This is a genomic window from Tenacibaculum pacificus (assembly GCF_027941775.1).
GTDB lineage: Bacteria > Bacteroidota > Bacteroidia > Flavobacteriales > Flavobacteriaceae > Polaribacter > Polaribacter pacificus_A.
In genome coordinates, this window is record NZ_CP115917.1 from 852501 (window position 1) to 1083186 (window position 230686).

The 230686-nt window shown below is 29.0% G+C and carries 200 protein-coding genes, 2 rRNA genes, 1 other RNA gene and 9 pseudogenes (2 of these 212 only partly in view); 100 read left to right on the top strand and 112 right to left on the bottom strand.

Annotated elements, in window-relative coordinates; genetic code table 11:
- The 6 genes from PG913_RS03940 to PG913_RS03965 form a co-directional block, all read left to right on the top strand.
- A 23S ribosomal RNA gene (locus PG913_RS03940) occupies positions 1-270 on the top strand (it extends 2606 nt beyond the left edge of the window).
- Between the two features lie 105 nt (positions 271-375).
- Positions 376-484: ribosomal RNA gene (gene rrf / locus PG913_RS03945) — 5S ribosomal RNA — on the top strand.
- 333 nt (positions 485-817) lie between these two features.
- Entirely contained in the window at positions 818-1009 is a 192-nt protein-coding gene (locus PG913_RS03950) for a cold-shock protein (protein ID WP_271231711.1), read from the top strand.
- A 216-nt stretch (positions 1010-1225) separates the two neighbouring features.
- Positions 1226-1417, top strand: coding sequence for a cold-shock protein (locus PG913_RS03955; protein WP_271231712.1), 192 nt, complete (start codon positions 1226-1228; stop codon positions 1415-1417).
- A gap of 246 nt (positions 1418-1663) precedes the next feature.
- On the top strand, positions 1664-1855 hold the full coding sequence (locus PG913_RS03960) for a cold-shock protein (RefSeq protein ID WP_271231713.1): 192 nt from the start codon (positions 1664-1666) through the stop codon (positions 1853-1855).
- An 88-nt stretch (positions 1856-1943) separates the two neighbouring features.
- Positions 1944-2144 (top strand): YwbE family protein, encoded by a 201-nt coding sequence (locus PG913_RS03965; RefSeq protein ID WP_271231714.1) that lies wholly within the window; start codon positions 1944-1946, stop codon positions 2142-2144.
- Positions 2145-2194: 50 nt separating this feature from the next.
- Here PG913_RS03965 and PG913_RS03970 read toward each other — a convergent pair whose 3' ends face one another.
- From PG913_RS03970 to mtaB, 3 genes are all read right to left on the bottom strand, one after another.
- Complete coding sequence (locus PG913_RS03970) at positions 2195-3097, bottom strand: lytic transglycosylase domain-containing protein (protein ID WP_271231715.1); 903 nt, start codon at positions 3095-3097, stop codon at positions 2195-2197.
- Positions 3098-3155: 58 nt separating this feature from the next.
- Positions 3156-3815 (bottom strand): alpha/beta hydrolase, encoded by a 660-nt coding sequence (locus tag PG913_RS03975; protein ID WP_271231716.1) that lies wholly within the window; start codon positions 3813-3815, stop codon positions 3156-3158.
- Between the two features lie 116 nt (positions 3816-3931).
- Positions 3932-5266 (bottom strand): tRNA (N(6)-L-threonylcarbamoyladenosine(37)-C(2))-methylthiotransferase MtaB, encoded by a 1335-nt coding sequence (gene mtaB, locus PG913_RS03980; protein WP_271231717.1) that lies wholly within the window; start codon positions 5264-5266, stop codon positions 3932-3934.
- Positions 5267-5305: 39 nt separating this feature from the next.
- On the opposite strand from mtaB, the gene PG913_RS03985 reads away from it, so the two are divergent.
- From PG913_RS03985 to PG913_RS04010, 6 genes are all read left to right on the top strand, one after another.
- Complete coding sequence (locus PG913_RS03985; RefSeq protein WP_271231718.1) at positions 5306-5812, top strand: GNAT family N-acetyltransferase; 507 nt, start codon at positions 5306-5308, stop codon at positions 5810-5812.
- Complete coding sequence (locus tag PG913_RS03990; RefSeq protein WP_271231719.1) at positions 5809-6126, top strand: antibiotic biosynthesis monooxygenase family protein; 318 nt, start codon at positions 5809-5811, stop codon at positions 6124-6126. Before PG913_RS03985 ends, PG913_RS03990 begins: the two co-directional genes overlap by 4 nt.
- 3 nt (positions 6127-6129) lie before the next feature.
- Positions 6130-6642 (top strand): PaaI family thioesterase, encoded by a 513-nt coding sequence (locus tag PG913_RS03995; RefSeq protein WP_271231720.1) that lies wholly within the window; start codon positions 6130-6132, stop codon positions 6640-6642.
- Positions 6643-6673: 31 nt separating this feature from the next.
- A complete protein-coding gene (locus tag PG913_RS04000) occupies positions 6674-8233 on the top strand; it encodes an ABC transporter substrate-binding protein (RefSeq protein ID WP_271232127.1) in 1560 nt (519 codons plus the stop codon).
- 86 nt (positions 8234-8319) lie between these two features.
- Positions 8320-8514, top strand: coding sequence for a hypothetical protein (locus PG913_RS04005; protein WP_271231721.1), 195 nt, complete (start codon positions 8320-8322; stop codon positions 8512-8514).
- Positions 8515-8525: 11 nt separating this feature from the next.
- On the top strand, positions 8526-9230 hold the full coding sequence (locus tag PG913_RS04010; protein ID WP_271231722.1) for a coiled-coil domain-containing protein: 705 nt from the start codon (positions 8526-8528) through the stop codon (positions 9228-9230).
- A gap of 59 nt (positions 9231-9289) precedes the next feature.
- On the opposite strand, the gene PG913_RS04015 is transcribed toward PG913_RS04010, so the two are convergent.
- The 8 genes from PG913_RS04015 to PG913_RS04050 form a co-directional block, all read right to left on the bottom strand.
- Positions 9290-10441, bottom strand: coding sequence for a geranylgeranyl reductase family protein (locus PG913_RS04015; protein ID WP_271231723.1), 1152 nt, complete (start codon positions 10439-10441; stop codon positions 9290-9292).
- Between the two features lie 108 nt (positions 10442-10549).
- Positions 10550-11563, bottom strand: coding sequence for an endonuclease/exonuclease/phosphatase family protein (locus PG913_RS04020; protein WP_271231724.1), 1014 nt, complete (start codon positions 11561-11563; stop codon positions 10550-10552).
- 4 nt (positions 11564-11567) lie between these two features.
- Entirely contained in the window at positions 11568-12422 is an 855-nt protein-coding gene (locus PG913_RS04025) for a rhomboid family intramembrane serine protease (RefSeq protein WP_271231725.1), read from the bottom strand.
- 38 nt (positions 12423-12460) lie between these two features.
- Positions 12461-13186: a rhomboid family intramembrane serine protease gene (locus PG913_RS04030; protein ID WP_271231726.1), complete on the bottom strand. Its 726-nt coding sequence runs from the start codon at positions 13184-13186 to the stop codon at positions 12461-12463.
- Between the two features lie 9 nt (positions 13187-13195).
- Positions 13196-15082: a DNA mismatch repair endonuclease MutL gene (gene mutL / locus PG913_RS04035; protein WP_271231727.1), complete on the bottom strand. Its 1887-nt coding sequence runs from the start codon at positions 15080-15082 to the stop codon at positions 13196-13198.
- Positions 15082-15366, bottom strand: coding sequence for a riboflavin synthase subunit beta (locus PG913_RS04040; protein ID WP_271231728.1), 285 nt, complete (start codon positions 15364-15366; stop codon positions 15082-15084). Before PG913_RS04040 ends, mutL begins: the two co-directional genes overlap by 1 nt.
- A 181-nt stretch (positions 15367-15547) precedes the next feature.
- Positions 15548-16054: a 6,7-dimethyl-8-ribityllumazine synthase gene (ribH, locus tag PG913_RS04045; protein ID WP_271231729.1), complete on the bottom strand. Its 507-nt coding sequence runs from the start codon at positions 16052-16054 to the stop codon at positions 15548-15550.
- Positions 16054-16836 (bottom strand): tetratricopeptide repeat protein, encoded by a 783-nt coding sequence (locus tag PG913_RS04050; RefSeq protein ID WP_271231730.1) that lies wholly within the window; start codon positions 16834-16836, stop codon positions 16054-16056. Before PG913_RS04050 ends, ribH begins: the two co-directional genes overlap by 1 nt.
- A 114-nt stretch (positions 16837-16950) precedes the next feature.
- Here PG913_RS04050 and recF point away from each other — a divergent pair.
- Positions 16951-18028 (top strand): annotated as a pseudogene (recF, locus tag PG913_RS04055) (DNA replication/repair protein RecF).
- Between the two features lie 3 nt (positions 18029-18031).
- A complete protein-coding gene (locus PG913_RS04060; protein WP_271231731.1) occupies positions 18032-18328 on the top strand; it encodes a DUF721 domain-containing protein in 297 nt (98 codons plus the stop codon).
- Between the two features lie 64 nt (positions 18329-18392).
- Here PG913_RS04060 and PG913_RS04065 read toward each other — a convergent pair whose 3' ends face one another.
- Positions 18393-20039, bottom strand: coding sequence for a M1 family metallopeptidase (locus PG913_RS04065; protein WP_271231732.1), 1647 nt, complete (start codon positions 20037-20039; stop codon positions 18393-18395).
- A gap of 95 nt (positions 20040-20134) precedes the next feature.
- Here PG913_RS04065 and PG913_RS04070 point away from each other — a divergent pair, with 95 nt between their 5' ends.
- From PG913_RS04070 to PG913_RS04085, 4 genes are all read left to right on the top strand, one after another.
- Positions 20135-20935: an SDR family oxidoreductase gene (locus PG913_RS04070; protein WP_271231733.1), complete on the top strand. Its 801-nt coding sequence runs from the start codon at positions 20135-20137 to the stop codon at positions 20933-20935.
- A gap of 76 nt (positions 20936-21011) precedes the next feature.
- The gene (gene fsa / locus PG913_RS04075) at positions 21012-21665 is read left to right on the top strand and encodes a fructose-6-phosphate aldolase (protein WP_271231734.1); all 654 of its coding nucleotides are present in this window, start codon (positions 21012-21014) and stop codon (positions 21663-21665) included.
- A 206-nt stretch (positions 21666-21871) separates the two neighbouring features.
- A complete protein-coding gene (gene menD, locus PG913_RS04080; RefSeq protein WP_271231735.1) occupies positions 21872-23524 on the top strand; it encodes a 2-succinyl-5-enolpyruvyl-6-hydroxy-3-cyclohexene-1-carboxylic-acid synthase in 1653 nt (550 codons plus the stop codon).
- 1 nt (position 23525) lies between these two features.
- On the top strand, positions 23526-23975 hold the full coding sequence (locus PG913_RS04085) for a S1 RNA-binding domain-containing protein (protein WP_271231736.1): 450 nt from the start codon (positions 23526-23528) through the stop codon (positions 23973-23975).
- Between the two features lie 79 nt (positions 23976-24054).
- On the opposite strand, the gene PG913_RS04090 is transcribed toward PG913_RS04085, so the two are convergent.
- Complete coding sequence (locus PG913_RS04090) at positions 24055-25317, bottom strand: alpha/beta hydrolase (protein WP_271231737.1); 1263 nt, start codon at positions 25315-25317, stop codon at positions 24055-24057.
- 93 nt (positions 25318-25410) lie between these two features.
- On the opposite strand from PG913_RS04090, the gene PG913_RS04095 reads away from it, so the two are divergent.
- From PG913_RS04095 to PG913_RS04135, 10 genes are all read left to right on the top strand, one after another.
- The gene (locus PG913_RS04095; protein WP_271231738.1) at positions 25411-26250 is read left to right on the top strand and encodes a 1,4-dihydroxy-2-naphthoyl-CoA synthase; all 840 of its coding nucleotides are present in this window, start codon (positions 25411-25413) and stop codon (positions 26248-26250) included.
- 86 nt (positions 26251-26336) lie between these two features.
- A complete protein-coding gene (locus PG913_RS04100; protein ID WP_271231739.1) occupies positions 26337-26945 on the top strand; it encodes a fumarylacetoacetate hydrolase family protein in 609 nt (202 codons plus the stop codon).
- A 42-nt stretch (positions 26946-26987) separates the two neighbouring features.
- Positions 26988-28235, top strand: a complete 1248-nt coding sequence (locus tag PG913_RS04105; RefSeq protein WP_271231740.1) for a CinA family nicotinamide mononucleotide deamidase-related protein — start codon at positions 26988-26990, stop codon at positions 28233-28235.
- 215 nt (positions 28236-28450) lie between these two features.
- Positions 28451-28690: a 50S ribosomal protein L28 gene (rpmB, locus tag PG913_RS04110; protein ID WP_101917051.1), complete on the top strand. Its 240-nt coding sequence runs from the start codon at positions 28451-28453 to the stop codon at positions 28688-28690.
- A gap of 27 nt (positions 28691-28717) precedes the next feature.
- On the top strand, positions 28718-28900 hold the full coding sequence (gene rpmG, locus PG913_RS04115) for a 50S ribosomal protein L33 (RefSeq protein ID WP_028887391.1): 183 nt from the start codon (positions 28718-28720) through the stop codon (positions 28898-28900).
- A 38-nt stretch (positions 28901-28938) separates the two neighbouring features.
- A complete protein-coding gene (locus PG913_RS04120) occupies positions 28939-29091 on the top strand; it encodes a DUF4295 domain-containing protein (protein ID WP_101915823.1) in 153 nt (50 codons plus the stop codon).
- 238 nt (positions 29092-29329) lie between these two features.
- Positions 29330-30283: a signal recognition particle-docking protein FtsY gene (gene ftsY / locus PG913_RS04125; RefSeq protein ID WP_271231741.1), complete on the top strand. Its 954-nt coding sequence runs from the start codon at positions 29330-29332 to the stop codon at positions 30281-30283.
- Positions 30284-30483: 200 nt separating this feature from the next.
- On the top strand, positions 30484-31845 hold the full coding sequence (rimO, locus tag PG913_RS04130; protein ID WP_271231742.1) for a 30S ribosomal protein S12 methylthiotransferase RimO: 1362 nt from the start codon (positions 30484-30486) through the stop codon (positions 31843-31845).
- A gap of 74 nt (positions 31846-31919) precedes the next feature.
- Entirely contained in the window at positions 31920-32069 is a 150-nt protein-coding gene (locus tag PG913_RS12885; RefSeq protein ID WP_333780791.1) for a hypothetical protein, read from the top strand.
- A 4-nt stretch (positions 32070-32073) separates the two neighbouring features.
- Positions 32074-32658 (top strand): Dph6-related ATP pyrophosphatase, encoded by a 585-nt coding sequence (locus tag PG913_RS04135; RefSeq protein ID WP_333780792.1) that lies wholly within the window; start codon positions 32074-32076, stop codon positions 32656-32658.
- A gap of 199 nt (positions 32659-32857) precedes the next feature.
- On the opposite strand, the gene PG913_RS04140 is transcribed toward PG913_RS04135, so the two are convergent.
- The 4 genes from PG913_RS04140 to PG913_RS04155 all read right to left on the bottom strand — a co-directional run bounded on the left by PG913_RS04140 (position 32858) and on the right by PG913_RS04155 (position 37244).
- Positions 32858-33247, bottom strand: a complete 390-nt coding sequence (locus tag PG913_RS04140) for a DUF6122 family protein (RefSeq protein ID WP_271231743.1) — start codon at positions 33245-33247, stop codon at positions 32858-32860.
- Between the two features lie 7 nt (positions 33248-33254).
- Positions 33255-34016 carry a TIGR02757 family protein gene (locus tag PG913_RS04145; RefSeq protein WP_271232128.1) on the bottom strand — a complete coding sequence of 254 codons (762 nt, stop codon included), beginning with the start codon at positions 34014-34016 and terminating at the stop codon, positions 33255-33257.
- An 8-nt stretch (positions 34017-34024) separates the two neighbouring features.
- Positions 34025-34687, bottom strand: coding sequence for an ABC transporter ATP-binding protein (locus PG913_RS04150; protein ID WP_271231744.1), 663 nt, complete (start codon positions 34685-34687; stop codon positions 34025-34027).
- A 91-nt stretch (positions 34688-34778) separates the two neighbouring features.
- Complete coding sequence (locus PG913_RS04155; RefSeq protein ID WP_271231745.1) at positions 34779-37244, bottom strand: DUF5916 domain-containing protein; 2466 nt, start codon at positions 37242-37244, stop codon at positions 34779-34781.
- 228 nt (positions 37245-37472) lie between these two features.
- Here PG913_RS04155 and sucC point away from each other — a divergent pair, with 228 nt between their 5' ends.
- The 3 genes from sucC (at position 37473) to PG913_RS04170 (ending at position 40260) form a co-directional block, all read left to right on the top strand.
- A complete protein-coding gene (sucC, locus tag PG913_RS04160) occupies positions 37473-38669 on the top strand; it encodes an ADP-forming succinate--CoA ligase subunit beta (RefSeq protein WP_271231746.1) in 1197 nt (398 codons plus the stop codon).
- A 382-nt stretch (positions 38670-39051) separates the two neighbouring features.
- Positions 39052-39396, top strand: coding sequence for a hypothetical protein (locus PG913_RS04165; RefSeq protein WP_271231747.1), 345 nt, complete (start codon positions 39052-39054; stop codon positions 39394-39396).
- A gap of 522 nt (positions 39397-39918) precedes the next feature.
- Positions 39919-40260 carry a hypothetical protein gene (locus PG913_RS04170; RefSeq protein ID WP_271231748.1) on the top strand — a complete coding sequence of 114 codons (342 nt, stop codon included), beginning with the start codon at positions 39919-39921 and terminating at the stop codon, positions 40258-40260.
- Positions 40261-40345: 85 nt separating this feature from the next.
- Here PG913_RS04170 and PG913_RS04175 read toward each other — a convergent pair whose 3' ends face one another.
- The 13 genes from PG913_RS04175 to PG913_RS04235 form a co-directional block, all read right to left on the bottom strand.
- Positions 40346-41329, bottom strand: a complete 984-nt coding sequence (locus tag PG913_RS04175; protein WP_271231749.1) for a hypothetical protein — start codon at positions 41327-41329, stop codon at positions 40346-40348.
- Positions 41330-41348: 19 nt separating this feature from the next.
- Entirely contained in the window at positions 41349-43343 is a 1995-nt protein-coding gene (gene uvrB / locus PG913_RS04180; RefSeq protein WP_271231750.1) for an excinuclease ABC subunit UvrB, read from the bottom strand.
- A 63-nt stretch (positions 43344-43406) separates the two neighbouring features.
- A complete protein-coding gene (locus PG913_RS04185) occupies positions 43407-47489 on the bottom strand; it encodes a choice-of-anchor L domain-containing protein (protein WP_271231751.1) in 4083 nt (1360 codons plus the stop codon).
- A gap of 226 nt (positions 47490-47715) precedes the next feature.
- The gene (locus PG913_RS04190; protein WP_271231752.1) at positions 47716-48564 is read right to left on the bottom strand and encodes an ABC transporter permease; all 849 of its coding nucleotides are present in this window, start codon (positions 48562-48564) and stop codon (positions 47716-47718) included.
- Between the two features lie 10 nt (positions 48565-48574).
- Positions 48575-49471: an ABC transporter ATP-binding protein gene (locus tag PG913_RS04195; RefSeq protein WP_271231753.1), complete on the bottom strand. Its 897-nt coding sequence runs from the start codon at positions 49469-49471 to the stop codon at positions 48575-48577.
- A 128-nt stretch (positions 49472-49599) separates the two neighbouring features.
- Positions 49600-50298 (bottom strand): response regulator transcription factor, encoded by a 699-nt coding sequence (locus tag PG913_RS04200; RefSeq protein ID WP_271231754.1) that lies wholly within the window; start codon positions 50296-50298, stop codon positions 49600-49602.
- 10 nt (positions 50299-50308) lie between these two features.
- On the bottom strand, positions 50309-51874 hold the full coding sequence (locus PG913_RS04205; protein ID WP_271231755.1) for a sensor histidine kinase: 1566 nt from the start codon (positions 51872-51874) through the stop codon (positions 50309-50311).
- 124 nt (positions 51875-51998) lie between these two features.
- Positions 51999-52571 carry a dephospho-CoA kinase gene (gene coaE / locus PG913_RS04210; protein ID WP_271231756.1) on the bottom strand — a complete coding sequence of 191 codons (573 nt, stop codon included), beginning with the start codon at positions 52569-52571 and terminating at the stop codon, positions 51999-52001.
- Positions 52571-53386 carry a CdaR family protein gene (locus PG913_RS04215; RefSeq protein ID WP_271231757.1) on the bottom strand — a complete coding sequence of 272 codons (816 nt, stop codon included), beginning with the start codon at positions 53384-53386 and terminating at the stop codon, positions 52571-52573. The genes coaE and PG913_RS04215 overlap by 1 nt, the downstream gene beginning before the upstream one ends.
- Positions 53387-53576: 190 nt before the next feature.
- Entirely contained in the window at positions 53577-53894 is a 318-nt protein-coding gene (yajC, locus tag PG913_RS04220; RefSeq protein WP_271231758.1) for a preprotein translocase subunit YajC, read from the bottom strand.
- A complete protein-coding gene (locus tag PG913_RS04225) occupies positions 53894-54361 on the bottom strand; it encodes a DUF1573 domain-containing protein (protein WP_271231759.1) in 468 nt (155 codons plus the stop codon). The genes yajC and PG913_RS04225 overlap by 1 nt, the downstream gene beginning before the upstream one ends.
- A 41-nt stretch (positions 54362-54402) precedes the next feature.
- Complete coding sequence (nusB, locus tag PG913_RS04230; protein ID WP_271231760.1) at positions 54403-55341, bottom strand: transcription antitermination factor NusB; 939 nt, start codon at positions 55339-55341, stop codon at positions 54403-54405.
- Positions 55342-55419: 78 nt separating this feature from the next.
- On the bottom strand, positions 55420-56520 hold the full coding sequence (locus tag PG913_RS04235) for a Glu/Leu/Phe/Val family dehydrogenase (RefSeq protein ID WP_271231761.1): 1101 nt from the start codon (positions 56518-56520) through the stop codon (positions 55420-55422).
- Positions 56521-56683: 163 nt separating this feature from the next.
- Between PG913_RS04235 and PG913_RS04240 the strand changes: the two genes are divergently transcribed.
- Complete coding sequence (locus PG913_RS04240) at positions 56684-58438, top strand: ABC transporter ATP-binding protein (RefSeq protein WP_271231762.1); 1755 nt, start codon at positions 56684-56686, stop codon at positions 58436-58438.
- Positions 58439-58520: 82 nt separating this feature from the next.
- Positions 58521-58895, top strand: coding sequence for a PUR family DNA/RNA-binding protein (locus PG913_RS04245; RefSeq protein WP_271231763.1), 375 nt, complete (start codon positions 58521-58523; stop codon positions 58893-58895).
- A 133-nt stretch (positions 58896-59028) separates the two neighbouring features.
- Here the strand turns inward: PG913_RS04245 and PG913_RS04250 are convergent, their stop codons facing one another.
- Genes PG913_RS04250 through PG913_RS04255 form a run of 3 tightly spaced genes read right to left on the bottom strand, consistent with a single transcriptional unit; the run spans position 59029 to position 60527 of the window.
- Positions 59029-59802, bottom strand: coding sequence for an isochorismate synthase (locus tag PG913_RS04250; protein WP_333780811.1), 774 nt, complete (start codon positions 59800-59802; stop codon positions 59029-59031).
- Positions 59784-60077, bottom strand: a complete 294-nt coding sequence (locus PG913_RS12890; RefSeq protein ID WP_333780793.1) for a hypothetical protein — start codon at positions 60075-60077, stop codon at positions 59784-59786. The genes PG913_RS04250 and PG913_RS12890 overlap by 19 nt, the downstream gene beginning before the upstream one ends.
- Before the next feature lie 33 nt (positions 60078-60110).
- On the bottom strand, positions 60111-60527 hold the full coding sequence (locus tag PG913_RS04255; protein WP_271231764.1) for a PaaI family thioesterase: 417 nt from the start codon (positions 60525-60527) through the stop codon (positions 60111-60113).
- A gap of 56 nt (positions 60528-60583) precedes the next feature.
- Here PG913_RS04255 and PG913_RS04260 point away from each other — a divergent pair, with 56 nt between their 5' ends.
- Positions 60584-61096: an IS1096 element passenger TnpR family protein gene (locus PG913_RS04260; RefSeq protein ID WP_271231765.1), complete on the top strand. Its 513-nt coding sequence runs from the start codon at positions 60584-60586 to the stop codon at positions 61094-61096.
- Positions 61097-61252: 156 nt separating this feature from the next.
- On the top strand, positions 61253-61873 hold the full coding sequence (locus tag PG913_RS04265; RefSeq protein WP_271231766.1) for an L-threonylcarbamoyladenylate synthase: 621 nt from the start codon (positions 61253-61255) through the stop codon (positions 61871-61873).
- A gap of 8 nt (positions 61874-61881) precedes the next feature.
- Here PG913_RS04265 and PG913_RS04270 read toward each other — a convergent pair whose 3' ends face one another.
- The gene (locus PG913_RS04270; protein WP_271231767.1) at positions 61882-62880 is read right to left on the bottom strand and encodes a glycosyltransferase family 2 protein; all 999 of its coding nucleotides are present in this window, start codon (positions 62878-62880) and stop codon (positions 61882-61884) included.
- Positions 62881-62904: 24 nt separating this feature from the next.
- Positions 62905-63348 carry a type I restriction enzyme HsdR N-terminal domain-containing protein gene (locus PG913_RS04275; protein ID WP_101903589.1) on the bottom strand — a complete coding sequence of 148 codons (444 nt, stop codon included), beginning with the start codon at positions 63346-63348 and terminating at the stop codon, positions 62905-62907.
- A 17-nt stretch (positions 63349-63365) separates the two neighbouring features.
- Between PG913_RS04275 and holA the strand changes: the two genes are divergently transcribed.
- On the top strand, positions 63366-64367 hold the full coding sequence (gene holA, locus PG913_RS04280; RefSeq protein WP_271231768.1) for a DNA polymerase III subunit delta: 1002 nt from the start codon (positions 63366-63368) through the stop codon (positions 64365-64367).
- Positions 64368-64447: 80 nt separating this feature from the next.
- Positions 64448-66079, top strand: a complete 1632-nt coding sequence (locus PG913_RS04285) for an ABC-F family ATP-binding cassette domain-containing protein (RefSeq protein WP_271231769.1) — start codon at positions 64448-64450, stop codon at positions 66077-66079.
- Positions 66080-66289: 210 nt separating this feature from the next.
- Here PG913_RS04285 and tsaD read toward each other — a convergent pair whose 3' ends face one another.
- Positions 66290-67318 carry a tRNA (adenosine(37)-N6)-threonylcarbamoyltransferase complex transferase subunit TsaD gene (gene tsaD / locus PG913_RS04290; RefSeq protein ID WP_271231770.1) on the bottom strand — a complete coding sequence of 343 codons (1029 nt, stop codon included), beginning with the start codon at positions 67316-67318 and terminating at the stop codon, positions 66290-66292.
- A 207-nt stretch (positions 67319-67525) separates the two neighbouring features.
- On the opposite strand from tsaD, the gene PG913_RS04295 reads away from it, so the two are divergent.
- From PG913_RS04295 to PG913_RS04315, 5 genes are all read left to right on the top strand, one after another.
- Positions 67526-71839, top strand: coding sequence for a translocation/assembly module TamB domain-containing protein (locus tag PG913_RS04295; protein ID WP_271231771.1), 4314 nt, complete (start codon positions 67526-67528; stop codon positions 71837-71839).
- Positions 71840-71917: 78 nt separating this feature from the next.
- Complete coding sequence (locus tag PG913_RS04300; protein WP_271231772.1) at positions 71918-72838, top strand: DUF368 domain-containing protein; 921 nt, start codon at positions 71918-71920, stop codon at positions 72836-72838.
- Positions 72839-72935: 97 nt separating this feature from the next.
- Positions 72936-73886: a DUF368 domain-containing protein gene (locus PG913_RS04305; protein WP_271231773.1), complete on the top strand. Its 951-nt coding sequence runs from the start codon at positions 72936-72938 to the stop codon at positions 73884-73886.
- Positions 73867-74628, top strand: a complete 762-nt coding sequence (locus PG913_RS04310) for a shikimate dehydrogenase family protein (protein ID WP_271231774.1) — start codon at positions 73867-73869, stop codon at positions 74626-74628. The genes PG913_RS04305 and PG913_RS04310 overlap by 20 nt, the downstream gene beginning before the upstream one ends.
- A gap of 89 nt (positions 74629-74717) precedes the next feature.
- Complete coding sequence (locus PG913_RS04315) at positions 74718-76562, top strand: DUF349 domain-containing protein (protein WP_271231775.1); 1845 nt, start codon at positions 74718-74720, stop codon at positions 76560-76562.
- Positions 76563-76663: 101 nt separating this feature from the next.
- Here PG913_RS04315 and PG913_RS04320 read toward each other — a convergent pair whose 3' ends face one another.
- The 5 genes from PG913_RS04320 to PG913_RS04340 form a co-directional block, all read right to left on the bottom strand.
- On the bottom strand, positions 76664-77770 hold the full coding sequence (locus PG913_RS04320) for an energy transducer TonB (RefSeq protein ID WP_271231776.1): 1107 nt from the start codon (positions 77768-77770) through the stop codon (positions 76664-76666).
- A gap of 220 nt (positions 77771-77990) precedes the next feature.
- Positions 77991-78650: an energy transducer TonB gene (locus PG913_RS04325; RefSeq protein ID WP_271231777.1), complete on the bottom strand. Its 660-nt coding sequence runs from the start codon at positions 78648-78650 to the stop codon at positions 77991-77993.
- 157 nt (positions 78651-78807) lie between these two features.
- Positions 78808-79737, bottom strand: a complete 930-nt coding sequence (locus PG913_RS04330; RefSeq protein ID WP_271231778.1) for a peptidylprolyl isomerase — start codon at positions 79735-79737, stop codon at positions 78808-78810.
- 85 nt (positions 79738-79822) lie between these two features.
- Positions 79823-81379, bottom strand: a complete 1557-nt coding sequence (locus PG913_RS04335) for a hypothetical protein (RefSeq protein ID WP_271231779.1) — start codon at positions 81377-81379, stop codon at positions 79823-79825.
- Entirely contained in the window at positions 81366-82955 is a 1590-nt protein-coding gene (locus tag PG913_RS04340; protein ID WP_271231780.1) for a peptide chain release factor 3, read from the bottom strand. The genes PG913_RS04335 and PG913_RS04340 overlap by 14 nt, the downstream gene beginning before the upstream one ends.
- A 131-nt stretch (positions 82956-83086) precedes the next feature.
- Here PG913_RS04340 and idi point away from each other — a divergent pair.
- From idi to PG913_RS04355, 4 genes and pseudogenes are all read left to right on the top strand, one after another.
- Positions 83087-83607: pseudogene (idi, locus tag PG913_RS04345) on the top strand (isopentenyl-diphosphate Delta-isomerase).
- Positions 83600-83974: a 6-pyruvoyl trahydropterin synthase family protein gene (locus tag PG913_RS04350; RefSeq protein WP_271231781.1), complete on the top strand. Its 375-nt coding sequence runs from the start codon at positions 83600-83602 to the stop codon at positions 83972-83974. Before idi ends, PG913_RS04350 begins: the two are co-directional and overlap by 8 nt.
- 43 nt (positions 83975-84017) lie before the next feature.
- Positions 84018-84329, top strand: coding sequence for a type I phosphomannose isomerase catalytic subunit (locus PG913_RS12895; protein ID WP_333780794.1), 312 nt, complete (start codon positions 84018-84020; stop codon positions 84327-84329).
- On the top strand, positions 84295-84987 hold the full coding sequence (locus tag PG913_RS04355) for a class I mannose-6-phosphate isomerase (RefSeq protein WP_333780795.1): 693 nt from the start codon (positions 84295-84297) through the stop codon (positions 84985-84987). The genes PG913_RS12895 and PG913_RS04355 overlap by 35 nt, the downstream gene beginning before the upstream one ends.
- Positions 84988-85045: 58 nt before the next feature.
- On the opposite strand, the gene PG913_RS04360 is transcribed toward PG913_RS04355, so the two are convergent.
- Positions 85046-85393 (bottom strand): hypothetical protein, encoded by a 348-nt coding sequence (locus PG913_RS04360; RefSeq protein WP_271231782.1) that lies wholly within the window; start codon positions 85391-85393, stop codon positions 85046-85048.
- A 477-nt stretch (positions 85394-85870) separates the two neighbouring features.
- On the opposite strand from PG913_RS04360, the gene kdsB reads away from it, so the two are divergent.
- The 7 genes from kdsB (at position 85871) to PG913_RS04395 (ending at position 90039) form a co-directional block, all read left to right on the top strand.
- Complete coding sequence (gene kdsB, locus PG913_RS04365) at positions 85871-86605, top strand: 3-deoxy-manno-octulosonate cytidylyltransferase (RefSeq protein WP_271231783.1); 735 nt, start codon at positions 85871-85873, stop codon at positions 86603-86605.
- A complete protein-coding gene (locus PG913_RS04370) occupies positions 86598-87284 on the top strand; it encodes an HAD family hydrolase (RefSeq protein ID WP_271231784.1) in 687 nt (228 codons plus the stop codon). Before kdsB ends, PG913_RS04370 begins: the two co-directional genes overlap by 8 nt.
- 90 nt (positions 87285-87374) lie before the next feature.
- Positions 87375-87785 (top strand): MerC domain-containing protein, encoded by a 411-nt coding sequence (locus PG913_RS04375; protein ID WP_271231785.1) that lies wholly within the window; start codon positions 87375-87377, stop codon positions 87783-87785.
- A complete protein-coding gene (gene folE / locus PG913_RS04380) occupies positions 87775-88437 on the top strand; it encodes a GTP cyclohydrolase I FolE (protein ID WP_271231786.1) in 663 nt (220 codons plus the stop codon). The genes PG913_RS04375 and folE overlap by 11 nt, the downstream gene beginning before the upstream one ends.
- 28 nt (positions 88438-88465) lie before the next feature.
- Positions 88466-89398 (top strand): GTP-binding protein, encoded by a 933-nt coding sequence (locus PG913_RS04385; protein WP_271231787.1) that lies wholly within the window; start codon positions 88466-88468, stop codon positions 89396-89398.
- Positions 89399-89438: 40 nt separating this feature from the next.
- On the top strand, positions 89439-89705 hold the full coding sequence (locus PG913_RS04390) for a hypothetical protein (RefSeq protein ID WP_271231788.1): 267 nt from the start codon (positions 89439-89441) through the stop codon (positions 89703-89705).
- 139 nt (positions 89706-89844) lie between these two features.
- On the top strand, positions 89845-90039 hold the full coding sequence (locus PG913_RS04395; RefSeq protein ID WP_271231789.1) for a hypothetical protein: 195 nt from the start codon (positions 89845-89847) through the stop codon (positions 90037-90039).
- Between the two features lie 24 nt (positions 90040-90063).
- Here the strand turns inward: PG913_RS04395 and PG913_RS04400 are convergent, their stop codons facing one another.
- The 4 genes from PG913_RS04400 to PG913_RS04415 form a co-directional block, all read right to left on the bottom strand.
- Complete coding sequence (locus PG913_RS04400) at positions 90064-90522, bottom strand: sensor of ECF-type sigma factor (protein ID WP_271231790.1); 459 nt, start codon at positions 90520-90522, stop codon at positions 90064-90066.
- A 3-nt stretch (positions 90523-90525) separates the two neighbouring features.
- Positions 90526-91074, bottom strand: coding sequence for a hypothetical protein (locus PG913_RS04405; RefSeq protein WP_271231791.1), 549 nt, complete (start codon positions 91072-91074; stop codon positions 90526-90528).
- Positions 91075-91107: 33 nt separating this feature from the next.
- Positions 91108-91656: an RNA polymerase sigma factor gene (locus PG913_RS04410; RefSeq protein WP_271231792.1), complete on the bottom strand. Its 549-nt coding sequence runs from the start codon at positions 91654-91656 to the stop codon at positions 91108-91110.
- 61 nt (positions 91657-91717) lie between these two features.
- Positions 91718-93160: a TonB-dependent receptor gene (locus tag PG913_RS04415; RefSeq protein ID WP_271231793.1), complete on the bottom strand. Its 1443-nt coding sequence runs from the start codon at positions 93158-93160 to the stop codon at positions 91718-91720.
- Between the two features lie 80 nt (positions 93161-93240).
- On the opposite strand from PG913_RS04415, the gene PG913_RS12900 reads away from it, so the two are divergent.
- From PG913_RS12900 to PG913_RS04430, 4 genes are all read left to right on the top strand, one after another.
- Positions 93241-93483, top strand: coding sequence for an MBL fold metallo-hydrolase (locus PG913_RS12900; protein ID WP_333780796.1), 243 nt, complete (start codon positions 93241-93243; stop codon positions 93481-93483).
- Entirely contained in the window at positions 93461-94018 is a 558-nt protein-coding gene (locus PG913_RS04420; RefSeq protein WP_333780797.1) for an MBL fold metallo-hydrolase, read from the top strand. Before PG913_RS12900 ends, PG913_RS04420 begins: the two co-directional genes overlap by 23 nt.
- 105 nt (positions 94019-94123) lie before the next feature.
- Positions 94124-94882 carry a peroxide stress protein YaaA gene (gene yaaA / locus PG913_RS04425; RefSeq protein WP_271231794.1) on the top strand — a complete coding sequence of 253 codons (759 nt, stop codon included), beginning with the start codon at positions 94124-94126 and terminating at the stop codon, positions 94880-94882.
- Positions 94883-95518 (top strand): SanA/YdcF family protein, encoded by a 636-nt coding sequence (locus PG913_RS04430; protein ID WP_271231795.1) that lies wholly within the window; start codon positions 94883-94885, stop codon positions 95516-95518.
- Between the two features lie 22 nt (positions 95519-95540).
- Here the strand turns inward: PG913_RS04430 and PG913_RS04435 are convergent, their stop codons facing one another.
- From PG913_RS04435 to PG913_RS04445, 3 genes are all read right to left on the bottom strand, one after another.
- On the bottom strand, positions 95541-96482 hold the full coding sequence (locus tag PG913_RS04435; RefSeq protein WP_271231796.1) for a hypothetical protein: 942 nt from the start codon (positions 96480-96482) through the stop codon (positions 95541-95543).
- A 142-nt stretch (positions 96483-96624) separates the two neighbouring features.
- Positions 96625-98049 carry an L-serine ammonia-lyase gene (locus PG913_RS04440; protein ID WP_271231797.1) on the bottom strand — a complete coding sequence of 475 codons (1425 nt, stop codon included), beginning with the start codon at positions 98047-98049 and terminating at the stop codon, positions 96625-96627.
- Positions 98050-98137: 88 nt separating this feature from the next.
- The gene (locus tag PG913_RS04445) at positions 98138-98479 is read right to left on the bottom strand and encodes a DUF2853 family protein (protein ID WP_271231798.1); all 342 of its coding nucleotides are present in this window, start codon (positions 98477-98479) and stop codon (positions 98138-98140) included.
- Between the two features lie 331 nt (positions 98480-98810).
- Here PG913_RS04445 and PG913_RS04450 point away from each other — a divergent pair, with 331 nt between their 5' ends.
- The gene (locus PG913_RS04450) at positions 98811-100157 is read left to right on the top strand and encodes a tetratricopeptide repeat protein (RefSeq protein WP_271231799.1); all 1347 of its coding nucleotides are present in this window, start codon (positions 98811-98813) and stop codon (positions 100155-100157) included.
- 87 nt (positions 100158-100244) lie between these two features.
- Here the strand turns inward: PG913_RS04450 and PG913_RS04455 are convergent.
- Positions 100245-101973, bottom strand: a pseudogene (locus tag PG913_RS04455) (sodium:solute symporter family protein).
- A gap of 305 nt (positions 101974-102278) precedes the next feature.
- Between PG913_RS04455 and gap the strand changes: the two are divergent.
- Positions 102279-103271, top strand: a complete 993-nt coding sequence (gap, locus tag PG913_RS04460) for a type I glyceraldehyde-3-phosphate dehydrogenase (RefSeq protein WP_271231800.1) — start codon at positions 102279-102281, stop codon at positions 103269-103271.
- Positions 103272-103341: 70 nt separating this feature from the next.
- On the opposite strand, the gene PG913_RS04465 is transcribed toward gap, so the two are convergent.
- Both PG913_RS04465 and PG913_RS04470 read right to left on the bottom strand, forming a co-directional pair.
- A complete protein-coding gene (locus tag PG913_RS04465) occupies positions 103342-103722 on the bottom strand; it encodes a Rid family detoxifying hydrolase (RefSeq protein ID WP_271231801.1) in 381 nt (126 codons plus the stop codon).
- 38 nt (positions 103723-103760) lie between these two features.
- The gene (locus PG913_RS04470) at positions 103761-106406 is read right to left on the bottom strand and encodes a putative LPS assembly protein LptD (protein WP_271231802.1); all 2646 of its coding nucleotides are present in this window, start codon (positions 106404-106406) and stop codon (positions 103761-103763) included.
- Between the two features lie 227 nt (positions 106407-106633).
- Here PG913_RS04470 and PG913_RS04475 point away from each other — a divergent pair, with 227 nt between their 5' ends.
- The 11 genes and pseudogenes from PG913_RS04475 (at position 106634) to PG913_RS04525 (ending at position 116401) form a co-directional block, all read left to right on the top strand.
- Positions 106634-107431: an N-acetylmuramoyl-L-alanine amidase family protein gene (locus tag PG913_RS04475; RefSeq protein WP_271231803.1), complete on the top strand. Its 798-nt coding sequence runs from the start codon at positions 106634-106636 to the stop codon at positions 107429-107431.
- 50 nt (positions 107432-107481) lie between these two features.
- Complete coding sequence (locus PG913_RS04480) at positions 107482-107712, top strand: hypothetical protein (protein WP_271231804.1); 231 nt, start codon at positions 107482-107484, stop codon at positions 107710-107712.
- A gap of 64 nt (positions 107713-107776) precedes the next feature.
- A complete protein-coding gene (locus PG913_RS04485; RefSeq protein WP_271231805.1) occupies positions 107777-108742 on the top strand; it encodes an MlaD family protein in 966 nt (321 codons plus the stop codon).
- 43 nt (positions 108743-108785) lie between these two features.
- Positions 108786-110109: pseudogene (locus PG913_RS04490) on the top strand (4Fe-4S dicluster domain-containing protein).
- Between the two features lie 73 nt (positions 110110-110182).
- A complete protein-coding gene (locus tag PG913_RS04495; RefSeq protein ID WP_271231806.1) occupies positions 110183-110962 on the top strand; it encodes a (Fe-S)-binding protein in 780 nt (259 codons plus the stop codon).
- A 90-nt stretch (positions 110963-111052) separates the two neighbouring features.
- On the top strand, positions 111053-111979 hold the full coding sequence (gene menA / locus PG913_RS04500) for a 1,4-dihydroxy-2-naphthoate octaprenyltransferase (protein WP_271231807.1): 927 nt from the start codon (positions 111053-111055) through the stop codon (positions 111977-111979).
- A 34-nt stretch (positions 111980-112013) separates the two neighbouring features.
- A complete protein-coding gene (locus tag PG913_RS04505) occupies positions 112014-112691 on the top strand; it encodes a metal-dependent hydrolase (protein ID WP_271231808.1) in 678 nt (225 codons plus the stop codon).
- A gap of 7 nt (positions 112692-112698) precedes the next feature.
- Complete coding sequence (locus tag PG913_RS04510) at positions 112699-113211, top strand: SRPBCC family protein (protein WP_271231809.1); 513 nt, start codon at positions 112699-112701, stop codon at positions 113209-113211.
- A 124-nt stretch (positions 113212-113335) separates the two neighbouring features.
- A complete protein-coding gene (locus tag PG913_RS04515) occupies positions 113336-114376 on the top strand; it encodes an o-succinylbenzoate synthase (RefSeq protein WP_271231810.1) in 1041 nt (346 codons plus the stop codon).
- A 35-nt stretch (positions 114377-114411) separates the two neighbouring features.
- Positions 114412-115353: a CPBP family intramembrane glutamic endopeptidase gene (locus tag PG913_RS04520; protein ID WP_271231811.1), complete on the top strand. Its 942-nt coding sequence runs from the start codon at positions 114412-114414 to the stop codon at positions 115351-115353.
- Entirely contained in the window at positions 115346-116401 is a 1056-nt protein-coding gene (locus PG913_RS04525; RefSeq protein ID WP_271231812.1) for an AMP-binding protein, read from the top strand. The genes PG913_RS04520 and PG913_RS04525 overlap by 8 nt, the downstream gene beginning before the upstream one ends.
- Before the next feature lie 22 nt (positions 116402-116423).
- On the opposite strand, the gene PG913_RS04530 is transcribed toward PG913_RS04525, so the two are convergent.
- The 5 genes from PG913_RS04530 to PG913_RS04550 all read right to left on the bottom strand — a co-directional run bounded on the left by PG913_RS04530 (position 116424) and on the right by PG913_RS04550 (position 121431).
- Positions 116424-116855 carry a hypothetical protein gene (locus PG913_RS04530; RefSeq protein ID WP_271231813.1) on the bottom strand — a complete coding sequence of 144 codons (432 nt, stop codon included), beginning with the start codon at positions 116853-116855 and terminating at the stop codon, positions 116424-116426.
- Between the two features lie 148 nt (positions 116856-117003).
- The gene (locus PG913_RS04535) at positions 117004-117720 is read right to left on the bottom strand and encodes a YebC/PmpR family DNA-binding transcriptional regulator (protein WP_271231814.1); all 717 of its coding nucleotides are present in this window, start codon (positions 117718-117720) and stop codon (positions 117004-117006) included.
- A gap of 57 nt (positions 117721-117777) precedes the next feature.
- Positions 117778-118845, bottom strand: coding sequence for a DUF3352 domain-containing protein (locus PG913_RS04540; protein WP_271231815.1), 1068 nt, complete (start codon positions 118843-118845; stop codon positions 117778-117780).
- On the bottom strand, positions 118829-119776 hold the full coding sequence (locus PG913_RS04545) for a hypothetical protein (RefSeq protein WP_271231816.1): 948 nt from the start codon (positions 119774-119776) through the stop codon (positions 118829-118831). The genes PG913_RS04540 and PG913_RS04545 overlap by 17 nt, the downstream gene beginning before the upstream one ends.
- A 26-nt stretch (positions 119777-119802) precedes the next feature.
- Positions 119803-121431 carry an acyl-CoA carboxylase subunit beta gene (locus PG913_RS04550; RefSeq protein ID WP_271231817.1) on the bottom strand — a complete coding sequence of 543 codons (1629 nt, stop codon included), beginning with the start codon at positions 121429-121431 and terminating at the stop codon, positions 119803-119805.
- A 155-nt stretch (positions 121432-121586) separates the two neighbouring features.
- On the opposite strand from PG913_RS04550, the gene PG913_RS04555 reads away from it, so the two are divergent.
- From PG913_RS04555 to PG913_RS04575, 5 genes are all read left to right on the top strand, one after another.
- A complete protein-coding gene (locus PG913_RS04555) occupies positions 121587-121937 on the top strand; it encodes a DoxX family protein (protein ID WP_271231818.1) in 351 nt (116 codons plus the stop codon).
- Between the two features lie 7 nt (positions 121938-121944).
- On the top strand, positions 121945-122352 hold the full coding sequence (locus PG913_RS04560) for an OsmC family protein (protein ID WP_271231819.1): 408 nt from the start codon (positions 121945-121947) through the stop codon (positions 122350-122352).
- A 17-nt stretch (positions 122353-122369) separates the two neighbouring features.
- Entirely contained in the window at positions 122370-122900 is a 531-nt protein-coding gene (locus PG913_RS04565) for an NADPH-dependent FMN reductase (protein WP_271231820.1), read from the top strand.
- Between the two features lie 88 nt (positions 122901-122988).
- Complete coding sequence (locus PG913_RS04570; RefSeq protein ID WP_271231821.1) at positions 122989-123426, top strand: MarR family winged helix-turn-helix transcriptional regulator; 438 nt, start codon at positions 122989-122991, stop codon at positions 123424-123426.
- 85 nt (positions 123427-123511) lie between these two features.
- Positions 123512-124381 carry a pirin family protein gene (locus PG913_RS04575; protein ID WP_271231822.1) on the top strand — a complete coding sequence of 290 codons (870 nt, stop codon included), beginning with the start codon at positions 123512-123514 and terminating at the stop codon, positions 124379-124381.
- 211 nt (positions 124382-124592) lie between these two features.
- On the opposite strand, the gene PG913_RS04580 is transcribed toward PG913_RS04575, so the two are convergent.
- The 4 genes from PG913_RS04580 to PG913_RS04595 form a co-directional block, all read right to left on the bottom strand.
- A complete protein-coding gene (locus PG913_RS04580; RefSeq protein ID WP_271231823.1) occupies positions 124593-125492 on the bottom strand; it encodes a hypothetical protein in 900 nt (299 codons plus the stop codon).
- A gap of 3 nt (positions 125493-125495) precedes the next feature.
- A complete protein-coding gene (locus tag PG913_RS04585) occupies positions 125496-133910 on the bottom strand; it encodes a LamG-like jellyroll fold domain-containing protein (RefSeq protein WP_271231824.1) in 8415 nt (2804 codons plus the stop codon).
- Positions 133911-134134: 224 nt separating this feature from the next.
- On the bottom strand, positions 134135-135010 hold the full coding sequence (locus PG913_RS04590; protein ID WP_271231825.1) for a tail fiber protein: 876 nt from the start codon (positions 135008-135010) through the stop codon (positions 134135-134137).
- 367 nt (positions 135011-135377) lie between these two features.
- Positions 135378-135842: an Lrp/AsnC family transcriptional regulator gene (locus tag PG913_RS04595; RefSeq protein ID WP_271231826.1), complete on the bottom strand. Its 465-nt coding sequence runs from the start codon at positions 135840-135842 to the stop codon at positions 135378-135380.
- Between the two features lie 151 nt (positions 135843-135993).
- Here PG913_RS04595 and PG913_RS04600 point away from each other — a divergent pair, with 151 nt between their 5' ends.
- The 5 genes from PG913_RS04600 (at position 135994) to ettA (ending at position 142611) form a co-directional block, all read left to right on the top strand.
- The gene (locus tag PG913_RS04600) at positions 135994-137109 is read left to right on the top strand and encodes a histidine decarboxylase (protein WP_271231827.1); all 1116 of its coding nucleotides are present in this window, start codon (positions 135994-135996) and stop codon (positions 137107-137109) included.
- A gap of 90 nt (positions 137110-137199) precedes the next feature.
- Entirely contained in the window at positions 137200-139224 is a 2025-nt protein-coding gene (locus PG913_RS04605) for an NADPH-dependent 2,4-dienoyl-CoA reductase (protein ID WP_271231828.1), read from the top strand.
- A 103-nt stretch (positions 139225-139327) separates the two neighbouring features.
- A complete protein-coding gene (gene lpxD / locus PG913_RS04610) occupies positions 139328-140317 on the top strand; it encodes a UDP-3-O-(3-hydroxymyristoyl)glucosamine N-acyltransferase (RefSeq protein WP_271231829.1) in 990 nt (329 codons plus the stop codon).
- 397 nt (positions 140318-140714) lie between these two features.
- Positions 140715-140897, top strand: coding sequence for a CAL67264 family membrane protein (locus tag PG913_RS04615; RefSeq protein WP_271231830.1), 183 nt, complete (start codon positions 140715-140717; stop codon positions 140895-140897).
- A 22-nt stretch (positions 140898-140919) separates the two neighbouring features.
- Positions 140920-142611, top strand: coding sequence for an energy-dependent translational throttle protein EttA (ettA, locus tag PG913_RS04620; protein ID WP_271231831.1), 1692 nt, complete (start codon positions 140920-140922; stop codon positions 142609-142611).
- A gap of 227 nt (positions 142612-142838) precedes the next feature.
- Here ettA and PG913_RS04625 read toward each other — a convergent pair whose 3' ends face one another.
- The 8 genes from PG913_RS04625 to PG913_RS04660 form a co-directional block, all read right to left on the bottom strand.
- Positions 142839-143930: a porin gene (locus PG913_RS04625; protein WP_271231832.1), complete on the bottom strand. Its 1092-nt coding sequence runs from the start codon at positions 143928-143930 to the stop codon at positions 142839-142841.
- Positions 143931-144163: 233 nt separating this feature from the next.
- Positions 144164-144538, bottom strand: a complete 375-nt coding sequence (locus PG913_RS04630; RefSeq protein WP_271231833.1) for a LysM peptidoglycan-binding domain-containing protein — start codon at positions 144536-144538, stop codon at positions 144164-144166.
- 152 nt (positions 144539-144690) lie between these two features.
- Positions 144691-144870 carry a hypothetical protein gene (locus PG913_RS04635; RefSeq protein ID WP_271231834.1) on the bottom strand — a complete coding sequence of 60 codons (180 nt, stop codon included), beginning with the start codon at positions 144868-144870 and terminating at the stop codon, positions 144691-144693.
- A 13-nt stretch (positions 144871-144883) separates the two neighbouring features.
- A complete protein-coding gene (locus tag PG913_RS04640; RefSeq protein ID WP_271232129.1) occupies positions 144884-148273 on the bottom strand; it encodes a M43 family zinc metalloprotease in 3390 nt (1129 codons plus the stop codon).
- The gene (locus PG913_RS04645) at positions 148269-148958 is read right to left on the bottom strand and encodes a M43 family zinc metalloprotease (RefSeq protein WP_271231835.1); all 690 of its coding nucleotides are present in this window, start codon (positions 148956-148958) and stop codon (positions 148269-148271) included. Before PG913_RS04645 ends, PG913_RS04640 begins: the two co-directional genes overlap by 5 nt.
- Positions 148959-149624: 666 nt before the next feature.
- Complete coding sequence (gene lpdA / locus PG913_RS04650; protein ID WP_271231836.1) at positions 149625-151013, bottom strand: dihydrolipoyl dehydrogenase; 1389 nt, start codon at positions 151011-151013, stop codon at positions 149625-149627.
- 253 nt (positions 151014-151266) lie between these two features.
- Positions 151267-153387, bottom strand: coding sequence for an arginine--tRNA ligase (gene argS / locus PG913_RS04655; RefSeq protein ID WP_271231837.1), 2121 nt, complete (start codon positions 153385-153387; stop codon positions 151267-151269).
- A 190-nt stretch (positions 153388-153577) separates the two neighbouring features.
- Entirely contained in the window at positions 153578-163585 is a 10008-nt protein-coding gene (locus tag PG913_RS04660) for a T9SS type B sorting domain-containing protein (protein WP_271231838.1), read from the bottom strand.
- A gap of 606 nt (positions 163586-164191) precedes the next feature.
- Between PG913_RS04660 and PG913_RS04665 the strand changes: the two genes are divergently transcribed.
- The gene (locus PG913_RS04665) at positions 164192-164719 is read left to right on the top strand and encodes a YkgJ family cysteine cluster protein (RefSeq protein WP_271231839.1); all 528 of its coding nucleotides are present in this window, start codon (positions 164192-164194) and stop codon (positions 164717-164719) included.
- A 76-nt stretch (positions 164720-164795) separates the two neighbouring features.
- Here PG913_RS04665 and PG913_RS04670 read toward each other — a convergent pair whose 3' ends face one another.
- The 3 genes from PG913_RS04670 to PG913_RS04680 all read right to left on the bottom strand — a co-directional run bounded on the left by PG913_RS04670 (position 164796) and on the right by PG913_RS04680 (position 171444).
- Positions 164796-165719: a PorP/SprF family type IX secretion system membrane protein gene (locus PG913_RS04670; protein WP_271231840.1), complete on the bottom strand. Its 924-nt coding sequence runs from the start codon at positions 165717-165719 to the stop codon at positions 164796-164798.
- Entirely contained in the window at positions 165716-170692 is a 4977-nt protein-coding gene (locus PG913_RS04675; protein WP_271231841.1) for a cadherin-like domain-containing protein, read from the bottom strand. Before PG913_RS04675 ends, PG913_RS04670 begins: the two co-directional genes overlap by 4 nt.
- Before the next feature lie 173 nt (positions 170693-170865).
- Positions 170866-171444 carry an adenylosuccinate lyase gene (locus PG913_RS04680; RefSeq protein WP_271231842.1) on the bottom strand — a complete coding sequence of 193 codons (579 nt, stop codon included), beginning with the start codon at positions 171442-171444 and terminating at the stop codon, positions 170866-170868.
- 119 nt (positions 171445-171563) lie between these two features.
- Here PG913_RS04680 and PG913_RS04685 point away from each other — a divergent pair, with 119 nt between their 5' ends.
- The 3 genes from PG913_RS04685 (at position 171564) to PG913_RS04695 (ending at position 174441) form a co-directional block, all read left to right on the top strand.
- Entirely contained in the window at positions 171564-172205 is a 642-nt protein-coding gene (locus PG913_RS04685) for a toxin-antitoxin system YwqK family antitoxin (protein ID WP_271231843.1), read from the top strand.
- Positions 172206-172302: 97 nt separating this feature from the next.
- Positions 172303-173490, top strand: coding sequence for a tRNA 2-thiouridine(34) synthase MnmA (gene mnmA, locus PG913_RS04690; protein WP_271231844.1), 1188 nt, complete (start codon positions 172303-172305; stop codon positions 173488-173490).
- Positions 173491-173499: 9 nt separating this feature from the next.
- The gene (locus PG913_RS04695) at positions 173500-174441 is read left to right on the top strand and encodes an NAD(P)H-dependent flavin oxidoreductase (protein ID WP_271231845.1); all 942 of its coding nucleotides are present in this window, start codon (positions 173500-173502) and stop codon (positions 174439-174441) included.
- Between the two features lie 221 nt (positions 174442-174662).
- Here PG913_RS04695 and ribB read toward each other — a convergent pair whose 3' ends face one another.
- The 6 genes and pseudogenes from ribB to tpx form a co-directional block, all read right to left on the bottom strand.
- A complete protein-coding gene (gene ribB / locus PG913_RS04700; protein WP_271231846.1) occupies positions 174663-175808 on the bottom strand; it encodes a 3,4-dihydroxy-2-butanone-4-phosphate synthase in 1146 nt (381 codons plus the stop codon).
- Between the two features lie 2 nt (positions 175809-175810).
- Positions 175811-177259, bottom strand: a complete 1449-nt coding sequence (locus tag PG913_RS04705) for an LptF/LptG family permease (protein WP_271231847.1) — start codon at positions 177257-177259, stop codon at positions 175811-175813.
- 88 nt (positions 177260-177347) lie between these two features.
- Positions 177348-178001 carry a LolA family protein gene (locus PG913_RS04710; RefSeq protein WP_271231848.1) on the bottom strand — a complete coding sequence of 218 codons (654 nt, stop codon included), beginning with the start codon at positions 177999-178001 and terminating at the stop codon, positions 177348-177350.
- Between the two features lie 31 nt (positions 178002-178032).
- Positions 178033-180714 carry a DNA translocase FtsK gene (locus PG913_RS04715; protein WP_271232130.1) on the bottom strand — a complete coding sequence of 894 codons (2682 nt, stop codon included), beginning with the start codon at positions 180712-180714 and terminating at the stop codon, positions 178033-178035.
- Between the two features lie 122 nt (positions 180715-180836).
- Positions 180837-181218: pseudogene (locus PG913_RS04720) on the bottom strand (diacylglycerol kinase family protein).
- Between the two features lie 2 nt (positions 181219-181220).
- Positions 181221-181718, bottom strand: a complete 498-nt coding sequence (tpx, locus tag PG913_RS04725; protein WP_271231849.1) for a thiol peroxidase — start codon at positions 181716-181718, stop codon at positions 181221-181223.
- Positions 181719-181831: 113 nt separating this feature from the next.
- Here tpx and PG913_RS04730 point away from each other — a divergent pair, with 113 nt between their 5' ends.
- Both PG913_RS04730 and PG913_RS04735 read left to right on the top strand, forming a co-directional pair.
- Positions 181832-183226, top strand: a complete 1395-nt coding sequence (locus PG913_RS04730) for an MATE family efflux transporter (RefSeq protein WP_271231850.1) — start codon at positions 181832-181834, stop codon at positions 183224-183226.
- A 21-nt stretch (positions 183227-183247) separates the two neighbouring features.
- A complete protein-coding gene (locus PG913_RS04735; RefSeq protein WP_058885356.1) occupies positions 183248-183472 on the top strand; it encodes a hypothetical protein in 225 nt (74 codons plus the stop codon).
- A gap of 78 nt (positions 183473-183550) precedes the next feature.
- Here the strand turns inward: PG913_RS04735 and PG913_RS04740 are convergent, their stop codons facing one another.
- From PG913_RS04740 to PG913_RS04760, 5 genes and pseudogenes are all read right to left on the bottom strand, one after another.
- The gene (locus PG913_RS04740; protein WP_271231851.1) at positions 183551-184441 is read right to left on the bottom strand and encodes a Cif family virulence factor; all 891 of its coding nucleotides are present in this window, start codon (positions 184439-184441) and stop codon (positions 183551-183553) included.
- 82 nt (positions 184442-184523) lie between these two features.
- A complete protein-coding gene (locus tag PG913_RS04745; RefSeq protein WP_271232131.1) occupies positions 184524-185069 on the bottom strand; it encodes a Crp/Fnr family transcriptional regulator in 546 nt (181 codons plus the stop codon).
- Positions 185070-185145: 76 nt separating this feature from the next.
- The gene (locus tag PG913_RS04750) at positions 185146-185439 is read right to left on the bottom strand and encodes a hypothetical protein (RefSeq protein WP_271231852.1); all 294 of its coding nucleotides are present in this window, start codon (positions 185437-185439) and stop codon (positions 185146-185148) included.
- 33 nt (positions 185440-185472) lie between these two features.
- Positions 185473-185691: a hypothetical protein gene (locus PG913_RS04755; protein ID WP_271231853.1), complete on the bottom strand. Its 219-nt coding sequence runs from the start codon at positions 185689-185691 to the stop codon at positions 185473-185475.
- A 473-nt stretch (positions 185692-186164) separates the two neighbouring features.
- Positions 186165-188373: pseudogene (locus PG913_RS04760) on the bottom strand (endonuclease MutS2).
- Positions 188374-188502: 129 nt separating this feature from the next.
- Between PG913_RS04760 and ung the strand changes: the two are divergent.
- Positions 188503-189171, top strand: coding sequence for a uracil-DNA glycosylase (gene ung / locus PG913_RS04765; RefSeq protein ID WP_271231854.1), 669 nt, complete (start codon positions 188503-188505; stop codon positions 189169-189171).
- Here the strand turns inward: ung and PG913_RS04770 are convergent.
- The 6 genes and pseudogenes from PG913_RS04770 to PG913_RS04795 all read right to left on the bottom strand — a co-directional run bounded on the left by PG913_RS04770 (position 189158) and on the right by PG913_RS04795 (position 196031).
- The gene (locus PG913_RS04770) at positions 189158-190177 is read right to left on the bottom strand and encodes a glycosyltransferase family protein (RefSeq protein WP_271231855.1); all 1020 of its coding nucleotides are present in this window, start codon (positions 190175-190177) and stop codon (positions 189158-189160) included. The genes ung and PG913_RS04770 overlap by 14 nt on opposite strands.
- Positions 190178-190183: 6 nt before the next feature.
- On the bottom strand, positions 190184-191053 hold the full coding sequence (locus PG913_RS04775) for a UDP-2,3-diacylglucosamine diphosphatase (protein WP_271231856.1): 870 nt from the start codon (positions 191051-191053) through the stop codon (positions 190184-190186).
- 182 nt (positions 191054-191235) lie between these two features.
- The gene (gene secA / locus PG913_RS04780; protein WP_271231857.1) at positions 191236-194589 is read right to left on the bottom strand and encodes a preprotein translocase subunit SecA; all 3354 of its coding nucleotides are present in this window, start codon (positions 194587-194589) and stop codon (positions 191236-191238) included.
- 128 nt (positions 194590-194717) lie between these two features.
- Complete coding sequence (locus PG913_RS04785) at positions 194718-194939, bottom strand: DUF2795 domain-containing protein (RefSeq protein WP_271231858.1); 222 nt, start codon at positions 194937-194939, stop codon at positions 194718-194720.
- 95 nt (positions 194940-195034) lie between these two features.
- Positions 195035-195608 (bottom strand): annotated as a pseudogene (locus PG913_RS04790) (cob(I)yrinic acid a,c-diamide adenosyltransferase).
- Between the two features lie 15 nt (positions 195609-195623).
- Entirely contained in the window at positions 195624-196031 is a 408-nt protein-coding gene (locus PG913_RS04795) for an acyl-CoA thioesterase (protein WP_271231859.1), read from the bottom strand.
- Positions 196032-196205: 174 nt separating this feature from the next.
- Between PG913_RS04795 and dnaA the strand changes: the two genes are divergently transcribed.
- Genes dnaA through PG913_RS04810 form a run of 3 tightly spaced genes read left to right on the top strand, consistent with a single transcriptional unit; the run spans position 196206 to position 198807 of the window.
- A complete protein-coding gene (dnaA, locus tag PG913_RS04800; RefSeq protein ID WP_271231860.1) occupies positions 196206-197630 on the top strand; it encodes a chromosomal replication initiator protein DnaA in 1425 nt (474 codons plus the stop codon).
- Between the two features lie 13 nt (positions 197631-197643).
- Positions 197644-198099 carry a low molecular weight protein-tyrosine-phosphatase gene (locus PG913_RS04805; RefSeq protein WP_271231861.1) on the top strand — a complete coding sequence of 152 codons (456 nt, stop codon included), beginning with the start codon at positions 197644-197646 and terminating at the stop codon, positions 198097-198099.
- Positions 198100-198807 carry an SAM-dependent methyltransferase gene (locus tag PG913_RS04810; RefSeq protein WP_271231862.1) on the top strand — a complete coding sequence of 236 codons (708 nt, stop codon included), beginning with the start codon at positions 198100-198102 and terminating at the stop codon, positions 198805-198807.
- A gap of 47 nt (positions 198808-198854) precedes the next feature.
- On the opposite strand, the gene PG913_RS13005 is transcribed toward PG913_RS04810, so the two are convergent.
- From PG913_RS13005 to dapF, 4 genes are all read right to left on the bottom strand, one after another.
- Positions 198855-198977, bottom strand: a complete 123-nt coding sequence (locus PG913_RS13005) for a hypothetical protein (RefSeq protein ID WP_408648498.1) — start codon at positions 198975-198977, stop codon at positions 198855-198857.
- A 792-nt stretch (positions 198978-199769) separates the two neighbouring features.
- Positions 199770-200807: an endolytic transglycosylase MltG gene (gene mltG, locus PG913_RS04820; protein WP_408648503.1), complete on the bottom strand. Its 1038-nt coding sequence runs from the start codon at positions 200805-200807 to the stop codon at positions 199770-199772.
- Entirely contained in the window at positions 200783-201316 is a 534-nt protein-coding gene (locus PG913_RS04825; protein ID WP_271231863.1) for a GNAT family N-acetyltransferase, read from the bottom strand. Before PG913_RS04825 ends, mltG begins: the two co-directional genes overlap by 25 nt.
- 2 nt (positions 201317-201318) lie before the next feature.
- A complete protein-coding gene (gene dapF / locus PG913_RS04830; protein WP_271231864.1) occupies positions 201319-202092 on the bottom strand; it encodes a diaminopimelate epimerase in 774 nt (257 codons plus the stop codon).
- Positions 202093-202226: 134 nt separating this feature from the next.
- Between dapF and PG913_RS04835 the strand changes: the two genes are divergently transcribed.
- The 4 genes from PG913_RS04835 to ligA all read left to right on the top strand — a co-directional run bounded on the left by PG913_RS04835 (position 202227) and on the right by ligA (position 207842).
- Positions 202227-203603, top strand: a complete 1377-nt coding sequence (locus tag PG913_RS04835) for a trypsin-like peptidase domain-containing protein (RefSeq protein WP_271231865.1) — start codon at positions 202227-202229, stop codon at positions 203601-203603.
- 133 nt (positions 203604-203736) lie between these two features.
- On the top strand, positions 203737-205179 hold the full coding sequence (locus tag PG913_RS04840) for a glyceraldehyde-3-phosphate dehydrogenase (RefSeq protein ID WP_271231866.1): 1443 nt from the start codon (positions 203737-203739) through the stop codon (positions 205177-205179).
- A gap of 97 nt (positions 205180-205276) precedes the next feature.
- On the top strand, positions 205277-205651 hold the full coding sequence (locus tag PG913_RS04845; RefSeq protein ID WP_271231867.1) for a hypothetical protein: 375 nt from the start codon (positions 205277-205279) through the stop codon (positions 205649-205651).
- 193 nt (positions 205652-205844) lie between these two features.
- Positions 205845-207842 (top strand): NAD-dependent DNA ligase LigA, encoded by a 1998-nt coding sequence (ligA, locus tag PG913_RS04850; RefSeq protein ID WP_271231868.1) that lies wholly within the window; start codon positions 205845-205847, stop codon positions 207840-207842.
- A 50-nt stretch (positions 207843-207892) separates the two neighbouring features.
- On the opposite strand, the gene PG913_RS04855 is transcribed toward ligA, so the two are convergent.
- From PG913_RS04855 to ruvX, 5 genes and pseudogenes are all read right to left on the bottom strand, one after another.
- The gene (locus PG913_RS04855; RefSeq protein WP_271231869.1) at positions 207893-208618 is read right to left on the bottom strand and encodes an SDR family NAD(P)-dependent oxidoreductase; all 726 of its coding nucleotides are present in this window, start codon (positions 208616-208618) and stop codon (positions 207893-207895) included.
- A 31-nt stretch (positions 208619-208649) separates the two neighbouring features.
- Positions 208650-209429: a nucleoside triphosphate pyrophosphohydrolase gene (gene mazG, locus PG913_RS04860; RefSeq protein ID WP_271231870.1), complete on the bottom strand. Its 780-nt coding sequence runs from the start codon at positions 209427-209429 to the stop codon at positions 208650-208652.
- A 3-nt stretch (positions 209430-209432) separates the two neighbouring features.
- Positions 209433-209852: a DUF5606 family protein gene (locus PG913_RS04865; protein WP_271231871.1), complete on the bottom strand. Its 420-nt coding sequence runs from the start codon at positions 209850-209852 to the stop codon at positions 209433-209435.
- 33 nt (positions 209853-209885) lie between these two features.
- A complete protein-coding gene (gene def, locus PG913_RS04870) occupies positions 209886-210473 on the bottom strand; it encodes a peptide deformylase (RefSeq protein ID WP_271231872.1) in 588 nt (195 codons plus the stop codon).
- A 53-nt stretch (positions 210474-210526) separates the two neighbouring features.
- Positions 210527-210936, bottom strand: a pseudogene (ruvX, locus tag PG913_RS04875) (Holliday junction resolvase RuvX).
- 326 nt (positions 210937-211262) lie between these two features.
- Here ruvX and PG913_RS04880 point away from each other — a divergent pair.
- Entirely contained in the window at positions 211263-212078 is an 816-nt protein-coding gene (locus PG913_RS04880; RefSeq protein WP_271231873.1) for a 2,3,4,5-tetrahydropyridine-2,6-dicarboxylate N-succinyltransferase, read from the top strand.
- Positions 212079-212135: 57 nt separating this feature from the next.
- Here the strand turns inward: PG913_RS04880 and PG913_RS04885 are convergent, their stop codons facing one another.
- Complete coding sequence (locus PG913_RS04885) at positions 212136-212888, bottom strand: glycosyltransferase family 2 protein (protein WP_271231874.1); 753 nt, start codon at positions 212886-212888, stop codon at positions 212136-212138.
- Between the two features lie 135 nt (positions 212889-213023).
- On the opposite strand from PG913_RS04885, the pseudogene PG913_RS04890 reads away from it, so the two are divergent.
- The 3 genes and pseudogenes from PG913_RS04890 to PG913_RS04900 all read left to right on the top strand — a co-directional run.
- A pseudogene (locus PG913_RS04890) lies at positions 213024-213695 on the top strand (glycosyltransferase family 32 protein); the annotation flags it as partial.
- Between the two features lies 1 nt (position 213696).
- On the top strand, positions 213697-214734 hold the full coding sequence (locus tag PG913_RS04895) for a polysialyltransferase family glycosyltransferase (protein ID WP_271231875.1): 1038 nt from the start codon (positions 213697-213699) through the stop codon (positions 214732-214734).
- Positions 214734-215282, top strand: a complete 549-nt coding sequence (locus tag PG913_RS04900) for an L-threonylcarbamoyladenylate synthase (RefSeq protein WP_271231876.1) — start codon at positions 214734-214736, stop codon at positions 215280-215282. Before PG913_RS04895 ends, PG913_RS04900 begins: the two co-directional genes overlap by 1 nt.
- A gap of 1 nt (position 215283) precedes the next feature.
- On the opposite strand, the gene pseI is transcribed toward PG913_RS04900, so the two are convergent.
- The 8 genes from pseI to PG913_RS04940 are packed head-to-tail and all read right to left on the bottom strand — an operon-like array spanning position 215284 to position 222905.
- Positions 215284-216303: a pseudaminic acid synthase gene (pseI, locus tag PG913_RS04905; RefSeq protein ID WP_271231877.1), complete on the bottom strand. Its 1020-nt coding sequence runs from the start codon at positions 216301-216303 to the stop codon at positions 215284-215286.
- Positions 216300-217763: a UDP-2,4-diacetamido-2,4,6-trideoxy-beta-L-altropyranose hydrolase gene (gene pseG / locus PG913_RS04910; RefSeq protein ID WP_271231878.1), complete on the bottom strand. Its 1464-nt coding sequence runs from the start codon at positions 217761-217763 to the stop codon at positions 216300-216302. The genes pseI and pseG overlap by 4 nt, the downstream gene beginning before the upstream one ends.
- Positions 217764-217769: 6 nt before the next feature.
- A complete protein-coding gene (locus PG913_RS04915) occupies positions 217770-219077 on the bottom strand; it encodes an aminotransferase class III-fold pyridoxal phosphate-dependent enzyme (RefSeq protein ID WP_271231879.1) in 1308 nt (435 codons plus the stop codon).
- A gap of 1 nt (position 219078) precedes the next feature.
- Positions 219079-219837: a glycosyltransferase family protein gene (locus PG913_RS04920; protein ID WP_271231880.1), complete on the bottom strand. Its 759-nt coding sequence runs from the start codon at positions 219835-219837 to the stop codon at positions 219079-219081.
- Entirely contained in the window at positions 219834-220712 is an 879-nt protein-coding gene (locus PG913_RS04925) for an aldo/keto reductase (protein ID WP_271231881.1), read from the bottom strand. The genes PG913_RS04920 and PG913_RS04925 overlap by 4 nt, the downstream gene beginning before the upstream one ends.
- Positions 220713-220724: 12 nt before the next feature.
- The gene (gene pseC / locus PG913_RS04930) at positions 220725-221870 is read right to left on the bottom strand and encodes a UDP-4-amino-4,6-dideoxy-N-acetyl-beta-L-altrosamine transaminase (RefSeq protein ID WP_271231882.1); all 1146 of its coding nucleotides are present in this window, start codon (positions 221868-221870) and stop codon (positions 220725-220727) included.
- A gap of 2 nt (positions 221871-221872) precedes the next feature.
- Positions 221873-222244, bottom strand: coding sequence for a polysaccharide biosynthesis protein (locus PG913_RS04935; RefSeq protein ID WP_271231883.1), 372 nt, complete (start codon positions 222242-222244; stop codon positions 221873-221875).
- Positions 222222-222905 carry an SDR family NAD(P)-dependent oxidoreductase gene (locus tag PG913_RS04940; RefSeq protein WP_271231884.1) on the bottom strand — a complete coding sequence of 228 codons (684 nt, stop codon included), beginning with the start codon at positions 222903-222905 and terminating at the stop codon, positions 222222-222224. The genes PG913_RS04935 and PG913_RS04940 overlap by 23 nt, the downstream gene beginning before the upstream one ends.
- A 170-nt stretch (positions 222906-223075) precedes the next feature.
- Here PG913_RS04940 and PG913_RS04945 point away from each other — a divergent pair, with 170 nt between their 5' ends.
- Complete coding sequence (locus PG913_RS04945) at positions 223076-224497, top strand: CCA tRNA nucleotidyltransferase (protein WP_271231885.1); 1422 nt, start codon at positions 223076-223078, stop codon at positions 224495-224497.
- 95 nt (positions 224498-224592) lie between these two features.
- Here PG913_RS04945 and PG913_RS04950 read toward each other — a convergent pair whose 3' ends face one another.
- The 4 genes from PG913_RS04950 to PG913_RS04965 form a co-directional block, all read right to left on the bottom strand.
- Positions 224593-226422 carry an ABC transporter ATP-binding protein gene (locus PG913_RS04950; RefSeq protein WP_271231886.1) on the bottom strand — a complete coding sequence of 610 codons (1830 nt, stop codon included), beginning with the start codon at positions 226420-226422 and terminating at the stop codon, positions 224593-224595.
- On the bottom strand, positions 226423-228132 hold the full coding sequence (locus tag PG913_RS04955) for a phospho-sugar mutase (RefSeq protein ID WP_271231887.1): 1710 nt from the start codon (positions 228130-228132) through the stop codon (positions 226423-226425).
- Between the two features lie 37 nt (positions 228133-228169).
- On the bottom strand, positions 228170-229126 hold the full coding sequence (locus tag PG913_RS04960; RefSeq protein WP_271231888.1) for a glycosyltransferase family 2 protein: 957 nt from the start codon (positions 229124-229126) through the stop codon (positions 228170-228172).
- Positions 229127-229205: 79 nt separating this feature from the next.
- Entirely contained in the window at positions 229206-229733 is a 528-nt protein-coding gene (locus PG913_RS04965; protein WP_271231889.1) for a DUF4199 domain-containing protein, read from the bottom strand.
- A 164-nt stretch (positions 229734-229897) separates the two neighbouring features.
- Here PG913_RS04965 and ffs point away from each other — a divergent pair.
- An RNA gene (gene ffs, locus PG913_RS04970) (signal recognition particle sRNA small type) lies at positions 229898-229996 on the top strand.
- Between the two features lie 92 nt (positions 229997-230088).
- Here ffs and PG913_RS04975 read toward each other — a convergent pair.
- On the bottom strand, positions 230089-230686 hold the 3' portion of the coding sequence (locus PG913_RS04975) for a tyrosine recombinase (RefSeq protein WP_271231890.1). Its footprint extends 320 nt past the window's final position; only the last 598 of its 918 coding nucleotides appear in the window; its start codon lies off the right edge, out of view; it ends in the stop codon at positions 230089-230091.

Here is a 230686-nt window from a genome sequence, read left to right on the forward strand (position 1 = left end):
TCTGCTGTGGGCGTTAGAAATTTGAGTGGATTTGACTTTAGTACGAGAGGACCGAGTTGAACTAACCTCTGGTGTATCTGTTGTTCCGCCAGGAGCATTGCAGAGTAGCTACGTTGGGAAGGGATAAGCGCTGAAAGCATATAAGCGCGAAACCCACCACAAGATGAGATTTCTTTAAAGGGTCGTGGAAGATTACCACGTTGATAGGATACAGGTGTAAAGGCAGTAATGTCATAGCCGAGTATTACTAATAACCCATAGGCTTATGTAGAAGTCTTGCGCTCGAAAGGGCGCAAGCACCAACTCTTTTGATTATTTACGATATAATTTTTACCAATATGTTAACTTATACAGTTGAAATATACTGAAACGATTTAAGGTGATTATCGCAATGGGGCTCACCTCTTTCCATCCCGAACAGAGAAGTTAAGCCCATTTGCGCCGATGGTACTGCCAATGGTGGGAGAGTAGGTCGTTGCCTTTCTTTTAAACCTCAATCTATAAAGATTGAGGTTTTTTTTTGCCCTAAACTGAAATAAATAATATATAAAAAATCCTCACAAATTTTAATTTTTGTAAGGATTTTATAAAGTGTATTATAGGTTTTTAGCCCCGATTGAAGCAATTGTTTGAGCTCTTTTTTTGATTTTTCTTCAAAAAAAAGCGAGTGCGGAAAGCGGGAATAGCTTCTAATTATCTTTTTGAATAAAAAATACAATAAAACAAAATATTTTTTTTGATTTTAAAAATTTGGCATTACATTTGCATTTGAATAAACGTTGTTTACACTAAAGTAAATAACATATAATTTTTTATTATGAATAGAGGTACCGTAAAATTCTTCAATGAGTCAAAAGGATTTGGATTTATTACAGAAGAAGGATCAAACAAAGAACATTTTGTACATGTTTCAGGATTAATCGACGAAATTCGTGAGAATGACGAAGTTGAATTCGAATTACAAGAAGGAAGAAAAGGATTAAACGCTGTTGACGTAAGAGTATTATAATATATATATTATTACCAGAGTAAACTTTTTAAAGAAGCCTATCAATTTATTTTGATAGGTTTTTTGTTTTTAGAAGTTTATTATTTTAGAAAAAAGGAGTTTTAAAAACATAATAATAAAATCAAATATTTACCTCTATTTAAAAAAAAATAGTATTACATTTGCAACTCAATAAACGTTACCTGCACTTAAGTAAGTAACATACAATTTTTTATTATGAATAGAGGTACCGTAAAATTCTTCAACGAGTCAAAAGGATTTGGATTTATTACAGAAGAAGGATCAAACAAAGAACATTTTGTACGTGTTTCAGGATTAATCGACGAAATTCGTGAGAATGACGAAGTTGAATTCGAATTACAAGAAGGAAAAAAAGGATTAAACGCTGTTGACGTAAGAGTATTATAATATATATTTTATTACCAGAGTAAACTTTTTAAAAAAGCCTATCAATTTATTGATAGGCTTCTTTATTTTTATAATTTTATTAAAAAATAGACTTCTATTTCTATTGAAAAGAAGTGTAAAAAGGTGTTTTAAAAATATAATTATAATAAAATCAATTAATTACATTGATTTTGGAAATTTGGCACTACATTTGCATTACTATTAACGTTGCTATCAATTAAGTAAGCAACATATATTTTTTATATTATGAGTAAAGGTACCGTAAAGTTCTTCAACGAGTCAAAAGGATTTGGATTTATTACAGAAGAAGGATCAAACAAAGAACATTTTGTACATGTTTCAGGATTAATCGACGAAATTCGTGAGAATGACGAAGTTGAATTCGAATTACAAGAAGGAAGAAAAGGATTAAACGCTGTTGACGTAAGAGTATTATAATATATATTATTACCAGAGTAAACTTTTTAAAAGAAGCCTATCAATTTATTGATAGGTTTTCTTCTTTTTAAAAACTAAATTTATTTTTATGAAAGATGGAACAAATAGAAAAGATATCAAAATAGGAGCTTCTGTTGAAGTTGTGCAGAAAAATCATCAGAGAACAGGAGAACTAACATTAGGTATTGTTAGTAGGTTGTTAACGAACTCTGCAAATCACCCTCATGGAATTAAAGTTCAATTAACTTCTGGAATTGTAGGTAGAGTAAAAAAAGTAATAGAAAATTAGAATATTCTAATTTTCTATTACTTTTTAGTTTATTAAAAAATACTATAAAATTAATTCATTGGTATTTTTATTGTGTATGTTTTTCTACTCTTATTATTTAATCTTGATTCTCGTAGCCAAGGATTTACTATTTTTAAATCTTTATAAGTAACTTGATGCTTTTTAGCAAAATTAGTAATATTAGTTATTGTAGTATCTACTTTTACTTCGTAAGTATTAGGGTAGGTGTATAAATCATCTTGATCATATGCAAAGCCGTATTTACTAGGATTACCTAATACTTCTTTTAAAGCTAAAATTCTAAAAACATATCTACTTGTTTCACTATTTAAAAGTAAATCGTAATAGTTATCAACTTTTTGTTGCTTTAATCGTTGAGATATTCTACCATTTCCTGCATTATATGCTGCTGCAGCTAGCGTCCAAGAACCTAATTTTTTCTTAGCTCTTTTTAAATATTCAGCAGCAACTCTTGTTGATTTTTCTAAATTATAACGCTCATCTACGTTTTTATTTACTTCTAAACCATATTCACGACCAGTAGCAGGCATAAAATGCCAATATCCAGCAGCACCTTTTGATGAAGGAATATTAATCAAAGCACTTTCAGCAACACATAAATATTTAAAATCATCAGGAATACCATATTTTTTTAATAATGGCTCTATTACAGGAAAAAACTTATTAGCACGTTTAATCAATAGTAATCCGTTAGATTGCCAATAAGTATTTACTAATAATTCACGATCCATATGTTCTTTAACATCTCCTTTTTCTAAAGGAACACGCTCTCCAGCCAGTTCCATGTAGCTAGGTATTTTTAGGGCTCTAATTTCATAACTTTCGGCTACATTTTTTATTTCAGGTTCGTTTGCTTGGCTTATTGTATTTGTAAATAAGACAGCCACAAAAACAATAGTTATAAGTGATAAAAATCGGATGTATTTATTCATTTTCTTTTAATTTTTTTAGATTAATTAGTGGTTTTTTCTTTTAATTCTAACAAGTTAACTATTTAAAACATTCTTTTTCTAAAATTTTAGAAATAGTTTTAGCTTTATTTAAAATCATAATATGTGTTCCTTTTTCAATTTCAATATAATTTTGAATATATTTTGAAGGAAAAACTTCATCATCATTTCCGTGTATGTGAACTATATTTGGTAATGCTTCTTCTTGTTGCCAATGCAATACATTATAAATTGCCCATTGTAAATAGTCTTTATCTCTTACGGATAAATATACTTTATATAATTGCGCTCTTTTTTTTAAGTAATCATTAAAGAAGTAACGTTCATAGCTTTCGATATTTGCAATTATTTTAGTTGGAAAAAGTTTATAAACACCAGTTACAAATGCTAATTTTAAGGTTTTAGGAAGTTCTTTATTATTTTTGATACTTGAAATGATAACTACTTTTTTGCAATCAATAATTTTACTCATTTCTTGTACAAGTATTCCTCCAAAAGAAACACCAACTAAAATAGGGTTTTCATGATGAATATTTTCGCACATTCTTTGTGCATAACTTTGAATAGTTTCATCAATTGTTGTTGGTAATAACCATTCTAAAAAATGAAGTTCAGTATCTTCTTCGGATAAAGAAAGGTGGTCAAATATTTTGGTATTAGCTGCTAAACCTGGTACAAAGTATATTGCATTTTTTTTCATTGTTTTATGTATTTATCATCTTTTAAAATATTTATAATCTATTATTAACGAAAAAATATTCGTCAATAATAGATTATAATAAATTTATAAAAAAGATTGAATAATCTACTTACAATTTAAGAAATAACATTGTTTTTAACAAAGTTAAAACGTACTAAACCGTCTTCGTCAATTTTAGTTAAAGTAACGGTGTGTAAGGTATTTACTAATTCAGGATTCCAAGGAGTCTTAACTTTTACATAATTTTGTGTAAAACCATGAATATATCCTTCTTTATTTTCACTTTCAAATAAAGCCGTTAAGGTGTTTCCTATTTGAGTTTCATAAAATGCTCTACGTTTTTTAACAGATAAACCACGTAACATTTTACTTCGTTTTGCTCGTACATTTTTAGGAACTATTCCGTCCATGCCAACAGCTTCTGTATTTGGTCTTTCAGAATATGTAAATACATGTAAATAGGAAATATCCATTTCGTTCAAGTAATTATAAGTTTCTAAAAATAACTCATCTGTTTCTCCAGGAAAACCAACAATAACATCAACACCTATACAGGCATTAGGCATTACTTCTTTTATTCGAGTAACTCTATTTGTGTATGTTTGGGTTAAGTAACGACGTTTCATTCTTTTCAATAATTCATCACTACCAGATTGTAACGGAATGTGAAAATGAGGAACAAAAGTTTTAGATTTAGCAACAAAATCAATTGTTTCATCTTTTAATAAATTAGGTTCAATAGAAGAAATACGTAAACGTTTAATTCCTTCAACATCATCTAATTCTTTAACTAATTCTAAAAAAGTATGTTCGTGTTTTTTATTTCCGAATTCACCTTTTCCATAATCACCAATATTAACGCCAGTTAACACGATTTCTTTAATTCCTTTTTCAGAAATTTCTTTGGCATTTTTTAAAACATTATCTAAAGTATCCGATCTAGAAATACCACGAGCTAACGGAATTGTACAATAAGTACATTTATAATCACAACCATCTTGCACTTTTAAAAATGCACGGGTACGATCACCAATAGAATAAGCGCCAACATAAGAATCTGCTTCTTCAATTTCACACGAGTGAACCTCGCCAATATCATTTTTGGTTAAATCGTTAATATAACTAGTTACATTAAATTTTTCGGTAGCTCCTAATACTAAATCAACTCCATTTACATTGGCTAATTCTTCAGGTTTTAATTGTGCATAACAACCAACCCCAATTATAAAAGCATCCTCATTTTGTTTTAAAGCATTTTTTACAATCGATTTAAAACGTTTATCAGCATTATCTGTAACCGAACAGGTGTTAATTACATAGATTGCTGCTTTTTGATCAAAGTCAACACGTTCAAAACCTTCACTCTCAAAATTTCGAGCAATTGTTGAAGTTTCAGAAAAATTTAATTTACATCCTAAAGTATAAAAAGCTACTTTTTTATCTGCGTTCATTCTTGTACATTTATCAACTACAAAATTACAATTTTATTCATGATTTTTGAAACGGAAAGATTACTCATTAGAAAACTTATTTTTACAGACTTAAAACCTTTTCATTGCCTAGAAAGTAACCCTTTAGTTTTGCAATATGCAACAGGTGAGGTTAAAACAATTTTAGAATGTGAAAAAGAATTAATCACGTTAATAAATAAATATGAAAAACCAAGCAATGATTTTTTTATTTATGCAATAGAAAGAAAATCGGATGGTCATTTTATAGGTACTTTAGGTTTAATTAAAGATGTTGAAAATAAAGAAGATGATGAAATTGGTTATCGATTTATTCAAGAATATTGGGGTAAAGGTTATGCTACTGAATTATGTGAAGGATTGATTGGTTATTGTAAATCCGTAGGAATGAAAAAAATTATAGCGTATGTTATTGATAAAAATATTGCTTCTAGTAAAATTTTAAAACGTTTTAATTTTAAAGTAGTTAAAAATTCAATAAGTGATGATATTGGCTTACCTGAAACAAAATATGAATTAAATTTATGATAGAAGATTCTTTAAATCCGCCATATTATGCGGTTATTTTTACAACAGTATTATCTGATAATTTAAACGGATATGATGCGATGGCAATTAAAATGGAATCCCTCGCAAAACAACAAAAAGGATATTTAGGCATTGAATCTGCTCGTTCAGAAGTAGGAATTACCGTTTCATACTGGGAAGATTTGGATGCAATTGTTCAGTGGAAAAATAATATTGAACATATGGAAGCTAGAGAAATGGGAAGAGAACAATGGTATAAAAAATATCAATTGCGAATTTGTAAAGTAGAACGTGAATATGGATTTAATAAGTAATAAATGTACGCAACAATTTCAAGAATTTTAAGTAGTTTTTTTAAACAAAATACTATTTTTAAATATGGTTTTAATATTTCTCCGATGTACCGAAGGTCAACTGGTAAAATAATGAGTGTTTCTGATGATTTATTAACCGTAAAAATAAAAATTCCGATTAGTTATAAGAACAAAAATTATGTCGGTACTATTTTCGGAGGAAGTTTATTTTCAGCTACGGATCCTATTTTTATGATTCAATTGATGAATATTTTAGGAAAAAACTATGTTGTTTGGGATAAAAGTGCCGAAATTAAATTTAAAAGACCAGCACGCGAAACATCATATGTTAATTTTATTTTTACAGATGCTGAAATTCAACAAATAAAACAACGTGTAATCGATGAAAAAGAAATCGATTTAAAAAAAGAGCTCAAAATAACCAATAAAAATACTTCCATTACTTATGCTGAAGTTTTTAAAACGATATACATTGCAGATAAATCATATTACAAAAATAAAAGAAAGCAAGCATAATTATTTCATTTTATTCGTTCTTTTTATAGGGATGTATTCCTGTACTAAACAAACGAGTAAATTTACCGATAGACAAGTTTTTCGCTATAATGAACATTCAAATATTACTTCGTTAGATCCTGCTTTTGCTAAAGATCAACGCAATATTTGGGCAGTAAATCAGTTATTTAATGGTTTGGTTCAGTTAGATGATAGTTTACAGATTCAGCCAGATATCGCTAAAAAATGGTCTATTTCTGAAGATGGAAAAACCTATAAATTTACGTTAAGAAACGATGTGAAATTTCATAAGCATAGTTTATTTGGTAAAGACTCAACAAGAAGTGTTATTGCTACGGATTTTAAATATTCATTAGATAGATTATTATCAAAAAAAGTAGCTTCACCAGGTGGTTGGGTTCTTCAAAATGTAAAAAACTTTAAAGCCGAAAACGATTCTATTTTTACTATTAATTTAAAACAAGCTTTTCCGCCTTTTTTAGGATTATTAGCAATGAAATATTGTTCGGTAGTTCCTAAAGAAGCAGTCGATTATTTTGGAAATTCATTTAGAGCAAACCCGATTGGAACTGGTGCTTTTCAATTTAAATTATGGGTTGAAAATACGAAGTTAGTTTTTCGTAAAAATCTGTTATATTTTGAAAAAGATATAAAAGGAAATAACTTACCATATTTAGAAGCTGTTGCAATTACTTTTTTACCAGACAAACAAAGTGAATATTTACAGTTTATTCAAGGGAATCTTGATTTTATGAAAAGTTTAGATGCTTCTTATAAAGATGATATTTTAAATATTGATGGTAGTTTTAAAAAAAAACATATTGATAAAATAGTAAAGAAAACAGGTGCATATTTAAATACAGAATATCTAGGCATTTATTTAGATGGAAGTGATGAGTATCCTACAAAATCTAAATTAATTCGTAAGGCTATAAATTATGGATTTGATCGTGTTAAAATGATTAAATTTTTACGTAACGGAATTGGAATACCTGCCACAAGTGGATTTATTCCTAAAGGTTTACCTTCATTTAATAATCAAAAAGGGTATTCTTATCAACCAGAAAAAGCAAGAGCTTTAATTACTAAATATATTAAAGAAACAGGCGATAAAAATCCTGAAATTACAATTACTACAAATGGTAATTATTTAGATTTATGCGAATTTATACAACGACAATTACAAAATATTGGTTTACAAATAAAGGTTGATGTAATTCCGCCTTCAACTTTAAGACAAGGAAAAGCAAATGGTAAATTGCCTGTTTTTAGAGCTAGTTGGATTGCTGATTATCCTGATGCTGAAAATTATTTATCGTTATTTTATAGTGAAAATTTTATTCCTAATGGACCAAATTATACACACTTTAAAAATGATAAATTTGATGCTTTATATGAAGAATCAATAAAAGAAGTTGATATAAAAAAGAGATATAAATTATATCAAAAAATGGATAGTATTATTATTGAAGAAGCACCAATTGTTCCTTTATATTATGATGAGGTAATTCGATTTAGTCAAAAAAATATACAAGGATTGGGAATTAATCCTATTGATATGTTGCATCTTAAAAATGTTTATAAAAACTAGGATTGATATCTTTTAAATAATAAAATTATAACATTAGGTTATTATTTGCAAAGTATTTTTATTTATCTTATCAAAAATAATTTTTTATGAAAAATATAATCTTAATAGCATCGGCATTATTTTTATTTTCGACAGCTTGCGTAGACAAGAAATCAGAAGATAATAAAAAGCAAAATTTAGAATTGAATAAAGAAGTAGAAAAGGTAGATAAAGAAGTAGAGTCTTTAGAAAAAGAAGCTAAAGAAATTGATCAATCTTTAAATGAATTAGATAACTTATAAAAAATACAGAGATGAACTTATCAAAATATTTATTAGTAGTAGTATTAATTGCATTTGTAGGAGTAGGTAATGCTCAAAAATCTAAAGGATCTGAAATAAAAGAAGCACGTAAAGAAAAGAGACAACAGAAAAAAGTTGAAATGAAAGCTAAGCGTGAAGAAATGAAAGCTACACGATTGGAAGTTAAAGATCAAAAAGAAGTATTAAAGCTTAAAAAGCAAGAGCTTAAAGCAGATAAAAAAGAGTTAAAAGCTGAGCGTAGAGCTATTTTAGGAGAGCATAAAGAAAAAATGAAAAATATGACTTCTGAAGAAAGAAAGGCGTATTTAAAAAATAACCCTAAATTAAAAGAAAAACTTAAGAATCATAAACAAGCTGTAAAAGGAAAAAAAGAAGCGTTAAAGAAAAAACAAGCAGATTTTAAAAATGAAAAGGCTAATTTTATCCAAAGTAAAATAAATAATAAAAAAGAAAAATTATCTTTTTACGAAAAAAGAAGTACTAATGCAGCTGATAAAATTAAAAGAACAAAAGAACGTTTATCTGCTAAAAAAGAATCAGGAGAAATAACCGAAGCTGAGTATAATGAGAAAATAGCTAAAGTTACCAAGATTCAAGAGAAACTAAAAAAGCACGAAGCAAGAGTTTTAAAAGTGAAATCTAGTCTTAAAAAGAATGAAGAGAAATTAAATAAGCTTAATACTAGAAAAGAATAATAATTCTTTTTTTCTGTAATAAATAAAAAAGGACGTTTATATAAACGTCCTTTTTTTATTTATTTTTCTGATAAAGAAACTAACGATGTTATTTTATTTTTTATAGATTGTTTAATGTTTTTCGGATAAGAACGTTTTCCATGAAAAACATCAGCCATTGCTTCACTAAAATGTTGACCATATTTTTTAAGTACCATATTACGAAGCGTTTTTTGTTCGTAAAACCATTTAGATAAATACAATCCTGTTTCTAATTCTGGAAGTAATTTTTCTGCTAATTTTTCTAAGTATAATTTTTCTGATTTTTCAGAGTCTAAATTTGCTTCAATAATTGCTTCAGCAACTAATTTACCACTGTAAATAGCATTTGAAATTCCTTCGGCAGTAACAGGGTCGGCAAAACCAGCGGCATCACCAATTAGAAAAACATTGTTCTTGACAAAACCATCTGTTCTTGGAGCAACAGGAATTTGAAAACCATGTTGCGATTCACTAAGAATAGTAGTAATTCCGATTGTTTTTAAATATTCAGTATAATATTCTTTTAAATTTATTTTCGTTCTACGAGCAGAAGCAACACCAATAGATAAATGATTTTTCTTAGGGAAATTCCAAGCATATCCATAAGGAATCGCATCGATATCAAAACGAACTTCGTCTTTTAAACGATTAAAATCTTCTTCAGGAACTTCTACTTCATATTCTAAAGCAGGAATTAACTTTCGAGTATCTTCTTTCCACCCTGCCATTTTAGCAGTAGGACTTAAAGCGCCATCAGCAGCAATTACAAATTTTGCAGAAATTTCTCCTTGAGAGGTTTCTAAAATTATTTTATCTTCAGAAAAATTTAGCTTTTTTAGCTTATGATCTTCCAATAAGGTAACTCCAAATTCTTTGGCTTTTTTTACAATTAAATGATCGAAAGAATCTCTCATAATCATTGTAACGGTAGGATCTTCTCTGTGGGTTTTAAAATGTAATTTTTCACCTAAATAAATATCTATTGTATGAAATTCTCGTTCAATAACTGAAGAGATATCAAAAGGTAAATCTTTACGACCTCTAAAAACAAAACCACCTCCACAGGTTTTATAGCGAGGTAATGTTTCTTTTTCTATTAAGACGGTTGAAATTCCGTTTTTAGCTAAGTAAAAAGCAGTTGAAGCCCCAGAAGGACCACTACCAATAATAGCTACATCAAAGTGTTTCATAGTTAGTTTTTAAAAAGCAATATACGTATTACTAGTGGTTTTTAAATTTTTGTATGATGAAAATGATATAATTATTTTTTAGAGTATAAATTAAAAGTCTATTAAAAACTACCAGTGTAAACGTGTCATAATAGGATAGTGGTCAGATAATTTAAGTGAACTATATGTTTTGTATTGATTTATGGTGGCTTTATTATCAGGTAAAATAAAATCAATTCGCATTGGATATGCATATCTAAATGATTTACCTAAACCAATTCCAGCTTCTAAAAAGGCATCTTGTTTATCTTTAGATAATTTTTGATATATCCAAGAATATGCAGTATTATTAAAATCGCCACATATAATTTTTTTCTTTTTCCAAGAATACTCGTGTTGTAAAATTAATTCAGTTTGTGATACTTGTTTTTCAAAACCATTTGCTAAACGTTTAAATAAACGTTCAGAATCTTTTTCACCAAAATTTTCTTTATTCGGATTTACTTTTAATGATTCTAAATGAACATTATATACACGTATTGTATCATTATTTTTAACAATATCTACAAAAATAGTATTGTTTGAACTTTTTTTAAAGTTTAAAGAACCTGAATTTATAATAGGATATTTAGAATAAATAGCAAGTCCAAATTTATCTGCTTTAGATTTTGTTTTAATGTATTTATAAGGGAGTTTTATATCTAATAATTCTGATAGATAAAACTCTTGCATAGCAATAACATCAGGATTTTCATTATTAATAAATTCGTATATTTTTTGTTCAGTAGTAATATCATCAAGATGTTTGTAATAATTAAATAAACGAACATTGTAGCTCATTACTTTTAAATCATTATTTAAAACAGTTTCTTTATTTGAAAATATTACAAGAGGAGTAGATATAAACCATCCGATGACTAATATTAATAATGATAATAATGCGTATTTATGAACTTTAAGTAACCAATATATAAAGAAACCTATATTTAAAATAATTAATAAAGGTACAAATAAACTAAAAACAGCAACAGCAGGAATTATTTGAGGAGATACGTAAGGTAAAGCATATGAAAGTAACAAAACAGTTGCAAAAACTGAATTGATAAAAAATAATAACTTTTGTACAATCGAATATTTTTTCATTTAATTATTTACCTTGTTTAAATAAAAACTCTTTTTCGGTTTGGGTTAAGGTGTCATAGCCAGATTTACTTATTTTATCTAAAACAGCGTCAACTTCTTGTTGATTTATTGTTTTTTGAAAAACTCTAGTAGTTGGTTTTTTACCAGATTTATAAACTGTTTTTAAAGGTTTTTCTTTTTTATCGAACAATTTATTAACTGTTTTTTTAGTTTTAAAAATTGTTATTTTTTTATTACTTGCTTTTGTAACATATAAAAAACCAAATAAAGCTCCACCTATATGTGCTAAGTGTCCACCAGCATTATCAGTAGGTATTTGTAATATGTCGATAATAACCCAAATAGAAGCTAACTGCCATAATTTAACATAGCCAATTAAAGGAATTTTTAATTCATAATTAGGCATATAAGTGGCACTTCCTATAAAAATAGCCGAAATACCTGCGGATGCACCTAATAAAATACTATTATTGGTAACTTGTTGTAAAATTGGAATAAAACTATAACTAGTAATAAAAATAATACCTCCAAATAATGTTCCTAAAAAATAGAAATTAAGTAGTTGTTTTGATGTAAAATATTGTTTAAAAAAATGACCTATATAAAATAAAGCAAACAAGTTTGATAAGATATGAATAAAGCTAGTGTGTACAAATCCATAGGTAATAATTGTCCATGGTTTTGATAAAAAATCATCAAAATTAGCAGGTAAAGAAAACCATTGAACAATAAAACTATTATTTGATTGAAATATATTGGTCATAAAAACCAGTATATATACAGCAAGATTTATATAGATTAATTGCTCTACAATACCTGCATTTTTAAATCGATATTTTAAGGTATTTAAAATTTCCATTAGTTTTATTTTTCTTAAACGCAATTTAATATACTAAATTAATGAGTTTTCTCTTGATTTTTTTTCCAATACCAAGCGATGATAAAACCAATAATAGCACCTCCAACATGTGCAAAATGAGCAATATTACCAATAGAATATTTTGTTACACCAAAAAATAAATCACCAGCAATCATTAAAGGGATAAAATATTTTGCAGCAATTGGTACTGGGAAAAATATCAAAGCTAGTTTTGCATTAGGAAACATTAATCCAAAGGCAACTAAAATACCATAAACAGCTCCTGATGCACCAACAGCTGGTGTATGATACAAGCTGTAAAATTCACTCATTTTTTCATTAGAAAGTGTAATTAAAGTATCGTTATATTGTCCTGTATTTAAAAGTGTTTTTATTTCAATAGGTGATATTCCTAAGTTAATTAACTGCTCATAAATTCCGCTAAACTGATAATAATTAACAAGCGTATATATTAAACCCGCACCTATACCTGCTGAAAAATAAAAGAAAATGAATTTATTTTTACCCCACATTTGTTCTAAAGGAGTACCAAAAGCCCATAAAGCATACATGTTAAAAATTAAATGCATAGGACTTCCATGCATAAAAATATGTGTAACATATTGCCAAGCTCCAAAATGTTCGTTCTCAGGATAATGTAATGCGAAAATATTTGTTACATCTAAATTTAAAAGCTGTGGTGCAAAATACATAATCACGTTAATGATTATTAAATGCTTTATAGCATCGGTTATTTTAGCCATAATTATTTTTTATTTATTGAAAATGGTATCAATTTCGTTTAAGGTTAATGTTTTAAACGTAGGTTTACCAAATGGTGATGTGTTAGGCTCTCTGCAAGAAAATAAATCATTTACTAAGTTTTCTTGTTCTTTAATAGATAATACTGTTCCTGTTTTTAGTGCTAATGATTTTGCAAAAGATTTTGCCATTACATCAAAATGACTAAAACTAGCATCAGGCACTTCTAATTTAATATCGTCTAATAATTCTTCTAAAATTAAGGTGATTTGACTCTCACTAATTGAAGTCGGTATTCCACGAATAATAACACTTTCTTTTGTAAATTCATCAAACATAAAACCAGCACTTTCTAAATCTGATTTTATAGTATAAATCATTTCTATATCTGATTTAGAAAAAGAAATATTTACAGGAAATAATAATTGTTGACTACTAGCTTCTTTAACAGTAATGTTTTCTAAAAATTCTTCGTATAAAATACGTTGGTGTGCTAGTGATTGATTGATTAAAACGACACCTGATTTAATAGAACTTAATAAATATTTTTTTTGAATTTGAAAGGTTTTACCCGTTTCTGTTTCTTGATGAGACTCAAAAAGTTGTTCTTGTTTTGTATTGTCTATCGATTTATTATTGGTGTATAAAGCTTCCCAATCGCCTGTATCTTTTTTGAAATTAGATTGATAACTTACAGAATTTGAATCACTCGACTTGTTTGAAATATTTTGTTCGTTTGAGTAATTTGAAGTATCAGGTTTTTCTTGATAACTTGGAGATGCTGTAAACGGATTAAAATTATGATCCACAGTAATTGGAGGGAGTTTAGATGAATCCGAAGACTTTTTGCTATAATCATACGGCGTATCTAAATTTGCATCTCTGCTAAAATCTAAGGCAGGCGTTACATTATATTGTCCTAAGCTATGTTTAATTGTTGCACGTAAAATAGCATATAATACTTTTTCGTTATCAAATTTAATTTCCGTTTTTGTCGGATGTATATTAATATCGATGCTATTTGGTGGTACTTCTAAATATAAAAAATAAGAAGGATGTGACCCACTTTCTAACAAACCTTCAAAAGCCATTACAACCGCATGGTTTAAATATGAACTTTTGATAAAACGATTATTTACAAAAAAGTACTGTTCACCACGTTTTTTCTTTGCAAATTCAGATTTTGTCGTAAAACCTCTTATCGAAAGAATATCCGTTTGTTCAGAAATTGGAACTAATCGTTCGTTCATTTTATTACCAAAAACAGCAACAATTCTTTTACGTAAATTGCTTTTTTTAAGGTGATAAAGTTCCGTATCGTTGTGTTGTAATAAAAAAGAAATATCAGGATGCGCTAAAGCGACTCTTTGAAATTCATCTACAATATGACGAGTTTCAATACTATCAGATTTTAAGAAATTCCTACGTGCAGGAATATTATAAAATAAGTTTTTAACTGCAATACTTGTTCCTTTTGAAGTTGAAATACTTTCTTGAGAAACAATTTTACTTCCTGCTATTTTTATAAAAGAACCAAGTTCTTCGTTTTCTTGTTTTGTTTTTAACTCTACATGTGCAATTGCAGCAACAGAAGCTAAAGCTTCACCTCTAAAACCTTTGGTATTCAAGTTAAATAAATCTTGAGCATCTCTAATTTTTGAAGTTGCATGACGCTCAAAACTTAATCGAGCATCTGTAATACTCATTCCTTTACCGTCATCAATTACTTGAATTAAAGTTTTACCAGCATCTTTTATTAAAAGTTTTATAGTACTTGCACCTGCATCAATTGAATTTTCGACTAACTCTTTAACTACAGAGGCAGGACGTTGTACTACTTCACCAGCAGCAATTTGATTTGCAACATGATCAGGGAGTAATTGTATGATGTCAGACATTAGTTATTTTTTGATAAAAAGATAGAAAGATCGAAATCGATAAAAAACAAGAATAAAAGTATAAAAAAAGCAACTAAAATGATAATAGTACTATTAAAACCGCCATTTTCAGAGTTTTTAAATTCATTGATAGCCATTGTAAATTTTCCTTTTAAGCCTTTTGATTTACCAACAGTAGTACGGTATTTATCAAACTTATGTTTTACTTGATAGGGATTACCCTCGCCTTTGTAGTAAGTAGGTTTGTAATCGAATTTTTTATTTTCCTTTTTAATAAATCCCATAGTCACTGCTTTTGAATACTGAAGTGTAACAACAATCACACCAAATTAAGACGAAACTCAAAGTTACTGAATTATGAATTAATTGTCAAAAATTAAGGCTAAATTAAAGTTAAAAAAGAACCAAAAGGTATAATACCTTGGTTCTTTTTTATATAAATCTTTTAAATGTTTTTTTAAGGGTTTAAAACCCTAAAGAATTAGAAGGTTTATCTAAGTTTTTAAGAGCTGCCATTTTAACAGCTGCAATGGCACATTCAATACCTTTATTACCTAGTTTTCCACCAGACCTATCTAATGATTGTTGTTTTGTATTATCTGTTAATACACAAAAAATTACAGGAACATCATATTTAATGTTCAAATCTACAATACCTTGTGTAACACCTTCGCATACAAAATCAAAGTGTTTTGTTTCTCCCTGAATTACATTTCCAATGGCAATAACTGCATCTACTTTTTGAGATTCAATCATTTTTTTACATCCGTAAACTAATTCAAAACTTCCAGGAACATCCCAAGAAATAATATTGTTTTTTTCTGCTCCACAATCTAAAAATGCTTCAATAGCACCTTTGTGTAGGTTTTCTGTAATTTCAGGATTCCATTCTGAAACAACAATCCCAAATCGAAAAGATTTCGCATTTGGGATTGAAGCTTTATCGTAATATGATAAATTTGTTGTTGCCATTATTGAGCGTATTTTGCGCTATTGATATATTTTTCAATATCTTTACCTTGATCGGTAGTAGCATATTTTTCTTTGATGCTTGTGTATAATTTTTCAGCTGTATTATATTCCTTTAAAGCCATTGCAGTTTGTGCTGCTTTGAATAAAAATAAAGGAGAAGTAAAGTCGTTACTTTTCTTTTTAGCTGCTTTTTGATAATAAGCTAAAGCATCTTCTGGTTGATTGATATCAGCAAAAGCATCACCAATAGCACCTAAAGCTGTAGGACCTAATAATTCATCTTCAGAACTAAAATTACTTAAATACTCAATCGCTTCTTCGTATTTTTTCATCTTTAAGAAAGAAATACCAGCATAATAATTTGCTAAATTCCCTGCTTTAGTTCCGCTAAATTCACTAGCAATATCTGTAAAACCATATTTTCCATCACCACCAGTTAGAGCAGTATTGTATAAAGCATCCGCGGCAGTACCTGCTGAAGTTGTTGCTTTATCAAAAAATGTTCTTGGATATGCTAATTCATTAGAAGCCTCTTGTTCATTTGGCTCAGAAATAAATGTAGTGTAAGCTAAATATCCTAAAATTACAGCAGCAACTGTTACTAATCCTAAAAATAAAGGTTTGCTGTTTTTTTCAATCCATTCCTCTGATTTATTCGCTGTATCATCTAAAGTATTAAATACTTCAGCTGTTGTACTTTGCGATTCATCAAAGTTTTCTTCAACTTCTTCTACAATCTTTTCTTTTTTAGGTTTGTATCCTCTTTTCTTATATGTAGCCATAATTGCTTAAAAATTTGTGGAACAAAAATAGCTTTTTAAATTGGATTTTAAAAATTGATTTTTTAGCTAAAAAAAACATAATTTGCGCTTTCTTTTTTGAAACAATTTTCATTCATGTACTTGCAAAAAATATCATTAGTAAATTTTAAGAATATTGAAACTCAATCTTTTGATTTTCAGAAGAAAATAAACTGTTTTGTAGGTAATAATGGTATTGGTAAAACCAATGTATTAGATGCTATTTATTATTTATCTTTTGCAAAAAGTTATTTTAATTCGGTTGCTGGACAGAATATTAGGCATGGTCAAGATTTTTTTATGATTGAAGGAACTTATCAATTAAATGACAGAAAAGAGAAGATTTTATGTTCTTTAAAAAGAGGTCAAAAAAATATTAAAAAGAAATGATAAAGCTTACGAGAAATTCTCAGAGCATATTGGGCAGTTACCACTTGTTATTATTTCGCCTGCGGATAGAGATTTAATTGTAGAAGGAAGCGAAACACGCCGAAAATTTATTGATGGTGTTATTTCTCAACAAGATAAAACTTATTTACAATGCTTAATTTTTTACAATAAAGTTATTAGTCAACGAAATGCTTTGTTAAAATATTTTGTTGCAAACAGAACTTTTGATTCCTTAAATTTAAAAGTATATGATGAACAATTAGTGGAATACGGAACCGTTATTCATCAAAAAAGAAAAGCATTTTTAGAAGAGTTTTTGCCTATTTTTAATGAGAAACATCAAATTATATCAGGCGCAAAAGAAAAAGTAAATTTAGGTTATAAAAGTCAATTAAATGATGCATCTTTAACTGATTTGTTTGCTAAAAGTTTAGAAAAAGATAGGATGTTACAATATACATCATCAGGAATTCATAAAGATGATTTGAGTTTTGAAATTGGAGAATATCCAATTAAAAAATTTGGTTCGCAAGGACAACAAAAATCGTACTTAATTGCCTTGAAATTAGCGCAGTTTGAGTTTATTAAAAAGCAATCAAAAGTAACACCTATTTTATTATTAGATGATATTTTTGATAAATTAGATGAAAATAGAGTCGCACAAATTGTAGCTTTGGTAAATAATGATGCTTTTGGACAAATTTTTATAACCGATACACATTTTGATAGAACGGAAAGCGTGCTTAAAAATAGTAATCAAGAATATCAAATTTTTAAATTGTAAAATATGGCAAAAAAAGAAAAAGACAGTTTTTTAATTAAAGATTTATTAGGAAGTTATATAGAAAAGGGAAGTTTAAATAAAGGTTTTCAGAAAATGCGTATTTCCGAAGCTTGGGTAAAGTTAATGGGCGCAGGTGTGGCATCTTATACAGGCGATATAAAATTACAAAACGGAACTTTAATAGTTCGTTTATCATCTTCTGTTTTAAGGGAGGAATTAGGTTACGGAAAAGATAAAATCATCAGAATGATTAATGAAGAAATGGGCGCTGATATTGTAAAGAAATTAATGTTGGTGTAATTTTTTTAATCGATAAAAACAAAAAACTCGTTACGATGGTAACGAGTTTTTTTGTTGTAATGTTTTATTTTAAATCTTTAATATTCACATAAAAATTTTCATCAACAGTAATTTTATCCGAAGAAATTGTTGTGGTTTGCCAATTTTTAGTAGGTATTAATTGTTGAGTTTTTTTATCAACTAAAATATTTAGAGGCATATTAAAACCTTCAATTACATTATTCCAACGATATGAAATTTTATTATTATTGATTTTATATTCAAAAACAGGAATTTTAACGGTACGTAAATACTGATTAAAAATACAAGTTAAATCTAATCCTGATTGTTCAATTAAATAGTTTTCAACTTGTTTTGTATTTACTGTTTGATGATAAAAAACCGAATTTAATCCACGTAAAACTTGTCGCCATTTTTTATCATTATTAATTAAAGTTCTAATGGTGTGTAGCATATTTGCACCTTTATAATACATATCTCCAGAACCTTCGCTATTTACATCGTATTGCCCAATAATAGGAATATCATTTTGAATACTTTTACGAGTTCCAATTACATATTCAGAAGCTGCTTTTTTACCGTAATAATAATCTAAAAACAAACTTTCAGAATAAGCTGTAAAACTCTCATGAATCCACATATCTGCAATATCAATATTTGTAATGTTATTGGCAAACCATTCGTGTCCAGATTCATGAATAATAATAAAATCGAATTTTAAACCCCAACCAGTTTTTGATAAATCACGTCCTAAATAACCATTTTGATACTTATTTCCGTAAGTAACCGAACTTTGATGTTCCATCCCTAAATAAGGTGCTTCAACTAATTTGTATCCGTCTTTATAAAAAGGATATTTCCCAAACCAATATTCAAAAGCTTTCATCATTTTAGGCGCATCTTTAAACTGCTTTTTTGCTTTTGATAAATTATCTCGTAATACGTAATAATCCATATCTAAAAGACCAGCTTCACCATTATATTTTTCTGAAAAATGAACATAATCACCAATATTTACATTTACGCCATAGTTATTAATCGGATTATTTACAAACCAATGATAGGTTGTAGTATTGTCTTTATGTTGTTCTGTTTTACGTAATTTTCCGTTAGAAACATTCATCAAGTTTTTAGGAACACGCACGCTAATTGCCATACTATCTACTTCATCGTACATGTGATCTTTGTTTGGCCACCAAACACTTGCGCCCAAACCTTGGCAAGAAGTAGCTACAAAATGATTTCCGTTGTTATCTTTTTTCCATGTAAAACCACCATCCCAAGGCGCATTTTTAGCTACTTTCGGATGCCCTTTGTAGTAAATATCTAATGAATGAACAGAGCCTACTTTTTGATGCTTTTTTAAATGAATAAAATGAGCATTTCCATCAGAAACTACTTTTAATTTTTTTCCATTCTGAATTACTTTCGTAATTTTTAAAGGAGCTTGTAAATCAATTTGTAAAATAAGACTGGGTTTTAAAACGGTGTATTGTACCGTATTTTTTCCGCTGATAAATTTTTTATCAGGATTTACAGTAATATCTAAATGATAGTAGGTTAAATTCCACCAAATTCTTTCAGGCGTAATTGTGCCACGTAAACTATCTTGACGTGTAAAATTTTTGGTTTCATCAAATAAGGAAGTCTGTGCTAATACATTACAACTGATAAGAAGTAATAAACCGTTAATTATTAATTTTTTACTCATAATAAATCTATTCTTAAATAAGAATTGCAAAGATAAGTGATTAAACTCTTTCTTTATTATGGTGAACTTTCTGATATTTGTATAAAATTAGGTCAATGTCAAAAGTTATATTAATAACAGGTGCTTCTTCTGGAATCGGAAAAGCAATTGCAACATATTTACACGATAAAAATTATACAGTTTACGGAACTAGTAGAAATTCAAATAAATTGAAGTCACCTTTTTCTATGGTTGCTTTAGATGTTACAGATGCTTCTACAATACAAACCGCAATTGATACCGTTATACAAAAAGAGGGTAGGATAGATGTATTAATAAATAATGCAGGAAAAGGAATTACAGGGTCAATTGAAGATACACCAACTGATGAAATGCGCGCTAATTTTGATACCAATTTTTTTGGAGCTATTGATGTTGTAAAAGCCGTATTACCACAAATGAGAAAGCAAAAATCAGGAGTTGTAATTAACGTAACTTCTATTGCTGGATACATGGGATTGCCGTTTAGAGGAATTTATTCTGCAAGTAAAGGCGCTTTAGAATTGGTTACAGAAGCCTTGAGTATGGAAGTTAAAAGCTTTGGAATTAAGATGATTAATGTTGCGCCAGGAGATTTTGCTACGAATATTGCCGCAGGAAGATATCATACGCCAGTTTATGAAGATTCTGCTTACAAACAAAAGTATTCTGAAAACTTAGCAGTAATTGATGGTGATGTTAATTCAGGAATGAATCCGATAGTAATGGCAAAAGCAATACATCAAATTATTGAAAATAAGAATCCGAAAATACATTACAAAATCGGCGGTTTTATGGAGAAATTTTCCATCGTTTTAAAACGAATATTGCCAGATAAAATGTATCAAAAATTATTAATGAACCATTATAAATTGTAAATTTGCAAGTAATATTCTGCAAAGTCAAAAATAGGTTTTTAATTCAAGTTAATTTAACCACATAACATATATACAGATGAAATTTTTTATTGATACAGCGAATTTAGAGCAAATTAAAGAAGCACAAGCTTTAGGTATTTTAGACGGTGTAACAACCAATCCATCTTTAATGGCAAAAGAAGGAATTACAGGACAAGAAAACATTATCAACCATTACAAAGCTATTTGTGAATTGGTAGAAGGCGATGTTTCTGCTGAGGTTATTTCAACCGATTTTGAAGGGATGGTAAAAGAAGGAGAAGCTTTAGCAGCTTTAAACCCTCAAATTGTTGTGAAATTACCAATGATTAAAGACGGAATTAAGGCGTGTAAATATTTTTCTGATAAAGGAATTAAAACAAACGTAACTTTAGTGTTTTCTGCGGGTCAGGCGTTATTAGCTGCCAAAGCAGGAGCAACTTATGTTTCGCCATTTATTGGTCGCTTAGATGATATTTCTACTGATGGATTAAATTTAATATCAGAAATTAGAACTATTTATGATAATTATAGTTTTGAAACACAAATTTTAGCAGCGTCTGTACGTCATACAATGCATATTATTGATTGTGCTAAATTAGGTTCTGATGTAATGACAGGTCCTTTAAGTGCTATCGAAGGTTTATTAAGACACCCTTTAACAGATAGTGGTTTAGCTAAGTTTTTAGCAGATTATCAAAAAGGAAACTAATAAATTTAGTTGCTTAGTTATTAAAAAAATAATTAGAAGCTATTTCCTGCTTTACACTATATCTTTTTGCCGAAAAAAGCAAAAAGGATGCCGTTTCAATCAGGGCTAGGCTACCAACTAAATTTGGTGAATTAGAAGAATACAGAACTCCAAATTAATATGATTTGGAGTTTCCTTTCATAAAATAATGAATTATTAAAAATTTTATGTATCCAAAAAAAGAACTTGCGCAATTAGTTATTTCGGCATGTCATCAATTTAATATTGATACTGTTGTTATTTCTCCAGGATCAAGAAACGCTCCGTTAACGATTGGTTTTGTAAATCATCCAGATATAGAAACTTTGAGTGTTGTTGATGAGCGTTGTGCTGCTTTTTTTGCTATGGGAATTGCACAACAGAAGCAAAAACCTGTAGCAATGATTTGTTCTTCAGGTTCGGCATTGTTAAATTATTATCCCGCGATAGCGGAGGCTTTTTATAGTAATATTCCGTTAGTGGTTATTTCTGCGGATAGACCCAAACATTTAATTGATATTGGCGATGGACAAACTATTCGTCAAGAAAATGTATTTGAAAATCATATTTTATTTTCGGCTAATTTAATAGAAGCTGAAAATCAATTAATAAATAATACAAATTTATTAAATGAAGCTTTGCAAAACGCTGTGTTTAAAAAAGGCCCTATACATATAAATGTTCCTTTTGATGAGCCTTTGTATGAAACTATTGATACATTAAAAAAGTTTGATTTTCCAAGTATTATTAAAACAGCATCAGAACCTTTTGTTGATTATCAAAAATTATCAGAAATTTGGAATTCATCTTCTAAAAAAATGATTTTAGTAGGAAGTAATTTTCCTGATGAATCATTACAAGAAATTTTAAATGAATTTGCAATAGATGAATCGGTTTTAATTTTAACAGAAACGACATCAAATTTATATCATCCGAAATTTATAAATGCAATTGATAAACTGATTTTTCCGTTAACGAAAACTGATTTTACAACTTTTAAACCTGAAGTATTAATTACTTTAGGAGGGATGGTTATTTCTAAAAAAATAAAACAAATTTTAAGAAAGGCTAAACCATTACATCATTGGCATATTGATTTATTTAAAGCGATGGATACGTATCAATGTTTATCTGAATTTATTCAAGAAAAACCAGTAGTTTTTTTAGATAAATTAATTATTGAAACTCAAAAATCAGTAAGTAAGTATCAGCAAAATTGGTTAAAAATAAATCAAGAAAGAGAAATACAGCATAAAAATTATTTAGAAGTTTGTGAATATTCCGATTTAAAAGCTTTCGAAGCTATTTTAAAAGTTATACCAAATTATTCTCAGCTTCAAATAAGTAATAGTTCAATTATTAGATATTCTCAGTTATTTAATTTAAATAATACATTACGTGTTTTTTGCAATAGAGGAACTAGTGGAATTGACGGTAGTACAAGTACCGCTATTGGAGCAGCATTTGTAGATAAACAACAAACTACTTTTATAACAGGTGATTTAAGTTTTTTTTATGATAGTAACGCTTTATGGAATACCAATATTAAAACTAATTTTAGAATTATTATTTTAAATAATGCTGGTGGCGGAATTTTTAGATTTATTCCTGGTCCGTTAACAACAAATGCAGCAAATTATTTTGAAACACCACATAGTTTAACGGCACAGCATTTGTCAAAAATGCATGGGTTTGATTACATTGCTGTTTCAAATTTAGAAGAATTAACAATAGGATTGAACGATTTTTATACAAAATCAGCACAACCAAAAATAATGGAGATATTTACTCCGAAAGAAATAAATGACGTAGTTTTAAAAAACTATTTTAAAAATTTATAAAATGGAATTACAAGAAGGATTAGAAGAAAATTCACAAGATGGGTTACAAGAAGGAGATCAGGTAAATTTGAAAATAGTTGAGCAAACTCCATTAGGATATAATGTTTTAATTGATGATGAATTTGACGGTTTATTATTTAATAGTGAAGTGTATCAAGATATAGAAGAAGGTATGGAAACATACGGATATGTAAAGAAAATAAGAGAAGATGGTAAAATAGATGTGTCTATACGTCCACAAGGTTTTAGAAATGTAATTGATACTGATGCCGATGTTATTTTACGTAAATTAGATGAAAAAGGTTATTTAATGCTAACTGATAAAAGTTCGCCGGAATCAATTAAATTCCGTTTACAAATGAGTAAAAAGGCATTTAAAAGAGCTATTGGTGGCTTATATAAAGATAAAAAAATCGAATTAAAATCAGATAGAATTGAGTTAATAAAGTAATTTATTCTATTAAATTTTTAATTAAAAAAATCCGTTACTTATAAAGTAACGGATTTTTTTTTAGATAAATAATTAAAAATTATTCTTCTTCTTCATTATTATCTTGATTTTCTTCTTGGTTCTCATCAAGGTTTTCTTCAGGATTTTCATCAGGAAGAATTTCATCTTTTGGTTGGCTTTCTTTTAAACTATTTACACGTTTAATATTTTCGTAAAAAGCATTTGCATTAGGGTCAGAAGGATTCATTTTCCCGTAAGCAGCTTTGTAGTAAAAATCAGCTCTTTCATAGTCTTTTCCTAATTCATAGTATTTTCCTACATAGAAATCTCCAATATGAGAATTCGGGTATTTTATCATTACAAAATCACCTAAAACACGTAAGTAATCACCGTCTTGTTTGTCGATAACAACTCCTTCAATAGCAAAAACATCATCTAACCGAACATTTAAATTTGATCCATATAAATATTGAATATCTAAATATTTTTGTTCTACATATTTAATAGCTTCTAAAGGATCTAAATCTTTAATTTTTGCATCAAATTCACTTTTAGTTATTTTGGCATATAAGTAAAACATTTTTTCAAAAGCTCTTGGAATTGTTTCTCCAATAACAGATAAGTGATTAGGTGCGTTTACAAATTTATCAAAAGTAATATGCAAATTTTTAGCTTCAAAAGAGGATAAGAAAGTTCCTATTTCGCTAAATCGATCATTTTGATTTTGGATAATATATTTTTCATTATTACTAGAATATAAAAAGTACGTATTATCTTTTTGACCTAGTCTTGCTAAAGAATACGATTGGATAGTACTCGCACTAAATTTAGTGAATTCAGGAGTAATACAGATAAATGAGTTAAATATAGGTTCAGCATCTTTTAAAAAGTAAGTGCTAAAAGTAGCAGCTTTTCCTTCGGCAGCTATTGTCATAAAAGGAGATGTTCGATAATTTAATTCCATGTAAGGAATTAATTCTTTTTTTATAAATTGTTGAAATTTTTTAGCACTAGCTGTTAATGCATTATTAGAAGGAACAATAGAAATATCTTTTTTGTAGGTTTTACCCATATCTATTCCTACTACTATTTGTCGAGGTGCTTTATCTGTATCTGCATAAAGTTTTGCATTTCCAACATACATATCAAAAAGATATTGATTACCTAGAACAATAGCTAAAGGATAACGAACTGTTTTATCCTTATCATAATTTTTAGGAATGTAAATTTTTACAGACCTACCTTTATTAAATAGGGTAGATTTAATATTTTGGGTAATTACTTTTTGCGAAAAAATGCTTATACTTATAAGTAAAGCTACTAAAAAAAATACTTGTTTCATAGGGGTATGTATTATATCGTTCAAATATAAAAAAGAAAAACAAAGTTATTGTGTTATTTTTGCTATAGTTAATAACGTTAACATTTAAGAAATATGATAAAACCTCAGTGGAAAGTTGTTAAAGAATATGAAGACATTACTTATAAGAAGTCGAATAATGTAGCTAGAATTGCTTTTAATAGACCTAATGTACGTAATGCTTTTAGACCAAATACAACTTCAGAATTATTAGATGCTTTTCAAGATGCACATGAAGATACTAATATTGGAGTAGTATTATTATCGGCAGAAGGTCCTTCTACAAAAGATGGAGTTTGGAGTTTTTGTTCTGGAGGTGATCAAAATGCACGTGGAGAAAAAGGATATGTAGGTAAAGATGGTTATCATCGTTTAAATATATTAGAGGTACAACGGTTAATTCGTTTTATGCCAAAAGCGGTTATTTGTGTAGTACCAGGTTGGGCAGTAGGTGGCGGACATAGTTTGCATGTTGTTTGCGATTTAACTTTAGCAAGTAAAGAACATGCTATTTTTAAACAAACGGATGCAGATGTAACTTCTTTTGATGCAGGATACGGATCAGCATATTTAGCTAAAATGGTCGGGCAGAAAAAAGCACGTGAAATTTTCTTTTTAGGAAGAAATTATTCTGCGCAAGAAGCATACGATATGGGAATGGTAAATGCTGTAATTCCTCATGATGAATTAGAACAAACTGCTTTTGATTGGGCTCAAGAGATTTTAGAGAAATCGCCAACATCAATAAAAATGTTAAAATTCGCTATGAATTTAACTGATGATGGTATGGTTGGTCAGCAAGTTTTTGCAGGAGAAGTTACTCGTTTGGCTTATATGACAGAAGAAGCAAAAGAAGGACGTGATGCTTTTTTAGAAAAAAGAAAACCAAATTTCCCTAAAACTTGGATACCATAATCAATTAATAAATTTTCAATGATGAATTACGAATTCTTATCTTTAAGAATTCGTAATTTTAAATTATTAATTCGTAATTAAAATAAATGAAAATAATTTGTATCGGGCGTAATTATGCCAAACATATTGAAGAGTTGGAAAATGAAAAACCAGAAAGTCCTGTTGTTTTTCTAAAACCAGATTCTGCAATTCTTCCAAAGAAAATGCCTTTTTTTATTCCACCTTTTTCTGATGATATTCATTATGAAGTTGAGGTTTTGGTAAAAATAAATAAGGTAGGAAAACATATATCGTCAAAATTTGCACATAAATATTATGATGAAATAGGTTTAGGAATCGATTTTACAGCAAGAGATGTACAAGCAAAGTGTAAAGAGAAAGGATTGCCTTGGGAAAAAGCAAAAGCTTTTGACGGTAGTGCAGTTATTGGTGCTTTTTATCCGAAGGAAGAATTCGATTTAAAGAGTATTTCTTTTCAATTACATAAAAACGATGAAGTTGTTCAAGATGGAAACTCTGAAACAATGCTTTGGAAAATTGATGAGTTAATTAGTTATGTATCGGAATATTTTACTTTGAAAAAAGGAGATGTTATTTTTACAGGAACGCCAGCAGGAGTTGGTAACGTAAAAGAAAACGATGTGTTAATAGGTGTTATTGAAGGAAAAGAGGCTTTTAATATTAAAATAAAATAAATATATCCCGCTTTTAGCGGGATTCTTTTTTAATGAAAATATATGAATGCAGAAATAATAACAATTGGAGATGAAATTCTGATAGGTCAAATTATTGATACAAACTCACAATGGATAGGTCAAGAATTAAATAAAATTGGAGTTTCGGTATATCAAATATCATCTATTCAAGATGAAAAACAGCATATATTAAATGCTTTAAAAGAAGCTGAAAGTAGAGCGGATATTGTAATTTTAACAGGTGGTTTAGGTCCAACGAAGGATGACATCACCAAAAAAACAATAGCCGAATATTTTAATGATGAAAAGGTTATTATATATGATGAAGTTATTAATCATATTAAAGAATTATTTGAAAAGATAAATCATCCTTATAATGAGGTTCAAAAATATCAAGCTGAATTACCATCAAAAGCAACTTTGTTGATGAATGAATTTGGTACAGCACCAGGAATGTGGTTTTTTGAAAATGATACTGTCTTTGTGTCATTACCTGGAGTGCCATATGAAATGAAAGGTTTAATGACAAACGAGGTATTACCTCGAATTCAGCAAAAATATAAACTTCCATTTATATTACATACTACAATTATGACAGTTGGCGTAGGTGAAACTGTTATTGCAGAAAGAATTGAAGAATGGGAAAATAATTTACCATCACATATAAAGTTAGCTTATTTACCATCTTTTGGAAAAGTTCGATTGCGAATTTCAGCAAAAGGAACTAATAAAAAAGTTATAGAAAAAGAAGTAGCTAGTAAAATAGCAACATTAAATACTTTAATTTCAGATGTAATTGTAGGTTTTGATACAGATGCATTAATAGAAAAAAGAGTAGGAGATTTATTAATCGCCAAAAATAAAACAGTAAGTACTGCCGAAAGTTTAACTGGCGGTAAAATTGCATCAAATTTAGTGTCAATAGCAGGTTCTTCGGTTTATTTTAAAGGAGGTTTAATAACTTATACTGCCGAATTAAAAGAACAATTATTAGGTGTTTCTAAAGAATTAATAGCCGAATTTACAGTAGTAAGTAGAGAAGTTGCTAAAGAAATGGCAGTTGGTTGTTTAAAAAAATTAAAAACAGATTATGCAATAGCTGTAACAGGTAATGCAGGTCCTACTACAGATAATACCGATAAAAGTGTAGGTGTAGTTTATATAGCTATTGCTACTATAAATAATGTAGAGGTACATGAGTTTAATTTTGGGCAACCACGAGAAAAAGTGATTAATAGAACAGTAACAAAAGCTTTAGAATTATTGATAGAAAATGTTGTGAAAAGCTAATAATTTTTTGTTTGAAAATAATTGTAAAAAAGTTATTAAGTATTTATTATTTTTTTGTAAATTTGCCGGCAGTTACGCTTCCAGTAGGTTAGATGCTTAACCTCAGTTAGAATACCAAAAATAATAACAATTTAAAAGAGAATTTTTTGCGCAATGAATATAAATGCGTAAATTTGCACCTCGTTTAGAAATAACACTAAAAAACTGTCAAGAAGATGTCTAGAGTTTGTGAACTTACAGGAAAAAAAGCAATGGTTGGGAACAATGTTTCTCACGCATTAAATAGAACTAAAAGAAAATTTAACGCTAATTTAATGACTAAGCGTTTCTTTATACCAGAAGAAGATAAGTGGATTACACTTAAAGTATCTGCTTCTGCATTAAAAAATATTAATAAAAAAGGAATCTCTGCTGTGATTAAAGACGCTAGAGAGAATGGTTTTTTAACTAAATAATTCCTTACTAGATAAAATTTCACAGAGATGGCAAAAAAAGGAAACAGAGTTCAGGTTATATTAGAATGTACTGAACACAAAGCAACTGGTAAACCAGGAACTTCACGTTATATTACTACAAAGAACAAAAAAAATACTCCTGATAGAATGGAATTAAAGAAATTTAATTCTATCTTAAAGAAGATGACAGTTCATAAAGAAATTAAATAATTAAAAGTTTTTTATAAACTTTAAATATCCCATAGAACATGGCAAAGAAATCAGTAGCATCGTTACAAACAGGAGCGAAAAGATTAACTAAAGCAATAAAAATGGTAAAGTCTCCAAAAACAGGAGCTTACACATTTGTTGGAGCTATTATGGATCCTGCACAAGTAAATGATTTTATCAAGAAAAATTAATACTTGTTTACAATTTTTAAAAAGCTATTTTCTTAGAAAGTAGCTTTTTTTTTGTGCCAAAAATTGATGTTGTTAAATTGTAATACTTTTATTTATTATTTTTGTTCCTTGTTATTTTTATGAAATATTAATAATGGCATTACTATTTAATATGAAAATAATTTTATAATGACAATTTGACCATATAATAAGTTTGGTATAGTTTTTACACTCTATAAAACGATTATAAAATTTAACCATGAGTTTTTTTAAGAAAATCTTCTCAAGAGAGAAAAAAGAAACATTAGATAAAGGACTAGAAAAAACTAAATCAAGTTTTTTTACGAAACTATCTAAAGCTGTTGCAGGGAAAACAAAAGTAGACGCTGCTGTTTTAGATAATTTAGAAGAAGTATTAGTTTCCTCTGATGTTGGTGTAGATACTACATTAAAAATTATTGATAGAATTGAAGCAAGAGTAGCTAAAGATAAATATGTTGGTACTGATGAATTAAATCAAATTCTTAGAGATGAGATTGCTGGTTTATTATCAGAAACAAACATAAAAGATGCTACCGAATTTACAGTTCCTGAAAAGAATAAACCACATGTAATTATGGTTGTTGGGGTAAATGGTGTTGGTAAAACAACTACTATTGGTAAATTAGCATCTCAGTTTAAAAAACAAGGATTGAATGTCGTTTTAGGTGCAGCAGATACCTTTAGAGCTGCAGCAATTGATCAGTTACAAATTTGGGCAGATAGAACTGATGTTCCTATTGTGCGTCAAGAAATGGGGTCTGATCCTGCTTCTGTAGCTTTTGATACTGTTACATCTGGTGTAAATCAAAATGCTGATGTTATTATTATTGATACAGCAGGTCGTTTACACAACAAAGTTAATTTAATGAATGAATTAACGAAGATTAAACGTGTAATGCAAAAAGTAATTCCAGATGCTCCGCATGAGGTATTATTGGTTTTAGATGGTTCAACAGGGCAGAATGCTTTTGAACAAGCCAGACAATTTACAAAAGCAACCGAAGTTACTTCTTTAGCGGTTACCAAATTAGATGGTACTGCAAAAGGTGGGGTTGTAATTGGTATTTCTGATCAATTTCAGATTCCTGTAAAATATATTGGAGTTGGTGAAGGAATTGACGATTTACAAGTATTTAATAAACATGAATTTGTTGATTCTTTTTTTAAATAAGAAACTTTAAAATATCATAAATAAAAAAACTTCCAATTTGGAGGTTTTTTTATTTATAACAGGATTTTACCTTATTTAAAATCATTATAAAATTAGGTTCTAAAACGGCGCTATGTATAAAATATTGATTTACTTATAAAAAACAATATGTAAAATCTTTATTTAAACTGTATATTTGCAACCTAAATTTTTATAGTATAATGCGCACAAAATCACCAAAACAGAATAAAATCAACGTAGTTACTTTAGGATGTTCTAAAAACATTTACGATAGTGAAGTGTTAATGGGACAATTAAAAGCCAATGGTAAAAATGTGGTTCATGAAGATCCTGAAGATGATGGTAACATTGTTGTTATCAATACCTGTGGTTTTATAGGAAAGGCAAAAGAAGAAAGTATTGATACTATTTTACACTACGCACAACGTAAAGAAGCTGGTGAAATAGACAAAGTATTTGTTTCTGGTTGTTTAAGTGAACGTTATAAGCCCGATTTAGAAGCTGAAATTAAAAATGTAGATCAGTATTTTGGTACGCATGAATTACCTGAATTATTAAAAGTATTAGAAGCTGATTATAAGCACGAATTAATTGGTGAGCGTTTAACAACGACACCAAAACATTATGCTTATTTAAAAATTGCTGAAGGTTGTGATCGTCCTTGTTCTTTTTGTGCAATTCCTTTAATGAGAGGTAAACATAAATCGACTCCGATTGAAGATATTATTATTGAAGCTACAAAATTAGCCGAAAAAGGAATTAAAGAATTGATGCTAATTGCTCAAGATTTAACCTATTACGGATTAGATATTTATAAAAAACGTGCTTTAGCTGATTTATTAAAAGAATTAGTAAAAGTTGATGGAATTGAGTGGATTCGTTTACATTATGCTTTTCCTTCAGGTTTTCCTATGGATGTGTTAGATGTAATGAGAGATGAACCTAAAGTTTGTAATTATTTAGATATTCCGTTACAGCATATTAATACCGAAATTTTAAAATCGATGAAGCGTGGTACTACTCACGAAAAAACAACTTCATTAATTCATAAATTTAGAGAAGCTGTACCAAATATGGCTATTAGAACTACTTTAATTGTTGGTTATCCTGGTGAAACAGAAGAACAATTTGAAGAGTTAAAAGAATGGGTTGAAGAAATGCGTTTCGAAAGAATGGGAGCTTTTGAATATTCTCATGAAGAAAATACAGGTGCTTTTGTTTTAGAAGATGATGTTCCTGCAGATGTAAAATTCCGAAGAGTAAACGAAATTATGGAGGTTCAATCTCAAATTTCTTGGGAATTAAATCAAGCTAAAATTGGTAAAACTTTCCGTTGTTTATTTGATAGAAAAGATGGTGAATATTTTTACGGTCGTACAGAATTTGATTCGCCAGATGTTGATAATGATGTAATTGTAGATGCTACAAAACACTATATTAAATTAGGAGAATTTATCGATATTAAAATTGATGAAGCTGGTGATTTTGACTTATACGGAACTCCGTTAGTGAAGCAAGAAAAACCAATGAGCTTAAATCAGAAGAAAAAAATAAATCATTAATAAACTTATTTTAAAATATAAAAATCCTGCTTTTAGCGGGATTTTTTATGTTTTAAATTCTATAATTTAGCCTTATGAAAAAAGCATATTTTAATTGGAGTTCAGGGAAAGATTCGGCATTTGCATTATATAAAATATTACAGCAAAAAGAATATCAAATAGAAAAATTAATAACCAATGTAAATGAAGATTATCAACGTGTTTCTATGCACGGACTTCACTGAAAATTTGTTAGACGCGCAAGCAAAAAGTATTAATATTCCTTTAGAAAAAATATATTTTCCTGCGGATGTTACCATGGATTTATATAACAAAAAAATGAAAGCTAAAACTGATGAGTTAAAATCATTAGGACTTAATTATGCTGTTTTTGGTGATATATTTTTAGAAGATTTAAAAAAATATAGAGATTCGAAATTACAAGAAGTAGGAATTACAGGTGTATATCCGCTTTGGAAACAAGATACTAAAACGTTACTTAGAGAATTTTTAGCTCTTGGATTTAAAACAATAACAGTTTGTGTAAATGCAAAATTATTAGGAGAAGAGTTTGTTGGTAGAATTATTGATGAAGACTTTATTAACGAATTACCAGATGGTGTTGATGTTTGTGGAGAAAATGGAGAGTTTCATACTTTTTGTTATGATGGACCTATTTTTAAAAATCCGATTGAATTTGAAATAGGTGAGAAAGTTTTAAAATCATATACATTAAATAAAGACGATTCTCAAAATTGTCATACAAATACTAAAGAAAAGGTTAAAAATTATGATACTAGTTTTTGGTATTGTGATTTAGTTTTAAAAGAATAAGAGCCTGTTTAAAAATTAAATAAACTGTCAGTTCGAGTGTTTTTTTTCCTTCAAAAAAAATGTGTCGAGAACTTTTTAGCATCATTAAAAGATGTATCATAGGTTTTTAGCCCCGATTGAAGCAATTGTTTGAGCTCTTTTTTTGATTTTTCTTCAAAAAAAAGCGAGTGCGGAAAGCGGGATTAGCTTCAAATAATTTTTATAATACCCTAAAAAAACTTGTTATTTGTTTTAAAATAGGTTCGGCAGGTGTGTTAATATAGCATTGTTTACAGTTATTGTACATGAATAAACAGTCGATTAAATCGGTAAACATATGCAGTAAAAGCCCTAAACCAATAATGTTATAAGGCTTTTTTAAGAATAATAATACTACGTAAATTAGCGTGGCATAATAGGTGTGTAGTGGGTGAAAACCAAAACTGCACCTGTTTGCTTGAAATATTGGAGTAGAAAGTAGGTGATCTAAATCGACAAGCATAGTGCTTATTAAAATAAGTGCTATGTTTATCCAGTTTTTATTGAAAAAGAAATAAGCGATTAAAATAGGGAATCCGAAATGTAAAAAGTAATGTGTAAATGTTTGCATTTTTTACTTAAAATTTTTCAAAAACACCTAATCCAAATAATGCGAAATCATATTTTACAGGGTCTTTTTTATCAAATTTTCGTAAAGTGATATCTAATTCTGATAAAGCTTTCCAATCGTTTTGTTTTCTTGTTAAAATTTCTAATTTACGAGCAACATTTCCTGAATGAACATCTAACGGACAGTGCAAGTGAGCAGGATTGTGAGTTTTCCAAATACCTAAATCTACACCAGTTTTATCGTTTCGAACCATCCAGCGTAAAAACATATTTATGCGTTTTGAAGCCGAACCTTTTAAAGGATCAGAAACATGTTTTAAAGTTCTTTTTTGATGTGGAATTTCAAAAAATATTTGTTTGAAATTATGAATAGCTAATTGATAATTATCTGTATTATTTGTTGATAAAACTGCTTCTAATCCGTTGTGATTTTGATAAATGTTTTTAAGCGATTTAATAAACTGTCTAAAATCATCAGCATTAAAAGTACGATGTACAAATCCATCAAAAGAAGCTAAATCATCTTCGGTATGATTCATAACAAAATCATAAGGAGAATTACCAAGTAACTCAACCATTTTTAAAGAATTTCGGATAATCATTTTACGATTTCCCCAAGCAATTGTAGCCGATAAAAAACCAGCTATTTCAATATCTTGTTTTAAAGAAAATTGATGCGGAATTTGAATAGGGTCACTTTCAATAAAATCAGGATTATTGTATTTTATTACTTTTTCGTCTAAAAATTCTTTGAGTTCAGTTTTATTCATCATAAAAATTATTCAATAATAATTCCATCTTTCATTGTTAAAGTGCGGTCTGCCATTTCGGCTAATTCTTTGTTGTGTGTGACCAAAACAAATGTTTGTCCGAATTTATCACGAAGTTCAAAAAATAATTTATGTAAATTTTCTGCAGATGTAGAATCTAAATTTCCAGAAGGTTCATCAGCAAAAATAACAGCTGGTTCGTTAATTAAAGCTCTTGCAACGGCAACACGTTGTTGTTCTCCACCAGAAAGTTCGTTTGGTTTGTGGCTTTCTCTGTGTGATAATCCTAAGAAAGATAATAATTCTTTGGCTCTTTTTTCGGTTTCATTTTTTGATTTCCCACCGATAAAAGCAGGGATACATACGTTTTCGAGTGCCGTAAATTCAGGTAATAATTGATGAAATTGAAAAATGAATCCAATGTGTTTATTTCTAAAAGAAGAAATTTCTTTATCACTTAAACCTTTTACAGAAATGTTATTTAGCAGTAAATCACGGTTTTGAGTTTTTTGGGCAGTATCTAAAGTACCCAAAATTTGAAGTAATGTTGTTTTTCCTGCTCCAGAAGGACCAACAATAGCAACAATTTCTCCTTTTTTAATATGAAGATTTACTCCTTTTAAAATTTCAACATCACCATAGTATTTATGGATATTTTTAGCAACAATCATAGTTTTATTTTCAATGTAACGAATGTATAAAAAAGAAATCAGATAGTCTTTTTAAAGAGTATCTGATTTCAAAATATAGGTAAAGTTAGTTTTAAATTAATTTTTTGATATTATTATAATCAATAAAATAAACTAATCGAACGGAAAATGTATGTCGATTTGATTCTTTTAAAAGTGATTCTAAATTTTCTGAGAAATTTTGAGTAGCAATATCTGTATCATTAGAAATTGTATTTCTGTAAAAAGCAGTTAATTGACTACCTGGCGCAAATTGCCATAAATAATTGACATCAACATTCCAACTATTAAAATTTGTATGATGAATATCAGTATACTTACTTTCGATTAATTCTCCATTATTTTTATTTAAAGAGTAAAATTGGTCATGATAAGGAACTTTACTCCAATTATGTCTGAAAGATAAAGAAAGTGTCGATTTTGTATTAAAACTATATTTTCCTGTTAAAGAATTATTGAAGGTACTCCAATCTCTTTGACCAAAGATAATGTCATCTAAAAAAGGAGAAAGTTCAGGGTTTTCATCGATATCTTCTTGATTGATTTCATTTACAAAACCTTGCCCGTTATTAGTGTGTCCATATCTAAAAGCATAAACTAAAGAAAATTGATTATTAAAACGATATCTTGGAGAGATTTTAAAGCCATAATTTTCTTTTGGATTATTTTTGAAAAAAGAATACCTCCAGTCATAATCAATAGCAAATTTATTTCTGTAATCTGTAGACCCCCAATGACTAATACGTATTCTTTGTGGTCTTTTAAAGTGAACTCCACTTGTTGTACCTTGTCTAGGTTCGTTAAAATCTTTTCTAGTGCTATTATAATTTATACGTCCTCCAAAATCAAAACGTTTTATAGTTTGCGCACGAAAAGATATATTGGTATTAGTACCTGTATAAGTATTTGGTTTATGTAAAAAATTAACATTGTAAGATAGATTTACTCTATAGTTATTAAACATACCTTTTGGTTTTAATACACGATACTCTGTAAAGCCATATATTGCTTGTTCATTATTACTAAAAAGAATACCCATATCGTTAGGATTAAAATCTTTGTTTTTTAAGTTGTACCCAATTTCACCTCTCCAGTTCCCAGATTGCTTACCAATACTTGTATCAAAAGTATAACCTGTATTAGGGGCATCTTCATCATCATAAATATTACTCATTTTAAGAGAGCCATCTATATTATAAGTACTGCTTTTATTTTCTAAATGCCAAAGTAAACCTGTAACATTTGCATCTCTAAATCTTCCATCTCTAGTAACGTTTGTATTGATTAAAGTTACAGATGAATTTTGATTGAATTGCTGATCTAAAACTAAAATGTTATAATTAGAAAGTGGATTGATTATTTCCTTTCTAACTTCTTTTGTTGAGTTATTTTTAATGATAGCTTCTGTTTTACTAGTAACAGCATTAAAAAAACCGATACCTAAACCTTTTTTTGTTCTCCCAGAAATTTTTATAGCATTTAGCATTTGTACTTTTTCAGGCGAATCAATTAGTGTTTCTGTATCGTCATTTACAGAAGCATCATTTATTGGAGCACCTCCAATTCTACGAGAATAAAATAAGCGTCCTTTTGAAAAAAGTTCTGTTCCTTCTGTAAAAAATTGTCTTTGCTCTGAAAATTGTTGTTCAAAAGGACCTAAATTTAAGGTAACATTATCAAAAGCTGTTTGCCCAAAATCAGGAATTAAAGTAGCATCTAAAGTAAAATTTTCGGTAAGTCCATATTTTAAATCCATACCAACACTCCAATCAAAATCTGTTTTTCCTTCAAAAGAAGTTGTTGTTGCTGATGCATATGGGTAAAAATTTAAACGAGTAGGAGGTGTTATATTTTTAAAGTCTTCGACTAAACCGTCGTATTGTGTCCAGTTTCCTTGTGTATTATCAATAGGATTCCAAGTAAAACGGGCATTTAAATTTTTTATTTCTCGATGAAAATTAACTCCCCAAGATTGTATAGGACTATTTGAAAAACGTAACGCACGATACGGTATTTTCATTTCTACAGACCAATTATCGTTATTTATTTTAACAGCACTTCGCCAAACAGCATTCCAATTAAAGTCTTCATTACCTGTAGATACTTTCGAATCTGCCTGAACTCCTGAAGCTGTAACAATAAACATAGTTGGATTTTGTCCATCATCATTTGGATTAATCATCAATTGAAAAAAATCAGAATTACCAACAACATCTCTATTGTTAAATTCAGCAGGTATTTTAGATGGATTTGGAGTATACATTAAAGCACTTACATAAATAGCGTCATTATCATATACTAATTTAACTTCTGTTTTATGAGTACTTGGTTCGTTTTGTCCGTTTGTAGGACGTAACATTACAAAATCTTTAGCAATAGGAACTGTTTCCCATATTGATTCGTCTATAATTCCATCAATAACAGGCGGAGTTTTTATACGAGTTGCAGTTATTTTTTTTCTGTTTTTATTAATTTCTTGAGCTACAACTCCTTTAGATATAAATAGTATTAAAATTAGTAATGTTGTGGTTTTATACATAGTTGATAGTTAGCTTATATTTATTTGTAAAAATATTTATGATTTATACTTTTAAATCACAAATTAATGTTAATTACATAAAAAGACATGTTAATATAAAATATGTTACAATTAATGGAAAATAAAATTAAAAATAAAAGTTATAAGAAATTAGTAATAATTATTATAAATAGTAATGTATTATAAATTGAATTTGTATTTTTGTTCGACTTTAAAAATTCATATCTAATGAACTTACACGAATATCAAGGTAAAGAAATATTAAACAGTTTTGGGGTTCGTATTCAACGAGGAATTGTTGCAAATACACCAGAAGAAGCTGTTACGGCAGCAAAGCAATTAACTGAAGAAACCGGTACAGGTTGGCACGTAATTAAAGCACAAGTACACGCAGGTGGTCGTGGAAAAGGTGGTGGAGTTAAGTTGGCTAAAAACTTAGAAGACGTAAAAAGTATTTCTAATGATATTTTAGGAATGATGTTAATTACTCCTCAAACTTCAGCAGAAGGTAAATTAGTAAACCAAGTTTTAATATGCGAAGATGTATATTATCCTGGAACTAGTGAACCAGATGAATTTTACATGTCGGTTTTATTAAATCGTGCAACTGGTAGAAACATGATTATGTACTCTACAGAAGGTGGTATGGATATTGAAACTGTAGCAGAAGAAACTCCTCATTTAATTTTTACAGAAGAAGTAGATCCTGCTTTAGGGTTAATGCCTTTTCAAGCTCGTAAAATAGCTTTTAACTTAGGTTTAACTGGTGGTGCTTTAAAAGAAATGGTAAAGTTTGCTAGTGCTTTATATACTGCATACATCAAATCTGATTCAGCAATGTTTGAAATCAACCCTGTGTTAAAAACATCTGATGATAAAATAATGGCTGTTGATGCTAAAGTTACTTTAGATGAAAATGCTTTATATCGTCATAAAGATTATGCTGCAATGAGAGATATTCGTGAAGAAAATCCTATTGAAGTAGAAGCTAAAGCTGCAGGTTTAAACTATGTAGATTTAGATGGAAATGTTGGATGTATGGTAAACGGAGCTGGTTTAGCAATGGGAACTATGGATTTAATTAAACAAGCAGGTGGTGAACCAGCTAACTTTTTAGATGTTGGTGGTACTGCTGATGCTGAACGTGTTGAAAAAGCTTTTGGAATTATCTTAAAAGATACTAACGTAAAAGCTATTTTAGTAAACATTTTTGGAGGAATCGTTCGTTGTGATCGTGTTGCTCAAGGTGTTGTAGATGCTTACAAAAGTATGGGAGACAGAATTAATGTGCCTATTATTTGTCGTTTACAAGGAACTAATGCTAAAGAAGCTAAAGAATTAATTGATAACAGTGGAATGGAAATTATTTCAGCTACTGAATTTCAAGAAGCTGCTGATAAAGTTGCAGAAGTTTTAAAAGCTTAATTTTTATTTGCTATTAGCAATGTAAATTAATTCTTACTTAAATATTTAAAGCCTACTTTTTAAAGTAGGCTTTTTTTATTGTCTATTTTTTAACTATTGACATACTTCTTTACAATATTACTGATGTTACCGTCTTCTTTTTATCTGATTATAGTAAATTTTATATTTTGTCTAAATTATTGTTTTACAGTTTTTTATGCTTTTTGATTTGATTAACATTTAAGGTGCTTTTGAGTAACCGTTTAATGAGTTTTTGTTAAGTGTTAACTAACATTAAAACAGTTGTTTAGTAGTATGTTTGTAGTGGTTTGCAAACCGAATAATAGAAAATAAAAAATATAAAGAAAACAAAATTGGGTTAACTACCTTATTAAACAAAACTATGAAAACAATTAAATTTTTATTAGTCGTACTTTTTTTATCAGTAAATGTATTAGTTGTTAGTGCTACAAATCCTTCGGATAAAAAAGAAGATTTAGCAAGAATAAACAAGGAAGTTCAAAAATTATTAAAAAACCCTAAATTTCAATTAAAATCTAATATATCTGTAATTGTTAAATTGACAGTAAATAGTAAAAATGAAATTATTGTATTATCGGTAAATTCAAAAAATGAAAATAATAGTATAGAAAATTATATTAAATCAAGTTTAAATTACAGAAAAATAGCAGAAAAAGTTAATACAGAAGTTTATAGTTTACCTGTTAAATTAGTAGCACCAAAGTAAGTAGTTTTTTTAATAGTAAGGGGCTTTTATGATTTTCATAAAAGCCTTTTTTGTTTTTTAAAAAAGATAGAAGTATTTTGATAGAGAGATTAATTACTTAATTCAAAAACTTTTTTTATTTGAAAAATGTAAAATTTACTAGGATATCTGTAATGTAAATTTATGGTTAAGATGTTTTTTAACTAAAAATAAGTCTTATAATTATATATCTGTTAATCATTTTAAGTTATTGTTTGTAAGATGTGTATTCTTAATTATCTTTTATTGTGAAAATCTTTTTTTTAGTAAGTTGTTGTTAATTAGTGTTTAAAGTTGTTTTCTAGAGGTTTGTATTTTTAGATAACTTTTTTATGAGCTTATGTTAAAGGTTATCTAACATTACAACAGTTATTTCAATGTAAGTTTGTAGTGGTTTGCAAACCGAGTAACATTTGATATTTTATTAGCTATAATAGTTGATGAAAAATAAAAAATTATAAAGAAAAACAAACAATTTGGTTAAATACCTTATTAAACAAGATTATGAAAACAATTAAATTTTTATTAGTAGCACTTTTTTTAACATTAAATACATTTGCTAACACTACAAATCCTTCAGATAAAAAAGAAGAATTAGTATTAATAAACAAAGAGGTTCATAAATTATTAAAGAATCCTAAATTTCAATTGAAATCAAGCGTATCTGTTATTGTTAAGTTGACAGTAAATAGTAAAAATGAAATGATTGTATTATCAGTAAATTCAAAAGAAGATAATGAAATTATAGAAAATTATATCAAAAATAGCTTAAATTATAAAAAAATAGCAGGGAAAGTTACCTCTGAGGTGTATAATTTACCAGTTACTTTAGTTGTATCTAAATAATTTTAAAAAAATAAACTTATTTTATTAAAAGGCTTCTATGAATATTATAGAAGCCTTTTTTTGTTTTAAAAAATTATAAAACTAATTATTTGGGCTTAACAATATATAAACCATCACTTTTACTTTCGTATTGGTTTGAAGGATAAGAACAGTCTATAAATGAGACTTCTGTTTTTGTCTTAAATTTTTCAGGAATATTATAATGACTTACATATCGTTTAGATTTAAAAAATATAAAAGGGTATTTACTAGCACTTTCTTTAAACCTAATATATTCATTTCTTTTTTTGAATTTATAGTACTCAATTCCAAAATGCTGAGAAATTATTGAAGTATATGTAAATGTTTCAGAAATGCCTCTTTTTTTAAATGAAATTTTCTTTATTTTTTGGTTTAAGTATTTTATTTTATCTTCAGGATAATATCTTTCTTCGCTCCAATCTGAATATCTATAGGATTTTAAATCTTTTAGATAGATTAACTTTCTGTATTTTGCAGGATATCCTTTTAATGTTTTTTCAGTGATATGTTCGCCGTCTAAATAAGGTCCGTTAAGTGTACGAAAAAGAATCCAACCTTCTTTAATTTTTAAATAGATTTTATCATCATTTCCATAAATAACGGTAGTTGCTTTATTGTAATATTCTTCAAATAATAAAAACCAGTTATGTTTATCAGGATTTATCTTTTTATAATATTGAATCATTTGTAATCTATCTTTAGATAGGTCACATATCGTACTGTCTGTAAATACATAATGTGTTTTGTAAGCTAAATTTCCAGAAGGATGCGGTATTTTTATTTTTATATCTCCCTTATAATCTATTTTTATTTTATTGTATGAATCATCTATAATAAAATAATTATTGATTGTATCATAGGTAATAAATGAATAATTATATTCTGAAATTCTGTTTACAACATAATTTTTAGAACTAATATTATTGCTTAAATATTTGTAATCACTTTTATTTAATACAAATGCGGGAATTAAATTAATATCGGTGCATTGTTGTACTAAAAATAGAAATGTAATTATTAGAAATATTTTTTTTTTATGCTTTTTCATTTATTATTAGCCGGATTTTTTATGATTCCAAGTTTTTTCTTAAAATAGCAATTTCATCACGTAGTTTAGCTGCTACCATAAAATCTAAAGATTTGGCAGCTTCTTCCATTTGTTTTCGTTTAGCTCTAATTCGTTTTTCTATTTCTTCTTTGGGTAAGTACCCTAAGTCTTGTGCTGCTACTTTTTGAATAGCATTATCATAATGAAAAGAAGTAATAGTATCTTGAGAAAGTGTATTATCTAACTTTTTATTTATTTGAGTTGGTGTAATTCCGTTAGCAGTATTGTAATTTATTTGTTTTTCTCTTCTATAATTAGTTTCATCCATAGTACGTTTCATACTATTGGTAATTTTATCAGCATATAAAATAGCACGTCCATTTACGTTTCTTGCAGCTCTACCAACAGTTTGAGTGATAGAACGATGACTACGTAAAAAACCTTCTTTATCGGCATCTAAAATAGCTACTAAAGATACTTCAGGTAAATCTAAACCTTCACGTAATAAATTTACACCAATTAAAACATCAAACAAACCTCTTCGTAAATCTTGCATTATTTGCACACGTTCTAAAGTATCTACATCAGAATGAATATAACGACAACGAACTTGAATTCGGGTTAAATATTTGGCTAATTCTTCCGCCATTCGTTTTGTTAAGGTAGTAACTAAGGTACGTTCATCTTTTTCTACACGAATTTGAATTTCTTCAATTAAATCATCAATTTGATTTTCACTCGGACGAACCTCAATTATAGGATCTAATAAACCTGTTGGACGAATTACTTGCTCAATAAAAACGCCTTCGGTTTTCTGTAATTCATAATCGGCAGGCGTTGCCGATACATAAATTACTTGATTTTGTAACTCTTCAAATTCCTCAAATTTTAAAGGACGATTATCCATCGCCGCAGGTAAGCGAAAACCATATTCAACAAGATTTACTTTTCTACTTTTATCGCCTCCATACATGGCGTGAGTTTGTGGAATCGTAACATGGCTTTCATCGATAACCATTAAATAATCATCAGGAAAATAATCTAGTAAACAAAACGGACGTGTACCAGGATCTCTACCGTCTAAATATCTAGAATAATTTTCGATACCAGAACAATAGCCTAATTCACGAATCATTTCTAAATCAAATTCGGTTCGTTCTAATAAGCGTTTTGCTTCTAAATGTTTGCCGATTTCTTTAAAATAATCTACCTGTATTACCATATCATCTTGTATTTTATGAATGGCATTTTGTAAAACATCAGGAGAAGTAACAAAAAGATTTGCAGGATAAATTGTTAGTTCGTTTAATTTTTCAATTATTTTATTTCCTTCGATTTCAAAAGTTTCAATTTCTTCAATTTCATCACCAAAAAAATGAATACGATAACCGCTATCGCCATATGATGGATAAATAGTTACAACATCTCCTTTTACTTTAAAAGTTCCACTTTTTATTTCTGTTTCTGTTCGAGAATATAAACTTGTAACTAATAGATGTAAAAATTTGGTACGTGAAATTTGTTGATCGACTTTTATCGGAATAACATTTTTTTTGAATTCATTCGGATTCCCAATACCATATAAACAAGAAACAGAAGCAATAACGATAATATCTCTACGACCAGAAAGTAAGGAAGAAGATGTGCTAATTCGTAGACGTTCTATTTCATCATTGATTGATAAATCTTTTTCGATAAAAGTACCCGTAACAGGAATATATGCTTCTGGTTGATAATAATCATAATAAGAAACAAAATATTCGACAGCATTATTAGGGAAAAATTGCTTGAATTCTGAATATAATTGAGCCGCTAAAGTTTTATTATGGGCTAATATTAGAGTAGGTCGGTTAACTTCAGCAACTACATTTGCTACTGTAAAGGTTTTACCAGAACCTGTAACACCTAATAATGTTTGATATTTTTCAGCGGTATTTAATCCGTTTACTAATTGTTTTATAGCTGTTGGTTGATCGCCAGTTGGTTTAAAATCGGAGTGTAATTCAAAATTCATATAACAAAAATACGGATAGTTTGTCTTAAAAACTATCCGTATTAAATAAGTATAAAAAGTGTTTTATTTTCTTAGTAAAGAAAAATGACCTTGGTGTTGATGAGCTTTTCCTTTTCTGTCTATAAGTTCAATTTTAAACCAGTAATCACTTGATGGAAGTGTTTTTCCGTTATAAAAACCATCCCAACCTTGGTCATCAATAGCAATTATGGCTACAATTTTTCCGTATCTATTAACAATAGTAATATTACTAGAAGGATAAAAACTAGAATTGGCTCCTTTTATTTTCCATGTATCATTATGTCCATCGCCGTTAGGAGTAAAAAATTTAGGATATTGAATAACAGAAACATCTAACATAGCATTAGGTGAACAACCATTTTTATCGTTTACTACGATGGTATATATACCTCCTGTAATGTTTTCAAATACAGGCTCATCTTGAAAAATAGTTTGATTACCATCTTCATCTATAAGAGAAAATTGATAATCACCAATACCTAAGTTTTGGTTTTCTGTAATTATTTTGATAGCATAAGAATCTAATCCGCTATTATTTGTGTCATCTACAATAACAATATCATCTTCATTTAAAGTAGCTATTTCAGATTCATTTACTACTATTTCGTAGCTTCTTTTACAAGTTGTAGTATCAAGCATTGTTGCTGTAACAATATAAGTACCTCCTTTTTGTACATCATAAAAAGTATCTGTACTAAGAATATCCGAAGGGTTTCCTTTTAAAGTCCATTGATAACCATAAGTTGCATTTGGATTTATTGCTTCTAATTTTGTTTGAGGATTATTTAGGCAAACAATAACAGTAGTATCTACCATAAAAGAAGGTAATGGATTTATACGAATATTGAATGTTAAATTGGTATTTACACAAGATGTTTTAGTATTCAGAACTCTAACAAAAATTGTTTGATTATTGATTGTGTTTTCATAATTATTTTCATTTATAGGAGCAGTTCCTGATTTAGCATCGGCTAAACTTTCGTGAAAACTAACAATATAATTACTCTGTTGATTTTTAGGATATTCATCTAAAATTTCAAGTGTTTTATTTTTAAGAGTAATGTCTCCATTAATACCATTTGCATCATCGGAATTATTATCTGTTTGGTTATCACAATCAGTATAATCAGTAATATTTAAAGGGATTAAAGGTTCAGGATGAATAATTAATTGAAATTTACTAATACCATATCTACAACCAGTTGTTTTATCTAATAAGCTAATATGAATATTTTCAATAGCAGGATTATCATTTAAAGGAATAGCAGGAGGAACTATAGTTGTTGCTACTTTATTTGAATAATTATTTTTAGGAAGAGGATTGTTTCCTGTTGTAGCATCTTGTAAAGTGTTATGATAGCTAACTTCAAAAAGCGTAGCGTCTCTACCGTTTAATATATCGATATCTCTTTCTGATAAATTAATATTTTGAGCAAATCCATTTCTTGAATTTCCATCAGCAATAGTTGGAATATCACATATTTCTAAATCAGGAATTTTATTTGATATAATAGGTAATCTATTAATGATAATATCAAAAGTTAAATGATTATTAAAACAACCAGTATTATTATTTACAACACGTACGTAAATGGTTTCTTTATCTTTAGTTTGATTTGTGTAATTGGTGTCATTTATTATTGGTGAATTTCCTGAATTTGCATCTACAGCTGTAGTATGAAAAGTAACAGTATAATCAGAAATAGCTTGTGTTGTTCCTAAAATATCAGAAACACGATCTCTTAAATTAATGTTACTACTTTTTCCATCGATAAAAGAACCGCTATTAAAATCATCACAAAGCTCAAAATTAGCAACACTTTTAGCAATAGGAGGCTGTTGTGCCCAAATAGTAAAACTACCAAGACCTGTACAATTATTGTTTGTTTTATCAATAATTTTAATATAAAGTGATTGTGGTGTTTTAGCAGGGAGATTTTTATTACGATAATTAGATAGGTTAGTTATTTCATTTTGAACAGCATTTCTATCAGTAATACTTTCAAATATTAAAACATCTAAATTTGGTCTATTAGCTATCGGGAATAATGCTTTTACATCTGTTGAAACACTACTTAAATCAAAAACAGAAATTCCATCGGTATCGTTATTATTAAGATTGTCATTTCCATCAATATCTAAAAAGTCATCACAACTTTCAAAGCCTCCATTTGCATTGTAAGCTACATCAGTAGCATATCCAACAACAATATCAATCTTAGCTATACGAGAACATTTTTTATCAGAAAAAACTTTTACCCAAACAGAAGAGCCATTTGTAACAGAATGTGTTGTTTGATTAATTATTTCAGCAGTATCATTTATGGCATTATTTTCAGTAGGATAATATTTAAAAGTTTCGTTGAGGTGATTTACTGAAATATTTTTTTGAGCTAGTGTTAAATTAATTGTAGTATTTAAATCAGAGTCTGTATCACATTGTTCTAATGTTACCGTATTTGTAATTACAGGTAATGAGTTTACAACTAAATTAAACGATTTAGAAGTATTATTACAATGAGTATTATTTTTATTTTGGACTCTAACATAAACTTGTTGCGTATTAATAGTTGTGTTTTTATAGGAAGCGTTTTTATCAATAACATCTGTGTTTTCATCTGTTTGAGCACCTGTTAAAGAAGTGTGGTATGATACTTCATAAATAGCAGGATCTAAAGCTCCTAAAATTTCAGAATCTTTTGTGTTTAGTAAGAAGTTATTAAAATACCCGTCAATATCTGTTCCATTAGTTATGTCATCACATTCTTCATAATTAATAGGAGTTTGAATTATTGGGTTTCCTGTAATAATAGAATTAAAAGAGCTATCAACAAAACAATTTTTAGCTATTATATTCCCTATTCTTGTATAAATAATGTCATTATTAGTAAGGTTTGTATAATTAGTAGGTGTTGTTATTTGAGTTGTATATAGTACATCACTATAAAATAATACTTCAAATTTTGTGTCATCTTGTCCTGCTAATATTTCGTTTGTTTTAGATGTTAAATCTAGTTGAATGTTTAAATTATTATTACAAGTTAAAAGGGGAGAAATACTTGTGTTATTTATTGGACTTTCTGAGAATTCTAATAAAATATCATCTTCATCACTACACGATCCATCAATAATTTTACAGGTGTATTTTCCGTTACCTAAATTAGCTAAATAATCTTTTTTTGTAGCTAGTGGAATAATTACATCATCTTTATACCATTGATAATTGTTTGCTGTAATATTAGAAGTTAATAATTTCTCTGTACCACAAATGCTACTTTGTGTAGTAGATGATAAATCAGTACCTAAATCTAAGCCTAAATTAAAACTTCCTTTTTCTAAAAACACAGCAGTATCATATTGATTATCTGAATTATCAGCAATCACTAATTTTATATGATATGTTACATTAGGAGTTACAGTAGCTTTAGCTGTAAGAACTTTTGTTCGACCATCAAAATTTGTATCCCCAAGGTTATTACCAGCAAAATACGTTTCATTCTTAGCAGGACAGCCACCAATAATAGCTGCATGAACATTTTTAACACTTACTGGAGTGGTAGAATTTGGTATAACTGCAAGATTTTTATAAGTTGTTGTTCCTGATTTTCTTAATAAGAAAGCAAAACCATCTGCAAAAGTACAAGGAAAAGTACCTTGGTATTCTTCAGAAGCCATTAAATATCGAAAACTTATTTCATCTGATGTTGGAATAAAGTCAAATTCAATAACACTTGCATCATTTAGACTAGGTTCGTTTAAAGATGTACTTAAATCAGTATCGCCTTTTCCTGTTGTAGGTGAATTTAAATTACCTAAAGATGTACCGCTAATAGGAAAAGCTTTTCCTGTTGAAAGAACAATACCTTCTTTAAAAGGGAAAGTACTTCCTACTTTACTTTTAAAGTAACCATAACTTTTATTTTGTCTATCAGAAGGAGACCCTGAAACAGAAGAATTTATGTTTGTTATTGATGTACAGTTATTATCAATAAGAACTTTTTCAATAAGGTCTTTAGGATTATATAAAGCTTCTACATCATTAACATTATTAACCTGTATGGTTGTTTGTGCTTTTAATGGTGAAAAAATAATAAAGAATACAAATGTGCTTAGTAATATTTTCATATATAGATAATAATAAATAAAACAGTTAAATAGTAAATATCCCTACTTTTAATAGGGATATTTTAGTTTAAATTATTTTTTAATAAGTGTCTATAAAGGTATATAACTTTTATAAAAATAGTGATTTTATATATAACTATTTTTAAGTTAATAATTAATTTGATTATCTGATAGTTAGTAAAGGAATTATTCGTTGTAAATCTTAAATAAAGACAGGTAATTATATTTATAAATCTCTTCTTTTTAATAAAATATATGAAGCATAGATGAAAATAAAAGTCCAAGCTAATACAATAATAATATTTAAAAAACTTACCTCATAATTTTTTGTAAAATTAGCACCTATTTGATTAGCTACAGATTTAACAGCTCCTAGTCTAGAAAAAGGTTCTTTGATTAAATTAGCCATTGCTTCTAGTGGAAAAAATTGCATAATAGAATTAACAGCTTCATCAGTACTTGTTTTTAAATCTTTAAATACCCAGTATAAATAACCTTTTACCATATTTTCTATAATAAACCAAACAATCATTGTTGCTACTGCAAATGCCGATCGTTTAATTAATATTCCTAAAAATAATCCAAAAGAAAAGAAACCTAAAAGTTTAGTGAAAAAAGCAAGTAGATAACTTAAATCGGTTAAAATGATAGAAATTTCATTAAAATCTGAATAAATACTACCAAGAATTAATGATACAATAAAAACAAAAATAGTTGATATTAAAGAAAAAACAATTACTGTGTAAAATTTAGAAAGTATAAATTCTTTTTTACTTAAGCCATCAATTAGGTTTTGTTTTAATGTTTGATAACTGTATTCATTAGTCATCATAGAAACAATTACAAGTAGTAAAAAGAATTTAAAAATAGCAGCAATGTAAGTGTTAAAATGCCATATATAAGGGAAATTAAAAATACCTTGATCGGCTAAATGAAATTTAATAGGACCAAGATCAAACTTAACAGCAGCTATTAAGGCTACAGATGTTAACAATGCAAAATAGATAATTGAAAGTACTTTACTAGCTTTGTTATATTTTAATTTATGAAGTTCTATACTTAAAAGTCGAAACATAATGGAGGTGTTAGTTGTTGCTGGTTAAATCTAAAAATTGTTGTTCTAAACTAGGCTTACGTTTTACTAAATGTGAAAGTATTACGTTATTTTTAAAAAGAAATTTATTTATTTCTGATGATGATAAATCAGATGTTAATTGCGCAATTAAAATGTCATTTTCTTTTTTAATATTTCCGATACAAGGGTGATTGTCTAGTAATTTTATTAACTCATTATTATTTTCGCTACTTAGTTCGAAAAAACCTCTGGTAGTAGTTAATTCATCAACTTTACCACTATATAGTTTTATACCATTTCTTATAATAAGAACATGAGTACAAACTTTTTCAACTTCATCAAGTAGGTGAGAAGCTAGTAAAATAGTAGTTCCGTTTTTGGCGATATCTTTAATTATTTGACGAATTTCATGAATTCCTTGCGGATCTAAACCATTTGTAGGTTCGTCTAAAATTAATATTTCAGGATCATTTAATAATGCCGAAGCAATTGCTAAACGCTGTTTCATACCTAAAGAATAGGTATTGAATTTACTTTTTCGTCTATCAAAAAGATTTACTATTTTTAATTTTTCTTCAATTTTATTAGATGAAATCCCTTTTATTTTACAAATCAACTGTAAATTTTGAACAGCTGTCATATATGGATAAAAGTTAGGACGCTCTATAATAGCACCTACTTTTTTTAAAGCTTCATGAGTAGATAATTTACCATTAAACCAACTAAAGTTACCCGAATTTTTGTTAACAACATTTAATACAATACCTAAAGTTGTCGATTTTCCGCTTCCGTTAGGTCCAAGAATTCCATAAACATTTCCTTTTTGAATATCAAAAGATAAGTTATTTACGGCATGAACTTTACCATATTTCTTATCGAGATTTTTTATTGATAAAATTGTTTCCAAGTTTTTATATTTTGTTGATTATAAGTATTTGACGACTAAATATAATTATTGTTACATTTATTGAAAATAAAAAAGACTCCCTGGGAAAAGGAAGTCTTTATTAAATAATTTATTTATTAGAAAACTGTTTATACTTTTTCTAATAATCTGAATCCTTCACCATGAATATTGATGATTTCAACATTTTCATCTTCTTTTAAGTATTTTCTAAGTTTAGCGATATACACATCCATACTTCTAGATGTAAAGTAATTGTCATCTCTCCAAATTTTTGTTAAGGCTAGCTCACGAGGCATTAAATCATTTTTATGCATTGCTAACATTCTTAATAATTTACTTTCTTTTGGAGAAAGTTTTTGAGCTTCAGCACCGTTAAGTGAAAGGTGACGTAATTTAGAGTTAAATTCGAATCCACCAATTTTAAATTCAAACTCATCAGATTCACTAGAACTTTCGCTTTCTTTACGTTGTAAAATAGCTTTTATTTTATGTAATAAAACTTCTGAATCAAAAGGTTTATTTAAATAATCATCTGCCCCAACTTGGTAACCTCTTAAAACATCTTCTTTTAATGTCTTAGCAGTTAAAAATATAATAGGCACTTCTTTATTGGTTGCACGTATATCTAATGCTAATGAAAACCCATCTTTACGAGGCATCATTACATCTAAAATACATAAATCGTATTCGCCATTTTTAAACATAATTAAACCATCAATACCATCTTTTGCAAGTGTAACATTGTAGTCATTTAATGCTAAATAATCTTTAAGAACTGTTCCAAAGTTTGGATCATCTTCTACTAATAATATTTTTTTGCTTCCCATTTTTTTATTTTTATATTAATGGTAATTTCACTGTAAACAAGCTTCCTTTACCTTTTTCACTCTCAACATAAATTAAGCCATGATGGCTATCTATTATTTCTTTAACATAGGCCAATCCTAAACCACGCCCTTTTACGTTGTGTATGTTTCCGTTATGTTCTCTATAAAACTTATCAAAAATATATTTCTGAGCATTTCTACTCATTCCAATACCTTCGTCTTTTACTTTGAAAATAAAGTATTTATTGGTGCTTTCGGTGTAAATATCAATTTTAGGTGTATCCTCTGAATATTTTAAAGCATTCTCTAATATATTGACAATAATATTAGTTAAATGAAATTGATTTCCAAGAACTTCTGTTGATATTGCTTCGTAATGTGCGTTTACAGTTCCTTTTTTATCATCTACCAATAATTGAATGTGTTCAATAGCTTCCTCAATAGTATCGTGCATATCAGTAGCATCTTTACTAATTTCAATCTGATTTTTTTCTAATCTCGAAATTCTTAAAACATTCTCTACCTGTCCGTGCATTCGTTTATTTTCTTCACGAATCATTTTTACATAGCGTTTTACTTTTTCTTGATCTGATATTATTTGTGGGTTTTTAATAGCATCTAAAGCTAAATTTATTGTTGCAATAGGTGTTTTAAACTCGTGCGTCATATTATTAATAAAGTCTGTTTTTATTTCAGATATTTTTTTCTGACGAATTAACTGATATAATGATGTTGCAAAAGCAGCAATAATAATAACTATAAATAATAATGAAAGCCCTAAAACTTTAAATATTTCTGATAATATTTTTTTTTGTTCATTAGGAAATTTGATATATAGTTTATACTTACTAATACCATTATCATCTGCTAATAATGGATAGTTTGCATCGTTTGGCTGTATGTTGAAATAACCAGATTTTAATTGAGTAGCTAATCCATCTTCATACACACCATATTTAAAATTTTGTGTAATATTCATTTTGGCTAACTCTTCTTTTATTGTGAAATTTAGCTCTTTGTTACTAATTCTTTCATTAATAGGATAGCGTATTTTTCTTTCACGAAGTACATTTTCAATTAGTTGCTTATTAAATTTTGGATATGTTTTAAATCGTGAAACACTACTTTCTTTAGTAAAAGGAGTAAAATCTTTATTAGATGATTTCATTATTTGGGAAAAATAAAAATCTTGTTTTCCTGAATAGCGTTTAATAATAATAGAATCATTGTTAATAAAATCACCAGGCATTTTTATGCTTTCTCCTAAAATAGTTGTTCCAAATGTGAATTTTCTTTTATTGGTAGTATCTATTTGTTGAAATAAATAAGTGGTTATTTCTGCATCAGAAACAAATTTTTTATCTTTAAGAAATTCTTGGTTATTTTGAAAAAAATCAGCGTACTCTCTATCCTTAATCCTTTCAGAGGTTCTTGCTAATGCAATTTTAATATTGTTGTCAAATTGTTGTTGTTTATTTCTTACTGCATCTTTTATCCAATAAACTTGAACAGATATAATTCCTATTAAAGAAATACTCATTAAAACAACAATAAGAATAAAGATTTTCTTACTCATTATTCAAAAATAAATTAATAAAATGAAGGTGATGTTGCTTTTAACTTATATTAACTAAGTTTCTGTGAAATTAAGATAAATTTAACAAAGATTATTTATAAAAGAGGAATTATTCTTTTTTTTGTTAAAATAGTATGAATATCGGCAATTTTTTTTCTGTTTTGGAAAGAGTTGTATTTTCAATAATATAATTAGATTGTATTGCTTTTTTATTTTGATTCCATTGATTTTGAATACGACTTTTAACAGCATCAATTGTTGAAGCATCTCTTTTTAAAACACGTTCAATTCTAATTTTTTCAGGAGCTGTTACTGTTATTATTTTATCACAAAAAGAATTACTCCCGTTTTCAAAAAGTATTGCATTTTCGTATAAAACATAAGCTTTGTCTTTGTTTTTAAGTATGAATTTTTGCAAATGGTCGTTTACTACAGGATGAACAATAGTATTTAAAATTGCTAATTTTTCTTTATCATTAAAAACAATATTTGCTAAATATGGTTTATTAAGTACATCGTTAATATATACTTCCTTTCCAAATTCTGAAATTAATTTAGTCTTAATTTCATCTGAAGAATTCATTAGTTTTTTAGCTTCATCATCAGCAATATAAATAGCATTATTTTTAAATTTAGAAAACATTCTTATAACAGTAGATTTTCCACTACCAATACCACCTGTTAAACCTATAACCATTATTTATGTATTAAAAAATCTATTTTTTGGGGAACAATTCTTATAAGAGTAATTGAATCTGGAAACTTCATTAACTTAGGCGTTAAATAGGTTGTTCCATTCATTATTACTTGTTTATAATCACATTCTATCTTAAATAAATTTGCGTTAATTTTATTGAAATTTTTTAAACCTACTTTATAAATTATTTTCACTTTTTTAGGAAATATATTTATATTTTTTGGTGCATTTTTTATTGATATCGGTATTTCTATTTCTCCTTCTGTAAATTTATCGACAATGATATTTATTTTAGCAGAAGAAGTTTCTATCCTTAGTTTTTTAGGTATTTCAATAGTTGCTTTAAGCGTAGTACTTTCAGAGATGTTTTCTAGTTTTATTTTTTTTAAATTTAAACTAGTAATTTTATCGATTAAAGAAGCTTCTCCTGAAATTAAAACATGACTAGGTGTTATTTTTATTGGCGTAGCTAAATCATGACCGAGTTGAAAGGTGAGTTCTAAATTTGTTTTTAAAGGAACTTTTTTTGATTGTAATGTTCCCATTTTTAATGGAATAGTATCTCTTTGAATTTTGATTAATTCAATACCCGAATTTAATTTTAGTTGTACTTTTTTGTGTAGTTTTTTAGTGGTAAAATAATAGTCAGTAGCTTTTTTTTGAGTAGCCTTTTTTAAATTTAATGTTAGTTTAGATGTTGTAAAACCACTAGTGATTAATTTAAAACCAGTTCCTTTTACTAGGAGTGTAATATTTTTAATAGGAGTGTCAATAACTATTTTTTGGATAGCGATATTTGTATATATCGTTTCCATTTTTATTTCAGTAGTGTATTCTTTGGATAGATTTATTAGTAGCCAAAAAAGTACAGATGCTGATAAAAAACCAAAAAAGGTTTTAGGTATGTTATTTTTTTTTTCAAATTATTTAATATACTGCAATCTACATAAAAAACAAAAAAAGAGCGCTAATTAGCGCTCTTTTTTATAATAAATACTGATGTTATTATTTAACCTCTGTATTATATTTTTTACTTAACTCCATTGAAATAGCTGAGCGTTCAAACTTAATTTTACCAGCACCAGTTTCTATTGTAATTGTATTGTCAGTATCGTTGATTTCAACAATTTTACCATGAATACCACTACTTGTAACTACTTTAATTCCTTTTTGAACAGTAGTTTGAAATTTCTTTTCATTTTTCTGACGCTTCATTTGCGGACGAATAATTAAGAAATAAAAAACACCAATCATTGCTACAAAAGGAAGCATATTCATAATGCTTTCTTGCGTACTTGCTTGTAAAAAAATTGTTGTAAACATTATACTGTTTTCTTTTTAGGAGTTACCATACCCGTAATTTTAACAACTTCTCTACCTTTTTCAGTATTAGTTGTTAAAGTTATTGATTTAGATTGTTTATTAGGTTTTCCGTTGGTGTTAAAGCTTACTTGTATTTCTCCAGTTTTTCCAGGAGCAATTGCTTCTTTCGGCCATACAGGCACTGTACAACCACAACTAGCTTTTGCGTTTGTAATTACTAAATCGGTTTTACCAGTGTTTGTTACAACAAAAGTAGTTTTTACAACATCACCTTCGTTAACAGTTCCGAAATTATGCTCTTCTTTATCAAAAGAAATAGAAGCAGTTCCTTTGCTAATAGAGACATCTCTTTTTTCAGCACTTTCTACGTTTTCTTTTTTTACTTTAGATGCTGCATTGTTTTGTCCACAAGAAACTAACATTCCTGTTGAAAGAACAAATGCAATTGCTATTGCTATTTTCTTCATGTTAAAATATTTTAAATTGTTTTGGTAAAAATAATAATTTTTTACAATAAACCTCTACCAATTTTAACCATCTTGTCTGATGCTAAATAATCTTTTGATAATTTATCTAAAACACCATTGATAAAATAGCCACTTTTATTGGTCGAGTAGTCCTTCGCTACTTCGATATATTCATTAATACTTACTCTACTAGGAATTGACGGAAAATGTAAAAATTCAGTAATAGACATTTTAATAATAATCATGTCAATATCTGCAATTCTATCTGCCTCCCAGTTAGGTGTTTTTTCAATGATATCTTCTTCGTAGGTATGCTGATGTAAAACCGTTTTTGTAAATAATTTAGATACAAATTGTTTATCTTCACTATCTTTATATAAGCTTCCTAATATAAACGGGTTTTGTTCTTTTTGTTTGTTTAATGATTTAACAATCCAAGTATTTACAAAAGGAATATCATCAACCCAAGAAATCATTTTATCTTCAAAATAATCTGCTAATTTTTCATTAGGCGCAATAATTTCTTTGAAAAAAGCAATAACGAAAGCGTTATCTATATGGTATGAATCATCAGTAGTGTTCATGTACTTTTCATACAGTTCACTTTTTATTAATTCATCTAAAATAATTCTTACATATTCATTGTCAAGTTCCCAGTAATTAAGTTCATTAAGCTCAACATATGCATTTAAACTAGTACTTTCACTTAATTTATTGATAACTTTATTATCAGTAAATTTAGTATTCGGGTTTAAATCTTCTTTAGTTGCAAGTATTTTCTTTTTAGAAAGTACTATTCGCTTGTTAGCTAATTTCTGAACTTGAATTAATAGTTGAAGATTAAGAACATACAAGTCATACATTTTATCAATGCTGTCTTTTAAGAACTTCTCTTCTTTTACTATATTATCACTGTGCGATTGTTGCATTGCATAAACCGACTGCATTACTTTAACTCGAATATGTCTTCTGTTAATCATTTTAAAGAACTTTTAAAAAAAAGAGCGATAGAAAGTATTTCTATCGCTCTGCAAAAATAAAACTTTTTTGTTTTTTAACTAGTTATTTTGTTCTTTTTTACGAGCATCGATTCTAGCTTGTGCAATATTAAAAGCAGCTTGATGTGTTGTAATACTTTCTTTGTCTGCTAAGTTGAAAATATCTAGGGTAGTATTATAGATGTTTTCGGTTCTTTTTAGGCTTTCAGCCTTGTCGTAACCAGCAACTTCGGCGTAAACATTAATTATTCCACCAGCATTAATTAAGAAGTCAGGAGCGTAAGCAATTCCTTTTTCTCTTAATAATTTACCATGTTTTAACTCATCAGCTAATTGATTGTTAGCTGCACCAGCAACAACTTTGGCTTTTAACTGCGCAATACTTTGGTCATTTAAGGTAGCACCTAAGGCACATGGAGCATAAATATCAACATCTAAACCGTAAATATCATTTCCTAAAATAACATTAGCACCGTATTTTTTACTTAATTCTTCTAAACGAACTTCGTTAATATCATTTAAAATTACTTGTGCACCTTCATCACTAATATGTTTTACTAAAGTTTCACCAACGTGTCCAACACCTTGAACTAACACTTTTTTACCAGCTAAATTATCTGATCCAAAACGATATTTAGCCGCAGCTTTCATTCCCATATAAACTCCGTAAGCAGTTACAGGAGATGGGTTTCCTGAACCACCAATAGCTTCAGAAACACCTGTTACGTGTGGCGTTACTTCACGAATAATATCCATATCACGAGTTTCCATACCAATATCTTCTGCGGTAAGGTATTTTCCTCCTAAAGAATTTACATATTCTCCAAACTTACGCATTAAAGCATCGTTTTTTTGAGTTTTTGCATCTCCTATAATTACTGCTTTACCACCACCAAGGTTTAATCCTGTAATAGCTGATTTATAGGTCATACCACGAGATAAACGTAATACGTCGTTAAGAGCTTCCCATTCACTTTTATATTGCCACATTCTAGTACCTCCTAAAGCAGGTCCTAATGTTGTATTATGAATACCAATTATTGCTTTTAAACCTGTATCTTCGTCATTACAAAAAACGATTTGTTCGTGATTGTCAAAAGATAATTGACCAAATACTGGGTCATTTTTAAGGTCTTTAATATCAATGATTTCTGATGTCATTTGTTTTGCTTTTAATTTTAAGGATGTTTTAAAAACCTCAAAAAGTTGAATACAAAAATAGGGAATCATTAAAAGGTAGGCAAAAATAGATATGTAAATTACATTATCTACAATAAAAACGTTTGTTAGATTAAAACTGTTAACCCCAAAATACTTTTTCACTTTGAAATCATTAAAATATCTTAATAAATACTTTATAAAATATAAATGGAGATTATTTTTAGGAATCGTAATTACGATATTGGCAAAAATTTTGACACTTAAAATCCCTGATTTTGTAGGGAATTCATTAAATGTTGTAGAGGATTATCAACTAGGGAAAATAACAGATTTATCCGAAGTAAAAACTGTTTTATTTAAAAATATAATGCTCATTATTGGAGTTACTTTATTGGGTGGATTTTTCACTTTTTTTATGCGACAAACCATTATTGTAATGTCGCGAATGATTGAATTTGATTTAAAAAATGAAATTTATCAGCAATATCAACGATTATCTACTAATTTTTACAAAAAAAATAGAACAGGTGATTTAATGAACCGTATAAGTGAGGATGTTTCTAAGGTGCGTATGTATTTTGGTCCTGCAATTATGTACACTTTAAATATGATAATTTCGTTAATTATCGGGTTTAGCCAAATGTATGCTATTTCTCCAAAGTTGACTTTATATACTATGATACCGTTTCCAATTTTATCGATATCTATTTTTGTACTAAGCAAGCAAATAAATAAACGAAGTACCGTTGTTCAACAATATTTATCAAAATTAACAACCTTTAATCAAGAGTTTTTTTCAGGGATTAATGTTGTTAAATCTTACGCCATAGAATCAGAAGTAATAGCTTCTTTTGATGAAATAGCAGATAAAAGCAAAGAGAAAAATATTGAATTACATAAAGTTCAAGCATTATTTTTTCCGTTAATGATTTTATTAATAGGAATTAGCAATATTATTGTATTATACATTGGAGGGCAACAATATATTGCTGGCGAAATCCAATTAGGGGCAATCGGAGCGTTTGTAATGTATGTAAATATTCTTACTTGGCCAGTAGCTGTAGTTGGTTGGGTAACTTCGACAGTGCAACAAGCCGAAGCTTCGCAAAAACGAATTAATGAATTTTTAGAGCAAGTTCCTGAAGTGCAAAATAACACCAATACAGCTACCGAAATAATAGGTAAAATTGAATTTAAAGATGTTTATTTAACTTATGATGATACTAATATTACAGCATTGAAAAAAGTAAATTTAGTTATAGAAAAAGGAGAAACTTTAGCTATTTTAGGAACAACAGGAAGTGGTAAATCAACGATTATAAATTTAATTTCTCGATTATATGATGCTACTAAAGGAGTTGTTTTAATCGATGGAAAAAATATTAAAGAATGTAATTTATATGATGTAAGAAATCAAATTGGTTTTGTTCCTCAAGATCCTTTTTTGTTTTCTGATACGATTCAGAATAATATTAAATTTGGAAAAGAAAATGCCACTGAACAAGAAATTATTGAAGCATCAAAAAATGCGGTAATTCATGATAATATTATAAACTTTAAAAATGGTTATCAAACTATTTTAGGTGAAAGAGGTGTAACTTTATCTGGAGGACAAAAGCAAAGAACTGCCATTGCTAGAGCAATTATAAAGAATCCTAAAATATTAATTTTTGATGATTGTTTATCGGCTGTTGATACAGAAACAGAGCAAAAAATACTGTTAAATTTAGAGCGTGTGTCTAATAATAAAACAACAATCATAATTAGCCATAGAGTTTCATCAGTTAAGAATGCTGATAAAATAATTGTATTAGATGCTGGTAAAGTTATTCAGCAAGGGTCTCATAATCAGTTAATAAAAATAAATGGATATTATAAAGAGCTTTATAAACAACAAATTTTAGAAAAAGAAATTTAACGATTTGTATTGCCAAGTCAATTATTTTATTAGATTTGTTGAGCAATTTTAGGTAAAAAATTATTATTTAAAGAAACGAACTATGAGTGAGAGAGAGAGAGTAGAACAAGAAGAAATTTTTTCACAAGTTTTAAGAGCAGGAAGAAGAACCTACTTTTTTGATGTAAGATCTACAAAAGCAGATGACTATTATTTAACAGTAACTGAAAGTAAAAAATTTACACATGATGATGGTTCTTTTCATTATCAAAAACATAAAATTTACTTATACAAAGAAGATTTTTCTGACTTTAAAGAAATGCTAAATAAAGCAACAGATTTTATTGTAAACGAAAAAGGTTCAGAAGTAATTAGTGAACGTCACCAAAAAGATTATAAAAAAGAAGAAGGTGAAGAAATAGTAGAGGAGTTAATTTCTACAGAAAACTTCACAAACGTTTCTTTTGACGATATTTAAGCAGATGATAAACTGTTAAGAATAATTAAAACTACTAGTTTAAGTTATTGCAAAAAAATCAATTCAAATTCAATTTACACATAAAAGCATTAACTATTTAAGAGTTAATGCTTTTTACTTTTTATTAAATTTTTTAGGATAAAACATTTTTCATAGTTGATGTTTTGGCAACTGTTTCTTGCCATTCGCTTTTCGGATTACTTTCTTTAGTAATTCCACCACCAATAAAAAGTATAGCTGAATTATTTTTAATTTCCATACATCGTAAGTTTACAAAAAGTTCTGATGTATTTTTATTTTCAACTTTTAAATTTAGTTCTCCTAAAAAACCAGTGTAATATCCTCTGTCATAATCTTCATTTTTCAAAATAAATTCTTTTGAAGCTTCTAAAGGTAGACCACATACAGCAGGGGTAGGGTGTAATTTTTTTATTAAAGTCGCATTTTTAGTTGTTATTTTTCCTGAAATTAACGTTTTTAAGTGTAATAAATTCCCTGCTTTACTGGTTTGTACAGTTCCTTTTTCAAGGTGATTGCATATTTTTGAAAGTTTATCAGTTATATAATCGGTAACAAATTGTTGTTCTTCAATTTCTTTAGGTTGCCAAGTTACGTTTGTTGTTCCGTTAAAAACTTGTGTACCAGCTAAAGACATTGTTTTAAAGTTATCATCTTTAATTTTTACTAAAGTTTCAGGTGTTGCGCCTAGCCACATTCCAACTTTTGGATGAAACCATATATAAGTAAAAGCAGTATGATAATTTGCAAGCAAATTTTTAAAAACTGCTATTGCATTAAAATTCGATAAAGAAACTTTTTCTTTTCTTGATAAAATAACTTTTTTGAATAAACCTGATTCAATAGCTTTAATTCCTTTTTTAACTAATTCTACATGTTTTTTTCTGATGAGTAATCAATAGATATAGCATTTTTTTTGATAAAGTTAGTTACTATATTAATTTCTTCTTGCTCGAAAATAACATCTTCTTCAGGAAGTAAAACCGCAATATTTTTATCATCAAAAGGTGCAAAAATAAAACCGCTTTCTGTATAATTAGTAGAAATATGTAGTTTGTCGTTCTTTTGAAACCATCCGTTTAATGTTATCGAATTAGGTTTTCGATATACTACAAAAGGAAGTTTATTTTCTAGTGATTTTTCTATTTTTGAAAATATATTCAATCTAAATTTATTTTATAATTGCTGTTAAAAAACTTATTTTTTATCTAAAACAATATTTGTTATTTTACATAGAGAAATTAAAATATCTTTTTCATCAATAATTTTAACTTCCCATAAATGCGTAGTTCTTCCTTGATGAATCGCTTTGGCTGTAGCAAAAATAGTTCCATTTTTTTTGCTTTTTATATGATTAATACTTAGCTCAATTCCTTTGATAATTTTAGAGTTATCCTTTAAAAAAAAAGCAGAAGCACAACTACCAACAGTTTCGGCTAGAGCAGCAGTAGCACCACCATGTAAAATACCATGAGGTTGATGTACTCTTGAATTTACAGGCATTTTAGCCGTTATAAAATCAGTACCTACGTCAATGAACTCAATTTTAAGAGTTTCCATTAATGTATCTTTATTGTAACTATTAAGTATTGTTAAAGATTGTTGTATATCCATTTTATTTAAATTATAATTCAAAAATACGTATTTTTGTAGCGACAAAAAATGATAGAATGTATAAAGTACGTGTAATATTAGATACTAAAAAAGATGTAATTAGAACCCTTGTGGTTAATGAAGCAAAAAACTTAGAAGATTTGCATTCAGATATCGCAAAATCATTTGGTTTTAATGGGCAAGAAATGGCTTCTTTTTACCGAACAGATGAAGATTGGAATCAGGGAGAGGAAATTCCTTTATTTGATATGTCTGAAGATGGAAGTGAACCGTCAATGAGTACTTGTGTTATAAAAGAAACCTTACCAAGTATAAATGATAAATTGATTTATGTATATGATTTTTTACAAATGTGGACATTCTATGTAGAAGTTGTAGAACAATCGGATGAAGTTGTTAAAGATACCAAAATAATTTTAACTGTTGGTGAAATTCCTGATGAAGCACCTCAAAAAGAATTTATAGCTACCGAAGAAGAAGGAGATTTAGATGATGAATTTGATGCTGAATTTAATGATCAGTTTACAAGTTTCGAAAATATTGATGATTTCGATTTTGATAATTTTTAATATCAAAAAAAGGCAATTTATTTAAAAATAAATTGCCTTTTTTATTTTTTCTATATTAAATTTTAATAATAATATTTCTTTTTATTGATGATAATCAATAAGGTATTCTTTCAAAGAAAATAGTTAAATTTGAAGATAAAATACTATCTTTAAGATATGGCACAATTTATAAAACTATATAACGACAATCCGAATCCCAAAGAAATTGCTAAAATTGTAAAAGTTTTACAAAATGGCGGATTAATAATTTATCCAACAGATACTGTTTATGGATTAGGTTGTGATATTACCAATACAAAAGCATTAGAAAAAATCGCGAAAATAAAAGGAGTGAAGCTAGAAAAATCTAACTTTTCATTTATTTGTAATAACTTAAGTCATTTGTCTGATTATGTAAAACAAATAGATTCTTCAACATTTAAAATATTAAAAAGAGCTTTACCAGGTCCTTATACTTTTATTTTACCAGGAAGTACTTCGTTACCAAAAGCCTTTAAAAAGCGTAAAACAATAGGTATTCGTATTCCTGATAATATAATAGCACAAACTATTGTAGAGGCTTTAGGAAATCCAATTGTTTCAACGTCTATTCATGATGAAGATGAGGTAATAGAATACACCACAGACCCTGAATTAATTTTTGAAAAATGGCAAAATATTGTTGACATTGTTATTGATGGTGGTTATGGTGATAACTATGCATCAACAGTAATAGATTTAACTACTGATTCTCCTGAAGTAATAAGAGAAGGTAAAGGAAGTTTAGATATTTTGTAATAATAAAGTTATTTTAATTCGTTAAATTTCTTTCTGCCTAAAGCATAATATTGCCAAATAATAGAGGTGTGTTTATTGTAATTATCTTTTTTATTAAGTTTATTTCTTTTTCCTAAAAACTTAATAAAGTTTGCATAAAAACTAAAATGAGCTTTTAAAATAGCAATAGTATGTTTGGGTTTAAGTTCAAGTAAGAATTTAAGTCCTGCAATTCCATCTAAGACTAAGCGAGAAAAAATCACAAAGAAGACCAATTTGGTAGGTACATTTTTAACGATATTTAATAAGCTATTCCTGAAATTTAAAAAGGTTTTCTGCGGATTTATTGCCTGTAAAGTTGCACCGCCAACATGATAAACAGTTGAATTTCCTACATATTTAATTGTGAAATTTTTGTTTTTTGCTCGCCAACATAAATCTATTTCTTCTTGATGTGCAAAATAATCTTCATCAAAACCACCTAGTTGATGATATACTTTTGAACGAATAAAAAAGCAAGCTCCAGAAGCCCAAAAAATTTCGGTAGTATCGTTAAATTGTCCGTTATCGGTTTCTAAGTTATTAAAAATACGTCCACGACAATATGGATAACCGTATAAATCGATAAAGCCACCGCCAGCACCTGCATATTCAAATTTAGTTTTATCTTTGAAATCTAAAATTTTAGGCTGAATAATTGCCGTATTTTCTTCTTTTTTAAAAGTATCTAAAATAGGTGTAAGCCAGTTTTTAGTAACCTCAATATCAGAATTTACTAAACAATAAATATCGGCATTAATATGTTGTAAAGCATCGTTATATCCTTTAGCATAACCGCCGTTAGTACTATTTTCTACTATTTTAACGGTAGGGAAATTTTGTTTGATAAAAGAGATAGAAGCATCAGAAGAAGCATTATCAGCAACATAAATTTCAGCCTGATTTATACTAAAATTTACAATACTAGGTAAGAACTGCTCTAATAATTTTTTACCATTCCAATTTAATATAACGACTGCTGTTTTCATAATTGCGAATTTATCAATTATTTATTATTTATAATCAGGAATATCTTTTAAAAAAACATAGGTTTCGTTTTCTTTATCAAGCTGACAAAAATAATGCTCTAATCCGTTGGTAACAATTAGATAATTAGCATTTAACTTTAAGTTATAACGTGCAATTTGGTCAAAAGTATCTTGAGCAATTTTAATTTTTGGAGCTTTACATTCTACTATAATATTCGGTGTTCCATCCGAAGAAAAAATAACAATATCTGTTCGTTTTTTTAGGTTGTTTATAGTCAATTGTTTTTCAAGAGCAATTAAAGTAACAGGATATTTTTTTTCTTCAATTAAAAACTGCACAAAATGTTGACGAACCCATTCTTCAGGAGTTAAGACTAAGTATTTTTTTCTTAAATTATCAAAAATAAGCGTCTTATTTTCGTTACTTTTGAGCCTGAATTTGTAGGTAGGAAGATTCAATTTTTGCATGCTTCAAAAATAAGAAAATGAACGAAATTAAAACTATCGTATCCGATATAAAAAAAGGGAATATAAAACCTATATATTTTTTAATGGGTGATGAACCTTATTATATTGATAAAATCTCTGAATATATCGAAAAAAACGTACTTGATGAATCTGAAAAAGGCTTTAATCAAGTGGTAATGTATGGAAGAGATGTTACTATTGATGAAATTATAGCATCAGCAAAACGCTATCCGATGATGGCAGAAAAGCAGGTGATTATTGTAAAAGAAGCACAAGATTTAGTTCGTAGTATTGATAAACTTGAAGCTTATGCCGAAAATCCGCAATTAAGTACCGTATTAGTTTTTAATTATAAATATAAGAAGTTAGATAAGCGTAAAAAAACTTATAAAGCGATTGCTAAAAATGGCTTAATTTACGATAGTAAAAAACTATATGAGAATCAAGTTGCAGATTGGATTCGTAAAGTTTTAGGCGGAAGAAAATATAATATTGAACCAAAAGCATCTCAGATGTTAGTGGAGTTTTTAGGAACAGATTTGAGTAAAATATCGAATGAATTAGATAAATTGACTGCTGTTTTATCAAAAGAAACCATTATTACAGATAAACATATTGAAGAAAATATTGGTATTTCGAAAGATTTTAACAATTTTGAATTGCGAAAAGCAATCGGTCAAAAAGAAATTGTAAAAGCAAATAGAATTATTAATTATTTTACACAAAATCCTAAAAATAATCCGTTAGTAATGACTATTTCATTATTGAATAGTTTTTTTACACAATTATTAATGTATCACGGTTTAAAAGATAAATCGAAAGGTAATGTGGCTAAAGTTTTGGGTGTAAATCCTTATTTTGTGGATGATTATAGTTCGGCAGGAAAAAAATATCCGATGAGAAAAGTATCTCAAATAATCGGTTTTTTACGAGAAGCAGATATTAAAAGTAAAGGAGTAGGAGCGAATCAATCATCTTCGGATATTTTAAAAGAATTATTGTTTAAAATACTGCATTAATGAAATTGATTTTGATTTGTATCAAAAAGAAAATCTGTAATTAACAAAATTAGTATTTTCGCAATTCAAAATATATATACGTGATTACTGTAGATCAATTAGCTGTTGAATTTAGTGGGAAAACGTTGTTTAAAGACGTATCGTTTGTAATAAATGAAAACGATAAAATAGCCTTAATGGGAAAAAATGGTGCAGGGAAATCGACCATGATGAAAATTATGGCAGGAGTTTCAAAAGCTACTAAAGGAGGTGTTAGAAGTCCGAAAGATACTGTAATTGCTTATTTACCACAGCATTTATTAATGGAGGATAATTGTACGGTAAGAGAAGAAGCATCCAAAGCATTCGACGCTGTTTTTAAGATGAAATCCGAAATGGAACACTTAAATAAAGAGCTAGAAACTCGTACAGATTATGAGTCGGAGGCATATATGAAAATTATTGAACGTGTCACCGATTTAGGAGAAACTTTTTATGCTTTAGAAGATATAAATTACGAAGCAGAAGTAGAAAAAGCCTTAAAAGGATTAGGTTTTAAGCAAGAAGATTTTGATAGGTTAACATCAGAATTTAGTGGAGGTTGGCGTATGCGTATCGAATTGGCTAAAATTTTACTGCAAAAACCCGATTTAATTTTATTAGATGAGCCAACAAATCACGTAGATATAGAGTCGGTAATTTGGTTAGAAAATTTTTTACTAAACAAAGCCAAGGCGGTAGTGGTAATATCACGTGATAAAGCTTTTATTGATAACATAACCAATAGAACCATTGAGGTTACTATGGGTACAATTCACGATTATAAAGCGAAGTATTCTCATTATTTAGAATTACGAAAAGAACGCCGTTCACATCAAATAAAAGCGTATCAAGAACAACAAAAAACGATTGAAGATATTAAAGGATTTATCGAACGTTTTAAAGGAACATATTCAAAAACAAATCAAGTAGCATCACGTGTTCGAATGTTAGAAAAAATTGTGCCGATTGAAATTGATGAAGTTGATACAACATCATTAAAATTACGTTTTCCACCATCGCCACGTTCTGGAGATTATCCTGTAAAAGTAGAAAACTTAACCAAAAAATATGGCGATTTAACCGTTTTTAAAGATGCAAGTTTTTCAATAGCTCGTGGTGAAAAAGTATCGTTTGTAGGGCGTAACGGAGAAGGGAAATCAACCATGATAAAAGCCATTATGGGCGAAATTGATTTTGAAGGCGAATGCGGTTTAGGTCACAATGCCAAAGTTGGATATTTTGCTCAAAATCAGGCTTCATTATTAGACCCAGAATTAACCGTTTTTCAAACAGTAGATGAGGTTGCAGAAGGAGATGTACGAACGCAAATAAAAAATATTTTAGGGCGCTTTATGTTTGCTGGTGATGATATCGAAAAGAAAGTAAAAGTGCTTTCAGGAGGAGAAAAAACACGTTTGGCAATGGTTAAATTATTATTAGAACCTGTAAATGTGTTAATTTTAGATGAACCAACAAATCATTTAGATTTACGCTCGAAAGATGTTATTAAAGAAGCATTATTGCATTTCGATGGAACGTTAATTTTGGTTTCTCACGACCGTGATTTCTTACAAGGATTATCAGAAAAAGTATTTGAATTTAAAGAACAACGCGTTATTGAACATTTCGAAACTATTGATGTTTTCTTAGAACGAAATAATATAAAAGCATTAAAAGAAATTGATTTATAAAATTATTTTTAGAAGCAATTTCCCGCTTTCCGCACTCGCTTTTTTTATTTTTCAAAAGAAAAAAATAAAAAAGAGCTCAAACAATTGCTTCAATCGGGGCTAGAAATTTGAGTTAAGTTTTAGAATTTTATTTATCAGAAAAAAATAAACAAAAAACACCGTTAAATAATTTTAACGGTGTTTTTTGTAAATAAATATGATTTAAAATAGTTATTCGGTAACTTTTAAACGAGCTTTTGATGTAATTGAAATATCAGAAAAATCGTTATTTTTATATTTTAAATACCCAGCAATTGCAATCATTGCAGCATTATCGGTTGTGTATTCAAACTTTGGAATGTAAGTTGTCCATCCCCAATGTTTTTCGGCTAAGGCTAAACGTTTTCTAATTTCAGAATTTGCAGAAACTCCTCCAGCAATAGCAATGTGTTTTATATCGGTTTGTTTAACGGTATTTTTTAATTTATCCATCAATATTTCAATAATAGTATATTGAATTGAAGCACAAATATCATGTAAATTTTCTTTAATAAAATCAGGATTTTCTTTTACATTCTTTTGAATAAAACGCAAGATTCCTGTTTTTAATCCGCTGAAACTAAATTGTAAATCACCTACTTTTGGTTTGGTAAACTGAAAAGCTTTCGGATTTCCTAATTGTGCATATTTATCAACTAAAGGGCCTCCAGGATAAGGTAATCCTAATATTTTTGCTGATTTATCAAAAGCTTCACCAACGGCATCATCAATAGTTTCGCCTAAAATTTCCATTTCAAAATGATTGGTAACTTTAACAATTTGTGTGTGTCCGCCACTAATGGTTAAACAAACAAATGGAAACGGCGGAATTTTAGCATCTTCATCTTCAATAAAATGAGCTAAAATATGTCCTTGCATATGATTTACGGCAATTAGTGGAATATTTAAACCTAAAGCAAAAGATTTAGCAAAAGAAGTACCAACTAATAAAGAACCCATTAATCCAGGACCACGTGTAAAGGCTATGGCGCTTAAATCATTTTTTGTAATACTAGCTTGTTCAATGGCTTGTTGTACTACAGGAACTATATTTTGTTGATGCGCTCTTGAAGCTAATTCAGGAACAACACCTCCATATTTAGCATGTATTTCTTGATTTGCAACCACGTTGCTAATTACTTTTCCGTTGTAAATTACGGAAGCGCTTGTGTCATCACAAGAGCTTTCTATACCTAAAATGTAGCTGTTTTCTGTACTCAATGTTTCAATGTATTAAAATGCAAAAATATCGTTATTGTGTTACATTTTCGTTAAAATTGATATTTCTTTAAAATAAGGCGACATTTTTGCAGTTAGCTGATTACATTTGTTTGTAATTTTATCAAAATACACATTATTAAAAAACTAGGAACTATACTGTATAGGTTATTAAAGTACGTGTTACTTGGGATAATCTTGCTTATTATTTTGCTATCATTACCTGTTGTACAAAGTAAAATTGCAGGACGTACAACAAATTGGTTAAACAAAGAATATAATACAAATATTCTTGTAAAAAGAATTGATTTATCTTGGTTAGGAAGTGTTCAATTAAAGGAAATTGAAATTAGAGATCATCATAAAGATACACTTATTTTTGTTCAAAATTTAAGCACTTCATTATTAAATGCTAAACGTATTATAGATAATAATGTTAATTTAGGCGAAGCTTCTTTAAGTGGTGCTTATTTTAATATGAAAAAATATAAAGGAGAAGAAGATGATAATATGTCTATTTTTATCAAGAGTTTTGATAGCGGTACTCCAAAAGATAGTTTAGCAAATATTTTTGTTTTAAAAAGTGATAAAATTGCTATCGAAAATTTAACTTTTAAGCTTTTTGATGATAATAAAAAAGAATCGCTTCAATTTGGGGCGTATAAAGCAAGTGGTGATTTATTAGATTTTTCAATTACAGGACCTAATGTTTCTCTAAAGATGAGAGAAATGAGTTTTACTGAAAATAGAGGAATCAATATAACCAATATGTCTACCGATTTTGTGTACACAAAGACATATATGAATTTTGATTGCACCGTTTTAGAAACAGATAATAAATCAAAAATAAAAGGGGATATTAAATTAACATATAATCGAGAAGATTTTGTCAATTTTAATGATAAAGTAAAGTTTAAAGCAAAGTTATTAAAAAGTGCTGTTTCAATTAAAGATATCAGTAAATTATACCAAGAATTAAGCGGTAATGATATGCTTTATTTTAGAGGAGATATGAACGGTGTGTTAAATAATTTTAGCGTAAATAATGTTCGGCTGTATTCTAGAAAAGGAATGAAACTTATTGGTGATATGGGTTTTGTAAATGCCATTAAAAAAGAAAGAGGTTTTGTTTTTGATGCCGATTTTAAAAATGTTACCGCAAATTATTTTCAATTAAAAAGTGTGTTGCCTAATTTATTAGGAAAGACCTTGCCATCAGAATTTCAAAGACTTGGTGATTTTACTCTTAAAGGAATTGTAAGAGTTACTCCCGATCAAATGGATGCAACTATTTCGGTAAAATCAGAAATAGGAACAACTATTTCTGATTTGCAATTAACAAATATTGATAATATTGATCAGGCAAATTATGTAGGCGAATTGGAGCTTATTAATTTTGATTTAGGCGTGTTTTCAAACAATCCTATACTCGGTAAAATATCATTAAAAGCTGATGTAGATGGTACTGGTTTTAATCTTGAAAATATAAATACAATTGTTATTGGAAAGGTTACTGATTTAGAATTCAATACCTATAATTATAAGGATTTATATATTAATGGTCAATTTCAAAATAAAAAATTTGATGGAGTTTTAAATGCAAAAGATCCTAATTTTAAACTTAATTTTGAAGGTTTAGCAGATTTTTCATCAGCAACAAATAAATTTGATTTTATCGCTAATATTGATGCAATCGATTTGAAAAAAACGAATCTTTTTACGCGTGATAGTATTGCAGAGTTAAAAGGAAATATTAATTTAAATATATCAGGAAATACATTTAATGATATTGTAGGTACAGCAGCCTTTAAAAACTTGGAATATAAAAATCAAAATAAAGCATATTTATTTAAACATTTTGAAATAAAATCATCAGTAAAAGAGGAGATTAAAACGATAGAAGTTGATTCTGATGATATTGTTAAAGGAACTTTAAAAGGTAAATTTTCTTTTGAAGAACTAATTCTAATAACTCAAAACGCTTTGGGAGGTCAGTATGAAAATTACTTGCCAAATAAAGTTGCTCCAAATCAGTTTTTAGATTTTGACTTTACTATTTATAATAAAATTATTGATGTTTTTTTACCAGATATAGCTATCGGAAAAAATACCATATTAAAAGGAAGAATTAATTCTGATAAAAATGTCTTAAAATTGAAGTTTTCGGCACCAGAAGTTGATATTTATAAAAGTGTTATAGAAAACATTGTATTCAGAATGGATACTAAAAATCCGTTATATAACACACATTTAACAGCAAGTAAAGTTAATACACCGTATTATAATATTGAAAAATTAAATTTATTAAACAGAATAAAAAATGATACGTTGTATTTTAAATCGATATTTAAAGGAGGTAAAAACTATTCTGAAAGTTTCAACTTAGATTTTTATTATACAATTAACGAATTACAAAAATCAGTAATAGGTATTCAAAAATCAACTTTTAATTATAAAGGATTTGATTGGGTGATAAATAAAAAATCTGACAAAAAACACAAAGTAGCATTCAATTTAAAAAAGAATAATTATAAAATAAGTCCTTTTGTATTTGAATCAGGCGAACAAAAAATTGAATTTAAAGGGATTGTTAGAGATAGTACTTATAAAGATTTACAAGCTAATTTTAATAAAGTAAAATTAGGTAGCTTTTTACCACTGATAGATAATTTAAGTTTAGACGGAAGTTTAAACGGCGTAGTTGATGTTGAGCAGCAGGGAAAAAAAATAGTACCGAAAGGAAACTTATTAATAAATGATTTTCATATTAATGAACTTCCTCAAGGAGATTTAACAATGAATATTACAGGAGATAATTCCTATGAAAAATATAAAGTAAACTTTTCATTAGTTAATGAAAGAGCTAAGAGTATTTCAGCTGTTGGTGGCTTAGATTTTTCAAAAGTAAGACCTACTCTTGATTTAGAAGTTTCTTTAAAAGAATATGAATTAGCGGCTTTTAGTCCTTTAGGAAAAGAAGTTTTAAATAAACTTAGAGGAAAAGTTACTGGAAATTTTAAGGCAACTGGTTTTTTAGGAAACCCTGATTTTCAAGGAGTATTAAATTTGGAAGAAGCCGGTTTAACTTTTCCGTATTTAAATGTTGATTTTGATTTAAAAGGAGATACAAATATCACTTTAGATAAACAACAATTTAAGCTTGGTAATGTAATATTAGAGGATACAAAACATAAAACACAAGGAATTTTATCAGGATATGTTGCGCATCAAAATTTTAAAGATTGGTATTTGAAATTAGATATTGATACCGAAAATTTATTAATATTAGATACCGAAGAAACTGTAGAATCGTCTTATTACGGAACTGGTTTTTTAGATGGAAATGCTGAAATTAGAGGACTTACCAATAATTTAGATATTGTTATTGAAGGTAAAACAAACAAAGGTACTTTATTTGTAATTCCTTTAAGCGATGTAAAAACAATAGATAATTATAAGTTAATTCGTTTTAAAACAGGGAAATCAACAATTGAAAATAGTCAGAAAACGATTAAAGATATAAAAGGACTCGATTTAAAAATAAATTTAGAAGTTACTAAAGATGCAGTTGCTCAAGTTGTAATTGATAAAGTTTCGGGAAGTGAGTTAAAAGGAAGTGGTAAAGGAAATTTAAGAATAGATATCAATACATTAGGTAAATTTAAAATGTATGGCGATTTTGAAATTGATAAAGGCTTATATAATTTTAAGTATGCAGGAATATCAAAGCCATTTATTGTTCAAAAAGGTGGAAGAATAGCTTGGAATGGAAATCCATATGATGCGGAATTAGATTTAATTGCTATCTATAAAACAAAAGCAAATCCTGCACAATTATTAGATAATATTAATTCAAATCGTAAAATCCCTATTGATTTATACACCAAAATTACAGGAGGTTTATTTAGTTCAAAACAAGAATTTGATATTAAAATTCCAACAGCAAATTCAACAGTTGCTTCTGAGTTAGAATTTATTTTAAACGGAAATGATTTAAATACAAAAATGCAGCATTTTTCATTTTTACTAGCTTTTGGTACTTTTTATAATGAAGAAACTATTGGTAGTAGTGCCGCAAATGGTTTAAGAGGAACAGCATCTGAAATAGCATCAAGTATTTTAACAGATGTGCTAAATAGTGAGGATAGTAAATTTAAATTAGGGCTAGGTTACGTACAAGGTGATAGAGGTAATATTGATGATGTTAATAGTTTAAAGTCTGATGACCAGGTAGATGTGTCTGTTTCTACACAGTTAAGTGATCGTATTCTTGTAAATGGAAAAGTAGGTGTTCCTGTAGGAGCAAATACACAAACAAGTATTGTTGGTGAGGTAAAAGTAGAGGTGTTGTTAAATGAGAAAGGTAGTTTAAGAGGAACTGTTTTTAATAGACAAAATGAAGTGCAATATTCAACTGAAGAAGAAGGATATACACAAGGAGTTGGTCTTTCGTATCAAGTTAATTTTAATAATTTATCAGAACTTGGTGAAAAAATAGGACTTCATAAAAAAAGAAAGCAGTAAAAACAATTCCTGTAAAACTTATAAAAAATAAATTTATCAAATTTAAAACAAAAGACAAAAAAGAAGAACTAAAATTATATGAACAGAACAAATAAAGATTATTTAGTAATCATGTTAAAAGGAATTGCTATGGGAGCTGCAGATGTTGTTCCAGGAGTTTCAGGAGGAACAATCGCTTTTATTTCAGGAATTTATGAGGAGTTATTAAACTCGATTAGTGCGATTAATTTAAGTTTATTCAAAACGTTAAAAAGCGATGGGATAAAAGCTGCTTGGAAACAATTAAACGGTAATTTTTTAGCATCCCTTTTTATTGGGATTTTTATAAGTATTATTTCCTTAGCAAAAGCAATTAAATGGTTGTTAGAATATAAACCAATTTTATTGTGGGCTTTTTTCTTCGGATTAGTATTAGCAAGTATTCTTTATGTTGGAAAACAAATAAAAAAATGGAATTTTATCAGTATATCCATAGGGGTTTTAGCGGTGTTTTTTGGGTATTTAATTACAGTTTTACCCGCAGTTAACGGTCAGGATGTTAGTTATTTGTTTTTAGTTTTTTCAGGAGCAATAGCATCTTGTGCGATGATATTACCAGGGATTTCAGGTTCTTATATTTTATTATTGATTGGTGTTTATCCATTAGTTATGAGTGCTTTAACAAATGTAGAGCTAAGAACAATTTCTGCAATTATGATAGGTGTTATTGTTGGTTTAACGACTTTTTCAAAATTATTGAAATGGTTGTTTCATCATTATAAAAATGAAATGTTAATTGCTTTAACAGGTTTAATGTTAGGTTCTTTAAATAAGGTATGGCCTTGGAAAAGTGTAATTACAACTTATACCGACAGGCATGGAGCGATAAAACCTCTTTTAGAAAAAAGTATTTCACCATTTTCATACGATGGAAACCCTCAATTAATGTACGCCGCTATATTAATTGTTATCGGATTTTCATTAATTTTATTATTGGAAAAATTAGCTGTAAAAAAGTAATAAAAAACAAGTACTTTAGTCCTCTAATTTAAAAAATGTACAAACAAGAACAACGCACACTATTACAAAAAACACTTCTTTTTTTAAAGGGGTAACTATGGGCGGCGCTAATAAAGTACCTGGTGTTTCGGGGGGTATGGTGGCTTTTGTAATGGGTTTTTATGAAGAGCTTATTTTTTCTTTTCAACGGATAAATGGCAAAGCTTTTAAATTACTTTTCAACGGACGATTTAAAAGTTTTGTAGCATACACAAATTTGCAATTTTTAGGATTGGTAATGTTAGGTAGTATGTGCAGTTACTTTAGTGTTTCGTTGCTTTTAGATTATTTTCTAAAAAATTATGAACTGTATGTTTGGTCATGGTTTTTTGGAATGATTATCGGTTCTATTTATTATATTTCAAAAGATTTTAATGATTGGAGATTTAAAAATATAGTTGCTTTAATTGTGGGTTCGCTTATAGGAATCTGTATCAGTTTTATGACTCCTGCTACAGAAAATGACAATCTGTGTTTTGTTTTTATTTGCGGAATTATAGGTGTTTCAGGAATGACACTTCCTGGGTTTTCAGGGTCGTTTATTTTAATATTATTAGGAAACTATGTATTGTTATTAGTAGATAGTGTCAATGTTTTTGCAAGTGTTGTTACAAGTCTTTTTTCTGGTGATTTTGAAGTTTTAAAAGACCCTATCAAAATAAGGTATTTAAAAATTTTAACCATCTTTACATTAGGTTCTGCTTTCGGGTTAGTATCAATGTCACATATATTAGGATATGTATTAAAAAGATGGTATCAAATAGTAACCGCTAGTATTATCGGTTTTATAACAGGCTCGTTAGGTATTGTTTGGCCTTGGAAAAAAACAATATATAAAGTAAATAAAGAAGTTTTTTTATTAGATAAAAAAGGTCATAAAATTGTTGAAAATTACGAACGATTTATACCTGATTTATCAACACAAGAAACTTGGATTTCAATAGGTTTTATACTTTTTGGTATTGCCTTAATTTTAATTATAGATTTTTATGGAAGAAAAAGAGATTAGAAATATGTATGCCTTAGTAGGTAAAAATATTTCATATTCATTTTCAAAAGGATATTTTACAGATAAGTTTAAAAAATTAGCACTTGAAAATACAGCATATGTTAATTTTGACATACAATCAATAAAAGAACTTTCTCAAAAAGTTAAAGATAATGAAACTACTTTAAAAGGAATGAATGTAACGATTCCTTATAAATTAGAAGTTTTTAATTATTTAGATAAAATAGATAAAAAAGCACGAAAAATAGGAGCAGTAAATACTATCAAAATTTCTAAAAAAGGGAAATTAACAGGTTTTAATACCGATGTTTATGGATTTAAAAAATCATTAAAACCATTATTGAAAGAACATCATAAAAAAGCTTTAATATTAGGAACAGGTGGCGCTTCTAAAGCTGTAGCTTATGTTTTAAAGAAATTAGATGTCAAATATAAATTTGTGTCAAGAAATCCCGAAGGAAAAAAACAAATTTCATACAAAGACTTAACAAAAGAATTTATAGAATCTCATCATTTAATTATTAACTGTACTCCTTTAGGAACGCATCCTAATATTGATGACTGTCCTGATATTCCATATGAGTTTATATCAAAAGAACATTTATTATTCGATTTAATTTATAACCCAGCTGTGACTACTTTTTTAAGAAAAGGACAAGAAAATAATGCTGTAATAAAAAATGGATTAGAAATGTTAGAACAACAAGCCGAAAAAGCTTGGAGAATATGGAATGATAGTTAACAATAAGTTATTCAAAATAAAATTTGGTATTCTATAAGAATCCGTATATTTATAAAATTAATAATTTAAGGAACTTAAACATTGTAGATATGTTAGAAAATAACGAAAAAGAATTACAACAGCCAATTACTGAAGAAATTATTGCAGTAAAAGTAGAAACAGAAAATGCAGTAAATGCAGTAGAGATTGAAGTAGCTAATGAAGCTGAAAAAGTGGATGAAAAGCACGAAATACCAATGTTAGATTACGCTACTATGGAGTTAAGTACTTTGGTAGATGAATTAAATAAGTTATTGAGTAGCTATCAAATACAGCAACTAAAATCAAATATTGATGCTCTTAAAAATGCATTTAATACTAAATTTGGTGATTTAGTAGCAGAAAAAAAAGCAGCATTTTTAGCAGAAGGAGGAAATTCAATTGATTTCCAATTTTCAAGCCCTATAAAATCAGAATACAATAAGTTACTAGGCGATTACAAAACAAAGCGTGATGCTCATTATTCTAAGTTAGAAAATCAATTAAAAGAAAACTTAGAGAAAAGAAATGGTTTAATTGATGAATTGAAAACATTGATTGAAAAAGCAGATGCTAAAACAATGTACAATGATTTCCAAGAAATTCAAAAAAAATGGAGAACTATTGGACCTGTACCAAAAACAAAATATAATGATACTTGGAAAATTTACCATCATCATGTAGAGCGTTTTTATGATTTATTAGACTTAAATAAAGATTTTAGAGAGCTAGATTTTAAACATAATTTAGAAGAAAAATTAAAAATTATTACACGTGCAAAAGCTTTAAATGAAGTTGTAGATGTAAATGTAGCTTTTAAAGACTTACAAGATTTACATCGTATTTGGAAAGAAGAAATAGGTCCTGTAGGAAAAGAACATAGAGAAGATGTATGGGGTAAATTTAGTGAAGCTACCAAGAAAATACATGATAAGCGTCATCAATATTTTAGAGAATTAAAATCTAAATATCAAGAAATGATTGATGCTAAGTTACAAGTTGTAGCAGAGATTAATGCATTTGATACTTCAAATAATAATTCACATAACGATTGGCAAAAAAGTATTGTAGAACTTGAAAAGTTACGTAAAAAATATTTTGATATAGGAAAGTTACCTTATAATAAAAGTGAGGCAGTTTGGCAAGAATTTAAGACTGCAACAAAAAAATTTAACAGTTCAAAAAATGTTTTTTATAAAGCTGAAAAAAGCACTCAAAACGATAATTTAAAAAGTAAAATAGCTTTAATTGAACTTGCTGAGAGTATAAAAGATAGCGATGAATGGGAGGATACAACCAATACTATGAAACGTATTCAATCTGATTGGAAAAAAATTGGACATGTGCCAAGAAAGTTTTCTGATGATATATGGAAACGCTTTAAAGATGCTTGTAATTTCTATTTTGATAGATTAAATGCTCAAAAGAACGAACAAAATAAAGAACAATTAGAACTTGTTGTAGCTAAAAAAGAGTTTATAGAGCAATTAAAAGCTTCTGAAAACTTAACCTTAGAGAATATTCAAGATAGTATTACAAAATGGAGAGCATTAGGTTTCTTACCAAGAAATGCACGTCATTTAGATGAAAAATTTAATAAAGCAATTGATGCTCATTTAGGAAACCTAAATATGAGTAAAAGTGATATTGAGTTAATGAAGTTTAAAAACAGTATTGATACTTATTTATTACAAAAAGATTTTAAGAAATTAGATAACGAGCAATATTTTATTCGTAAAAAGATAGATGAGTCAGTTAAAGATATGCAACAATTAGAAAATAATTTAGGTTTCTTTTCTAATGCAAAAGATGATAATCCATTAGTATTGAATGTTCGTAAAGGAATTCAAGAATTTAAAGATCAATTAGATGTTTGGAAATCTAAATTAAATTATATTAAAAAGTTAGATTACTAATCTTAACTTTCTAAATATAAAAAACTCGAATCATATGGATTCGAGTTTTTTTGTTCCAATTTGTTTATTTAAACTCTGTTTTGATTCTATATTTTTTAATCTTAGTGTAATGTGAAGTTAATAGGGATGTAATACTCAACATTAGCTGGTAAACCAGCTTGTGTACCAGGAACAAAAGTAGAAAGGTTTAAAACCATTCTTTTAGCTTCTTGCTCTAGTAATTGTCCATTTTTAGGACCTCTCATTTTAATGTTACTTACCTCTCCTTTTTTTCCAATAATAAAACGAACCCAAACTTTACCTTCAATATTTTGAGCTGCTGCTTCAGCAGGGTAATTAAAATTTCTTTGAATATGGCTTATCATTCTTTCATTAAAACAAGTGTTTTTTTCTGTATCAGTTACTTTTAAACAAGTTTTAAATAATGGGATATTTTCAACATCATTAAACTTAACAAAATCAGTAATTAATTTTTCTTCTTTTGTTGTTTTTGTAATTTGTTTTTTTCTGATTTTAGCTTTTTCTTCAACAAAATTTGCATCAGGATGTCTAAAGGTAATTGGAATTCCATATTTAACTTTTACAGCTTTTCCATTATGCTTCCCAGGAATAAACTTAGGTAGTTTCTTTACAATTCTACTAGCTTCTTTTTTTAAAGAAGTACTGTTTTTTGGTCCTCTAATTTGAAGAGAATTTACATTACCTTGTTCATCTATTGTAAATTGTACAGATATTCTACCTTGAATACCTGCTTCAATTGCATCTTGTGGATATACAAAGTTTCTTGTAATATGTTTAGACATTTGTGTCTCAAAACATTTTGCTTGTTTTACTAAAGGTACATTATTACATTTTGAAAATAAAGGGATTTCTTCGACGATATTAAAAGGGATTCTTTCAATAGTACTAGAGTTATCTTCTAACTCAAGTTTACCAACTAATAAAGTATTTCTTTTTATGTTTGTAACTTTTTGAGAAGTTCCTCCAATAGCAGAAACAGTTTTATTTTTTTTACGAATTATACGTCTTCTTGTAGATACTTGAATAGATAATTGTTTTTTTGTTCCATCTTCTGATTTTTCAATAGCACATTTTGTAATACTGTTAGGATCAGCAATAGATTCATCAGAAGTAGTACATTTTTCTTGTTGTGAAAAAGCTATAAAAGATGTAAGCATAGCTGCTATTAATAGGGTGAATTTCATCATATTCGCTTTCTTTTTAGACGGTTAACAATTTGTTAACATTGTAAACATAAGAAATAAAAAAGAGAAACACAACTTTTCTGAGCTTAAAATTATACCTGCTAATGTTTTTATAGCGAAAAAAATAGATCAAAATAAAATAAAATTATTTTATTTTATTTTATTTTGATCTATTTTTTTGAAGATATAGGGCTTTTTTTATAGTTAAAAAAGTAGTTTGTAGTTAATCAGATGTTAGGTTTAAGGGGAAAGCATAGGTAACAATAACAGGTAAACCCTTTTGTTTTCCAGGGTTAAATCGTGGTAATTTTTTTATAATTCTATCTAACTCCTTGTGCAGTCGTTCGTCTTTTTTACTACTTCTTATTTTTGAATTAATAACTTTACCGTAAACATCTATACTAAATTGAATATATACTTTAACATTACTATTTTCAGGGATATAATCTTCAACATATAAGTTTTTTATAATATGTTTATTAATCTTTTCTTTAAAACATTTAATATTGTTTTTTTTATGAGAACTTATACATTTATCAAACATCGGTATTTCTTCAACTAATGTAAATAAAACTTCTTTTGAAAGATTTGGAGCTTTTAAAGATTTCTTTCCATTTATATGGTCAGTTTTTTTTCTACCTCTATTATTAACTCTTTTTCTCGCAATATTTGTTTTGGATATTTTTCTAACACTATTTTTGTTTTCAGATATATCACATTTTTTAATAGAAATTTCATTTAAATCAATTTCGGCCTCTTCTTTAGGAGTTTCACATACTTTCGCTTGACTATATAGATTAAAAAAAGTTAAACTAAATAATAAAAAGAGTAGGGGGACATTTTTCATTTTGTATAGTGGTTTTGGACACTGTAAAGATGACAAAGTAAATTTAGTTTATGTTTAACTTAATGTGGTTTTTATCTTAATTAATTGTTAATTTAACGTTACTTAAAGTGATTATTTGTTAATGAAAAAGCTCTCTATTTTTTAAATAGAGAGCTTTTTTTTAACTTTTACTTGTTGTTTAATAGTTATAAAATTATTTTACAGCCATTAATTCAACATCAAAAATTAAGGTTGCATTTGCTGGAATAACTCCTCCAGCACCTGCTTTTCCGTAACCTAAGTTAGATGGAATTACAAATCGTGCTTTATCTCCAACTTTTAATAATTGAATACCTTCGTCCCAACCAGCAATTACTTGACCTACACCGATAGCAAAATCAATTGGTTGCTTACGCTTGTAAGATGAATCAAACACAGTACCGTCTAATAATTGACCTTTATAATGTACAGAAACATTAGCACCTTTTGTAGCTTGTTTACCATCACCGTTTTGTAAAATTTTATAACGTAATCCTGATGGAGTTTCGTCATATCCTTTAGCAACAGTATCTAATAATTCAGCTTGTTTTGCTTTTTCTTCTGCTTCACGTTTTTCACGAGAACCTTCAAAAGTTCTAAAAGCTTCAACAGCATTAAATTTTTCAGCAGTTTCACCTACACGAATAATTTCAATATCCATTGTATCATTTTGAGCGATAGCATCTACAACATCTTGTCCTTCAACAACATTTCCAAAAACAGTATGATTACCATCTAAATGAGGAGTAGGAGTATGAGTAATGAAAAATTGAGAACCGTTAGTTCCAGGTCCTGCATTTGCCATAGATAATTTTCCAGGAGCATCACGCTTTAAATCTGGATGAAATTCATCTTCAAATTTATAACCAGGGCTACCAGTTCCAGTTCCTTGAGGACAACCTCCTTGAATCATAAAATCAGAAATCACACGGTGAAACTTTAATCCATTATAATATGGAGTTCCTTGTGGTTTTGCGTTGTTATCTAAATTTCCTTCTGCTAAAGCAACAAAGTTACCTACAGTTCCAGGAGTTTTTTCGTATTCTAAATTCACTAAAATAGCACCTTTTGGTGTTGTGAACTTTGCGTAAATTCCGTTATTCATTTTTGTTAGATTATCTTAATTAATATTGAAAAAACTTTTTCTTCGGATAAAACATTTAAATATATCATCCGAAGAAAAAGCAAAATTAGTTCTTTACTGATAAAGTTGAAAGGTTTAAGCTTAAACCTATGTTAATATTTGTTGAATTTACATTTCCGAAAGGTGAATAATATTTTCCACCCGATGCAAGAATTGAAATACTCTGATGAATATCATAACTAAAACCAAGTGTTGGGCGGATAACAATACCTTCATCTGTATCTATTCCGGCGCCACCACCAGCACCAGCCATCAATTCAGCAAAACTACGGACTTTATTATTTAAAAATCGAGGCGTGTATATTCCTCCACCAACTAATCCGTGAGCATAACCGCCTGAGCGACCATCGTAAGCAAAACTAGCTTCTCCTGCAATGTATAGCCATTTATTAATATCGTAATTTACTTTTAAACCGATAAGTTGTAAATCGATTTCTTTGGTATCAAATTTATCATCAGTTTTAGCAACATCAAAATATGTTTGATTTTGAATTTCAACACGTAATCCTTGTGTATAAAAGTTGGTGTATTTTTTTTCTTCGGATGTTGTTCCTCCATTTAACCCGTAATATTTCAATCCGAAACCAACGGTATATGCTTCTAAATCGCCAGCAATAGCACGATAATAACCTCCGTGACCACTTAAAGCAAATTTGTCAGTTATTTTTAAATCGATTCCTGCGGATGGATAAATCATCAAACCACCTTCAGGAGCAACACGTCCGCCAGCAGCACCGACTGCTAGTTTTGTAAAAATATTGATGTATTTTGATTGATAAGGATGATATCCTGCACCAAAAAATAAATCCATAAAACCAGCACGTAGTCCTTTATATATAGCATCGGTATGAGCGAATAAAAAAGTGTTTTCTGTCATGTATTTTTGATATTCAAAACCTAATACATATAATGCCTCATTTAAAGGAGTTCCGTTATCTTTTTTAGAATTTCCAAAAGGTTTGAAAAAATCAAAACGAATTTGCTGTGCATTTTTTACAACAGGTTTACTCCAGTAATTATCCGAAGAAATATTTTTTGCTGTAAAATTTTGATGAGCTTTATTATAATCAGTAAAACGTAAAATACTTGGTATTTCAACAAATAAAGAAACTGAGTTACTTTTTATTTCTCCTGATAAAAAATTTAAATGACTGTATTGCACTCCAAAAGAATAGTTATCTTTTTTATATTGTAAACCAATATTCGGATTTATAAAACCGCCATCATTTACCAAATTTCTGTATCCGCCACCGCCACCAAAATGAAGGTTTGCATCTACATATAAATTTTTATAAAGCTGTTTATTTACGCCTAATTCTGCACCTAAAGTAAATAATCCACCTTGGTCACCAGTAACGGCAAAATGAAATCCTGCACCACCATATAACCAATTATTAATTGGAATTTGATAATGTAATCCTGCCAAGCCCATTGTTGGTTTTAAATCTGGAAATTTATCCGTAGGCATTTTTACAGGAATAAAATTCAAACGAACTTTATTCTCTAATAAATTTCCTTTTAAGGTTTTTAATTCTTGCCCAAACGAAAAAGAATAAGCAAGAATTAAAAACCAAAATAGGATGTTTCTTTTATTCAAATTCACTTGTGAAATGTAGTTTTACAGTAGGATATTTACTTTGTGTCATTTGCATAGTAAAAGATGAATCGGCTAAAAACACTAATTTACCTTCTTTATCTTTGGCTAAATAACGTTGTTTAACACGTTTGAATTCTTTGAATTCTTCACTTTTTTCATCTTCAGCTTGTACCCAACAAGCTTTATGTACAGAGATATTTTCATAGGTACATTTTGCACCATATTCATGTTCTAATCTGTATTGAATAACTTCATATTGTAACGCACCAACAGTACCTACAATTTTACGACCATTCATATCCATAGTAAATAATTGTGCAACACCTTCATCCATTAATTGGTCTAAACCTTTGTATAATTGTTTAGATTTCATCGGGTCGGCATTGTTTACATAACGGAAATGCTCTGGAGAAAAACTTGGAATTCCTTTGAAATTTAATTTTTCACCTTCGGTTAAAGTATCACCAATTTTGAAATTTCCAGTATCATGAACACCAACAATATCACCAGGAAAAGATTCATCAACAATTTGTTTCTTTTCAGCAAAAAACGCATTCGGACTCGAAAATTTCATTTTCTTACCATTACGAACATGTAAATAAGGAGAATTTCTTTTGAAAGTTCCAGATACAATTTTGATAAAAGCAAGTCTATCTCTGTGTTTAGGATCCATATTTGCATGAATCTTAAATACAAAACCTGTTAATTTTTCTTCTTTAGAATCGACTAAACGTTCTTCTGATTTTTTAGGTTGTGGTTCAGGCGCAATTTCAATAAAAGCATCTAATAATTCTTTTACACCAAAATTATTTAAAGCCGAACCAAAGAAAACAGGTTGTAAATCACCCGCTAAATATTCTTCTTGATTAAATTCAGGATATACTTCGGCAACTAATTCTGCTTCTTCTCTTAAAGTTTCGGCAGCAGTTTCGCCAATAATTTCATCTAGTTTAGGATTTGATAAATCATCAAATTGAACACCTTCAGAAATTTTTGTTTTATTATCCGCAGAAAAAAGATTTAATTTCTTTTCCCAAATATTATAAATTCCTTTAAAATCGTAACCCATTCCAATAGGGAAACTCATCGGAGTAACACGTAAGCCTAATTTTTGCTCAACTTCATCTAATAAATCGAAAGCATCTTTACCTTCTCTATCCAATTTATTGATAAAAACAAGCATTGGTATTTTACGCATTCTACAAACCTCTACTAATTTTTCAGTTTGAGGTTCTACACCTTTTGCAACATCAATTACAACAATAACACTATCAACAGCGGTTAAGGTTCTAAAAGTATCTTCAGCAAAATCTTTATGCCCAGGTGTATCTAATATGTTTATTTTTTTATCTTTATAGATAAAAGCTAATACAGAAGTAGCTACCGAAATACCTCTTTGACGCTCAATTTCCATAAAATCGGAAGTAGCTCCCTTTTTTATTTTATTGTTTTTTACAGCACCAGCTTCCTGAATTGCTCCACCAAATAATAATAACTTTTCAGTTAAAGTAGTTTTACCTGCATCGGGGTGTGATATAATTCCGAATGTACGTCGTTTTTGTATTTCTTCTAAAAAGCCCATCTATCAAATTTTAAGGATGCAAAGATACGGTTTAATGCTTAATTTCTCAAGGGTTTGATGCTTAAGTGTACAAAGGATTTATTGTTGAATTGATAGCAATTTTGTATGTTTGCTTTTAGCAAAAATTACACATGAAAGAACAGGTTATATTAGTAGATGTTAAAGATAATCCTATCGGATTAATGGAGAAAATTGAAGCTCACTTGAAAAAGCTTTATTACATAGAGCATTTTCTGTTTTTATTTTTAATGATAAAAAAGAATTAATGCTACAACAAAGAGCTGCTGATAAATATCATTCTCCTTTATTATGGACAAATACTTGTTGTTCACATCAAAGAGATGGAGAAACTAATTTAGGTGCAGGAAAACGTAGGCTTCAAGAAGAAATGGGTTTTGTTTGCGATTTAAAAGAAGTTTTCTCTTTTATTTATAAAGCGCCTTTTGATAACGGATTAACAGAACATGAATTAGATCATGTAATGGTTGGAACTTTTAACGACCAACCTATTGTTAATAAAGAAGAGGTAGAAAGTTATAAATGGATGCCTTTAGAAGCTGTTAAAAAAGATATTCAACAAAATCCTGAAATATACACAGCTTGGTTTAAAATTATATTTAAAGAATCTTATGATACCTTAAAAAATGCCTAAAGTAACTGTACATAGAAAAGCGCATTTTAATGCTGCTCACAGATTGTTTAACCCTGATTGGTCTGATGAAAAAAATCAGCAAATTTTTGGAAAGTGTAATAACCCTAATTATCATGGGCATAATTACGATTTAATAGTTTCTTTAACGGGTGAAATAAATAAAGAAACAGGCTATGTGTATGATTTAGGAATTTTAAAAGGATTGATTAAAACAGAAGTAGAAGACGCTTTTGATCATAAAAATTTAAATATTGATGTTGCTGATTTTAAAAATTTGAATCCAACAGCAGAAAATATATCAGTAGTAATATATAACAAATTACGTGTTCATATTCCTGAAAATTTAGCGCTAGAAATTACGTTATAATATGAAACTCGAAGAAATACGTAACTTATAAAGGAACTTAATTATGATAGACCAATTATTACGATTCGAACCAATTTTAAAACCTAAAATATGGGGAGGAGAAAAACTGAAAACGTTACTTAACAAAAAATCAGAAGGAAATAATATTGGTGAAAGTTGGGAAATTTCAGATGTTAAAAATGATATTTCTATAGTTAGTAATGGGGCTTTAAAAGGAAGTAATTTAAATGACTTAATTAAAGATTTTAAAGAAGCTCTTTTAGGTGAAAAGGTCTATGAAGTATTTCACGATAAATTTCCGTTATTAATTAAGTTTATTGATGCTAAAAAAATTAAGCTTACAAGTACATCCTAATGATATTTTAGCACAAAAAAGACATAATTCGTTAGGTAAAACTGAAATGTGGTATATTGTTAATGCTGAAAAAAAAGCTAAAATAATTATTGGTTTTTCTGAAGAGACGGATAAGAAATCTTTTTTAAAAACAATAGAATCTCGTAATGAACTTGAACTTTTGAATGTAGATTTTGTTAAAAAAGGAGATACTTTTTTAGTGCCATCGGGCAGAATACATGCTATTGGTAAAGGTGTTTTATTAGCAGAAATACAAGAAACTTCGGATGTTACGTATCGTATATCTGATTGGAACAGGAGAGATGTTACTGGAGTAAAAAGAGATTTACATGTAAATTTAGCACTTGATGCTATTGATTATTCAGCAAAATCTAATTATAAGGCTGAATATCTTAAGAAAAAAAATAGACCATCTAATATTGTTGATTGTAAGTACTTTACAACTAATTTTTTACACTTAACAAAGAATTATAATGTAAATCATGAGGATAAAGATAGTTTTGTAATTTATATGTGTGTAGAAGGAACAGTTGTTTTTGAATACAAAAATCAACAAGAAAAAATAGCATTAGGAGAAACTATTTTAATACCTGCTTGTATTAAAAGTGTGGCTATTTTAACAGATAACGCTAAAATTTTAGAGGTTTATATAAAATAATAACAGGTCTAAAAAAATTAATTTTTTAGACCTGTTATTAAGCCAATCAAACTAATTGTTAAGAGGCTTTTTGTAAGCTATAACCAAATACAGCTTTACATATAATGTTTTGCTTTTCTTCTTTTTTTGATACTGTTATGTTTAAAATAACTTCAGTATCACTCATTTTTTTTATTTTATTACTGATAATAAGATTATCATTTAAATAAGCCTTTTTGATAATATCAAACTCAATACTTTTAAAGCTTAAACTAGCAGATTCTTTATGGAAACTTAGAGAGGAGTGTACGGTAGCTTCAATTTTGTCATATAAAATTGAAGTCTTTAATACTTTACTTTTGCTAACTTGTTTTTTGTTAACGGTAAATTGTAGTAAATTATTTTTAGAAGCAATGTAAGTGTTCATAAGTTAGGGAGTTATAGGTGTGAATTTAGACTTTTTAAAAAATTTCTTTTGTGCTAAGCATATAATTGTAGTTAACAGCATGTTAATTCGTTTGATGTTTTTTAATGTATTCATAAGTAATAAAGTTTAAAATTTAGTGAATAAAAAAAGGTGCTTTTTTTATAAAAAGCACCTTTTGTAATTTGTATTAAATATTGGTTTTAAAACCGTTGTTTAAAGCTATTTCTAGAGGTACTTTTTATATAGGCATATTTTTTATGCATGCGTGTATTGCACTTAATCATTTCGACTGTGTTTAAAATAATGCTATATGTATATAAAAGTACTTTCATAAGTATGGTCAAATTTAATAAAAAAAATCAGAAAACAGCTAAAAGTCTAAAAACATTAATGTTAAAGTTTTATTAAGTAGGTTTTTGCCAATATTAACACCTTGTTTAAATATGTATCTTTGAAAGGTATAAATAACTATATTTTATGAAAATAATTGCAATGATTCCTGCACGTTATAGTGCATCTCGTTTTCCTGGAAAATTAATGAAAAATTTAGGAGGTAAACCAGTAATTGTAAGAACTTACGAAGCTGCTGTTAAAGCAAATTTGTTTAGTGAAGTGTATGTGGTAACCGATTCTGAGATTATCTTTAAAACAATAACAGAAGCAGGAGGTAAGGCTTTAATGAGTTTAAAAGAACATGAATGTGGTTCAGATAGAATTGCAGAAGCTGTTGAAAATTTAGATGTTGATATTGTTGTAAATGTTCAAGGTGATGAACCTTTTATAGATACTGTTTCTTTATCAAAATTAATTCAAGCTTTTAAAGATGATAAAAATAATGAAATAGATTTAGCATCCTTAAAAGTACCGATGACAAATTTAGAAGATATTGAAAATCCGAATAATGTAAAAGTAATTACTGATGTAAATAATTTTGCAATCTATTTTTCACGAAGTGTAATTCCTTATCATAGAGATAAAGATGTAAACGTTACATATTACAAACATAAAGGTATATACGCTTTTAGAAAGAAAGCATTGATAGATTTTTATCACACACCAATGACTCCTTTAGAAGCTGCCGAAAAAATTGAATGTATTCGCTATTTAGAAGTTGGTAAAAAACTAAAAATGATTGAAACATCCGTAGAAAGTATTGGTATTGATACGCCTGAAGATTTAGAAAAAGCAATAACATATTTAGAAAATGAATAAAATTAAAGTCATTGCTTTTGATGCAGACGATACTCTTTGGGTAAATGAAACTTTTTTTAGAGATGCCGAAAATGAGTTTGCAAAATTGCTTTCAGGATATGAAACCGAAAATAAAATTCATCAAGAATTATATAAAAAAGAAATCGAAAATCTTAAAATTTACGGATACGGTGTAAAAGGTTTTGTATTATCGATGATAGAATGTGCCTTGGAATTATCTAATTATAAAATAAATCAAAAGATAATTGATAGAATTTTAGAAATTGGTAAAGAAATGCTAGAACAACCCATCGATTTATTAGATGGAGTAGAAGAAGTACTTCAAAAATTACAAGGGAAATATAAAATAATTGTAGCCACAAAAGGCGATTTATTAGATCAGGAACGAAAATTAGAAAAATCAGGAATCTTAAAATATTTTCATCATACAGAAGTTATGAGTGATAAAAAAGAAGCCGATTATTTAAAATTGATAAAACATTTAGATATTAATCCATCAGAATTATTAATGATTGGAAACTCATTAAAATCGGATGTTTTACCCTTGATTGAAATAGGTGCGACTGCAATTCATGTTCCTTTTCATACAACTTGGGCTCATGAACAGGTTACTGATGATCAAAAATTAGATAATTATAAAACAGTTGCTAATATTACCGAAGTATTAAATTTTTTATAAGTAAACTTTAATTTATAAAACAAAGCAACAGAGTTGCGTTAGTTAATGTTTTTATCTATTATTGCACCTTGGTTGTAATAGTAGGTGATAATGTTGGTTATAAAAAGTAAATCAGATTTTTTTGGAGCGTTAGCTAGCACATTGTGTCTTATTCATTGTGTAGCTACTCCATTTTTTTTTATGTTTAAATCCTGTGCAAAAACTTGTTGTGCAGCAGCTCCTTTTTGGTGGCAATTAATTGATTATTTCTTTTTAATAATATCACTTTTAGCAATTAGTCAAGTGTTAAGGAAAACTCAAAATAATTGGGTTAAACGACTATTTTTATTAAGTTGGTTTACATTATTTTTTGTTATAATAAATCAAAAAACAGGTTGGTTTACTATAGATCATACGATTATATATTATCCAATATTATCGTTAATAATTCTGCATATATATAATAGTAAATATTGTCAATACAATAAAAATAAATGTTGTACTTATACTTATGAAAAATAAAAAAGAAATTGAGGTCATTGGAGATAATCATTTTTCATCAAACATAAAAACGCCTTTAAGAGCTGATGCTTTTGATAAAACTGATGAAGAAAAAATAGAAAAAATAAAACATCATTTTAAAATGATAATGGAAGAAATGGGGCTAGATTTAAATGATGATAGCTTATCGGGTACTCCATATCGTGTTGCCAAAATGTATGTTAAAGAGCTTTTTTATGGTTTAAATCCAGTTAATAAGCCAAAATTATCAACATTTGAAAATAAGTATGGTTATAAAAAAATACTTATTGAGCAAAATATAAATATAGATTCATCACGTGAACATCATTTTTTACCTATAATTGGACATGCACATATAGGTTATTATCCGACTAAAAAAGTAATAGGTTTGTCTAAAATTAATAGATTAGTTGACTATTATTCTCATAGACCTCAGGTACAAGAAAGATTAGCGATTCAAATTTTAAACGATTTACAGAATATTTTAGATACAAAAGATGTTATTGTTGTAATAAATGCAAAACATCTTTGTGTTTCTTCAAGAGGTATAAAAGATAAAAATAGTTTTACAACAACTATAGAATATGGAGGTTGTTTTGAGAAAAAAGTAAACAGAAATGAGTTTTTAAACTTAATAACAAAAGAAATTTGATAAATAAAGTTAATATTTTTTAAAATATATGGAAGCTATTATTACAATAGTAGGTTTTTTAGGAGCTGGTAAAACAACTTTATTAAAGCATTTAGTTTTAAGTTATTTAGAAAAAAATTTCAATCCTTTTGTAATTTTAAATGATTATGAAAATGCAAATCTTGATGCATCTCAATTAGCAGATAATATAGAGCAACTTAACATTAAAGCGCTTACAGGTAGTTGTATTTGTTGTAGTGGTATAGATGAATTAAGAAATTATGTTAATAATACGCCTGAAAGAGTTAATGGTGTTACTTTAATTGAGGCCAACGGTACATCAGATGCTTGTACTTTGATGGAGTTTTTAGGTGTCGGATTAAATAAAAGGTTTTTACCACCTATTCAAATATCAGTTGTTGACGTTAAAAATTGGCAAAATAGAGGTGTTTATAATGATTTGGAGTTAAATCAAATTCAAGTTTCGTCATTAATTGTTTTAACTCATCTTGAAAAAACAACAAAAAAGCGACAAGAATTAGTAGTTAAAGAATTAAAAAATAATAATCCATATGCTACAATTTTAACTATAAATGAAATAGATATTTCTCTTTTTAATGAAAGTATATCATCAAAAAAAGATTACAAAAAATTAGCGCATAAAAAAGCACATTGGTCTTCTTGTTCTATTGATTTATTAAAAGTTCCTAGTTTAAAAAACATCTATTACATCTGTGAAAATTTGCCATCAACTATACAAAGAGTAAAAGGATGTGTTGAGGTAGAAAATGAAAAAGGATATACTTATTTTGAGAGAACTCCCAATGGAGAAGTATTTGTAAGACCTTTTAGAGGTATTCCAATAACAGTACCCAAGCTTTTAACAATTGGACCTGGTAGTGATATATCATTATTAAAAAAAGTTGTAAAAGAAAGTTTAAAAAAATTTTTATATAAAACAAAAACAATAAAATCAATCTGAATTAGATAAAATCAATTAATTTTGCAAAAAAATAATAATTATGGCAAGTATTAAAAATTTAAAAAAAGATATCGACTATACTTTAGGAGATATTATTGATATCTGTAGATTATCTGCTCAATTAAACCCTGGTGTAGATGCGGAAAAATCAGAAGCTATTGTTGACGAAGTTTTTGAAACTTTTGATACTTTAATCGAAAAAATTAATGCTAAAAATGTTGAGAATAAAAAAGCACATTTTAAAGCAATCAGTACTGAGTTAGAAGATAAGGCAAATGCTTTAATAGAAAAAGTAAATAACCTATAGTTAACTGTAAGTTAAATAATTAAAACCGATACTTTAACAAGTGTCGGTTTTTTTTTGCTAAATTTTAACATACTATAAGGAATAAATTGTTGTAAATTACGTTCGAAATATAGAACAATTAAACCCCCGTAATATAGTCATGGCAAGAGCAATGTACGAGTACACTAAAATAGTATTGGAAAAAGTAAGCTTCAATACTGATTTATTTTGTAGAGAGTTAGAAAAAGCATTAAACAGATTATTACCTTACGAAATAAATGAATTAACCATTTGGTTAAAACAATATACAGCAAACAAACCTAAACTATATGTTAGTTTAGCTTTAGTTAAATAATAAGCATAAAAAAAAGAAGCTTTTTTAGCTTCTTTTTTTGTGCTTGTCTCTAAGTTTTTTGATAAGTTTTCGATTAAAATCATGTTCGGAAATTTGTAAAGACAAGACCTTTTTAAAAGATAAGATTTTAGAAATTTTCTGATGAAATACAGTTTTTATTTCATGTTGCTCTTTTTTAATAGCTTGAATTCTTTCTAAAATTTCTTTGGCATCTTTTTCAGATAATGCATCAACACCACCATTATGATGTATCTTTTTTTTGAAAATAAGATGTTTTTCTCTATGAAGTGATTTTATTTTTTTGTCATATTTATTATAAATAGGCCAAAATTTTTGAGCTTCATCTTCTGTTAAATTTAATTTTTCGGTTAAGTAGGCAATTTTGTAAGTCTGAATTTTTTCAGAGCCTTCTTTTTTAAACTGTGCTTTACTAGAGAAGTTAGTTAATAAAGCGATACAGCATAGTAGTATACTTTTTTTCATTTTTTATTCAATTTCATTTAAGAGTGTTGTATTATCAATAGTATTTAAATAATCTTCTAAATTTTGGTTGTTTATAGATTGTAAAATATCAGTATCATCAAAAACTGAAGCATCTAAAACGAATCCCAATTCTTCATTATTACTAATACCATATCCATTTTCATACCATAAACTAATTTCTGTAGCAGTTATATCATCAAAAGTATACGTTTTTGTAGTATTTAAATAATGTAAACTAACAAATAATAATACAGAGGCAGCGGCAGTAAGTGGAATAAACTGTAACATTTTTTGATATAAAGAGATTAATTTTACTTTTTTAACATCTTCGGAAACTTTTATATCGACTTGTTTTAAAATAGCATCTTCAACAGTATCAAAATAATTAGATGGCGTTTTAAAATGTTGTTTTTTATCTAAATTATCTGTAATTATTGAAGATAAAATAGTGTCGTCTATTTCTTCAAAATAATTTTTAGGAATAGAAAACCCTGTTTTCTTACCTGTTTTTTGATTTATAAAATCTGTTGTATGTTTTAATTCTTTGTCCATCTCTATTCTAAGACTTTAATACAAGCAAAAGGTTTAATGGTAATTTTTGATAAATTGTTCAATTTTTTTAGCCGCAATATGATGTGATGCTTTTAAAGCACCTATTGAAGTACCTAGAATTTCTGAAATCTGACTGTATTTCATTTCTTCAAAATACTTCATATTGAAGATTAACTGTTGTTTTTGAGGGAGTGTTGCAATTGCTTTTTGTAAGATAAGGGCAATTTCATCTCCAGAAAACCAATGATCGCTATCTAAAGATGAAACTAATTTTTGTTGATATTCAGTTATATCAACATTTCTTTCTTTTGCCCTTTTGTTAATGAATGTAATCGCTTCATTTGTCGCAATTCTATACATCCATGAATATAATTTACTTTCTTTTTTAAAAGTATCAATATTTTTAAACACTTTTATAAAAGTGTTTTGTAAAACGTCATCCGCATCATCATGAGAAATAACAATTTTTCGTATATGCCAATACAATCGCTCTTTATAGAGTGATAATAGTTTTTTAAAAGCTATTTCTTTTGTTTTATTGTTTTTTAGCTCTGTTATAAATGTCAGTTCGTCAGTCGTCACCTAAAGATATTTAGATTTAGACTTTAAAAATAATAAAAGGTTTAAAATAAAACTAAATTATTTAAAGTCGCTTTCTTGAACAACCAAATAAACGTTTATCTTTTATAGTTTGAGAAACACCTTCAGGAAGCATTTCTTCCCAACCTTCTTCATTATCTCTAATCATTTTCAATACTTTTCTAGAGAAAATATGTAAACTTTCGTTATCGAAAGCTTTAATATCAATTAGTCTACCATTGTTTTTAAAGAATTTATAAAGCTCTTTCATTCGAGGATGTACTTTTAAGTTTTCACTAGTAGTAAATTCTCCTGTTTCCGTATTTTTATAAGGATACATATATACTTTTAAATCTCTGTAAAAAAGTTTACCAAAAGCTTCTAAAATACCACCGCTTAAATCACGATAATATTTTTCATCAAAAATTTGAACTAAATTATTAACCCCCATAGCTAGTCCCATTCTTTCTTTGGTAAACTCACTAAAGTAATCAACTAAACGGAAGTATTCTTGGTAATTAGTAATCATTACATTTTGTCCAAGTGCACAAAGTAATTCTGCTCTATCTAAGAAATCACGTTCATTAATCTGACCTTCAACACGAAGGTTACTCAAGGTGATTTCAAAAATAACTTGTGTGTTTTCTGCCTTCACTTTTTTCTCGGCTAAAAACATTGCTTTAGATCTTTCGAAGATATCCATATTTACTTTCGTAACAGGGCGATAACTTCCTCGAAGTGTTAAAATATTCTTTTTATAAAGTACTTGAGCAGGTAATAGGTTGTTTCCATCAGGGCCGAACATTACGGCATTTGTCATTCCGTTTTTAACTAATTGTAAGCTCATTAAACGGTTATCAACATACATAAATCGTGGTCCAGAGAAATTAATCATATCAATTTCTAAACGGTCACTATCAATATTATCGTAAAAAGATTTTAATAAATCCTTTGGATTATCATTTAAATAATAAGCTCCATGAATTAAATTAACACCTAAAACACCTAAGGTTTCTTGTTGTTGACGAGCATCAGTTTCTTTAAAACGAAGGTGTAAAATAATTTCGTTGTAATCTTCTAACGGATCTAATTGAAAACGAACACCAATCCAACCATGACCTTTAAATTTTTTTGAAAAATTGATGGTTGCTACAGTATTAGCGTAACTAAAAAACAATTTATCAGGATGTTTATTACGGTCAAGACGTTCTTCAATTAAGTCCATCTCATGTTTTAACATTTTTTTTAAACGTTTTTCTGTAACATAGCGATTATCACTTTCAACACCATAAATAGCATCTGAAAAATCTTTATCATAAGCACTCATTGCTTTAGCTATAGTACCAGAAGCTCCACCAGCTCTAAAAAAATTACGAACTGTTTCTTGCCCTGCACCAATTTCAGCAAACGTTCCATAAATATGAGGGTTTAAATTAATTTTTAAAGCCTTACTAGTAGTAGTAGGTACTGTACTTATTTTCTGATCACCTTTCAGTGTAATTGCCATGTTCTTCTTTTTTACTTGCAACAAATGTACTGAAAATTGCAACTATCAGATAACTTTTTTATTGTATTTTTGTATTAACAATGAACAATAAAATGCAATTGAAAGTTACTTTTTTGGGTACAGGAACTTCTACGGGAGTTCCAATGATTAATAGCACGCATCCTGTGGCATTATCTAAGGATAAAAGAGACAGGCGATTACGTTCGTCGATTGTTGTTTCTTGGGATGATATTAATTACGTTATTGATTGTGGACCTGATTTTAGGCAACAAATGATTCGTGAAAAAGTGGCATCAATAAATGGAATTCTATTTACTCATTGAACACGCCGATCATATTGCTGGTTTAGACGAAATAAGACCGTATTGTTTTCAAATGGGCGCAGTTCCTATTTATACAACAGAAAGAGTATTAGGAGTTTTAAAGAAAAGATATGATTATATTTTTAAAACTGAAAACAGGTATCCAAGTGCGCCAGAAGTGGCAATCAATATTATTTCTCACCAAAATAGTTTTATTCTTGATGGTGTTAAAGTGACTCCGATAGAAGTAATGCACGGTTGGTTACCTATATTAGGGTATCGATTTAATAACATTGCATATCTTACTGATATTAAAACAATTTCATCCGAAGAAAAAAAGAAATTGACTAATTTAGATGTTTTAATTGTTACAGGATTACGAAAAGAACCGCACGCAACACATTTTAATTTAGAAGAATCATTGGCGTTTATTGCTGAAATTAAACCTAAAAAAGCATATTTGACACACATAAGCGAATTATTAGGTTTGCATGAAGAGGTTGAAAAAGAATTGCCTGAAAATGTTTTTTTAGCATACGATGGATTAAAAATTTAAAAAACGATACTATTATTTTTATTTATAATACAATTGATTTAAAAGACAATAATTAATTTTATCTTTTAAAATAGCTTTCTATTTTTACATTAAATATTTAAGTAAATGAAAATAATTATATCGCCAGCAAAATCATTAGATTTTGAAACAAAAGCAACAACAAATACATATACACAGCCAAGGTTTTTAGATAAATCGATAAAATTAAATCAGAAATTAAAAACACTTTCTAGACAAGATTTAAGTGATTTAATGAAGATTTCTGATGATTTAGCAAGTTTAAATTATCAAAGAAACAAAGATTGGCAAATACCTTTTAATTTAGAAAATGCCAAACAAGCTATCTTTTCTTTTACAGGAGCAGTTTTTAAAGGAATTGATGTAAATTCATTATCCGAAGAAAAAATACCAACTTTACAAAATAATCTTAGAATTTTATCAGGATTATATGGTTTATTAAAGCCTTTAGATTTAATTCAACCGTATCGTTTGGAAATGGGAACAAAATTAAAAGTTGGTGAAACAGAAAATTTATATAAATTTTGGAATGATACCTTGGTAAATTCTTTAAATGATGAGTTAGAAGATGATGAGTTATTAGTGAATTTAGCGAGTTTAGAATATTTTAAAGCTTTGCCAAAAAAACTTTTAAAAGTACCAATGATAACGCCTGTTTTTAAAGATTTTAAAAATGGAGAATATAAAACCATCATGACTTTTGCTAAAAAAGCACGTGGATTAATGGTACGTTATATTATTGAAAATGATGTTAAAACTATAGACGGATTAAAAGGTTTTAATATTGATAATTATGCTTTTTCTGAAGAAATGTCTACCGAAACAGAATTATATTTTACAAGATAAATGATTAAAAAAATCCTGAAATTAGCCGTTTTATCAACAATATTTGTATTGATTGCTATTTATTTGTGTAACTTTTTAATAGAAAAACAAACAAAAGATAAACTTTATACTAGTGTTTCTGAAATTCCGAAACATAAAGTCGGGCTTGTTTTGGGTACGTCAAAACATCTGTTAAATGGGCGAGTAAATTTATATTACAAGTATAGAATTAGAGCGGCAGTATCATTATATGAATCAGGAAAAATTACTTTTATTATTGTTAGCGGTGATAATAGCACCGAAAAATATGACGAGCCAACTACGTTTAAAAATGATTTAATAAAAGCGGGTATTCCTGCGGATAAAATATTTTTAGATTATGCAGGTTTCCGAACATTAGATTCTGTTGTAAGAGTTAAAGAAATATTCGGGCAAACAGATGTTACTATTATTTCTCAAAAATTTCATAATGAAAGAGCCATTTATTTAGCGAATCATTTTGGTGTGAAAGCTATTGGTTTTAATGCTAAAGATGTTTCTGGTAGATACGGGCTAAAAGTTCAATTAAGAGAATATTTAGCCCGAGTAAAAGTATTTGTTGATATTTTATTTAATATTCAACCGAAATTTTTAGGGAAATCAATAGAAGTGAAATAGGTTATTTTTTAGAACAAAATGATTAATTTCTTTTTAGATAGCTAATATCTAACCTGTTTTTACCTTTCTTATTCTTTGTGAATTTAGTAGATACACATTCGTTACAAGTAACTTTTTTTTCATTATTGAAATAATCAGTAGCTGTTATCTTATTGTTTTTGATTTGTTTAGCAATGGTTTTGAATCTTGTTTTATGAATTGTAGTATTTAAAAGTTTTTCTTTTAAAATAGATTCGTTCTCATTCCCTAAAACATACATTTTTAATAAAAAATCATTACAACCATTAATACTAAAGGCATATTCAAAATCTTCTTCTTTGTAAAACTCTAATTTTAGTTGATTAAAAGCAGGGTCTATATCATAATTGGTTTTATACTCTTCTTTGAAGATGCGTTTATTTTTCATTGCTGACATAGCACAATCAATATAGTTTAGCGATATTATTTTACCATTTTTAAACCCAAGATGCGTATTTATATGATAAATAGGGAATTTATTCATGTTACTTTGATGGCTTGTGCTTATTTTAATAATAGGTGTTTTGTTTTTAAATCCTTCAATGTTATAGATGTAATTAGAGAAATCGCCAAAGCCAAAATACCCGATATAATCTATATTTGTTGGCGATTTTATTTGAACAATACCATAAGAAACCATAAATTCATTTCCACCGTCACTAGTATCCGTTATTTTTGCCCACATATCTTGTGTACCATCTTTATTAAAATCATTTAAACTTTCGTCATAGAGTTCTATATCTACAGTACCTAATGTAAAATTATGGTCTAAATTATAAATAATATAATGTTTTCCAATAGAATAGCCCTTATATATAGAGAAAAGCTCTGTTAGATATTTTTCACGAAAACTACCTTTTATTTTTTCATTATCAGTTTTACAAGATTGAAATAAAAAGAAACTAAGGATTATAATGGTTATTTTTTCTTTCAATGTTTTTTGCATAAACATTTATTATGTTCTTTAGATGAATAAATTTAATAAATAAAATTTTTAAGTTCTGATATAAGAAGGTAAATTACTTTATAAAAAAACAAAAACCCTCTTAAAAAGAGAGTTTTTATAGTTTTTTATAATGATGATTTTTTTAACAAGCTGCTAAACCAACAGTAATTGCTAAACCACCTTCTGAGGTTTCTTTATATTTTCTGTTCATATCTTTAGCGGTTTCCCACATAGTATCGATAACTTTATCTAAAGGAACTAACGATTCTTTAGGGTTCGTTTCTAAGGCTAATTCGGCGGCGTTAATTGCTTTAATTGCGCCCATAGCATTACGTTCAATACAGGGTATTTGAACTAAACCTCCAATAGGGTCACAGGTTAATCCCAAATGATGTTCCATTGCTATTTCTGCTGCAACTAAACATTGCCCAGGAGTTCCTCCTAAAAGCTCTGTAAGTGCTGCTGCTGCCATTGCTGATGAAACACCAATTTCTGCCTGACATCCACCCATTGCTGCTGATATGGTCGCATTCTTTTTAAAGATACTTCCAATTTCACCAGCAACTAATAAGAATTTTTTGATGTGTTCAAAATCAGCATCATGATTTTCAATAACTAAATAGTACATTAAAACAGCAGGAATTACACCTGCACTTCCATTTGTAGGAGCTGTAACCACTCTACCTAAAGCAGCATTTACTTCATTTACAGATAAAGCAAAACAACTAACCCACTTTAATATTTCACGAAATTTTACTTCAGTACTTCTTATAGAAGTAATCCATTCTTGTTCGTTGGTGTAAGTTGTATCTTTAATTAGTTTTTCGTGTGTACCAAAAGCTCTACGTTTTACGTTTAATCCGCCAGGTAAAATACCACCCGTATGACAACCGATATACATACATTCTAGCATGGTATCCCAAACACGTTTTAGTTCTGCATCAATTTCAGAAGGAGATTTTAAAACTAATTCATTCTGATAAACAATTTCAGAAATCTTTTTGTTTTCTTTCTCGCAATAAGCTTCTAATTCTGTAGCTCTATTTACAGGATAAGGAAAGTTCTTTTTATTGATTTCTGCTTCTGATTGTACTTTTACTTCTTCTTGAATAACAAAACCACCACCAATAGAATAATACGTTTCTGTAGAAACTTCTTTTCCTTTATAAAAACCTCTAAAAGTTAATGCATTAGAATGAAAAGGTAAGAAGTTTTGATTAAAAACAACATTTTCAATAGAAAACATTATTTCTTTTTCGGCATTGAAATGTAATTCTTTTGTTTCTTTTATTTTATTGATGATACTATCGATGTCATCAACAGGAATATATTCAGGATCGGTACCGCTTAAGCCTAGTAAAACAGCTAAATCTGTTGCATGACCTGTTCCTGTTAACGATAAAGAACCGTATAAATCTATTTTAATACCATCAATGGTATCAAAAATAGCTATTTCTTTTAATTTTTCAATCCATTGTTGTCCTGCTCTCCAAGGACCTAAGGTGTGTGAGCTAGAAGGACCAACGCCAATCTTAAGCATATCAAAAACACTAATAAACTGAGACATATATATTATTTGTTTGTTGAGCGCTAAAATAGAAAAAGTCCTGTATTTAAATCAATACAAGACTTTTTTTTATAAAAAAATGTGAATATTACATTCCGTACACTGATTCTTTGCTAAATTTCTTAGCTAATAGGTAATATACAACAGCACGATATTTGCTTCTTTCTGATCTTCCAATTTCTTCCATAACTTCATCAATAGCCTTATCTAATTCAGGACCATCTGTTAAGCTTAATTTTTTTATTAAAAAGTTATTCTTAACCGTTAATAATTCTTTAGGATCGCTACCTGATACCGTTTCTGCATCTCTTTTATAAATAGAAGGACCTAACCCTTTAGTAACTGCTGTTAATAACTCAAGGTTTACAGAAAGTTTTCTGTCATCCATAAATTTTTTATATAATACTACTTTTTCGTCGAATTTACTCATAATTTTTTCTTTTAATTAATTTTTAATGTTCTTGTTCCAAATATAGAAAAATAATCTGTTCTTTCATATAGGAAAAATAAAATAACTACATCTACTCAGTTTGTTATGATTTTTATAACACTGTCAGTTATAATTAATTTTAGACAGTCTGACATTTTAGCATTTTTTTATCAAAAATAATAATATAGAACTATTATAATACTTGTTTTAAGCGATAGTGGAAGGTAAATTGTTAAAAACAAAAACAATTAATATTGCTTAGGCATTATTATTGTAGTATATTTAGCTACAATCAAATAAGTAGCTTATGTCGATATTAAAATTTGAATCTATGTTGAAAACCAACGATGTCTATTTTTTTGATGCTGTTGAGTTTGAAACAATTATTGAACATTATTTAAATATAGCTAAAAATTCTTTAGCTAAAAAAGCAGTAGAATTAGGTTTAGAGCAACATCCTTCTTCAATTCAATTAAAACTAATGAAGGTCGAAATTTTAGTTTTTGAAAATAAATTGATAGAAGCAGTTCAGATGTTGAAACAAATTGAAGCTATTGAACCTTACAATGATGAGGTTTTTATTCAGAAAGCACTGATTTTATCTAAAAAGAAACAACATATTGAAGCAATAGCTGTATTAAAAGAATCTTTAAGTTTTATTGAAGATCCTGCAGATATTTGGTCAATGCTAGGTATGGAGTACTTATATTTAGATGATTACGAAAATGCACGTTTAAATTTTGAAAAATGTGTAGAAGTTGATGCTGAAGATTTTTCATCTTTATATAATATTGTATACTGTTTTGATATGCAAGAAAGCCATATAGAAGCAATACAGTTCTTGAATGCATATATAGATAAAAACCCATATTGTGAAGTAGCTTGGCATCAATTAGGAAGACAATATTCTGAAATAGGTATGTATAGAGAAGCACTTACTTCTTTTGAATACTCGGTATTAATAGATGAGACTTTTATTGGTGGATATTTAGAAATAGCAAAAACCTTAGAAGATTTGAATCGTTATGAAGAAGCGATTAAAAACTATATGATTACTATCGAAGTAGACGATCCGACGGCTTTTGTATATATAAGAATAGGTGAATGTTACCAGAAATTAGAAAATGTTAATTTAGCATGTCATTTTTATAAAAAAGCAGTTAAAGAAGACCCTTTGTTAGATAAAGCATGGATGTTATTAACAAATGCTTGTTTTGATACTGAAGATTATCAAAGAGCTTTATATTACGTAAAAAAGGCTATTCATATTGATGAAGGAAACGCTTTTTATTGGAGAAGATACGGAGATATAAATTTGAAGTTGAATTTTTATGAAGAAGCAGTAAAAGCATTTTCTACCTGTATTAATTTAGGTGATGATGAAATAGAAATCTATATTGAATTAGCAGATATATTGTTGTTTTTAGGTGAATTTGATGATGCTTTAAAAATATTAATCAAAGCTAAAAAAATATACAAAGAATTTGCAGAAATTGAATATCGTTTATGTGGTTTGTTTATGATTTTAGATAAAGAAGACTACAGTTTAACCCATTTTAAAAATGGATTAGCAATTGATTTCGAATATCATGATGTAATAAATGAGCTGTATCCTACAGTTTTTGAACATGAAAAAATTAAACAGATTTTATCAAATTATAAAAAAGCCTTGAATTAATTCAAGGCTTTTTTATATATAAACTCAGTTTGACAGATTTGGTTTTTTAGCAATAAAAGATTTTTAAATGAAATTTAAAGTTCTTAATTAAGAAATACGTTTCCAAATTTTTAGTAAAATACCAATAGAAACTAAGGTTACTACGGATAATATTGTAGCTAATAATGTTTTACCGTAAATCCAATTTCCAGTAGCGAATAAGAAGCTATAAACTCCAATTGTACCTGTAATAAAACCGACTATTTTTACACCAATATTTTTAAACTTATCTTCTCCTTCAAAAATTAAGGCTTCAAATTTATCAATAGTTTTGGTATCACTAGGTTGTGTTAAAATCGTCACTAAAACCCATCCAACACTTGTTATAACTACTCCGATAATTAATTGCCAATGTCCAGCAATATTAAAAAATGGATTATCCATTTTTCCATTGATAAAAAAGAATAATGCAATTACAAATGAAATAGCCATTGCAGCAATTTCACTATATGGGTTTATTCTACTCCAAAACCATCGTAAAATAAATAATAATCCTGTTCCTGCTCCAATTTGTAATAATAAATCAAATACATCTTTTGCTGATTTTAAATAAAAAGAAAATAAAGCTGCACATAACATTAATAAAACTGTAGAAACTCGACCAACAACAACTTTTTGTTTTTCAGAAGCGCTTTTATTGATAAAACGACTGTAAAAATCATTTACTAAATAGGAGCTTCCCCAATTTAATTGTGTTGAAATAGTACTCATAAAAGCAGCGATTAAAGAAGTTAATACAATTCCTAATAAACCTGCTGGTAAATAAGTCATCATTGCGGCATATCCAACATCATGCCCTTGCATTTCTGGAGATAACCTTGGGAATGCTTGATTACATGCTTTCTAAACTTGGAAAGATAATTAACGAAGCTAATCCAACAATAATCCAAGGCCAAGGACGTAGAGCATAATGTGCAAAATTGAAAAATAAAGTAGCCCAAGTAGCATTTTTTTCATCTTTAGCTGCTAACATTCGCTGTGCTATATATCCGCCACCACCAGGTTCTGCTCCAGGATACCAAGTACTCCACCATTGTACTGCAAACGGAATTATAAATAAGGTAATTAATGATTCTGTATTTGAAAAATCAGGAAGCATATTTAATTTATCACTTACATTAGGGTGATTTAATAAGTTTGATAAACCATTTATTTCAGGAAGATTAATAATATAAACTGTTGCCCAAACCGAACCAATCATAGCTATTATAAATTGAATAAAATCGGTAAGTAAAACACCTTTTAATCCGCCTAAAGAAGAATAAATTACTACAATTATAGAGGAATATAATAGCATTTCACTTTGTGATATTCCTAATAAAATATTTGCGATTTTTGCACCTGCCAAGCAAACTCCTGCCATGGTAATAATATTGAAAATTACGCCTAAATAAATAGCTCTAAATCCTCTTAAAAAACCTGCCATTTTACCTGAATACCGCAGTTCGTAAAATTCTAAATCAGTAGTAATTCCTGATTTTCGCCAAAGTTTAGCATAAAAAAATACGGTAAGCATTCCTGTAAGTAACATTGCCCACCAAACCCAATTACCCGAAACACCATTTTTACGAACTAATTCTGTAACTAATCCAGGAGTATCTGCGGCAAAAGTGGTTGCAACCATTGAAACACCTAATAGCCACCAAGGCATATTTCGTCCAGATAAAAAGAATTCAGCACTGCTTTTTCCTGCAGATTTTGAAGCCCAAATACCTATAAATAATGAAAGTATAAAAAATCCGATAATAATTGAGTAATCGAGAGTGGTTAATATCATATAGTTTTATTTAAAAGGCTAAATGTAGTTAAATAATCTGATACGTTAAATTTCAATCAAACTCAAAAAATGATTTTATGTTTTGATAAAAAATCACTTAAAATGAGTAAATTTGATATTCTTTTTATGAAAAAATAAAATAGTAGTGCCGAATAATTTTATCAGTAGAAGCACAAAAGAGTTACTATTAATTTATATAAATAAAAAAAGTAGTAAAAGGTCACAATAACATAGATCTGAGGTTTAAGAATCACTGATATTATGACGATATAATTTCAAAATAAGAATATTAAATAGTTAACACAATGATAAAAATAGGAATTAACGGATTTGGAAGAATAGGTAGGTTAGCTTTCCGTTCTGCCGTGAAAAGAAAAAATGTGCAAGTAGTTGCCATTAATGATTTGTTAGACGTAGAGTATTTGGCCTATTTATTAAAATATGATTCTGTACACGGTCGTTTTGATGGTGATATTGAAATAAAAGACGGAAACTTAGTTGTAAATCAGCAGGTTATTAGAATTACTGCTGATAAAAATCCTGAGAATTTAAAATGGGATGAAGTTGAAGCAACATATGTTATTGAAGCAACGGGTTTTTTTACTGATAAAGATAAAGCCGCTTTACATATAAAAGGAGGCGCAAAAAAAGTTGTTATATCAGCACCTTCAAAAGATGTAAACATGTATGTGATGGGCGTAAATCATAAAGATTTAAAGGCTGATGAAGTGGTTTTTTCAAATGCTTCTTGCACCACAAATTGTTTAGCTCCCGTAGTTAAAATAATTAATGATGCCTACGGATTAACAGAAGGAATTATGACTACAGTTCACGCTGCAACCGCTACACAAAATGCTGTTGATGGTTTTAATAAAAAATGGCGAAGAGGACGTTCGGCAATAAATAATATTATTCCAACATCAACAGGAGCAGGAAGTGCGGTGATAAAAGTAATTCCTGAAATGAAAGGAAAACTAATAGCAATGGCAGTTCGAGTTCCTACAGCAGATGTTTCTTTAATCGATTTAACTTTTAAAACAGCTAAAGCAACTTCTTTAGAAGAAATTATGTCGACTTTTAAATTGGCTTCAGAAAATGAATTTAAAGGAATTATAGGGTATACTGAAGATGAGGTAGTTTCTCAAGATTTTGTATCAGAAACTAGAATATCAGTAATTGATGCTGCTGCAAGTTTAGAGTTAAATGAAAACTTTTTTAAAGTGATTTCTTGGTATGATAACGAATTTGGTTACGCTACTAAAATTGTTGATTTATTAGAATATTCAGCTTCTTTGTAAGTTTATACAAGAAGTGTAAAAGCACAAAAAAATCCCTGCTATTTTATTAGTAGGGATTTTTTTTATTGAATTATTTAATCGCAATCATGCTAATTTCTACATTTACAAACTTTGGTAAATTAGCAACTTCTACAGTTTCTCTTGCAGGTGCAGTTGCTTCGTTAAAATATTTAGCATAAACACTATTTATTTTACTGAAGTTATTCATATCAGAAATAAAAATAGAAGCTTTTACAACATTTTCAAAAGTCATTTCAGCAGCAGCTAAAACTTCTTTCATATTTTCCATTACTTGTTTTGTTTCAATTTCAATAGTATCCATTACTAATTCTCCATTTTCAGGATTAAAAGCAATTTGACCAGAAGTATATAATGTATTTCCGCTTAAAACAGCTTGGTTATAAGGACCAATAGGAGCAGGAGCTTTATCTGTAATAATAATTTTTTTCATTTTATGATGTTTTAAAGTTGTGTGTTTTATCTTGATGTTTAGAATAATATTCTATCTGGCGGTTTGTTTTTATCCCATTTTAAATCGCTTAATACAGCTGATTTAACACCTATAAAGAAATTATAAGAAGAATTGTTTCCGAAAGGAATCCAGTTAAAATTTAATTTCCAACTGTCTAAATCTCTTGAGAAATTTAGACTGGTATAAGTAAATCCATTATCTTTAACATCATAACCAGAAGAAAAACCAACCCCCCATTTAGCTGATAAATCTAGACTTCCACTAAACATTAATGAATTATTACTAATAGCACTTACAAGCCCATTATTAGTGTAATTCAATGCATAGGCTAAGTTTAATGACCAAGGTACGTTGTTTTTGTATAATATTGTTTCTTTAACTTCAGTTTCTTCTTTGTTTTTATTGCTTTTTCTAGTTGAAAAATCGTTGGTTTTAGATTTATTTTGTCCAAAAAGATCAGGAGTATCTTGAGCACCATTTCCGTTATTTTTCTTTTTATCGTCTCCTTCTTTTTTCTTTTGAAAATCTTTACTAGATAATGAATAGTTTGCTGTTATTCCTGCAGTTTCTATCCTAAATATTTTAGAATTAAATTCATCTATTTGTTCTCCTTTACTATTAATTTGATAAGGATCTAAAGACATATTGGCATTTAAAGCTAATTTATCTTTAAATAAACGAGTACCTAAGCTAACTGCAACATTACTCCATCGAAGACTATCTTTAGTAATATCATAATTGGTACTAAAATTTAAGTTGTTTAAAAGAGTAACTTTTCTATCTTCTTCATCACTATCAGGATCTTTTGGAGCTACTTTTGCTTCTAAAACGTTATTAACAGAAATACCAATACTATTTGAAGTTCCGCTACCAGGTGTACCGTATATTCCTCCTTCAAAAGGAGAATAAGTAAGTAAGTCTGTAGGATCTGAATTTTGTTGTACTTGTAAGTTGTGTTCTTTTGCAAAATCAGGTCGGTATCCGTAAGAAATAGAAGGTCTTATTGTATGACGAATGGCTTTTAAACGACCTTTTTTAAAGTTAAACGTTCCGTAGATATTGGTTGATAAAGAGACTCCAAAATTATATTCATTAAAACGATTAAAACCACTAATAGAATCATTTTCAATAACGCCTAATTTTTTTGTGCTAGGATTAATTAATGTAGCATTGTATGTTTTATTAATTTTATCGAAATACCAAACATCTTTATAACTAGCATTTGGTGATACAGTAAAATATTTAAAAGCTTTTAAGTTTGTATTTGTACTTATATTATGTTGAATTCCTTTTTTAGCTGTTTCAAACATTTTAGCAGTAAAAAACTCATCATCAGTTGTATCTATTTGATATTTACCTTGTAAGCTGTAGTTAAACCCTGTTTTTTGAATAGCATTGTTTTTAGCACCACCTTTACCTGTAAATGGATAAATACGATCCATATTTACTTGTAAAGAAGGAAGCGTCATTGTTATTGCTTCTGTTTCTGTATTTTGAGAATGTGTTGCCGTAAGACTCACATTAAAAGGTGTACCAACAATTTTTTTAGAGTAAGATATAGAAGAACTTAATGTATTTGTTAAGTATTCAGCATTATTTGATTCGTTTAATGATTGCTTATAGTAGGTGCTACTACCTAAATTAACAGAAGCCGAAAAGCTAGAGTTTGGGCTCGATTTACTATCTTGGCTATGACTCCAACGAATATTAAAATTAGAAGATTTTCTATAATCGCTAAGTCCTCGAATACCTTGAATAATGTTTTCAAAATTAAAACTAAAATTTCCGCTAAAATTATAACGTTTATAATAGCTAGATTCGGTTTTTAATCCCCAACTTCCGTTGGTGTATAAATCTCCTAAAACAGTTAAATCAAAATAATCACTTAAAGCAAAGTAATATCCACCATTTTGCATAAAAAACCCTTGACTATTACTATCTCCCCAAGAAGGAATAATAAAACCAGAAGTTCTTTTATCGCTTAAAGGTAAATACGCAAAAGGTAAATATAAAGGAGTTGGTACATCGGCTAAAACTAAATGACTAGGTCCTACAATTATTTTTTTACCAGGTACTAATTTTGCTTTACTAGTTTGTATATAGTAATCTGGTATTTTCTTTTTAGAGGTTGTAAAACGCATTCTACGCATATAAATAGTAGAATCGTTTACACGTTTTGTTTTTTCGGCATAAGTTATAATTCCATCTTGAACAGTTTTTACACCATAAACAAGTGCTTTTTTTGTTTTGAAGTTAAATAAAATTGAATCTTGTTCTGATTCTTGTGCACCTTGTTTAAAAACGGGTCTTTGATGATAACCTAAACTATCTTTTATTCCTTTGGCATAAACGGTATTATTTTTATAATCGAGTACAATTATACCAGCCTTTAAATCAATATCAGTATAGGTTACTTGAGCTTCATTATATAAGGTTACCGTTTTGTTTTTCGCATTTTGAATGGTGTAATCTTTCGCATTGTGAGTAATAATTCCATCTATAACCTCCTTAGGTTTAATCGAATCATTTACAATAGTGTCTTTTTTCAAGTTTAAAAGTCCTTCTTTTCTTAAATTAATCAAGTTATCTTTTGATTGATTTAAAGCCGTTTTTTCTTTAGCCTTCTTAGAGGTAATACTTGTTTTACCAAAATCCTGAGCCACACTAATTTGGTAACAAAAAAGGTAGAAAACTAAAAGTATGTAAGTTAGATTTGTTCGCAATGTTATAAATGCTATTTTTGTGTTATATTTAAAAGCTTTGGCGTACTATTTGTATGCCTAAATACAAAAACCAAAAATAGTTAAATTTTATTGATGCAATTCTTAAAATTAAGTAAATATAATCACTTGAAAAATTTTTTTTATTTTTAATCTCTATATTTTTTTTATTGGGACTATCAACGGTAGTTTCTGCTCAAAAAAAATATACAATTGTTCTTGATGCTGGTCATGGAGGAAAAGATGCTGGAGCGTCAAGAGGATCTTATATCGAAAAAAAAATAGCCTTAAAATTAGCCTTAAAAGTAGGCGAAATTTTAAAAAAAGATAATACAATAAATGTTGTTTATACACGCAAAAAAGATATTTTTGTAGAGCTTCATAAACGAGCGAGTATTGCAAATAAGAAAAATGCTGATTTATTTGTATCTATACATTGTAATTCAAATAATTCAGGAAAACCCCACGGATCAGAAACTTATGTTCTTGGTTTGAAGGGTAATGATGTGAATTTTGAAATTGTAAAAAAAGAAAATGCTGTTATTCTATTAGAAGAGGATTACAAAAAAAATTATGATTATGATCCTAATTCAGCCGAATCATTAATAGGTTTATCTGTTTTACAGGAAGAAAATTTAGACGCAAGTTTAAGTTTGGCTAGTTTAGTTCAAACTAATTTTAAAAGTATAAAAAGGTATGATAGAAAAGTAAAACAAGCTAATTTTTTAGTATTGAGAGAAACTGTTATGCCAAGTGTTTTAATTGAGTTAGGTTTTTTATCAAACAAAACAGAAGGAAAGTTTTTAAACTCATCATATGGGCAGTTAAAAATGGCAAAATCACTTGCAACTGCCATAAAAAATTATGTAAAAAGATTAAAATTAAATACTGTTCAAGAAAAAGTAATAGCAAAATCATCAGAAAAAAAGAAACTAAAAAAGTTAAAAAAACTTATTCTAAATCAATAAAAAAGAAACATACTAAAAAAGTTTCTTCTAAAATAGTTTTTAAAGTACAAGTGTCTGCTTCTCGAAAAAAATTAAGTAAAAATAGTTTTAAAGGCTTAAAAGATATTGAATCAATGTTTATAGGCGGTTATTATAAATACTATTATGGAAGTTCTTCTAGTTTTTTAAAGGTAAAAAAATCGTTAACTAAAGCTCGAAAAACTGGGTATAAAGATGCGTGGGTCGTTGCTTTTAAGGGAGATAAAAGAATATCGATAAAAGAAGCCTTAAAAAAGCATTAATTTAGAGAAAATCTGTATTTCTACTCCCAAAATTATTAGTATTTTCGTGCTATAATTTTTATATATGTCAAAAGAACTTAAAACGGGTATTGTTGCTGTAGTTATTATAGTATTATTTATTTGGGGGTATAATTTTTTAAAGGGTGAAAACCTATTTAGTGGTAGTCGTAGACATTTTTTTGTTGAATATGAAAATATTAACGGACTGAATAAAGCGAGTTTAGTAACTATAAATGGTTTAAAAGTAGGGAAAATTGATGAGATTTCATTTAATAAAACTCCTGAAAAACAAGGAATTTTATTAGTTGAGATATCTTTAGAAAGCGATTTAGAATTTTCTAAAAATAGTATTGCTAAAATATATTCAGCAAGCTTAATGGGCGGGCAAAATTTAGCAATTGTTCCAAAATACGATGGTGGGTTAGCTGTTTCTGGTGATTATTTAAAAGGCGAAGTTGAGGGTGATCTTTTTTCATCTGTAAGTGAAAAATTAAATCCTATTCAATCAAATCTAAAAAATGTATTAGTAGGTGCGGATTCTTTATTAATCGGAATTAATGATGTATTAGATGAAAAATCACGTAAAAGTTTAAATAGAAGTATTCTTGGTTTAGAAGGAACAATTACCGATGTTCGAAAAACATTGACATCAGTAAATAATTTATTGAGTAATAGTAAAGAAAATTTAACTGCAACACTTGATAATACTAAAAAAATCACGGATAATTTCTCGAAAATATCAGATGATTTAGCTAAATCTAATTTAGGAGCAACCGTTAAAAAATTAGAAACAACTTTAAGTAATGTAAACGGTTTATTAGCAAATATGAAAGCCGGTAAAGGAACTTTAGGTAAGTTAATGACCGATGATAAAATGTACACTAACTTAACAAATGCTTCTAAAGAAATGGAAGAGTTGTTGCGAGAAATGAAGTTAAATCCAAAACGATTTGTTCATATTTCATTATTTGGTAAAAAAGTAAAACCATATAATGAAGAAGCAAATATCAAAAATGTAAGCACTAAATAAGCTTATCAATATTAACCCTTACAAAATTTAATAAATATAGAAGATGGAGAAATATTTATCAAACATTATTTTTGCAGCCATTTTAATTACGGGTATTGGATACTTTGTAATGAATGTTCGTAAGCTTATTCGAAATATCAAATTAGGAAAAGACATCAATAGAACAGATAGAAAACCTGAGCGTTGGAAAAATATGGCTAAAATAGCCTTAGGACAGTATAGAATGGTGCGTCGTCCGCTTTCAGGAATTTTACATATTGTTGTATATGTAGGTTTTATTTTGATTAATATCGAAATGTTAGAAATTGTAATTGATGGATTATTAGGAACACATCGTGTTTTTCAGCCTATTCTAGGAAATACAATTTATGGTTTCTTAATTGGTAATTTTGAAATATTAGCAGCCTTAGTTTTTGTTGCTGTAACGATATTTTGGTTACGTAGAAATATAGAAAGAGTAAAACGTTTTTGGAATAAAGAAATGACAGGTTGGCCAAAGAATGATGGTAATATTATTCTTTATTTTGAAATGGTGTTAATGTCGTTATTTTTAATAATGAATGCTACTGATGTTCCTTTTCAAGAAGCAGGAGCAGGAAATGTAATTTCTCAATTTATAGCACCTTTATTTGATGGATTTTCATCAGAAGAATTACATACGATAGAAAAATCAGCTTGGTGGATACATATTGTAGGTATTTTAATTTTCTTAAATTATTTATATTATTCTAAGCATTTACATATTTTATTAGCGTTTCCGAACACCTTTTTTGCAAATTTAAAACCTAAAGGACAATTCACAAATGTTGAATCGGTTACTAAGGAAGTAAAAATGATGATGGATCCAGATGCTGATCCGTACGCAATGCCTGAAGCAGGAGCAGAAGAAGAAGAAGTTCCTGAGAAATTCGGAGCATCTGATGTTACCGATTTAAATTGGGTACAATTAATGAATGCTTATACTTGTACTGAATGTGGACGTTGTACATCTTCACTGTCCTGCTAGTTTAACGGGGAAAGAGTTATCTCCTCGAAAAATTATGATGGACACTCGAGATCGTTTAGAAGAGGTAGGAAAAAATATTGATGCGAATGATGGCGTTTTTATAAATGATGGAAAGCGGTTATTAAACGATTATATTTCTCCAGAAGAATTATGGGCGTGTACAAGTTGTAATGCTTGTGTTCAAGAATGTCCGATAGATATTGATCCTTTATCTATTATTTTAGAAATGCGTCGTTATTTAGTTATGGAAGAATCAGCAGCTCCGCAAGAGTTAAATTCTATGATGACTAATATTGAAAACAACGGAGCACCTTGGCAGTATAGTCAACAAGATAGATTAAACTGGAAAGACGAAGAATAAACATTTTTTAATTAACAATTATAAGTTGTGAATTGTATTAATTCTTGATTTGTAATTCAAAAATTTGTAAGTTATGATAGTACCAACAATGGCAGAAATGATGTCGCAAGGAAAACAACCAGAGGTGTTGTTTTGGGTAGGAGCGGCAGGAAGTTACGATGATAGAGCAAAGAAAATAACCAAAGCATTTGTAAAAATATTACACCTAGCAAAAGTAGATTTTGCGGTTTTAGGTACAGAAGAAAGTTCAACAGGTGATGCAGCAAAACGAGCAGGAAACGAATTTTTGTTTCAGATGCAGGCAATGATGAATATTGAAGTTTTAAACGGATACGAAATAAAAAAAATAGTTACTTGCGATCCGCATTCATTTAATACCTTAAAAAATGAATATCCTGAGTTAGGTGGAAAATATGAAGTATATCATCACACGCAATTTATCAGTAAACTAATTAGTGATGGGCGTTTATCAATAGATGACACAAATTTAAAAGGAAAAAGATTAACATATCATGATCCTTGTTATTTAGGTAGAGCAAATGATGTTTATGAAAGCCCACGTGAATTATTACGTAGTTTAGGCGTAAAAATGACGGAAATGAAACGTCATAAATCTACGGCTTTATGTTGTGGTGCAGGAGGTGCACAAATGTTTAAAGATGCTGAAAAAGGGGATAAAGAAATTAATATTTTACGTACCGAAGATGCACTAGAAACAAATCCACAAATTATAGCAACAGGCTGTCCGTATTGTAATACAATGATGACAGATGGTGTAAAGTTTAAAATGAAAGAAGATCAAATTATTGTACAAGATATTGCTGAGTTAATAGCAGAAGCAAACAATTTGTAAAAATAATACTTTATATCATAATCCCGACTCCGCTCAATCAGACAAGTATTGTCAATTTGAGCGGAGTCGAGAATTTTTAAAAAAGAATACATGATTAAAAATTATATAAAAGCCGCACGTTTACGAACTTTACCGTTATCTGTTTCTGGAATTATTGTTGGAGCATCTTTAGGATATGAAGTTGCTTTTTCACAGAATTTAACAGATCTAAAAGGTTTTTTCTGGCAAAGCTCTATTTTTTGGCTAGCAATCCTAACAACTATCGGTTTTCAAGTATTATCAAATTTTGCGAATGATTACGGAGATGGTATCAAAGGAACAGACGATAACAGAGAAGGAGAAGCACGTATGGTTTCATCAGGAGCAATTACGCCAAAACAGATGAAAACGGCAATGATTATTACAGGAGTCATCACTTTAATAATAGCATTATCGCTTATTTATGTATCCTTCGGAAAAGATGATTTTTTATATTCTGTCATTTTCTTCGGATTAGGAGTTTCCTCAATTGTTGCCGCTATAAAATACACGGTTGGTAAATCGGCTTATGGTTACAGTGGTTTTGGTGATGTTTTTGTGTTTGTTTTCTTCGGATTATTAGCCGTTGTAGGAACTTATTTTTTATATACGAAACAATTAAACTTCACTGTTTTTTTACCTGCAATTACTATCGGATTATTAAGTACGGCTGTTTTGAACTTAAATAATATGAGAGATAGGGTAAACGATGCAAAAGTTGGTAAAAACACATTAGTTGTTAAAATGGGAGCTAAACTTGCTAAATTGTATCATTATAATTTAATTATTGCTTCATTTTTATTTGCAATGATATATGTAATAATTACCTATAAATCGCCTTTACAATTTTTATTTATACTAGCTTATTTACCAATTATAAAACATTTATTTTTTGTTTACAAAAATAAAGAAGAACCATTATTAGACGGTGAATTAAAAAAAGTAGCATTAAGTACTTTTTTATTTTCAATTTTATTTGCTTTAGGACACGTTTTATAGCAAGCTTACAAACTAATATTATAAAAAGAATACAATGAATATTACATTTTACGGACGTACTTGTTTCGGTATCGAAATTAACGGAACACATTTATTAGTAGATCCATTTATTACAGGAAATCCGTTGGCATCAAATATTGTTATTGCCGATATCAAAGCCGATTATATTTTACTTACGTACGCACATCAAGACCATGTTTTAGATGTTGAAGTAATAGCAGAAAGAACAGGTGCAACAATTATTTCTAATTTTGAAATAGCACAATATTATGGCGCTAAAAATTTAAAAACAGCCGCTGTAAATCATGGTGGAACTTTTAAGGTTGATGCTTTTTCAGCGAAATATGTAAATGCAATTCACACATCTTCATTTGCTGATGGAACTTATGGTGGGCAACCAGGAGGATTTGTAATTTCATCCGAAGAAAAAACATTGTATGTTGCAGGAGATACTGCTGTAACTATGGATATGAAATTAATTCCGATGACTACAAAATTAACAGCAGCTATTTTTCCAATAGGCGACACCTTTACAATGGGTATTGAAGATGCTATTATTGCTAGTAATTTAGTTGAATGTAACAATGTAATCGGTTGTCATTTTAATACTTTTCCACCGATAGAAATTGATGTAAATGATGCCAAAAGCAAATTTACGAAAGCTAATAAAGAATTGACTATTTTAGAAATAGGACAAACTATAAATTTATAATATCTGCATGAAATCAATAAAAATAATTTTAGGAATTGTAACTGCTTTAGTGCTTGTTTTTTTCTTAACAGGAATAGTTATTACTGAAGTTAAATATAGCACAGAAATTGAAGTTAACAAACCGATTGCTATCGTTTTTGAAAATTTTAAAAATGTAGATCAGCTAAAAAAATGGTTGCCAGATGTAAAATCAATCGAACCAAAGCAAGAAAAACCAGGCGTATTAGGCAGTACTTATAACGTAATTGTCGAAAATAATGGACAGGAAGTAAAAATGGTTCAAAGAATTTCAGATTATATCGAAAATGAAAAAATAACTTTTCAGTTTCATTCTAATCAAATGGTAAAAACAACCGAATATAATTTTACAGCCAACGGAAATACTACTAAAATCGTTCAAAATAGCAGTGTAAATAGCAAATCATATATGACGGCTTGTTTGTATCCTTATTTTAAAGGTACTTTCAAAAAAATAAGTTTACAATCGTTAAATAAATGTAAAGAACATATAGAGAAATAATTTTTTGGGCGTTCGAGCGGGCTTTTCATTACAATCTTTTGTTCGTGCCTCACAAAAGGATTTCCATTGCAATCCCTAACGCAAAACCACTAACATTCTAAAAATACGTTAATAAAATCAGAACATGATACAAGCAACTTATCATAAGCATTTACTTAATTTTAAACAAGCTAGCGGTACATCTCGAGGTATTTTAAGAACCAAAGAAACTTGGTTTATCACCTTAAAACAAGAAGATAAAATAGGAATAGGAGAGTGCGGTTTATTCAGAGGATTAAGCATTGATGATACGCCAGATTATGAACAAAAACTAAAATGGTTTTGTGAAAATATTAATTTAGGTTTAGAGGTTTTATTAGCTGAAGCGATTCGCTTCCCGTCTATTCAATTCGGATTAGAACAAGCTTTTTTATCATTAAAATCTGAAAATAAATTTGAATTATTTCCTTCTGATTTTACAAACGGAACACAAAATATTTCAATAAACGGATTAATTTGGATGGGAGATAAAGCCTTTATGCAACAGCAAATTAAAGACAAGTTGCAACAAGGTTTTTCTACTATAAAAATGAAAATTGGAGCTATCGATTTTGAAACAGAAATTGATTTATTAAAATCTATCCGAAACGAATTTTCATCAAAAGAAATTACCTTACGTGTTGATGCGAATGGCGGATTTACTCCAAAAGATGCTTTAGAAAAATTACAACGATTATCAGAGTTAGAAATTCATTCTATTGAACAGCCGATAAAACAAGGTCAGTGGCAAGAAATGGCAAATTTATGTGAAAAAACACCTTTGCCAATTGCTTTAGATGAAGAGTTAATAGGTGTTTTTACATCCGAAGAAAAAGAAAAATGTATCGGAACAATTAAACCGCAATACATTATTTTAAAACCAAGTTTAGTTGGCGGAATCAAAGGAAGTGAAGAGTGGATTTCAATAGCAAAAAAACACCATGCCGATAATTGGATAACTTCTGCATTAGAAAGTAATATTGGTTTAAATGCTATTGCACAATGGACACATATTTTAAAAAATTCGTTGCCTCAAGGTTTAGGAACAGGAAGTTTATTTACTAATAATTTTGAAAGCCCGTTAGAGGTTTCCAACGGAAGTTTAGGTTATAATAGTAAAATAGCTTGGGAATTTAATTTAGATTAATATTATTCGAACCATATTTAATAATTTTTTTACAGATGAATTTTATACAACAAGCATATAAAGGACAAAATGATTGGATTTATTATTTAGGTAGTATTTCTTTAATTCTCTTCGGATGGCAATTTATAGGAATACTTCCTCTGGCACTTGTAGCTGCTTTGTATTCTAAAGATTTTGAAGAGTTTTCTAGAGCAGCTAACGAAACTTTTATGACCTTAGGAATTAATAAAAATTTCTTTTTATTTCTGATGATATTAATGTTTGCTATCGGATTATTTTTTTTGTTTTTAGCAGTAAAATTCATTCATAAACGAGCTATAAAAACATTAGTAACAAGTCGAAAATCTATTGATTGGAGCCGTTTTTGGTTTGGTTTTATAGCCTTCGGGATAATTGCTGTAGCTGTAACAATTTTGGGTATTTTCTTAGCTCCAGAAAATTATACTTGGAATTTTAAACCCGTTCCGTTTTTTACTTTATTAGTAATATCTGTTTTATTTTTACCATTACAAACTAGTTTTGAAGAGCTGTTGTTTAGAGGTTATTTTATGCAAGGTTTAGGGACTTGGTTTAAAAATAGATGGTTACCTTTAATAATAACATCAGTTGCTTTTGGGTTATTGCATGGTGCAAATCCTGAAGTTGAAAAGTTAGGATATATTTCCGTGGTTTTTTATATAGGAACAGGTTTCTTTTTAGGAATTATGACTTTAATGGATGAAGGAACAGAATTAGCTTTAGGCGTACATGCTATAAATAATATTGTAGCTGCTTTTTTAGTAACCACAAATTGGACAGTTTTTCAAACCGATGCTTTGTTTATTGATACTTCAGAACCTGCTGTGGGTGCTGAAATTTTCTTATTAGTTTTTGCTATATATCCGTTAATGTTATTTTTGTTTTCTAAAAAATACGGATGGAAAAACTGGAAAGAAAAATTAACAGGAAGTATTCAAAAACCACAAAACATTGAATAATAAACGTTTTCATAAAAGTTTTAGATTGAATGATATTTCTTTTTTATCCGAAGAAGAATTACTTGTTTATTCTAAAACTATTTCAAATTCTGTTGCTACTTTTTTAAGTGATTGGTTTAATGATAAAGATTTTGTAATCGTACAAACTTCAGGTTCTACAGGAAAACCAAAACCGATTAAGTTGCAAAAAGAGTTTATGAAAAACTCGGCTTTAGCAACAGGCGATTTTTTTGATTTAAAAGAAAATACCATCGCTTTATTATGCTTATCTACCGATTATATTGCTGGTAAAATGATGTTGATTCGTGCTTTAACTTTAGGTTGGCAATTGGATGTTGTAAAACCAGTGATGAATCCTTTAAATGAAGTAAATAAAACCTATGATTTTTCGGCAATGGTTCCTTTACAATTAAGAAATTCATTGTCTGAATTACATAAAATAGATAAATTAATTGTTGGTGGAGGCGTAGTTTCAAATAATTTGATAAGTGCTATTCAAAATATATCAACAAATATATTTGCTACTTATGGAATGACAGAAACAATTACTCATATTGCTGTTAAAAAGCTCAATAATTTTAAGAGTCATCAACTTATTTCAGATGCTAATTATACTGTTTTATCAAACGTAAAAATAACTACTGATGATAGAAATTGTTTAGTTATTGAAGCCTCTAAAGTATCCGAAGAAAAGATAATAACTAATGATGTTGTTCAGTTAGTTTCTAATAAAGAATTTGAATGGTTAGGTCGTTTTGATAACGTAATAAATTCGGGAGGAATAAAATTGCATCCAGAGAAAATAGAAGAGAAATTATCAAAAATAATAAATACACGTTTTTTTGTTATTGGAATAAATGATGATTTTTTAGGAGAAAAACTTGTTTTAATTATTGAAAATAGTATTTCATCTGAAGAAGAAGAAATCTTAAAATTAGCCATTAAAAACTTAAAAACACTTGCTAAGTTTGAAGTTCCAAAAGATATTTATTTTATTGATAAATTTATTGAAACGGAAACAAATAAAATCCAGAGAAAAAAACTTTGAATTTAATTTTAGTATAATTTCTTTATTTGAAAAAATATTTAGTCATTTTATTATACTTTTTCATTTCTCCGATTAATTGATTATCAATTAATTTAAATGTAAAATCGTTCATATAAATGGAGAAATTAAATTCGGAGTTTTGAATAATAGTATCAGTATTATAATTAATATTGACTTCATTTTTTTCGGATAAATTCCATTTAAAATTCCCTATTTTAACAATTTCTATCTCATCGCATGTAGAAATATATTTTTCAGAAACTGCTACTTTTTCTTTAAAAAAGGTAAGTATTAAATAAATTTCTTTACCAGCACAAGGACTAGGTATATTTGTTTCTTCACACATCGAACCAACTTTTGATATAAAAGTAGTATTTTCAAGATGTTTTTTACCTTCCTGAGCTTTCAGTATAAGTGACCAAAATATAAAAGTTATAAAAATAAATATTTTCATTTCAAATGTAATTAAAATTAGATTGAAAAACATTTGTTCACTATTTGTTCGAAATTTAAGTAAAAATAGCTAAAAACGAATAGATATGAAAAATAAAACCTCCCATTAAATAGGAGGTTTGTCGTGTATTTATAATGCTTTCAGGCTATTACATAACCATACTATGATAAACATTTTGAACGTCATCGTCTTCTTCTAATTTTTCTAAAAGTTTTTCAACATCTGCTTGTTGTTCTTCAGAAAGTTTAGTTGTTGATGCAGGTATTCTTTCAAATCCTGATGATATAATTTCTACATTATTTTCTTCAAAATAAGATTGAATAGCACCGAATTGCTCAAACGGAGCATAGATAATAATTCCTTCGTCATCATTAAAAACCTCTTCAACTTCAAAGTCAATAAGTTCTAATTCTAACTCTTCTAAATCAACAGTAATATCTTCTTTTTTTACTGTAAAATTACAAACACGGTCAAACATAAAAACAACAGAACCAGAAGTACCTAAGTTACCGTTACCTTTATTAAAAACAGCACGTACATTCGCTACAGTTCTATTATTATTGTCGGTTGCTGTTTCTACTACAATAGCAACTCCGTGTGGTGCATATCCTTCAAATAAAGCTTCTTTATAGTTACTTGTATCTTTATCGGCAGCTTTTTTAATTGCACGTTCTACATTTTCTTTAGGCATATTTGCTGCCTTTGCATTTTGCATTACAGCTCTTAAACGTGAGTTTGTATCTGGGTTTGGACCACCATCTTTAATAGCCATTACAATATCTTTACCAATTCTGGTAAATGTTTTAGCCATTGCAGACCAACGCTTCATTTTACGACCTTTTCTTAGTTCGAATGCTCTTCCCATTTTATTTTATTTAATTTATGCTTCCGCAAATGTAACTATTGCGTTAATTATTTACAATTAAAATCTTTTTTTGATAATCAGGTTGCTTTCTTTTTCATCATAAGCTCGCCAAGTTCCTGATTTTTTTCCGTTTTTATATTTTCCTTTTAGCTTTAAATTTCCGTTCGGATAATACATTTTATATTTACCATCTAATAAACCGTCATCTAATGATACTTCAAACTTTAACTTACCATTATCGTGATATTCTTTATAACTAGATGCACTTAAATCAGACGGGTGAATTTCTTTGAAATCAAAAATACTTTCTATACTATTTGTTGTACTTGTATTTTTTTTAGTGATTAGCTTTAGGTTTAATTCTTTTTTCAATTTTTTATCTAAAGCTATTTTTTCTAGTACTAATTTCGGATTATTAAAAGTAGTTGTAATTGTGCTTTTAAAAATATTTCCTTCAGAAGTTAATTGCATACCAAATTGATTAAAACAAATAATATATTCTTTGTTTTTTTTGATTTGAAACTGTGTTTTTCTGTCAGTTAAACTTACTATTTCGTTAAAAATATAAGGCGTATTTATATAAGTAAAAATAGTAGATTTTTTATCAAATAAATAATTAAATTCTTCAAATTCTTTTGATGAAGCTAAGGTGTAATTACTAATATTATTATTAATAATTTCCTTTAAAGTATTAGGACTAGCACTAAATATTACATAATCATTAATAATAGTAAAATAAGGTTTTTCCATATTTTTAAACATATTACCAACTATCATTTTAAAGAATCCGTTTAAGTCTAAAAAATTAATTGTATGATTTTTATAGTTAATTTGTTTAAATTGTAAGGGTGTTTTTTCTTTTATTTTTGATAAGATAAAATTCAAGTTTTTAGTAGCTTTTTTAATATCTGAAGTTTTAAAAATAGCAGCAACATCTTTTTTATTTTTAGATAATGAAGAGTTAAAATGAATTAAAGCGACTTCATTTCCAATCCAACTACATACATTTTCTTTGATATCTATATCTAATTTGCTTTCAATTTCTTTAATTTGTTTGGTGTAAACTTCAAATTCTTGAGGGTTTACTTTTTTTAGAGCTTCAAAATTTTCAATGAAAAGTATCAAAGCTATCAAAAGCAAAACTAAGATAAAGTGCCGTGTTTTTTGGAGCGATACTAGCAATAGTTCTTTTTCCTTTTCCTGATTTTTGAATGGCTGTTAAATAGCTTTCAGAATTTTCTTTTACGTTTGTATATCCATCTGCTTGAATAATAGCTCCTTCAATTAAAGAAACATCAAAACCTGAATAATAAAGTGAATTTTGAATGTTTTCAATAACTTTTGTATTGGTTTTATCAGTAAAACAAGAAAGATATTTATCTAAATATTTATATTGAAAAAATAATTTAAAGAACCCATCTTCAGGAGTTTCTTTGGTAATTTCAACAAAATTAACATCTCTACCAATAACAGGTTTTTGATATTGATTTATAGAGTTTTCAACTAAAACGTGTGTATAAGAAGCAATTAATTGATTTTTGATAAATGCAATATGTAGGGTTTCTCTTTTTGTTTTATCGTAAAGTTCTGTTATTTCTTGATTTTGATAAACTCTGTTGGTAATTTTAAAACCTTCGCCAGCTAAATTAGCAATACTACTTTTTAAGAAGTTAAGTTTCGATAGTTTTTCTAAATCAATTACATATAAAAAATCATATTTTTTAGGTTTGTAAACATGTGCAGAAATTAAAACATCTCGTTCACCAACAAAATCAAGAATACTTTTTTGCTCTTTAATAACCTTGTCTAAAGTATTTAAACTTTTACTGATGTCTTTAAAATAACTGTTTTTTTGTAGATGTTTCCAGATATTACTTGCACTAATTTCATCCCAAGTATCAATAGGTCTTTCTGTATCTAAAATAAAAACAGCATCACTAGGTATCAAATAAATAGGTTTGATATTATCTTGATTAGCAAGTGTAAAAATGTATGCTTGATATGCTAAAAAACCTACAAAAGCGATTATCAAAATTCCTAAAATCTTTTTTTTCATAACTAATGATGCTTATTTTTTATAGATTATACTTGAATAATTCCTAAGTTAAATTTCTTTTCAATAGGAGCATTGTTTGCCGCTTCAATTCCCATCGAAATCCATGTTCTGGTATCTAAAGGATTAATAACTCCATCTGTCCAAATTCTTGCAGCTGCGTAATACGGTGAAACTTGGTCATCGTAACGTGATTTTATTTTATCGAATAATTCGGCTTCTTTTTCTGGAGTAATTTCTTCACCACGTTTTTTTAACGAAGCTTTTTCTATCTGTAATAAAACTTTTGCAGCAGAATTTCCACTCATAACTGCAAGTTCGGCACTTGGCCAAGCAGCAATTAATCGAGGGTCGTATGCTTTCCCGCACATTGCATAATTTCCTGCTCCGTACGAATTACCAATAATAATCGTAAATTTTGGAACGACAGAATTACTTACTGCATTCACCATTTTAGCACCGTCTTTTATAATTCCGCCGTGTTCAGATTTTGAACCAACCATAAAACCAGTAACATCTTGTAAAAAAACTAAAGGAATTTTTTTCTGATTACAATTAGCAATAAAACGGGTTGCTTTATCAGCAGAATCATTATAAATTACACCACCAAATTGCATTTCGCCTTTGGCTGTTTTTACTAATTTTCGTTGATTAGCCACAATACCAACAGCCCAACCGTCCATGCGTGCGTAGCCTGTTAAAATTGTTTTTCCGTAGCCTTCTTTATATTGATCAAATTCAGAATTATCAACCAAACGTTTGATAATTTCTAACATATCATATTGTGCATTTCTTTCTTTAGGAAGAATCCCGAAAATATCATCTTCGTTTTCTTTTGGAGGAAGTGCTTTTTTTCTATTAAAACCAGCGTTGTCAGCGTCGCCAATTTTATCCATCAATTTTTTAATGGTATCTAAAGCATCTTTATCATCTTTAGATTTATAGTCGGTAACACCTGATATTTCGCAATGTGTAGTTGCGCCACCCAAAGTTTCATTATCAATACTTTCTCCAATTGCGGCTTTTACCAAATAACTTCCAGCTAAGAATATACTACCTGTTTTATCAACAATTAAAGCCTCATCACTCATAATAGGCAAATAAGCACCACCAGCAACACAGCTTCCCATAATTGCAGAAATTTGGGTAATTCCCATACTGCTCATCATTGCATTGTTTCTGAAAATACGTCCGAAGTGTTCTTTATCAGGAAAAATTTCATCTTGTAAAGGAAGATATACTCCCGCAGAATCTACCAAATAAATAATAGGTAATTTATTTTCTATGGATATTTCTTGTGCTCTTAAATTCTTTTTTCCTGTAATAGGAAACCAAGCACCAGCTTTTACAGTAGCATCGTTGGCAACAACAATACATTGTTTTCCGCTAACGTATCCCATTTTTACAACAACTCCACCAGACGGGCATCCGCCGTGTTCTTGATACATTTTATCGCCTGCAAAAGCTCCAATTTCTATAGATTTTGTTTTATCATCTAAAAGATAATCGATACGTTCACGAGCTGATAATTTTCCTTTTTCACGTTGTTTATCAATACGTTTTTGTCCTCCGCCTAATTTAACTTTGGCAAAACGTTTACGTAAATCAGCTACTAAAAGTTTATTGTAATCTTCATTTTTATTGAAGTTAAGATCCATAGGTACGTTATTTATTTGCAATTGCTAAAGTATAAAAAACCCTTTAAATTTATGGTTGATTTTGTTAAAAAAGCTAATTAATCTCCGTGAATTTATATTCCATGGGTTTTAAATGTTTTTATTGTATATTTGTATCGAACTTAAAACGAATAAAAATGAAAAAAGAATACATAATTTATTATATAGCTACTGGTTTATTATCATTATTAGTATTGTTTTCAGCAGGAATGTATTTTTTTAATCATCAAGAAGTAGCAGTAATGTTTACTAATTTTGGTTATCCTATTTATATTATTTATCCGTATGCGGTTGCAAAATTATTAGGTGTTATTACTATTTGGTTTGTAGCAAATAAAACAATTAAAGAATGGGTATATGCGGGTTTTTTCTTTGCTTTTATACTTGCTTTTTTTGCACATGTTATGATTGGAGATGGTGAGCAAATGGGGGCATTAATTGCTATGATTTTATTGGTAGTTTCTTATATTTATAGTAAAAAAATATAAAGTAATAATGGCAGGTAAAGCATCATCAAAAGTAATATTAAGTAATCGTAATTATGTAGCGGAAGCAAAAATGAGAAATCATTTTGTAATTACAGATCAACCTGTTGAAAAAGGAGGAGATAATAATGGACCAACGCCTGTGGAATATTTATTAACCGCAATTGGTGGTTGCGTTTCCATAACTTTAAGAACCTACGCTGAAAATAAAAACTGGGATGTTGGTGAAATAACAGTTAATGTTACACAGCAAATAAGGTTAACATCCGAAGGAATAAAAACATCATTAATAGAAGAAATATCTTTTGAAAAAGAGATAACCAAAGCTCAAAAAAAAATATTATTAGAAGTTGCAGGAACATGCCCTGTTGCTCAAATGGTAAAAGGAATAACCGAAATAGTAAGTAATATTCAATAAAATAAAACATAGTTAATATGAAAAAAATAATCGCTTTTGCAGGAAGTAATAGTAAAAAATCAATCAATAAAGAATTAGCAACTTATGTAACAATTTTAATTGATAATTCAATAACCACCGTTTTAGATTTAAATGATTTTCCAATTCCTGTTTATGGTGTAGATACTGAAACTGAAAATGGGATTCCAGAGAACGCTCAAAAATTCTTTGATATAATTCAAAGTGCTGATGGAATTATTTTATCGTTAGCAGAACATAACGGAAATTTTTCGGTAGCATTTAAAAATATGTTTGATTGGATGTCTCGTATTAATCAAAAAGTATGGAATAATATTCCGATGTTATTAATGGCAACATCTCCAGGAGGTAGAGGTGGAGCAAGTGTTTTATCAATAGCTAAAAATGGATTTTCTCATATGGGCGGAAATATTATAGCTGATTTTTCTTTGCCAAGTTTTTATGATAATTTTAAAGAAGGAACTATTATTGATGATGCGTTAAATACACAGTTAAAAGAATTAGTTATCAAGTTAAAAAAATCGTTGTAATTACAATATTTTTATTGATTTTATATTCCTTGGAGTGTAAATGTGTTTTTTGTAATTTTGCTATCACATAAAAAATAATTAGGTTCATATGGGAGATATTTCTAAAGATATAAAATCTAAATTTCCAAATAATAAAGTAAAGGCACTTATCAACATAAAATACACGGCAAGTTGGTTGAGTAGTAATGAAAATGATTTTTTTAAGCCTTACGGAATATCGCCTCAACAATTTAATATTTTACGAATTTTAAGAGGTGCAGCTAAACCGATAAAAGTACAAGTTATTAAAGATAGAATGATTGAACGAGCTCCGAATGCAACTCGTTTAATGGATAAATTATGTGATAAAAAATTTATAGAACGTATTCGTTGTGAACATGATAGAAGAGTTGTTTATATTAATATAACTAAGCAAGGTTTAGCATTATTAACAACTATTGATACTTCAAAAAAGTTAGGTTTTTTAGATAATTTAACAGAAGAAGAAGCTACTCAATTAAGTGATTTATTAGATAAAATTAGATAAACAATTGTTTGTTAAATTTTATTTTAAAATAAAAAATTTACAAAAATATTCTCCATGGAGAATATTTTGATTAAATAATATTTCAATGAAAAAAATAAAATCAATACAGCATAAAGTAGGGAGTCCGTTAGTAAATATGGGCGATATCCAATTAAGACAACCTTTACCAATACAAGGTATCGAAAATGTGGATCCTTTTTTATTATTACATCATTACGGACCTTACGCAATTAGCGAGTTTAATAATCCGTTTGATTTAGGAGCCCATCCACATCGTGGTTTTGAGCCGATAACTTTGTTGTTTAAAGGCGAACAATTACATAGAGATTCTTTAGGAAATGAAATGTTAGTAAAAGAAGGTGACGTACAATGGACAACTGCAGGTAGAGGAGTTGTTCATGCCGAAGCACCATCAAAAGAATTTGTTGAAAAAGGAGGCGAGTTAGAAGGAATTCAATTATGGTTAAATCTACCCGCATCAAAAAAAATGATGCCCGCTAATTATCAGCATATAAAAAGTGAACGTATTCCTGTTGTTTTAAATACTGATAAAACCATTCAATTAAATGTTGTTGCAGGAAGTCAAGCCGATAAATTCGGATTGATAACCACACAAACTTCTGTAAATGTTTTTACTGTAAAAGCCAAAAAGGAAGGTATTATGGATATTGATATTCCTGAAACACATCAATCATTGGTTTATTTATTAGACGGTGAAGTTTTAATAAATAATATTGCAACATTAAAAAAAGGAGCAACTCAAATGGTTACTTTTAATAATGATGGTGATTTTATTAAAATTGATGCCAAAAAAGAAAGTACATTATTGGTGTTATCAGGAGAACCAATTAATGAAAAAGTAGCCCAATACGGACCTTATGTAATGAATACACAAACCGAAATTATGGAAGCAATGCGTGATTATCAAAAAGGAAAAATGGGCTTTTTATATTAGTATAATTTTTTTAAATGTAAAAACTCAGGATATATAATCCTGAGTTTTTTATTTTAATACTTAAAAGTTTTTTTTTGATTAAAAAACCTCTTCAAAATCTCCTTGAACTTTAGTACACTGATAACTTTCTTGGCGACTACAACCAAAAATTAAGGTTAAAAATAGCACTAAACAACATATCATTTTTAATTTTTTCATCTTTTATATCAAATTAATTAATTACTATGGTTTTAATAACTCCGTCTACTTCAACTTGGTAAACTCCCGAATCTAAACCTTCAAAAATGCTTTTACCTTGGCTGATGCTAGAAGTATATAAAAGATTTCCGTTTTGTTTTAGTAAAACAGATGTAGCAGGTATTGCGTATTCAACTTTTATAACTCCTTTAAAATCACAAACTTCGTGTTTTCTAAAAAAACGAGGTTCTTTAACTTCAATTTTCGTTACTTGAATTTGTACTGTTTTTATTTCAGATTGATTTTCTGAAACAATCATAAATTCAACAGGATTTGTAAAATCGATAATAGTATTTGGAGTTAGTAAATTACCATCATAAAAAACAGTTGTACCCAAACTTACGTCAAAAAAAGGTGTAAGAGAAGTTATATCTTCAGTGTTTTTTATTTCAATAGTTACATTATTATCGGTCTCAGTATAACTTAAAACTGGAATGTTTTCAAACTCCACAGTATTTAATATAGCTACGTCAGATAAAGTAGGTTGAGCTACACTATATGCTTGTTGTAAATTTCCGTAATGTGCTAAAATTTCAAATTCTAATTGATTATCGATTTCTGTAACAGTATCTTCAGTTGAATTATAAACTTTAAAATTAAGCTGTTCTCCATCTGTATTCGAAAATATAGTTAAATAAGCATAATACTTATCTTCTGAAGCTACATAAATTAAATTCGTAACACCTCTACATTCATCATTTACAAAAACACCAACTTTATCGTTTTCGCTTGATAAACGTGTTCCATTAATATTGATAAACGAAACTAATGACATTGTGTGTTCAAATTCGTTTTCGTTCAAACTCCAGTTAGGAGTTTGAGCGATTAACGAATTGATAAAGAAAAAACTGCAAATAATTATTAAATTTCTCATTATCTATTTTTTTATTAGATGTTTAATTACAGTATTAGAATCTGTAACAACCTTTATAATATAATTTCCGCTTGATAAATTAAAATCATTAAGAATTAAAAGCTTGTTATTTTGATCCATTTTATAGTTCTTTTGATAAGAAACTTGACCTATTGTTGAATAAATTTTAACAGCAACATTTGTTTGTTGTTTTTTGAAATTTATTTTTAGATAATCATCAAAAGTATTTGGAAAAATTTGGATTTCCTCATCTAAAGTTCCAATTACTATTGGATTTAGAATTGTACCTAATACAGCGTTATTCTTAAACTGTACCGATTCAGAAGTAATTTCTTCTTTAGAACCATCACTTTTTTGAATATAAAAGGTAAGTTTTTCTGATGTATCAGAAAATATTGAGATAAAATGTAAATTCTCTCCATCGATATTAATAGCTTCAGATTCACCTCGAATTTCTCCGTTTGAATTGTAAATTTTAAGCATACTATAATCTGCAGGAATTTTTACAATAGCGTTCATATTTGAAGCGTACTTATTAAAAGTAGTAGTTTCAACTGTTGAACTACTTCTCTTTGCGCTATTAACAATACTGCTTTTACTTAAATTTTCATCTAAATAAGAAGGATAAGTAAATATTTGGTTTTCTGCTGACTTAAGCATATATCCTTTTCCTTGTTCAAGGAAATTTAAATTACCAGACCAACTATTATTTAAAGCGTCATAAATTGCGAATTTATTTTGAGATTTAATTACATCGCCATCCGTCGCGTTAAAATTAGCCAATGCTTCATTTAAAGGAGTATTTCTAGAAACAACATACGGTAACCAGTTCCAGTTTTCTTGTATTGGAAATGACCAAGTGTTTAAATCAACTTTAATTCCTGAAACATTTAATGTATTTGTGTTATTTGTGTACACTTTATACATTTGATTAGTATTCAATCCTCCAGCAACGCTAGTTATAGATCCTGACCAACCACTTAAATTAGGGTCGTTGTATTGTTGGTAGGTTTCTAATAAAGACGGTGAATTACTTAAAATTCTGTCTGATGTTGCTAAATTTAAATCGGCAGTTAAGGTGTTGATGTCTGATAAATTAGCATCGTTCACAAAAAATGACGTCCAAGTCCAACCGCTGTTAAGGTTTATAGATTGATATAATTCATCTGAATTTTCAAAAATCTCAGGAGCTTGTTTAGTTCCCATAATATTATTATCAACAAAAGGTATTGTTAATTTATTACTGATAGTAACAGGATAAATAACATCGGTAGATGCATCCCAAACTTTAAAACTAATTTCTTCTCCGCTTGATTGATTTGCATATACGGTAAGAAAAACAAAGTATTCATCGTAATCTTCATCATAAAATAAAGAAGATACACCTCGAAGTTCTCCATTTACAAATGCAGCAACAGTGTCAGTATTATTTTCAGCAAATACTCCATCGATATTAATTTTACCTACAATATTAAGGCTATAATCAAAATCAGCAGGATTTACTTCCCATTCAGGACCTACAGAGTTTACATTCAAGTTTAATTGAATTTTTTCATCATAACCGTAATCACTATTTAAGTACATATCATGCTGATAATTTCCAACAGAAAGTTCTTGTTCTGTAGTTCCAGTAATGGTAATAACACTTGCAGGTGCTATAGTTCCTGATGATGCTGTTAATGATAACCAACTAGGAATATTACTGATGTTAAATTGTGTTGATGTTCCTCCGTTATTTCTAACTTCGATTTCAAAAGTACCACCTTGATTGAAAGGGATATTTTTTTCAACAATTTCAGATTGACCATCAATTGACCAGTTTAATTGATTTTTATCAATATAAGCTGTCCAAGTTACGGGTGATTGTTGCACGTTATTAACGTCATCAAACATTCTATTAACCGTAATATCTAATACTTGATTTTCTATAACAGAAGGATGCGTTACATTGGGTTTTATAATCAATTCATCACCGTTAATTACATAATCTACAATAAAATTTGTTAAATCTCGAGTGGGTTTAATAGGTGGTGCATCTTCTGAATAATTAGAAGTACCAGCATTAATAATCGCATTTGAACTAAATACCTGCGCATTTACATCAATATGATAATAACTAGGCAATGGATTTGCCAATGCACCAGGTTCGTTCATTTTCATGTAGAAATATAAACCAGGTGTATTAAAATCGATTTCAAAAAAGCGATCTCTATCAACTTGTTTAGTATCTCTTAAAGTATTCCATAATCTAACTTCTGATAAATACCCTGTAAAATGGTTGTCAGTAGTTTCAATACCTGCTAAATCTTTATGACCTCTAGCACCTAACCATATTTTATCACCATAAAAAGCAGAAATATTTTCAGAGTTATTGGTACTTACAAGATCTGAATCTATATAAGTTCTTAAACTACCTTGTCTATTTAATAAAACAGCAACATGATGCCAATTACCATCGGTAACACTTGTTGTAGTTAATTCGTACGAATTGTTTTCGTTCATTAAATTCAAGTTACCATCTGTAGCTAAATTAATAGCCCATTTGTTTCTAGTTCCGTTTGATGATGCAATATCTTGGTCATCACCTCGTCCGTTAGAGAATAAAGTTGCTTGTTGTGCTACATCTGTTTTAACCCAAAAACTTAGTGTAACATCCATTTGATCATTAATTTGAACAATGCTAACATCATCACAAGCTAAATATTGATTATTTTCAAACTCATAAGAAGTTCCACTTGGTTTAATATCCCAATCAGTATTAACTACGGCATGTTTAAAACGAGCAATATCATTTGCGATAGTACCATTTCCTTCATCCATAGGCCATAAACCTATTAAATTTCGTTCGTTACCTAAATATTTTGTATTTAAGTTTGAAGCAACATCACTTAATGTTAATGATTTAGACCAGATTCTTAAATCGTGCATATTTCCTACAAATGTATTTCCTCCAATAACTATTGGATTATTGTATGAATATTGAACGTTTTGTGCTACTTCTAAAACAGCGATATCACTACTATCTTCATATATAGATATCGTTCCTTCATCTGAATTATAGACAAAAGCATAATGATGGAATAAATTATCATTAATAATACTTCCTGAAACAGTATTTCCTGCAAATTCAAACCTTATTTGACCGTTTTCTAAACCTATATTTACGCCATTTTCTTGACTTAAAATAGTTGCATTTGCTGTTGTAGTTGCATTGTTCATCCAAAACTCTAAAGTAAAATCTCCTGTTTGAAATAATGGATTATTTATGTTTACAGTATTGTTAGCTCCATTGAAGTTAACAGAAACGTTATGGTTTATTTCTTGCTGATTTGTTTGTCCTGTAACTTGGATTAAACTAACCGCTTGATTGTAAGAAATTGGTTGGTTAAAACGAACTACAATATCTTCACCATAACTAAGAATACCATCGGTTGGTGTTGGTGTTCCAAAAACAACAGGTGCATCTAAATCAATTCTACCAGTAATTACATCAGAAATATATTCTGTTCCGTTCATACAGCTAGAAATTGCTCTAACTTCATAATTACCATTATTAACGTTTGTTCCTACAATATCCCAATTGTAATTAATTTCAGGAGTATCGATTACTGAAACGTTATTTGTACTTTCTGATGCATCTAAATAATCTTGAGATGTGTAATAAGTATGTAAATTAGTCCAACTAGGAGATGAAATTAATCGATATTGTAAGTCGATTTTCTCAAAACTTTCATAATTTATATTATAATCAACTAATTTAATAGGAAGACTATTTGATGTATTATCGTTGTTAAAAGCTTGATCAATATTAAAAACCCAGTTATTAACAGGCGAACTTATAGCAACACTAGAACAAGAAGGAGTAAAGAAAGCTGAAAGACTAACGCTACTAACAATACTACCATCACAAATACTTTTAAATTCGACAATAATATCTTCATATTCATAAATATCTCCTACAGATTTATCTAAAGTAAGCAAATAGTCGATAGGTTCATTATAAGGAACATCACTAAAAATTAACCCTTGAGGATCTACATTAATAACCGCGTTATTCGGATTTGAAGCAGGGTTAACTTGTAAAACAAAGCTTGTTGTTGTTTCTGAGGCACTTAAATTTAATAATGATAATTTAAATTGTGCTGTTTCACTTTCAGGAACGTTACTTATATTAGCAATTTCAACCGTAATTTCTGGTTTTTCTAATTGTTGTGTAGCGTATCCTAATTCTTCACGTGATGTTTCAGGTAGTAATTCTATATTTTCAACAACATAATCAGGATTGTCATAATCAGGTGTAATATAAGAAGCTTTATTATAAAATAAACTCTTTTCAGCACGTTCATAAGGACAAGAAGAAACACCTCCAATCAAACTAAATATAGGACCATTTCCGTCAAAAGAATTTACAACATCTACACTAAACAAGTTATTAGCATCACCATCTTGAAGTGTATAATTAATATTAGTAGTAGTTTCTGTTTCTTCAGAAAGTTCGGTTCCTAATGTTTGATTAAACTTTGTTGAGGTTGTATTTAAAAAACCAAATTTATTAAACGTAAAACCAAATGTAATAGCCAAAGATTCTTCAATATCTACTTCAATAGAATTTGTTTTGTTTCTAACTAAAGAAGTTTCAATAGATCTTGTAATCGCTCCTGCACTAGAATCAAAAGAAATGTTTTCTTCAAAATTAGAATTAATTAATTTTAATAATGATTGAGAGTCTTGAAGACGAATATTTAAAATAGCTTCAGAAGAAGGATCACTACCGCTAAGTAAAGCAGCTTTTATTTGCTTTATTTCATTCTGAACATATGATTCAGTGTCCTCTTTTAATTGATCTCGGTTATTTTTAGCATCATACTTTGTCTTTTCATTTTCACGAATAACCGATTTCCATTGGTTAATTTGCTCTATATACTGGTCTTCAGATGAAACACCTGCTTCTCCAGGTATTAATGATCCTTGTTGAATTTGTGAAATAAAAAACTCAAGTGAAGGTATTAATTCATCAATAATATAAGCTTGGCTATATGCAAAAAAGGTATCAGAAGGCTCTTCGTTGAAATATAGCGCTTTCTGTTTATTGATAAGAATTTCTACACCATCATCGTTTGTTAATTCTAAAGTAGCTGTATCTTTAATTGTTGAAACACCAATATTATTAAACGATCCATAATAATAGTTTTTAGATTGTCCTATATATACATCAGCTCTAGAACCTACTAAACTAGGGTCATCACTTGTTGAAATTTGTTGACTAAAAGTATATGTTTTAGTAAGGCTTGTAGCATCATTAGAAGCCACAGAAAGACCTATTCCAGCAATAAAATCATTATTTGTTTGTGTATCAACAACAGGACCAAGTAACCCACCACCAGCAGCAAAACGAATTCCTAATAAAAGCTTAGTTTCATTATTGACATTCGTATTGGTTGCAATTTTATTGGTTGTGGTAAAACTAACACTTTCACCACTTTCTATGGTTGCTGAACTTTCTGATCCAGGAGGATCTCTTAAAATAAGGTCTGGAATATCTGGTGCTTCTGTTACAAATGTTTGACTTCCGTCTGATTCTCCACCAAGTAAAATTGCTTTATTGGTATAATTTTGTACAGGATAGTCTATAGAATTAATTCTGTAAAACATATTTAATGATTTAGTATAAGGAGCTACTGTAGAAGGTAAACCTCCTCTAAATTGATAACTAATTAAACTTTCATCTTCTTCATTAATAATGATTTTTTCAGAATCTTGTAAAGCAAGATTATTGGTGATTATTAACTCTCCATCTTTTATAGGTACTTGAAATTCAATACCATTAGAATTTGTGTCATAATTAAAATAAGGTTCATATCTACTCAATTCAATGGTATAGTAACCAAATTGATTGTAAAATAAATAGCCTGTTCCTGCTGTTTTTACAGATGTTCCATCAGGCAAATCTAACATGTCTTCACCTACTTGAGATAAAGCATTTAATACAGGCGTAGCTCTATATACAAAGCTTTTTTCAAAATGATAAGGTTTTCCTGTTACTTCTTCACCATTAGCACTTGTATAAGTTGGTGTTTTGGTAATTGTTATATTAGAAGAAAAATCTAAAGATTCATTGGCTTCTAATATTGATATGTCCGAATTTGTAGGTATTGTTAAACCTCCAATTGAATTAATCGTATACATTAAAGGTAAAGCTTTAACTCGATATTCTCCTGTTTCTGCATTTGTTGAAAAAGAAAACTGTGTGTTTCCTGTAGCAGAAGCACCTGGAGGCGCATAGCTTAATGTTAAATTAGCAGTACCAATATTATTTACAGAACTAACAATTTCTTGTTGTTGAATATTGTTTTTATCTTCATAATTTATAGCGTATGTTCCTTGATCACCAAAACCAATTGTTTTAGCTGCTTCAACAGTACCACCAACAACTCGACCTACAATATCAACTCTTGTTTTATCTACAAAAATTACTTGTTCCTGAGCATCTTCAAAAAATTCAGATGTTTGAGAAGTACTTGCAGGAAATCTTCCGTTATATTCAAATGTATGACCTGTTTTAGCAACAGAAATATAGTGATTTCCAATAGGAACACTTATTTCAAAATTACCTTCACTATCACTTACTACAGGAGTATTGTTTTCGTCTAAAACGATTTGATTATCGATTAAAATATTAACTCCTTCAGAAGCAATTCTTGCATATCTTTCTAAATAATCATCACTAACATCATCGGTTGTACCTGCATTATTATACCAATATTCTCCTTTTGAAAACTTTTGAGGACCTCTTGTATAATAATTATAACCTTCATCTAAAAGACCTGGGCTAGAATTACTAACATATTGATCTCCGTCTGTTAATCCTTGAAAACTAGGATTTGCAGGATCTGGGCTATTTAATTCAACAAAAGATTTAAAAACACCTTTGGTATCGTATAAAATTTTTCCTCTATAGATAAATGAAGAGACATCCGTAAAATTAACTTGATTAACAACAGGCGTATCTTCTCCTAAATATATAATTTGTTGATTTGGTTCAAATTGATGTACTCCAAGTCTTGGCGATATATTATAAGATTCTCCTGTTCCTTTATAAGGAATAGCAGAAATAATATAACTACCATTTTTATCAGTAATACCTAAGAAACCTAATTGATTTTTTCTAGGTAAATCATTTACAGCGCTTGTCCAATGAGGAATGTCTTGTGCTAATTCTCCATCTAAAAAAGCCCTGTTTTTATTGTATTCAAAACCTTCATGAGATAAATCATAAGCATATCGACCAACACCTTCATCAAATCTAAAATAAGAAATTAAATCAGCATCATCACCACTAATATATCTGTGAAAATCATCATGAACTCTAGCTTCTGTTAAAGTTGATTTCCAGATTCTTAATTCATCTAAATAGATTGATTTAGAACCTATTGATCCTACAATAAAATGATTGTATTCTTCAACAGTTCCAGTAGCAGAAAGTAAGCTTGTTGTTTGAGTAGGAATTGTAACACTATAATCAGGTCCTTGAAAATCAGGATTAACTTTTCTTAATTCAGTGTTAAATGAATCAACATCTTCTTGTTGAATTTCAGTACCATTAATCAATAATCTAGGAATCGTATTTTCTTCTACGATTACAGTAACATGCGTGAAATCTGTTAAAAAATCAGCTATAGGAAGCAATGTTTCATCTCCTTTTGCATTAATTCTACCAGCAGGTATATAATTATATAATCTATAAATAGCTCCTTGTATATTAAATTCAATATAAGGTGTTGTATCTTCTAAGTTTACTTTTATTTGCGTTTTATGTGTGTCTAAATAAGACGCATTTTGTAATACAAATAAATCAATATATTCTGAAGTATCAAAAGTTCCACCACTAGGTTTTAACCATGTTTGAAAGGTATATTTATCTGTAATTGGCTTATTAACAAAGTTAATGTCAAGACCAGTTTCTTTAGGTATATTAATACCAGATCGTTTAGTGTTTTCATCTCCATTGCTAGGTTCTGCCTCAATAATTACTGTTTGTACAGGGTTTCCTCCTTCAAAGTTAATGTTTCCTGTAATAATAGCTGTTGGGTTTCTGTAACCGATTCCTGTAATATAGTCTCTTAATTCTGTACCAGTACCACTAAATCCAGGAAGACCTACGGCATCAATTCTATATTCATAAAGCGTTCCACCTTGCACATATTTATCTTCATAATTTGTCGTTATGGCAGGTAAAGTTGCTATCTTAACATAGTTTTGTTGAACATTAGTTAATTCTCTTCTGTAAACAACAATATATTCGATATCTTCTAAGTTGTTTTTTACAGTCCAATTTATAGCTATTTTATCTGGGAAATAACCTTTTGAAACATCAAAAGACGCATGAGAAAATGTTTCGTGTACAAATTGTACCCCCATGGAAACCTTATATCTAAAGGGGTTGTTATTCTTTTATTAATTGTCGAATTTGTTCCTAAATAAGGAGATCCTACTTGTAGAGTCCATTTGTTTCCTGCTCCATCTTGAGAAGAAATTGACTGGGAAGTAGCCCGTATCAATTCTTGCTGAGAAAAACTATTTAAAGAACAAACTATACCAAAAAGGAATAGTAGTCCTATTTTTTTTATATACATAGTTGTTGTTTAAAGTTTAATAATGTAGTTTACACCAAAATTTACAGGACGAGTTTCATTACTTCCAACAGATGTTGTTGTTCCTGAAATAGTATGACTATGGTTTCCGTTATCTCTTAATTCTCTACTACTTAGTAAATCAGGTTCTGTATTAGAATTATCTGTACCTCCAGAGTAAGTACGAGATCCATTAACTCTTAGAAGGCTATTATATTCACCATTGTTATGATTATGAGCTCCTGTATTATTTGTTTTTAAAGTTCCTGAGTTATGTGCGTGACTTTGAAAGTTGTCATTTTGTGTACCCTTTAAAGCTGGTCCATTTTCATTATTTACAGGACTTCTTCCTGTACCTCTTAAAAACATACCTTTTAAATCAGGAGTAACAGTTGCACCTAATAAATCTCTAAGTATTACTGTTTCATCTGTTATAGGTATATTTCTACCATCACATAATATCCAACCAGTTGGAGCTGTTACTCCAATATATGGCATTATACTCCCAGAAGGAACACCATTAAACGCAGAATAAGCATAAGGTACATAACGTAATAATTCGTTAGAAATAATCATTGTTCCTTCAGAAATTTTTAAGTAATGTTCATTAGCACTTAAAAGACTCTGTATAGAAGCAGGAACTTCTAATACTGTAGAAAATACGCCAAACTCATCTGTAATAATAGTTATTGTTTCGCTGTAAGTTACTACACTAGCTGATGATATTGAGTTTAAATAACTTAGTTCTGCTGAAATAGTTATAGGTTCATTTTGTCTTGCATTATTATTTGGGTCTCTTGCAATTCCTTGCACTGTAATTCCTTGAGCGAAACTTAATACTGAAATCAGCATTAAAAGAGTACTTAATAACATTCTACTAATCGTCATAATTTTGTTTTTTAATTGTTTTATAAATTGGGAATCAATCTTGATCGATTCTTTTGACGAGTATGAATTAAGATAATTACAAATAAAATTGATAAAATAATATTTTAATAGAATAATTAAAGACTAAGAAGTAGTTTATTTAATATGTATATAAAAAGAGTTGTTAATGGTTTTGTAAAAAAAAAACTCCAAAAAAAATATATTTTAAAAGGAGTTATTTTTTTAAAGTAATTGTAATTCAGTGTTTTGAGTAGTGAGGTGAATAATCGTTTACTTCTTTATTTAGAATGTAATATTCAATCTCTAAAATTGGAAAATCAAAATTAAAATAGTGTGTTTTTTTGATGAAATTATTACTTAGAATCTTTTATTTTATTGTGATTTTAGTCTCGTTTTTTATTTGTCGAATAACAAAAGAGCTTTGAATATTAGATATAATTTTAAGTTGAGACATTTTTTTTAAGATAAAATGTTCATATTCTTGAATATCTCTTACAATTACTTTCAGTAAAAAATCATAACCACCAGCGATGTATGAAACATCCATAACTTCATCTAAAGAATTGATGTGTTTTTCAAATTCTTTAAAATCGGATTCTTGATGTTTTAATAGTGTTATTTGACAATATACAATCAAACTTCTATTGATTAATTCAGCATCAACAATTGCAACATATTTTTTGATAATCCCTCTTGATTCAATTTTTTTGATGCGTTCATGTGTTGGCGTAATCGATAAATTTACCTTCTGAGAAAGTTGTTTTATAGACTGTTTTGCGTCTGTTTGAAGTTCATTTATCAATTGTAAATCAATAGTATCTAGTTGTTGCATAGTATATATTTCTGTTTAAGGTTCTATAAATCAAAAGTAAAGTATATTTTTCTTTATAAGTTATTTTTAAAAGTATAATATTCTTAATATTTGGTTTTAAATAGTTTTATTATATTGATTTTTATCTTTGTATTCGAAAAAAACATAGATGATGAATAAGATAGAACAGATATATAATAGGATTAGTAAAAATACAGATACCTTTTTAGGATACCCGTTAGCAAAAGATTTTTCATATAAAGAATTTGCTCCTTTTTTAGATTTATGTATTAATAACGTGGGTGACCCTGAGTCTGATTCTACTTTAGCAATAGATACAAAAGATATCGAAAAAGAGTGTATATCTTTTTTTGCTGATATTCTTTCATCAAACGTAAAAGAAACTTGGGGATACGTTACTAATGGAGGAACTGAAGGGAATTTATATGGTTTATATCTTGCTAGAGAAAATTTTCCTGATGCTGTGGTATATTATAGTGAATCAACACATTATAGTGTGAAAAAGAATTTACATTTATTAAATATCAAAAATATTGTTGTTAGAAGTCAGGATAATGGAGAAATGGATTATGATGATTTAGAACAAATTTTAATGTTACGTAGAGATAAACCAGCTATTTTCTTTTTGAATATTGGTACTACCATGACAGAAGCTGTTGATAAGCTTGATGAAATTAAAAGAATTATCAAAAAATATGCTGTAAAAGATTATTATATACATTGTGATGCTGCTTTTTTAGGAACGATAGCACCATTTGTAACGCCAAAACCAAAATTTGATTTTTCTGAAGGTGTTGATAGTATCGCAATATCAGGACATAAATTTATAGGAGGTCCAATTCCTTGTGGAATTGTAATGGCAAAGAGAAAACACAGAGATCGTATTGCAAATTCGGTGTCTTATGTAGGTACTTTTGATACTACCATAACAGGGTCTCGTAACGGATTAACTCCTTTATTTTTATGGTCTTTTATTCAAAAACATGGAAAAGAAGGTTTAGCTAGAAGAGTAAAAGAATCACAAGAATTAGCAGGATATTTAGAAAATGAATTAAATAATATAGGTATAAAAGCGTGGCGAAATAAAGAAGCTTTAACTGTTGTATTAGAAAAGCCTTCGGATGAAATATGTAAAAAATATCAATTAGCATCAGAAGAAGATATTGCCCATGTAATTTGTGTTCCTGGTATCAAAAAAGAACAACTTAATGTTTTTTTAGAGGATTTAAAAAAAGAGTTAGCTGACAATTTATGTGCTTTAGTTTAAGTATTAATTTATGTTAACTATCTTTTTTTTTAAACAAAAAACGTATCTTGCATTTTATTATGCGTGCATAACATTTTAAATATTCGATAGATGAAATACAAACATATTTTTGAACCATTAGATTTAGGTTTTACAACATTAAAGAATCGTATTTTAATGGGTTCTATGCATACAGGTTTAGAGGAAGAGAAAAATGGAACTCAAAAAATAGCCGAATATTATGCCGAACGTGCTAGAGGTGGAGTTGGGTTAATTGTAACAGGAGGTATTTCTCCGAATATTCAAGGTTGGACTGCGCCATTTTCAGCACGAATGAGCACTAAAAAACATGCTAGAGAACATAAAGTTATTACAGATAGGGTACATAAAGAAGGTAGTAAAATCTGTATGCAAATTTTACATTCGGGTCGTTATGGTTATCATCCACTAACGGTAGCACCTTCAAAAATACAAGCACCTATTAATCCGTATAAACCTTTTGAATTAAAACAATCAGGAATCCGAAGAACTGTTAAAGATTTTGTGAATTGTGCTAAATTATCGCAACAAGCAGGTTATGATGGTGTTGAAATAATGGGGTCTGAAGGATATTTAATAAATCAATTTATTGTAAAAAGAACCAATAAAAGAATTGATAATTACGGAGGAGTTTATAAAAATAGAATCCGTTTAGCAGTAGAATTAGTTCAAAAAATAAGAGAAGCTGTAGGTGAAAGTTTTATTATCATTTATAGATTATCAATGTTAGATTTGGTAGAACAAGGAAGTTCTTGGGAAGAGGTCGTACAATTAGGAAAAGAAATAGAAAAAGCAGGAGCAACTATTATAAATACAGGTATCGGTTGGCACGAATCACGGATACCAACCATCGCAACATCAGTACCAAGAGCCGCATTTACTTGGGTTACACAAAAGATGAAAGAAGAATTATCGATTCCTTTAATTACTTCTAATCGAATTAATATGCCCGAAACTGCCGAAAAAGTATTAGCAGAGGGGCGTGCAGATATGGTTTCAATGGCACGCCCGTTTTTAGCAGATCCACAATGGGTTAACAAAGCAAAAGAAGAACGTGATGATGAAATAAATACCTGTATTGCTTGTAATCAGGCGTGTTTAGATCATGCTTTTCAGAAAAAAGTAGCAAGTTGTTTAGTAAATCCTAGAGCTTGTCGTGAAACAGAATTCAATTATAATCAAACATCAAAAAAGAAAAAAATAGCTGTAGTTGGTGCAGGTCCAGCAGGTTTATCAGCAGCAACAATTGCTGCTCAAAGAGGGCACGAAGTAACACTTTTTGATGCTGATAAAGAAACAGGTGGTCAGTTTAATATCGCGAAGCAAATACCTGGAAAAGAAGAGTTTTACGAAACTATTCGTTACTTTAATAAACAGTTAAGTTTACATAACGTAACTGTAAAATTAAATACAAGAGTTTCTGCTGATGATTTATCAAAAGGTAATTTTGATGAGGTAATTATTGCCACAGGAATTACACCAAGGATGCCAAGAATTAACGGAATAGAACACGAAAAAGTATTAAATTATATCGATGTAATTAAGCATAAAAAAACTGTTGGAAAACGTGTGGCAGTTATTGGTGCTGGTGGAATTGGTTTTGATGTATCAGAATATTTAGCACATGAAGGCGAAAGTACAGCTTTAAATATTGATGCTTGGTTACAAGAATGGGGAATTGACAAAACGCTTACCGCTAGAAGTGGAATAGAAGGAGTTGTTGCAGAAGTTCATCCATCGCCAAGAGAAATTTTTATGTTTAAACGAAGTAAAGGTAAATTTGGTGCAAACTTAGGTAAAACTACTGGTTGGATTCATCGTGCAGCTTTAAAAAAGAAAAAAGTACAATTTATAAATGAGGTTGAATACATTAAAATTGATGATGAAGGTTTGCATTATACGCAAGGTGAGGAACAAAAAATACTAGCAGTAGATAATGTAATTATTTGTGCAGGACAACTTCCGCTTAAAGAATTAATTGCTCCTTTAGAAGAAAAAGGTATAAAAACACATGTAATTGGTGGTGCTGATTTTGCATCAGAATTAGACGCAAAAAGAGCTATCAACCAAGGAAGTAGATTAGCTGCTGAAATTTAATAAAAACAATTATCATAATATTAAAAATCTTGCTTTATGCAGGATTTTTTTTTGCTAACAAATTAAACAGTATTTTTAGCAAACTTAATTAGATAACCCCAACATGAAATCATTTACAATAAAAGAAATTAGTTCATTATTAAAAGGTGAATTAGTAGGTAATTGTTCTGAAGAAATTACAGCTCCAGAGCAAATAGAAAAAGCAGAAAAAGGACAAATAACTTTTATTGGAAATAAAAAATTTGCTGATTTATGGAATAATTCTAACGCAAGTGCCGCTATTGTATGTAGTAAGTTAGATATTCAGCCAGAACAAAATAAAGCATTTATAAAAGTTGCTAATGCCGATTTAGCCATGGCAACATTATTAGAAGCTTTTCAACCAGAAGCACCACATTTTGAAATAGCTATTCATCCAACGGCTGTAATCGATAAAACTGCAACAATAGGCGAAGGCTGTAAAATTGGAGCAAATGCTTATATTGGTAAAAATGTTGTGTTAGCAAACGGAGTTATTTTATATCCAAATGTTACTATTTTTGACGATACTACTATCGGTCAAAATACCACGGTTTGGTCGGGTACGGTAATTAGAGAAAGAAGTGTTATCGGAAATAACTGTATTTTTCATAATAATGTAAGTATCGGAGCTGATGGTTTTGGTTACAGACCAAGCGCACAAGGATTAACAAAAATTCCACATATCGGAAATGTAGTTATTGGAAATCAAGTAGAAATTGGTGCAAATTCATGTGTCGATAGAGGTAAATTTAGCTCAACTATTTTAGGCGATGGTTGTAAAATTGATAACTTGGTTCAAATAGGTCATAATTCGGTACTAGGTAAATTCTGTATTATGGCAGGAAGTAGTGGTTTAGCAGGGTCAGTAACCTTAGGCGATGGCGTTATTATTGGCGGAAGTGCTTCTATTAAAGACCATACAACGATTCATTCAGGAGCGGTTGTAGGTGCTGGTTCTGGTGTTATTGCTGATGTTCCTGCAGGAAAAACCGTACTTGGATATCCTGCAACTGATGCTAGAGATATGATGAAACAATGGGTTGCGTTACGTAAATTAGGTAGAAAACAGTAGAAAAATATTTTTAATTAAAACCTCATTTTTAGTGAGGTTTTTTTGTGTTTTTATTTTAATACATAAATCAATAAAAATAGTTTTTTGAAGCAATTTCCCGCTTTCCGCACTCGCTTTTTTTGTTTTTTTTCAAAAGAAAAAAACAAAAAAGAGCTCAAACAATTGCTTTAATCGGGGCTAGAAATTTATACTATTCTATTATATTTTAGGTTGTTTTTTTATTTTCAGAAAATAATAATAACTGTATTTAAGTGAAAAATAGTACTTATATCAAACAATAAATTATAAAAAATCAATAATTATACTATGTTTTTAAGAGAAAAATGCACTATTAGTAATTAGAAATAATAAAATAAAAGCCGATATTTGTCGCAGATATTTTTTTAAAGAGTAAATTATGGCAATGAATAAAAATAATGTCCTCGCTTGGGCAACAATTATAATGGTTTTAATAGGTCTTTTACTAGTGTTACTAGGGGCTTTTAGATATGATGATGTAGCAGGATATGGTTTTGGAGCAGTAGGTTTAGGATTTTTTGCAAATGCATGGGTTTTCAACGCCTTAAAAGGAAGAGTTTAATTAATAAAAAAATAGCACAAAAATGTCAGACGATAAGAAGGTTATATTTTCAATGAATAAGGTTTCAAAAACCTATCAAAGTACGAATAAACAAGTTTTAAAAGATATTTATTTAAGTTTCTTCTACGGAGCTAAAATTGGTATTTTAGGTTTAAACGGATCGGGTAAATCTACTTTATTAAAAATAATTGCAGGAGTAGAGAAAAATTTTCAAGGTGATGTAACTTTTTCACCAGGTTATAAAGTTGGTTATTTAGAGCAAGAACCAAAATTAGACGAAACCAAAACAGTTATTGAAATAGTAAGAGAAGGTGTTGCAGAAACTGTAGCTATTTTAGAGGAATACAACAAAATCAACGATATGTTTGGTTTAGAAGAAGTGTATTCTGATGCTGATAAAATGGACAAGTTAATGGCGCAACAAGCAGAGCTTCAAGATAAAATTGATGCTTCTAATGCTTGGGAACTTGATACTAAATTAGAAATTGCTATGGATGCTTTACGTACTCCAGATGGTGATACTCCAATTAAAAACTTATCAGGAGGGGAAAGAAGAAGAGTTGCTTTATGTAGATTATTATTACAAGAACCAGAAATTTTATTATTAGATGAGCCTACCAATCACTTGGATGCTGAATCTGTACACTGGTTAGAGCATCATTTAGCACAATATAAAGGAACTGTAATTGCTGTAACGCATGATAGATATTTCTTAGATAACGTTGCTGGTTGGATTTTAGAATTAGATAGAGGTGAAGGAATTCCTTGGAAAGGAAACTACTCTTCTTGGTTAGATCAAAAATCAACAAGAATGGCACAAGAAAGCAAAACTGCTTCTAAGCGTCAAAAAACATTAGAACGAGAATTAGAATGGGTTCGTCAAGGAGCAAAAGGTCGTCAAACAAAGCAAAAAGCACGTTTGAAGAACTATGATAAATTAATGAGCCAAGATGAGAAACAAACTGATGAAAAGTTAGAAATTTATATTCCAAATGGTCCACGTTTAGGAACAAATGTTATTGAAGCTAGTGGAGTTTCAAAAGCTTTTGGAGATAAATTATTATACGATAATTTAGAATTTAATCTTCCACAAGCGGGAATCGTTGGAATTATCGGACCAAACGGTGCGGGTAAAACTACTATCTTTAAAATGATAATGGGAGAAGAAACTCCTGATAACGGAAGCTTTAAAGTAGGTGAAACTGCAAAAATTGCTTATGTAGATCAGGCGCATTCTAACATTGATGCTGATAAATCTATTTGGGAGAATTTCTCTGAAGGTCAAGATTTAGTAATGATGGGAGGGAAGCAAGTAAATTCTCGTGCATATTTAAGTCGTTTTAACTTTGGTGGAAGCGAACAAAACAAAAAAGTTTCTACACTTTCTGGAGGTGAACGTAACCGTTTACACTTAGCAATGACTTTAAAAGAAGAAGGAAACGTTTTATTATTAGATGAACCTACCAATGATTTAGATGTAAATACATTAAGAGCATTAGAAGAAGGTTTAGAAAACTTTGCAGGTTGTGCTGTCGTTATTAGTCACGATAGATGGTTTTTAGATAGAATTTGTACACATATTTTAGCTTTTGAAGGAAATAGTGAAGTTTATTTCTTTGAAGGAGGATTCTCTGAATATGAAGCAAATAAAAAGAAACGTTTAGGTGGAGATTTAATGCCAAAACGTATTAAATACAGAAAATTAATTAGATAATTTAAAATTAATATTATTTAATAAAAAACTCGAAGCTTTATAGCTTCGAGTTTTTTTATTCTAATAGTCTGTTTAAAAATCAAATAAAAATGAGATTAACCGTCATGCTGAATTTATTTCAGCATCGCATAAGGCTAATAACTCTACTCTAGTAAACAGACTCTGGTAAATCAGGATGTGAAACTGAAATAAATTCAGTTTGACGGATTCCATTTTCTGTTTTTATACTATAATACTTTATAAGATAAATCGTAACGTAATCCTACGGATACATTGGTAATAGCAGGTTTATCAGAATCATTATAATTTAAAACTTCAATATAAGTTCTAACACTTTTATTGAATCTTTTTTCACATGTAATGTTAAATCCGTTACCATCTATAGTGCCATTATCATAGTTAAAATAACTTGTTTTAACGTTGTAGCTTTTATTAAAAGAATACACAGCAGCAACATCTAAAGTACTTTCATCAAGTTTTAAACCTGCATCATTTTTAATATTAATATTTTGATAATTAATAGCTGTATATAGTTTTTTGAAAAGAGTTGTAGATCCTGCAAAAGCAAAGATATCTCGTTTAATACCATTAGCATCTTCATCAGTAAGATAAGAGGTTGCTAGGTAAAAACTTTTAGCAGTATATCCTACTCCAAACATTGCAGCATCAACATAACTTCTGCCATAAGTATCATCAGTAACTCCACCGTTTGTAGAGCCTGAATCTCCATTTATTTGTATTCCAGTATCAATTTTGAAATTCCCTAAAGTATTTCTATAAGTAACTAAATTATTTGTTCTAAAAGGACTTTGAGTATCATATGCAAATGGGCTTGATCTATGATTAAAAACATCAGTTACTTCTGCAACAATATTATAATGAGGCGACCATTGTTTACCAATAGCAATTCTTCCCCATTTTTTACTTTCTAAACCTGCATATCCTAAACGAGCATCACCAAAATCAGCATCACCTTCAACATCAATATCCCATTCTCCTCTAACAAATGCTGTTAAATTTTTATCTATTTTTTGTTCCGCTTTAAATCCTAATCGAGAGAAAAAATCTGTAACATCAAGACTTTCAATTTTTTTTGCTCTATCATTTCGATAGGTAATAGAAGGTCTTAAGCTTCCGTAAATAGTAATTTTTTGATTATTTTTAACTTTTACAGTATCTCTTTTTACTTGCTTTTTATTATCTTTTTTTAATAATAAAGTTTTAAAAGAGCTTATTTTCAATACTTCAGTAGGTTTTGCTTGCAGATTTGATACAAACATTCCTAGAGCTATAGTAGTGAACATAATTTTTTTACTCATAGGTATTTAATTTTATTAATTTATCTAAATGCTACATAGCACTGGGCAAATGTACGATAGAAACATAAATTTTTTTCTATATTCATATTATTTAGACAGCATTGTTACTTTATGTAAAAAATTATAAATGAATTATTAACTGAAAAGAACTTGATACTTTATAATTAATTATAGAAATAAAAAAACCGAAACAATTTGTTTCGGTTTTAATAAAAATATAATAAAAGTAACTCTTATAAATTAGGAATTACTAATTCTTGACCGATACTAATAGCATCAGCAGATTTTAAAATACTATTGTTAGCTTCAAAAATTTCGCTATATTTCATTGCATCACCGTAATATTGTTTTGCAATTTTACCTAATGTATCTCCACTTACTACAGTATGATTTGCAAATACAGTAGTATCTTCAATTGTAATATCAGCAATGATATCAGTAGGGTTTTCTCCTCCAACTGCTTTTATAGCATCCCAAAGTAAGTTTTTTTCATATTGGTTTTTTGCAGTTCCACTAACATGTAAAACACCGTTTTCTTCTTTTACGTCTCCGTTTTTAATATTTAATTCTTGACCTAAATTTAAAACATTTTGATATTTTGCTTTCATTTTTATTTTTTTATCATTGTTAATTTATCTAAATATACAAAAAAAGAGAAATACTGAACAAGACAACTAAATTAATTAATAGTTAATGATGAAAAAAAAATCTCCAAGAACCGAAGTTCTTGGAGATAAATAAAGATTAAATAAAAGCTTTATTAAAAAGCTGTACCTGGAGCTTCAGGTCCAGTAGGACTAGCTGCTTGTGCCTTTTGAGGGTTTAATACAATATAAGTACCAATAGCTGTTAAAGCAGCATACTTACCATATTTACCCATTTTCTTTAAAGCCTCTCCACGGCTTATGTTTGTGTCTTTAGATATATCTTGTTTTTTCATCTTAATTTTTTTCTTAATTATTTAAAATAACTTTTTTGTTAACCTTTTTAGCTCCACTTGTTACGTTTATAACATAAACTCCTGAAGAAACTTTAGGTAAGTCTATTACTTTAGTTCCATTAGAGTTAAAAGTTTTAGCCATTACTTGTTTTCCTATTGCTGAGTAAATAGTAATTGAATTACCTTCAGCTTGTAATCCTGTAATAGTTAACTCGTTTTTAGCCGATTGATATACAGAAATATCATTTAAAGTAATTTCTTCATCATTTACTTTATTAGAAGTGTGTACAAAAAATTGATTAGCTGTATTAGCATTTCCTTTTAAAGCTACACTATAATTTCCTTCAGATAAATTAACAAACTCGTTATTTTCTTTATCTTCTATAAAAACTTGTGTATCATTAGGTAAATTAAATGAATCAGCAGAAAAAACAATTGTTTGATCAGTCGCTACTTTTAATTCAACAGGAACGATAGTTGTTTCTAAGTTTTCTTTAGGTAAAGACTGAACAGCATATTCTTTAGTGTTTTCTTTACTAACTAATTTAGAATACATATTAAAGTTGCTTTTAGCTCCTTTAAATACAGTACCATCAAAACCATTATCAAAACCAGTTGTAGCTCCTTCTAAATAATATAATTTAGTAGTTTTAACAGCTCCGTTACTAGAAGTAGCAGTTATATTAACTTGAGTTTTAGTATTTGCTTGTTTTTGAAAAACACCAGTAGTATGTGATTGATTAGCTTTATCAAAAGTTACATTAGTATTTGCTGCAGCACTAATAAAGAAACCTTGTCCTGGAGCTACTTGAAAAGTATCATCAATACCTGCTAATTTTAAATCATAACTACTAGTTGCTTGATTCCATACCCAAGCAGTAGCTTCAGATACAACATTTGTTAAAGGGTTCGCGTTAAAAAACTCTCCTAAATTAATATAAGAAGTATAAGGGTTTCCTACTAAATTATAGCTATTTGTAGCTGTAGTTATAGGAAGTGTAACAGTTTCTGAATTAGTATTACCAGTGAATATAAGATCTTCAGCAACTTTTAATTTTACAGAGTATCCTTTACCTGAAGTAATATTTAAATTAGCATTAGACATTTGGTAATCCCAAGCAGTTCCATCATTTTTATATGGAGCAATTCCAATAGCTCCAGTCCCACTTGCTGCAAATATGTTATTTGATACCATATCAGCTAATGTTTCATTGTTTAATGGAGACGCTATTAAATACCAGTTACTAGTTGCTAAATTTCTTTTATAAGTAACAGTAGCTGTTAACGTGCTATTTGTAATTAAAGTAGCTCCTGATTCAATAACAACTGTATTTACAGTAGTAGGAGTGTTTATAGTAGGAAACTGATTTAAGTTTGCAGGTATAATAATATCACTAGTACTTGTCGGTACTGTGTTAGTATCCCAGTTTGCTGCATTATTCCAGTTACTATCACTAGCTCCTGTCCATGTATTGGTACTAGAAGTCGGTATAACAGTACTACCTGCTTCAATTGCACCTTGTGGCTTTGTATAAAAAGCATATTCAGAAATAGAAAAACCATCACCATTAGCATCAACAGTAGCTTTAAACCATCCATATACTGTATTACCTTTATATTTAGATTCAAATCCAATATATCCTGTTTTGTTATCCCAAGCAGTATATGTATTTGTATATATATTTAATAAATCAGGGTAAAGACCAGGAGTAAAGTTACTTGCTGTTGAAATTAATTCACCATTATTTAATAAAGTAATATCTTTTGTTGTAGCATTAGCAATTAAACTTTTTCCATATGTTTCAACTTGTAAAGTTTGTGCAGATGGAATAAATGCTCCATAGTCATAATAATCACCATCTAACTCAGGAATAGAAAACCATTGCCAGTTTGCAGCAGTAGTTGCAGCAGCATTAAGTGTTCCTGTAATTATAGTATAAGGATCAAGAAATTTAATATCAATACTATTAGTTTGATTAGTAATATTATTATAACCAGTACTAAAAGCAGCTGCATTAAATGTTACATTATAAGCAGTATTATTTGCTTCAGCATGATTTGCAGCTGTACCAACAATAACTAAATTAACTTGTGTTCCATTTATATAATTTACTTCAACAGTATAATTATTAGGTGCATTAGTTGTAAAATCTACACCAGCAACAAAAGTTTTGTTAGCAAATTGAGCAGTACCAGAAACACTAATTTCTGTAGAAAAATTAACATTACCATTATTATCAGAGGTTTCAGAAGCTATATTAGAAGCTAAAAGTAATTCAGCTGCATTAGCGTCAATTAATGTTTGACCAGCTAAAATATCACCATTTGGTTCTGTAGAAAAAGCATATTCATATACAGTAACAGTTTCACCATCTGCAGAAACACTAGCTTTCATCCATCCGTTAATAGTTTCTCCATTATGGTCTGTAGTAAAACCAATATAACCAGTTTTACCTTCCCATGCCGTATAACCATCATATCTAATATCTAATTGACCAGGATAATCTTCTGGAGCAGTAAAATTACTTGCAGTAGAAATAAGATCACCTTGCTCTAAAAGAGTAATATCTCTTGTTCCTGTATTTGTAACTAATTTTTTACCATAAGTTTCAATTTTTAAATGACCTGTTACATATGCCCATGTACCATAAGTATAATCTCCATTAATAAGAGTTAAATTAAGGTTGTCCCAAGTAGCTCCTGTTGTAGCAGAAATATCATCAATGTTCGAATAAATAATTTCGAATGGATCATAAAATTTAAAATCTAAACCAACTGTAGTACAAGATAAGTTAGATGCTCCAGAAAAAGATGAAACATTAAAACTTAAGTTTTTAGTTTCATTGTTTGTTGTAGTATGACTAGTTGCTGTACCTGTTAAAGTTAATGTTGCAGTAGTTAAAGAAGTAACTTGAATAGAAGAGCTTAAACCTTGAGGTAAAGCTAAAGTATAATCTGTATTTTCCGTAAGAGAACCTGAAGCAGCAGAAAATTCAGCGTTATCAAGAGTTATAGTTACAGTTTGATTAAAGCTACCGTCATTACTTACCATTTCTTTAACACTATTAGTGTCAGTGATTAAAGAACCACCAGTATTATTAACACCAGTATCTATTAAGTTTTGAGCAGTCCATAATGTAACACGTGCAGGATGTTGTAATGCAGCTAACATACGATCTGTTTGTCCTTTTGTAAACATACTATAACAACCGTATGCAGCACCATTGTACCCCATGTAGTTTTCGTAGTTAATGTTTTCACCAAAACAGTTTAAACTAGGTGTACAAGATCCATCAGGAACCACTGATTCTGCTTCGGCAGGAGTATCTAAAACTTCATCATTAGGCATTGTACAACCACCATCAAAAGTGTGTATAAGGTTTAAAAAGTGACCAAGTTCAATGAGTTAATACAGAAGCAAATTCATCACCAGTATTTCCATGTAAATAAGCACCGTTATATACAACTCTTGCAGTACCACTATCTGACATAGATGTATTAGGGTACCATGCTACACCTGAGTTTGTTGTACTACCATCACCATATAAATCATTCTGGATGTATATGTTAACATATTTGTAGTTGTCCCAAGCATCAGCGGCAACAGCTGCATCAGAACCTGTTCCACCATAACCAGATTTTTCATCATAATAAACAACACCACTAGTACAGTTTCCATTAGGATCTAGTTGTGCTAATTTAAATTCAACATCTAAAGTACTTTTTATAGGAGCAAATTGTGCATCAACAGTTGCAAAATCTGCATTTAAACCTTGAAAGTCTTCATTCATTTTTTGTAAAGCTACTTTAATTTTATCAGTAGTTACAGTTAAACCACTTTGTACTTCACCATATACATGAAATACAACAGGTACAGTATATGTACTTGGTAGTTTATTTCTTTGACTTTTTGACATTGTTCTTGAGCTTTTATTAAACTCAATATATTCTTTTCTAGCTTCAGGATTACTTTTAAAATAAAGTTCATTCTGAATACTTGCTTTACAGGCGCGTTCCGATTGTGAATAAATTTTGGAGTATAAAGCTGAAACCAAAATCAATAGGATAAGAGTAAAATTTTTTCTCATTTAAGGATTGTTTTTTTTAGTATATAATTGTCAGTTATATAGTTAAGATTATGTTAATATAGTGTGAAGATACGTTTTGTTGTTTGATTATGAGTGTTTTTAATCTATTTGTGGTAATATTGTATCACTTTTTGTTTGTTTGGTATTTAATTAACGCTATTATAAGTGCTTTTATTTCATTTATATAGTGTTTTTTTAGTTTTTTAGTGGCTTTTTTTATTGATAACACTTATTTATTACTCTATTATTGAACAATTCATTATTCTACGGAAATCCGTAAAAATAAAGGGGCTGCAGCTGAATTTTTTTTACAAACATTTAGAGTCTGTTTAAATTTTAGTCAATAAAATTTTATTACAAAATTCACAAATAATAATAATCTGTCAGTTCGAGTAATTTTTTTCCTTAAAAAAAATGTATCGAGAACTTTTTATCAAAAAAAAATGATAAATTTTTAATTACTTCTAGTCATTAAAATCAATCGAATTTATAAAATTGTGTAGAAACTTAAATAAATACAGTTTGGCATATTCTGTTTTTCAGCTATAAAACGTTTTTAAATGAAACTTAAATAGGTTCTTCTTTTAATTTTTAAACAAAAAAACCTCGCCAAATTGACGAGGTTTTTAAAATTTTATATTAATTATTTTTTAAATAATCAGAGATTTATAAATGAATTACTTCATCATAAGCATCGGCAACAGCTTCCATAACTGCTTCACTCATTGTTGGGTGAGGGTGAATTGTTTTTAAAACTTCATGACCAGTAGTTTCTAATTTTCTACCTAAAACAGCTTCCGCAATCATATCGGTAACACCTGCACCAATCATATGACAACCTAACCATTCACCGTATTTTGCATCAAAAATTACTTTTACAAAACCATCTGTAGTTCCGGCAGCCGTAGCTTTTCCAGAGGCAGAGAATGGAAATTTACCAACTTTTAAATCGTAACCAGCTTCTTTTGCTTGTTTTTCTGTCATTCCAACAGAAGCAATTTCAGGAGTAGCATAGGTACAACCAGGAATATTTCCATAGTCGATAGCTTCGGTATGTAAACCAGCTAATTTTTCAACTAAAGTAATTCCTTCAGCAGAAGCAACGTGTGCTAAAGCTGGTCCAGGAGTTACATCACCAATAGCGAAATAACCAGGAATATTTGTTTGATAAAAATCGTTTACTAAAATTTTATCTCTATCGGTAATAATTCCAACATCTTCTAAACCGATGTTTTCGATATTTGTTTTAATTCCAACAGCCGATAATAAAATATCTGCTTCTAAAACAACTTCACCTTTTTTAGTTTTAACGGTAGCTTTTACGCCATCGCCAGAAGTATCAACAGTTTCAACAGATGAACTTGTCATTACTTTAATACCCGATTTTTTGAAAGAACGCTCCATTTGTTTAGATACATCAATATCTTCAACAGGTACAATGTTTGGCATAAATTCAACAACAGTCACATCCGTTCCCATTGAATTATAAAAATGTGCAAACTCAACACCAATAGCACCTGAACCTACAACAATCATAGATTTTGGTTGACTAGGTAAGCTCATTGCCTGACGATAACCAATTACTTTTTTACCATCTTGTGGTAAATTTGGTAAAACTCTAGAACGTGCACCAGTTGCGATAATAATATTATCAGCAGAATATTCTGTTACAGAACCATCTTTAGCGGTAACATCAACTTTTTTACCAGTTTTAATTTTACCAAAACCGTCAATAATGTCAATTTTGTTTTTCTTCATTAAAAAAGAAACACCTTTGCTCATTCCTTCGGCAACACCACGACTACGTTTAATAACTGCTCCAAAATCTTTATCGATTGCTTCCGCTTTTAAACCATATTGGTCAACATGTTTTAAATAATCATAAACCTGAGCAGATTTTAACAATGCTTTTGTAGGAATACATCCCCAGTTTAAGCAAATTCCACCTAAACTTTCTTTTTCAATTACTCCAACTTTAAAGCCTAATTGCGATGCTCTAATAGCAGTTACATATCCTCCAGGACCACTTCCGATTATTAATACGTCGTATTTCATGTTTATGTTTTTTACTTATTGTTTGTTTTTTATATCTATTTCTAAAGATTTTTTCAATAAAAATCAGTAGAATAATTTGGGCGTTCGGGCGGGCTTTCACTACTCGCTTTTTTTTGAAGAAAAATCAAAAAAAGAGCTCAGACACGCCGTTCAATCCCTAACGCGAATTTTCGTTTTTCAACCCTATTTATTTTTCATTTTTTGAATTTTAGTTCTTTTTTCAAAAAATAAATAGGGTAGAAGTTATATTTTTTTACATTCTTTCAGGAACTTCAATTCCTAATAAAGCAAATGCAGATTTAATAGTATCGGCAACTTTTTTAGATAACTGAACTCTAAATACTTTTTTATCTTCGTTTTCTTCTCCTAAAATATGTACATTTTGATAAAAAGAATTGAATTCTTTTACCAATTCGTAGGTGTAATTTGCAATTACGGCAGGCGAATAATTGTTAGCAGCTTGCTGAATTACTTCAGGATATAATTCTAATTGTTTAATTAATTCTTTTTCTTTTGCGTGTAATTCAATTGAAACAGCATTTGAATAATCAAAATCAGCTTTTCTTAAAATAGATTGAATTCTAGCATACGTATATTGAATAAAAGGTCCTGTATTTCCTTGAAAATCTACAGAAGCTTTCGGATCGAATAAAATTCTCTTTTTAGGATCTACTTTTAAGATGAAATATTTTAAAGCTCCTAAACCGATAACTCTATATAATTCTTCTTTTTCTTCATCAGAATACCCTTCTAATTTTCCTAGTTCTTGAGAAATAGTACGAGCAGTATCGGTCATTTCGTCCATTAAATCATCGGCATCAACGACAGTTCCCTCACGAGATTTCATTTTTCCAGAAGGTAAATCTACCATTCCGTAACTTAAATGATGTAATTGTTCTGCCCAAGAATATCCTAATTTCTTTAAAATTAAGAATAATACTTTAAAGTGATAATCTTGTTCGTTACCAACTGTGTAAACCATTCCGCCAACATCGGGCATATCTTTTGCACGTTGAATAGCAGTTCCAATATCTTGCGTCATATAAACTGATGTTCCGTCTGAACGTAAAACCAGTTTTTCATCTAAACCATCTTCAGATAAATCACACCAAACAGAGCCATCTTCTTTTTTGAAGAAAACACCACTTTTTAATCCTTCATCAACAGTATCTTTTCCTAATAAATAGGTATTACTTTCGTAATATAATTTATCAAAATCAACACCAATACTTTTATAAGTAACATCAAATCCTTTGTAAACCCAAGAATTCATTTCTTTCCAAAGTGTTACAACTTGCTCATCACCAGCTTCCCATTTACGAAGCATTTGTTGTGCTTCAATCATTAGAGGAGATTGTTTTTTATAGGTGTCATTGAAAATATAGTCGATAATATTATTATCTTTTTGAGATTCATTATCAGTATACGAAACCGTTTTTAATATATGCTTAAGTAGTTCTAAAAAATTAACAATTATCTCTTCAGTTATATTCTTATCAAGAATACTTGATATATATGTAATAGCATTGCTAGAAGAGTTTTCATAACCGATATTACGCTCTAATCTTTTCATTTTATCAGCTATGGATATAGATAAAACAGGAAGAAGGGAGCTTTTTTGTTCATAACTTAGTCTATCTAAATCTATTTTTTCTAAGATTAAAAGACATTTATTGAGATAAATATTATCCCCTTTTTTTTGATTAATATTATTAATAAAACCTTTAGATTCTAACTTTAAGTTTTCTAACTCTTTTTTATATTCTTGATCGAATTTCACATAATAATTACCAACCAACTTATCACCTTTTAAACCTGTTGATTCTGGAGTTTCTCCTTCTCCAAACTTTTGCCAAGCCAACATCGATTTACAAATATGTATTCCTCTATCATTAATGATTTGAGTTTTATACACTTTTTTACCAGATGCTTTTAAAATTTCAGCAACCGAATAACCTAATAAAACATTACGAACGTGTCCTAGGTGTAAAGGTTTATTTGTGTTTGGCGATGAATATTCTACCATACGAGAAGAATCATCTGCCGAAGGCGAAATAAATCCGTAATAAGTATCTGTTGCTATTTGATTGAAAAAATTAGTATAAAAACTATTATCAATCACTAAGTTTAAAAATCCTTTTACCACATTATAGTTGGTAATTTCCGAAACATTTTCAACAAGGTATTTTCCTAAATCCTCGCCAATTTGAACAGGATTTCCTTTTTTATACCTTAGAAGAGGAAAAACCACCACAGTGATATCTCCTTCAAAATCTTTACGGGTTGCTTGAAATTCTACACTAGGAATTTCAATATTATATAAGGTTGAAAATCCTTCTTTTACTTTTGCTTCAATTAAGGTTTGTATACTCATTAGTTGTTGAAAATTGAACAACAAAATTACACAATTTATTTGGATGATATTTAAAGAGAAACTAACAATTTATTTATCTGTTTTGATAGTTGAATTATCTGAAATAAAGTAGGAGTTTTATATATAAAAAAAACTCCCCAATAATTTGTGTAAATTATTGAGGAGTAAATTTGTTAATAAGGTGTTTTTTTTATTTCCTTAATAAACTAAAGTGACCCGTATCTTGTTTTTTATTTGTGTACTGAACTAAATACCAATAGTCTGTAGAAGGCATTTTCATACCATTACTATACCCATCCCAAGTATTATCTTCAGGAGTAATTTGTTTGATTAACTTTCCGTATCTATCATATACATTAACAAATTCAAATGGAATTAAGTTGCTGTTTATTTCCCAAATATCATTATGACCATCTTCATTTGGAGTAAAAAACAAAGGCATTTCCTCACAAACATTAACAGTTACTATTGTTTTACTTGTTTTAGTAACGATAGTTCCAAAACAATTAGGAGCTGTTACTGAAACTTTATAATCACCAGCCATTTCAAGTGTAGCAGTTGGTATAATAATATCTCTATCTGTTGACGTGAAATTATTTGGTCCTGTCCAGTTATATGTAGCTCCTATCACATCATTTAGACTAATTGAAATTGTTTCAGAATAACAAGTTGTTAAGGTAGTTGGTGTATTAACCTTAAAGCTTTCCTTTACAAGAACATTTATTTTAATATCCTTAGATACTAAAACTCCACTACATTGTGCAGCTGTAACAGTAACTTTATATTCACCAGTCATATCTGACATAGCGTTTAGAATAGTCAATGTTTTAGTGTTTTGTCCTGTTATTAAATCATTGTTTTGGTCAAACCATTGATAAGTTGCATTAGTAATGTCATTTGTATTAATAACAATGCTTTCTCCTTCACAAATATCAATATGGTTAATAGGAGTTAAGGTAAAGTCATTATTAGATTCTATAGTTACTGAAACAGTTGTAGGTTCACTACATTGACTAGCATTGTTTGGAGTAAAGATATAATCTTTAGTTTCTACTATATTAGTACTAATATTAGCAACGTTCCAAGTACCATCAATTCCATTATCAGAAGTTGTAGGTAATGCTGTAACTGTAGTTCCTTCACAATAGGTAGTTGCAAAACTAAAAGTAGGAGTAACAGTTGCATTAACCGTTACTGAAACCGTTATAGGTTCACTACATTGACTCGGAACATTAGGAGTAAATATATAATTTGTAGCTCCAGTTATGTTCGTATCTATACTAGTGTTATTCCAAGTACCATCAATTCCATTATCCGAAGTTATAGGTAATGCGTCAGCTGTAGTAGCTTCACAGTATGTAGTTGTAAAACTAAAAGTAGGAGTAACAGTTGCATTAACCGTTACAGAAACCGTTGTAGGTTCACCACATTGATTCGCAACATTAGGAGTAAATGTGTAATTTGTAGCTCCAGTAATATTCGTATTTATACTACTGTTATTCCAAGTACCATCAATTCCATTATCCGAAGTTGTCGGTAATGTTGTAACTGTAGTCCCTTCACAGTATGTAGTTGTAAAACTAAAAGTAGGAGTAACAGTTGCATTAACCGTTACAGAAACCGTTGTAGGTTCACCACATTGATTCGCAACATTAGGAGTAAATGTGTAGTTACTTAAACCTAATGTATTTGTGTCAATATTAGCAACGTTCCAAGTACCATCAATTCCATTATCCGAAGTTATAGGTAATGTGTTAGCTGTAGTAGCTTCACAGTATGTAGTTGCAAAACTAAAAGTAGGAGTAACAGTTGCATTAACCGTTACTGAAACCGTTATAGGTTCACTACATTGACTCGGAACATTAGGAGTAAATATATAATTTGTAGCTCCAGTTATGTTCGTATCTATACTAGTGTTATTCCAAGTACCATCAATTCCATTATCCGAAGTTATAGGTAATGCGTCAGCTGTAGTAGCTTCACAGTATGTAGTTGTAAAACTAAAAGTAGGAGTAACAGTTGCATTAACCGTTACAGAAACCGTTGTAGGTTCACCACATTGATTCGCAACATTAGGAGTAAATGTGTAATTTGTAGCTCCAGTAATATTCGTATCTATACTACTGTTATTCCAAGTACCATCAATTCCATTATCCGAAGTTGTCGGTAATGTTGTAACTGTAGTCCCTTCACAGTATGTAGTTGTAAAACTAAAAGTAGGAGTAACAGTTGCATTAACCGTTACAGAAACCGTTGTAGGTTCACCACATTGATTCGCAACATTAGGAGTAAATGTGTAGTTACTTAAACCTAATGTATTTGTGTCAATATTAGCAACGTTCCAAGTACCATCAATTCCATTATCCGAAGTTATAGGTAATGTGTTAGCTGTATTAGCTTCACAGTATGTAGTTGCAAAACTAAAAGTAGGAGTAACAGTTGCATTAACCGTTACAGAAACCGTTGTAGGTTCACCACATTGATTTGCAACATTAGGAGTAAATACATAATCAGTATTTCCAATTGTATTTGTATCAATATTAGCAACGTTCCAAGTACCATCAATTCCATTATCAGAAGTTGCAGGTAATGCATTAGCTGTAGTAGTTTCACAGTATGTAGTTGTAAAACTAAAAGTAGGAGTAACAGTTGCATTAACCGTTACAGAAACCGTTGTAGGTTCACCACATTGATTCGCAACATTAGGAGTAAATATATAATTTGTAGCTCCAGTAATGTTCGTATCTATACTAGTATTATTCCAAGTACCATCAATTCCATTATCCGAAGTTGTCGGTAATGTTGTAACTGTAGTCCCTTCACAGTATGTAGTTGTAAAACTAAATGTAGGAGTAACAGTTGCATTAACCGTTACAGAAACAGTTGTAGGTTCACCACATTGATTCGCAACATTAGGAGTAAATGTGTAGTTACTTAAACCTAATGTATTTGTGTCAATATTAGCAACGTTCCAAGTACCATCAATTCCATTATCCGAAGTAGTCGGTAATGTGTTAGCTGTAGTAGCTTCACAGTATGTAGTTGCAAAACTAAAAGTAGGAGTAACAGTTGCATTAATAGTTACTGAAACCGTTGTAGGTTCACCACATTGATTTGCAACATTAGGAGTAAATACATAATCAGTATTTCCAATTGTATTTGTATCAATATTAGCAACGTTCCAAGTACCATCAATTCCATTATCAGAAGTTGCAGGTAATGCATCAGCTGTAGTAGTTTCACAGTATGTAGTTGTAAAACTAAATGCAGGAGTAACAGTAGCATTAACCGTTACTGAAACCGTTGTAGGTTCACCACACTGACTAGCAACATTAGGAGTAAATATATAATTTGTAGCTCCAGTAATGTTCGTGTCTATACTAGTGTTATTCCAAGTACCATTAATTCCGTTATCTGAAGTAGTCGGTAATGCATCAGCTGTAGTAGCTTCACAGTATGTAGTTGTAAAACTAAAAGTAGGAGTAACAGTTGCATTAACCGTTACAGAAACCGTTGTAGGTTCACCACATTGATTCGCAACATTAGGAGTAAATGTGTAGTTACTTAAACCTAATGTATTTGTGTCAATATTAGCAACGTTCCAAGTACCATCAATTCCATTATCCGAAGTAGTCGGTAATGTGTTAGCTGTAGTAGCTTCACAGTATGTAGTTGCAAAACTAAAAGTAGGAGTAACAGTTGCATTAACCGTTACAGAAACCGTTGTAGGTTCACCACATTGATTTGCAACATTAGGAGTAAATACATAATCAGTATTTCCAATTGTATTTGTATCAATATTAGCAACGTTCCAAGTACCATCAATTCCATTATCAGAAGTTGCAGGTAATGCATCAGCTGTAGTAGTTTCACAGTATGTAGTTGTAAAACTAAATGCAGGAGTAACAGTAGCATTAACCGTTACTGAAACCGTTGTAGGTTCACCACATTGATTTGCAATATTAGGAGTAAATATATAATTTGTAGCTCCAGTAATGTTCGTGTCTATACTAGTGTTATTCCAAGTACCATCAATTCCATTATCCGAAGTAGTCGGTAATGCATCAGCTGTAGTAGCTTCACAGTATGTAGTTGTAAAACTAAATGTAGGAGTAACAGTTGCATTAACCGTTACAGAAACCGTTGTAGGTTCACCACATTGATTCGCAACATTAGGAGTAAATACATAATTAGTGTTTCCTGTTATATTAGTATCAATACTTGAAACATTCCAAGTACCATCAATTCCATTATCAGAAGTTGTAGGTAATGCGTTAGCTGTAGTAGCTTCACAGTATGTAGTTGCAAAACTAAAAGTAGGAGTAACAGTTGCATTAACCGTTACAGAAACCGTTGTAGGTTCACCACATTGATTTGCAACATTAGGAGTAAATACATAATCAGTATTTCCAATTGTATTTGTATCAATATTAGCAACGTTCCAAGTACCATCAATTCCATTATCAGAAGTTGCAGGTAATGCATTAGCTGTAGTAGTTTCACAGTATGTAGTTGTAAAACTAAATATAGGAGTTACAGTTGCATTAACCGTTACAGAAACAGTTAATGGGTCAGCACATTCCGTTCCTATTGGTGTAAATACATAATCAGTATTACCAATAATAGTTGTACTAATTGTAGTTGGAGCCCAAGTACCTGTAATACCATTATTATCAGCAGTAGGTAAAGCATTAGCAGTATCATCTTCACAATAAGTAGTAGTTAAAGTAAATACCGGAGTAGCTTTATCTGTAATATTAACAGTTACTGTTAATGGGTCAGCACATTCCGTTCCTGCTGGTGTAAATGTATAATCAGTATCACCAATAGTAGTTGTACTAATTGTAGTAGGTGCCCAAGTACCTGTAATACCATTATTATCAGCAGTAGGTAAAGCATTAGCAGTATCATCTTCACAATAAGAAGTAGTTAAAGTAAATACCGGAGTCGCTTTATCTGTAATATTAACGGTTACTGTTAATGTGTCAGCACATTCCGTTCCTGCTGGTGTAAATATGTAATCAGTATTACCAATAGTAGTTGTACTAATTGTAGCTGGAGCCCAAGTACCTGTAATACCATTATTATCAGAAGTAGGTAAAGCATTAGCAGTATCATCTTCACAATAAGAAGTAGTTAAAGTAAATACCGGAGTAGCTTTATCTGTAATATTAACAGTAATAGTTAATGGGTCAGCAGTTTCTGTTGGAGCTGGCGTAAATGTATAATCAGTATCACCAATAGTAGTTGTACTAATTGTAGCTGGAGCCCAAGTACCTGTAATACCACTATTATCAGAGGCTGGTAAAGTATCAGCAATATCATCTTCACAATAAGAAGTAGCTACACTAAATATAGGAGTTGATTTACTTACAATATTAACAGTTAAAGTTAATGGGTCAGCACATTCCGTTCCTGCTGGTGTAAATATATAATCAGTATCACCAATAGTAGTTGTGCTAATTGTAGCTGGAGCCCAAGTACCTGTAATACCATTATTATCAGAAGTAGGTAAAGTATCTGGAGTATCATTTTCGTGATAAGAAGTAGTTACACCAAATACTGGAGTCGCTTTATTACTGATACTTATATTTACTGTTAATGGGTCAGCACATTCCGTTCCTGCTGGTGTAAATATGTAATCAGTATTACCAATAGTAGTTGTACTAATTGTAGCTGGAGCCCAAGTACCTGTAATACCATTATTATCAGAAGTAGGTAAAGCATTAGCAGTAGCATCTTCACAATAAGAAGTAGTTAAAGTAAATACCGGAGTAGCTTTATTTGTAATAGTAACCGTTACGGTTAATGGGTCAGCACATTCCGTTCCTGCTGGAGTAAATGTATAATCACTATCACCAATAGTAGTTGTACTAATTGTAGCTGGAGTCCAAGTACCTGTAATACTATTATTATCAGAAGTAGGTAAAGCATTAGCAGTATCATCTTCACAATAAGAAGTAGTTAAAGTAAATACCGGAGTCGCTTTATTTGTAATAGTAATAGTTACCGTTAATGGGTCAGCAGCTTCTGTTGGAGCTGGTGTAAATGTATAATCAGTATCACCAATAGTAGTTGTACTAATTGTAGCTGGGTTCCAAGTACCTGTAATACCATTATCATCAGTAGTAGGTAAAGTATTAGCAGTAGCATCTTCACAATAAGAAGTTGTTAAAGTAAATACTGGAGTAACTTTATCTGTAATAGTAACAGTTATTGTTAACATGTCAGCACATTCCGTTCCTGCTGGCGTAAATGTATAATCAGTATCACCAATAATAGTTGTACTAATTGTAGCTGGAGCCCAAGTACCTGTAATACCATTATTATCAGAAGTAGGTAAGGTATCTGCAGTATCATTTTCGTTATAAGAAGTATTTACAGTAAAAACTGGAGTCGCTTTATTTGTAATATTAACAGTTACTGTTAATGGGTCAGCACATTCCGTTCCTGCTGGTGTAAATATGTAATCAGTATTACCAATAGTAGTTGTACTAATTGTAGCTGGAGCCCAAGTACCTGTAATACCATTATTATCAGAAGTAGGTAAAGCATTAGCAGTATCATCTTCACAATAAGAAGTAGTTAAAGTAAATACCGGAGTCGCTTTATCTGTAATATTAACAGTTATTGTTAATGGGTCAGCACATTCTGTTCCTGCTGGTGTAAATGTATAATCAGTATCACCAATAGTAGTTGTACTAATTGTAGCTGGAGCCCAAGTACCTGTAATACCATTATTATCAGCAGTAGGTAAAGCATTAGCAGTATCATCTTCACAATAAGCAGTAGTTAAAGTAAATACCGGAGTAGCTTTATCTGTAATAGTAACTGTTACCGTTAATGGTTCAGCACATTCCGTTCCTGCTGGCGTAAATGTATAATCAGTATCACCAATAGTAGTTGTACTAATTGTAGCTGGAGCCCAAGTACCTGTAATACCATTATTATCAGCAGTAGGTAAAGCATTAGCAGTATCATCTTCACAATAAGCAGTAGTTAAAGTAAATACCGGAGTAGCTTTATCTGTAATAGTAACTGTTACCGTTAATGGTTCAGCACATTCCGTTCCTGCTGGCGTAAATGTATAATCAGTATCACCAATAATAGTTGTACTAATTGTAGCTGGTGTCCAAGTACCTGTAATACTATTATTATCAGAAGTAGGTAAAGCATTAGCTGTATCATCTTCACAATAAGCAGTAGTTAAAGTAAATACCGGAGTCGCTTTATCTGAAATATTAACAGTTAAAGTTAATGGATTAGCACATTGGTTTGCATCTGGTGTAAATAGATAATTAGAATTACCAATAATAGTTGTACTAATTGTCGTTGGTGTCCAAGTACCTGTAATACTATTATCTGATGTTGTAGGTAAAGTATCAGCAGTATCGTTTTCACAATAAGAACTGTTTACACTAAAAGTAGGAGTAGCTTTAGCTGTTATTGTTACATCAGTTGTATTATCTAAAGTTACAGGAGTACCTGAACAATTTGTTTTAGTAACTGATACTGTATAATTTCCATCAGCAGCTACAGTTGTATTTAATATTTCAATATCTTTAGTAGTAGCAGTAAATCCATTAGGACCAACCCAACTATAGGTAGCTCCTGTAATATCCGTAGCACTAATATTTAAAGTTTCTGTTTCACAAATTGTAATTGGAGTAGTAGGAGGAAGTGTAAAAGTATCATCAGTAACAGTAATATTTACTTTTTTGATAATTTCACAGCCAAAGAAATTTACTTTAAGTGTATATTCTCCTGCGTCAGCTACTTTTGCAAGATTAATTGTATGTGCTTTTGTTGTTGCTATAGGTGTTACAGCATCAGTAGGACTAAACCATTCAAAAGTTATTCTAGAATCATTATCAAGAATATCTTCAAAATTATAGGTTACATCTAAATCGATGTCAGCATCTTTACATACTGTATTATCAGCAGTAGTATAAGTTATATCTTGAAAGTTTTCGACAGTAAATAAGAATAATTGACTTCCAGATAAACCGTCACCATAAGTAATGTTTCTAAAATCAATTTTTTGTTGTGTACAGTCATCACTTATATATATTGCATGTACTTTTCCTTTTTCAGAATATCTTCTATCGCTTCTACCTCCTTGTCTTGCAGGTACTGAAGGAACACTTGCCCATGTACGTTCTTTAATAAAAGCACCATTATTAATTAAAACATCAGGTTCTTCACCATGATTTTCATGTTCAATAATTAATTTTCCTGTAATTTGATTGGTATCATCGGTAGATTTTATACCTCCAATAATACCTTCGGCACCTACTAAGTCTTTACCATGTAATCTATAGTAAGTTCCAGCATAATTACCTCCTTCAAAATTAATGTCATATCTATATAAACCTAAATCTTCCATGTCACTTATAAGTTGAGAGGCAGGATCTGGTTGATTATTTGCATTATTTAAATCACCATGAGCTCTATCTGTTGTTGAAGCAGCTGTAAAGTTATGGTTTTCAATTCCTACAGGAGTTTTACCCCATTGCCATCCTCCATTATAGTAATATTGGTCAGTTTGGCCTGCGTTAGCAGCAAAACCACCAAAATCATCCTCAAAAGGATTTGGTCCTTGGTATGGTCCAGCGTACGCAGGAACACCTTGTCGTCTGGCAGCTTTATCATTTTTAATGTTTATAGCTGGCTGATGTAATGTACCATCATAATTATAAACTTCTATTTGTCCGTCTAGGTTGTTACTTTGAATAGCCCATCTGAATTGATTACCACCTGCATCAGTAGTATCCCAAGACCATTCACTACCGTTTACATCATTCTGAGTTTCAATAGCATGTAATCTATTATCTGTTGCGTGAATTCTAGGAGGGTTAACTGAATGAAAAGTTAACATGTGTACTTTCTTACCAGGTACCACTTTACAATCTAAAACACGTTGTTTGTTTATCCAATCTGTTATTGGAGTTCTTTCAACTTCTGGTAAAATTTGGTTAAAAATATCTACAATTAAATCTCTAGTAGGTAATAACTCATAATTAGCACTTAATCGTTTGTAATATTCTGCATTAAAATTTTTGAATACATCATTATCTTCAATATAGATTTTTTGCATTGCTGCTTGTGATGTACCATATCTTTCCCAATGCGCACCTGTACCAATATCACTTGAAAAGAAATCGGTAGTAGTTAATTGTTCATGATTTTGAAAATCGTAATCCCAGTCAAAAGGCATACCTCTTGAGTGCCCCCAATGAACTTTAAATTCATCTGCAGTAAAAAAGTTAGGGTTTTCTTCAATAAAAATATCCATTACAATAAGTGCAACGGCTTCTGCCATTCCTTCTTCAAAACCACTAAGTACTGGTACGTAATGCCATTCATCATTACTACTTAAAATAACGTTATCACGGTATCCGTGTAATAATTCGTGAATCATTAAACGTGGTTGCGATAAATCACCATTATTTTCGCTATATGTTGTGCTTATTTGGTTTGGTCCGTTGTAATACGTATTTGTACCAACAGCAAGTCCATCATTTACAATATTAACTACATGGTTTCTAGATGGAGGACCATAAACTCTTTTTATAATAGGGTTTGCTATATCATAAAACTCTTTTATTTTAGCTGCTTGCCAACCAGCAAAAGGACCTAATCCGTTAACCCCATAATTCATTTCAACATTAACAGTAACTTCGTTTGCTGCGGCTCCTAAAGGCTCTACATTAAATGATAAGGGTTGAGAAACCCAAGGATTAGTATCTCCAGCAAAACGATAAAGATTAATATAAAAGGTATCTCCTAAATTAAAAACTAGAGAAGGCGTTCTTAAAAGTGCTTCTCTTCTTAGTTCTTCATAACTTTTACCTCTAGTAAATCTTGCATTATTATTCAATAAACTACCTCTAGAAATTTCATCACCACCTTGTGTTGTACCAATGTCGTAACGGTAATAAGAACCAGGTCCTTCCCATTTAGCAATGGTATTGTGTACACTTTGTACTACGGCAAATGTATTTGTAGTTTTTGCACTTGTATTTCTTGTGCCTCTACTTTTGTTTTTAGCCTCGTCTGCTTTATTATATGGAATTTCAGGTACGACTATTTTTCGCTGACCACAACTGATTGGGTCATGTTCTTGCGCTTGTGTTACAAGCGGAATAATAATTAAAAGCGAATAGATAAGGAAAATGAGATGTTTCTTGGAAAGCATATTATGTATTTTAATTTGATGATAAACGATTATTTTTTAATACTTGTTAATCTATGTTACCATAGTATTAACATGTTAATATAGTATTATTAAGGGTTAATATTTGTTAAAGTTATTAAAGGTATGTTAAAAAATAGTTATTTTCAATCTTTTTTATCTTTTTTTATGGTTTTCCGTAAGGTAATCTCATTTATTTAGCTAATAGATTGCTGATTATTGATATTTTTTATGTTTTTTGTAAAACATTATTTATCTACTTTTTTATTGATGATTAATTGCTGCTTATTTAGTTAATTGTTTGTTTGTTAGGGGTTTGTGTGTTTTGTGTGTTTTTTTTATTTTTAATGATGAAATAGGTATTGTTCTTGTAATCATATGATTATGGTGTTTTTTTTGATGAAATTATTTCTTAAAAAAAATTAAATATAAATTACATTTAATTAGCATATAATTAATATGATAATGTTGTTTTGTCGTATTAAAAAACTATAATGATGCTTTTTTTTGATGAAAAAGTGACTAAAAAGTAACTAAAAAGAAAAAATTACTAGTTATTAAGGTAATATTTAAACTCATTCTAACTGTTTATATGTCTATTTTTGCACTATGGATAAAGATTTAGAGAACTTAGAGAAGTTAGCAAAGGATGCAGAGAAGGAAAATAAGAAGTATTTTGCAACTATAAAAAAGCGAGTACCTAAAAATTTCGATGTTGTAGTACAAGATTTACATGATAAGGAATTTGCAAAAACAGATTGTTTAGATTGTGGTAATTGTTGTAAAACTACAAGTCCTATTTTTACAGATAAAGATACCGAGCGTATCTCTAAGTATTTGAAAATGAAAGTAAGAGATTTTGAATCTCAATATTTACAGCGTGATGAAGATGATTTTATGGTGTTAAAAACAGCACCGTGTTCATTTCTTGATGAAAGTGATAATTCTTGTTTTATTTATGATGTTCGCCCAAAAGCGTGTTCAGAATATCCGCATACAAATAGAAAGAAGTTTATTCAAATTTCAGATTTAACAATTAGTAACACTGCAATTTGTCCTGCAACTTATAGAATTGTTGAAGAATTAAAAAAGCGTTTGCCAGTTAGGTCAAACGAAAAAATTAAAAGATTAGGATAATATTTTTTCAGATAAAATATTTAATTCCGTTTAGCTATCAATTTAAAAGATAGTTAAACGGAATTTTTTTTGAAGATTAAAAATAACAAGAATTATGTTCTAGCCATCTTCTTTTTCCTTTTAATGTAAAATCAACATGAAGTACGATTTCATGTGTATTAAAATTATTACTCAATGCTGATAATTTTGTGTCATAGGCGTATCCTATTCTATATTTTTTATCAATAATAATAGCAAACATAGCACTTGCTGAATCTTTATAACGATAAGAAACTCCAGCTTCTAAAAACTCCTTATAAAGAAAATTGCTATTAATATCTATAGAAATAGGTAAGTTTTTTACATACTTAACCATAGTTGATGGTTTAAAAAAAATATTTTCTGATAATCTTAATCGAACTCCTCCTGTAATAAAATAGTTCATATTACTTGAAGTTGTTTGCGTTGTTATTGTTTCTGAAATTTCAAATTGACTACTTTTTAATAAGTATGGTATTGAAAAACCTACAAAATATTGTTTGTTGTAATAATAGGCACCAAATCCAATATTAGGATAATTTCCTTTTGTATTGTTATAGGTATCATTATCTGGTGTAATTCCTTGAGATAAATTGTTATCAAATAATGTAATACCTGCTTTTAATCCGAAAGCAAGTCTTGTATCTCTTGATGTTATTAAAGTATATGAGGCATCTACATTTATATTGTTACTTTTTGATAAACCTACTTTATCGTTTATAACTGTAGCACCAAAACCTAAACCATTATTTGTTCGTCCGTTTATGGAAAATGTATTGGTAGTAGGAGCACCCGTTACACCAACCCATTGTTGACGCGTTAATAATGACATACTTAAATCTGACCTTAAACCAACAGTTGCAGGATTTATAATTTGTGTATTGTATAAATATTGCGTGTAATGTGGAATTTGTTGTGCCGTGCAAAAAAGACTATAACAAACAACAAATAAGGTTAATAATGTTTTTTTTATTGATATCATCTTACAAGTTGTATAAAGTTTGTTTTCGCTTTTTGATTACCGTCATTAAAATCTAATGTATAATAATAAACACCTGTTGGTGCAGGTTTTTCATTATGATTTCCATCCCACCAAATAGGATTTATTCTTCCATTATTGCTATAGTTATATATTTCACTTCCCCATCTATCATAAATAATTAATTTAAAATTAGGAAAATCTTCAATTCCTGCTATTTTGAAGGTGTCACTTTTTCCATCGCCATTGGGCGAAAATAAATTAGGAACATCATTATCTTTAATTGTTCCTGTGTTAAGTAATCTTATTAATGGATTTTCATCTACAACAGTTATTTGTAGTAGCATTGTTTCAGCTTCTTCATTTAAATTATCATCAATTGTTGGGATAATTTGTGTTATAGATTCAGTATATGCAGGAATTGTATTTATAGTCGGTATTGTTTGATAATCCAATGATTGTGTCGTTGTTTCATCCAAAGTAATTATATTAAGAATGATAGGTGCATAATTTTGCATCGGTTCTAAACTGGCGTTTAAAAGTTTAATTTCAAACATAAACGGATTCCCTTCTGTAACAGTTAAATCTTCTATTTCGATTATTGGATAAGGGTCAATATCAACAATACTACCTGTTTTATTTAAGTCTTGAATACCTACGTTATTACTAGTTACTACACCGCTAACAATTAAATTTTCGATGTCAGGTTCGTTTAAATTATCTGTTTTTGTACTGATATTAAAAGATGCTTCTGTATTTGCATCCGCAGGATTAATAGTTCCATCAATACTTAAATTTGTTGAAACACTGGTATAATCATCAGGGCTTATGGCAACATCATCATTTGTTTTAATATCGATATTAATAGGAGTAGAACAAGGGTGACTAATGCTAACAGTATGTACTAAATCGATTCCTTCATCTTCCATAGAATCGTTCATAGTAATTGTTGGCGGAAGGTCATTATCTATAATATTTCCAATTCCTGAAGTTTCAGTATTTACAGTATTTAAAGAAGTTATAGTTCCGTTGATGGTGAAAATCTCATCAAGTTCATAAATTGTATCATCCAAAGAAATGGCATTAAAAGTAGCCGTTTCTTGAAAAGCGGGAATACTTAAAGTAGCTCCATTTATTTGATTATAATCATATGGTGTTACAGCAATATTGTATTGACTTGCTGTGTCTGTTCCGTCAATACTAGAAAGATTCATTGTTATTTCCGAAGCACTTTGAGTTATTATTGAATTATCATTTTTAGTAACTAATGAAACCGTAAAAGTAAAAGTATCTCCTTCGGTAGCACTTACATTATTAATAAGCACAACAACTGCATTGATTTCTCGCCAATCTCTTTCTGGTGTGTCTGTATTATCAATATTCGGTAAATCACTTGGAGTTTGACTATTTTTAGGATTTACAAAGTTATCATTACTATCATAGGCATCATCTAATCCATCATTATCAGTATCTATATTTAAAGCGGTTGTTTCAGGAGTTCCATCGTTATTAAAATCCCATCCTTCAATATAATCATCACGAATATCATTATCAGAATTAAGGTCAATATAATCAGGAATAAGATCTCCATCTGTATCGATAGGTATTATTCCATTAGGATAAGCGGTGTCAATACCTGTTATAAAATAGGTGTTATTATGAGGAATATAATCTTCGGTAGTTTGTGCTTCAATATGGTCAACAATTCCATCGCCATCAGAATCGATATCTATAAAATTTGGATTTCCATTAGTATCAGAATTTAAAATAGTATAATTGATTCCTGTAGTTAAAGTGTCATTGTTTTCAACAGTATTATGTAAACCATTTACACCAACATCCATATCTGTTTTTGATTCGGAATTATTATTTAAATGACCATTTCCAGATTCTATAATATCAGGAATTCCATCATTATCGCTATCTAAATCAAAGTGATTTGGTACGCCATCATTATCAAAATCAAAAATATCGATAACGCCATCATTATTTGCATCTACATTAAAATCAGTGTCCTTATAATTAGGAACAAAATCATTGTCGTGATCATCCAAAGGATTTAAACCACCGTATTCATCAATATCTGTAATAGTATCATTATCATCATCAATATCAATTTCATTAATGATAGTATCGTTATCTGTATCTGTAGAAATATTTAGAGGAATTGTGCTTGTTGAGTTTGCACTGTTATTTAGCGGGTCAGTAGCTAAAAAATCGACAGTACTATCACCAATACATTCTTCATTAAAAAGAACAGAAAATTGAATAGTGATACTTTCATTAGCTTCTAAAATACCTGAATTTCCATCGAAAAAATTAATATCAGTAACTCCATTATATAATGGGTTTAATATCGGATTAATTGTTGCCGTAGAATTTTGAATAACAGGTGTGCTGACAGTAATAATATTTCCACTACAAATAGCATTTAAATCATCTTGTAATTGTAATTGCTCAATTTGAACAGCTTCACTAGTATTTGTTATGGTAATTTGAAAGGTAAGTTCTTGATGTTCTAAAATTCCGTTTGGTACTTGATTGGTATTTAAAACAACTTTTTCTGTTGACGAAGATGAGTTAAATGAAAACCCCATACCAGCACTATTACAATCACATTGAGAAGTAGAAGAGGCTGTTCCTGTATCTGATGCTGTGTTATAATAACGATCTAAATGATTACCTAAACCATCAGACCAAGTAACAAAAGAATATTGTTTTTTGTTTTCGGTAGTTGTTTCATCAAAACCATCTAAAGCACCTTGTGTTTGAGAAAGTTCTAATTGATTAAAAGAATTAGTATTTGAAAATGAAATAGGTGCAATTAAATAAAATATATCTAAAATAATGGTTTCACCTGGTGCTAAAGAATTATTAGGGTTTAGTAAAAAAGGGTTCGTATCTCCATCATAATTAGTATTTATATTTACAGACGAACCTGAAATTTGAGAAACAGTTAAGGTAGTAAAAACAATTCCGTTATCTAAAAAACTACCTAATCCCATGTTGTAATTAACATTGGTTGCTGTTGTTGTTCCTTCGTTTGTGATTATTACTCGATTATTATAATCAAATGTACCATCAGGATTTACTAAAGGATTTTCTTCAGGGACAAATAGTGCTGCGGCAACAACTGCTTCTGTAGTATGAAAATCAGAAATCTCTAAGTTTTCGGTGGCGTTCCCTGTTGATGAGGTAACATTAAAAACAGTATCAAAATTAATTCCAGAACCTGAAGGAGTCGGATTTGGACGACCATTACAAAATGGATTTATAGTCACACAAAAACGAATATTTATAGATTGTCTAGGATATAATGTTGCATTACTAACAGTAGTATTATTGAAAATATTACTTGAGGTTAAATCTAAAAAATTAGGATTTACAATATCTGTGGTAAATTCTAAAGGATACGGATTATCTATATAATCTATTGTTGTTGATGTTGTAACGTTCATTTCACTAACTTCAGTAACACAACCGTTTCCAAAAATAGCTTGTAAATCGTTTGTCAAATCGATATTACTAATAAGGCTTGAAGCATGATAATCTCTAGCAGTACTACTGTTAGCTATAGTCATACTGTAAATTACTTTGTATTCACCATCAACTGTATAACCTTGATTACAACTTTCTAAGTTTCTTATTTCGATTAAATCGGTTGTATTTTCAACGGTTAAATATAAATCAGCAGTAGTTGAATAAGTACCATCAAAAATAGTATAGGTAATAAGTTGAACATTTCCTGTATAATCTGTATTCGGAATAAAATTATAACTACCATTTGCATTTATAGTAATATTTCCTTGACTAAAAGTAGCAGTTTGTCCTGCTGTAAAATTAATGTTATTAATACTAAAAGAAGTTACAGTTAATACATTATTATCAATATCTATATCATTAATAAGTACCCCTGGAGCATTTACAGATAAAGTAGTATTTATATCTGCTGTATCATAATCATCAAAAGCTTCTGGTTCATTTTCATTTTCAACAGTTATTTGTAGGGTTGCTGAGGTTGAGAAAATTCCATCAGAAATAGTGTATGTAATCGGAGTTACTTCTCCGATATAATTTGTATTAGGAATAAAATTATAGCTACCATTAGCATTTATAGTAATACTTCCTTCACTAAAATTAGCTGTTTGTCCTGCTGTAAAACTAGTGGTATTTATAGAGAAATCAGTAATAGTTAAAATATCATTGTCAATATCAGTATCATTATCTAGTAACCCTGGTGTATTTGTATTTAATATGGTGTTAATATCAATAATTTGAAAATCGTTAAATGCTATAGGAGCAGTTTCATTTTCAACAGTTATTTGTAAGTTTGCTGTGGTCGAGAAAATTCCATCAGAAATAGTATATGTAATTATAGGTAGGTTGCCAAAATAATCAGTAGTAGGAGTAAAATTATAACTACCATCAGCACTTATAATAATATTACCTTCGTTAAAATTAGCGGTTTCGCCTACTGTAAAATCAACACTATTAATGTTAAATGAAGTAACAGTTAAAATATTATTGTCGATATCAGTATCATTGGTAAGTACCCCTGGGGCATTTATAATTGAAGTAGTATTAAGATAAGTTGTGTTAACATCATTAACAGCTATAGGTGGAGTTTCATTTTCAACAGTTATTTGTAGGCTTGCTGTATCAGAAAAAATTCCATCGGAAATAGTATAATTAATAGTAGATACATTACCAAAGTAATTAGTATTTGGAATAAAGGTATAACTACCATCAGAATTTATGGTGATATTACCTTCACTAAAATTAGCTGTTTCACCTGCTGAAAAATTAATCGTGTTTATCGAAAAATTAGTAATAGTTAAAACATCATTATCGATATCTGTATCGTTTGAAAGTAGCCCTGGTACATTTACACTTATATTACTATTAATGTATGTTGTATTAATGTCGTTAACTGCATTAGGTTGTGTCTGTGCTCTACTAAATTGAGAAAAAAGCACAAAAAAGCATAGTATTTTGTAGTAGTTTTTTATCATAATCGGGGGAATTCATTCTAATTAGATGCCCTTAATTTAAGGATTTATTTAGCATAAAAAAAATAATAATTTAAATATGTATTAAAGATGCTATATTATAGGTTGTTTTTATTCTAAAAATATTAATTATTACGAATTTACATTTTTTTATTATTTAGTAATTTTAAAATTTTATTTCCTCGAGCTTTACAAGCTTTACTTTCATGAATTATTTTTGTAGTAATTAAATGTTTTAATTCGGTATGTACCCAATCTTTTTCTAATCCGAATAAAAATAAAAAAGTCATACTGTAAGCACGTACTGCTATTTTCTGATCAGTAATTAACCAATCAAAACCTGTTTCAATAATTGCATCAATATTTTTTGATGTTAATGTATCTTTTGTTTTATTTTTTGATGTTGAGGTATATGCAATTGCTAAATTTTCACAAATTTTAGCACAAGGTCTAATTGCACTATCAAAATGTACTGTTGAAATTTTTTCTGTAAAAATATCTATATAAGGTAATATAAAATCAATATTATGTTGTGTGCAAATCCATTCTAAAACCCATGCAGCTTTAATTGATAGTTTATTATCTACATCAAAAGTTAAATCAACTAAATTTTTTATTAATTTTGGATGCGCTAATACAATATTTGAAGCGTTATTTCTGTTTAACTTGGTAGGACTTTTCATATCATGTAAAACAGAAATTAAGAAATCAATACTCATATTGGTACGGTTTATGTATTTTTGAACTTATTAAGTTATTAAATCAACAAAAAAAAGAATTATCAATGTTAAATATAAAAAGGATATTTTCAATAACAGTTTTATTATCCATTTTTTTTATGAGTTCTACAGAAGCTCAAGAATTAAATAAAACAGATGCTAACGGAAACAGAATTGGTGCTTGGAAGAAGTTATATGCTAACGGAAAAACACGTTATACAGGTCAGTTTGAAAATGGAAAAGAAGTAGGTGTTTTTAAGTTTTACTCTATTACATCATCAGGAACACCAATAAGTACAAAAACATATGTAAACGGAACTGCTTCAGTAAAGTTTTATAATGAATTTGGTAAGCTAAAAAGCGAAGGTAAAATGATTGGTAAAAAGCGTAGCGGAAAATGGGTGTATTATTTTCCAAACGGAAAACCTGTTTCTGAAGAAAATTATAAAGATGGAAATTTAGACGGAGTTCTTAAAGATTATTACCCGAACGGAAATATTACACAAGAAGTTGTTTATTCGAGAGGAAAGAAAAATGGACTTTCTAAAACCTTTACTGATTCTGCTATTTTAATTGAAGAAGTTTTTTATGTAAACGGAAAATTAGATGGAAAAGCGAATTATTACGATTTAAAAGGAGCTCTTAAAGAAGAAGGAATGTATAAAAATGGAAAAAGAGTAGGGAAGTGGGATTTTTATATGGACGGAGAAAAAGTAGACAAGAAAAAGAAAAAAAGATATCTGATTTTGAAGAATAAATGATACTTAATAAGTATCATTTTTATTGATGATGCTATTGAAATTATCCATTTTAAAAACAGAAACTTATTCGTAAATTTGTAGCTTACAAAAGTAAAAAATGAAAAGAGTAGTAGTAGGACTTTCGGGAGGTGTAGATAGTAGTGTAACCGCTTATTTATTAAAAGAGCAAGGATATGAAGTTATCGGCTTATTTATGAAAAATTGGCATGATGATTCAGTAACAATTTCAGATGATTGCCCGTGGTTAGAAGATAGCAACGATGCAATGATTGTTGCTGATAAATTAGGGATTCCTTTTCAAACCGTTGATTTAAGCGATCAATACAAAGAACGTATTGTTGATTATATGTTTAATGAATACGAAAAAGGACGCACGCCAAATCCTGATATTTTATGTAACAGAGAAATTAAATTTGATGTTTTTATGGACATCGCTTTAAGTTTGGGTGCAGATTATGTTGCAACTGGGCATTATTGCCGAAAATCAGAAGAAGTAATTGATGATAAATCGGTTTATAAATTATTAGCAGGAAAAGATTTAAATAAAGATCAATCTTATTTTTTATGTCAATTATCTCAAAAACAGCTTGAAAAAGCAATGTTTCCAATTGGTGAATTGACAAAACCAGAAGTAAGAGAAATTGCAAAAAAAGCAGATTTAATTACTGCGGATAAAAAAGATTCTCAAGGATTGTGTTTTATCGGAAAAGTTCGTTTACCTGATTTTTTACAGCAAAAACTACAACCAAAAGATGGTATTATTGTTCAAGTACCAACAACTTTTAATCAGTATAACCGTACAGTTCCTCAATTTGAAAATAAGGAAGCTGAATTAGCATATTTCGCAACAAAATTTTCTTACAAAAAAGAAAGTGGAAAAACAGTTGGGAAGCATCAAGGTGCGCATTATTTTACTAAAGGACAACGTAAAGGTTTAAATGTTGGTGGAACTAAAGAAGCTTTATATGTTATTGAAACCGATGTAAATGAAAATATAATTTATACAGGTGAAGGTAAAACTCATCAAGGTTTATATAGAAATGTATTGTTTGTTTCTAATGAAGAATTACATTGGGTTCGTTTAGATTTGGCATTAAAATCAGGTGAAACTATGGAGGTGGAAGCTAGAATCCGTTATCGTCAGAAATTAGAAAAAGCAATTTTACATAAAGTTGATAGCGGTTTATATGTTGAGTTTGAAAATCCACAATCGGCAATTCAAGAAGGGCAGTTTGTAGCTTGGTATATTAATGAAGAATTATTAGGTTCGGGAGTAATTTCTTAAAAAATAACTTTGAAAAATAAAATAACACAACTTTTTAATATAAAATATCCGATTATTCAAGGTGGAATGATTTGGGTTTCTGGTTGGAAATTGGCTTCGGCAGTTTCTAATGCAGGCGGTTTGGGCTTAATCGGTGCAGGTTCTATGTATCCTGATGTTTTGCGTGACCATATTCAAAAATGTAAAAAAGCTACTGATAAACCTTTCGGTGTAAATGTGCCAATGTTGTATCCCGATGTTGAAAAAATCATGGATATTATCATCGAAGAAGGTGTTAAAATTGTTTTTACATCCGCAGGAAATCCAAAAACTTGGACAGCCTTTTTAAAAGAAAAAGGAATTACAGTAGTACACGTAGTAAGCTCTGTAAAATTTGCTTTAAAATCAGAATTGGCAGGAGTAGACGCTGTTGTTTGTGAGGGTTTTGAAGCGGGCGGACATAACGGACGAGAAGAAACTACAACGCTTACTTTAATTCCGATGGTTAAAGAAAAAGTTAATATTCCTGTAATTTCGGCAGGTGGAATAGGTTCAGGAAAAGCCATGTTAGCAACCATGATTTTAGGTGCAGACGGAGTACAGATAGGAAGTCGTTTTGCGGCAACTTTAGAATCGTCAGCGCATACAAATTTTAAGCAAACTATAATTGATGTTAAAGATGGCGACACTCATTTAACTTTAAAAGAATTAGCGCCTGTTCGTTTGGTTAAAAATAAGTTTTATAATGATGTCCAAGATTTGTATAAACAAAATCCGACCATTGAAGAAATCAAAGAATTATTAGGAAGAGCAAGAGCAAAAAAAGGAATATTTGAGGGTGATTTAAACGAAGGAGAACTTGAAATTGGTCAAGTAGCAGGATTAATTCATCAAATTAAATCAGCCAAAGAAGTTTTAGAAGAAATTGTTACAGAATTTGAACATATTAAAGAAAATTTAAAGTTTTTATAATTTTTTTGAAGCAATTTCCCGCTTTCCGCACTCGCTTTTTTTGTTTGAAAAAAACAAAAAAGAGCTCAAACAAATGCTTCAATCGGGGCTAGAAATTTGAGTTTTATTTTAACTTTTTTGTGAATTATTTTAATTAAGTTAAAAAATATCAGTAAACAAAAAAGGAAGCTTTAAATAGCTTCCTTTTTTATCTTATAAAATAAGTTTGTAAAAATAAGTTTTTAATAATTTACATAATCGACAATTTCTAAACCGTAACCAATCATACCAACACGTTTGGTTTTTGGCTGACTATTAGAAACTAAACGTAATTTACTAATATGTAAGTCGTGTAATATTTGCGCACCAATACCGAAATCTCTATTATCCATTATAACTTTCGGAGCTTTCATTTCTCCTTTAGCTTGGTTATCTTTTAATCCTCGTAATCGGTTTAATAAGTTTAAAGACTGACTTTGTTGATTGATAAAAAGAACCGCTCCTTTACCTTCATCATTCATTACTTTAAACATTTTATCTAGTTTTTTATCAGCATTACTAGTTAATGTTCCAAGAATATCATTATTAATTAATGTAGAATTTATTCTTGTTAAAACAGGGTCTTTTTTAGTCCAAGTACCTTTTGTTAAGGCAATATGAAGTTGATTATTGGTCGTTTGTTGATAAGCTCTTAAGCGAAATTCACCAAAACGAGTTTGAATATCAAAGTCTTCTTTCTTTTCAATTAAAGAATCATGTTCCATTCTGTAGGCAACCAAATCTTCAATAGAAACAATTTTTAAATCGAATTTTTTAGCAACCTTCAAAAGTTGAGGCAAGCGTGCCATGCTACCATCATCATTCATTATTTCAACAATAACTCCTGCTGGTTCTAATCCTGCTAAACGAGCAAAATCAATGGCAGCTTCAGTATGCCCAGTTCTTCTTAATACACCTCCATTTTTTGCTCTTAAAGGAAAAATATGTCCAGGACGGGCAAGATCGGCTGGTTTTGTATCAGAGTCAATTAAAGCTTTTATAGTGATAGCTCTATCAGAAGCAGAAATACCAGTGGTAACACCTTTACCACGTAAATCTACAGAAACAGTAAAACCAGTTTCCATAGGGTCGGTATTGTTGTTAACCATCATGTTTAACTCTAATTCTTTACAACGGTCTTCGGTAAGTGGCGTACATATTAAGCCTCTACCGTGAGTAGCCATAAAGTTAACCATCTCAGGAGTTACTTTTTCAGCAGCAGCTAAAAAATCACCTTCATTTTCACGGTCTTCATCATCTACTACAATTATAACTTTTCCGTCTTTAATATCTTGTATAGCTTCTTCAATCGAATTTAATTGAACTTTAGCGGATGTTTGTGTTGTCATTGTTATGTTGTTTTCTCCTTTTTGGAGAATAGGTTTTTAAATAGGTTACTAAGTCGGCTAATAAAACTTTTAAAATCGAATAATCCTTTATCTTTACTTGCTCTAATTGTTAATAGAATGGCTAAAGGTAACATTAAACAGAGACTTAACCAAGAACCTGTTATAGCTGTGATTGAACTTTCTTCTGCTAAATTTTTCCCAAAAGTATTCGTAAAAAAATAAAGTACGTATATGGCAATAGCTAAAATCATAGGTAATCCCATTCCTCCTTTTCTAATTATTGATCCTAAGGGAGCGCCTATAAAGAACAATAATAAACAAGAAAGTGAAAAGGCAACCCTATTATAAAACTCAATATCATATAAGTTAAGTGCTTTTCTTTTATTTTTTAGTGTTTGCTTATTAGACTTGTTATTATTTAGTTTTCTGTTAATTTTAGAATTGGCATTGTTTAATATACTTTTCTTTTCTGTAATATTAAAGTTATCAAGAATATTTATTTCTAGTTTTTTATTAATTAATGAGTCTGGATATGCGTGTAAATCTTTAGTATTAATACTTGCTAATAAGTTTTTAGCACGACTAGCAATAAAAGCATCATAACTTTTTTTAATAGTAGGTATAGTATCTTTTAATTGAGAAAGGCTTAACATATTGTATTGCCTGGTATATTTTTCTGTACCCATGTCATCTTTATTAAAAGATGATATATCAATATTTATGGTGTATTGATCAAAAGAAGCATACGAAGCGGGCATTTTTTGTCGTTCTTTAAGCGATGCTCCATTATTTATATGATGTTCAAAATATTGCCCATCTTCTAAAACTAAGGTCATATATCGACTTCCTTCTTCAGAAATAATTTCACCTTTTTTTGCTGTTATAATTTTATTATTACCTTTTTTAGAAGATAAATCGTAAATCATAACTTGTTTTAGAAGGTTGTCTTTTTCACCGTATTTTTCATCAAATTTAATCTGAAAATTAGGTAATTCTGTATTAAAACTACCAGCAACTAAAGCTATTGATGGTTGTTTCTTTTTGATGTTAACCCTCATGTTTAGCTGTTTTAGCATAGCATACGGATACACATTGTTTAAAAAAATAAAGTTTAACCCACTTAAAAATATAGTTAAAAAAATTAAAGGACGTACCATTCTAGGTAATGATATACCAGCAGATTTTGTTGCAGCAAACTCGTAATTTTCAGATAAACTACCTAAAGTCATTATTGAAGAAAGTAGTACTCCAATAGGTAGTGCTTGTGGTGTAACAAGTAGCGTAGTGTACCATAGGAATTTTAAAATAATTCCGATGCTAATTCCTTTACCTGCAAAACTTTCAAAAGCAAGCCACAAAGTTTGCATTACTAAAACAAACAGTATAATTAAAAATGTTGCTAAAAAAGGCTTTATAAAGCTTTTTAAAATGTATTTATCTAATGTTTTCACAGAAGCAAAGGTAATGGTTAGGTATATAAAAAAATAAATTTTGAGCATGATTTTTAAAGTCATGCTCAAAATTTAAGTTTAAAAGCTTTTAGTCTATAAAATAACCTTGTTTTAAGTATTTTTCTTTATCGAATGAAAATAAATTTGTTGAAATTGGCTGATTACTTTTAAACTTAGTTATTGTAAAAGTTGTTTCTGCTCCGTTAGAGCCTATTTGAACTAGTTTATAAATATGTTTTGTTTTAGCATCAATACCTAATTGTACTTTAATAATATCTGATTTACTATCAATAGGTGTTAAATCGATAAACTGAACTTTACGACCATTATTGTTTTTTAATTTTCCTATTGAAAAATTATAACCTTCTTTGTAAAAAGTTAATAATTTAGAAGGATAAATAAATCCATCTTCTTCATCTAAATCATTATCTGAAACAGTAACTTCTTTTTCTTCTTTATTTATAACGGCTAGTTTTTTACCATCAAAAACAAAATTATTACCTAAATAATTTAAATTATATTTTTCGCCTGAAAGTGTAATTTCACCTCGTATAGGAGGGTCGTTAATAATACCAGCTTCTTTATTAATTAAAGAAGAATTAAAGTCGATAACCATATTTGTGTAGGCTCCCATTTTTGTAGAAACTTCATCTAATAGATTTTTAGCTTCAGAAGAAGTATTTTGAGCTATAGTATTTAAACTAATAAATAATCCGATACATAATAATGTTAATTTTCTCATATTATATTTTGACTTCTGTTTTTTTTAGAATTTATTTTTTTTCGTTTTCTAATAGTTGTTCAAGTGCCATAAAATCAGGAACTAAAACTTGTCTTGCTTTACTACCTTCAAAAGGACCTACAATACCTGCAGCTTCTAATTGATCAATAATTCTACCAGCTCTATTATAACCTAATTTTAATTTACGTTGTAATAAAGATGCCGAACCTTGTTGTGCTGTAATTATAACTTCTGCAGCTGTTTTAAATAATTTATCTCTGTCTTCAATGTTAGCATCAAGATTTGTGCCACTTTCTTCTCCAACATATTCTGGTAATAAATAAGCACTCGGATACGCACGTTGCGAACCAATAAAATCAGTTATTTTTTCAACTTCAGGAGTATCTACAAAAGCACATTGAATACGAATTAAATCATTTCCTCCAGAATAAAGCATATCACCACGACCAATTAATTGATCAGCACCTGGTGCATCTAAAATAGTTCTTGAATCAATTTTAGAAGTTACTCTAAAAGCTATTCTTGCAGGGAAATTGGCTTTAATAATACCTGTAATTACGTTTACAGATGGACGTTGTGTAGCTACAATTAAATGAATACCAATAGCACGAGCCAACTGAGCTAAACGAGCAATAGGTGTTTCTACTTCTTTACCAGCAGTCATAATTAAATCGGCAAACTCATCAATAACTAAAACGATATATGGCAAGAATTTATGTCCATTTTCAGGATTTAATTTTCTCGCTTTAAATTTAACATTATACTCTTTAATATTTCTAACCATTGCATTTTTCAGCAAGTCGTAGCGAGCATCCATTTCCATACAAAGAGAATTTAATGTATGTACAACTTTGGTAGTATCGGTAATAATAGCTTCTTCAACATCGGGTAATTTTGCCAAATAATGACGTTCAATTTTATTGAATAAAGTTAGTTCTACTTTCTTCGGATCTACTAATACGAATTTAACTTCGGCGGGATGTTTTTTATATAATAAAGATGTTAGAACAGCGTTTAATCCTACTGATTTTCCTTGTCCTGTAGCACCAGCCATTAATAAGTGAGGCATTTTAGCTAAATCAACAACTAATGTTTCATTTGAAATTGTTTTACCTAAAGCAATTGGTAATTCCATTTCACTGTCTTGAAATTTCTGAGAAGAAATAACAGAATGCATAGAAACAATCGTTGATTTTTTATTAGGAACTTCAATACCAATAGTTCCTTTTCCTGGAATTGGTGCAATAATACGGATTCCTAAAGCAGAAAGAGATAAGGCAATATCATCTTCTAAATTTTTAATTTTTGAAATTCGAACCCCTGCATTAGGTACAATCTCATATAGAGTAATAGTTGGTCCAACGGTGGCTTTAATTTCAGAAATACCAATTTTATAGTTTTGAAGTGTAGTTACAATTCTATTTTTATTAGCTTCAAGTTCTTCAGGATCTATCGAAATAACTTCGTTATATTCTTTTAATAAATCAAAGGTTGGGAATTTGAAATGTCCTAAATCTAAGGTAGGGTCAAATTCTCCAAAATCTTTTAATAATACATCAGATAAATTCTCTGTAACACTTTTTTCTTCTGTGTTTTTTTCAACAGCAACTTCAATTTCTTCTTCAAGAACTTCTTCTGAAACATCTTCTGAAGGTTCTTCAATTTTAAATTCTTTTACGATAGGTTTTTCTTCTATTATTGGCTTTTTTATTGGTGCTTTATCTATAACAGGTTCTTCTATTTTAACCTCTTTTATAATAGGTTTTTCTTCTATTTCAGTTTCTTTTATAGAAGATTCATTTATAACTGGTTCATCTATTATAAGTTCTTTTACTACAGGTTTTTCTTCTATTGGGTTTTCGTTTATAATATTTTTACCTATTAACTCTTCGTTTATTAATGCTTTATTTATTGAAGGTCTATCTATTAAAGCATCGTTTATTAAGGCTTCATTTATTAAAATTTCATTCATTGAAGATTCTTCCATTGAAGCATCGTTTATGGCAGTGTTTACATCAATGTATTCTGTTGGTATAGGTTGTATGTTTTCAATAGGTTCTTCAATATTAGATTTTGTATTTTCGTGTACTTTTTCAACTATTTTTTGTTGTGTTATATCTTTAGGTTTTATTCTGTTTTCTGAATTTTCAGTAGCAATAACCTCTTTTCTAATTTCATTTTTCTTTATTTCTTCTTTAGATTGATTTTCTTTAGCTGTTTTTATTTTTTCATTTATTTTTTCAGGAGTAATGCTAAATCGGATAATTAAATAACCTATCAAGAAGAACAGTAATAAGATAATTACACCTGTTTTACCTAAAAAAGTTTGAAGATATTCATTTAATTCAAAACCAATAATTCCTGATAAAACAGCATTTTCTTTTTGAAAAAAACCTAACAAAGTAGAAAACCAAAGCATAGATAATAGCCCCCAATTCCATGATGTAATTATTTTTCTTAAATTGGTTTGTAGTAAAATTCTAGCACCTGTAAAAAAGAGTGCAACAGGTATTACAAATGCACCTAAACCAAAACCTCTGTAAACAAAAAAGTTACTTAGCCTAGCTCCACTTTTACCAAGTAGGTTTTGAGTTTGGATTGATTTATCTGAAAATTGTGATAAAGCACTTTGATCTTCTTGCCAAGAGAAGAAAAAAGAAATAAAAGCAACAGTTAAAAATATTGAAAAAAGGACTAAAAAAGCTCCTAGAATAGTTAGATTATGTTTTTTTGAAAAAAAGAAGCAAACTTTATAAACGAATCGTTTTTAAGTTGTTTCTTTAGATTTGGTATCTTTCTTTTTGCCATGTACGTATGTTAGAAATAAATTGAATGCTACAATATAGCTATTATTTTAGGAAGGTAAATTATGCCAGCAATAATCAATGATGTTAACGCAGCAAAAGCAGGTGCACCAGCAGCAACATCTTTTATAAAACCTATTTTTTCACTGATAATCAGGATGTACAAAATCAGCAACTTTTTCAATAGCAGTATTTAACGCCTCTGCAACTAAAACAATACCGATAACCAAACATTGAATCATCCATTCGGTTATCGATATGTTAAAATAGAAACCCAAACAAGTAGCTATAAATCCAAAAAAAAGTTGTGCTTTAATACTATCTTCCGTAGTACTTAGCAAGTATATTCCTTTTAAAGCAAAGGTAAAACTACGCAACCGTCCTTTGATAAAACTATCGTTCAGATTTTTCATTATTATAAAGCTTTTAAAGCAGCTTCGTAATTTGGTTCGTCAGCAATTTCGCTTACTTGTTCAGTATAGCTAATGTTTCCTTCTTCGTTAATAATAACGATAGCACGAGAATGTAAACCTGCTAAAGGACCATTTTTAACTTCTAAACCGTAGTCTTTTCCAAAGTTTCCAGTTGAAAAATCAGATAACATAATTACATTTTCAATTCCTTCAGCTCCACAAAAACGACCTTGTGCAAAAGGTAAATCTCTAGAGATACATAAAACTTTTGTATTCTCTAAATCAGCTGCTTTTTTGTTGAATTCTCTTACTGAAGTAGCACAAGTACCTGTGTCAACACTTGGGAAAATATTTAAAATTAATCTGCTTCCTGAAAAATCAGCTAATTTTTTAATTGATAAATCTGTTCCTGCTAAAGCGAATTCTGTTGCTTTAGTACCAATTTCTGGTAAATTTGCTATTGTGTCAATTGCGTTTCCTTGTAGTGTTATTGAAGCCATTTTTCTGTTTGTTTTTATAAAAATCAAAGGTAATTAAATTAATTAAAAAATGAAGAAGATAAAGACCTAGCGTATTAAAAAAGTTATCTTCGCATTTTGAAATAACATAAGGTTTGAATTTAAAACAATACACTTCAGAATTTAAATATAACTGGAAGCTTGCAGCGCCAGTAATGCTAGGAATGTTGGGGCATACGTTTGTCAGTTTTGTTGATAACATAATGGTAGGGCAATTAGGAACTGCTGAATTAGCAGCAGTTTCTTTAGGAAATAGTTTTATGTTTATAGCTATGTCTTTAGGGATCGGGTTTTCAACAGCAATTACACCTTTAATAGCAGAAGCAGATTCTTCTAATAATTTTAAACAAGCAAAATCTACTTTCAAACACGGTTTATTTTTATGTACCGTGATTGGAATTTTAATGTTTTTATTAGTTTTCTTTTCAAAACCATTAATGTATTTAATGAAACAACCGACTGAGGTTGTTAAGTTGGCAATTCCATATTTAGATTTAGTTGCTTTTTCATTAATACCGATGATTGTTTTTCAGGCATTTAAACAATTTAGTGATGGTTTATCAATGACACGTTATCCAATGTATGCTACTATTTTAGCGAATGTTTTAAATGTAATTTTAAATTATTTGTTCATTTTTGGTAAATTTGGTTTTCCAGAAATGGGAATTGTAGGTGCAGCATACGGAACATTATTTTCTCGATTTGTAATGGTTTTTCACCTTTGGTGGATGTTGACTCAAAAAGAACGTTCAAAAGAACTTGTAACAAACATTAAAATATTTGTACTTGATAAATTAATGCTTCGAAAAATAATTAATTTAGGTGCACCAAGTGCAATGCAAATGTTTTTTGAAGTAGGTATTTTTACATCAGCTGTTTGGTTAAGCGGATTATTAGGAAGAAATGCACAAGCAGCAAATCAAATTGCTTTAAATTTATCTTCTATGACATTTATGGTAGCCATGGGATTAAGCGTTGCATCTATGATTCGAGTAGGAAATCAAAAAGGATTAAAAAAGTTTGTAGACCTGCGAAGAATTGCTTTTTCTATCTTTTTATTAGGGATTATTTTAGCAATGGTATTTGGTACGCTTTTTTATCTATTTCATAAATCGTTACCAAATTTATATATAGATTTAAATGATGCTGAAAATTATGCAGATAATATGGAAGTTATGAAAATTGCTGCAAATTTATTACTTGCTGCCGCAGTTTTTCAAATATCAGATAGTATACAAGTTGTTGTTTTAGGAGCTTTAAGAGGTTTACAAGACGTTAAAATTCCAACAATAATTACTTTTATATCTTATTGGATGGTTGGTTTTCCAATCAGTTATTTTTTAGGAACAGAACAAACTTATGGAAGTTTTGGTATTTGGTTAGGATTGTTAGCAGGCTTAACTACGGCATCTATCTTATTATTTATTCGATTTAATAGATTAACATTAAAATTAATTAAAGAAAATCCCGAAATTATCGGGAACAAATAAAATATTAATACTACCTTTTTTATGGAATTACCTAAGTTTTTATTAGCAGATAATAGCAATCACCCAGAAGATGTTTTCGTATTACATACGGAGTATCCACGTTTTTTAATCAATTTAAAAGATGATGAAGTAGAGTGGTTTGAAGATTTATCAGGAGAAATGGAAGAAGATATAACAACAGAACTCGCCGATTTAATGGATAAAGCAGGAGAGTTTTATGATAAAGAAATGGAAGGATTAGAGTAATTTTATTTCTTTTTAAATTAAAAAAAGCACTAAGATATTTTAGTGCTTTTTTTCTTCAGATAAAATTTTAAAAAATAATTAATATTGTTTTAAAACTTTAAATTCATCATAAGTTAATAACCAAGTATTATTTGTTTTTTCCCATTTTTCTTGATATATTTTACCTTCTCCAATATTCATACTCCATTGTGATGATAAAAAGGCAGTATTATCTGTCGTTACTTTAAACGTAGGGTTGTGATATGTTAAATTTGTAGCTCCATCTTTAATTAATTTTTCCCAAAAACCTTGAATACCTTTTTTTCCATTAATAGAAGCAAATGGTATAGCGTTTAAATATGCATCTTTAGAATATCCATTAGCACAAATAGTTCCTTTTTGAGTGTTAAAGCCATTAGTCCATTCGATAGAAGCCTTAATTACATCTTCTAAAATTAGATGACTCGCAACAGGATTTGTTGTGTTTTCTTTAGGTGATTTAAACTGCTCTAGTACTTTAAAATCATCGTAAGTTAATATCCATTTTCCTGATTTTTTCTCCCATTTTTCTTGAAAAATAATACCATTTCCAATATTCATACTCCAATTTGCAGCTAAAAAGGCAGTTTTTTCGTCAACAATTTCAACACTTACGTTTGTATAAATTAAATTTGTAGCACCTGATTTTGCAAAAGGTATCCAAAATTCTGAAATTTCTGTAATTCCTTTTTTTATTCCAAAAGGTGCTACCTTCATTATTGCTTTTTCATCGTATCCTTTTACACAAGCTTCGGTATTTCCATTATTAAAATTAGCAATCCAATTTTTACTTGCTTCTAATACCTCTAAAGCTATTTTATGATGCGCAGTAGGTGTATGTTCTGTAAATGATTGTTTTATTTTAACTTCTTGTTTTTCAGTTTTTTGTTTACAAGAACTGAATCCTATTATTAATATTGTTACTACAATAATTGTCTTTATATTTTTCATTATATTTCAAATTTAATTTGATACAAAGAAAAGGCGATTAAATAAAAATAACCTGTGACTTTTGTCACAAGGCTAAATTATATCATAAAATTATGATTTCTTTTTGACCTAGATGAAGTCTATTGTTTTTTTCAAGCGTCTTTAATAATCGAGAGATTACTTCTCTTGTTGTACCTAATTCCCTAGCGAGTTCTTGATGTGATTTTCGAATAACAGCACCATCAGCTTTAGAAATGAGGTAATCAAATAATCTATCTTTAAGCGGTTGAAAAGCTAAATTTGAATACTGATTGATAAGATGATTGTAACTATATCTAAATGTATTTGTGGTAAAAACATTCCATGATTTATATTTAAAATTCCAATCTTTAACGAAACGGACAGGTATATTTAAAATAGTACAATCTTCTTCAATAATTGCGTTTACAGTACTATTACAATCTTCAAAACAAGCCGATAACGATAAAGTACAAGTTTCCATATCGCTTAAATAATAAATAAGAATTTCTCGTTCTTCATTTTCTTGAAAGACTCTTACTTTTCCTTTTAAAACAATTTTTAATACTTTTATATATTGATTTTTTTTAATAATAAAATCACCTTTTTTAAATGTACTGTTATAGTTGATTTTTCATGGAGTTCCTCTATAAGCTCTTTTTCTGTGATTTTAAGATGTTTTATAAGGTTATTTAGCATCATCTTTATTAAATCGTTAAAATATTTGTTCGTATTTCATCGTGAAACGATGCAAAACCAAAATGACAAGGTGATTTTGTTGGAAGTTTTTTAAATTCTTCTTGCTGAACAACGAGCTTAATAATATCTTTAATGATGTAATAAAAAGCTAAAATTATCTGCTCATAATCATCGCCAATTTCTTCTAAACTTTTATCAATATCTTCATCAAAATAAGTTTTAAAAAAATCATCATTATCTATGGCTGAATTATTCATGATACAACCATCCTTAAAAGCTGTTGCAAAATTATTGTCAGGCATAAAATCGACTTCAATATCATTATCGTATTCATTTCAGCAAATATCAATCACGCCAATTGTATCAATATTATTTCTTTGGAGCTTCTCTAAAGTTGTTTTTCTGAAAAAATCGGTAAGACTTTTAAAGCATTTATTGGCTTCTTTTTCCCAGTCAACTTTGTTTAAAATCAATTTATTGTTTTCTTTTTCAAGACCTTTTATAACATTTTCTGTAATGTTTTTGTAAAATGTATCGGTAAGTGTTTTTTTCATTTTTAATATTTTTTAGTCACTTTTTTTGATTTAACTAAATGTTTTAAGCAAATATAATTCCATAAAAATAATAGTACGGCTGCTGGTATCGAAAATATAATAGCAGCTATAAAAATAAATGTAGCTCCTTTTAATATTGCTGAAATTATAGTATCTGTTGATAATTTTAATGATATAGCTACACATATACAGCTAAACAATAAGTTGATTAAATACATGCAGATACAAACTAAACTTATTTTTAGTTTAGTTTGTAATGTAGTTTTTCGAAATATTTGAATATAGCCATACGAATGAATGAGTATAGCAAAAAGGGTAATTATTATATGATATATAAATGGAATTTTACCTAAATAAATTAATATTGATATATTTCCTATCACTATATTTAAAAATAGATAACTAATATATAACGTTAAATTATTTTTGATAATACTCCAATTAAGTATCATAGTTAAATATAAGTTATAGAATTATTTTTTTGCTCGTTCAACCAATTCTAATTGTTCTAATTTTGCTTTGGTCGTAAAAATTCCATAATTTATAAAAACGGTTCTTTTTTCAATTTTATCAATAGTACCTACTGAATTCCCATCAATTAAACGCACACGATCATTTATTTTATAAACGTAAGCAGCTTTTTCAAGGGCTATTTTTTTAGCTTCTTCTTTTTTCTCTTCTCTAATTTTTATAACTTTTTGAAGCACTTCTTTTTCTGTTTTTTTAATAGCTTCTTTTTGTTTTTGATTTGTAATTAAATCTTGTTTCTTTTCAGTTTTTGATAGCTTTTTAAGTGGTGCTTTTTTGATGCGTTTCGTATTTTCGATAGCAACCCATTTAAAAAATTCGGTTGATAATTCTTTTTTATTATTGGTTTGAAAATACTTGTTTAACAGCTCGTTAGTTTTTCTTCCTAAAGAAAGCATTCGCTGATTATTATCGTATAATTCTTGAAAACCAGAAAGTTTACTTTGTATTTTTTCTTCTTTTTCCTGTAAACTATCAATATGTTCTTGTCCTTTCGATTTTTGTTTTACTAAGCTATCAGAAGTTTTTTGCAAACGGTTTCGTTCTTTCTGAAGATTAGAAATCGTTTTATCTAAACGGATTTTTTCAGTTTCAACTCTTTTTTTAGCTCTGTTAATAATGCTATATGGAATTCCATTTTTTTGCGCTACTTCAAAAGTAAACGAACTACCTGCTTGCCCGATAAATAATTTATACAACGGCTCTAAAGTACGTTCATCAAACTGCATATTTGCATTGGTTACATTATCTAATTCGTTGGCTAAAACCTTTAAATTTGCATAATGTGTAGTGATAATTCCAAAGGCTTTTCGTTCATAAAACTCTTCTAAGAAAATTTCAGCTAAAGCTCCACCTAATTCAGGATCAGAACCTGTTCCAAATTCATCAATTAAAAATAGGGTGTTATCGTTACATTTTCTTAAAAATGAACGCAATGTTTTTTAAGCGATAACTATAAGTACTCAATTGGTTTTCTATGGATTGATTATCTCCAATATCAGTTAAAATAGTATTGAATAAAGTCGTTTCACTACGCTCATGCACAGGAATTAATAAACCACTTTGAAGCATTAATTGTAATAAACCAATAGTTTTTAAAGTGATACTTTTTCCACCTGCATTTGGTCCTGAAATAACAATTATTTGTTGTTTTTCATCTAATCGAATGGTTTGCGGAAAGGTTTCTTTATTTAAGTCTTTATTTTTTTTCCATAAAACAGGATGAAAAGCATCTTTAAAAAACACCTTTTTTTCTTTGCTTATTTTAGGTAATAATCCGTTGATACTTTTTGCATATTTTGCTTTTGCAGCTACAGCATCTAAATGTGTTAAAAACACCAAATATTCTTCTAATAAAGGTGTGTAAGGATGAATTTTACTAGCTAAAGCTCTTAGTATTTTAACAACTTCTTGTTTCTCTTCGTAAATTAAGTTTTGTAATTCACGGCTATATGCTAAGGTTGCTTGAGGTGCTATATATACAATTGCTCCAGTTTTTGAAGAACCTAATAAGCTTCCTTTTACTTTACGTCGATGCATTGCACTAACGGCTAAAACACGTTGATTATCAATAACTGTTTCTTTAATATCATCTAAATAACCGCTTGATATATTTCTTGTTAAAGCGTGAGAAAAACTTTCAGATATTTTCCCGCGAATGTTATTGATATCTTTTCTGATTTGTTTTAAAACAGGCGATGCATTGTCTGAAACAGTACCGTGAGCAGTAATTATTTCTTTAATACTGTCTGAAACAAACGATGTAAATTGTATTTTATCGCTTAAAGAAAATAAAGTAGGGTAGTAGGTTTGGAATTTTTTCAAGAACTTTTTTTGTTCATTGACTGTTTCCGTAACTGTAGCAACTCTTAAAAAAGCTTCTGTTTCTAAAAAACTGTTTTCTATGGCTAACCGCTTTGTTTCTTCGGTGATATCTTCAAAAAAATGATTAGGAAGTCTGTTTTCATTCTCAAAAGAAGAAAGATATTCGTTCACTAAATTTAATTCGAAAAATAATTTTATTTTATTAGAAATAGGCTGAACTTCCAGCGTTTTTTCCTTTCCTAAATTGGTAATGCAATGCGCTGCAACTTGTTCTAAAACTGTTGTGAATTCTAAATCTTGAAGCGTCTTATCTGAAATATTGTTAGTCAAAAAAAAAGTTTTTATGTAGACAACAAATTTATAAATTCTTTTCGTTTGGTTTTAGAAATGATACTTCTTTTTTTTGAATTTAAAAAAGTGTAAAAGTGTATCTTTGAATTCTGATAAAAGAGATAAAATATGATGGAAGAATTAATGATGAATAATAGTTGGAAAAGTATTTTAAAGCCAGAATTAGAAAAAACATATTTTAAAGAATTATCTAATTTTGTTAATGAAGAATTTAATATAAATACTTGTTTTCCTAAAAAAGAAAATATTTTTTCAGCATTTGATTATTGTTCTTTTGATGATTTAAAAGTCGTTATTATCGGTCAAGACCCGTATCATGGTGCAGGGCAGGGAAACGGTTTGTCTTTTTCGGTAAACGATGGAATAAAACATCCGCCATCATTAGTAAATATTTTTAAAGAAATTGAAACAGATTTGCAAATTTCATATCCTGTTTCTGGCGATTTATCTCGTTGGGCAAAGCAAGGTGTTTTATTATTAAATGCGACTTTAACAGTTAGAGAAGGTGAAGCAGGAAGTCATCAAAAACAAGGTTGGGAAGAGTTTACTGATGCTGTTATTCAAAAAATATCCGAAGAAAAAAAGGATGTTGTGTTTTTACTTTGGGGTAAATTTGCCGAAAAAAAAGGAAGTATTATCGATATTCAAAAACATACTATTTTTAAAGCTCCGCATCCATCTCCGTTAGGTGCTTGGCGAGGTTGGTTTGGTAGTAAACACTTTTCAAAAACAAATGAATTTTTGAAAAGTGAAAACTTACAAATTATCCAATGGTAGCTACCGTTGGTAAAGTTGTTTGATTATAATATGGTGAAATAATAGCATCTAAAATATCTTCAGTTATATCAGGGTAGTCAACCTTAATTTCTTGTTTAGTATCTACCCAAGTAATGATTTTTGAAAGTTGTTTTTTGTTAAAAGTTTTTAAAACAGGTATGCCCATTTTTTTTAAAGAAAGTGCATTACATTGTTGTTCATATTGGTTTTTCATAGGAATTACCAATAGTTTTTTTTGAAGGAATAGAGCTTCGGCAGGTGTTTCAAAGCCCGCACCACACATAACTCCTTTACTAGAACTAATACTTTTGATAAAACTATCACCGTTTATTGGCTTGATTATAATATTATTTTTTATGATATTTGTTTTAGTGTGTTTTGAGAATACTTCCCACTTAATGTTTTCAATTTTAGATAATATTTTAATTATTTTTTTATCACCATAAGCGGGTAAGTAAACAGTATAATGACCTTTGTTAATAATAGGTGTATTTCTTATCTTTTTACGAATAATTGGCGTCGAAATATCAGAAGAGTAAGCTTTAAAATGAAAACCAAATTTCTTTTTTATTGGGGCGTAGTATCTTAAAATTAAGCGTTCAAAACGAAATGTGCCATGTTTTGGTGCATTTTTGTCTAAAACAGCACTTTGATGACTCAATGATACGATGTTACTTTTTTTTATTTTTGCAGCCCAAGAGGTAACTGGTTCAAAATCATTGATAATTAAATCGTACTCTTCTAAAGGAACTGATTTAATTTCTTTGAATAAATTTTTAAGCTTTGCTTTTTTTATGGTTTGCCAAATATCAATTCCTCCTTTTTTTCCAAAGATAAAACTTAGTCCGTAATATTTATATTTTACATCAAAAGGAAGTGCTAATTCACATTGATATCCACTAATTAAAACATCAACATCTGCTCTTTGTTTTAAGTAAGGTATAATTTCAATAGCTCTACTAGCGTGTCCATTTCCTGTGCCTTGAAAAGCATATAATATTTTCATAGAGTTTTAGTTTTTAATATTAAATTCGTGTAAAAGATCTTTAAAAAGCTCGCTGTTGCTACTTTCTGCAGCTACAAACTCTTCATTGTCTTCGTTTACTTCTCTGTTTATTTTTTTAGCTATTTCATCTTTTTCGTATTCATATAATGACCACGTTTTATTAGTATATTCTAAGGCTGTTAAGTTTTCAACCCAATCACCAGAGTTTAAATAGGTAGTTGATCCGTCTTCATTTTCAATCAATTTCATTTCAGGTTGATGTATATGTCCACATACAACATAATCATAGCCGTTAGAAATAGCAATATCAGAAGCTGTAGTTTCAAAATTATTGATAAATTTTACAGCACCTTTAACACTATTTTTTATCTTTTTAGAGAAAGATAATTTTCCGTAACCTAGTTTTTGACTAAACCAGTTCACAGCAATATTTATCAGAATTAATGTATCGTAACCAATGCTACCAAGTTTAGCTAGCCATTTAGAGTGTTGCATGGTAACATCAAAAACATCACCATGAAAAAACCAGCCTTTTTTGCCGTCTATATTTAGTATTACTTTATTTACAATTTCAAAATTACCAAGACTAAAGCCTTTGAATTTACGAAGCATTTCATCATGATTACCTGTTATATAGTAAACTTTGGTATCCGAAGTTATATAAGACATCAGTTGCTTTATTATTTTCATATGAGATTTAGGAAAATAACTTTTCTTAAATTGCCAAATGTCAATAATATCACCATTTAAAATTAAAATTTTTGGTTCTACAGATTTTAAATAACTATGAAGTTCTTTAGCTTTACATCCATAAGTACCTAAGTGAATATCAGAAATAACAACAATATCTAATTTTCGTTTCTTATTTTTTTTCATTTTAAAAAGTATACTAATATTGTATTTGTACAAATATACTTTTCAAATGTATTTTAAAGTTAATTTAATTGTGAAGTGTTGGTAATCAATTTTTTAAGTAAATGTAAAGTTTGTGTTTTTTTAATGTAAAAAGCTCGGTTAAAACCGAGCTTTTTATAAAGTAATTTATTTAAAAAAGGTGTTTATTTTTGATAAACAACCCATTTTCCTGATTCTAATAAAGGAATTGCTTGTTTGTATTTTAATTCTTTTTCTTCGCCAGACATTACATTTTTGATAGTCACTTTTTCGTTACGACCAACCTTTGGTTCTTCACGAACAATAGTTTCAACAACTTGCTGCTCTTGAGTTTGCTGATTACGAGCATTACTCATTGCTTGTTGAGAAGAATTTTGAACCTCGTCTTTACGAGTATCTAAATGCTGAATTTCTTGGTGTTCAGGAGCTTCAGATACTTGATCAACATCTTGACTAGGTAAATGTCCTTTAAATAAGAAAGATAAAACTTCTTTATTAATTACATCAACAGTAGCTTGAAATAATTCAAAAGCTTCAAATTTGTAAACTAATAAAGGATCTTTTTGTTCGTAAGTTGCATTTTGAACGGTTTGTTTTAACTCGTCCATTTTACGTAAATGATCTTTCCAGTTTTCATCAATAATAGATAAAGTAATGTTTTTTTCAAAATCGTTTACTAATGACCTTCCTTCAGATTCGTATGCTTCTTTTAAATTAGTAACAACTTGTAATGTTTTAGCACCATCAGTAAAAGGAACAATTATACGTTCATATCTATCTCCTTCTGTTTCAAAAACATTTTTAATTACAGGGAAAGCAGTATGTGCGTGTCTTTCTGTATCATTTTTATAATGAGCAGAGACAATAACGTATAATTTATCTGTTAATTCTTCTTCTGTGAATTTTTTAAATTCTTCTTCAGAAAAAGGAGAAGTCATTGCTGAAAAACGAATTAATTCAAACTCAAAGTTTTTATAATTATTACTCGCTTTATTTTGCTTTACAATTGAATTACAAGTATCATAAATCATATTTGCAATGTCAATTTGTAAACGCTGACCATCTAATGCATGACGACGACGTTTGTAAATAAACTCACGTTGTGCATTCATAATATCATCATATTCTAATAAACGCTTACGAATACCAAAATTATTTTCTTCAACTTTCTTTTGCGCTCTTTCAATAGATTTTGAAATCATAGAATGCTGAATTACTTCACCTTCTTTTAATCCCATTCTGTCCATCATTTTGGCAATTCTGTCAGAACCAAATAAACGCATTAAGTTGTCATCTAAAGCAACATAAAATTGTGTTGAACCAACATCTCCCTGACGACCCGCACGACCACGTAACTGACGGTCAACACGACGAGAATCATGACGTTCTGTACCAACAATTGCCAAACCACCAGAATCTTTTACTTCTTTTGATAATTTAATATCCGTACCACGACCCGCCATGTTTGTAGCAATCGTTACTATTCCTGCCTTACCAGCTTCGGCAACTACATCGGCTTCACGTTTGTGTAATTTTGCGTTTAATATATTATGAGGAATTTTACGCATTTGTAACATTCTTCCTAATAATTCTGATATTTCTACAGATGTTGTTCCAATAAGTACTGGACGACCTGCATTAGATAATTTTACAACATCTTCAATAACGGCGTTGTATTTTTCACGAGTAGTTTTGTAAACTAAATCTTCTTTATCATCTCTTTGGATAGGTCTGTTTGTTGGAATTTCAACAACATCTAATTTATAAATTTCCCAAAATTCTCCAGATTCTGTAATTGCAGTACCTGTCATCCCAGATAATTTGCGATACATTCTAAAGTAATTCTGTAAAGTAACCGTTGCAAATGTTTGCGTAGCATCTTCAATATTTACGTTTTCTTTTGCTTCTAGTGCTTGGTGTAACCCATCAGAATAACGACGACCGTCCATAATACGCCCTGTTTGCTCATCAACAATCATCACTTTGTTGTCCATAACCACATATTCAACATCTTTTTCAAAAACAGTATATGCTTTTAAAAGTTGATTCATAGTATGAATACGTTCGCTTTTTACACTAAAATCACGATATAGTTCTTCTTTTTTATTTGCTTTATCTTCAGCAGAATCTTGGCTATTGTCTATTTGACCAACAATAACACTAATATCTGGTAAAACGAAAAAGGTATTATTTTGTGTTTTTTCTGATAAAAGATTAATTCCTTTATCAGTTAAATCAATTTGATTATTTTTTTCTTCAACAGTAAACCACAATTCGTTATCTACCTCAGGCATTAACTTATTATTGTCTTGCATATAAAAGTTTTCTGTTTTTTGAAGAATTTGTTTAATTCCTTCAGTAGATAAAAACTTAATTAATGCTTTGTTTTTAGGAAGACCTCTGTAAACTCTAAATAATAAGAAACCACCTTCTTTTTCGTCACCAGCTTTTAATAACTTTTTAGCTTCAGCTAAAACTCCTACTAAATATTTATTTTGTAAAGAAACTAAATCAGCAACCAAAGGTTTTAATTCGTTAAACTCATGACGATCTCCTTGTGCTACAGGACCAGAAATAATTAAAGGCGTACGAGCATCATCAATTAAAACAGAATCTACTTCATCAATAATAGCATAGTTAGGTGCTCTTTGAACTAAATCATCTTTTGAAGAAGCCATGTTATCACGTAAATAATCGAAACCAAATTCATTATTCGTTCCGTATGTAATATCTGCATTATAGGCATTTCTACGTTCTTCTGAATTTGGCTGATGAAAATCAACACAATCCGTAGATAATCCGTGGAATTCAAAAATTGGAGCCATCCAAGCTCTATCACGTTTTGCTAAGTAATCATTTACCGTAACAACGTGTACACCGTTACCAGTTAAGGCATTTAAATAAACGGGTAGGGTAGATACTAAAGTTTTACCTTCACCAGTCATCATTTCGGCAATTTTACCTTGATGTAAAACAGAACCACCAATTAATTGTACATCATAATGCACCATGTCCCAAAGAACTTCTTTACCAGCAGCATCCCAAGAACTTGCCCAGTAAGCTTTTTCATCTTCTAAAGTAATATGTGCTCTTGTTGCTGATAATTCTCTATCAAAAGTAGAAGCGGTAACTTCTACAGCATCATTTTCAGTAAAACGTTTTGCAGTTTCTTTAACTAAAGCAAAAGCTTCAGGCATAATTTCTAATAAAACAGCTTCCGATTTTTCGTAAGCTTCGTCTTTTAACTTATCAATTTGAGTATATATTTCTTCTTGACGGTCAATGTCAGCAGTTAAAGCTTCTGTTTCTAAAGTAGCGATTGTATCTGTAAAAGATTTTGTTGCTTCTTTAATTTTTGATTTAAATTCGATAGTCTTTGTTCGCAACCCATCATTGGATAAACTATTGAATGATTTTTCAAAGTATTGTACTTTCTCAACAATTGGTTGTAGAGACTTTAGATCTTTTTGTTGTTTATCACCAACAAAAATTTTTAGAATCGAATTTAAAACGCTCATTTGTAAAATATTGTTTTTATAGCTCGTTAACTTTTATGTTAATTTGGCTTATTATATGGTTTATGATTAAAAGCTTAAAAGTAAGCAAAAAAAAAGTCTCTATTACAGAGACTTTTTTGGTTGTATTCTTAGTATTCCTCTTCGTTCCAAAGATAATCTTCTTCAGTCGGATAATCAGGCCAAATTTCGACTATCGAATCGTATGAATCACCTTCATCTTCAATGTCTTGTAAGTTTTCAACTACTTCTAAAGGCGCACCGGTACGGATAGCGTAATCGATTAATTCGTCTTTAGTTGCAGGCCAAGGTGCATCTGCTAGGTATGATGCTAGTTCAAGTGTCCAATACATTTTTTATCTGTTTAAGTGAGATTGTCGCAAAAATAATTTTTTTTTATAAAAAGTCAAGTGTTTTTTTTAAAATGTTAAATTGATAAAAAACGTTGTTATAGTTTTTCAGGAATCCATTTTATTTCTTCTACTTTCAAGTCTTTGGACAATTTTCGTGCCAGTACAAAAAGATAGTCAGAAAGTCGGTTTAAATACATTAAAACAGTATTATTAACGGCTTCTTCTTCATTTAAAGCTACAGATAAACGTTCAGCTCTACGGCATACACAGCGAGCTATGTGACAAAATGACACTATTTCACTGTCCGCCAGGTAAAATGAAATGAGTCATTTGCGGTAAACTCTCATTCATTAAATCAATATTATCTTCTAAAAATTGAATAGAAGTGTCAGTTATTTTATGAATATTTAAGCGCTCTTTACCACTTTTTAGGGTTTCTTTTTCAGGAGGAGTGGCAAGCATTGCTCCTAAAATAAATAAGTCGCTTTGAATTTTAAGTAATGTTTTGTTTAAAGATCCTTCCGTATTTTTATCTTTTATTAATCCGATATATGAATTTAATTCATCTACAGTACCGTAACTTTCAATACGTAAATGATGTTTAGGTACACGTGTTCCTCCAAATAATGCTGTAGTTCCTTTGTCACCAGTTTTAGTATATATTTTCATTAATCGTTGAGGTTTTTATTTATTTTGTAAATTTAGTTTTTCTAAAATATAATCAGGACAGCGCATTGGCTTTTTTGTTTTCATATTGATAAAAACCAAGACCGTATTTCCTGTACAAATTAATTGCTGGTCTTGATTGGTAATTTCGTAATCGAATTCAATTTTAACAGAAGGTGTTTTTTTTACGCTTGTTGTAATAGTTAATTCATCGTCATATAGTGCCGATTTTTTAAAATCACAGGATAACGATATTACAGGTAGCATAACGCCATCTTCTTCCATAAATTTATAAGTAACACCTGAACAACGTAATAGTTCTGTACGACCTATTTCGAAATATTGCGCATAATTACCGTAATATACAACACCCATTTGATCTGTTTCAGCATAACGAACACGAACTGTAGTTTTGTTTTTTTGCAAAGTATATCTTGTTTTAAATTTTTACGAACGTTACGTATAAAATAATTAAGAACCAATAGGGTAACGATTTTTTTATGCTGAATTTTATTCACATTTTTGTGCTCTTGTACAATAACCACCTTCAGTTCCCCAAAAAAATAATGAAATTAACACCTAAAATAGTATTTAATTTAAATGATTAAAACTGCTGATTCAGTTTGGAATGAATGTTTATCTTTTATAAAAGATAATATTAAACACCAAGCGTATAAAACTTGGTTTGAGCCAATTAAGCCCGTTAAATTAGCTGAAGAAGCTCTTACAGTTCAAGTGCCAAGTAAATTTTTTTACGAATGGTTAGAAGAGCATTATATTAAACTATTAAGAGTTGCTTTAGTTAAAGAATTGGGTGCTGATGCTAGGTTAATTTATGATGTACGTTTAGAAAATACGTATAGTAGTAATAGTCCTCAAATAGTTAAAATACCGAGTTCAAATCGTAAACCTTTAAAAACACAAAAAAAAGCAGCTCCTTTAGAATCTAAAAGAGAATTGAAGAATCCTTTTGTAATACCTGGTTTACAAAAAGTTAAAATAGAATCTCAATTAAATCCGAATTATAATTTTATTAATTATATCGAAGGTGATGCTAATCGATTAGCGAGGTCAGCAGGTATGGCGGTAGCAAATAAACCTGGAGGAACTTCTTTTAATCCATTGTTGGTATATGGGCCAGTTGGTTTAGGTAAAACACATTTAGTACAAGCAATTGGTGTAGAAGTAAAAGAAAAATATCCTGATAAAACAGTTTTATATATATCTTCAGAAAAATTTACTCAACAATTTATTGATTCTGTAAAGTCGAACACTAGAAATGATTTTATCCATTTTTATGAAATGGTTGATGTACTAATTATTGATGATATTCAGTTTTTGTCTGGTAAAACAGGTACGCAAGAAGTATTTTTTCATATCTTTAATCATTTGCATCAAAATGGTAAACAAGTAATTTTAACATCAGATAAAGCTCCTGTAGATATGCAGGACATAGAATTACGTTTATTATCTCGTTTCAAATGGGGATTGTCAGCCGAATTACAGCCTCCATCTTTTGAAACTCGCGTTTCTATACTTCATAATAAATTATATCAAGATGGCGTTGAAATGTCAGAAGATGTTATTGAATATATTGCAAAGAATGTAAAAGCAAATGTTCGTGAATTAGAAGGTGTTATTATTTCGATGATTGCACAAGCATCTTTTAATAGAAGAGAATTTACTGTCGGATTAGCTAGAGAAATTGTTGATAAATTTGTTAAAAGTACTAAACGAGAAATTTCGATTGATTATATTCAAAAAGTAGTCGCTAAATATTTTGATATGGATGTCGCTACTTTACAATCTAAAACACGTAAAAGACATATTGTTCAAGCACGTCAGTTAGCTATGTTTTTTGCTAAGCGTTTAACTAAATTATCATTAGCAAGTATCGGGAGTCAAATTGGTAAAAGAGATCATGCAACGGTATTACATGCCTGTAAAACTGTTGATAATTTAACAGACACAGATAAGCAATTTAAAAAATACGTAGAAGATTTAACTAAGAAATTAACATTTTAAACTAAACTAATTCATGAAAAAAATTTTAATGGTTTGTTTGGGAAATATTTGTCGTTCGCCATTAGCTGAAGGTATTTTACGATCAAAATTAACAAGTGATTCTTTTAAAATTGATTCGGCAGGAACAGCAGGACATCATGTTGGTGAATTACCTGATAAAAGGTCTGTTGAGGTTGCTCATAAATATGGAATTGATATTACAAAGCAACGTTCAAGACAATTTAAAAAAGCTGATTTTAAAGAATTTGATGTAATTTATGCCATGGATCAGCAAAATTATGACAATATTATTTCAATGACAATCAATCAAGATGATATTCAGAAAGTGAAAATGATTTTGAATGAATTGCAACCTGATGCAAATAAGAATGTCCCTGATCCGTATTATGGAGGAAATCAAGGATTTGAAAATGTATATAAAATGTTAGACGAAGCATGTTTAATTATCGCTTCAAAATTAAAAAACTAGATGAAAGGTAAATTATATTTAATACCAACAACATTAGGAGATACTGAACCTTTGGAGGTAATGCCTCTTTCTGTTAAAAAAGTAATAGAACATCTTGATTTTTTTATCGTAGAAAATGAAAAATCAGCAAGAGCTTTTATTAAAAAAATTACGCCTAATAAATCGCAACCTTCTTTAGAGTTGTTATTGTTAGATAAATATTCAAATGATATTGAAATACAAAATTATTTAGATGTTTGTGATAAAGGTATTTCAATAGGATTATTATCAGATGCAGGAGTTCCTGCTGTTGCAGATCCTGGTGCAAGTATTGTAAAATTAGCGCACGAAAAAGGAGTTCAAGTAGTACCTTTAGTAGGTCCTTCTTCTATTTTAATGGCGATGATGGGGTCTGGAATGAATGGGCAGAGTTTTGCTTTTAATGGTTATTTACCTATTGATAAATCAGATAGAAAAAGAGCTATTAAAGATTTAGAAAAATTATCAAGAGATAAAAATCAATCTCAAATTTTTATAGAAACTCCTTATAGGAATGAAAAAATGTTAGATGATTTACGTGCCGTTTTATCAGCAGATACAAGAGTTTGTGTAGCTTGTGATATTACACTTCCTTCAGAATATATAAAAACATTTACTATTAAAGAATGGAAAAATATAAAAACGGACTTACATAAGCGTCCAACTATTTTTATATTACATAAATCATAATAAAAAAAAGAGCTCTTAATTAAGAGCTCTTTTTTTTATTATGATTTTTAAACCTGAGGAGTTTTATTTGCTGTGATATTTGATACATCATATCCTGAAAATTTTCTCATATATGATTTTATCGAAGTACCAAAAGCATCATTAAATTGAATAGCTCCGTTTGAACGCAAATACTTTTTAACGTTACCAGCTCCACCTAAATGTGCTGCGGCTAAAATACCTGACTCGGTAATTTTAATACCTGAAATTGTTTTTCCAACACTTCGTTTAATGTCTTTTCTTAAAATCCATTTGTTAACCTTACAATAAGCTATAAAAGTTTTTTCTTGTAATTCAGGTCTTTTAAGGAAGTTACTAGTGTTATAAATACGAAACCTTTTTAAGGTTTCTCTTCCAAATTGATACTTTCCTAAGTATCCTAATTTGTTTATTACTCGATATTTTCCTTGAGATTCTTTAAAAGCTAATGCTTCTTTAAAGCCTACAAAGTTTTTTAATAAAAACGGAAAGTTGACTTTTTCAGCGTGATATGCTTTTTCTTTTGGAGTTGTAGTCGTTTTGTCGATATGAACTCTCGGTTTAGTAAAACTAATTAGTAATATAAACCCTATAAATCCAAATATTAAATACTTGATAATTTGTTGTTTTCTGTTTAGCGGTGCAAATATACTGTAATTATATATTAATATACTAGCAATCAGTATTTTGATTATTTGTTGTAATTCCGAATGTAAATAACTCGTTACTGTTTTGTTATCATATATTTAAATAAAAATATATTATATTGTTTTTTAATCAGAAATAATGATTTTTTATTGAAGATAAAAAAGTGTTAAAATAATTTAAGTACTTGTTTCATTTTAAATTTTCAAAATAATGATTTTATTAATTAATAGTCATAAATATAGTTTCGTTTTTCTATTTACGTCTTATATTTTTATTTAATTATTTTACCTAAAAAATTATCTATTAATTCCACGTTTACTAATCCATTGTTGATATTTCACAGCATTTCTATTATGCTGTGCTAAGGAAGTTGCAAAATCGTGAAATCCTATTTTTTCAATACTCGCACACATATAATAATATCCATGTTTTTTATAATTTAAAACAGCATCTATTGCCGAAACATCTGGCATTGCAATTAAAGAAGGTGGTAAACCACTATTTCTATACGTATTATAAGGAGATTCAATTTCAAGGTCTTTTGTTAATACACGTTTCACTACAAAATCATCACCTTTTAATTGTTTGATACAATAAATAACCGTTGGATCGGCTTGTAATGGCCAGTTATTTTTTAATCGATTTAAATATAAACCAGCAACAATAGGGCGTTCACTTTTTTGAGCAGTTTCCTTTTGAACTATTGAAGCCAAAGTACTCACTTCTTTTTTTGATAAATTTAATTTTTTGGCTTTATTTAATCTTGATGAATTCCAAAAACGATTATATTCGGTAAGCATTTTATTACGAAATTTTTCTGCGGATGTATTCCAGTAAAATTCATAGCTATTAGGAATATACATCCCTAACGCATTTTTTTGATTAAACTCATTTTTAGTTAAAAAAGAAACATCTCTCATTACTTTTACTAAAGAAATCGAATCAGTTTCAATTTGTGTTGCAATTCTTCCTGCTAATTTTTCTAATGAATCTTGATTGTTAAAAGAAAGTTTTATCGGAGTTTGATTTCCATTTCGAAGTAAATTAACTACATCGTTTAAACTCATTCCTTTTTTTAAAAGATATTTTCCTCCTTTAGGTTTGGTAAAACGTTTTTTATCGGCAACCCAAATAAAATTTTCAGGATTATCCATATATGAAGTTAATTGTTTTTTAACATCATCAAAGGTATCTTCTGATTTTATATAGATTGCGCCACTTTTTGTAATTGATTTTCCGTAAATTTTTTGATAAAAATTAAAACTAACAATACCACCAATTAAAAAGATAGTAGTAATAACTCCGTATATTATTTTCTTATTAAATGTATTAATTGAAATAAAATTTCGTCTTTATAAGTTTCATTATTTAGAATCCAGTCTTTTTTAATTCCGATTTTTTTAAAATCATGTTTTGTAAAAAGATGAATACTATTTTTATTATCAGTAGTAATATTAGCGTATAGCTGATGTAGTTGTAAATATGTAAAACAATAATTAATCAATAGCTTTAAAGCTTCGGAAGCAATGCCTTTTTGCTGATAATCAGGATGAATTAAAATTCCGATACCAGCTCTTTTATGTTGCGGATTGAAATCAAAAACATCAATCATTCCAATAGGTTTTTTATTTTTTTTATCCTCAATAACTAATCTTAATTGTTTAGCTTCGTAAATATCTAAATGCGCATTTTCTAAATATTGTTTTAAAAGATATTTTGAAAATGGTGCTTGTGTATGGCTAACTTCCCAAAAAGATTCATCATTTTCTATTGTAAATAAAAATGATAAATCTTCAGGTTCTAGTGCTCTTAAATTTATAAAATCACCTTTTAAAGTAGTCATTATTATAATTCAATTTCTCCTTTAAAAACTAATTTAGCAGGTCCTTTTAAGAAAATATTGGTGTATTTACCATCTTTTTCATCAAAACTAACTTCTAATAATCCACCTTCAACCGGTAAACTAATAAGGTTTTCTGATGTTTTTTTAGTAGCGTGCATTGCAATAGCAACAGCTGTTGCACCTGTTCCACAAGCTAAAGTTTCATCTTCAACTCCTTTTTCGTAGGTTCTAACTCTAAAAGTATTTTTGTTTATTTGTTGGGTAAAATTTACATTACTTCCTTGTGCACCGTAAACATTATATCTGATGTCTTTTCCTTTTTCAAAAACAGGAAAACCATCTAAGTTTTCAACTAATTCAATATGATGTTGTGTACCTGTGTTTGCAAAAACATATCCATCATTTAAGATAACTTCATTTACATCTATCATATGTAGCGATACAATACCGTCTTTTATTTCAGCATAATGTTTACCATCAAAAGCCGTGAAAGTTGTTTTTTTATCAATAATATTTAATTCTTTAGCAAAAGCAACGGCACATCTACCGCCATTACCACACATAGTTTCACTTCCGTCAGCGTTAAAGTAAAACATTCTGAAATCAGTTTCAGTGTCATTTTCTAAGAGAATTAATCCATCTGCACCAACACCAAAATGTCTTGTACATAATTTGGTGATTAAATTAGTGTCTTTTTTAGGGAATTTCCCTGTACGATTATCGATGATAACAAAATCGTTTCCTGTTCCTTGGTATTTGTAAAATTGTAAGCTCATAGGAAGCAAATATACATATTTTATCAAATAAAAGGAAGTGTTAAATAGTGGTTAAAGTCCGTTAAAATGAAGTTAAACAGATTTAATAAGAATGTTAAAAAAGCTATATTTGGAATATAAAACTTTGTAAGAATATGAAAAAAACACTTAAAACTTTAGGTATAGCAGTAGTAGGCGGTGTAATAGCGCTTGCAGGATATAAAATAGCTATTGAGCAACCTCAAATAAATATAGTTGAAAATAAGGTGGATACTTTACAATCAGTTCCTGTAAATTATACGCCAACAATGGTTAACACATTATCAACACCAACTGATTTTACAGAAGCAGCAGCAAAAACAGTACATGCCGTAGTACACGTTAAAAATACAGCAGTAAGAACTCAACAGAATCCGTATGCGCAACTTTTTGGAAGAAATGAAACTCGAAAATATGAACAAGTAGGAACGGGAAGTGGAGTAATTATTTCTCCTGATGGTTATATTGTAACTAATAATCATGTGATAGAAGGTGCTACTGAAATTGAAATTACGCTAAATAATCGAAAGAAATTAAAAGCTGTTTTAATTGGTACTGATAAAACTAATGATATCGCTTTGTTAAAAGTTTATACAGATGAAGATTTACCTAATTTATCGTTTGGTAATTCAGATAATGCCAAAGTAGGTGAATGGGTTTTAGCTGTTGGAAATCCGTATAATTTAACATCAACAGTTACCGCAGGAATTGTTAGTGCTAAAGGAAGAGATTTGGATGGTAATAAAAATATTGAAGCTTTTATTCAAACTGATGCAGCTGTAAACCCTGGTAATAGTGGAGGGGCATTGGTAAATACACGAGGAGAATTAATCGGAATTAATACTGCAATTTCATCAAAAACAGGTTCTTTTATAGGATATTCATTTGCAGTGCCTTCTAATATCACTAAAAAAATAGTAGATGATTTATTAGAATTTGGCTCTGTTCAAGAAGCAATAATTGGTATTAGTATTGATACTTCAGTAAAAGATATTGAAGGAGTAAAAATAGGTGAAATAGAAAATAATAGTACAGCATCAATAGCAGGATTGCGAGAAGGAGATATTATAACGAAGGTAAATGAGGTTAAAATATCAAAATTTTCTGATTTAAAAGGACAGTTAACAGCAAAACGCCCTGGCGAATATGTAAATGTAACAGTTAACAGAAACGGCGAATATTTTATAAAAAATGTAAAATTAAGTAAAAAAAATACGTTTACATCGCTTTCTTTTGGCGTGCAGTTAAAAGATTTGACATCCGAAGAAAGAAAAAAATATAAAGTAAAAGGAGGTGCTAAAATTACAGCAACCAATAATAAAGGATTTCAATACTATAAAGTAGGAGCAGGATATATTTTATCAAAAATAAATGGTAAAGAAATAAGTGGAGCTTCAGAAGCAGTTTCAATTTTAGATACCTATACAGGTAATGAACAAATGTATTTAGAATTGATTAGCCCAACAGGAAAATTAGAGCGTTATCGATTTTAAATAATTAAACAAGGTACTAAATGTTGTTGAAAACTAATTTTTGACAACATTTTTGTTTTGTAAAAGGATAACCAAGCCATTTGAAATTACTATTTTTGCCTCAAATTTTTTTAAATTTAGTTAACACACAACTATGTCAACAATAACAAATTACGAAAAAGAAGTAGTAGGTCAAGCGCAAGTAAGACGTGCTACTGTTGAATTTATTAATATCGTTAATGATTTATGGTACGATAAATCAATAGAATTGGTTTTATTTAGAAATCAATTAGTAGATAAAAGAGCAAGTGAAGTTTTAAATTTAATTGATTATGCTAAAGAATTTGTAGCAAAACCAATTTCAATTAACGATGCTTTAGAAATAGCAAAAGCTATACAAAGTATTGAATTACCTGCATCAAAATTAGATATTGGTAAATTAGCGTACGAATATCATTTACAAGATGATGCATCTTCAGATAAATTATCTTTTGTAAAAAATCAATTAAAAGATGCTACTCAAGCAGAAGAAATTGAACCAAAAGATGTTGTTTTATACGGATTTGGTCGTATCGGTCGTTTATTAGCTCGTGAGTTAATGAGTAAAATGGGTAAAGGTTCTCAATTAAGATTAAGAGCTGTTGTTACTCGTGGAGAAATAAACGAAGCAGTTTTAGAAAAAAGAGCTTCTTTATTAAGTATTGATTCTGTTCACGGAGATTTCTTAGGAACTGTTCAAGTAGATGTTGATAATAATGCTTTAATTATCAATGGAACTACTGTATATATGATATCTGCAGGGAAACCAGAAGATATTGATTATACTGCTTACGGAATTAACGATGCGTTAATTATAGATAATACTGGTGCTTTTAAAGACAAAGAAGCTTTAAGTCGTCACTTAACTCCAAAAGGAGCAAGTAAAGTATTATTAACTGCACCAGGAGCAGGAATTCCTAATATTGTTCATGGAGTAAATCATGAAGAAAATAATCCTGATAATGTAGATATTTTTTCTGCAGCTTCATGTACTACTAATGCAATTACACCAGTATTAAAAGTATTAGAAGATAACTTCGGAATTAAAAAAGGACACCTAGAAACTATTCATGCATATACTAATGATCAGAATTTAGTAGATAACATGCATAAAAAATACCGTAGAGGTAGAGCAGCAGCTTTAAACATGGTAATTACTGAAACAGGAGCAGGTAAAGCAGTTGCAAAAGCATTGCCAGCTTTAGAAGGTAAATTAACATCGAATGCAATTCGTGTACCAGTACCAAACGGTTCATTAGCTATTTTAAATTTACAATTGAATACAACAACAACTGTTGAAGCAGTAAATGCTATTATGAAGCAATATGCTTTAGAAGGTAATTTAGTTGAACAAATTCAATATTCTATTAACAATGAATTAGTATCTTCTGATATTGTTGGAACTACTGCTCCTTCAATTTTTGATAGTAAAGCAACTATTGCAGATGGAGATACTATTGTTGTATATGTATGGTATGATAACGAATACGGATATTCGCACCAAGTGATGCGTTTAGCTAAACATATAGCTAAAGTACGTAGATTTACTTATTATTAAGACATCATTATTTTTACGTAAAATAAGCCGAAACATTTATTTGTTTCGGCTTATTTTTTTATATTTGAGTGTATTAACCCTCTAATTCCCCCCGATTATGAGAAAATTATTATCTACACTTTTATTATTTATTAGTATAACTTCAGTTTCTTTTGCTCAGCAAATAAATGAACTTGATTTTTTATCATCAGGAAAATGGTTGGTAACATCTGTTCAAATAGGTGAAGAAATAGAACGGTATTCAGACAATAATAATTGGATGATTTTTCATACCGATGGAAAATATCAAATTATGATGAATAACAATCAACAAAATGGAAATTGGAAGTTTGAAGAAGCAACTAATATTATACAATTTGATGATGATGAAAGTTTCGTAAATGGTTTGAAAATAGAATTATTAAATGATAAAGAACTGTTGTTTTCAGCATTTAAAGATAATCTTGTTTATGCAGTTAAATTAAAAAAATAAATTTAACAAATTTATATTGTATTTAAAACTGAGGCAAAAGCTTCGGTTTTTTTGTTTTATAATGTAAAGTTATCTGCCGTTGAGATTTAAAACTTTTGCTTAATTTAGCTGTGTATTTTTAATGATAAAATCATTTTTTATACTTTTAAAAGAAACAGTGAAAACAGCATAATTAATTATAGGGACTATTTTAATGACAATTCAACAAAATATACAAGCGCTTCGAGAAGAACTGAATCAACACAATTATAATTATTATGTGTTAGATAATGCCACTATTTCAGATTATGATTTTGATATAAAACTGAAAGAATTAACACAATTAGAAACTGAAAATCCACAATTTTTCGATGCCAATTCACCAACACAAAGAGTTGGAGGAGAAATTACGAAAAATTTTGAAACGATTACTCATAAAAATCGCATGTATTCTTTAGATAATTCATATTCTAAAGACGATTTATTAGATTGGGAAAAGCGTATTCAAAAAATGCTAGGAGTTGATGATATTGAATATACTTGTGAGTTAAAATATGATGGAGCATCTATCAATTTAACTTTTGAAAATGGTAAATTTATAAAGGCTGTAACTCGTGGAGATGGTTTTCAAGGAGATGAGGTAACTGCTAATATTCGTACTATAAAATCAATTCCTTTAAGTGTTTCTTCTGATTTTGTTAGTAATTTTGAAATGCGAGGTGAAATTATTTTACCAATTGATGGATTCAATAAAATGAATGAAGATAGACTTGAAAATGGAGAAGAAGCTTATAAAAACCCAAGAAATACAGCAAGTGGAAGTTTAAAATTACAAGATAGTGCTGAGGTTGCAAAGCGTCCTTTAGATTGTTTGTTATATCAAGTCGTTACTGATGAACGTAAGTATAAAACTCATTTTGAAAACTTAGAAATTGCGCGTAATGTTGGTTTTAAAGTTCCTGATACTATTGCTTTAACAAAAACAATTGATGCTGTTTTCAATTTTGTAAATCATTGGGATATTAAACGACATGATTTGCCTTACGAAACTGATGGAGTTGTTATCAAAGTTAATAATTTACAGCAACAAGAAGAATTAGGTTACACATCAAAAGCGCCACGTTGGGCAATAGCTTATAAATTTAAGGCTGAACAAGTTTCAACAGTTTTAAATGAAATTACTTATCAGGTTGGGCGAACAGGAGCGATTACGCCAGTAGCAAATTTAGAGCCTGTACAATTGGCAAGAACTATCGTAAAACGTGCTTCATTACATAATGCAGATCAAATAGAAAAGCTAGATATCAGAATAAATGATACTGTTTTTGTAGAAAAAGGAGGTGAGATTATTCCTAAAATTATAGCAGTTGATTTAACTAAAAGACTAGATACTTCTGAGCCTACAAAATATGCAACCAATTGTCCTGAATGTGATACTGAATTGGTAAGGAGTGAAGGAGATGCAAAGCATTATTGCCCGAATGAATTTGGATGTGCACCACAAATTACAGGAAGAATCCAGCATTTTATCAGTAGAAAAGCTATGGATATTGATGGTTTAGGCGGTGAAACTGTAGATTTATTACGTAAAGAAGGTTTGATTCAAAATTATGCCGATTTATATGATTTGACAGCGGAACAAGTTATTCCCTTAGAAAGAATGGCAGAAAAATCTGCACAAAATATGATTGCAGGAATTGAGAAATCAAAAGAAATTCCGTTTGAAAAAGTATTGTTTGCTTTAGGAATTCGATTTGTTGGTGAAACGGTAGCTAAAAAGTTAGCAAAACATTTTAAATCTATTGATAAATTAATGACTGCCGATTTAGAAACTTTAATTTCTGTAGATGAAATTGGAGATAGAATTGCAGAAAGTATTATTGAGTTTTCTAATGATTTAGGGAATATTCAATTGATAAATAGATTAAAATTACACGGAGTACAATTAGAAGTTTCTGCCGAAAGTTTAGAAAATCAAACAGATAAATTAGCAGGGAAAGTATTTGTAGTTTCTGGTGTTTTTCATCAAATGAGTAGAAACGAACTTAAAAAAGCAATTGAAGATAATGGCGGAAAAGTAAGTTCATCAATATCTAAAAAAACAAGTTTTATTGTTGCGGGTGATAATATGGGACCTAGTAAATTAACAAAAGCTAAAAGTTTAGAAATACCAATTCTTTCTGAACAAAATTTTATTGATATGCTTATTTAGTATTAACGTTAGGTAGAACTTAGTTGAGTAATTAATTAAGTTCTATTTTTCTAAAATTTCCTAATATCAATAATATCTCCATTTTTTAATTGATTTTCAGTATCGATTTTATAAATAGTATTAGCGACAAAATCAGTAGAGTATAATTCTTTATTTTTCATTAAATCGATAAAACGCTGCACATTTTTAAAATCAGTTTCTTTTGTATTTCTAATCTGATTTTGCATATTAGTTGCTACAACTCCTGGATATATTGATACGCATTTTACACCATTTTCTATTTCTGATTGTTCAGAAGCAATAGTTTTTGTCATCATATCAATTGCTGATTTTGAAGAACAATAAACACTCCAGCCTTGATATGGTTTTTTGGCTGCACCAGATGAAATATTAATGATTTGTTTTTTACAAGTTAAATATTGTGTCTTTTTGGTAAATAAGCTCGATAAAATAAGTGGCATAGTAATATTTAATTGAATAGATTTAGAAATATCATTGGCTTCTAAATTTTCTAAATCAGCTATTTTACCTAATCTTCCAGCGTTATTAACTAAGGTGATTGAAGTAATTTTCTGATTGATTATTGTCGTTAAAAGTGTATTAAATATATTTTCAGTTACTTTAATATCAGATAAATCAACAGAAATATGTTGTACATTTTTTATTTCAGATGAAGTTCTTGCTAAAGAAATTACTTGATAATTTTCAGAAGCATATTTTTTAGTTAAAGCTTTTCCAATTCCTTTACTTCCGCCAGTAATAATAATTATATTCATTGAAGGTAAATATAAAAAATAACGATAATAATTACCTGAAAAATTCTTTCGATTTTTCCCAATAAACATCCATTTCTGTTAATGACATATCAGAAATTTCTTTGCCTTCTTTTTTAGCTGCTTCTTCTAAAAATTGAAAACGATTGATAAATTTTTTATTCGTTTTTTCTAAAGCATTTTCTGGATTTACTTTAATAAAACGAGCGTAGTTAATCATTGAAAATAAAACATCTCCAAATTCTTTTTCGATATTCTCTTTATTTCCAGCTTTTATTTCTTCGTTTAGTTCTGAAATTTCTTCTTGAACTTTTTCCCAAACTTGTTGCGGTTTTTCCCAATCGAAACCAACGCCTGCAACTTTTTCTTGAATTCTACTTGCTTTTACCAAAGCAGGTAAACTTTTAGGAACTCCTTCTAAAACTGAAGTTTTACCTTCTCTTAATTTTAGTTTTTCCCAGTTTTGTTTTACTTCTTCTTCATCTTTAACAACAACATCACCATAAATATGTGGGTGACGATGAATTAATTTATCAGAAATAGAATTGGCAACATCAGCAATATCAAAAGCCTTTTTTTCGCTACCTATTTTAGCATAAAAGACGATGTGTAATAACACATCGCCTAATTCTTTTTTAACTTCTTCTAAATCATTGTCTAGAATAGCATCTGCTAATTCGTAAGTTTCTTCAATTGTTAAATGACGTAGTGTTTCTAAAGTTTGTTTTTTATCCCACGGACACTTCTCTCGAAGTTCGTCCATAATATCTAACAATCTGTTAAAAGCGTCTAATTGTTGCTTACGAGTATTCATAATTTATTTAGCTTCTTCTGGAGTTACTGTTTTTTCTAAGGTATTAAAATCGAAATTAGCTGCTGCTAAAGTATTATACCATTGAATTATTTTTTTAATATTAGAAGCATACACACGTTCTTTGTCAAAATTTGGTAAAATTTCTTCAAAGTAAGCCATTAAAGTATCGTTACTTTCTTTATGAGAAAGTGCTTCTTTACCTTCTTGTTTGTCAGCCATAGTTTTAAGTATGATTGCTAAAGGCACTTCTTCTTCATAAGTGTAAATTGCAATATTTTCTAATAAACTAACATTGTGAGTTGCTGCAATAGGAAAACGTTTACCATCTACAATTGAACGAACGATTACTCCTGTTTTTGTTTGAGATATAATTTCAAATAATCCTGGTTTACCAGTAACTGCTATAACTTTGTTAAATTCCATATTATATTGTTTTTTTAGTGTCTTTTATAAAGACTATTTTTTCTTGGCATTTGGAAAACGCATTCTGTAACCTGCGTCTACTTTTCCTTTAGAAATGTTTTCTAACTTCTTTTTAATCAATCTTTTCTTTAAAGTTGATAATTTATCAGTAAATAAAACACCATCGATATGGTCGTATTCACGCTGAAAAACACGTGCCGCTAAACCATTTAAAACTTGAGTATGCTTTTCAAAATTTTCATCTTGATACTCAATTGTTATTGTTTCTTGACGAAAAACATCTTCACGAACATTAGGTATACTTAAACAACCTTCGTTAAAAGCCCATTCTTCACCTTCTTCTTTGATGATTTTTGCATTTATAAATACATGATTAAAGCTTTCTAAGGCTTTACGGTCTTCTTCTGATAAGTCTTCATCATCAGCAAAAGGAGAGGCATCGATTAAAAATAAACGAATGTCTTTTCCTATTTGAGGTGCAGCTAATCCGACACCTTGTGCATTATACATTGTTTCTTTCATATCGGCAATTAATTTTTCTAACTGCGGATAATCTTTATCGATTTCTGTTCCTACTTTACGTAATACGGGATCTCCGTAAGCAACAATGGGTAAAATCATGTGTTTTTTAATTTTAAGGTCACGAAAATACAAAGAATCGTTTGTCTATAAAACTATTTGTTATATAAATACGACTGTAATATGATTGTAGCGCTTATTTCATCAACTAAAGCTTTGTTTTGACGCTGTTTTTTGTTGAGTCCACTATCAATCATTGTTTGAAAAGCCATTTTTGAAGTAAAACGCTCATCTTCTCTTTTTATTGGAATATTAGGTATTGATTTTGCTAATTTTTCTAAAAAAGGAAGTATCAAGGCTTCACTTTCGCTATCAGAATTATCCATTTGTTTTGGTTTTCCGATGATAAATAATTCAACATTTTCTTTTTTAATGTAGTCTTTTAAAAATGGAATTAATTCTTTAGTATTAATAGTTGTTAATCCTGATGCTATAATTTGTAATTCATCTGTAACAGCAATTCCTGTTCTTTTTTTCCGAAATCTATGGCTAAAACTCTTCCCAAAATTATTTTATTTTTCACGAAAGTAAAGTTTTAAACCTTTATAAATTGTACTTCTTTTGATTTTTTAAATAATAAATAGTGTTAAAGTTTTTAAATAGAGATTAAATGCCTAGCCCCGATTGAAGCATTTGTTTGAGCTCTTTTTTATTTTTTTCTTTTGAAAAATAAAAAAAGCGAGTGCGGAAAGCGGGAAATTGCTTCTAATAATCTTTATCATTTTTTATTGAAATATGTATTTTTAAACAAGAAAAAAACATCTGTTTAAATTAACTTTTTTAGTGTAGATATAGTAACATAGATTTTATATTTGTAGAAAATTATATAAGATGACAGAATTACAATCTATTATAGAAAAAGCGTGGGATAATCGTGACTTATTAAAAGAAGAAAACACGATTAACACTATTAGAAAAGTTGTTGATTTATTAGATTCAGGTGAGTTACGTGTAGCTGAACCTACTGATAATGGTTGGCAAGTTAATGAGTGGGTAAAAAAAGCAGTTGTTTTATATTTCCCTATTCAGAAAATGGAAACTTTAGAAGCTGGTATTTTTGAATATCATGATAAAATTCCATTAAAAAGAAATTTTGCAGAAAGAGGAATTAGAGTTGTACCAAATGCAGTTGCACGTCATGGAGCATACATTTCGGCAGGAACTATTTTAATGCCAAGTTATGTAAATATTGGTGCTTACGTTGATGAAGGAACTATGGTTGATACTTGGGCTACAGTTGGTTCTTGTGCGCAGATTGGTAAAAATGTACATTTATCTGGTGGTGTAGGAATTGGTGGTGTTTTAGAGCCATTACAAGCAGCTCCAGTAATTATAGAAGACGGTGCTTTTATCGGTTCTCGTTGTATTGTTGTTGAAGGTGTTAGAGTAGAAAAAGAAGCTGTTTTAGGTGCTAATGTTGTTTTAACAATGAGTACTAAAATTATAGATGTTACTGGTGATACACCTGTTGAAACGAAAGGAGTTGTTCCTGCTCGTTCAGTAGTTATTCCTGGTAGTTATACTAAGAAATTTGCTGCTGGTGAATTTCAAGTTCCTTGTGCTTTAATTATTGGTAAACGTAAAGAAAGTACTAATAAGAAAACTTCTTTAAACGATGCATTAAGAGAATATGATGTAGCAGTTTAATCTCTTTTAAACTTATAAGTAATAAAAAAAGGTGCGATTTAAATCGCACCTTTTTTATTATAATTTACTTTCTTCATATAGTTTTCTAAGCTTTACGTATTTTATATAAGAAGAAAAAGCTTGTAGCATCGAAAAAGTAATTCCGTCTAAACCATGTAAAATTCCTTTTTTAAGAATGTAACAACGAATAAATGACCAAACTCCATGAGTAATAGGAGTGAAGAAGTTAACTTTTCTTCCTTGTTCAAAATACTCTTCAGCTTGCCAAGTGGTGTATAAGTTGTATTTTCCTATAATTTGATGAAAATCTTTCCAACCATAGTGAATAATATGGTTTTTAGTGTTTTTAAGGTTTTTAGCTTGTATACTTTGATGAACTTTCGTAGTGGCTGGTGTTGCTGTTTGTTTATTGAAGAAACGACAAGTATATGATGGGTACCAACCAGAATGAGATATTTCTTGTTTACCTAAAAAATGTCTAAATCTAAAATTATAAGCATCGTAAGGTTGCTTTAAATAACTTTCACTTTTTATGAGTTGATAACTGTCTTCATCTAAACGCTCATCAGCATCAAGATTTAAAATCCAATCATTTTTACAAAATTGTAATCCGTGTACTCTTTGCAGTCCATCACCTAAAAACTTTTGAGAATAGACTTTTGCTCCTAAAGACTCTGCAATTTCAATAGTTTTATCTTTACTGAAAGAATCAATAATAATTACTTCATCACACACTCTTTTTAAAGATAGGATACAGTCTTCAATGTTTTTTTCTTCATTAAAAGTAATTACTAACCCGCTTACATTCATTATTTAAATATTATTGTAAATTTGTGTTCAAAAATACAATTTATTAAATGATTCCAAAAATTATTCATTTCTGTTGGTATGGTAAAGGAGAATATAATGAAACGATAAAAAAATGTATAGCTTAAATGGGAAGATAAATTACCCGATTATACTATTAAAAAATGGGATGAAACAAATACCCCTTTTGATAAACTTCCTTTTTTAAAAATGCTTTACAAGCAAAAAAAGTGGTCGTTTATTACAGATTATATTCGTTTATATGCTATTTATAAAGATGGTGGTATTTATGTTGATACAGATATTGAAATGGTGAAAAGTTTTGATTCTTTACTTAAGGAAAAATCGTTTGTAGGATTCCAATCAAATTTAACAGATAGCAAATACCCATTAAATTCAGCGGTAATAGGTAGTGAAAAAGGAAATAATTTTATTTTAGATTGTATTAAAGAAACAGAAAGAAAACAGCGTTTGTATTTTAATGCTATGGGAGGACCACCAATTGTTTCTAAAGTTTTATTAAATTACGGGTTAAAAGAATATAAAAAGCAGCATATAAAAAATGTTTTATTATTACCTATAGCTTATTTTTATCCTTTTCCACGGGGTGGAAAGTATACTGATAGCTGTATAAAAGAGGAAACATTATGTATTCATTGGTGGGAAGATTCTTGGGGGAATAAACAAAAAGGATTCAAATACTTATTAGATAGTTTAAAAAGAAAAATTATAAAATTACCTTTATTAACTAAAAATAAAATGATCTATTTTTTTAATAAAAATAATTTTTATTTAATAGATAAAATATAGAATGAATAATACTTATGTCGCTTCTACAGTATATCATATTTACTTAATTATACTTCATATAATTAAAGAAGAAAATGATGAATTAACAAAGCAAAATAATCTTTTAATTTTAACTGAAAATACAAAAGGGATAAAGAGTTTAATTCCTTTTTTTGAAGATTCATTGTTTTTTAGAAAAGTTGTTTTTTTACCAAATAATCGTATTCAAAAAAAAATGCTTTCAAAAGTATCATATACTTTTAATAGAAAGAAAATAATACCAGTTTTAGAAAATAAATATAGGAGTTTAAAGGATGAAGAGGTTTTTATTGAAAATTCTACTATTTTTATTGGTGATTCAGATTCTGCTAAAAATTACTTTTACTTTAAATATAAGCATAAAGGTTTTATTATGTTTGAAGATGGAGCAGGTACTTATGTGAATATTCCATCAAAATTAAATGTTTTTAAAAAGAAAATTTTAAAAAATGGTTTTACTTTTAACGGGCATGGAGATGAAATTAAACATGTTATAGCAGTAAAACCTGAAAAACTACCTAAATTACTATACAATAAGAGTCAAGAATTAAATATTAATTCAATAAGTAAAGCGCTGTCTTTAAAATTAAAAATGGAAATTTTTAAAACGTTTAATTTTAATTTTGATAAATTAAATAGTGAAAAACCAAAAGTTTTAATTTTAGGTTCTACGATATCAGAAGATAATTTAGTAGCTAAAGAAAGTATAAAAATAAATATATTTAAAGATTTGCTAAATGAAATCGATTATAATATTTATGATGTTTATTTTAAGCCGCATCCAAGAGAAAAAACTATTTATAACTTTAAAAATGTCGTTTTAATACCTAAATTATTCCCGTCAGAGTTATTAACTCTTGATTCTGATATTTTTTTTGAAAAAGGATACGCTATAATATCTACGTCTTTAGATAATTTAGGCGAAACGGTAAAAGAGAAAATATACGTATTTGATAGATATAAACATCATTTTACAAAGTTTAAGAAAGAGTCTGAAAATATAATTAAAAAATATAATTAGTGAAAGAAGTAATTGAAGTATTAACAACTGGAAAAACAATACTTTATCCAACTGATACTGTTTGGGGAATTGGTTGTGATGCAACAAATTTTGAGGCAGTTCAAAAAATTTATAAGCTAAAAAATAGAGAAGAATCTAAAAGTTTAATCATTTTAGTTGATTCTATTGAAATGCTTAAAGATTATGTTGAGAATATTCCAAAAGAAGTATTGTTTTTTTTAAAAAAAATAAAAGAACCAACAACAATTATATATAATAATCCAATAAGATTAGCTATTAATACTATTGCAATAGATAATACTATCGCTATTCGAGTAGTTAAAAATAAATATTGTCAATCTTTGATTAAAGAGTTTGGAAAGCCAATTGTATCTACCTCTGCAAATATTAGCGGAGAAGTATCACCTAAGTCTTTTGAATTTATATCAGAAAAAATAAAAAAAGGTGTTGATTATATTGTTGAATATGATGAAAATACTGTAAATACAAAACCATCTACCATTTTAAAAATAATGGAAGATGGCTCTATAATAACTTTAAGAAAATAATTTAGTCGAAATATTCTTTTTTTAGTGCTGTTCCTTTTTCAAAGTCAGCACTAAATTTTTTACCTAAAATTTCTTTGTAATATTTAGGGTGCAAACCAAAACCAGGTCTTACAGAACGTACATTTTTTTCGGTAATAATTTCTCCTAATTTTACTGTATCTGTAATATATAATGAACGAGAAAATTCTCTTCCATTTTTCATTTTATCAGTTAGTTTATAACTTATTTCTCCAGTCGCTTTTTCAGCTGCTCTCACTGCTGTAACCATTTGTGTGAATTCAGTTTCATCTAATGAAAAAGATGCATCAGGACCTCCAATTTCTTTATTTAAAATAAAGTGTTTTTCTATGACAGTAGCACCAAGTGTAACTGCTACTATCGGAGTAATAATTCCCATTGTATGGTCAGAAAGACCAGATTTCACATTAAAACGTTGTTTTAAATCTTTAATCATAACCAAATTAGCTTCTTCAATAGGAGCAGGGTAAGAAGAGGTACATTTTAATAAAGTAATATCATTATTTCCTACGTTTCTACAAGTATCTACTGCTAATTGAATGTCTTCATCTGTAGCAATTCCCGTTGAAATAATAATAGGTTTCATTGTTTTTGCACAGTATTCAATTAAAGGAATATCGGTAATTTCAAACGATGCAATTTTATAAATAGGGTTATCTAAGGATTCTAATAAGTCTACGGCAGTTTTATCAAAAGGAGAAGAGAAAACGATTAAACCTTCTTCTCTTGCTACAGCATATAAATCTTTAAACCATTCCCAAGGAGTGTATGCTTGTTGGTATAAATCATGTAAAAATATACCATCCCAAATAGTACCTTGATTTAATTTAAAGTCCTCTTTTTTAGAGTTTAAAGTAATTGTATCAGCAGTATATGTTTGAAATTTAATAGCATCAGCACCTGTTCTTTTAGCAGCTCTAATAGTTTCAATAGCAATATCTTTACTACCATTATGATTTGCTGATAATTCAGCAATTATAAAACATCTATCTGTTGGAATCATTTTTTTTGTAATTTATAGATAAAACTATCTATATTATTAATTTTTTCTTCTTTATAAAGCAGATATTTAGCTTTCTTAAAAGCTTTAATAGAGGCTTTATTTTCTTTTTTGATGTATGCAAAAATAGGTTTTTCAAAGAGTTGAAAATATTCCTTTGCAGTTTTTGATAAAAATAATGAAGCTAGTTTATTACCTCTAAATTCTTTTGCAATAGTAATTCCTATAACTGCATTTTCTTCTTTTACCTCATAACGCACCATTCCTGCAGGAATAGAATTGTACTCAATAATATAAAAAAGGCAGTTGTTTTCATTTATTTTAATATCAAACCATTTTTTATGATCGTCTAGTATTATAGGTTTTGAGTTATAAGAACTCTCTCTAACTAGAGAGTCGTTTGACCAGTTATATACTTGAAACGAATCATCTTTAATTGCTTTTCTAACAGATAGGCGAGCATACTTTAATAATTCAAAAAAACGATTGTTAATTTTATTGTCAAATAATTGTTGTTGCGATTTTAAACGTAGATGATATTCTTTTAAGTTTATTACTTCTTGAATTGAGTCAATAAAATTTGAAATAGTATATTCTGAAAAATTATTACATCCATATATTGCTCCTTTTTTTAAAAAAGAGTTGTAAATATTTAATTGATTTTTTACAAAATAACCAGATAAAATAGGCATTTGAATAGCACATAATTCATATAAAGTTGTGCTTGCTGGAGCAATTGCAAAGTTGCAAAGTTGCATTATTGATACAATTTCTTTTTCTCTTAAATTTTGATAAATATGAATATTCGAGTTTTTATCTTGTAATTCAAATATAAATTTATGCTTATAAGCTCCTCCTAATAAAATATGAATTTCTTTAAATTTAGAAAAATGAAGTAAAGCTTTTGTTGCTTTATAACTTAAGTCATACATATCAGCACCTCCAAAACAAACAAAAGCAGTATCAATATTTTTTATTGTTCTTTTATTTTTAATGGCTTCTAAAAAAGAAGGTCTTAGTATGGCATATTGAGTTCCTAATGCTAGTTGAGTATAGTATTCTGTAGAGTAGTTGTTTTTGTGTAATCCTTCAGCATGATTGATAACAATATCAGCATATTGATTATCTGTAATAATATCATCAATATATATAAGGGTATACCCTAATTGTTTTATTTTTTTTTGATAATCAGCAGTAAATTGATAGCCATCTATAATTATAATATATTCATTTGCTTTATAATTAGTAGCAAACCATTCAGGTTCATTGATTAAATCAATAGTTTTTGGAACTGTATCAATAAAATAATTATTAGGTATTACCTTTAATGTAGAGTCATTTCGTGTGATAAAAACAAAATCATTGTTTTTTTTATAAAGTTCTACTAATGCAAAAAGTCGATATAAATGACCTAATCCAATAGTTGAATTTCCATCAGCTCTAAAAAGAAGTTTTTTTGTCATTTCTGATTAATTCAAACGCTTAAAACCACCATGACATACAGGGCTTTCTAATAACGAATCTATTTGTAAATTACCTTTTTCACATTTCTCAATAGTTTGAAAAACAGTATTCAATTCATCTAAATAAGAATTTATAATAGGCTTAGTATGTGCTGTACAACTGTATAAAACAGTAGATGCTAAGTACCCTTTTTTTAATAATTCTTGTGTAATAAATGTTTTATATTTTAAAGCATTATCTGAAGTAAATGAAAAACCAGCCAATGCAGGAATACCAAAAGTATTAATTTTTAAATTATTATTATCAGCAATAGCAGTCCATTGTTCTTTAACATAACTTCCCATATCAGTAATATAATTCCAAGGTTGTTCCTTTTCCATTACCTCTAATGTTTTTAAAGCAGCCGCAGGTCCAATTCTTTCTGTCCAAAAAGTAGAGCTAATAAAAGTGTTTTGAGCAGCTTCCATTACAGCTCTTTTACCAACAACAGCTGTTAATGCATAACCATTTGCAATTGTTTTACCATAAACTGTCATATCAGGCTCTACGCCATATTTTTTGAAAATAGGGCCAAAGGTTTCTCTAAAACCAGAAGTACATTCATCAAAAATTAATACAATGTTATGATCCGTAGCTAATTTTCGTACTTTTTGTAAATAACCTTCTTTTGGTGGTTGATTACGTTGAACCTCCATTTTAATAACACCGATATCATGATTTTTGACTAAGTTCTCTAACTCTTCATAATCATTATATAAAAAAGGTAATGTGCTTCCTTTTAGGTGACTAGGTACACCAGCAGGGTTTAGTCCTGGTAATAAGTGTTGATCTAAACCTTCATCATTTCCTAAATTGGTAGATAAATACCAATCATGCCAGCCGTGATATCCACAAATAGCAACTTTATCTTTTCCACTTGCTGCTCGTGCAATTCTAATAGCAATAGCATTAGCTTCTCCACCTGAACGTGCAAAGCGAACCATATCAGCCCATGGATTTATTTCTATTAATTTTTCAGCTAAATAAACTTCTTCAGGACAATTAAAAGTAGACATATTTCCTGTTTTTACAACATTAGAAACTACATCGTCTATTTCTTTATTTCCATAACCTAATATATTTGTTCCTATTCCCATAATAGAAACATCGGTATATTTATTTCCGTCTAAATCCCAAACGAAACAACCTTTAGCCTTTGAATAATAAGAAGGCCATTTTTCAGGTAAAAACATTTCTGGTCTTTTAGACAATAACATCGTACCTCCAGGTATTAGTTTTTTTGCTTTTTTGTATAAATCTTGACCTGTGTTCATTTTAATCTTTTTTTAAGGATTTAAGATACCCTTCATTTCTTTCTATTGAACTGTTTAATTTAGAAATTTCTGGGTTATTTAAGTATAATTCTGCATATTTTTTCCAGCCTTTATCAGTTCCTAATTGATTAATTAAAGTAATTATAACTTTAAAATCTTTAGGTTCATCAACAGTCATTCTTACATCTTTATATTGTAAATCGGTTGAAGAATAATTGTAAGCTGTAAATATTTTTTTATTGAAGAAAGAAGAATTATTTCTGATGTAAGGAGTAACATGTTCTCTTTCTGATGTTAATTTTGCGTTATTCCAAGCAAACTCCAAGGCATCAAAAGTAAACACTTCTATATCCTGACCATCAGGAAATGTTTCATTAATTCCATTAGAACAATAATCTATTTTTTTATCAATAGCTTTTTTGATTACGGCATCAATTAATTCAGGATCAATTAACGGGCAATCAGATGTTAAACGAACAATGTAGTTAGGTTTTAAGTTTTTAACAGCTTGATAAAAACGATCTAATACGTCATTTTCTGAGCCTCTTGAATAAGAAACATTCATTCTTTTCGCTTCTTCTTCAATTAAATTATCTTGTTCTTTATTTGTTGTCGCTACAATAATTTGAGTAGCTAACTTGCTTTGTCGTATTCTTTCTATATGAATTTCTAGTAATGTTTTACCATTAATAGTTTTTAAAACTTTGTTTGGCAACCTTGTAGACCCAGTTCTTGCTTGTGTTACGATAACTATTTTCATAAGTTCCAATTTGAAGGGTTTAATAAATCAGTTTCTTTAATATTAATAGTATTAATAACTTTAAGTTGTTCTTTTGATATTGATTTATTGATAGATTCTAAGTTTGATTTTAATTGTTCAATAGTATCTACCCCAATTAATACTTTACTAATATTTTTTTGACTATATACATAATTTAAAGCCAAATCATTTATTTTATAATCTTCAGAACAAAGGTTTTGTAATTTATTGATAGGACTACTTAATGGTTTAAGATTTTTATTTAAATCATTAGCTTGTTTAAAAAATAATCCTTGTAAAAATGCCGATCGTGTATGAATTTCAATACCTTTATTTTTAGCTTTAGATAAAATTTTATTTCTTTTTATTTCATTGTCAAGTAAGTTAAAAGGTAATTGAACTAAACTGATGTTCTCGTATTCTAAAACCTTTTCAAACTCTTCATTACTATAAAGAGAAACCCCTATTTTTGTTATAACCCCATCTTTTTTTAAAGAAATTAATTCTTTTTCAAAAGATGGATAATAATTTTCAAAGTCAGAAAAAGAATGAAACATATAACCATACAAACTATCTATTTGTAATGTTTTAATATTTTGAAAAACTCTTTCTTTGATATTTAATGATAAACCTTTTACAACTGAACTAAACTTCGTAATTACTTGAAATTTATGAGTTGAGTTTTGGTGATATTCACCAATTCTTTCTTGTGAATTACCATAAGCTTCAGCTGTATCTAATAGTTCTATTCCATTATTGAAAGCTAAATTTAAAATAGCCTTAATATTTTCTGTTGATGGTTTTCCTACAGAATTATTAATTCCGTAATTTAAACCAAACTGAACAGTGCCTAATATTAATTTATTTTTAATCAAAATGTTACTTTTTTAATGAATAAATTCTAAAACTTTATCGATAACAAATTGTTGTTCTTCGTTGGTTAAACTAGGAAACATTGGTAAACTAATACATTTAGAGTAATAATCTTCAGCATTAGATAAATCAGCATCTTTGTACCCTATATTTTTATAGTAAGGTAGCTTGTGTACAGGTATATAATGTATTTGAGCAAAAATATTATGACTTCTTAAAAAATCATATAATTCTTTTCTGTTGTCAACTTCAATAACAAATAAATGATGCGCATTATAAGTTCCTTGAGGTAGCCTTTGAAATTTTATTTTTCCTGAAAATGCTTTTTTATAGATGTTAGAAATTTCATTTCTTCTTACAACACCTGCATTGTTTTTCGCTAATTGTGTAATCCCTAAAGCAGCTTGAAAGTCGGTTAATCGATAATTAAAACCTAATTCTTGCATTTCATAAAACCAACCACCATGATTTTCTTCCATGTTTTCTTTGGTAATACCATGAGTTCTAAGCAATGATAATTTTTTATAAATTTCTTCAGAATTCGTAGTTAACATACCACCTTCACCACAGGCAATATGTTTTACAGGGTGAAAAGAAAATACACCTATATCAGCAGAATTTCCATTTCCACAGTATTGCTTTTTGTTATTAGAATCTGTAAAGTATCCACCAGGAGCATGACACGCATCTTCTATAATCCATAAATCATGTTTGTTTGCTAATTCCCTAAATTCTTCTAAATTAATAGGTAATCCAGCAAAATCAACAGGAATAATTCCTTTAAAAAAACCTTTAGGCTTACTTTCTATTAATTTACGAACACTATCTATTGACAATAAATAAGTGTTAGGATCAATATCAGCAAACCAAACTTCAGCTTTTGCAAAACGTATACAATTTGCAGAAGCGGCAAAAGTAATAGGTGTTGTAATAACACGTTCGTTTTCTTTTAATCCCATCGCTAAAACGGATAGGTGTAAACCAGATGTTGCATTATTTACTGATAATGCATATTTGGCACCCACATAATTGGCGAATTTCCCTTCAAATTCTTTAACTTTTGGTCCTTGAGTTAAAAAATCAGCTTGTAATGTTTCTACTACAGCATTAATATCATCTTGCTGTATATTTTGTCGTCCGTAAGGAATTTTAAACGCCATAATTATATTTCAAAATTTGGATCTACATGCTTTTTAACTAATGCTCGTAAACTAGCTACAGTTTCCCATTCAGTATTATTATTAGAGTTATAAGAAAAACCTTTAGGAACTGTAATTCCGTTAAAAGCTTTTTTATAATCTTCTATTGTATACGTAGAATATGGCGAGCTTTGAGGTAATATAGCGTAATATTTCCCTAAGTCTACTGTTGTAAAAGAGTCTGAAGAAGTAATCATTTCTTCATGAAGTTTTTCACCAGGGCGTATTCCTACTTCTTTTTGCTCTAGTTCTGGAGCAATAGCAGTTGCTACATCTATAATGTTATAAGAAGGTATTTTAGGAACAAAAACTTCACCACCCCATTGCTTTTTCAATCGCATAGAAAACCATTTCACAACCGTCTTCTAAAGAGATGTTAAAGCGTGTCATTTCTGTATCCGTAATTGGAAGAAAAGTTGCACCTGATTTTTTCTTATTTAAGAAAAAAGGCATTACAGAACCGTTTGACCCCATAACATTTCCGTATCTAACAACAGAAAATTTAATGTCTCGTTTACCTTTTATATTATTAGCAGCAATAAATAATTTATCAGATGCTAATTTTGTAGCTCCGTATAAATTAATAGGCGCTGCAGCTTTATCTGTAGATAATGCAACAACATTTTTAACACCTGCTTTTAAAGCGGCATCAATAACATTTTCAGCACCATTTATATTTGTTTTTACACATTCCATAGGATTGTATTCTGCTAAATGAACATGTTTCATTGCAGCTGCATGAATTACAATATCAATATCTTCAAAAGCACTTTCTAGTCTTTTGGCATCTCTAACATCACCAATAAAGTAGCGTATTTGAGGATATTCTGACTCAGAGAATTCTTGAGCCATTTGAAAATGTTTTTGTTCGTCTCTAGAAAGTATAACAAGACGTTTTACATCGGGAAATCTATTTAAAATTAATTTGGTAAACATTTTACCAAAAGAACCTGTACCACCAGTAATTAAAATAGATTGATTATTTAAGTTTAGCATAAATTTTTAATTCAAAATAGAAATAGGATAGTTGGTAAAAATACATAATTTATAACTTTTAAAAGTTATAAATTAAGAAATACCCAAATCAATTTTTGTATAATATAAAAATTGGTAAATTTGCAGACGAAACTTTGTTAATAATAACAAGTAAGATAAGTGAAAAGGGAATGCAAGATCAATACTATAAAGAGGCAATTTCTGCCGAAATATTTCAATATATAAGTAAAGCAGCTGAAGAATTAAAACTAGAAAGTTATGTGATTGGTGGCTTTGTTCGCGACTTTATTTTAGAACGAGGCACCGCTAAAGATATCGATGTAGTTGCTGTTGGTAGTGGTATCGAATTAGCAAAAAAAGTAGCTTCTTTATTGCCAAATAAACCAAAGGTTCAAGTTTTTAAAACATATGGGACAGCAATGTTGCGTTTTAAAGATGTTGAAATAGAGTTTGTTGGGGCGCGTAAAGAATCTTATACGGAAGATAGTAGGAATCCAGAAGTGCAATCTGGTACGTTACAAGATGATCAAAACAGACGTGATTTTACCATAAACGCATTAGCTTTAAGTTTAAATAAAAACACCTTCGGATTATTGTTAGATCCTTTTGATGGTATTTCTGATTTAGAAGCTAAAATAATTAAAACTCCGTTAGATCCTGATATTACCTATTCTGATGACCCATTACGTATGATGCGTGCCATTCGTTTTGCATCTCAATTAAATTTTGTTATTGAGCAAGAGTCGTTAAGTGCTATTGCTAAAAATGCAAAACGTATTGATATTATCACCAAAGAAAGAATAATTGTAGAATTAAATAAAATATTAGCTTCTGATAAACCTTCTATTGGATTTTTATTATTAGAAGAAACAGGTTTGTTAGAACGTATTATTCCTGAATTGATTGCTTTAAAAGGAGTAGAGGAAGTTGAGGGGCAAAAACATAAAGATAATTTTTATCATACTTTAGAAGTTGTTGATAATATTGCTAAAAACACTGAAGATGTTTGGTTACGTTGGGCAGCTTTATTGCATGATATTGGAAAAGCTCCAACAAAACGTTATCATAAAAAACAAGGTTGGACATTTCACGCATACGAATTTGTAGGTTCTAAAATGGTTTTTAAACTATTTAAGCGTTTAAAAATGCCATTGAATAATAAAATGAAATTTGTTCAAAAAATGGTAATGTTAAGCTCTAGACCAATTGTTTTAGCTAGCGATGTAACAGATTCAGCAGTGCGTAGGTTGGTTTTTGATGCGGGTGATGATGTCGATTCATTAATGACTTTATGTGAAGCTGATATAACTACTAAAAACCCTAAGAAGTTTAGTCGTTATCATAAAAATTTCGAACTTGTTCGTGAAAAAATTAAAGAAGTTGAAGAGCGAGATAAAGTTCGTAATTTTCAGCCACCAATTACTGGAGAAGAAATTATGAAAGCGTTTAATTTAACACCACGTAGAGAAATTGGGCAAATAAAAGAAGCTATAAAAGAAGCAATTTTAGAAGGTGAAATTCCTAATGAACATAAAGCTTGTTTTGATTTTATGATATCAAAAGGAAAGAAATTAGGATTAGAAGTTACTTAATATTTTTAATATTATTTGAATTATACATAACATAAATAAAAAAGAGGAATGTATTAAAACATGCCTCTTTTTTATATTATATATTTATTTGAAATTTATGCTAAAGATTGCATGGTAACAAGTTTATAGTACTCGCCTTTTTTAGTAAGTAATTCATTATGTTTGCCTTGCTCTACGATTTTTCCTTTCTTCATTACAACAATTATATCTGCTTTTTGAATAGTAGATAAACGATGCGCGATAACTAAAGAAGTTCTGTTTTGCATCATTTTCTCTAAAGCCTTTTGAACTAATTGTTCGCTTTCTGTATCTAGTGCAGAAGTTGCTTCATCTAAAATCATAATAGGAGGGTTCTTTAAAACAGCACGGGCAATTGATAATCGTTGTTTTTGTCCTCCTGAAAGATTATTCCCACTATCTCCAGTATTGGTATCATACTTCTGAGGTAAGTCTTTTATAAATTCATGTGCATTGGCAATTTTAGCAGCATCAATAATTTGATCTTTAGTTGCATTATTTATACCTAATGAAATATTATTAGCAACCGAATCATTAAATAAAATAGAGTCTTGAGTAACAACACCCATTAATCCACGTAATGATTTAATTTTTATGTCCTTTATATTGACTCCATCTATTAAAATCTCTCCTTTATTAACATCATAAAACCGATTTGTCAAATTAGCTAAAGTAGATTTACCACTACCAGATTGACCTACCAAAGCAACCATTTTTCCTTTAGGTATTGTTAAAGAAAAATCTTTTAAAACGTATTCATCTTTGTATTTAAAAGAAATGTTTTTAAATACAATTTCACTATTAAATGATGTTTTTTCTTTTGAATTGTCAAGGTCACTAATAGGGTTTTTAGTATCTAGTATTTCAACAAACCTTTCAGCAGAAGCATTTCCTTTTTGAATAGCATATAATGCTGTAGAAATTGCTTTTGCAGGATTTAAAATAAGATAAAATAAACCAATATATATGAAGAATTCTTGAGGTTTTAAATCACTTTCATTAGATAGAACCAATTGTCCACCAAACCATAAAATAGCAACTATAGTTGCAGTTCCTAGAAATTCACTCAAAGGAGAAGCTAACATTTGACGTTGCCATACAGATGTAACTAAAGTATATAAATTATCTATAGATTTTTTATATTTTTTTGAAAATGAATTTTCAGCAGTAAACCCTTTAATGATTTTTAAACCAGATAAAGTTTCTTCTATAATTGATAAAAAATCACCATTTTCTTTTTGAACTAATAGCGATGTTGCTTTTAATTTTTTACTTATTGATGAAATAATTAAACCTGAAATAGGTAATAATACAAATACAAATAAAGTTAATTTAACGCTGATAATTAACATATATGCTAATGTTAATACAATTGTTAAAGGCTCACGAACTAAGGTTTCAAAAGATGTTAAATAAGATGCTTGAATTTCATTAATATCAGCAGTTAATCTAGAAATAGCATCCCCTTTTTTCTTCTCAGAAAAAAAAGATAAAGGAAGTGATACGTATTTGTTATAAAGACTACTTCTTAAATCTCTAACGGTTTCCATTTGAAGAAAAACTAAGAAGTATGATGCTAAATAACGAAATAAATTTTTAAAGAAAAATAAAAACAAAGTGATTAAACTTACAAAAAGAAGCGCATCTTCTATTTTTCCATTTTCAATCATCAAAGAAACTTTATAATTCAGGTTTCCTTGTATATAATTTGATAAATTTTTAATTCCATTATATTCTGTAACCGTAGTTACTCTTTCTGTTTGACCAAATAATATACCTAAAATAGGCATAAAACCTAAAATAGAAAGCACATTAAAAATAGCGTAAAGTATATTGAAAAATATATTTAAAAACGCGTATTTTTTATAAGGATAAGTATATTTTATAACTCTTTTAAAATAATTCATTTATAAATTTAATTCTTTAATAATTCTTTGAATTTTAGTGTCTAATTCTTTTTCGATAGTAACGGCATTCTCAACCGAATCTAATGCTATTTTAACACTAAAATAAAATTTTATTTTTGGCTCTGTACCACTTGGGCGGGCTGCCATTTTTGTTCCGTCGGTGGTTTGATAAATCAATACATTCGATTTTGGAATATCCATAATTACTTCTTCACCAGTAATTAAATTCTTTTTAATCGATGATTGATAATCATATAAAAACTCCACTTTAGCATTGTCCATTTCTGTAAAAGGATTCTTGCGTAAATCAACCATCATTTGTTTGATTTTTTGTGCGCCATCCATTCCTTTTTTAACGATAGAAATTAAGTGTTCTTTATAAAAATTATTTCGAGTATATAAATTTAATAATTCATAATAAAACGAACTGTTATTTGCTTTTGCATCCGCAGCAATTTCACAAGCTAATAAAGCAGCAGTTACAGCATCTTTATCACGAACAAAATCACCAACCATATAACCAAAACTTTCTTCACCACCGCCAATAAAATCAAGCTCAGGGAAATCTTTAATCATTTTAGCAATCCACTTAAAACCTGTTAAACCAACTTTAGTTTCAACACCGTATGAACTTGCTATTTCGTTTACCAAATTAGTAGAAACAATGGTAGAACCTACAAATTGTTTTCCGTTTAATTTTTCGTTGTTTTTCCAATCATTAATTAAAAAATCGGTCATCATACTCACGGTCTGATTTCCGTTTAATAACTTCATGTTTCCTTCTAAATCACGAACAGCGATACCAATTCTATCAGAATCAGGATCTGTTCCTAAAACTATATCAGCACCTACTTTGTTAGCTAAATCAACAGCCATTTGTAAAGCTTCAGGTTCTTCAGGATTTGGAGATTTTACCGTTGGAAAACTTCCATCTGGTTCGGCTTGTTCATCAACAATGTGAACTTGCGTATAACCAGCACGTTTTAAAACTTCAGGAATTAATTTAATAGAAGTTCCGTGTAAAGAAGTAAAAGCGATTTTTAAATCTTTACGACCTTTTACATTAAAAGTTCCATTTTTAATAGATGCTTGCCAAAAAGCTTCATCAATTTCACTTCCGATGCTCGAAATTAATTCTTCATTTGCTTTAAAATTAATATCAGTAAAAGCTAACGAATTTACTTCATTAATAATTTCAGTATCTTCAGGTGGTACAATTTGACCTCCGTCAGACCAATATACTTTGTAACCATTATATTCTGGCGGATTATGAGAAGCTGTTAAAACAATACCAACATCACAACCTAAATGACTTACGGCAAATGATAATTCAGGAGTAGGGCGTAGGTCTTCAAAAAGAAAAACCTTGATGTTATTTGCAGAAAAAACATCGGCAACAACTTTAGATAACCATTTACTATCATGACGACAGTCATAACCAATAGCAACTTTTAATTCTTTCTTCGGATGTATTTGATGTAAATAATTACTTAAACCTTGTGTTGCTTTTCCTAAAGTATATTTATTAATTCGGTTTGTTCCTGCACCTACAATTCCACGCATTCCACCTGTACCGAATTCTAAATTTTTATAAAAACGATCTGCTAAATCATCAGATTTTTCGCTTATTAATTGTTCAATTTCATTTCTAGTTGCTAAATCAAACGATTCAGAAAGCCATAATTTAGCTTTATTTAAAATCTCTTCCATATTCTAAGTTATATAAATAACGTACAAAGTACGTATTTTAAAAATTCAATTTTTCTTTAATTGTATAGTGTTTTTGCTGCGGATTACTTTTGATAATTAATTCACCTAAAAAGCCAGCTAAAAATAAAAGTGTTCCTAAAATCATCGATGTTAAAGCGATGTAAAATAATGGATTATTAGTAACCAAAATAGCTTTTACACCTGAAAATAAGTGATAAATTTTTAGTGAACCAATAATAAATGCTGATAAAAGTCCGAATAAAAACATTAAACTTCCCCAAAGTCCAAAAAAGTGCATTGGACGTTTTCCGAATTTAGATAAAAAAGAAATCGTAATTAAATCTAAAAAACCATTTATAAAGCGGTCGATTCCAAATTTAGTAACTCCGTATTTACGTGCTTGATGCTGTACTACTTTTTCGCCAATATTATTAAAACCTTCGTTTTTCGCTAAAACAGGAATATAACGATGCATTTCGCCACTAACTTTTACAGTTTTAATTACTTCATTTTTATAAGCTTTTAATCCGCAGTTGAAATCGTTTAATTTTAATCCAGATGTTTTTCTGGCTGCCCAATTAAATAATTTAGAAGGAATATTTTTGGTAATTACATTATCGTAACGTTTCTTTTTCCATCCAGAAACTAAATCGAGGTTTTCAGTAATTATTAAATCATATAAACCAGGGATTTCATCAGGACTGTCTTGTAAATCGGCATCCATTGTAATAACTACATTTCCTTTAGCTAAACCAAAACCAGCATCTAAAGCTTGCGATTTCCCGTAGTTTTTTTGAAAACGAATTCCTTTTACAGCGCTATTTTCTTCGGATAATTGCTCAATTACTAGCCAAGAAGTATCGTAGCTACCATCATCAATAAAAATAATTTCATATAAATAATTATTGGATTGCATAACCTTTGCAATCCAATTGTGTAATTCTAGTAAAGATTCTTCTTCATTAAGAAGAGGTATAACTACCGATATATTCATATATTTTATAAAAAATTAAAAAAGGTAAAGTTACAAAGTCTTTTGTAAACTTTATTACTTTACCTTTTTTAACTAAAGTTTAGTATTGATCTTCTTCTGTGTGTTTCATAATTGCACCTGCTATTGCTGATACAACAAAACCTAAAAAAACATAAAACAACAAACCTAATGCATCACCAATAATTGTTCCTTCAAACTTAGATTGCATAGCTAATTGACTTTCAATTTGTTCCTCTGTTAAACCTGCATCTAAAAATTTCCCTGTTTTAAATTCAGCAAGTTGTTCGTAAAAATCAGGTTGGATAATTCCAGTAAAAATATGCGTGTATATAATACTAATAACAGCTCCAACAAGAACAATACCAACACCTATTTTTAAAGCTTGCCCCCATATTAGGAAACCATTATTTTCTGTTTTAAATTTTTTAATAGCAAAAATAGGTAATCCTATAATACATAGAACTAACGCAATCATATTGATAACCCCACCTGTGGTATCAAAAGTCATTCCTAATGCAAAAATTATTAGATTGATAAAAACGATAACAGCTCCATAAATTAATCCATAAGTTAAAATAATGTTTCTGCTTTGTGCTTGATTTTCCATTTTTTGAGTTTAGTTAGTTGTACAAATATATTATAATGTTTTCGATTCTAAATTATTTAAAAAAAGTTTCTAAACAATATATTAGTAGTCAGCTAGTTAAAAATGTTACGAAAAAAAAGTTATTTTTTTCATTGTTAGTCTAAAAAAAGAACGTAGATTTGCCTCGGCAAGTCCTACACAACTAGCTCCCTTTGAATCCCCCAGGGCGGGAACGCAGCAAGGGTATTAGGTTGTAGCAGTGTGATGTAGGTAGCTTGCCATTTTTTGTTTCTTCTATTTTCATTTTACTCTAAACTATTTTATCAATTACTCTTTTATATCCTTTAGAAGGATTTTTTCTTTTTATCTATTTGCTTTATTTATCATTTAAATTCAAATTACTTCTTGGGTGATGTAATTCAACAACTTCTTTTAAATAACTAGTATCTAAATGTACATAAATTTCGGTGGTTGTAATACTTTCACGTCCTAATAATTGTTGAATAACACGTAAATCTGCACCATTTTTTAATAAATAAGTAGCAAAAGAGTGGCGTAAGGTATGAGGTCCAATACTTTTTTTCAGATTTGTTTTAATCGCTAATTCTTTAAGGATTATAAATATCATTTGACGGCTCAGTCGTCTTCCTCGTCTGTTTAAAAAGATAATATCTTCTTCTTTTTCCTTTGGAGTTACCTCAGGACGAATATCTTTAATATAAAATTTTAAACGTTTAATTGTTGTTATATGTATAGGTACAAAACGATATTTATTTCCTTTTCCTAATACACGAATGTATCCGTCATCAAAAAATAAATCAGATAATTGCAAATTAATTAATTCACTTACACGTAAACCACAACTAAAAATGGTTTCTATAATGGTTTTATTTCGTTCGCCTTGCGGATGACTTAAATCAATAGCATTTATTAAATCGTCAATTTCTTCTTTTTCTAAAGTATCGGGTAGTTTT

What these genes read in the sequence shown, in the direction of transcription:
- PG913_RS04435 (WP_271231796.1), bottom strand. Translation starts at nt 96,482, where the DNA reads ATGCAAAAAACATTGAAAGAAAAAATAACCATTATAATCCTTAGTTTC.
- PG913_RS04430 (WP_271231795.1), top strand. Translation starts at nt 94,883, where the DNA reads ATGATTAAAAAAATCCTGAAATTAGCCGTTTTATCAACAATATTTGTA.
- PG913_RS04175 (WP_271231749.1), bottom strand. Translation starts at nt 41,329, where the DNA reads ATGAAAAAGCATAAAAAAAAAATATTTCTAATAATTACATTTCTATTT.
- PG913_RS03990 (WP_271231719.1), top strand. Translation starts at nt 5,809, where the DNA reads ATGATAGAAGATTCTTTAAATCCGCCATATTATGCGGTTATTTTTACA.
- rpmG (WP_028887391.1), top strand. Translation starts at nt 28,718, where the DNA reads ATGGCAAAAAAAGGAAACAGAGTTCAGGTTATATTAGAATGTACTGAA.
- PG913_RS04965 (WP_271231889.1), bottom strand. Translation starts at nt 229,733, where the DNA reads ATGGAAAATCAAGCACAAAGCAGAAACATTATTTTAACTTATGGATTA.
- uvrB (WP_271231750.1), bottom strand. Translation starts at nt 43,343, where the DNA reads ATGAATTTTGAATTACACTCCGATTTTAAACCAACTGGCGATCAACCA.
- PG913_RS04950 (WP_271231886.1), bottom strand. Translation starts at nt 226,422, where the DNA reads ATGAATTATTTTAAAAGAGTTATAAAATATACTTATCCTTATAAAAAA.
- PG913_RS03970 (WP_271231715.1), bottom strand. Translation starts at nt 3,097, where the DNA reads ATGAATAAATACATCCGATTTTTATCACTTATAACTATTGTTTTTGTG.
- PG913_RS04805 (WP_271231861.1), top strand. Translation starts at nt 197,644, where the DNA reads ATGAAAAAAATTTTAATGGTTTGTTTGGGAAATATTTGTCGTTCGCCA.
- PG913_RS03950 (WP_271231711.1), top strand. Translation starts at nt 818, where the DNA reads ATGAATAGAGGTACCGTAAAATTCTTCAATGAGTCAAAAGGATTTGGA.
- PG913_RS12895 (WP_333780794.1), top strand. Translation starts at nt 84,018, where the DNA reads ATGATAGACCAATTATTACGATTCGAACCAATTTTAAAACCTAAAATA.
- PG913_RS04065 (WP_271231732.1), bottom strand. Translation starts at nt 20,039, where the DNA reads ATGAGTAAAAAATTAATAATTAACGGTTTATTACTTCTTATCAGTTGT.
- PG913_RS04660 (WP_271231838.1), bottom strand. Translation starts at nt 163,585, where the DNA reads ATGCTTTCCAAGAAACATCTCATTTTCCTTATCTATTCGCTTTTAATT.
- pseG (WP_271231878.1), bottom strand. Translation starts at nt 217,763, where the DNA reads ATGACAAAAAAACTTCTTTTTAGAGCTGATGGAAATTCAACTATTGGA.
- PG913_RS04775 (WP_271231856.1), bottom strand. Translation starts at nt 191,053, where the DNA reads ATGAAAAAAAATAAGAAACGAAAATTAGATATTGTTGTTATTTCTGAT.
- def (WP_271231872.1), bottom strand. Translation starts at nt 210,473, where the DNA reads ATGATTTTACCCATTGTTGCTTACGGAGATCCCGTATTACGTAAAGTA.
- PG913_RS04545 (WP_271231816.1), bottom strand. Translation starts at nt 119,776, where the DNA reads ATGAAAAAAAAGATTTTAGGAATTTTGATAATCGCTTTTGTAGGTTTT.
- PG913_RS04005 (WP_271231721.1), top strand. Translation starts at nt 8,320, where the DNA reads ATGAAAAATATAATCTTAATAGCATCGGCATTATTTTTATTTTCGACA.
- PG913_RS04940 (WP_271231884.1), bottom strand. Translation starts at nt 222,905, where the DNA reads ATGCTAAACTTAAATAATCAATCTATTTTAATTACTGGTGGTACAGGT.
- ettA (WP_271231831.1), top strand. Translation starts at nt 140,920, where the DNA reads ATGTCAGACGATAAGAAGGTTATATTTTCAATGAATAAGGTTTCAAAA.
- PG913_RS03960 (WP_271231713.1), top strand. Translation starts at nt 1,664, where the DNA reads ATGAGTAAAGGTACCGTAAAGTTCTTCAACGAGTCAAAAGGATTTGGA.
- PG913_RS04855 (WP_271231869.1), bottom strand. Translation starts at nt 208,618, where the DNA reads ATGAATATAATTATTATTACTGGCGGAAGTAAAGGAATTGGAAAAGCT.
- kdsB (WP_271231783.1), top strand. Translation starts at nt 85,871, where the DNA reads ATGAAAATAATTGCAATGATTCCTGCACGTTATAGTGCATCTCGTTTT.
- PG913_RS04275 (WP_101903589.1), bottom strand. Translation starts at nt 63,348, where the DNA reads ATGCAAAAATTGAATCTTCCTACCTACAAATTCAGGCTCAAAAGTAAC.
- tpx (WP_271231849.1), bottom strand. Translation starts at nt 181,718, where the DNA reads ATGGCTTCAATAACACTACAAGGAAACGCAATTGACACAATAGCAAAT.
- ftsY (WP_271231741.1), top strand. Translation starts at nt 29,330, where the DNA reads ATGAGTTTTTTTAAGAAAATCTTCTCAAGAGAGAAAAAAGAAACATTA.
- PG913_RS04150 (WP_271231744.1), bottom strand. Translation starts at nt 34,687, where the DNA reads ATGATTGTTGCTAAAAATATCCATAAATACTATGGTGATGTTGAAATT.
- PG913_RS04665 (WP_271231839.1), top strand. Translation starts at nt 164,192, where the DNA reads ATGGATAAAGATTTAGAGAACTTAGAGAAGTTAGCAAAGGATGCAGAG.
- sucC (WP_271231746.1), top strand. Translation starts at nt 37,473, where the DNA reads ATGAACTTACACGAATATCAAGGTAAAGAAATATTAAACAGTTTTGGG.
- PG913_RS04450 (WP_271231799.1), top strand. Translation starts at nt 98,811, where the DNA reads ATGTTGAAAACCAACGATGTCTATTTTTTTGATGCTGTTGAGTTTGAA.
- PG913_RS03955 (WP_271231712.1), top strand. Translation starts at nt 1,226, where the DNA reads ATGAATAGAGGTACCGTAAAATTCTTCAACGAGTCAAAAGGATTTGGA.
- PG913_RS04810 (WP_271231862.1), top strand. Translation starts at nt 198,100, where the DNA reads ATGAAAGGTAAATTATATTTAATACCAACAACATTAGGAGATACTGAA.
- ribB (WP_271231846.1), bottom strand. Translation starts at nt 175,808, where the DNA reads ATGACAACACAAACATCCGCTAAAGTTCAATTAAATTCGATTGAAGAA.
- PG913_RS04590 (WP_271231825.1), bottom strand. Translation starts at nt 135,010, where the DNA reads ATGACGATTAGTAGAATGTTATTAAGTACTCTTTTAATGCTGATTTCA.
- PG913_RS04090 (WP_271231737.1), bottom strand. Translation starts at nt 25,317, where the DNA reads ATGAAACAAGTATTTTTTTTAGTAGCTTTACTTATAAGTATAAGCATT.
- PG913_RS04375 (WP_271231785.1), top strand. Translation starts at nt 87,375, where the DNA reads ATGTTGGTTATAAAAAGTAAATCAGATTTTTTTGGAGCGTTAGCTAGC.
- PG913_RS04785 (WP_271231858.1), bottom strand. Translation starts at nt 194,939, where the DNA reads ATGTATTGGACACTTGAACTAGCATCATACCTAGCAGATGCACCTTGG.
- PG913_RS04165 (WP_271231747.1), top strand. Translation starts at nt 39,052, where the DNA reads ATGAAAACAATTAAATTTTTATTAGTCGTACTTTTTTTATCAGTAAAT.
- PG913_RS12885 (WP_333780791.1), top strand. Translation starts at nt 31,920, where the DNA reads ATGAAAAAAGCATATTTTAATTGGAGTTCAGGGAAAGATTCGGCATTT.
- ligA (WP_271231868.1), top strand. Translation starts at nt 205,845, where the DNA reads ATGACAATTCAACAAAATATACAAGCGCTTCGAGAAGAACTGAATCAA.
- mutL (WP_271231727.1), bottom strand. Translation starts at nt 15,082, where the DNA reads ATGTCTGACATCATACAATTACTCCCTGATCATGTTGCAAATCAAATT.
- PG913_RS04885 (WP_271231874.1), bottom strand. Translation starts at nt 212,888, where the DNA reads ATGAATGTAAGCGGGTTAGTAATTACTTTTAATGAAGAAAAAAACATT.
- PG913_RS04825 (WP_271231863.1), bottom strand. Translation starts at nt 201,316, where the DNA reads ATGACTACTTTAAAAGGTGATTTTATAAATTTAAGAGCACTAGAACCT.
- PG913_RS03985 (WP_271231718.1), top strand. Translation starts at nt 5,306, where the DNA reads ATGATTTTTGAAACGGAAAGATTACTCATTAGAAAACTTATTTTTACA.
- PG913_RS04200 (WP_271231754.1), bottom strand. Translation starts at nt 50,298, where the DNA reads ATGGGAAGCAAAAAAATATTATTAGTAGAAGATGATCCAAACTTTGGA.
- PG913_RS04265 (WP_271231766.1), top strand. Translation starts at nt 61,253, where the DNA reads ATGGCACAATTTATAAAACTATATAACGACAATCCGAATCCCAAAGAA.
- PG913_RS04270 (WP_271231767.1), bottom strand. Translation starts at nt 62,880, where the DNA reads ATGAAAACAGCAGTCGTTATATTAAATTGGAATGGTAAAAAATTATTA.
- PG913_RS04615 (WP_271231830.1), top strand. Translation starts at nt 140,715, where the DNA reads ATGGCAATGAATAAAAATAATGTCCTCGCTTGGGCAACAATTATAATG.
- PG913_RS04025 (WP_271231725.1), bottom strand. Translation starts at nt 12,422, where the DNA reads ATGGAAATTTTAAATACCTTAAAATATCGATTTAAAAATGCAGGTATT.
- menA (WP_271231807.1), top strand. Translation starts at nt 111,053, where the DNA reads ATGATTAAAAATTATATAAAAGCCGCACGTTTACGAACTTTACCGTTA.
- pseI (WP_271231877.1), bottom strand. Translation starts at nt 216,303, where the DNA reads ATGATTCCAACAGATAGATGTTTTATAATTGCTGAATTATCAGCAAAT.
- PG913_RS03995 (WP_271231720.1), top strand. Translation starts at nt 6,130, where the DNA reads ATGTACGCAACAATTTCAAGAATTTTAAGTAGTTTTTTTAAACAAAAT.
- PG913_RS04205 (WP_271231755.1), bottom strand. Translation starts at nt 51,874, where the DNA reads ATGAGTAAGAAAATCTTTATTCTTATTGTTGTTTTAATGAGTATTTCT.
- PG913_RS04635 (WP_271231834.1), bottom strand. Translation starts at nt 144,870, where the DNA reads ATGAAAAAACAAGATATATCTAAAGACACAAACATAAGCCGTGGAGAG.
- PG913_RS04845 (WP_271231867.1), top strand. Translation starts at nt 205,277, where the DNA reads ATGAGAAAATTATTATCTACACTTTTATTATTTATTAGTATAACTTCA.
- PG913_RS04865 (WP_271231871.1), bottom strand. Translation starts at nt 209,852, where the DNA reads ATGGAATTTAACAAAGTTATAGCAGTTACTGGTAAACCAGGATTATTT.
- PG913_RS04915 (WP_271231879.1), bottom strand. Translation starts at nt 219,077, where the DNA reads ATGAACACAGGTCAAGATTTATACAAAAAAGCAAAAAAACTAATACCT.
- holA (WP_271231768.1), top strand. Translation starts at nt 63,366, where the DNA reads ATGAACGAAATTAAAACTATCGTATCCGATATAAAAAAAGGGAATATA.
- rpmB (WP_101917051.1), top strand. Translation starts at nt 28,451, where the DNA reads ATGTCTAGAGTTTGTGAACTTACAGGAAAAAAAGCAATGGTTGGGAAC.
- PG913_RS04155 (WP_271231745.1), bottom strand. Translation starts at nt 37,244, where the DNA reads ATGTATAAAACCACAACATTACTAATTTTAATACTATTTATATCTAAA.
- PG913_RS04030 (WP_271231726.1), bottom strand. Translation starts at nt 13,186, where the DNA reads ATGGCTAAAATAACCGATGCTATAAAGCATTTAATAATCATTAACGTG.
- PG913_RS04685 (WP_271231843.1), top strand. Translation starts at nt 171,564, where the DNA reads ATGAGTTCTACAGAAGCTCAAGAATTAAATAAAACAGATGCTAACGGA.
- PG913_RS04085 (WP_271231736.1), top strand. Translation starts at nt 23,526, where the DNA reads ATGGAATTACAAGAAGGATTAGAAGAAAATTCACAAGATGGGTTACAA.
- lpxD (WP_271231829.1), top strand. Translation starts at nt 139,328, where the DNA reads ATGAAATCATTTACAATAAAAGAAATTAGTTCATTATTAAAAGGTGAA.
- pseC (WP_271231882.1), bottom strand. Translation starts at nt 221,870, where the DNA reads ATGGCGTTTAAAATTCCTTACGGACGACAAAATATACAGCAAGATGAT.
- PG913_RS04260 (WP_271231765.1), top strand. Translation starts at nt 60,584, where the DNA reads ATGTATAAAGTACGTGTAATATTAGATACTAAAAAAGATGTAATTAGA.
- PG913_RS04395 (WP_271231789.1), top strand. Translation starts at nt 89,845, where the DNA reads ATGGCAAGAGCAATGTACGAGTACACTAAAATAGTATTGGAAAAAGTA.
- PG913_RS04440 (WP_271231797.1), bottom strand. Translation starts at nt 98,049, where the DNA reads ATGTCTCAGTTTATTAGTGTTTTTGATATGCTTAAGATTGGCGTTGGT.
- PG913_RS04555 (WP_271231818.1), top strand. Translation starts at nt 121,587, where the DNA reads ATGAAAAAAGAATACATAATTTATTATATAGCTACTGGTTTATTATCA.
- PG913_RS04595 (WP_271231826.1), bottom strand. Translation starts at nt 135,842, where the DNA reads ATGCAACAACTAGATACTATTGATTTACAATTGATAAATGAACTTCAA.
- PG913_RS04510 (WP_271231809.1), top strand. Translation starts at nt 112,699, where the DNA reads ATGAAATCAATAAAAATAATTTTAGGAATTGTAACTGCTTTAGTGCTT.
- PG913_RS03975 (WP_271231716.1), bottom strand. Translation starts at nt 3,815, where the DNA reads ATGAAAAAAAATGCAATATACTTTGTACCAGGTTTAGCAGCTAATACC.
- mnmA (WP_271231844.1), top strand. Translation starts at nt 172,303, where the DNA reads ATGAAAAGAGTAGTAGTAGGACTTTCGGGAGGTGTAGATAGTAGTGTA.
- PG913_RS04255 (WP_271231764.1), bottom strand. Translation starts at nt 60,527, where the DNA reads ATGGATATACAACAATCTTTAACAATACTTAATAGTTACAATAAAGAT.
- PG913_RS04580 (WP_271231823.1), bottom strand. Translation starts at nt 125,492, where the DNA reads ATGAGAAATTTAATAATTATTTGCAGTTTTTTCTTTATCAATTCGTTA.
- PG913_RS04330 (WP_271231778.1), bottom strand. Translation starts at nt 79,737, where the DNA reads ATGAATAACGGAATTTACGCAAAGTTCACAACACCAAAAGGTGCTATT.
- PG913_RS04140 (WP_271231743.1), bottom strand. Translation starts at nt 33,247, where the DNA reads ATGCAAACATTTACACATTACTTTTTACATTTCGGATTCCCTATTTTA.
- PG913_RS04050 (WP_271231730.1), bottom strand. Translation starts at nt 16,836, where the DNA reads ATGGCTACATATAAGAAAAGAGGATACAAACCTAAAAAAGAAAAGATT.
- PG913_RS04170 (WP_271231748.1), top strand. Translation starts at nt 39,919, where the DNA reads ATGAAAACAATTAAATTTTTATTAGTAGCACTTTTTTTAACATTAAAT.
- yaaA (WP_271231794.1), top strand. Translation starts at nt 94,124, where the DNA reads ATGAAAATAATTATATCGCCAGCAAAATCATTAGATTTTGAAACAAAA.
- PG913_RS04880 (WP_271231873.1), top strand. Translation starts at nt 211,263, where the DNA reads ATGACAGAATTACAATCTATTATAGAAAAAGCGTGGGATAATCGTGAC.
- PG913_RS04575 (WP_271231822.1), top strand. Translation starts at nt 123,512, where the DNA reads ATGAAAAAAATAAAATCAATACAGCATAAAGTAGGGAGTCCGTTAGTA.
- PG913_RS04370 (WP_271231784.1), top strand. Translation starts at nt 86,598, where the DNA reads ATGAATAAAATTAAAGTCATTGCTTTTGATGCAGACGATACTCTTTGG.
- rimO (WP_271231742.1), top strand. Translation starts at nt 30,484, where the DNA reads ATGCGCACAAAATCACCAAAACAGAATAAAATCAACGTAGTTACTTTA.
- PG913_RS04305 (WP_271231773.1), top strand. Translation starts at nt 72,936, where the DNA reads ATGGGCGGCGCTAATAAAGTACCTGGTGTTTCGGGGGGTATGGTGGCT.
- PG913_RS04920 (WP_271231880.1), bottom strand. Translation starts at nt 219,837, where the DNA reads ATGAAAATAGTTATCGTAACACAAGCAAGAACTGGGTCTACAAGGTTG.
- PG913_RS04010 (WP_271231722.1), top strand. Translation starts at nt 8,526, where the DNA reads ATGAACTTATCAAAATATTTATTAGTAGTAGTATTAATTGCATTTGTA.
- PG913_RS04755 (WP_271231853.1), bottom strand. Translation starts at nt 185,691, where the DNA reads ATGAAAAAAACACTTACCGATACATTTTACAAAAACATTACAGAAAAT.
- PG913_RS04520 (WP_271231811.1), top strand. Translation starts at nt 114,412, where the DNA reads ATGAATTTTATACAACAAGCATATAAAGGACAAAATGATTGGATTTAT.
- PG913_RS04040 (WP_271231728.1), bottom strand. Translation starts at nt 15,366, where the DNA reads ATGGGATTTATTAAAAAGGAAAATAAAAAATTCGATTACAAACCTACT.
- PG913_RS04600 (WP_271231827.1), top strand. Translation starts at nt 135,994, where the DNA reads ATGAATAAGATAGAACAGATATATAATAGGATTAGTAAAAATACAGAT.
- PG913_RS03965 (WP_271231714.1), top strand. Translation starts at nt 1,944, where the DNA reads ATGAAAGATGGAACAAATAGAAAAGATATCAAAATAGGAGCTTCTGTT.
- PG913_RS04225 (WP_271231759.1), bottom strand. Translation starts at nt 54,361, where the DNA reads ATGAAGAAAATAGCAATAGCAATTGCATTTGTTCTTTCAACAGGAATG.
- PG913_RS04945 (WP_271231885.1), top strand. Translation starts at nt 223,076, where the DNA reads ATGCAAGATCAATACTATAAAGAGGCAATTTCTGCCGAAATATTTCAA.
- PG913_RS04060 (WP_271231731.1), top strand. Translation starts at nt 18,032, where the DNA reads ATGGCAAAAAAAGAAAAAGACAGTTTTTTAATTAAAGATTTATTAGGA.
- dnaA (WP_271231860.1), top strand. Translation starts at nt 196,206, where the DNA reads ATGATTAAAACTGCTGATTCAGTTTGGAATGAATGTTTATCTTTTATA.
- PG913_RS04770 (WP_271231855.1), bottom strand. Translation starts at nt 190,177, where the DNA reads ATGAAAATATTATATGCTTTTCAAGGCACAGGAAATGGACACGCTAGT.
- argS (WP_271231837.1), bottom strand. Translation starts at nt 153,387, where the DNA reads ATGAGTATACAAACCTTAATTGAAGCAAAAGTAAAAGAAGGATTTTCA.
- PG913_RS04315 (WP_271231775.1), top strand. Translation starts at nt 74,718, where the DNA reads ATGTTAGAAAATAACGAAAAAGAATTACAACAGCCAATTACTGAAGAA.
- coaE (WP_271231756.1), bottom strand. Translation starts at nt 52,571, where the DNA reads ATGGTTATAGGTTTAACAGGTGGTATTGGTAGTGGAAAATCTACTGTT.
- PG913_RS04735 (WP_058885356.1), top strand. Translation starts at nt 183,248, where the DNA reads ATGGAATTACCTAAGTTTTTATTAGCAGATAATAGCAATCACCCAGAA.
- PG913_RS04355 (WP_333780795.1), top strand. Translation starts at nt 84,295, where the DNA reads ATGCTAAAAAAATTAAGCTTACAAGTACATCCTAATGATATTTTAGCA.
- PG913_RS04415 (WP_271231793.1), bottom strand. Translation starts at nt 93,160, where the DNA reads ATGGCAATTACACTGAAAGGTGATCAGAAAATAAGTACAGTACCTACT.
- gap (WP_271231800.1), top strand. Translation starts at nt 102,279, where the DNA reads ATGATAAAAATAGGAATTAACGGATTTGGAAGAATAGGTAGGTTAGCT.
- PG913_RS04310 (WP_271231774.1), top strand. Translation starts at nt 73,867, where the DNA reads ATGGAAGAAAAAGAGATTAGAAATATGTATGCCTTAGTAGGTAAAAAT.
- mtaB (WP_271231717.1), bottom strand. Translation starts at nt 5,266, where the DNA reads ATGAACGCAGATAAAAAAGTAGCTTTTTATACTTTAGGATGTAAATTA.
- PG913_RS12900 (WP_333780796.1), top strand. Translation starts at nt 93,241, where the DNA reads ATGAACAATAAAATGCAATTGAAAGTTACTTTTTTGGGTACAGGAACT.
- yajC (WP_271231758.1), bottom strand. Translation starts at nt 53,894, where the DNA reads ATGTTTACAACAATTTTTTTACAAGCAAGTACGCAAGAAAGCATTATG.
- PG913_RS04505 (WP_271231808.1), top strand. Translation starts at nt 112,014, where the DNA reads ATGAATATTACATTTTACGGACGTACTTGTTTCGGTATCGAAATTAAC.
- secA (WP_271231857.1), bottom strand. Translation starts at nt 194,589, where the DNA reads ATGAGCGTTTTAAATTCGATTCTAAAAATTTTTGTTGGTGATAAACAA.
- PG913_RS04835 (WP_271231865.1), top strand. Translation starts at nt 202,227, where the DNA reads ATGAAAAAAACACTTAAAACTTTAGGTATAGCAGTAGTAGGCGGTGTA.
- PG913_RS04895 (WP_271231875.1), top strand. Translation starts at nt 213,697, where the DNA reads ATGAATAATACTTATGTCGCTTCTACAGTATATCATATTTACTTAATT.
- folE (WP_271231786.1), top strand. Translation starts at nt 87,775, where the DNA reads ATGAAAAATAAAAAAGAAATTGAGGTCATTGGAGATAATCATTTTTCA.
- PG913_RS04840 (WP_271231866.1), top strand. Translation starts at nt 203,737, where the DNA reads ATGTCAACAATAACAAATTACGAAAAAGAAGTAGTAGGTCAAGCGCAA.
- fsa (WP_271231734.1), top strand. Translation starts at nt 21,012, where the DNA reads ATGAAATTTTTTATTGATACAGCGAATTTAGAGCAAATTAAAGAAGCA.
- PG913_RS04245 (WP_271231763.1), top strand. Translation starts at nt 58,521, where the DNA reads ATGAGTGAGAGAGAGAGAGTAGAACAAGAAGAAATTTTTTCACAAGTT.
- PG913_RS04105 (WP_271231740.1), top strand. Translation starts at nt 26,988, where the DNA reads ATGAATGCAGAAATAATAACAATTGGAGATGAAATTCTGATAGGTCAA.
- ung (WP_271231854.1), top strand. Translation starts at nt 188,503, where the DNA reads ATGATGGAAGAATTAATGATGAATAATAGTTGGAAAAGTATTTTAAAG.
- PG913_RS04550 (WP_271231817.1), bottom strand. Translation starts at nt 121,431, where the DNA reads ATGGATCTTAACTTCAATAAAAATGAAGATTACAATAAACTTTTAGTA.
- PG913_RS04400 (WP_271231790.1), bottom strand. Translation starts at nt 90,522, where the DNA reads ATGAAAAAAAGTATACTACTATGCTGTATCGCTTTATTAACTAACTTC.
- PG913_RS04585 (WP_271231824.1), bottom strand. Translation starts at nt 133,910, where the DNA reads ATGGGGGTACAATTTGTACACGAAACATTTTCTCATGCGTCTTTTGAT.
- PG913_RS04670 (WP_271231840.1), bottom strand. Translation starts at nt 165,719, where the DNA reads ATGATATCAATAAAAAAAACATTATTAACCTTATTTGTTGTTTGTTAT.
- PG913_RS04495 (WP_271231806.1), top strand. Translation starts at nt 110,183, where the DNA reads ATGATAGTACCAACAATGGCAGAAATGATGTCGCAAGGAAAACAACCA.
- PG913_RS04000 (WP_271232127.1), top strand. Translation starts at nt 6,674, where the DNA reads ATGTATTCCTGTACTAAACAAACGAGTAAATTTACCGATAGACAAGTT.
- PG913_RS04015 (WP_271231723.1), bottom strand. Translation starts at nt 10,441, where the DNA reads ATGAAACACTTTGATGTAGCTATTATTGGTAGTGGTCCTTCTGGGGCT.
- dapF (WP_271231864.1), bottom strand. Translation starts at nt 202,092, where the DNA reads ATGAGCTTACAATTTTACAAATACCAAGGAACAGGAAACGATTTTGTT.
- PG913_RS04465 (WP_271231801.1), bottom strand. Translation starts at nt 103,722, where the DNA reads ATGAAAAAAATTATTATTACAGATAAAGCTCCTGCTCCTATTGGTCCT.
- PG913_RS04630 (WP_271231833.1), bottom strand. Translation starts at nt 144,538, where the DNA reads ATGAAAGCAAAATATCAAAATGTTTTAAATTTAGGTCAAGAATTAAAT.
- PG913_RS04645 (WP_271231835.1), bottom strand. Translation starts at nt 148,958, where the DNA reads ATGAGAAAAAATTTTACTCTTATCCTATTGATTTTGGTTTCAGCTTTA.
- ribH (WP_271231729.1), bottom strand. Translation starts at nt 16,054, where the DNA reads ATGGCAACAACAAATTTATCATATTACGATAAAGCTTCAATCCCAAAT.
- PG913_RS04445 (WP_271231798.1), bottom strand. Translation starts at nt 98,479, where the DNA reads ATGAGTAAATTCGACGAAAAAGTAGTATTATATAAAAAATTTATGGAT.
- PG913_RS04485 (WP_271231805.1), top strand. Translation starts at nt 107,777, where the DNA reads ATGTCAAAAGAACTTAAAACGGGTATTGTTGCTGTAGTTATTATAGTA.
- PG913_RS04095 (WP_271231738.1), top strand. Translation starts at nt 25,411, where the DNA reads ATGATAAAACCTCAGTGGAAAGTTGTTAAAGAATATGAAGACATTACT.
- PG913_RS04740 (WP_271231851.1), bottom strand. Translation starts at nt 184,441, where the DNA reads ATGAAAAATATAAAGACAATTATTGTAGTAACAATATTAATAATAGGA.
- PG913_RS04020 (WP_271231724.1), bottom strand. Translation starts at nt 11,563, where the DNA reads ATGAAAAAATATTCGATTGTACAAAAGTTATTATTTTTTATCAATTCA.
- PG913_RS04100 (WP_271231739.1), top strand. Translation starts at nt 26,337, where the DNA reads ATGAAAATAATTTGTATCGGGCGTAATTATGCCAAACATATTGAAGAG.
- PG913_RS04070 (WP_271231733.1), top strand. Translation starts at nt 20,135, where the DNA reads ATGTCAAAAGTTATATTAATAACAGGTGCTTCTTCTGGAATCGGAAAA.
- mazG (WP_271231870.1), bottom strand. Translation starts at nt 209,429, where the DNA reads ATGAATACTCGTAAGCAACAATTAGACGCTTTTAACAGATTGTTAGAT.
- PG913_RS04390 (WP_271231788.1), top strand. Translation starts at nt 89,439, where the DNA reads ATGGCAAGTATTAAAAATTTAAAAAAAGATATCGACTATACTTTAGGA.
- nusB (WP_271231760.1), bottom strand. Translation starts at nt 55,341, where the DNA reads ATGATTAACAGAAGACATATTCGAGTTAAAGTAATGCAGTCGGTTTAT.
- PG913_RS04300 (WP_271231772.1), top strand. Translation starts at nt 71,918, where the DNA reads ATGAACAGAACAAATAAAGATTATTTAGTAATCATGTTAAAAGGAATT.
- PG913_RS04350 (WP_271231781.1), top strand. Translation starts at nt 83,600, where the DNA reads ATGCCTAAAGTAACTGTACATAGAAAAGCGCATTTTAATGCTGCTCAC.
- PG913_RS04750 (WP_271231852.1), bottom strand. Translation starts at nt 185,439, where the DNA reads ATGCCTGACAATAATTTTGCAACAGCTTTTAAGGATGGTTGTATCATG.
- PG913_RS04385 (WP_271231787.1), top strand. Translation starts at nt 88,466, where the DNA reads ATGGAAGCTATTATTACAATAGTAGGTTTTTTAGGAGCTGGTAAAACA.
- PG913_RS04535 (WP_271231814.1), bottom strand. Translation starts at nt 117,720, where the DNA reads ATGGGAAGAGCATTCGAACTAAGAAAAGGTCGTAAAATGAAGCGTTGG.
- PG913_RS04625 (WP_271231832.1), bottom strand. Translation starts at nt 143,930, where the DNA reads ATGAGTAAAAAAATTATGTTCACTACTATAGCTCTAGGAATGTTTGTA.
- PG913_RS04515 (WP_271231810.1), top strand. Translation starts at nt 113,336, where the DNA reads ATGATACAAGCAACTTATCATAAGCATTTACTTAATTTTAAACAAGCT.
- PG913_RS04530 (WP_271231813.1), bottom strand. Translation starts at nt 116,855, where the DNA reads ATGAAAATATTTATTTTTATAACTTTTATATTTTGGTCACTTATACTG.
- PG913_RS04360 (WP_271231782.1), bottom strand. Translation starts at nt 85,393, where the DNA reads ATGAACACTTACATTGCTTCTAAAAATAATTTACTACAATTTACCGTT.
- PG913_RS04215 (WP_271231757.1), bottom strand. Translation starts at nt 53,386, where the DNA reads ATGGAAACGATATATACAAATATCGCTATCCAAAAAATAGTTATTGAC.
- lpdA (WP_271231836.1), bottom strand. Translation starts at nt 151,013, where the DNA reads ATGAAATACGACGTATTAATAATCGGAAGTGGTCCTGGAGGATATGTA.
- PG913_RS04570 (WP_271231821.1), top strand. Translation starts at nt 122,989, where the DNA reads ATGGGAGATATTTCTAAAGATATAAAATCTAAATTTCCAAATAATAAA.
- PG913_RS04320 (WP_271231776.1), bottom strand. Translation starts at nt 77,770, where the DNA reads ATGATGAAATTCACCCTATTAATAGCAGCTATGCTTACATCTTTTATA.
- PG913_RS04955 (WP_271231887.1), bottom strand. Translation starts at nt 228,132, where the DNA reads ATGGAAGAGATTTTAAATAAAGCTAAATTATGGCTTTCTGAATCGTTT.
- PG913_RS04710 (WP_271231848.1), bottom strand. Translation starts at nt 178,001, where the DNA reads ATGAGAAAATTAACATTATTATGTATCGGATTATTTATTAGTTTAAAT.
- PG913_RS04340 (WP_271231780.1), bottom strand. Translation starts at nt 82,955, where the DNA reads ATGGGCTTTTTAGAAGAAATACAAAAACGACGTACATTCGGAATTATA.
- PG913_RS04680 (WP_271231842.1), bottom strand. Translation starts at nt 171,444, where the DNA reads ATGAGTATTGATTTCTTAATTTCTGTTTTACATGATATGAAAAGTCCT.
- PG913_RS04190 (WP_271231752.1), bottom strand. Translation starts at nt 48,564, where the DNA reads ATGTTTCGACTTTTAAGTATAGAACTTCATAAATTAAAATATAACAAA.
- PG913_RS04235 (WP_271231761.1), bottom strand. Translation starts at nt 56,520, where the DNA reads ATGACATCAGAAATCATTGATATTAAAGACCTTAAAAATGACCCAGTA.
- PG913_RS04605 (WP_271231828.1), top strand. Translation starts at nt 137,200, where the DNA reads ATGAAATACAAACATATTTTTGAACCATTAGATTTAGGTTTTACAACA.
- PG913_RS04560 (WP_271231819.1), top strand. Translation starts at nt 121,945, where the DNA reads ATGGCAGGTAAAGCATCATCAAAAGTAATATTAAGTAATCGTAATTAT.
- PG913_RS04565 (WP_271231820.1), top strand. Translation starts at nt 122,370, where the DNA reads ATGAAAAAAATAATCGCTTTTGCAGGAAGTAATAGTAAAAAATCAATC.
- PG913_RS04120 (WP_101915823.1), top strand. Translation starts at nt 28,939, where the DNA reads ATGGCAAAGAAATCAGTAGCATCGTTACAAACAGGAGCGAAAAGATTA.
- menD (WP_271231735.1), top strand. Translation starts at nt 21,872, where the DNA reads ATGTATCCAAAAAAAGAACTTGCGCAATTAGTTATTTCGGCATGTCAT.
- PG913_RS04405 (WP_271231791.1), bottom strand. Translation starts at nt 91,074, where the DNA reads ATGGACAAAGAATTAAAACATACAACAGATTTTATAAATCAAAAAACA.
- PG913_RS04420 (WP_333780797.1), top strand. Translation starts at nt 93,461, where the DNA reads ATGGAATTCTATTTACTCATTGAACACGCCGATCATATTGCTGGTTTA.
- PG913_RS04145 (WP_271232128.1), bottom strand. Translation starts at nt 34,016, where the DNA reads ATGAATAAAACTGAACTCAAAGAATTTTTAGACGAAAAAGTAATAAAA.
- PG913_RS04960 (WP_271231888.1), bottom strand. Translation starts at nt 229,126, where the DNA reads ATGAATATATCGGTAGTTATACCTCTTCTTAATGAAGAAGAATCTTTA.
- PG913_RS04185 (WP_271231751.1), bottom strand. Translation starts at nt 47,489, where the DNA reads ATGAAAATATTACTAAGCACATTTGTATTCTTTATTATTTTTTCACCA.